Source organism: Marinobacterium rhizophilum DSM 18822, assembly GCF_000378045.1.
Classification (GTDB): Bacteria; Pseudomonadota; Gammaproteobacteria; order Pseudomonadales; family Balneatricaceae; genus Marinobacterium_A; species Marinobacterium_A rhizophilum.
Genome location: NZ_KB899091.1, coordinates 1 through 230,686, shown reverse-complemented (window position 1 = coordinate 230,686; position 230,686 = coordinate 1). Strand labels below are relative to the sequence as shown.

167 protein-coding genes, 6 tRNA genes, 13 pseudogenes and 1 riboswitch (1 of these 187 cut by a window edge) are annotated in these 230,686 nt (G+C 57.9%); of the genes and pseudogenes, 118 read left to right on the top strand and 68 right to left on the bottom strand.

Going from position 1 to position 230,686, the window contains the following annotated elements; all coding sequences use genetic code 11:
• The 6 genes from F451_RS0104525 to F451_RS0104500 all read left to right on the top strand — a co-directional run.
• A protein-coding gene (locus F451_RS0104525) for a DUF4347 domain-containing protein (RefSeq protein ID WP_020680160.1) crosses the window boundary here: on the top strand, nt 1–12,794 show its 3' portion. 8,173 nt of this gene lie to the left of the window's left edge; 12,794 of the gene's 20,967 nt are visible here — the last part of the coding sequence; the start codon falls outside the window, past its left edge; it ends in the stop codon at nt 12,792–12,794.
• A 23-nt stretch (nt 12,795–12,817) separates the two neighbouring features.
• Entirely contained in the window at nt 12,818–13,150 is a 333-nt protein-coding gene (locus F451_RS24810) for a DUF3467 domain-containing protein (RefSeq protein ID WP_020680159.1), read from the top strand.
• Nucleotides 13,151–13,239: 89 nt separating this feature from the next.
• Nucleotides 13,240–15,066, top strand: a complete 1,827-nt coding sequence (locus F451_RS0104515; protein WP_020680158.1) for a GAF domain-containing protein — start codon at nt 13,240–13,242, stop codon at nt 15,064–15,066.
• Nucleotides 15,067–17,214, top strand: coding sequence for a site-2 protease family protein (locus F451_RS0104510; RefSeq protein WP_020680157.1), 2,148 nt, complete (start codon nt 15,067–15,069; stop codon nt 17,212–17,214).
• A complete protein-coding gene (locus F451_RS0104505) occupies nt 17,215–19,197 on the top strand; it encodes a preprotein translocase subunit SecA (RefSeq protein ID WP_020680156.1) in 1,983 nt (660 codons plus the stop codon).
• On the top strand, nt 19,197–20,003 hold the full coding sequence (locus F451_RS0104500) for an efflux RND transporter periplasmic adaptor subunit (RefSeq protein WP_020680155.1): 807 nt from the start codon (nt 19,197–19,199) through the stop codon (nt 20,001–20,003). The genes F451_RS0104505 and F451_RS0104500 overlap by 1 nt, the downstream gene beginning before the upstream one ends.
• A gap of 172 nt (nt 20,004–20,175) precedes the next feature.
• On the opposite strand, the gene pyk is transcribed toward F451_RS0104500, so the two are convergent.
• Nucleotides 20,176–21,621 (bottom strand): pyruvate kinase, encoded by a 1,446-nt coding sequence (gene pyk, locus F451_RS0104495; RefSeq protein ID WP_020680154.1) that lies wholly within the window; start codon nt 21,619–21,621, stop codon nt 20,176–20,178.
• Between the two features lie 187 nt (nt 21,622–21,808).
• Between pyk and F451_RS24805 the strand changes: the two genes are divergently transcribed.
• The 8 genes and pseudogenes from F451_RS24805 to F451_RS0104465 all read left to right on the top strand — a co-directional run bounded on the left by F451_RS24805 (nt 21,809) and on the right by F451_RS0104465 (nt 30,456).
• A complete protein-coding gene (locus tag F451_RS24805) occupies nt 21,809–23,029 on the top strand; it encodes a sugar diacid recognition domain-containing protein (RefSeq protein ID WP_169434445.1) in 1,221 nt (406 codons plus the stop codon).
• Nucleotides 23,030–23,174: 145 nt separating this feature from the next.
• The gene (locus tag F451_RS0104485) at nt 23,175–24,329 is read left to right on the top strand and encodes a glycerate kinase (RefSeq protein WP_020680152.1); all 1,155 of its coding nucleotides are present in this window, start codon (nt 23,175–23,177) and stop codon (nt 24,327–24,329) included.
• A 271-nt stretch (nt 24,330–24,600) separates the two neighbouring features.
• A complete protein-coding gene (locus F451_RS27060; protein WP_205623958.1) occupies nt 24,601–25,137 on the top strand; it encodes a cytochrome P460 family protein in 537 nt (178 codons plus the stop codon).
• 125 nt (nt 25,138–25,262) lie between these two features.
• The gene (locus F451_RS27585) at nt 25,263–25,421 is read left to right on the top strand and encodes a hypothetical protein (protein WP_020680151.1); all 159 of its coding nucleotides are present in this window, start codon (nt 25,263–25,265) and stop codon (nt 25,419–25,421) included.
• A gap of 114 nt (nt 25,422–25,535) precedes the next feature.
• A pseudogene (locus F451_RS28335) lies at nt 25,536–25,687 on the top strand (transposase); the annotation flags it as partial.
• Nucleotides 25,688–26,198: 511 nt separating this feature from the next.
• Nucleotides 26,199–26,714, top strand: coding sequence for a DUF1993 domain-containing protein (locus F451_RS0104475; protein ID WP_020680150.1), 516 nt, complete (start codon nt 26,199–26,201; stop codon nt 26,712–26,714).
• 400 nt (nt 26,715–27,114) lie between these two features.
• Entirely contained in the window at nt 27,115–27,552 is a 438-nt protein-coding gene (locus F451_RS0104470) for an OsmC family protein (RefSeq protein ID WP_020680149.1), read from the top strand.
• Nucleotides 27,553–28,281: 729 nt separating this feature from the next.
• Nucleotides 28,282–30,456 carry a glutamine synthetase III family protein gene (locus F451_RS0104465; RefSeq protein ID WP_020680148.1) on the top strand — a complete coding sequence of 725 codons (2,175 nt, stop codon included), beginning with the start codon at nt 28,282–28,284 and terminating at the stop codon, nt 30,454–30,456.
• Nucleotides 30,457–30,607: 151 nt separating this feature from the next.
• On the opposite strand, the gene F451_RS0104460 is transcribed toward F451_RS0104465, so the two are convergent.
• A complete protein-coding gene (locus F451_RS0104460; RefSeq protein ID WP_020680147.1) occupies nt 30,608–31,288 on the bottom strand; it encodes a type 1 glutamine amidotransferase domain-containing protein in 681 nt (226 codons plus the stop codon).
• 293 nt (nt 31,289–31,581) lie between these two features.
• Nucleotides 31,582–32,181 (bottom strand): TetR/AcrR family transcriptional regulator, encoded by a 600-nt coding sequence (locus tag F451_RS0104455; protein WP_020680146.1) that lies wholly within the window; start codon nt 32,179–32,181, stop codon nt 31,582–31,584.
• A 346-nt stretch (nt 32,182–32,527) separates the two neighbouring features.
• On the opposite strand from F451_RS0104455, the gene F451_RS0104450 reads away from it, so the two are divergent.
• From F451_RS0104450 to F451_RS0104435, 4 genes are all read left to right on the top strand, one after another.
• A complete protein-coding gene (locus tag F451_RS0104450; protein ID WP_020680145.1) occupies nt 32,528–33,526 on the top strand; it encodes an ABC transporter substrate-binding protein in 999 nt (332 codons plus the stop codon).
• Nucleotides 33,527–33,600: 74 nt separating this feature from the next.
• Nucleotides 33,601–34,500, top strand: a complete 900-nt coding sequence (locus F451_RS0104445) for an ABC transporter permease (RefSeq protein WP_020680144.1) — start codon at nt 33,601–33,603, stop codon at nt 34,498–34,500.
• Entirely contained in the window at nt 34,493–35,671 is a 1,179-nt protein-coding gene (locus F451_RS0104440) for a quaternary amine ABC transporter ATP-binding protein (protein ID WP_020680143.1), read from the top strand. Before F451_RS0104445 ends, F451_RS0104440 begins: the two co-directional genes overlap by 8 nt.
• Nucleotides 35,672–35,899: 228 nt before the next feature.
• Nucleotides 35,900–36,394, top strand: a complete 495-nt coding sequence (locus F451_RS0104435; protein WP_020680142.1) for a heme-degrading domain-containing protein — start codon at nt 35,900–35,902, stop codon at nt 36,392–36,394.
• 184 nt (nt 36,395–36,578) lie between these two features.
• Here F451_RS0104435 and F451_RS0104430 read toward each other — a convergent pair whose 3' ends face one another.
• From F451_RS0104430 to F451_RS0104385, 10 genes are all read right to left on the bottom strand, one after another.
• Nucleotides 36,579–37,421 carry a F0F1 ATP synthase subunit gamma gene (locus tag F451_RS0104430; protein WP_020680141.1) on the bottom strand — a complete coding sequence of 281 codons (843 nt, stop codon included), beginning with the start codon at nt 37,419–37,421 and terminating at the stop codon, nt 36,579–36,581.
• Complete coding sequence (locus F451_RS0104425) at nt 37,418–38,920, bottom strand: F0F1 ATP synthase subunit alpha (protein WP_020680140.1); 1,503 nt, start codon at nt 38,918–38,920, stop codon at nt 37,418–37,420. The genes F451_RS0104430 and F451_RS0104425 overlap by 4 nt, the downstream gene beginning before the upstream one ends.
• Nucleotides 38,913–39,719, bottom strand: coding sequence for a F0F1 ATP synthase subunit delta (locus F451_RS24800; RefSeq protein WP_020680139.1), 807 nt, complete (start codon nt 39,717–39,719; stop codon nt 38,913–38,915). The genes F451_RS0104425 and F451_RS24800 overlap by 8 nt, the downstream gene beginning before the upstream one ends.
• Nucleotides 39,720–39,747: 28 nt before the next feature.
• A complete protein-coding gene (locus tag F451_RS0104415; RefSeq protein ID WP_020680138.1) occupies nt 39,748–40,023 on the bottom strand; it encodes an ATP synthase subunit c family protein in 276 nt (91 codons plus the stop codon).
• A complete protein-coding gene (locus F451_RS0104410; RefSeq protein ID WP_020680137.1) occupies nt 40,020–40,715 on the bottom strand; it encodes a F0F1 ATP synthase subunit A in 696 nt (231 codons plus the stop codon). Before F451_RS0104410 ends, F451_RS0104415 begins: the two co-directional genes overlap by 4 nt.
• 3 nt (nt 40,716–40,718) lie before the next feature.
• Complete coding sequence (locus F451_RS0104405; RefSeq protein WP_020680136.1) at nt 40,719–40,994, bottom strand: AtpZ/AtpI family protein; 276 nt, start codon at nt 40,992–40,994, stop codon at nt 40,719–40,721.
• On the bottom strand, nt 40,994–41,416 hold the full coding sequence (locus F451_RS0104400) for a F0F1 ATP synthase subunit delta/epsilon (protein WP_020680135.1): 423 nt from the start codon (nt 41,414–41,416) through the stop codon (nt 40,994–40,996). Before F451_RS0104400 ends, F451_RS0104405 begins: the two co-directional genes overlap by 1 nt.
• Entirely contained in the window at nt 41,413–42,810 is a 1,398-nt protein-coding gene (gene atpD, locus F451_RS0104395) for a F0F1 ATP synthase subunit beta (protein WP_020680134.1), read from the bottom strand. Before atpD ends, F451_RS0104400 begins: the two co-directional genes overlap by 4 nt.
• Before the next feature lie 589 nt (nt 42,811–43,399).
• A complete protein-coding gene (locus tag F451_RS24795) occupies nt 43,400–45,466 on the bottom strand; it encodes a S8 family serine peptidase (RefSeq protein WP_020680133.1) in 2,067 nt (688 codons plus the stop codon).
• 325 nt (nt 45,467–45,791) lie between these two features.
• Nucleotides 45,792–47,387 carry an isocitrate lyase gene (locus F451_RS0104385; protein WP_020680132.1) on the bottom strand — a complete coding sequence of 532 codons (1,596 nt, stop codon included), beginning with the start codon at nt 47,385–47,387 and terminating at the stop codon, nt 45,792–45,794.
• A gap of 177 nt (nt 47,388–47,564) precedes the next feature.
• On the opposite strand from F451_RS0104385, the gene F451_RS0104380 reads away from it, so the two are divergent.
• The 3 genes from F451_RS0104380 (at nt 47,565) to F451_RS0104370 (ending at nt 51,250) form a co-directional block, all read left to right on the top strand.
• Nucleotides 47,565–48,515 carry a LysR family transcriptional regulator gene (locus F451_RS0104380; RefSeq protein WP_020680131.1) on the top strand — a complete coding sequence of 317 codons (951 nt, stop codon included), beginning with the start codon at nt 47,565–47,567 and terminating at the stop codon, nt 48,513–48,515.
• A 78-nt stretch (nt 48,516–48,593) separates the two neighbouring features.
• Nucleotides 48,594–50,222 carry an MFS transporter gene (locus F451_RS0104375; protein ID WP_020680130.1) on the top strand — a complete coding sequence of 543 codons (1,629 nt, stop codon included), beginning with the start codon at nt 48,594–48,596 and terminating at the stop codon, nt 50,220–50,222.
• Nucleotides 50,223–50,395: 173 nt separating this feature from the next.
• On the top strand, nt 50,396–51,250 hold the full coding sequence (locus F451_RS0104370) for an acyl-CoA thioesterase (RefSeq protein ID WP_020680129.1): 855 nt from the start codon (nt 50,396–50,398) through the stop codon (nt 51,248–51,250).
• 370 nt (nt 51,251–51,620) lie between these two features.
• On the opposite strand, the gene tpx is transcribed toward F451_RS0104370, so the two are convergent.
• Nucleotides 51,621–52,112 (bottom strand): thiol peroxidase, encoded by a 492-nt coding sequence (gene tpx / locus F451_RS0104365; protein WP_020680128.1) that lies wholly within the window; start codon nt 52,110–52,112, stop codon nt 51,621–51,623.
• A gap of 236 nt (nt 52,113–52,348) precedes the next feature.
• Between tpx and F451_RS28570 the strand changes: the two genes are divergently transcribed.
• Both F451_RS28570 and F451_RS0104355 read left to right on the top strand, forming a co-directional pair.
• Nucleotides 52,349–52,483, top strand: coding sequence for a hypothetical protein (locus tag F451_RS28570; RefSeq protein ID WP_020680127.1), 135 nt, complete (start codon nt 52,349–52,351; stop codon nt 52,481–52,483).
• Between the two features lie 38 nt (nt 52,484–52,521).
• On the top strand, nt 52,522–53,214 hold the full coding sequence (locus tag F451_RS0104355) for a pirin family protein (protein WP_020680126.1): 693 nt from the start codon (nt 52,522–52,524) through the stop codon (nt 53,212–53,214).
• Between the two features lie 94 nt (nt 53,215–53,308).
• On the opposite strand, the gene F451_RS0104350 is transcribed toward F451_RS0104355, so the two are convergent.
• Complete coding sequence (locus F451_RS0104350; protein ID WP_020680125.1) at nt 53,309–53,779, bottom strand: CreA family protein; 471 nt, start codon at nt 53,777–53,779, stop codon at nt 53,309–53,311.
• A gap of 331 nt (nt 53,780–54,110) precedes the next feature.
• Between F451_RS0104350 and gltA the strand changes: the two genes are divergently transcribed.
• Nucleotides 54,111–55,388 (top strand): citrate synthase, encoded by a 1,278-nt coding sequence (gene gltA, locus F451_RS0104345; RefSeq protein WP_020680124.1) that lies wholly within the window; start codon nt 54,111–54,113, stop codon nt 55,386–55,388.
• 37 nt (nt 55,389–55,425) lie between these two features.
• Here gltA and ccoG read toward each other — a convergent pair whose 3' ends face one another.
• Nucleotides 55,426–56,784, bottom strand: coding sequence for a cytochrome c oxidase accessory protein CcoG (gene ccoG / locus F451_RS0104340; protein ID WP_020680123.1), 1,359 nt, complete (start codon nt 56,782–56,784; stop codon nt 55,426–55,428).
• Nucleotides 56,785–56,974: 190 nt separating this feature from the next.
• Between ccoG and F451_RS0104335 the strand changes: the two genes are divergently transcribed.
• The gene (locus F451_RS0104335; protein WP_020680122.1) at nt 56,975–57,337 is read left to right on the top strand and encodes an aminotransferase class I/II-fold pyridoxal phosphate-dependent enzyme; all 363 of its coding nucleotides are present in this window, start codon (nt 56,975–56,977) and stop codon (nt 57,335–57,337) included.
• Nucleotides 57,338–57,529: 192 nt separating this feature from the next.
• Nucleotides 57,530–60,940: an adenylate/guanylate cyclase domain-containing protein gene (locus tag F451_RS0104330; RefSeq protein ID WP_020680121.1), complete on the top strand. Its 3,411-nt coding sequence runs from the start codon at nt 57,530–57,532 to the stop codon at nt 60,938–60,940.
• 64 nt (nt 60,941–61,004) lie between these two features.
• Here the strand turns inward: F451_RS0104330 and F451_RS0104325 are convergent, their stop codons facing one another.
• The 4 genes from F451_RS0104325 to F451_RS0104310 are packed head-to-tail and all read right to left on the bottom strand — an operon-like array spanning nt 61,005 to nt 63,560.
• The gene (locus tag F451_RS0104325) at nt 61,005–61,526 is read right to left on the bottom strand and encodes a DoxX family protein (protein WP_051103902.1); all 522 of its coding nucleotides are present in this window, start codon (nt 61,524–61,526) and stop codon (nt 61,005–61,007) included.
• Nucleotides 61,523–62,293, bottom strand: coding sequence for an HvfC/BufC N-terminal domain-containing protein (locus tag F451_RS0104320; RefSeq protein WP_020680119.1), 771 nt, complete (start codon nt 62,291–62,293; stop codon nt 61,523–61,525). Before F451_RS0104320 ends, F451_RS0104325 begins: the two co-directional genes overlap by 4 nt.
• Nucleotides 62,290–63,207: an MNIO family bufferin maturase gene (gene bufB, locus F451_RS0104315; protein WP_020680118.1), complete on the bottom strand. Its 918-nt coding sequence runs from the start codon at nt 63,205–63,207 to the stop codon at nt 62,290–62,292. The genes F451_RS0104320 and bufB overlap by 4 nt, the downstream gene beginning before the upstream one ends.
• 23 nt (nt 63,208–63,230) lie before the next feature.
• Nucleotides 63,231–63,560: a BufA1 family periplasmic bufferin-type metallophore gene (locus F451_RS0104310; protein WP_020680117.1), complete on the bottom strand. Its 330-nt coding sequence runs from the start codon at nt 63,558–63,560 to the stop codon at nt 63,231–63,233.
• A gap of 477 nt (nt 63,561–64,037) precedes the next feature.
• Here F451_RS0104310 and F451_RS0104305 point away from each other — a divergent pair, with 477 nt between their 5' ends.
• The gene (locus F451_RS0104305; RefSeq protein ID WP_020680116.1) at nt 64,038–68,534 is read left to right on the top strand and encodes a CHASE domain-containing protein; all 4,497 of its coding nucleotides are present in this window, start codon (nt 64,038–64,040) and stop codon (nt 68,532–68,534) included.
• Nucleotides 68,531–69,472, top strand: coding sequence for a diguanylate cyclase (locus tag F451_RS0104300; protein ID WP_020680115.1), 942 nt, complete (start codon nt 68,531–68,533; stop codon nt 69,470–69,472). Before F451_RS0104305 ends, F451_RS0104300 begins: the two co-directional genes overlap by 4 nt.
• 73 nt (nt 69,473–69,545) lie before the next feature.
• Here F451_RS0104300 and trpA read toward each other — a convergent pair whose 3' ends face one another.
• Together trpA and trpB are read right to left on the bottom strand one after the other, a co-directional pair.
• Nucleotides 69,546–70,373, bottom strand: coding sequence for a tryptophan synthase subunit alpha (gene trpA, locus F451_RS0104295; RefSeq protein ID WP_020680114.1), 828 nt, complete (start codon nt 70,371–70,373; stop codon nt 69,546–69,548).
• Nucleotides 70,370–71,605 (bottom strand): tryptophan synthase subunit beta, encoded by a 1,236-nt coding sequence (gene trpB / locus F451_RS0104290; protein ID WP_020680113.1) that lies wholly within the window; start codon nt 71,603–71,605, stop codon nt 70,370–70,372. The genes trpA and trpB overlap by 4 nt, the downstream gene beginning before the upstream one ends.
• Nucleotides 71,606–71,690: 85 nt before the next feature.
• Here trpB and F451_RS0104285 point away from each other — a divergent pair, with 85 nt between their 5' ends.
• On the top strand, nt 71,691–72,248 hold the full coding sequence (locus tag F451_RS0104285; RefSeq protein ID WP_020680112.1) for a TetR/AcrR family transcriptional regulator: 558 nt from the start codon (nt 71,691–71,693) through the stop codon (nt 72,246–72,248).
• A 54-nt stretch (nt 72,249–72,302) separates the two neighbouring features.
• Here the strand turns inward: F451_RS0104285 and pspC are convergent, their stop codons facing one another.
• From pspC to pspA, 3 genes are all read right to left on the bottom strand, one after another.
• Entirely contained in the window at nt 72,303–72,692 is a 390-nt protein-coding gene (gene pspC, locus F451_RS0104280; protein ID WP_020680111.1) for an envelope stress response membrane protein PspC, read from the bottom strand.
• A 64-nt stretch (nt 72,693–72,756) separates the two neighbouring features.
• Nucleotides 72,757–73,014, bottom strand: a complete 258-nt coding sequence (gene pspB, locus F451_RS0104275; RefSeq protein ID WP_020680110.1) for an envelope stress response membrane protein PspB — start codon at nt 73,012–73,014, stop codon at nt 72,757–72,759.
• Complete coding sequence (gene pspA, locus F451_RS0104270) at nt 73,014–73,691, bottom strand: phage shock protein PspA (protein WP_020680109.1); 678 nt, start codon at nt 73,689–73,691, stop codon at nt 73,014–73,016. Before pspA ends, pspB begins: the two co-directional genes overlap by 1 nt.
• Before the next feature lie 181 nt (nt 73,692–73,872).
• Here pspA and pspF point away from each other — a divergent pair, with 181 nt between their 5' ends.
• On the top strand, nt 73,873–74,904 hold the full coding sequence (gene pspF, locus F451_RS0104265; protein ID WP_026291496.1) for a phage shock protein operon transcriptional activator: 1,032 nt from the start codon (nt 73,873–73,875) through the stop codon (nt 74,902–74,904).
• 73 nt (nt 74,905–74,977) lie between these two features.
• Here the strand turns inward: pspF and hemN are convergent, their stop codons facing one another.
• Entirely contained in the window at nt 74,978–76,366 is a 1,389-nt protein-coding gene (gene hemN / locus F451_RS0104260) for an oxygen-independent coproporphyrinogen III oxidase (RefSeq protein ID WP_026291495.1), read from the bottom strand.
• A 249-nt stretch (nt 76,367–76,615) separates the two neighbouring features.
• Here hemN and F451_RS0104255 point away from each other — a divergent pair.
• A pseudogene (locus F451_RS0104255) lies at nt 76,616–77,149 on the top strand (FAD-dependent oxidoreductase); the annotation flags it as partial.
• Nucleotides 77,150–77,607: 458 nt separating this feature from the next.
• On the opposite strand, the gene F451_RS0104240 reads toward F451_RS0104255, so the two are convergent.
• From F451_RS0104240 to F451_RS0104230, 3 genes are read right to left on the bottom strand one after another with little or no spacing between them, the layout of a single operon-like run.
• On the bottom strand, nt 77,608–80,022 hold the full coding sequence (locus F451_RS0104240; RefSeq protein ID WP_020680104.1) for a patatin-like phospholipase family protein: 2,415 nt from the start codon (nt 80,020–80,022) through the stop codon (nt 77,608–77,610).
• A 49-nt stretch (nt 80,023–80,071) separates the two neighbouring features.
• The gene (locus F451_RS0104235) at nt 80,072–81,937 is read right to left on the bottom strand and encodes a GMC family oxidoreductase (RefSeq protein WP_020680103.1); all 1,866 of its coding nucleotides are present in this window, start codon (nt 81,935–81,937) and stop codon (nt 80,072–80,074) included.
• A 17-nt stretch (nt 81,938–81,954) separates the two neighbouring features.
• A complete protein-coding gene (locus tag F451_RS0104230; protein ID WP_020680102.1) occupies nt 81,955–84,459 on the bottom strand; it encodes a hypothetical protein in 2,505 nt (834 codons plus the stop codon).
• Between the two features lie 1,123 nt (nt 84,460–85,582).
• Between F451_RS0104230 and F451_RS0104220 the strand changes: the two genes are divergently transcribed.
• The 3 genes from F451_RS0104220 to F451_RS0104210 all read left to right on the top strand — a co-directional run bounded on the left by F451_RS0104220 (nt 85,583) and on the right by F451_RS0104210 (nt 87,515).
• Nucleotides 85,583–85,765 carry a hypothetical protein gene (locus F451_RS0104220; RefSeq protein ID WP_020680100.1) on the top strand — a complete coding sequence of 61 codons (183 nt, stop codon included), beginning with the start codon at nt 85,583–85,585 and terminating at the stop codon, nt 85,763–85,765.
• Nucleotides 85,766–85,828: 63 nt separating this feature from the next.
• Entirely contained in the window at nt 85,829–86,878 is a 1,050-nt protein-coding gene (locus F451_RS0104215; protein ID WP_020680099.1) for an alkene reductase, read from the top strand.
• Nucleotides 86,879–86,960: 82 nt separating this feature from the next.
• Nucleotides 86,961–87,515 (top strand): NnrU family protein, encoded by a 555-nt coding sequence (locus F451_RS0104210; protein WP_020680098.1) that lies wholly within the window; start codon nt 86,961–86,963, stop codon nt 87,513–87,515.
• A 70-nt stretch (nt 87,516–87,585) separates the two neighbouring features.
• Here F451_RS0104210 and F451_RS0104205 read toward each other — a convergent pair whose 3' ends face one another.
• From F451_RS0104205 to F451_RS0104195, 3 genes are all read right to left on the bottom strand, one after another.
• Nucleotides 87,586–88,365: an SDR family oxidoreductase gene (locus tag F451_RS0104205; RefSeq protein ID WP_020680097.1), complete on the bottom strand. Its 780-nt coding sequence runs from the start codon at nt 88,363–88,365 to the stop codon at nt 87,586–87,588.
• 82 nt (nt 88,366–88,447) lie between these two features.
• Entirely contained in the window at nt 88,448–89,662 is a 1,215-nt protein-coding gene (locus F451_RS0104200; RefSeq protein ID WP_020680096.1) for a CaiB/BaiF CoA transferase family protein, read from the bottom strand.
• A 15-nt stretch (nt 89,663–89,677) separates the two neighbouring features.
• Complete coding sequence (locus F451_RS0104195) at nt 89,678–90,865, bottom strand: acyl-CoA dehydrogenase (protein ID WP_020680095.1); 1,188 nt, start codon at nt 90,863–90,865, stop codon at nt 89,678–89,680.
• Between the two features lie 149 nt (nt 90,866–91,014).
• On the opposite strand from F451_RS0104195, the gene F451_RS0104190 reads away from it, so the two are divergent.
• Nucleotides 91,015–91,782 (top strand): FadR/GntR family transcriptional regulator, encoded by a 768-nt coding sequence (locus F451_RS0104190; RefSeq protein WP_020680094.1) that lies wholly within the window; start codon nt 91,015–91,017, stop codon nt 91,780–91,782.
• A gap of 77 nt (nt 91,783–91,859) precedes the next feature.
• Here the strand turns inward: F451_RS0104190 and dauA are convergent, their stop codons facing one another.
• Nucleotides 91,860–93,584, bottom strand: coding sequence for a C4-dicarboxylic acid transporter DauA (dauA, locus tag F451_RS0104185; protein WP_020680093.1), 1,725 nt, complete (start codon nt 93,582–93,584; stop codon nt 91,860–91,862).
• A 107-nt stretch (nt 93,585–93,691) separates the two neighbouring features.
• On the opposite strand from dauA, the gene F451_RS0104180 reads away from it, so the two are divergent.
• Nucleotides 93,692–94,042, top strand: coding sequence for a hypothetical protein (locus F451_RS0104180; protein ID WP_020680092.1), 351 nt, complete (start codon nt 93,692–93,694; stop codon nt 94,040–94,042).
• A 74-nt stretch (nt 94,043–94,116) separates the two neighbouring features.
• Here F451_RS0104180 and F451_RS0104175 read toward each other — a convergent pair whose 3' ends face one another.
• The 5 genes from F451_RS0104175 to F451_RS0104155 all read right to left on the bottom strand — a co-directional run bounded on the left by F451_RS0104175 (nt 94,117) and on the right by F451_RS0104155 (nt 100,901).
• Nucleotides 94,117–95,844, bottom strand: a complete 1,728-nt coding sequence (locus F451_RS0104175; protein ID WP_020680091.1) for a GGDEF domain-containing response regulator — start codon at nt 95,842–95,844, stop codon at nt 94,117–94,119.
• Nucleotides 95,845–95,976: 132 nt separating this feature from the next.
• Nucleotides 95,977–96,411, bottom strand: coding sequence for a response regulator (locus F451_RS0104170; RefSeq protein ID WP_020680090.1), 435 nt, complete (start codon nt 96,409–96,411; stop codon nt 95,977–95,979).
• Nucleotides 96,408–98,405, bottom strand: a complete 1,998-nt coding sequence (locus tag F451_RS26580) for a sensor histidine kinase, YfiR-like protein-associated (protein ID WP_020680089.1) — start codon at nt 98,403–98,405, stop codon at nt 96,408–96,410. The genes F451_RS0104170 and F451_RS26580 overlap by 4 nt, the downstream gene beginning before the upstream one ends.
• Nucleotides 98,402–98,968 (bottom strand): TOL_0243 family YfiR-like periplasmic protein, encoded by a 567-nt coding sequence (locus F451_RS24785; RefSeq protein WP_020680088.1) that lies wholly within the window; start codon nt 98,966–98,968, stop codon nt 98,402–98,404. Before F451_RS24785 ends, F451_RS26580 begins: the two co-directional genes overlap by 4 nt.
• Before the next feature lie 7 nt (nt 98,969–98,975).
• Complete coding sequence (locus tag F451_RS0104155) at nt 98,976–100,901, bottom strand: TOL_0244 family TonB-dependent receptor (protein WP_169434441.1); 1,926 nt, start codon at nt 100,899–100,901, stop codon at nt 98,976–98,978.
• A 385-nt stretch (nt 100,902–101,286) separates the two neighbouring features.
• Between F451_RS0104155 and F451_RS0104150 the strand changes: the two genes are divergently transcribed.
• Nucleotides 101,287–101,895 carry a hypothetical protein gene (locus tag F451_RS0104150; RefSeq protein WP_020680086.1) on the top strand — a complete coding sequence of 203 codons (609 nt, stop codon included), beginning with the start codon at nt 101,287–101,289 and terminating at the stop codon, nt 101,893–101,895.
• Between the two features lie 45 nt (nt 101,896–101,940).
• Here the strand turns inward: F451_RS0104150 and F451_RS0104145 are convergent, their stop codons facing one another.
• Nucleotides 101,941–103,155 carry an EAL domain-containing protein gene (locus tag F451_RS0104145; RefSeq protein ID WP_020680085.1) on the bottom strand — a complete coding sequence of 405 codons (1,215 nt, stop codon included), beginning with the start codon at nt 103,153–103,155 and terminating at the stop codon, nt 101,941–101,943.
• Nucleotides 103,156–103,404: 249 nt separating this feature from the next.
• Between F451_RS0104145 and F451_RS24780 the strand changes: the two genes are divergently transcribed.
• Nucleotides 103,405–104,631, top strand: coding sequence for a GAK system CofD-like protein (locus F451_RS24780; RefSeq protein ID WP_020680084.1), 1,227 nt, complete (start codon nt 103,405–103,407; stop codon nt 104,629–104,631).
• A gap of 40 nt (nt 104,632–104,671) precedes the next feature.
• Here the strand turns inward: F451_RS24780 and F451_RS0104135 are convergent, their stop codons facing one another.
• Complete coding sequence (locus F451_RS0104135; protein ID WP_020680083.1) at nt 104,672–106,033, bottom strand: choice-of-anchor Q domain-containing protein; 1,362 nt, start codon at nt 106,031–106,033, stop codon at nt 104,672–104,674.
• Between the two features lie 296 nt (nt 106,034–106,329).
• Between F451_RS0104135 and gspE the strand changes: the two genes are divergently transcribed.
• The 15 genes and pseudogenes from gspE (at nt 106,330) to F451_RS24765 (ending at nt 122,747) form a co-directional block, all read left to right on the top strand.
• Nucleotides 106,330–108,051, top strand: a complete 1,722-nt coding sequence (gspE, locus tag F451_RS0104130) for a type II secretion system ATPase GspE (RefSeq protein ID WP_020680082.1) — start codon at nt 106,330–106,332, stop codon at nt 108,049–108,051.
• A gap of 3 nt (nt 108,052–108,054) precedes the next feature.
• A complete protein-coding gene (locus tag F451_RS0104125; RefSeq protein ID WP_020680081.1) occupies nt 108,055–109,272 on the top strand; it encodes a type II secretion system F family protein in 1,218 nt (405 codons plus the stop codon).
• Nucleotides 109,273–109,297: 25 nt separating this feature from the next.
• Nucleotides 109,298–109,750, top strand: coding sequence for a type II secretion system major pseudopilin GspG (gene gspG, locus F451_RS0104120; RefSeq protein WP_020680080.1), 453 nt, complete (start codon nt 109,298–109,300; stop codon nt 109,748–109,750).
• A gap of 41 nt (nt 109,751–109,791) precedes the next feature.
• Entirely contained in the window at nt 109,792–110,307 is a 516-nt protein-coding gene (locus F451_RS24775) for a GspH/FimT family protein (protein WP_020680079.1), read from the top strand.
• Complete coding sequence (locus tag F451_RS0104110; RefSeq protein ID WP_020680078.1) at nt 110,297–110,692, top strand: type IV pilus modification PilV family protein; 396 nt, start codon at nt 110,297–110,299, stop codon at nt 110,690–110,692. The genes F451_RS24775 and F451_RS0104110 overlap by 11 nt, the downstream gene beginning before the upstream one ends.
• Complete coding sequence (locus tag F451_RS0104105) at nt 110,689–111,411, top strand: prepilin-type N-terminal cleavage/methylation domain-containing protein (RefSeq protein ID WP_020680077.1); 723 nt, start codon at nt 110,689–110,691, stop codon at nt 111,409–111,411. The genes F451_RS0104110 and F451_RS0104105 overlap by 4 nt, the downstream gene beginning before the upstream one ends.
• 85 nt (nt 111,412–111,496) lie before the next feature.
• On the top strand, nt 111,497–112,417 hold the full coding sequence (locus F451_RS0104100; RefSeq protein WP_020680076.1) for a type II secretion system minor pseudopilin: 921 nt from the start codon (nt 111,497–111,499) through the stop codon (nt 112,415–112,417).
• Between the two features lie 812 nt (nt 112,418–113,229).
• Entirely contained in the window at nt 113,230–113,676 is a 447-nt protein-coding gene (locus tag F451_RS27055; RefSeq protein WP_083928333.1) for an REP-associated tyrosine transposase, read from the top strand.
• Nucleotides 113,677–113,992: 316 nt separating this feature from the next.
• The gene (locus F451_RS0104090) at nt 113,993–115,111 is read left to right on the top strand and encodes a PilN domain-containing protein (RefSeq protein WP_083928332.1); all 1,119 of its coding nucleotides are present in this window, start codon (nt 113,993–113,995) and stop codon (nt 115,109–115,111) included.
• A complete protein-coding gene (gspM, locus tag F451_RS0104085) occupies nt 115,108–115,710 on the top strand; it encodes a type II secretion system protein GspM (protein WP_020680074.1) in 603 nt (200 codons plus the stop codon). Before F451_RS0104090 ends, gspM begins: the two co-directional genes overlap by 4 nt.
• Nucleotides 115,711–115,970: 260 nt before the next feature.
• Nucleotides 115,971–116,441 carry a hypothetical protein gene (locus F451_RS26575; RefSeq protein ID WP_156826370.1) on the top strand — a complete coding sequence of 157 codons (471 nt, stop codon included), beginning with the start codon at nt 115,971–115,973 and terminating at the stop codon, nt 116,439–116,441.
• Nucleotides 116,434–118,620: a type II secretion system secretin GspD gene (gene gspD / locus F451_RS0104075; RefSeq protein WP_020680072.1), complete on the top strand. Its 2,187-nt coding sequence runs from the start codon at nt 116,434–116,436 to the stop codon at nt 118,618–118,620. The genes F451_RS26575 and gspD overlap by 8 nt, the downstream gene beginning before the upstream one ends.
• Before the next feature lie 144 nt (nt 118,621–118,764).
• Nucleotides 118,765–119,070, top strand: a pseudogene (gene tnpA / locus F451_RS0104070) (IS200/IS605 family transposase); the annotation flags it as partial.
• A 554-nt stretch (nt 119,071–119,624) separates the two neighbouring features.
• Entirely contained in the window at nt 119,625–121,718 is a 2,094-nt protein-coding gene (locus F451_RS0104065; RefSeq protein WP_020680070.1) for a prealbumin-like fold domain-containing protein, read from the top strand.
• Nucleotides 121,719–121,892: 174 nt separating this feature from the next.
• Nucleotides 121,893–122,747 carry a DsbA family protein gene (locus F451_RS24765; RefSeq protein WP_020680069.1) on the top strand — a complete coding sequence of 285 codons (855 nt, stop codon included), beginning with the start codon at nt 121,893–121,895 and terminating at the stop codon, nt 122,745–122,747.
• A 53-nt stretch (nt 122,748–122,800) separates the two neighbouring features.
• On the opposite strand, the gene F451_RS24760 is transcribed toward F451_RS24765, so the two are convergent.
• The 3 genes from F451_RS24760 to F451_RS0104045 all read right to left on the bottom strand — a co-directional run bounded on the left by F451_RS24760 (nt 122,801) and on the right by F451_RS0104045 (nt 128,229).
• Nucleotides 122,801–125,389: an Ig-like domain-containing protein gene (locus F451_RS24760; RefSeq protein ID WP_083928331.1), complete on the bottom strand. Its 2,589-nt coding sequence runs from the start codon at nt 125,387–125,389 to the stop codon at nt 122,801–122,803.
• A 64-nt stretch (nt 125,390–125,453) separates the two neighbouring features.
• A riboswitch (cyclic di-GMP riboswitch) is annotated at nt 125,454–125,548 on the bottom strand.
• Nucleotides 125,549–126,021: 473 nt separating this feature from the next.
• Nucleotides 126,022–126,240 (bottom strand): hypothetical protein, encoded by a 219-nt coding sequence (locus F451_RS0104050; RefSeq protein ID WP_156826369.1) that lies wholly within the window; start codon nt 126,238–126,240, stop codon nt 126,022–126,024.
• A gap of 600 nt (nt 126,241–126,840) precedes the next feature.
• Entirely contained in the window at nt 126,841–128,229 is a 1,389-nt protein-coding gene (locus F451_RS0104045; protein WP_083928343.1) for a sigma-54 dependent transcriptional regulator, read from the bottom strand.
• Between the two features lie 278 nt (nt 128,230–128,507).
• Between F451_RS0104045 and F451_RS24755 the strand changes: the two genes are divergently transcribed.
• The 3 genes from F451_RS24755 (at nt 128,508) to F451_RS0104030 (ending at nt 131,289) form a co-directional block, all read left to right on the top strand.
• Nucleotides 128,508–130,418, top strand: a complete 1,911-nt coding sequence (locus tag F451_RS24755) for an ExeA family protein (RefSeq protein ID WP_020680065.1) — start codon at nt 128,508–128,510, stop codon at nt 130,416–130,418.
• A 2-nt stretch (nt 130,419–130,420) separates the two neighbouring features.
• A complete protein-coding gene (locus F451_RS26570; protein ID WP_020680064.1) occupies nt 130,421–131,176 on the top strand; it encodes a general secretion pathway protein GspB in 756 nt (251 codons plus the stop codon).
• 37 nt (nt 131,177–131,213) lie between these two features.
• Nucleotides 131,214–131,289, top strand: a tRNA-Thr gene (locus tag F451_RS0104030).
• A gap of 50 nt (nt 131,290–131,339) precedes the next feature.
• On the opposite strand, the gene F451_RS0104025 is transcribed toward F451_RS0104030, so the two are convergent.
• A complete protein-coding gene (locus tag F451_RS0104025; RefSeq protein ID WP_020680063.1) occupies nt 131,340–132,224 on the bottom strand; it encodes a LysR family transcriptional regulator in 885 nt (294 codons plus the stop codon).
• 143 nt (nt 132,225–132,367) lie between these two features.
• Between F451_RS0104025 and F451_RS0104020 the strand changes: the two genes are divergently transcribed.
• From F451_RS0104020 to F451_RS24745, 3 genes are all read left to right on the top strand, one after another.
• Nucleotides 132,368–133,069 (top strand): CoA transferase subunit A, encoded by a 702-nt coding sequence (locus F451_RS0104020; protein ID WP_020680062.1) that lies wholly within the window; start codon nt 132,368–132,370, stop codon nt 133,067–133,069.
• An 81-nt stretch (nt 133,070–133,150) separates the two neighbouring features.
• Complete coding sequence (locus tag F451_RS0104015; protein WP_020680061.1) at nt 133,151–133,807, top strand: CoA transferase subunit B; 657 nt, start codon at nt 133,151–133,153, stop codon at nt 133,805–133,807.
• A gap of 228 nt (nt 133,808–134,035) precedes the next feature.
• Nucleotides 134,036–134,284: a DUF1456 family protein gene (locus tag F451_RS24745; RefSeq protein WP_020680060.1), complete on the top strand. Its 249-nt coding sequence runs from the start codon at nt 134,036–134,038 to the stop codon at nt 134,282–134,284.
• Between the two features lie 117 nt (nt 134,285–134,401).
• Here F451_RS24745 and F451_RS0104005 read toward each other — a convergent pair whose 3' ends face one another.
• The 3 genes from F451_RS0104005 to F451_RS0103995 form a co-directional block, all read right to left on the bottom strand.
• The gene (locus tag F451_RS0104005) at nt 134,402–134,722 is read right to left on the bottom strand and encodes a hypothetical protein (RefSeq protein WP_026291492.1); all 321 of its coding nucleotides are present in this window, start codon (nt 134,720–134,722) and stop codon (nt 134,402–134,404) included.
• Nucleotides 134,723–134,809: 87 nt separating this feature from the next.
• On the bottom strand, nt 134,810–135,523 hold the full coding sequence (locus F451_RS0104000) for a response regulator transcription factor (protein WP_020680058.1): 714 nt from the start codon (nt 135,521–135,523) through the stop codon (nt 134,810–134,812).
• Nucleotides 135,524–135,578: 55 nt separating this feature from the next.
• Nucleotides 135,579–138,458: a cache domain-containing protein gene (locus F451_RS0103995; protein WP_020680057.1), complete on the bottom strand. Its 2,880-nt coding sequence runs from the start codon at nt 138,456–138,458 to the stop codon at nt 135,579–135,581.
• A gap of 233 nt (nt 138,459–138,691) precedes the next feature.
• On the opposite strand from F451_RS0103995, the gene F451_RS0103990 reads away from it, so the two are divergent.
• The 10 genes from F451_RS0103990 to F451_RS0103945 all read left to right on the top strand — a co-directional run bounded on the left by F451_RS0103990 (nt 138,692) and on the right by F451_RS0103945 (nt 148,671).
• Complete coding sequence (locus F451_RS0103990) at nt 138,692–139,516, top strand: ABC transporter ATP-binding protein (protein WP_020680056.1); 825 nt, start codon at nt 138,692–138,694, stop codon at nt 139,514–139,516.
• Nucleotides 139,513–140,226: an ABC transporter ATP-binding protein gene (locus F451_RS0103985; protein WP_020680055.1), complete on the top strand. Its 714-nt coding sequence runs from the start codon at nt 139,513–139,515 to the stop codon at nt 140,224–140,226. Before F451_RS0103990 ends, F451_RS0103985 begins: the two co-directional genes overlap by 4 nt.
• 50 nt (nt 140,227–140,276) lie before the next feature.
• Nucleotides 140,277–141,491: an ABC transporter substrate-binding protein gene (locus tag F451_RS0103980; RefSeq protein WP_020680054.1), complete on the top strand. Its 1,215-nt coding sequence runs from the start codon at nt 140,277–140,279 to the stop codon at nt 141,489–141,491.
• 57 nt (nt 141,492–141,548) lie between these two features.
• A complete protein-coding gene (locus F451_RS0103975) occupies nt 141,549–142,436 on the top strand; it encodes a branched-chain amino acid ABC transporter permease (protein ID WP_020680053.1) in 888 nt (295 codons plus the stop codon).
• A gap of 24 nt (nt 142,437–142,460) precedes the next feature.
• Nucleotides 142,461–143,399 carry a branched-chain amino acid ABC transporter permease gene (locus F451_RS0103970; protein WP_026291491.1) on the top strand — a complete coding sequence of 313 codons (939 nt, stop codon included), beginning with the start codon at nt 142,461–142,463 and terminating at the stop codon, nt 143,397–143,399.
• Between the two features lie 45 nt (nt 143,400–143,444).
• A complete protein-coding gene (locus F451_RS0103965; protein WP_020680051.1) occupies nt 143,445–145,079 on the top strand; it encodes an acyl-CoA synthetase in 1,635 nt (544 codons plus the stop codon).
• A 137-nt stretch (nt 145,080–145,216) separates the two neighbouring features.
• The gene (locus tag F451_RS0103960) at nt 145,217–145,993 is read left to right on the top strand and encodes a 5-oxoprolinase subunit PxpA (protein WP_020680050.1); all 777 of its coding nucleotides are present in this window, start codon (nt 145,217–145,219) and stop codon (nt 145,991–145,993) included.
• On the top strand, nt 145,990–146,688 hold the full coding sequence (gene pxpB / locus F451_RS0103955) for a 5-oxoprolinase subunit PxpB (protein ID WP_156826367.1): 699 nt from the start codon (nt 145,990–145,992) through the stop codon (nt 146,686–146,688). The genes F451_RS0103960 and pxpB overlap by 4 nt, the downstream gene beginning before the upstream one ends.
• Nucleotides 146,678–147,622 (top strand): 5-oxoprolinase subunit C family protein, encoded by a 945-nt coding sequence (locus F451_RS0103950; protein ID WP_020680048.1) that lies wholly within the window; start codon nt 146,678–146,680, stop codon nt 147,620–147,622. Before pxpB ends, F451_RS0103950 begins: the two co-directional genes overlap by 11 nt.
• Before the next feature lie 491 nt (nt 147,623–148,113).
• A complete protein-coding gene (locus F451_RS0103945) occupies nt 148,114–148,671 on the top strand; it encodes an acyl-CoA thioesterase (RefSeq protein ID WP_020680047.1) in 558 nt (185 codons plus the stop codon).
• Nucleotides 148,672–148,674: 3 nt separating this feature from the next.
• On the opposite strand, the gene F451_RS0103940 is transcribed toward F451_RS0103945, so the two are convergent.
• Nucleotides 148,675–149,370, bottom strand: a complete 696-nt coding sequence (locus tag F451_RS0103940) for a hypothetical protein (RefSeq protein ID WP_020680046.1) — start codon at nt 149,368–149,370, stop codon at nt 148,675–148,677.
• A 129-nt stretch (nt 149,371–149,499) separates the two neighbouring features.
• Between F451_RS0103940 and F451_RS0103935 the strand changes: the two genes are divergently transcribed.
• The 6 genes and pseudogenes from F451_RS0103935 to F451_RS28915 form a co-directional block, all read left to right on the top strand.
• Nucleotides 149,500–149,575 (top strand) — tRNA-Glu (locus F451_RS0103935).
• A gap of 33 nt (nt 149,576–149,608) precedes the next feature.
• Nucleotides 149,609–149,684 (top strand) — tRNA-Gly (locus F451_RS0103930).
• 282 nt (nt 149,685–149,966) lie between these two features.
• Nucleotides 149,967–150,161 (top strand): annotated as a pseudogene (locus tag F451_RS28930) (Arm DNA-binding domain-containing protein); the annotation flags it as partial.
• Between the two features lie 21 nt (nt 150,162–150,182).
• Nucleotides 150,183–150,413, top strand: a complete 231-nt coding sequence (locus F451_RS28925) for a phage integrase central domain-containing protein (RefSeq protein ID WP_476738556.1) — start codon at nt 150,183–150,185, stop codon at nt 150,411–150,413.
• 24 nt (nt 150,414–150,437) lie between these two features.
• Nucleotides 150,438–150,614 (top strand): hypothetical protein, encoded by a 177-nt coding sequence (locus F451_RS28920; RefSeq protein WP_169434433.1) that lies wholly within the window; start codon nt 150,438–150,440, stop codon nt 150,612–150,614.
• A 12-nt stretch (nt 150,615–150,626) separates the two neighbouring features.
• Nucleotides 150,627–150,986 (top strand): annotated as a pseudogene (locus F451_RS28915) (tyrosine-type recombinase/integrase); the annotation flags it as partial.
• 45 nt (nt 150,987–151,031) lie between these two features.
• On the opposite strand, the pseudogene F451_RS28040 reads toward F451_RS28915, so the two are convergent.
• Together F451_RS28040 and F451_RS0103910 are read right to left on the bottom strand one after the other, a co-directional pair.
• A pseudogene (locus F451_RS28040) lies at nt 151,032–151,172 on the bottom strand (IS30 family transposase); the annotation flags it as partial.
• A 201-nt stretch (nt 151,173–151,373) separates the two neighbouring features.
• Nucleotides 151,374–152,375 carry a sigma-54 interaction domain-containing protein gene (locus tag F451_RS0103910; RefSeq protein ID WP_020680045.1) on the bottom strand — a complete coding sequence of 334 codons (1,002 nt, stop codon included), beginning with the start codon at nt 152,373–152,375 and terminating at the stop codon, nt 151,374–151,376.
• Nucleotides 152,376–152,949: 574 nt separating this feature from the next.
• Between F451_RS0103910 and F451_RS28750 the strand changes: the two are divergent.
• The 4 genes and pseudogenes from F451_RS28750 to F451_RS27045 form a co-directional block, all read left to right on the top strand.
• Nucleotides 152,950–153,229 (top strand): annotated as a pseudogene (locus F451_RS28750) (IS3 family transposase); the annotation flags it as partial.
• 1,138 nt (nt 153,230–154,367) lie between these two features.
• A complete protein-coding gene (locus F451_RS24730) occupies nt 154,368–156,788 on the top strand; it encodes a proprotein convertase P-domain-containing protein (protein ID WP_020680042.1) in 2,421 nt (806 codons plus the stop codon).
• 594 nt (nt 156,789–157,382) lie between these two features.
• Entirely contained in the window at nt 157,383–161,960 is a 4,578-nt protein-coding gene (locus F451_RS0103885; protein WP_156826366.1) for an immune inhibitor A domain-containing protein, read from the top strand.
• Nucleotides 161,961–162,099: 139 nt separating this feature from the next.
• A pseudogene (locus F451_RS27045) lies at nt 162,100–162,304 on the top strand (transposase); the annotation flags it as partial.
• Between the two features lie 30 nt (nt 162,305–162,334).
• Here F451_RS27045 and F451_RS28320 read toward each other — a convergent pair.
• Nucleotides 162,335–162,457 (bottom strand): annotated as a pseudogene (locus F451_RS28320) (IS5/IS1182 family transposase); the annotation flags it as partial.
• A 1,381-nt stretch (nt 162,458–163,838) separates the two neighbouring features.
• Here F451_RS28320 and F451_RS27580 point away from each other — a divergent pair.
• The 6 genes from F451_RS27580 (at nt 163,839) to F451_RS0103860 (ending at nt 170,285) form a co-directional block, all read left to right on the top strand.
• Nucleotides 163,839–164,504 (top strand): hypothetical protein, encoded by a 666-nt coding sequence (locus F451_RS27580; protein ID WP_156826365.1) that lies wholly within the window; start codon nt 163,839–163,841, stop codon nt 164,502–164,504.
• A gap of 31 nt (nt 164,505–164,535) precedes the next feature.
• Nucleotides 164,536–165,195, top strand: a complete 660-nt coding sequence (locus tag F451_RS0103880; protein WP_156826364.1) for a hypothetical protein — start codon at nt 164,536–164,538, stop codon at nt 165,193–165,195.
• A gap of 151 nt (nt 165,196–165,346) precedes the next feature.
• Nucleotides 165,347–165,631, top strand: coding sequence for a hypothetical protein (locus F451_RS26565; protein WP_156826363.1), 285 nt, complete (start codon nt 165,347–165,349; stop codon nt 165,629–165,631).
• Nucleotides 165,632–165,754: 123 nt separating this feature from the next.
• Nucleotides 165,755–167,290: a glycoside hydrolase domain-containing protein gene (locus tag F451_RS26560; RefSeq protein ID WP_020680037.1), complete on the top strand. Its 1,536-nt coding sequence runs from the start codon at nt 165,755–165,757 to the stop codon at nt 167,288–167,290.
• A gap of 106 nt (nt 167,291–167,396) precedes the next feature.
• Entirely contained in the window at nt 167,397–168,416 is a 1,020-nt protein-coding gene (locus tag F451_RS0103865; protein WP_020680036.1) for a DUF2235 domain-containing protein, read from the top strand.
• A 117-nt stretch (nt 168,417–168,533) separates the two neighbouring features.
• Nucleotides 168,534–170,285: a DNA/RNA non-specific endonuclease gene (locus tag F451_RS0103860; protein WP_020680035.1), complete on the top strand. Its 1,752-nt coding sequence runs from the start codon at nt 168,534–168,536 to the stop codon at nt 170,283–170,285.
• A 91-nt stretch (nt 170,286–170,376) separates the two neighbouring features.
• Here F451_RS0103860 and F451_RS28315 read toward each other — a convergent pair.
• Nucleotides 170,377–171,088, bottom strand: a pseudogene (locus F451_RS28315) (transposase); the annotation flags it as partial.
• A gap of 4 nt (nt 171,089–171,092) precedes the next feature.
• On the opposite strand from F451_RS28315, the pseudogene F451_RS27040 reads away from it, so the two are divergent.
• The 3 genes and pseudogenes from F451_RS27040 to F451_RS0103835 all read left to right on the top strand — a co-directional run.
• Nucleotides 171,093–171,301: pseudogene (locus tag F451_RS27040) on the top strand (integrase core domain-containing protein); the annotation flags it as partial.
• Between the two features lie 127 nt (nt 171,302–171,428).
• Nucleotides 171,429–171,504: transfer RNA gene (locus F451_RS0103845), tRNA-Gly, on the top strand.
• 781 nt (nt 171,505–172,285) lie between these two features.
• Entirely contained in the window at nt 172,286–172,468 is a 183-nt protein-coding gene (locus tag F451_RS0103835; RefSeq protein ID WP_020680032.1) for a hypothetical protein, read from the top strand.
• Nucleotides 172,469–172,550: 82 nt separating this feature from the next.
• Here the strand turns inward: F451_RS0103835 and F451_RS0103830 are convergent, their stop codons facing one another.
• Nucleotides 172,551–174,125, bottom strand: a complete 1,575-nt coding sequence (locus F451_RS0103830) for an alkaline phosphatase family protein (protein ID WP_020680031.1) — start codon at nt 174,123–174,125, stop codon at nt 172,551–172,553.
• Nucleotides 174,126–174,451: 326 nt separating this feature from the next.
• Here F451_RS0103830 and F451_RS0103825 point away from each other — a divergent pair, with 326 nt between their 5' ends.
• The 7 genes from F451_RS0103825 to F451_RS0103795 all read left to right on the top strand — a co-directional run bounded on the left by F451_RS0103825 (nt 174,452) and on the right by F451_RS0103795 (nt 183,266).
• Nucleotides 174,452–175,954 carry an aldehyde dehydrogenase family protein gene (locus tag F451_RS0103825; protein ID WP_020680030.1) on the top strand — a complete coding sequence of 501 codons (1,503 nt, stop codon included), beginning with the start codon at nt 174,452–174,454 and terminating at the stop codon, nt 175,952–175,954.
• A gap of 35 nt (nt 175,955–175,989) precedes the next feature.
• Nucleotides 175,990–177,369 (top strand): aminotransferase, encoded by a 1,380-nt coding sequence (locus F451_RS0103820; RefSeq protein WP_020680029.1) that lies wholly within the window; start codon nt 175,990–175,992, stop codon nt 177,367–177,369.
• 93 nt (nt 177,370–177,462) lie between these two features.
• Nucleotides 177,463–178,413, top strand: a complete 951-nt coding sequence (locus tag F451_RS24715) for a Bug family tripartite tricarboxylate transporter substrate binding protein (RefSeq protein ID WP_020680028.1) — start codon at nt 177,463–177,465, stop codon at nt 178,411–178,413.
• Nucleotides 178,414–178,467: 54 nt separating this feature from the next.
• Nucleotides 178,468–178,962: a tripartite tricarboxylate transporter TctB family protein gene (locus tag F451_RS0103810; protein ID WP_020680027.1), complete on the top strand. Its 495-nt coding sequence runs from the start codon at nt 178,468–178,470 to the stop codon at nt 178,960–178,962.
• Between the two features lie 288 nt (nt 178,963–179,250).
• Complete coding sequence (locus tag F451_RS24710) at nt 179,251–180,810, top strand: tripartite tricarboxylate transporter permease (RefSeq protein WP_020680026.1); 1,560 nt, start codon at nt 179,251–179,253, stop codon at nt 180,808–180,810.
• A gap of 96 nt (nt 180,811–180,906) precedes the next feature.
• Nucleotides 180,907–182,196, top strand: a complete 1,290-nt coding sequence (locus F451_RS0103800; RefSeq protein WP_020680025.1) for an aspartate aminotransferase family protein — start codon at nt 180,907–180,909, stop codon at nt 182,194–182,196.
• Nucleotides 182,193–183,266: a phosphotransferase enzyme family protein gene (locus F451_RS0103795; protein ID WP_020680024.1), complete on the top strand. Its 1,074-nt coding sequence runs from the start codon at nt 182,193–182,195 to the stop codon at nt 183,264–183,266. The genes F451_RS0103800 and F451_RS0103795 overlap by 4 nt, the downstream gene beginning before the upstream one ends.
• A 39-nt stretch (nt 183,267–183,305) precedes the next feature.
• Here the strand turns inward: F451_RS0103795 and F451_RS24705 are convergent, their stop codons facing one another.
• The 6 genes from F451_RS24705 to hpaH form a co-directional block, all read right to left on the bottom strand.
• A complete protein-coding gene (locus tag F451_RS24705) occupies nt 183,306–184,094 on the bottom strand; it encodes an IclR family transcriptional regulator domain-containing protein (RefSeq protein ID WP_020680023.1) in 789 nt (262 codons plus the stop codon).
• Between the two features lie 187 nt (nt 184,095–184,281).
• Nucleotides 184,282–185,817 (bottom strand): 5-carboxymethyl-2-hydroxymuconate semialdehyde dehydrogenase, encoded by a 1,536-nt coding sequence (hpaE, locus tag F451_RS0103785; protein WP_020680022.1) that lies wholly within the window; start codon nt 185,815–185,817, stop codon nt 184,282–184,284.
• A gap of 66 nt (nt 185,818–185,883) precedes the next feature.
• Nucleotides 185,884–186,666: a fumarylacetoacetate hydrolase family protein gene (locus F451_RS0103780; RefSeq protein WP_020680021.1), complete on the bottom strand. Its 783-nt coding sequence runs from the start codon at nt 186,664–186,666 to the stop codon at nt 185,884–185,886.
• A 3-nt stretch (nt 186,667–186,669) separates the two neighbouring features.
• Nucleotides 186,670–187,338 carry a fumarylacetoacetate hydrolase family protein gene (locus tag F451_RS0103775; protein ID WP_020680020.1) on the bottom strand — a complete coding sequence of 223 codons (669 nt, stop codon included), beginning with the start codon at nt 187,336–187,338 and terminating at the stop codon, nt 186,670–186,672.
• Nucleotides 187,339–187,373: 35 nt separating this feature from the next.
• A complete protein-coding gene (gene hpaI, locus F451_RS0103770) occupies nt 187,374–188,180 on the bottom strand; it encodes a 4-hydroxy-2-oxoheptanedioate aldolase (protein WP_020680019.1) in 807 nt (268 codons plus the stop codon).
• 29 nt (nt 188,181–188,209) lie between these two features.
• Nucleotides 188,210–189,013, bottom strand: a complete 804-nt coding sequence (gene hpaH / locus F451_RS0103765) for a 2-oxo-hept-4-ene-1,7-dioate hydratase (protein ID WP_020680018.1) — start codon at nt 189,011–189,013, stop codon at nt 188,210–188,212.
• Between the two features lie 471 nt (nt 189,014–189,484).
• Here hpaH and F451_RS0103760 point away from each other — a divergent pair, with 471 nt between their 5' ends.
• From F451_RS0103760 to hpaD, 4 genes are all read left to right on the top strand, one after another.
• Complete coding sequence (locus F451_RS0103760; protein WP_020680017.1) at nt 189,485–189,877, top strand: 5-carboxymethyl-2-hydroxymuconate Delta-isomerase; 393 nt, start codon at nt 189,485–189,487, stop codon at nt 189,875–189,877.
• An 86-nt stretch (nt 189,878–189,963) separates the two neighbouring features.
• Nucleotides 189,964–190,386, top strand: coding sequence for a homoprotocatechuate degradation operon regulator HpaR (hpaR, locus tag F451_RS0103755; RefSeq protein WP_020680016.1), 423 nt, complete (start codon nt 189,964–189,966; stop codon nt 190,384–190,386).
• Nucleotides 190,387–190,536: 150 nt separating this feature from the next.
• Complete coding sequence (locus F451_RS0103750; protein WP_020680015.1) at nt 190,537–191,967, top strand: aldehyde dehydrogenase family protein; 1,431 nt, start codon at nt 190,537–190,539, stop codon at nt 191,965–191,967.
• Between the two features lie 97 nt (nt 191,968–192,064).
• The gene (gene hpaD, locus F451_RS0103745; protein WP_020680014.1) at nt 192,065–192,991 is read left to right on the top strand and encodes a 3,4-dihydroxyphenylacetate 2,3-dioxygenase; all 927 of its coding nucleotides are present in this window, start codon (nt 192,065–192,067) and stop codon (nt 192,989–192,991) included.
• A gap of 591 nt (nt 192,992–193,582) precedes the next feature.
• Here hpaD and F451_RS0103740 read toward each other — a convergent pair.
• On the bottom strand, nt 193,583–194,854 hold the full coding sequence (locus F451_RS0103740; RefSeq protein WP_020680013.1) for an MFS transporter: 1,272 nt from the start codon (nt 194,852–194,854) through the stop codon (nt 193,583–193,585).
• Between the two features lie 771 nt (nt 194,855–195,625).
• Between F451_RS0103740 and F451_RS0103735 the strand changes: the two genes are divergently transcribed.
• From F451_RS0103735 to F451_RS0103725, 3 genes are all read left to right on the top strand, one after another.
• Nucleotides 195,626–196,774 (top strand): glycine cleavage T C-terminal barrel domain-containing protein, encoded by a 1,149-nt coding sequence (locus F451_RS0103735; protein WP_020680012.1) that lies wholly within the window; start codon nt 195,626–195,628, stop codon nt 196,772–196,774.
• A gap of 137 nt (nt 196,775–196,911) precedes the next feature.
• Nucleotides 196,912–197,784 carry a formyltetrahydrofolate deformylase gene (gene purU, locus F451_RS0103730; protein ID WP_020680011.1) on the top strand — a complete coding sequence of 291 codons (873 nt, stop codon included), beginning with the start codon at nt 196,912–196,914 and terminating at the stop codon, nt 197,782–197,784.
• 96 nt (nt 197,785–197,880) lie between these two features.
• Nucleotides 197,881–198,507 (top strand): LuxR C-terminal-related transcriptional regulator, encoded by a 627-nt coding sequence (locus tag F451_RS0103725; protein WP_169434435.1) that lies wholly within the window; start codon nt 197,881–197,883, stop codon nt 198,505–198,507.
• A gap of 411 nt (nt 198,508–198,918) precedes the next feature.
• Here the strand turns inward: F451_RS0103725 and F451_RS28310 are convergent.
• A pseudogene (locus F451_RS28310) lies at nt 198,919–199,104 on the bottom strand (IS5/IS1182 family transposase); the annotation flags it as partial.
• 410 nt (nt 199,105–199,514) lie between these two features.
• Here F451_RS28310 and F451_RS0103715 point away from each other — a divergent pair.
• From F451_RS0103715 to F451_RS28745, 5 genes and pseudogenes are all read left to right on the top strand, one after another.
• On the top strand, nt 199,515–200,663 hold the full coding sequence (locus F451_RS0103715) for a glycine cleavage T C-terminal barrel domain-containing protein (RefSeq protein WP_020680008.1): 1,149 nt from the start codon (nt 199,515–199,517) through the stop codon (nt 200,661–200,663).
• 225 nt (nt 200,664–200,888) lie between these two features.
• On the top strand, nt 200,889–201,818 hold the full coding sequence (locus F451_RS0103710) for a methylenetetrahydrofolate reductase (RefSeq protein WP_020680007.1): 930 nt from the start codon (nt 200,889–200,891) through the stop codon (nt 201,816–201,818).
• Nucleotides 201,819–201,997: 179 nt separating this feature from the next.
• A complete protein-coding gene (folD, locus tag F451_RS0103705) occupies nt 201,998–202,891 on the top strand; it encodes a bifunctional methylenetetrahydrofolate dehydrogenase/methenyltetrahydrofolate cyclohydrolase FolD (protein WP_020680006.1) in 894 nt (297 codons plus the stop codon).
• Nucleotides 202,892–203,405: 514 nt separating this feature from the next.
• A complete protein-coding gene (locus tag F451_RS0103700) occupies nt 203,406–203,906 on the top strand; it encodes an Lrp/AsnC family transcriptional regulator (RefSeq protein WP_020680005.1) in 501 nt (166 codons plus the stop codon).
• Between the two features lie 971 nt (nt 203,907–204,877).
• Nucleotides 204,878–204,997: pseudogene (locus F451_RS28745) on the top strand (transposase domain-containing protein); the annotation flags it as partial.
• Nucleotides 204,998–205,186: 189 nt separating this feature from the next.
• Here the strand turns inward: F451_RS28745 and F451_RS0103690 are convergent.
• The 3 genes from F451_RS0103690 to F451_RS0103675 all read right to left on the bottom strand — a co-directional run bounded on the left by F451_RS0103690 (nt 205,187) and on the right by F451_RS0103675 (nt 210,726).
• Nucleotides 205,187–206,770 carry a BCCT family transporter gene (locus F451_RS0103690; RefSeq protein WP_020680003.1) on the bottom strand — a complete coding sequence of 528 codons (1,584 nt, stop codon included), beginning with the start codon at nt 206,768–206,770 and terminating at the stop codon, nt 205,187–205,189.
• A 626-nt stretch (nt 206,771–207,396) separates the two neighbouring features.
• Complete coding sequence (gene pabB, locus F451_RS0103685) at nt 207,397–208,815, bottom strand: aminodeoxychorismate synthase component I (RefSeq protein WP_020680002.1); 1,419 nt, start codon at nt 208,813–208,815, stop codon at nt 207,397–207,399.
• A gap of 534 nt (nt 208,816–209,349) precedes the next feature.
• The gene (locus F451_RS0103675) at nt 209,350–210,726 is read right to left on the bottom strand and encodes a dihydrolipoyl dehydrogenase (protein ID WP_026291482.1); all 1,377 of its coding nucleotides are present in this window, start codon (nt 210,724–210,726) and stop codon (nt 209,350–209,352) included.
• Nucleotides 210,727–211,232: 506 nt separating this feature from the next.
• On the opposite strand from F451_RS0103675, the gene F451_RS0103670 reads away from it, so the two are divergent.
• The 4 genes from F451_RS0103670 to F451_RS0103655 all read left to right on the top strand — a co-directional run bounded on the left by F451_RS0103670 (nt 211,233) and on the right by F451_RS0103655 (nt 215,596).
• On the top strand, nt 211,233–211,736 hold the full coding sequence (locus F451_RS0103670) for an OsmC family protein (protein WP_240476433.1): 504 nt from the start codon (nt 211,233–211,235) through the stop codon (nt 211,734–211,736).
• A gap of 25 nt (nt 211,737–211,761) precedes the next feature.
• Nucleotides 211,762–212,562 carry an enoyl-CoA hydratase gene (locus tag F451_RS0103665; RefSeq protein WP_026291480.1) on the top strand — a complete coding sequence of 267 codons (801 nt, stop codon included), beginning with the start codon at nt 211,762–211,764 and terminating at the stop codon, nt 212,560–212,562.
• Between the two features lie 112 nt (nt 212,563–212,674).
• Nucleotides 212,675–214,315, top strand: a complete 1,641-nt coding sequence (locus tag F451_RS0103660) for an acyl-CoA synthetase (protein ID WP_026291479.1) — start codon at nt 212,675–212,677, stop codon at nt 214,313–214,315.
• A 345-nt stretch (nt 214,316–214,660) separates the two neighbouring features.
• Complete coding sequence (locus F451_RS0103655; protein WP_020679996.1) at nt 214,661–215,596, top strand: LysR family transcriptional regulator; 936 nt, start codon at nt 214,661–214,663, stop codon at nt 215,594–215,596.
• A 294-nt stretch (nt 215,597–215,890) separates the two neighbouring features.
• Here the strand turns inward: F451_RS0103655 and F451_RS0103650 are convergent, their stop codons facing one another.
• The 4 genes from F451_RS0103650 to F451_RS0103635 form a co-directional block, all read right to left on the bottom strand.
• The gene (locus tag F451_RS0103650) at nt 215,891–217,183 is read right to left on the bottom strand and encodes a TRAP transporter large permease (protein WP_020679995.1); all 1,293 of its coding nucleotides are present in this window, start codon (nt 217,181–217,183) and stop codon (nt 215,891–215,893) included.
• A complete protein-coding gene (locus F451_RS0103645; protein WP_020679994.1) occupies nt 217,180–217,665 on the bottom strand; it encodes a TRAP transporter small permease in 486 nt (161 codons plus the stop codon). Before F451_RS0103645 ends, F451_RS0103650 begins: the two co-directional genes overlap by 4 nt.
• A gap of 69 nt (nt 217,666–217,734) precedes the next feature.
• On the bottom strand, nt 217,735–218,769 hold the full coding sequence (locus tag F451_RS0103640) for a TRAP transporter substrate-binding protein (RefSeq protein ID WP_020679993.1): 1,035 nt from the start codon (nt 218,767–218,769) through the stop codon (nt 217,735–217,737).
• A 36-nt stretch (nt 218,770–218,805) separates the two neighbouring features.
• Nucleotides 218,806–220,011, bottom strand: a complete 1,206-nt coding sequence (locus tag F451_RS0103635) for a M20 aminoacylase family protein (protein WP_020679992.1) — start codon at nt 220,009–220,011, stop codon at nt 218,806–218,808.
• A gap of 111 nt (nt 220,012–220,122) precedes the next feature.
• Between F451_RS0103635 and F451_RS0103630 the strand changes: the two genes are divergently transcribed.
• The 7 genes from F451_RS0103630 (at nt 220,123) to F451_RS0103600 (ending at nt 230,679) form a co-directional block, all read left to right on the top strand.
• Nucleotides 220,123–221,019, top strand: coding sequence for a LysR substrate-binding domain-containing protein (locus tag F451_RS0103630; protein ID WP_020679991.1), 897 nt, complete (start codon nt 220,123–220,125; stop codon nt 221,017–221,019).
• A 920-nt stretch (nt 221,020–221,939) separates the two neighbouring features.
• Nucleotides 221,940–224,534, top strand: a complete 2,595-nt coding sequence (locus F451_RS26545) for a sensor domain-containing protein (protein WP_020679990.1) — start codon at nt 221,940–221,942, stop codon at nt 224,532–224,534.
• A gap of 153 nt (nt 224,535–224,687) precedes the next feature.
• Nucleotides 224,688–226,073 (top strand): response regulator, encoded by a 1,386-nt coding sequence (locus F451_RS0103620; protein ID WP_026291477.1) that lies wholly within the window; start codon nt 224,688–224,690, stop codon nt 226,071–226,073.
• Nucleotides 226,074–226,109: 36 nt separating this feature from the next.
• Nucleotides 226,110–229,628, top strand: a complete 3,519-nt coding sequence (locus F451_RS26540; protein ID WP_083928329.1) for an ATP-binding protein — start codon at nt 226,110–226,112, stop codon at nt 229,626–229,628.
• A gap of 121 nt (nt 229,629–229,749) precedes the next feature.
• Nucleotides 229,750–230,139 carry a response regulator gene (locus tag F451_RS0103610; RefSeq protein ID WP_020679988.1) on the top strand — a complete coding sequence of 130 codons (390 nt, stop codon included), beginning with the start codon at nt 229,750–229,752 and terminating at the stop codon, nt 230,137–230,139.
• A gap of 338 nt (nt 230,140–230,477) precedes the next feature.
• Nucleotides 230,478–230,553: transfer RNA gene (locus F451_RS0103605), tRNA-Glu, on the top strand.
• A 50-nt stretch (nt 230,554–230,603) separates the two neighbouring features.
• Nucleotides 230,604–230,679, top strand: a tRNA-Gly gene (locus F451_RS0103600).
• Nucleotides 230,680–230,686 lie beyond the last annotated feature (7 nt).

Here is a 230,686-nt window from a genome sequence, read left to right as displayed (position 1 = left end):
CGGACATCGACTTCTCGGTTCTGTACGAGCAGTCGTTCCCGATCTTTACCGGCCTCAATGCGGTCATCAAGGGCGAGCTGCAGGCCTACAGCGATTTCTACTTCGGCTTCGATACCACCGGTATTCGCAGCTGGTTCAATGCCTTTGAAGCCAGCGACTATGACTTTGCCGCCTCAGTCAGCCACCTGGGCGATATCTTCGACGGTTTCTTTATCGCCGACTGGTCCGTGACCGAAACCGGCCAGCTGGTCGAGGGTGATGATGTCGCCGAGGTGACGCTCAAGGTCACCTTCGCGGCCGGCGCCGCGTTGGGGATCGGCGGGCTGGTGGAAGCCGGTGTGCTGGGCGGGGTTGAAGCCGAGATTGGCCTGAACCTGCACGATCTGCCCAATTTCGGTACCGGCGGCAATACCGGTATCGAGGCCGTTTACGATGGCAAGATCCGCTTCGAGGAAGTCTCCAGCATCCTGCAGGAGAACCCGCTGTGCCTGTTCGACATGGAAGGCACAATCAAGGCCTTCCTTGAAGGCTACCTGTGGGTGGGGGTCAAGGTGTTTGGCTCCAAGATCACGCTGTTCGAAGCCAGCAAGCGCTTTGTCGAAGTGACCCTGGCACGCTTCGAGTGGATCTGTCCGGACCTGCCGGACCCCACGGTTGCCACGCTGGAGAACGGTGTGCTCACCCTGGCCTACCGGGATGCCAACGGCAGCAGGAACCCGGCATTGGCTGAGGACTATACGGTCTACCTGGATGATATCGATGTCACTCCAAGTGATGGCATCGACAACAAGGTATCCCGCATTATCGTCACCGGTAACGGCCATACCCAGGTGTTTGATCCCAGCCTGGTCACCTCCGTGTATGCGGCTGGTACGGATAACAACGACATATACGAAATCGATACATTGATTAATGCGGATCTGCTGATTCATGGTGGCGGTGGCGACGACCTGATCACCCTCACCGGCAGCAGCAACAGTGACAAGAGCCGCAGAATTTATGGCGAGGCGGGCAACGATACGCTGATCGGTACAGCCATGGCTGACCTGATCGTCGGCGGTGACGACAACGACAATATCAATGCCATGGATGGCGCCGATGTGATCTTTGGCGACAACGAGGACGGCAGCGGTACGGGTGACGACTTCATCTGGGCCACGGGGACCGCGCTTGGCACCAGCGGCCTGGCCAATGGATTTGCCAACTATATCGATGCCGGTGCCGGCAGCGACCAGATACTCACCGGCGCTGGCAACGACCGCATTCTGGCAGGTTCGGGTGACGATGTTATCAACAGCGGCGCCGGCATCGATACCATTGATGCCGGCGCCGATGCCGACCAGATCATTGCCGGTGCCGGGGCCGACATCGTGCTTGGCGGCAGCGGCGACGATACGCTGAGCTGGGAAATCGGCGATGGCGCCGACAATTTTGACGGCGGTGAGGGCAGTGACGAAATCTTCATGGTCGGCTATAACGTCAACCCTGAAGAGTTCTATAAGGCCGATACCAGCAATTACATCGTCGACGATGGCGCATCGGATACGGTGGCGGTCTCGGCCAGCAGCGGCGATGCCCATATCAGCTGGCAGCATGGCGGCGCAGCGGCGATAACGCTCAGCGGCAGCGGCATTGAGATCCTCAGCATGGATACCGGCATGGGCGCCGACGATATCCTGATCGGCAGCCTGGTGACGACCAGCGTGGCCAGCGTCAAGCTCAGCACCGGCACCCAGCGTTCGCTGGCGGTGGAAAGCCGTTTCGTCAAGGAGCGCAACAGCGACGGCGACCTGGTGGATACCGCCCAGACGCTGGACTTCAAGATACTGCAGATCGCGGACGACAACGCCATCGACAGCGTCCGGGTAGAGGGCACCGGCGGCGCCGATGACTACCTGGTCAGCACGGTGGAGTCCGTTGGCGTCGATGGCAGCGCCCAGAGCGCCATGCGCTACGAACACCTCGACGGCGGCACGGATATCGCCGGCAACCCCACCAGTCATGTCATTGTCGATGTCTACGATCTCGAGCTCAACGACGATACCCGCCTGAATACGCTGGGCGGTAACGACACCGTCGATGCGCTGGGTGTGACCCAGGCGCTGGTGTCCCAGATCGTCATCGATGGCGGCGCCGACGATGACCGCATCATCGGCACGAACCTGGCCAGTGTTTCCGATGTCATCATCGGCGGCTCGGGCTCCGACCGCCTGACCGGCGGCGCGGGTATCGACCGGTTCTACGAGCAGATCGACAGTGACTCCGATGCCAATATCGACGGTGATGTCGACGTGCTGGTGGAAAGCCGCGATGCCGACTTCATTCTCAGCGATACCCGGCTGGTGATTGATGACTCCGATACGCCGCGTCTCTCGGGGCAGTTTGGCAACGAGACCGAAACCTTCACGAACCTGTTTGAAAATGCCGAACTCAGCGGTTTCGACAGCGCCAACCACTTCGAGCTGACCAGCTGGTCCGGTGGCGGCCTGCTGGATGGCGGCAAGGGCGGCGACAGTTACACGCTGGAGCTGGCCCAGCTGGCCAGCGGGCGCCAGTTTCTCGATATCGCCGATTCCGGTGGCACGTCCGGTATGGATTCGCTGATCTACCGGGGCAGCGCCGGCCAGGACACCATTCAGCTGGATACCGTCTACAAGCGTGACGAGGATGTCGACAAGCGCTTCACCGATGACCGCTGGAGTGCCTACGGCGACTACGGCGATGGCCTGGTGATCGCCCATTTTGATGCCAGCGACAACTTTTCCAAGGTGGACCTGGACGACGAAGACGCGCTGATGAATGTGCGCGAGGCCAGGTTGTCCGAAGGCGCCGACTATCAGGTGGTCAACTACCACTCGGTTGAACAGGTGACGGTGTACGGCGGCGCTGATGACGACAAGTTCATTTCCGACAGCACCGAATCCCAGATCGATGTCTACGGCGATGCCGGTGACGACCAGTTCTACATCGGCTCGGTGCTGAAAACCGACACCGTGCTGGTGGAAGGGCAGGAAGTCACCATCGTGCTGGAGATCACCGATGGCGCCAACGTCAATGACTCCAACTTCTTCGGCGGCGAAGATGACGATTACTTCGAGGTGAACCACAACGTTGCCGATATCGGCCTCTTTGGCGACAACGGTGACGACACCTTCTTTATCAAGGCCCTGCTAACGCTGGACGACGACGGCGAGCTGCTGGACCTGGATTCCGGCGTATCCTCGATCAGCGGTGTATCCCAGGACCCGGCGGCGGACACGCGCGAAGTGGATGTCGATACCCTGGTCTATGTCGAAAACGCCAACATCTCCATTAACGGCGGGGCGGGTTTTGACAGTGTCGCCCTGGTCGGCACGGTGCTCAGCGATACCTTCTATGTCTTCGTCGAGCAGGATCCGGTGACCGGCGAGAACGTACAGCGCATTTACGGTGCCGGCGTCAAACTGCAGAAACTGCTGAATATCGAACGGCTGCAGCTGCTGACCGGCGGCGGTGACGATACCGTCTACCTGTACGGCGTGGACATGGGCCTGATCGGCGACATGGTGATCAAGACCGGGTCCGGCAGCGACCTGGTACAGATTGGTGGCCCGGAACAGATCATCAACCTCAGTTATCCGAAAAACCGCGACCAGTTCTATGCCGCGGTGGAGGGCTACGAGGTGGAGCAGGACGCGCTGGGTAACTTCCTGTCCGTTGATACCGTCAGCGGCATGCCGTTCTACCAGATCGATGAAACCGGCCGCATCGTCGGCTTCCAGGTTGAGAACCCGGCGGTAACCCTGCAGGTCACCCTGCCTGAGTCCACCGACATCGATGCCTTTTTGTCGCCGGTGCTGATCGACGGCGGCGAAGGCGTTAACGACCGGGTGGTGGTCAACAACCAGGGCGGTAACAACCGTATCCGCTTCGCCAATACCGAGCTGGAGCGCAAGGAAGTGGTGTTCGACTACAGCGCGTTCACGCTGGCCAGCACGGACACCGATTTCGTCGACACTGTGCTTGGCGATGCCACTACCGGTGCCATTGCGCAGGATCTGCTGGCCAGTGCGGCGGGGGATTACATCCGTTTCCAGGACCGCTACTACGATACCGGGCTGCTGAACAACATCGCCTCGGGCAGCCAGAGTGAACTGCTGATTCCGGGTGGCCTGAGCTATTTCAACATTCAGAACACCCTCAACGCCGATGGCAGCATCAGTTATGCCCGTACCCAGCTGGAGCAGTTTGCCGCCGACTTCGGCCTGGTACTGGACACCACCATCGTCGCGCACCCGGACCCGACCCGCGTGGGTGAAACCCTGTACCAGCTCAATGGCATCACCAAGGACGGTGTCGCGGTGGCCTTTGAGGCGCAGCACAAGGAAACCGTGGTCTATGACCTGGAGGGAACGCGCATCGTCTACCAGGACCTGACGGCCCTGACGCTGAAAACCACCGCACCGCTGCGGGTGCAGTTTGCTGCCGGCGCTATCAGCAGTATCGAAAGCATTCGTACTGACGCCATGGATATCCTGCACGGTGTGGATGCCGACACGGCGCTGCACTTTACCGGCATGGACGAGGTCACCCTCAACCTGACCGATACAACCGGCGGCGAGGAAGGGTCTGAGCTGCATATCGACAACAGCCTGTTTACCGGCCGGCTGCAGGTGCAGGGCGGTATCCATACCGACCGTATTTTCGTCGAGCAGACCGTGGCGGTCACCACGGTGCACGGCAATGACGGCGACGATGAAATTACCGTTGGCAAGAACGGTACTCTGGATCAGATCGGTGAATCGCTCTATCTGTTTGGTGATGCCGGTACCGATACCATTGAAGTCGATCGGGCCGATGACAGCAGCGATGCCGACGTGACCGTCGATAAGAACCTGCTGGAGCACAGCACCGGTTTTGAACAGCTGAGCCGCATCACCAGCGCCATCAGCCTGCAAGGCATTACCGATGCCGAAAATGCGCTGCTGGAAGCAGAGCTCAAGACGGCGTCTGAAGCCTATGCCAATGATGCCTTTGCGGTTAGCGAAGGGGATATTGACACGGCCCTGGACGAAATGTCCGAAGAGACCCTGGCCCAGCTGCTGGACGTTCTGAACAAGAGCAAGGATGAACTGGAAACCTCGGTGGAGGATGCCGCCGATACGCTGCGCCTGAACGACCAGCAACTGCTGGAGAACCAGGTCAAGCTCTATACCCGTGCGCGCTACTACGAATCGAACGCTATCGACGATGCGTTGCTCGATCGGATGTCGGCACTCGGACTCAAGGCTCAGTTCAGCGTCACCTATTCCTACGAAATTCTCGGCATCACCTTCGACGATATCCAGGCCTATTCGTCAGTCATGGGCCTGCAAAGCGGCTTTAACACCGCCGAAGACTGGCTGCGCAACTTTGGCAGCAAGGTCAGCATCGAGGACGACGATGGCAACGCCCAAAACATCACTCTGGATGCCAGCGGCAACCGCAGCGCCCTGCAGCAGTTGCTGGAAAATGCCGATGGCCAGAGTGATATCTACGACCTGATCAACGGTGCCCTGAATCAGAATCGCCAGACCGTCTTCACCGCCACCGAGGATGATGGCTGGCTGGATGTGACCTTCAAGCTGGAACTTGTGTCCACCAGTGTGCACCAGGCCAACGACAATAACGTCCGTGCCCTGGCCCAGCTGTACGATACCCTGGTGAATGATTATCTCGGCAGCCAGGACATCTACGCAGAGCTGCTGAAGGCGCGCAGCTACAACGGTGTTTACATCACCAACAGTGACCTGAACGGTTTCTACAGTGACTACCAGAACAATACGGATATCCGCGGCTTCAACATTTACGACCCGCTGGCCGGCGGCAAGACGCTGTACGACGAGCTGATCGCCTCGGTGGATGCGGTCAACCTGGATCTGTCGGCTTCGGTACTGGCCAAGCAGAGCGTCAGCGTGATTGCGCAATTGCAGCAGCTCGATCTGGCGCGTAGTAACAGCTTCGCCGATATCTATGATGACAAGCTCGATGCCCTGATCGCCCAGGTCAGCACGGCGCTGTCCAGCGATGACTACAGCCGGACGACACTGGCCAGCATCAGTGCCGATCTCGATACGCTGCTGGAAGAGTTCAATCCTTATGAAGACGACAACGGCTTTGCCGCCGACGAACAGATGGTACTGGCGCCGGTCTACAACGCCCTGGCGGCCAATACCAGCAATGGCCTGATCGACGTTCTGGCCGGCATCAACCAGTTGCACACCGATCTTGATGGCGCCGACTTCGCCGCCATCCTGAATGCGGCCGCAGCGGCAGCGGGTTACGATGATTTCGAAACCCTGTTCAAGAGCGCCAACTATACCCAGGCGCGCCAGGCCTACGCTACGGCCTCTGAGCTGATCGACAGCTTCCTGATCTACAGTGCCGCCCAGCCGGACATGGTGGACCTGCCCGATGGCGTGACCGATGTACTGCGCGAAATAAAGATTCTGGATCGTGCCGCCGAGCGCTTTAGCGCCTTTGTCGATGCGCTGGAGTCGGGCTTTGATTTCGAGACTTTCCGTACCGACTACCTGGCGAACCAGGCGGCGGTACAGCAGTTTGTGGCCAACAATCCGCAGTACATTGCCTATCTGCAGTCCGAGGCGCGCTACGAGGCCATGGCTGCATCGCTGACGCGCGATGCCAATGATGTCGTGACCCTGGCGGCGCTGAATGATCAGCAGTATCAGCTGCTGGTCGCGGCGCTGGAGACCGCCCGTACCCAGTTCACCAGCCTTGAGAAGAGCCTCTCTGAGCAGTACACCTTCGACCTCAACTACTGGTGGTTCACCCGCACGGTGCATCTGGATTACACCGTTGATTACCGCTATGTACAGCAGAAGGCCCTGGTTGAGAACCTTGAGGCCCAGGTGGCGCTGGCCGAGGCCTACTATGATGGCAGCGAGAGCCAGACAGGCGCGCTGCTGGCGCTACGTGAGGCGTACAGTGACCAGGAGCAGAGCTTTGAAGCCCTGATCGCGGAGCTTGGCAGCACTTACGAGGCGCAGAAGGCAGCACTCAACGCCCAGTACCTGGTATTGAAGGAAATCAGTGGCCTGGCCGTTGAAATTATCAAGGCACGCGGGCCAGAGCAGGATATCGAGGGCTTTGCCGATGACAGCAGCCTGATCTCCGAAATCATCAGTTTCAACGACACTTACCGCATTATTGACGAGAATGCCGAGCAGGACCCACTTAACCTGACCGGGTTTGTCAGCCAGAGCAGCGATGGCAGCCGCACCAGTACCAGCAGCTCGGTTATCTTCCAGACCCAGCAGCGCGATTACACCGCCGTGACGTCGGTGGCTGGCATGACTGGCGACGGTGTCTTGATACATGTGGGTTACGACGATGTCGAGCGCCTGACCCTGAATTTGGGCGACGGTGCCGATGATGTGCAGGTACTGGATACCCTGGGTCAGGCCAGCGCAGAAGTCTTCGTCAACACCGGTGCAGGCGATGACGAGATCACGGTATCGGATGAAAACGACACCACCGAAGGGATTGTCTCGCACCTCATAATAGATGCCGGCACCGGCAGCAACAGGCTGTACATCAACGATATCAATGATGCCACGGCCGACAGCATCATCATGACCAACAGCGAGCGTAGCGGTTATACCTCGGTCACAGGGATTGCTGCTGGCAGTATCCATTACCGTGGTGCCTACGGGCAGGGCGTCTTCCTGCAGGCGGGCAAGGATGGCGATGATATCCATGTTGATGGTGTGATTGCCGAGGCCGCGACCCTGGTGCGCGGCGGTGAAGGCGATGACGATATCACCGTCACCAGTACGACCAGCCGTGCCGATATCAGCACCACCCTGACCATCAAGGGTGAGCTGGGCGATGATGTTATCGATGCCTCCAAGGCCGGCTTTCAGGTCACCATCGAAGGCAACGAGGGTGATGATGTCATCTTCGGATCCGGGCATGACGATACCCTGTCGGGTAACGAGGGTAACGACCTGATACTGGGTGGTTTGGGCGCGGATACCATCAGCGGTGACGCAGGCAATGACCTGGTCCTGGGGGATCTGGGCAGCATTACCCTGCAGGTAGCGGGTATGGGGTCGGTCACGGTGGATTACGCGACCGTCGATGCCAAGGATGTGTATGGCAAGGAATACCAGTATCAGTATTTGCGCGATGGAACCATCAGCGCACTGCTGTCGACCCTGACCGGCGCCAGCTCAGGAAACGGCGATACCCTGACCGGCGGCAGCGGCAATGACACCCTGATGGGGGGTGCTGGTGTGGATACCATTACCGATGACGATGGCAACAGTCTGGTCGTGGGTGACCATGCGCTGATTACCTACCTGGCGGGCATGACTCTGGCCGCCTCCAGTCGTTTCGCATTCGAAGGTGACACCGACCATATAATTCTGAGCGGCACCAATAACACGGTCATCGGCGGCAGCGGCGGTGATGATATCGACACCGGCAATGGCACCGACTTTATCCTCGGTGACAACGGCGAGATTCTGTGGAGCGCCGGCGTTATCGACAGCATGGCGAGCACTGACGAAGCCTTTGGCGGCAATGACGATATCGACCTGGGCGATGGCGCCAAGACCGTGATTGCCGGTGTTGGCAACGATACCCTGGATGCGGGTGACGGAACTCATCGCGTGATCGGTGACAACGGGTCTATCGACTACGACGCGACTCAGGCCGGCGCGCTGCGCAGCATGCAAAGCACGTCTGATGCCCATGGCGGGGTTGACACCATCACCCTGTTGGGGGCATCGAACCAGATCATCGGCGGCAGCGACGGTGACATTATCACCGTCAATACGGCCACCAGTACCGACCAGGTGCTGGGCGACAACGGCAGCATGACCTTCACCGGCGCGGTCGGCGCCGAGCAACTCAGCAACATGCAAAGCGACCTGACCCAGACCGGTGGCGGCAACGACACCATTACCCTGGGCGCGGGTGACAAGGTCGTCATCGCCGGCATCGGTGCCGATACGGTCACCACGCCCTTGCTGAGCGCCGGCACTCGCTACGTGATCGGCGATGAAGGCGAGTTCGACTTCGATGCCAGCAACATCCTGCAGACGGCGAAGAGCACCAGTACCGCAGGAGATGGCGATACCCTGACCCTGGGCGGCGCCAGCAGCACTGATATCAACGTGGTGATCGGCGGCGTCGGTGGTGATGACATCGACACCGGCAACAGCACCGACTTTATCCTCGGTGATAACGGCGAGATTCTGTGGAGCGCCGGCGTTATCGACAGCATGGTGAGCACGGACGCGGCCTTTGGCGGCAATGACGATATCAGCACGCAGGGCGGCAACGACATTGTGTTCGGTGGCCAGGGTGCGGACACCCTGACGCTGGGCACGGGTAACGATATCGGCATCGGCGACAACGGCAAATACGATTTCCGGGTGGCGTCCATCAGCAGCACGGATGCGTCCAACGCTGATGGCGGCAACGACATCATGCGGGGCAACGAAGGTGACGATATCCTTCTCGGTGGCGTGGGCAACGATAGCATCGACGGCAACAGCGGCCGCGACCTGATTTTTGGCGACCAGGCGGAGCTTACGAGCCGCACGGGCGGTGAGAGCAGCAGCCCCCGGTTCCGCGCACTCACAGGCGAGGTCTTGTACAGCGAAGATGCCAATAGTGATGATGCTGAGGTGCAGGTCGGTTCAACGCAATTCAGCGGTCCTGAGGCGGACAGTCCTGCCTGGAGCAACTGGAGCATCACTGTTGGCGACGGCCTGGATGACCTGTTCGGTAATGACTACATCGCAGGGGGTGCCGGTAACGACACGATCTTCGGTCAGCGCGGTAACGACACGATCCAGGGCGACGGTTCGATTGATGGCACGGAAGTAGTCAGTGCCAGCCGTAATCCGGCAGAAGACCTGGTTGTGGTTGCTTCTTCTGAAGCGAGTACTGATGGCGACGACTATATCGAGGGTGGCGGCGAAGACGACGTGATCTTCGGCAACCTGGGCCAGGATGACATCATCGGCGGCAACTCCAGCCTGTTCGGTCTTGATCTTGAAGTGCAGCGTGCCGACGGCGCCGACCTGATCTTCGGCGGTGCCGGCACCGATATTGGTCGCAATGATGCAGGCGATACCGGTGACAGTGGCCATGCGCGCGATGCCGACATGATCCTGGGTGATAACGGCAATATCTACCGCATCGTCGGTACCAATGGCGCGCCCAATGCTGGCCAGTACCTGAACTTCAACTACGACAATTACAATGCCGGCAGCGGTACGCTGAACAAAATAGTAGTGCGCGCCGCGCAGCTGCTGGATTACACGCCGGGCGGTCCTGACTATGTTCCTGCCGCACTGACGGGTGATCATGGCGCCGGTGACGAGATCCACGGCGAGTCGGGTGATGACTTTGTCTATGGCATGACCGGCAACGATGTGCTGTTCGGCGATGGCCAGGACGATGACATTATCGGCGGCTGGGGTAATGACTGGATTTCCGGCGGCACCGGCGATGACGGCGTGCTGGGCGATGATGGCCGCATCTACAGCTCGCGCAACGGGTTTACCGAGACGCTCTACGGGCTGACCACGGCGGTCAGGCAGCAGGACATCGCCACCTCGGGCGACTCCCAGACGGCCACCATCAATGTTACCGACAGGTTGAAGAAGTCGGTGAACCTGACGCCGTTCAATGTGGATCCGAGCCAGGTGCAGGATCCGCTGTTTGCCGCGCAGTATGCCGATGACATCATCTTTGGCGGGCTGGGCAATGATGCATTGCACGGCGGTGCCGGTGATGATGCCATTTCCGGCGCCGAGGCGATGGCAGGGGAAGCTTATGGCCAGACTTCGAATGCTGATGGCAATCCGGATGGTGGCGTGGTGCGCATCGATTTTGATCGTCCGTTTAACCCCGGCAATGTGCTGCACTACAACCCCTACGATGTCTCTTCCCTTCGTTACGATGCCAGCCGTCCGGCCGGCGAGTTTGCGCTCTACGATGAGAACGATCCGCTGCGCAAGATACTGCTGACCGACGCAGGCGCCCTGTCCAAGGACGGTAGCGGCAAGGAGTTCTTCCTCAACTTCGATGCGAGTGAGGCGGATGGCGATGATGTGATTTTCGGCGACCTTGGCAATGACTGGCTGGTCGGCGGCAGCGGGAATGACAACCTGTACGGCGGCTACGGCGATGACCTGCTGAACGTTGATGACGATCTCAGTACCAATGGCGGGCTCAATAACACACCGGATGCCGACTATGCCGATCTGGCCTTCGGTGGGGCGGGGCGCGACATCATGATCGGTAATGCCGAGGCCGATCGCCTGATCGACTGGAGCGGTGAGTTCAATACCTACCTGGTGCCTTTCAATCCCTTTGGTCTGGGCACGGTCAGCCGCCAGTTGCAGCCCTCGCTACCGGAGTTCCTGTATGCCCTTTCCGCCAGTGACGGCGCCGATCCGACGCGTGCCGCGGACACCAATAGTGACCCCGCACGCAACGGCGAACCGGATGGCGAGCTGGGGCTCGTGACCCAGAAAGATGCGGACTGGGGCGATCAGACGGGCGGCCCGGCCGATCCGCAGTCCGGTGTTAAAGATAAAACGTCGGGCGATAAGGTGAAAACCAATGGCTCGAATGCGACCAGCAATCTTGAGGCCAGCAAGGCAGCCCCGGTTACGGCGGATACAAACGACCAGGCCGCCGTTACCCGCGAGGCTGCCGAGCAGATTTTTGCCGAGGCGAAACACCGCTGGGCCCTGTCCGGTCTGATCGGGTCGGACAGCCTTGAGCTGCTGGATGCACTCCAGGTCGAGGTTGTCAGCCTGGACGGTGCCGTGCTTGCACAGGTGGAAGGCACCACCATCTACCTCGATAGCAATGCCGCAGGCTGGGGCTGGTTTGTCGACCCCACCGCCGGCGCCGATGAGGAATTCCGGGCCATGGCGGACGGAAGCTTGCAGGCCTGGGCCCAGACGGATGCGTTCGCCCACATGGATCTGCTGACGGTACTGAGTCATGAAATAGGCCATGTACTGGGCTATGCGCATACGACCGGCGGTCGTGGTGCATCGCTGATGGATGAAACCCTGGCCGCCGGGGTGCGTGAAGTGCCAGGGTCGGGCCTGCTGCATGGATTTAATGCGTCTTTGGACTCCTTTGTCAGCGATGACCAGCCCGCGGCCGACAGTGCAGCGCAGCCGGCCTCCAAACGCAGTGTCAAGGTAAAGGATGCCGAGGCACAGGATGCCGATGAAGCCCGGGCAGACAAGGCCGCCTATCTGCTCTCTGAGCTGAACCTGCCGGATGAGCTGCCATCATCGGCCGCGCTGAATCACGGCCAGGCAGAAGAGGCACTGAATAGAAGCCAGGGGCATCAATCGGCTGTTCAGCAGGGGCCGGAACTCCCGACTGAGAGCGACGCCGGGATTGCAGCGGCCCAGGTGCATGCCTCGGCTGGTGCTGCAACCCTGCAGGCAACCGAGTCCGATGATACCGTGCTGGCGCAGGCGGATGAACACCAGAGCGTCGCTGAACTGGGCGCTGGCGACGAATCGAACGCTGATTCGGCTTTGGCGGCGGCAACCATTGCCGGTTTGGCCGGCTGGAAGCTGGCAACCGGTGAGCGATCTGGTACTGTGAAACTCGCTCAGCGCAGTTTTGATTCTTTGCGTCACAAACAGCGTCATGTCATGCACTGGGATGAAGCAAAGCAGTGCTTTGTGGGCAACGATGATGTTAAGACGGTTGCCAGTACTGACTGGGAACAGGCGGCCAGGAATATCCGTACACACTGATTAAATTAAGGAAAGGAATAACAATGGATAAGCCCAAGCAGAAAGTTGAAGTGCCTACTATCAAGTGGGATGACTCTCGCATGAAGAGCACGTATGCCAACGTGTGCAATGTTTCCAGCACCCGTGAAGAAATTACGCTGCTGTTCGGCCTTAACCAGGCATGGAATGCACAGCAGAAAGAACTGTCAATCGAGCTGTCCGATCGCATCATCCTCAATCCGTTTGCGGCCAAGCGCATGGCGACGCTGCTGAACAACGTGCTGGCGCAGTATGAAGCCCGTTTTGGCGAGATTGGTGAAAGTGCTGCGACGCCGGCGGCGACGGCGCCGGCCGAAGATCCTCAGCCCAGCCACTGATACCCTGCCTTAATACGTTCAGCCATGCCCGGCCTCATTCGGGTATGGCTGATGAAGTCCTGTCTGCTTTTGGCTAAATCAAACATTCAATGCAAATAGAATCTGAAACTGCCCATGATGGATTGCGCCAGGCCTGGGTTCAATTCAGTGCGGCCGCGAGCTATGAAGAGTATTGCCAGCACTGGCTGGCGCTGCTGTGTACCCGCATCGGCAGTGTGACCATGGCGGCACTGGTACTGGACAGCGGCGAGGCCGGTTTTCAGCCCACGGCAATCTGGCCCGAAAAGTCGCAGCCGGATGCGGAGTTCACCGCGCTCATCGAAGAGGGTATCGATGAGGCCACCGGCCTGGTGCATTCCCTGGCGGGCGGTGGCTACGGCGTTGCCTTCCCGATTCGGGTCGATGACGAGCTGGCCGGTGTGGTGGCGCTTTCGCTGCGCGTTCCGAACCTCGTGCTGCCGGAAATCATGGAACAGGTACAGTGGGGCAGCGCCTGGATCGAGCTGCTGCTGCGCCGGCACCGCGGCCAGGAGAAAAACCTGCAGTTCGAGCGCCTGTCCGGTGCAGTCGACCTGCTGGGCGCCGTACTGGCGGAGTCGGGTTTCCACAGTGCCGCCATGACGTTCGTGAATGAACTGGCCACGGCCTACGGCTGTGACCGGGTCAGTTTCGGCCTCAGTAAAGGGGCTCAGATACAGATAACGGCCCTGTCACATAGCGCCCAGTTTGGCAAAAAGATGAACCTGATTCGCCGCCTGAGCGGTGTGATGGATGAAGCTGTTCTGCAGCGTGGCGTGATCAACTACCCAGGCAGTGACGATGACAGCACCCTGCTGGTTGAGCGCGAGCACATGCAGTTTTCCCTGTCTTACGGTAATGCGCGGCTGCTCACGGTGCCGCTGCATTCAGGCGAGGACTATTTCGGGGCGGTGACGCTGGAACGCGCCGCCGACCGGCCCTTCGTCCCGGACGAAGTGGACCGGATCCGCAGCATAGTGGCGCTATCCGGCGAGGCGCTGAAGAACAAGCACAGCCAGGACAAGACCTGGTATCAGCACCTGGGGTCCGCGTGCGGCACGCAAGTGAAGCGGCTGATTGGCAAAGGCTATCTGGGGCGCAAGCTCAGCCTGATCGTGCTGGCGGCGGTCGTGGCGTTTTTCAGTGTCGCCACCGGCTCCTATCGGGTGGCCGCCGACAGTGTGCTCGAAGGCTCGGTACGCCGTGCCATCGTGGCGCCCTTTGAGGGCTATCTGGAATCCGCCGATGTGAAGGCCGGTGAGCGGGTTGTCGCCGGCCAGGAAATGAGCCGGCTGGACGACCGCGACCTGACGCTCGAAAAGCTCGGCCACCTGAGTGAGCAGGCCAAGCTCCAGCGCCAGTACGAGGAAGCGGTTGCCAATCGGGACCGCTCCGAAGCCAAGGTGGTTCAGGCGCAGCTGGAGCAGAACCGGGCCGAGCTCGAACTGGTTGTCAGCAAGCTGTCGCGCACCCGGCTGCGCGCGCCGTTCGACGGTTTTGTGGTCAGCGGTGACTTGAGTCAGCGGCTTGGCAGTGCGGTAGAGCAGGGCGAACTGCTGTTCGAGGTCGCGCCGCTGGACAGCTACCGGGTGATTCTCTGGGTGGATGAACACCGCATGGCCGACATCACCGAATTGCAGGCTGGGCGTCTGGTGCTCAATTCCCTGCCGGAACACACCTTTGACTTTAGGGTGACACAGGTCACGCCGGTCACCGAGTCGCGCGATGGCGGCAATTTTTTCCGGGTGGAGGCTGAGCTGAGTGAGCCGGCACCGGAGCTGCGACCGGGCATGGAAGGCGTTGGCAAGATCGAGGTCAGCGAGCACAAACTCATCTGGATCTGGACGTACCCGCTGCAGCAGTGGATACGGCTTAAGCTCTGGGCGTGGTGGCCCTAAGTGGCAGAGTCACTTTTCAGCGCGTCCTGGCACCGGGTGGCGGACCTGAAACCCCGGTTGCGTTCGCACGTGGAGATCAACCGGCATGTCTACCGCGGTGATGTCTGGTACGTGGTACAGGACGATGCCACCGGCCGTTACCACCGTTTTACCCCCGAGGCCTATTGCCTGATCGGGCTGATGGATGGCCGGCGCACCCTTGATGATCTCTGGCACCGTGCCGGCGAGCAGCTGGGGGATGACATGCCATCGCAGGATGAGGTCATCCGGCTGCTGTCCCAGCTGTACCGGGTCGATGTGATCCAGTCGGATGTGATCCCCGACATTGGCGAATTGAGCGAACGCCGGCGCAAGGACAAGCAGAACCGCCTGCTGGCGATTTTCAAGTCGCCCTTGGCGGTGAAAATACCGCTGCTGGACCCCGAGCCGTTTCTGAACCGCACGGCCGGCCTGAGCCGCTGGCTGTTCAATCCTCTTACCGGGCTGTTGTGGCTTTTCTGCATTGGCTGGGCCCTGAGCCAGGCGGCCTACCACTGGCCCGAGCTGACCGAGAACCTGGCGGACCGGGTGCTGGCCGCCGAGAACCTGGTGCTGATCTGGCTGGCTTACCCGGTGGTCAAGCTGGTGCACGAGTTCGGGCATGCCTATGCGGTTAAGCGCTGGGGTGGCGAGGTGCATGAGATGGGTATCATGTTCCTCATTTTCATGCCCATCCCCTATGTCGACGCCTCGGCATCGGCGTCGTTTCGCAGCAAGCATCATCGCATGCTGGTGGCGGCGGCGGGCATTCTGGTGGAGGCCTCGATCGCGGCTCTGGCCATGTGGGTCTGGGTGAATGCAGAACCCGGTGTGGTGCGCAGCCTGGCGTTCAACACCCTGCTGATCGCCGGGGTATCCACGGTGTTGTTCAACGGCAACCCGCTGCTGCGCTTCGATGCCTACTATGTGCTGGGCGACTTTCTGGAGATTCCCAACCTGGGGGCCCGCAGCACGCGCCAGGTGACGTACCTGTGCAAACGTTATCTGCTGGGGCTGGCGGACGAAACCTCGCCGGCGTACAGCCGCAAGGAAGCCTGGTGGCTGTTTTGTTATGCGCTGTGCAGCTTTGTATACCGGGTATTCATCACGCTGACGATCGTGCTGTTTGTCGCCAGTGAGCTGTTTTTTATCGGCATATTGCTGGCGATACTGTCGCTTTACAATATGTTCGGCAAACCGATTGTGGGCATGATCAAGTATCTGACTATGGATAGAAGTGTATTGAACAAGAGAGGCCGGATTCTTGCTGTGACCGCCGGCCTTGCCACGCTGGTAGTTATGCTGCTGTTTGTCGTGCCGGTACCCAAAATGACCGTTGTCCACGGGGTTTTCTGGGCGCCGGAAGAGGCCCGGGTACAGACAGGCAGCACCGGTTTCCTGCAACAGATCAATGTGACCTCCGGCCAGAGTGTCGAGAGCGGGGAAGTACTCTTTGTCAGTGAAAATCAGCAGCTGGAGTCCGATACCCAAAAGTCAGCGGGGCGTCTGAAAGAGCTGATGGTGCTGTACAGTACCGCCATTGCCGACGAGCGGCGCAATGAGGCGGCGATCATGCTGGAGGAAATCGCTCAGGCCAGGGCGCAGCTGGCCCGTTATGTTGATGAACGCAAGGGTCTGACCGTATTGAGTGGCGAGTCGGGTATGTTTCAGTTGGCGCTGCCGGTCGATCCGCTGGGGCGGCTGATGCCAAGGGGTACGCTGCTGGGGTATATGCTGCAACCGGGGACTTACAGCATACGGGTTGCGGTGGGGCAGGATGACGTGGAGGCCATACGCAACGACATGCAGGCGGTCACGGTTCGCCTGGCCGAGCGTGTGGACAGGGAAATTCCCGCACATCTGGTGGATGAGGTGCCCAGTGCGCAGAAAATCCTGCCAAGTCCGGCACTGTCAGTGTCCGGCGGTGGACAGTTTGCGCTTGACCCCGGTAACCAGGATCAGCCCGAGGCATTTGAAACCGTATTTCTGTTTGATCTGGCGGTGAACGATCTGCCGATCCAGAAAATAGGCGAGCGGGTCTATGTGCGGTTTCAGCATACCCCGGAGCCGGTGGGTTATCGCCTGTATCGCAACGCGCGCCGAGTGCTGCTGCGAAAACTGGAGTTCTGAGTGAGTACAATCCGCAGCCATCCTCCGGCAGATTATCGGCACCGTCCCGAGCGCAAAAGCGTGCAGCGGGGGTGGCTCGATCGACTGTTCTACCGGCTGTGCGGCTTCTATGAGCACAGGGCCTGGCGTCTCAAACTGCGTCAGAAGCGATTTGTCCGCCGGGTAGCCGGCTTTGCGCCGTCGCTTGAGTCGGCAGACGACGAGGCGTTGATTATCCAGGCCCGGCTGCTCGGCGAAGGCTTGCGCCAGCAGGGCTTCATGGATGAGCCGGTGGCAGAGCTGTTCGCCATTATTCGCGAGCTGTCGGGGCGCATACTGGGGATGAAGCACTTTGACAGTCAGCTCATTGGCGGCTGGATTCTGCTGCAGGGACGGGTCGCCGAGATGAAAACCGGCGAAGGAAAGACGCTGACGGCGGTACTGCCGGTCATCACGGCTGCGCTGTCCGGCTTGCCGGTGCATGTGATCACCGTGAACGATTACCTCACCGAACGCGATGCCATGGCAATGCAGCCTTTGTATCAGCGCTTTGGCCTGACTCTTGGTCTTATCACGCACGAGCGGAGCCCGGCACAGCGACGTCAGGCCTATGGCTGTGACATCGTTTATGTGACCGGCAAGGAACTGGTGTTCGATTATCTGCGTGATCGCATGAAAATGCCCCAGACCCATCCGTTGCGGTTGCAGGTGGAATCGCTGAAAAGCACCCGGCTGGAAAGGCAGCTGCAGTTGCGCGGACTGCATTTTGCCCTGGTGGACGAGGTCGACAGCGTGTTGATCGATGAGTCCAGAACACCACTGATCATATCCGGCACGCAGGGCAATGAAGAGGAACAGCAGTTTATCGAGACCGGCTATGCGCTCTCGTTTGAGCTGTGCGAAGGTTCCGATTTCGAGCTGGACCGGGAGCGTCGGCAGATCGACCTGACCGAGCAGGGCTGCGAAACCCTGCGCCGGCTGAGTAAAGGACTCGGGCCGCTGTACCGGGGCTCTATTCGACGGGAAGAGATCGTTCACAAGGCATTGCTGGCGCGCTTTATCTACACGGCGGATGAAGACTACCTGGTGCGCGAAGGCAAGATAGAGCTGGTTGACCCCCTCAGCGGCCGGGTGATGGAGGGGCGCTCCTGGGAGCGCGGACTGCATCAGATGGTGGAGCTCAAGGAATCCTGCGAACTGACCCGCCAGCGGGTCACCCTGGCGAGAATCAGTTACCAGAACTTCTTTCGCCGCTACCTGCACCTGAGCGGCATGACCGGAACGGCCTGGGAAGTGCGCAGCGAACTGTGGAATGTGTATGGACTGGCGGTATCGCCGGTGCCTACGCACAAGCTGTCCCGGCGTGAAACGCTCCCGGCGCGGGTGTTCAGCACCGATCAGCAGCGCTGGCAGGCGGTGATCGAGCGTTGCCAGATACTGATCCGCGAGGGGCGCTCGGTACTGATTGGAACCGACTCCGTAGCCAGTTCCGAACGTGCCAGTGAGTATTTGCAGCAGGCCGCGATTGCGCATCGGGTACTCAGTGCCAAGCAGGACAAGGATGAGGCCCAGGTAGTGGCGCAGGCCGCCGAACCCGGCCGGGTGACGGTAGCCACTCACATGGCGGGGCGCGGAACCGACATCAAGCTTGCCCCGGCGGTAGAACAGGCCGGCGGGCTGCATGTGATTCTGACCGAGCATTACGAATCCGCCCGGGTCGACCGGCAGCTGGCCGGACGCTGCGGTCGGCTGGGGGATCCCGGCAGTTTTGAAATGATACTGACGCTGGAGAACCAGCCCGTCAGAACCCTTAAAGCCAAAAGTTTGCTGACAACCGCCCGGTCTCTGGGTCTGGAGTCAGCCGCGGGCCAGCGCATGGCATTGAATGCGTTGCGCACGGAACAGCAATTTACCGAGCGGCAAAACTACCTGGCCCGCCAGGTAACCCTTGAGTATGATCTTAAGCTCAATGAGCTGCTCGCTTTCTCGGGATCCACCGATTGATGACCAAGACCCTTGTATCTATTGCTCTGCTGGCCCTGGCCGGCAATACCCTGGCCGCAAACCTGGACGACGTCGAACGGCTGCTCTCGGCCCCGCTGGACGCCCCGCAGCAACAGGCGGCCGACGAGCAGAGCCTGGCCACCGACTGCCTGCTGACCCCCAGCGTCGATGCCCGCATCGCCAGCCCCGTGGTGGGCGTGCTGGATACGGTGAAGGTAGAACGTGGCGATCTGGTGAAAAAGGGCCAGGTGCTGTTCAGGCTGCGCGCCGATGTGGAAGAGGCCACGCTCAAGCTCAACCGCGCCCAGACCGAATACGGCAAGCGAACCATCACGCGCAATACCGAGCTCTATGAGCAGAATCTGATCTCCGAGCAGGAAAAGGACGAAATCGTCATTACCAACCGCCTGTACGGCTACGAGATGGGGCAGACCGAGGCGATGCTGGCGCAGAAAACCATCCGCAGTCCGTTTACCGGCGTGGTGGTGGATACCTTCCTGGACCCCGGCGAGTATGTGGGGGAGGAGCCGATCCTGCAGGTGGTCCAGCTGGATCCGCTGTATGTCGAGGTCGTGGTGCCGGCCGAGTATCTGGGCAAGATCAAGACCGGCGCCACCGCCCAGGTGACGCTGGCCAACCCGCTTAACAGCAGTCACCGGGCCCGGATCGAGATTGTCGACCGTGTACTGGATGCCGCCAGCAGTACCTTCGGCGTGCGCCTGCAGCTGGACAACCCGGACTACCTGCTGCCGGCCGGGCTCAAGTGCAGCGTCAACTTCGAGCTGGATCAGCTGGTCAGCAAATAGACGCGCTGCAATGTTGAATCCGTTTAGACCCGCGAGCTTTTAGCGGCGGTTTTCGCTCAGCAAATTGTTCAGGCGCTACAGTGCGAGCTTGAGCAGGTATCCTGCCCCGGCGCCATTGCGGGCCGGGACGGAGGTTTTCATCGGCAGGCGGTTGCCCGCGGTGGCCGTGGTGTCAGCGAATCGGCTGACCGACCTTGACCACTTTCAGCGTGTTGGTGCCGCCGTGCACGTTCATGTAATCGCCCTTGGTGATCAGCACCAGGTCACCGTCGGCGACCACGTTCAGTTCCTTGAGTGAATCCACCGCCTGCTGATTGATCTGGTCGTTGGATAACTCCGATACATCAAAGGCCAGCGGATTCACGCCGCGGTACAGGGCCACGCGGCGCAGCGTATCGCCGCTCGGTGCCAGTGCGAAGATGGGCAGCGACGAGCTCATGCGGGACATCAGCAGGGGGGTGGCGCCGGTGGCGGTCAGGCAGATCAGCGCCTTGACCCCGACCAGGTGATTGGCGGCGTACATCGCGGACAGGGCGATGGTTTCGTCAATATTGGTGAACTCCTCGTTGATGCGGTGCTTTGAGCTGTGCATGCTCGGGTGCTTTTCGGCACCGTTAATCACCCTTACCATGGCTTCGACCGTTTCCACCGGGTATTCGCCGGCGGCGGTTTCGGCCGACAGCATCACCGCATCGGTGCCATCAAACACCGCGTTGGCCACGTCCGAGACTTCGGCGCGGGTCGGCATCGGGCTGCTGATCATGGATTCCATCATCTGGGTGGCGGTGATGACGATCTTGTTGCCCCTGCGCGCATGCGCAATGATCTGTTTTTGTACGCCAATCAGTTCGGCATCACCGATTTCCACGCCCAGGTCGCCGCGCGCCACCATAACGCCGTTGGACGCAGCGATAATGCCCTTGAGCACCTCGAGGCTGCTGACGGCCTCGGCCCGTTCGATCTTGGCGATGATGCCGGCCTGGCTGCCGGTGGCTGCAAGCAGTTCACGGGCATAGCGAATATCGTCGCCGCTGCGGGGAAAGGAAACGGCCAGGTAATCCACGCCGATCTTGGCCGCCGACACTATATCGGCCTTGTCCTTGTCGGTCAGGGCGTCGGCAGAGAGCCCGCCGCCCTGGCGGTTGATTCCCTTGTTGTTGGACAGCGTTCCGCCGATCTGGACCCGGGTATGGATCTCGCGTCCCTGCACTCCAATGACTTCCAGTACCAGGCGGCCGTCGTCCAGCAGCAGAATATCGCCGGCACTGCAGTCATCCACCAGTTCCTTGTAGTCGATCCCCACCCGTTCCCGGTTGCCGGCGTCTTTGGCCAGGCCTGCATCAAGAATAAAATTGTCGCCTGTAGCGAGCGTGACGGGACCGATGGCAAAGCGGGAGATGCGAATCTTGGGGCCCTGCAGGTCACCCAGAATGGCCACATGGCGTCCCTGGGCGCGGGCGGCTTCACGCACCCGGTCGGCGCGCAGCTGATGCTCGTCGGGGCTGCCGTGGGAAAAGTTGAGCCGCACCACATCGACACCCGCCTTTACCAGGCGGGCGATCTGTTCCGGGGTTTCGCTGGATGGGCCTAGGGTTGCAACGATTTTGGTTCTTCGCATTAGAGCACCTGCGCTGTGGGATTCGACTGCAGCCATTATCGCCACAGTTGTGTGACAGGGCTTCGTTCATACGACAGAAAAAAGTTACCGGCCCGCCTTGTTTTTTGTGCAAGTGAACAGTCATGATGACGAAGTGAGTATTGCAGTCGCAGCCAGGACCCTGGTCGGGATGCAGCGGAGAGCACAGGTGTTTATAGACCAACAGATGGCACAGAAAATCGTCGATCGGGCGATGAAAATTACCGGCGTGAACGTCAATGTGATGGATCACCGCGGTGTGATCATCGGCTCCGGCGACCCACAGCGTATCGATAAGCTGCACGAAGGCGCCCTGCATGTGCTCAGCAGCCAAAGTGAGGTGGATATCGCCCGCGACCAGGAAGGGCGGCTCAGTGGTGTGCGCGGCGGCGTCAATCTGCCGATTCGAAGCAGCGGTGACATCATCGGCGTGGTCGGCATTACCGGCGAGCCGGAAGAGGTACGCCGCTATGCGGACCTCGTGGTAATGACCGCCGAGCTGATTGTGGAACAGGCGGCCCTCACGGCCGAGGTGCAGTGGGACAGCCGCCAGCGCGAGAGCGTGCTGCTGCGCCTGATCGAGGGCGGCCCATCCGACTCGCTGTTTGATGAGCGCCTCGCGCGCCTGCAGCTGGATATGAGCCTGCCACGGGTTGTGGTGGTGCTGGAGCTTGTGCAGGCGAGCGGCGGCGCTGATCTGCCACTGGCGCACTTGCAGCAACTGCAGCAGCAACTGCAGCAGCCGGCGGCCGCCAGTGCCGACACCCTGCTGGCCATTACCACGGCACGGCAGATCGTGATGCTGGTGCCCGTCGTCCTCGGCGGCGCGGATGCCACGACCGGGTCAGCATCCAATCAGCGCTGGGACTCAGCGCTGCTGCGGCGCCAGCTGGATGTTCGCTTCAGGCCGTTGCAGCAGCACGGGACGGTGCAATACCGTGCCTGTGTCGGTGACTACTTTGCAGGCGCTGATGGCCTGGCCCGGTCTTATCGCACTGCGCTCAAGACGCTGGACGTAACGCGCACTCAGGTGCCGCCCGGCAGCCTGAGCTTTGCCACCGGGTTCGCACTGGATCTGCTGCTGTTCGACGCTGCCCAGGGCTGGGCCGGCCAGCACCTGCTGCAGGAGTATGATTCCTTTCTGGCGCAGGACAAGAACGGCACGCTGCAGAAAACGCTGGAAACCTACCTGGCCGAAAACATGGACCTGGCGCGCACCTCGGCACGGCTGCATATCCACCGTAATACCCTGCGTTACCGGCTCGACAAGATCGGCGCTGCGCTGAAGCTGGATCTGGGTTCGGTGGATCAGCTGTTACAGCTTTTCGTCACTCTGAGACTTTACAGCCTGACACAGGCAGGCCGTTCAAAGGCGGGGGCGGCACGCTGATTCATGCGGTAGTTGTGCAAATGTACAAAAACGTAGCCCGGGCCCCGGTATAATTTGTAGCGCTAGCCAAGGCGCGATTGCTCGTTGCTATGCCACTATGGTTTCAATCCCGACAGATACAACACCGACCAATGGAACGCCGAACATGAAGATTCTGATCGCACCTGACTCATTCAAGGAAAGCCTGTCCGCCGAAGGTGTGGCCCAGGCCATTGGCCGTGGCTTTAAGAGCGTTTTTGCCGATGCCGAGCTGGTCCTGCTGCCGGTGGCCGATGGCGGTGAGGGCACGACCCAGGCGCTGGTGGCCGCCACGGGCGGCAAGCTGTTCCGTGCCGACGTTACCGGACCCATGGGCGAGTCCGTCAATGCCTGCTGGGGAACCCTGGGCGATGGCAAGACGGCGGTGATCGAATCGGCGGCGGCCTCCGGGCTGGATCTGGTGCCCACGGCGCAGCGCAATCCCTGGCTCGCCACGACACGGGGTACCGGCGAGCTGATTCTGAAAGCACTGGATGCCGGTGCGCGCCATATTATCGTCGGCCTTGGCGGTAGTGCCACCAATGATGCCGGCGCCGGCATGCTGCAGGCCCTGGGCGTGCGTCTGCTGGATGCCCAGGCAAACGAGATCGGCGCTGGCGGCGGGGCGCTGGAAACGCTGCACAGCATCGATGCCAGCGCGATGGACCCGCGCCTGAGCGAAGCGCAGTTCGAGATCGCCTGCGATGTGGATAATCCGCTGACCGGCGAATATGGCGCCTCGGCAATATTCGGCCCGCAAAAGGGTGCCGATCCGCAGATGGTCAAACAGCTGGATGCGTGCCTTGGGCGTTTTGCCGAGGTGGTTCTGGCCTGCCATGGCAAGGATATAGACGCCACGCCGGGTGCCGGCGCCGCCGGCGGGCTGGGCGGCGCCTTTCTGGCCTTTACCCAGGCGCGGCTGAAAAGCGGTATCGATATTGTGCTGGACGCGGTGGAGATCGATCGCCATCTGGAAGGTACTGACCTGGTGATCACCGGGGAAGGGCGTATCGACAGCCAGACGGTACGCGGCAAGACCCCGGTGGGCGTCAGCAAGCGAGCGCAGAAAGCGGGCGTGCCGGTGATCGCCCTGGCCGGTTCCGTTTCCGAGGACTCCGATCTGGTGCATGCCCATGGCATCGACGCGCTGTTCAGCATTGTCCCCGGCGTGGTGTCACTGCCCCAGGCGCTGGAAGATGCCGCCGATAACCTGTACCGCACGGCCCGCAACATTGCCGCCACCTGGCAGCTGGCGCAGGCGTTCGAGGCCAAACGCCGGTAAGGTTTATCGGCAGGATCGAGTTGCAGGTACAAAGTGGGGCCGTCGCGGTGAGCGTCGGCCCCTTTTTCACTTTTTCTGTACTGGTGTAAAAAATCCCATAGAAACAGTTTGTTAGGTATATAAGGCGCGGCTATTGCCTTTGTTTGTTAACGCCGGATCTGGCCAGCGTACTGAGTGGTTGACGCTACGTGGCTTTGCGCCTAGTTTGAACAGAATGCATTCTGAGATCACAGCCCTGGGGGGAAAAGACCTTGGAGGCCAGGATACAAATGTGAGCTTCTATCAGATCGCTGGAGGAAAAAGCATGAAACTAAATACAATATTAGTGGCATTGTTTCTCGTTAGCACAGTGCTTATTTCCAACGCATCTGAAAAACTACCAGGGCCCTCTCATGGTATAAGTTATCCATCAGGGTGGCAGGACTGGGCCTCTATTTCAGTTTCACATCGAACCGACAACAACACGCTTCGCATGATTCTGGGCAACGCTATTGCCGTAAAAGCGGCGCGTTCAGGGCAAACAAATCCTTGGCCTGATGGCGCTATATTGGGAAAGGTGGTGTGGAAAGAGAAACAGTTGGAAAACTGGAAGGCTGCAATCTCACCTGAACAGTTGGTTCACGTCGAATTCATGTTTAAAGACTCGGAAAAATACACAAGTACCTACGGTTGGGGATGGGCACGCTGGGTTGGTGACAAGCAGGAGCCGTTCAATAATGGACCCGAAGTCTGTACTGCATGTCATACGCCGGTAAAGGATCGGGACTGGGTATTTACTGATCCGGCGCCATTCCCCGCAATTGATTAAGGCTAAAAATATTTGCTGTGGAAAAGCGTCGAGTTTGCCTATGATTTTTTTGTTTCAGGCGTGATTCTACTTTTATAGAGGACGCTCATTTCAAAGTTGATCTATACACATGAAGGATATATATCATGGAAGAGCAGGTTGTGGACGATGTTCAGCCAACATGGAAAGTCGTTCACAGTATTGCGCCTGAAGCCGCAAGCTTTTTTATGCAAACCTGTTTGAAGCTGATCCCTCACTCAAGTCACTCTTTAAAGGGGATATGGACAATCAAGGAAAAAAGCTAATGCAGATGCTTGATGTTGCAGTGGGCAAGCTCAAATAGCTCAATGCACTAGTCCCTGCATTGGAAAACTTAGCTGAACGGCATGTCAACTATGGCGTTACGGAACAGTTAAAAATTCCTGGGCCGAATGGACGCGCTGATCCCGTGGTCATGTCTTGAATCCGTCATCGAGGCTCACTACCCGAAGGCTGGCAATGGTCGTCGTCCTTACCCGTGTCCTCCATGCTCCGTATTCACTGTATGCAGCAGTGGTACAAACTCAGTGAAGTTAAGGCGGGCAGATATGCCATCCTGAAGGTTATTTCAGGCAAAAACGGAGCATCAGACAGGAATCGCTGACTTAATCACAGGTTCCTTAGCTTAATCTGTTTTTTTCAGGGTGGAGTGGGCTTTCGTTGGGAATCGCACTTTTCGATCGAAGAGTGCAGCGGTTAGCGTCTTTTTTATGGGCGGAAGTATAAGTACCTGCCGTGTGTTGCTGAAATACATATCAGTATTGTCATTGGTGTTCTGGCTTTTTATATGCTTTACTTTCCTTTGCTGAAAAGTATTTTCAGGAAATAAATAACAACTTATGGTTATGGTTTATTTTAATTGTTTACTTTTATTTAAATTATTCAAAAAGGACGGAGCCGATATTAGTTCGATTGATTGATGCATAAAGCAGTGGTGTCAATTGGTTTACTATTAGCTGAAAGGAGATTTTATCTGGGTACGCTCATTTTTGTCAACTCGCTATTCTTCATTTGTTCTAAATATTCCAGAAAGAGAACTTGTCATGAAAAATAAAGAAATCTGTGAGATCAAGCGCATATTCAATACAAGGCTGGATACGCTGGATCATATCCTGTTGGTAGGTGAAAAGCATTTTGGGGATATGAATGCAATTTTTCAAGAGAGGCTTGCACCTGACATGCTTCCATTCGCTGCCCAAATCGCATTTGCATGCAATCAACCAAGGGGATTCTCTCAATGGTGCGCAGGCGAGCCTATCGATAATCTCGGTGTAGAGGTTGATTCATTGGAGATGGCACGCTCCCATATTGCTAGTACAAAGGACCTTGTGGCGGGTATTACTGCCGATGACAGCAAACTCGATGAAATTAAGCGAGTGGGTCTTGGTCCTGGCAGGTACTGCGAACTCCCTGCTCGTCAGTACGTGAATGACTACCTGATGCCTAATCTATATTTTCACACCACGACTGCGTATGTGATTCTTCGCAAACTGGGTGCTCCACTTGGAAAGTCGGACTTCATGAGTTTCCTCATGCCTTATATCAAGGAAGAAACTTGATATTTGATTACAATAAATTTCGTTCTGCGCTTTCATAGATCCACCGTTCGTGACAATACGTTCGCGCCGGTTAACAAAGCGCTAGGTACCCCGTTACCGCCGGCGAACTGGGCGGCGCCTTCCCGGCCTTTACCCGGGGACGGTTGCACGCCCCAGGCGCTGGAAGATGCCGCCGGTAACCCGTATCGCACGGCCCGCAATTCGGCCAATAGCATCAAATGCGGGAGAATTGGCTAGACTTGAGCCAGTTTGAACCTGGCAGGCTGTTTTTCAACAGCCTGCCAGGTGCACAGCAATCGCAGCATACTCGTGCAATGCATAAAGATGCGTGGCGCTTGGGTTTTACAGATCATCGAGTCCAACAGGCTACCTACACCTTTCCGGTTACTGGAGACGCGCAATGCAAGACCTTCCTCATCACTACCAGGTTGCGGCAAGTGCCGCTCCCGATGGAGACGTATCCCTCTCGGCGGACAAGCTGCAGATACTGCCGTCTGCGCCGCCACTGGAGTTCGGTGGGCCGGGTGACCGCTGGTCGCCGGAAACACTGTTGGTCGCCGCCGTCGCAGATTGTTTTATTCTCACTTTTCGGGCCGTGGCAAGAGCATCAAAGCTGTCCTGGGTGTCGCTGACCTGCGAGGTCGAGGGCACACTCGAGCGTAGTGAAGGCAAAACGAAATTCACCCAGTTCAGGGTTAATGCCACGCTTGGAGTGCCCCAGGACACCAGCGAGGAACGCGCGCAGCGCATACTTGAGAAAGCCGAGGCGGGTTGTCTTGTTACAAATTCACTGTCTGCTGAAACTCACCTCAACGCGGTGGTGTTGGTAAAATCCTAGCGCGTGGCTTCGTGGGGGAGTGAGCCTCAGCAACCGGTTACTCGGCTGGATGCCAGCAAATCAAACGGAGTTGAACAGGGGGCTGCACTGCGGGACTGTAATGTGGGGGCTGCCGATCCTGCTATCATCTTGCCCTGTACCTTCTCCACGCACTTCCATAAGTCGTCATTTTTAACTCAATACCAGTCACGTCGATAGTTGGCTGAACTGCAATCCAAATTTCATTCACAACTCCGCTTAAATCATGAAACGCACTATTTTGGTGCAATATCTGTAGCCTCTTGTGTGATGAGCACGCCTGGAATCAGCGCCAAGGGCCGCATGAAATCCTCAGTAAACGAACTGGATAGCGCGTTCTCAGGCAGATTTGAGCGGATCATACTCAAGGCTCAGGGCCTTTGTGCAATATTATGGGGCGCTTTTGTGTTCGGGTTTATATTTGTTGCTCATTTTTGGTGCGTTTTTGTTTGTTCAAACCGCGCTGCCTGCTGAGCATCTTATAGATTACTATATATATCAAAAACTTAAATTTATTTTTCCGGTATTTGATAAATATGGATCGAATTTTGCTTTGATATCGCCATCGCAAAGGGTCGCTGCACGCTCACCGCTGCGGTGGAAACCAGGGCGGGTGCTATAGAGACACGCATCCCCCGGGCCATCGAGCCGGTCATGCGCGAATGCCGCGCGTCCAAATACACGATGTTTAATTACATTACAGGAAATAACATGAGCGGAAATGCATCCAGATTATCGGCAATCAACGCAATCACAAGCGGCAAAGACGTGACTGTGGAAATGCCGGACCCTCTTAGTAAAATCTGGGCCAGCGATGTCTTTAACCTCGCCAAAATGGAACAGACACTGTCCAAAAACGCCTTCAAGGCGATGAAAAAGACAGTGCAGACCGGTGCGCCTCTGGATCCTGCAACCGCAGATGTTGTTGCTGCCGCGATGAAGGACTGGGCCCTGAGCAAAGGTGCAAAATTCTTCTCGCATATCTTCTATCCGATGACTAACGCGACCGCGGAAAAACACGATGGCTTTATCGTGACCAATTCCGACGGCCATGCCATTACCGAATTTACCGGCAGCCTGTTGATCAAGGGTGAGCCAGACGGTTCATCTTTCCCCAACGGCAGCTTGCGCATGACCAATGCTGCCCGTGGTTATACCGCCTGGGATCCGACCAGCCCCTGCTACATCATGTATACGGCTAACGGCCCGACCCTGATGATTCCCAGCGTGTTCATGTCCTGGACGGGCGAGGCGCTGGACAAGAAAATCCCGTTGATGCGCTCCAATGCCGCGATGAACAAAGCGGCGCATAAAGTGCTGTCGCTCATGGGTGAAACCGACATTGCAACGCTGAATTCCAGTTGTGGTGCGGAGCAGGAGTACTTCCTGATCGACGAGCGCTTTGCGACGAGCCGTCCAGACGTGCTGCTCGCCGGCCGGACATTGTTCGGTGCGCCGCCGGCCAAGGGCCAGCAGTTTGATGATCACTACTTTGGTGCCATACCGGAGCGCGTGCAGGTGTTCATGCAGGACTTCGAAGACCGGTTGTACAAGCTGGGCATTCCTGCCAAGACCCATCACAACGAAGTTGCGCCGGGCCAGTTCGAGATCGCACCCTATTTCGAATCCGCCAATATCGCCGCTGACCATCAGCAACTGCTGATGACCGTGCTGAAAAACACCGCCAAAAAACATGGCTTGCATGCCTTGCTGCATGAAAAGCCCTTTGCCGGCGTCAATGGCTCGGGCAAGCACGTTAACTGGTCTGTCGGTAATGCGACCCAGGGCAACCTGCTCGATCCCGGCCATACGCCGGAGGAGAACCTGAACTTCCTGCTGTTCTGTGGCGCAGTCATTCGTGGCGTTCATCTTTACGGCCCCCTGTTGCGTGCCGTCATCGCATCGGCCGCAAACGACCATCGTCTGGGTGCCAATGAAGCTCCCCCCGCCATTTTGTCAGTGTATCTGGGTGACCAGCTGGAGAAGGTTTTCAAGGATATTCAGCAGGGCAACCTGAACCCGACCGAAAGCGGCGGTCTGATGGACCTGGGTCTGTCGGAAATCCTGACCTTTACCCGTGATCCGGGCGACCGTAACCGTACGTCTCCCTTTGCCTTTACCGGCAACCGCTTCGAATTCCGCGCCGTGGGTTCTTCCCAGTCGGTCTCCGGGCCGCTGGTCGCGATGAACACCATGCTGGCCGACTCGCTGAACTGGATTGCCGGCAAACTGGAAGCTGCATTTGATTCAGGTCTGGATCAGACGACTGGCGTTATCGCAGTGCTGAAGGAGCTGATGGATAAGCATGGCAATGTTGTGTTCGGTGGCGACGGCTATTCGGCTGAATGGCACAAAATGGCAGTTGAAGAACGTGGCCTGAAGAACATTCCGACCACGGCAGAAGCACTGCCCGCGCTCATGGAGGATTCCGTCAAGGATCTGTTTAAAAACACCGGTGTGTTGACGCCTGTCGAACTGCAGAGTCGATACGAGGTGTATTCCGAGCAGTACATCCTCTCGATCGAGCTGGAAGCCAAACTGGTGATCGAAATGGCCACCACGTCGATCTACCCGGCGGCGATGACTTACCTGGCGGAACTGGGCACCTCGATCTCCGGTGCCGCGGCCATGGGCATTGAGCTCGACACAGGGATTGCGAAAAAAGTCGCAGCCGAGGCCGATGCCATGATGAAGGTTGTGGCAACGCTCGGTAACGCCGTGGAGAAGCATGACTTCGCATCGACAGAAGCCCATATGCAGTTCTGCGCCTACGAGATCCGTCCGCTGATGGACCTGGTCCGCAGCCATGCCGATGCGCTCGAGATGACGGTTGCGAACACTGTTTGGCCGCTGCCGAAGTACTCCGAGATGCTGTTCATCAAATAGCACCAGAGGAGGGAGCTGTCAGCGCGGTGCTGTGAAGGCACGCGCTGCAAGTCTCTGGATAATAGAAAGGCCCCGGGAGCCCTTGCATAAAGGCAACCCCGGGGCCTTTTTTCGTTTGGCAGAGAGGATCTGCCAAGCACTGGCCGGGTGGTTATTTCCCGAGCGCGTTCAGCAGGGCCTCGGCGGTGGCTTCTGACGATGCCGGATTTTGTCCCGTGATCAGGTTGCCGTCGGTTTCCACATGGGCATGCCAGTCGTCGGCTTTACCGTAGAGCCCGCCGTTTTCAGTCAGCATGTCTTGCACCAGAAACGGCACTACCTTGGTGAGCCCCACAGCGGCTTCCTCACTGTTACTGAATCCGGTGACTTTCTTGCCTGACACCAGTGGCGAGCCCTCTGGCCCCCTGGTGTGCCGTAATACACCGGGGGCATGGCACACGGCGGCAACAGGCTTGCCGGCGCGGTAAAGGGTTTCGATCAGCTTGATGGAATCCGCATCTTCGGCCAGGTCCCACAGTGGGCCATGGCCGCCGGGATAAAACACGGCGTCGAAGTCGTCAGGTTTGATGGCATGCAGGGGTATGGTGGTGGCCAGTTGCGCCTGTGCGCCGGCATCGTGCTGAAATCGGCGGGTGGCGTCGGTCTGAGATTCCGGTGCATCGCTCTTGGGATCCAGCGGTGGCTGTCCTCCGGCGGGGGAGGCCAGGGTCAGGGTCGCCCCGGCGTCTTTAAGGGTGTAAAAGGGCGCGGCGAACTCTTCGAGCCAGAAGCCAGTTTTCTCGCCGGTGTCGCCCAGGCGGTCGTGGGACGTCAATACCATCAGTATGTTCATATTTTCCTGGGTTCCTTCGCTAACGCGTGTGGCGCGGGCGGATCAGACCTGCACCTTAAGCTTGTCAAAATTCTGCCCCTGCAGCAGGCGTCGAAACCGGTACGACCGTCCTGCAGCCTCTGGTTCGCCCGGGTGAAATTTGCGCCGTCGCCAAGGCCGTGCGCTATGGGGCAGCTCGGTGACAGTGTAGTTCGTAATCTGGCCGCCTACCGGCCCCGCAGGTTGCGGTGTTCAGCAGCAGGCCCGTGGAGGCGCTAGATCAAGGTATATTCAACATGCCGAAAAGAGCGGCTTCACAAATTGGCGTCGGTCATCCCCAGGGCTGAGAGGGTTGAGGCCATGGCCGTTTTAAGGGCGCTGTCATCCCGCCGCACCTTGGTCAGCAGCGTCGCGCCAAGCCACATCTGATAGAGGGATTCGGCTAAAAGCGTGGATGAAACGTGGCTGCTGATTGAACCGTCAATGCGTCCTTGTTCGATGCATTGAGACAGGCGTTCGATCGTACGACGGGTGCCCTTGTGTAACGCGCTGCGCATGGCTTCGGACAGGTCAGACACTTCGCCGCTGAGCTTGACGACTAGGCATTTTCCCACCGGGTCTTCGGCCAGCTGCGTTTCCATCCATAGCGACCAGTAGCGCATCAGTCGCTGGGCGGCAGGTTTGTCGCCGTCGTTCAGCAGGGTATCGAGCCGTTGCTCATAGTCGCTGAAATAGACCTCCAGCATGGCTTCGCCAAACAGCTCCTTGGATTTGAAGTAGTGGTAAAAGGAACCCTTGGGTATCGCCGCGCAACGCAGGATTTCACTCAGGCCTGCGGCCGTGAAGCCCTTTCGCAGGATGATAGGTCTGGCGGCATCCAGAATTTTCTGGCGGACAGCGTTTGGGTCAGTCATGGCAGGGTCCTGTTTCGCGTACTGCTTTAATCTGGCTGATTAAGTGGTTCCGGGTGAATGCCTCACTTTGTATTAGACTGGTCGTCTAGCGATCGTTCCAGAGCCGTACCGGGTGAAAGGTCGGATATGCGCTGATGACAGCCGCCCATAGGGGTGACTTGATAACAGTGAGTGCACCTTATGTCACCCGCTCGCTGAGGTATTCGTTCCTGGCAGACGGCTTATTCGCCGCCAGGTCACATGCCAGAAGCGGTAATCATCATCAGCTGCAGCACAGTTACTATGCTTATATGAAAAAAAGACAGTGAACCTCTATGTCAACGAGCTCAATAAACAGGAGTCCGCCATGAAAAAGTCTCTCGCAGCAGTCGCGCTTATGCTCGCTGCATCCACCGGCTCTGCCGCCGAAGAGTGCGGCAGGGTCACGATTGCAGACATGAACTGGAGCTCGGCAACGCTGATTGCTAATATCGACCGCTTCATACTTGAACATGGATTCGGCTGCGCCGCGGAGCTGGTCCCCGGCGACACCATGCCCACCACAACCTCCATGATGGAAAAGAAAGAACCGGACATCGCCCCCGAGCTCTGGACCAACTCCTTTCAGGCTGCGCTGGACAAGGCCGTGGCCGACAATCAGCTGCAGGTGGCCGGCAAGGTACTGTCCGATGGTGGCGAAGAAGCGCTCTGGGTACCCCAGTACATGGTTGACAAGGATCCGAGCCTGGCCACGATCGAGGGTGTGAAGGCCCACGCAAAACTGTTTACCCACCCCGAAGACCCCGACCGTTCGGCAGTGATCGGTTGCCCGGCTGGGTGGGGCTGCCAGCTGGTGGTCAACAACCTTTACCGGGCGTTGAAGCTGGAGGAGGCGGGTTTCGATCTGATTGACCCGGGTTCGGCGGCGGGGCTCGATGGCTCCATTGCCCGGGCCTATGAGCGCGAGGAACCCTGGTTCGGTTACTACTGGGCGCCGACGGCCATTCTGGGCAAGTACGATATGGTGAAGGTTGATTTTGGTTCCGGCGTCGACAAGGAACACTTTCTGGCCTGTATTACCAAGGAAGACTGCCTGGAGCCCCATGTGACCATGTGGCCCGAATCGCCGGTATACAGCTATACCACCTCGGACTTCGCCACCCGTCATCCGAAAGAGTTTGAGTACCTCGCCACCCGGGCCTTTACCAACAGCGAACTGAACAAGCTGTTGGCCTGGATGGAAGATAACCAGGCTGATGGCGAGATCGCCATGGAACATTTCCTGAGCGAAAACGAAAGTACCTGGACCGCCTGGCTGTCACCCGAGGTGGCCGCGCGGGTCAAGGAAGCGCTCGGCAATATGTAGCCGCCCGTTGAGACCGCGGGTGCATGGAGGCTACACCTGCGGTTGTGCCTGATTATCAAAACAGGATACCCCTTATGGCTGGTGACTCTTGGCTAACCGAATTTCCTGAAATGAGCCGCGAGGGCCTGTTGGGTATTCGCAAGTCGCTCGACGCAACCTACCGCGATTTTTCCCGCGAGTACGGCGACAGCATTGAATCCATCTTTGATCCGCTGCTCTCATTTCTAATCTGGTTTGAAAAACTGCTGCTCAACACCCCCTGGCCGCTGGTTATCATTGCGATTACCGCGCTGGCCTATTTTGCATCCCGTTCCTGGAAGCTTTCCCTGGGTGTTGTGGTGTCGTTTCTGCTGATCGGCTATTTCGGCATGTGGGAAGACACCATGCGTACCCTGAGCATCATTACCGTCTGTACGCTGCTGTCGATTGCGCTGGGGATACCGGTGGGCATCATGATGGCGCGCTCCGACCGGGTGCAGTCCGGGGTGACGCCAATACTGGATATCATGCAGACCATGCCGGCCTTTGTGTACCTGATACCAGTGGTGATGCTGCTGGGTATAGGGCGTATTCCGGGCGTGATTGCCGTGGTGATTTATGCCATTCCGCCGGTTATTCGGCTCACGAACCTCGGCATTCGGCTGGTGGATCGCGAGGTACTGGAGGCGGCGACCTCCTATGGCGCCAGCCCCACGCAACGCCTGCTGGGGGTGCAGTTGCCGCTGGCCATGCCGACCATCATGGCCGGTATCAACCAGACCATTATGATGTCCCTGGCCATGGTAGTGATCGCCTCGATGATTGGCGTCAAGGGGCTTGGCCAGCCGGTACTCAAGTCCATTACCAACCAGTACTTTACCCTGGGCCTGTTTAACGGCCTGGCCATCGTAGCCCTGGCCATCATTTTTGACCGTGTTTCCCAGGCCTATGCCAAGCGCACGCAGAAGCACATGGAGGGCTCGGATCATGGCTGAGCCACTGGTAAGAATTGAGAACCTGTACAAGGTGTTTGGCAGCAACCCGGAATCGGTTATTCCGCTGGTGGAAGCCGGCCAGAGCAAGGACGACATCCTCGCTGCCACCGGCCATACGTTGGGGCTACAGAACATCAACCTGGAGATTGGCAAGGGGGAAATTTTTGTCGTCATGGGGCTGTCGGGGTCCGGCAAATCGACCCTGATACGGCATTTCAATCGCCTGATTGATCCCACGCAGGGACATATCTTTGTCGAAGGCGTGGATGTGATGACGCTGTCGGCGAAGGAGTTGCAGGAGTTCCGGCGTCACAAGATGTCCATGGTGTTTCAGCGCTTCGGCCTGCTGCCGCATTGCAGCGTGCTGGAGAATGTTGGCTATGGCCTGAGCATCCAGGGACTGGGCAAGGACAAAGTGCGGGAAAAAGCACTGCACTGGCTCGATGCGGTCGGGCTGTCGGGGTATGAGGATCAGTATCCGTCGCAGCTGTCTGGCGGACAGCAGCAGCGTGTGGGCCTGGCCCGAGCACTCTGTACCGATGCCGAAATATTGCTGATGGACGAGGCCTTTTCGGCGCTGGACCCGTTGATCCGTCGCGAGATGCAGGATCAGTTGATCAGCCTGCAGCACAAGCTGCACAAAACCATTATCTTTATTACGCACGACCTGGATGAAGCGCTGCGCCTGGGGGACAAGATTGCCATTCTGCGTGACGGCAAGCTGATCCAGGTGGGCAATCCCGAGGACATACTGCTGCATCCGGCGGATGACTACGTCGAAGCCTTTGTGCACGACGTCAATCGGACCAAGGTATTGACGGCGGCTCATGTGGTGAGCAAAGTCCAGCTGACCCTGACCGGGCGCACCACGGCGCAGCAGGCGCTGGACACGATTCGGGAGCGGCATGCCGACTATGCCTGCGTGCTGGATGGCAAAAGCCTGAAGGGCATTCTAACCCTGCAGGATGCCGAGCGGGCCCTGAACGAGGGTGCCGGCAATATCGCGGCTTATGTGCGCAATGTGAACTGCGTGCCCGACAGTGCGGAACTCGAAGCTCTGCTGCCACGGCTGTTGATACAAAAGGAGAATCAGCCCATTGGCGTCACCAACGAGGACGGGGAGTTCACCGGCATGGTGAGCTGCAGCAAGATGGCCGAGTTCGTGTCCTGAGGGCGCACGCGGGCCCGCGATTGTGGATAGAATGCTCAGGGTTCAGGGTTCAGGGTTCAGGGCTCAAGGGCAGCGACAAGCCAAAGCAAGAAACCAAACGTCGACAGTTGGGCCCCAGGGCCGGGTTGTCGGCGTTTTTGTGTGCCGGGGGCATTAGGCTTACACTTCTGTGTCCGCAAAGAGCAGGCACAGAAGTGTCATGCGAACCGGTAAGAACAAGGAGTGAACGTGACTGATCTGACCCACGCACTTGAACTGCAGGAACAGGCGCTGGTATTCGGCGGCTTCGATGAAGATACCGCCTTCAAGCTGGGTAACGCGCTACGGGAAAGGGCGGCGGAGCACAAGGCGCCGGTGGTGGTGGACATTCGAACGCCCAACCGCCGGCTGTATTTTTCGGCCCTGCCGGGGTCTGCTCCCGACAACGACGAATGGGCCCGTCGCAAGGGAAACATTGCGTTGCGCATGCAGTGCTCGTCGCTGTTGTACGGTGAGCGGCTGGCGGCCAAGGGCCAGAGCGTTGAGCCCGGCATGGGACTCGACCCGCTGGATTACGCGGCCCATGGCGGCAGCTTTCCGGTACGGGTGCAGGGCGCCGGTGTCGTTGCGGTTATCACGGTATCGGGTTTACCGTCGCGGGATGATCACGAACTGATCGTCGGTGTCCTGGCAAAATACCTGGACGTTCAGAACATCAGTCTGGATGAACTGCTGGCGGGTTAGTGCAGGCGGTTCAGGGCCAGAGTAACGTTGCAGCCTATATGAAGCTTAAGACGGCCCTTTTCCGCCATCCTGCGTTGTGTGTTGTGTGTTGTGTGTTGTGTGTTGTGCGTTGTCGCCATAGCCCCACTATGACTCAGTCTCACACCTTGGACGGGTAAAACACCACCAAGAGAGCAACAGTACACTACGAGCGCTTCGGTGTTGCAGGCCAGGCCTCTGCATTGAGCAGGATGACTTCGATTTCCTCGGTAATCTCTTCCTGGCGGATTTCACGCCCCTTGCGGGCGAGGTCTTCCAGGCGCTCGTCGAGGTAGCGCACGGCGCCGTCCAGATGTTGCATGCGCTGCCGGTTCTCCGCCAGCAGTGAGCTGTAGGCGATGTCATGCAGGGCGGCAAACAGGTAGTGATCGACCAGTTCTGCAAAAAAGGGAGTCGGCGGCAGGTTCAGGTCCGGCGCAGATGGGTAGCGGGCATTCTCAATGGGCACCGAGGCAAAGGGTGGCAGCAGCTGCCGGGTCCTGACGTCCTGGCTGTCGGCATCATGGTAGAGCACAGCCAGGTTCAGCCCGATGCCCTGCTGTTGCAGCGTTGTCAGGGTTTCGGTCAGCCGGTTCAGGGTCTCGCCGACCTCGTCGAGCACCGAGGCACCGTCGATAGCGGTGTAAAGACGCGGGTCATCGCCGAGCCTGCTGTAGAGTTTGTGGCCGCAGGCAATCAAGTCGGCCTTTTCGGTTGAGGCGGGTTCCAGCGCCTGCAACAGCCGTTCGTTAAAGTTGCCGCAAAAGCCGCGTTCGGAGCCCAGCAGGAGGTGGATCTGCCGGCCCGGTACGGTGGTTGTCCGGTACTGTGGATAGAAGCTCAGGAAGTCCGCGACCGCCGTATCGAGGCTGTGCATCATGGCCTGCTGGACGTCAAGACGCGCAGTCAGCCGGCGGGTTTCCATGAAGGCCAGCGATTTCATTGCATCCATGATTTCGCGGGCTTCGCGCAGCTTGCGCAGATGCCGCTCAAGCTGTTGACGGCTCATCCGTGCTCGTCCTGTGGCGGTTTGAGCCAGCCGAGCAGTGCACTGGACCATTGCTCACGGTCGTCATCCAGCGTAAGGCCTGATTGTAGGCACTGTTGCTCCAGCTGCTGCAGGGTGGAGGCGACTTCGGTCAGTTCCAGTGCGTCGAGCAGTCCGTTATTGAAGGCGATCATCCAGCCGAGCTGAAATTCGATCGGCACCGGTGACAGGCGCTCCTGCTTGAGAATTTCGCGCAGTACCCTTCCACGGCGAATGCTACGCTCCATCGCTGCTTCAAGCCGGGCGCCGAAACGGGTAAACAACTCGAGTTCCAGAAACTGCAGATAATCCAGCTTCATGCGCCCGGCTTCCTGCTTGATGCACGCATGCTGGGCTCGGCCGCCGATACGGGAAACCGATTTGCCGATATCGATCGCCGGCCGGAATCCGCCACTGAACAGTTCGGCGTCGAGGTAGATCTGACCGTCGGTGATGGAGATCAGGTTGGTGGGGATATAGGCGGCGATCTCGCCCAGGCGGGTTTCGACAATCGGCAGCGCTGTCATGCTGCCACCGCCCAGGCTCGCCTCGAGGCAGGTCGCCCGTTCAAGCAGGCGCGCGTGCACGGAAAAAATGTCGCCGGGATAGGCTTCACGGCCCGGTGGGCGGCGCAGCAGCAACGAGAGTTCGCGGTATGTCTTGGCATGTGTCGAGAGGTCGTCATACACCACCAGAGTATGATGGCCGGTACGCATCCAGCACTCGGCAATGGCGCAGCCTGCGAAGGGAGCCAGGTGCTGTAGCCCGGGCAATGCGCTGGCCTCGGCCACCACCACCGTGGTGTAGTCCATGGCGCCGGCATCGCGCAGCAGCGCGATGGTATCGACGATGGTCGTGCGCTTCTGGCCGATCAGTACATACACACAATTGATCTGCTGCCCGCGCTGGTTAATGACGGTGTCCAGTGCCAGCGCGCTGCGTCCCAGTCCTTCGTCGCCGATCAGCAGCTGGCGCTGGCCGCGCCCGATCGGAATCAGGGTGTCGATGACCTTTATGCCGGTGTAGAGCGGCTGTTGCACAAAATCGCGTTCAATAATGGCGGGGGAGCGGGTTTCCAGTCGCTGCCAACGGCTGCTGTCGGGGAGGCGCTGTCCATCGAGCGGATTACCCAGCGGATCGATGACCCGCCCGAGCAACGCGTCGCCAACCGGAATGCTGAGCGGGGTGGGACTCAGCTGCACCACGGTTCCGGCCGTGAGCCTGTCGGTGATTTGCAGCAGAATTGCGCCAATCAGCTCCTCGTTGAGGTCGAACACCAGCCCGTGGCTGCCATCGGCAAACAGCAGTACATCATCGATGGCTGCCGTCGGCAGTCCGGTAACCCAGGCAATGCCGTCCCCGACCGAGACCACATGGCCCTGTTCGGTGATTTTTACCCCGAAACGGTACTGCTCCAGCCAGCGTGCCTGGCGGGCCAGCGGTCCATCAGGCCTCTCCGGCGCCTTGCTGGGCTTATTCATCGGCCGCTGCCTGAGTTTGTGAGTCGGGTCCATGACAGGGGCCCACGCTATTGTTCGTTGCCAGCGCAACATCGGCAAAACTCTGCAACTCGTCCTGAAGACTGGCCCGCAGTAGCCAGGGGCCGATTGATATTCGCAAGCCGGCCAGCAGGGCAGGGTCCTCGATGAAATGACATTCTATGGTGCGATCCAGCAATTGCTGCAGGCTCTGCTGCAGTTGCTCGCGTGCGCTGGATTCCAGCGCGAAGGCGCTGCGAATCTCAACCGGCTCAGGGTGCTCGGCTTCCTGTTCACGCAGTGCCTGGCGTTGCTCGGACGCAAGCTGGGGCAGGGATTCGAGCAGCAGCGCCAGCAAGCGACTTTCCAGCTCCGGGCCTGCACTGTGCTCCAGTACGCGGGTGGCAAAACGGCTGGCCTGGCGCAGGGCCTGCTGTTCAAGTTGCAGCAGCAGTGCCTGCTCGCGGCGCTGCAGGCTGACCCGGGCCTTTTCCCGCGCCTGGTCCAGCGATACCTGCAGTACCGCTTCCTGCCGCGCCCGTTCGCGGTTGAGCTCCTGTTGCAGGGTTTCACGGGCCTGCTGGCGTTCCTGCTCCCAGTGGTTGAGCCGGTTTTCGTACTGGCTCTGCAGTTGCTGTGCCTGCTGTTTCATCGTCTGGGCGTCAGCGAGTTGCTGCTCGATACCGGCACGACGGCGGGCGATGACAGCCTGCAGCGGCTTGTAGAAAAACCGCTGCAAAAGCCAGATCAATACGAGGAAGTTGATCATTTCCAGCAGGAAAGTTGACCCGCTTAATTCCATGCCGATACCTCCGGATCAATAATCGCGTTCAGGATGACGCCGGCAGCAGGTATTCCAGCAACGGGTTGCGGAACAGTACGATCAGCACGATGACCAGGACATAGATCGCCAGGGACTCGATCATTGCCAGACCAATGAACAGCGTGCGCATGATCGACTTCTCCGCCTCTGGCTGGCGGGCCAGGGCATCCAGCGCACTGCTGATGGCGCGCCCCATGGCCAGGGCCGGCAGCAGCACGCCGATGGCGATGCCGAACACGGCGGCGACGGTCGAGGCCAGGGTAATCCAGGTCATCGCAGTCATGAGCTCTCTCCTTTGGACTGTTGCCTAAGTTGCTGGGACTGAAGGCCGCCGGCGACATAGATCAGTGCCAGCATGCCGAAAATATAGGCCTGTACCAGCGCTTCGATAATATGCAACATCAATATCGGGATCGGGGCGAGAAAGCCCGCGACCAGCAGAATCAGCAGGGCAGCGGTTTCCAGGCTCATAATGTTGCCGAACAGGCGCACCGCCAGCGCAATGGTGCGGGTGATCTCGCTGATAATGTGAAACGGTAGCAGGATCGGGCTTGGCGTCAGGTAGTGGCGCAGGTAGTTTTTCAGCCCCTGGCTGCGGATTCCGAACAGGTGTACCGACAGAAACACCAGGATGGCCAGTGCCGCGGTTGCCGACAGGTCGCGTGTCGGCGAGTGGAGGCCCGGTATCAGGCCGGCCAGGTTGGCGACGACGAGAAAAATCCACAGGCTGGCGATGAACGGCATCAACAGCCGGACATGGTCCGGGGCCACGGTACGGATCGCATCCTCGATGGTCGTGACGATGCCTTCGGCCAGCAGTTGCACGGGGCCAGGCTGCAGCTGCAGGCGGCGCGACAGTAGCCGCGCCGACAGTCCCAGCAGGACAATGATGCCCCAGGTGGTGACAACCGTGCCGGTGATTTCGAGCGGGCCGAGCCGAAACAGCACGGTGGCGAACATCTCTGAATCGGCCATGCATCACTCCCTTATCAGCAGGTAGACGTTAACGGCACCGACGCAGACCCCGACAAAAATCAGGCTCAGCGTCCAGCGCATCGAGTAGCCTTCGACAAGGTTGTCCAGCCAGTGCCCCAGGTAGGCGCCACCCACCACCGGCAGTACAAAGACCAGGCCCAGGGTGCCGATATAGACGGTTTGCGCCAGCAGGGTTGAACGGTCACGCTCTGCCTGTTTCATGCGCCTGGCCTGACGCTTGAGTTGCTGTTCCAGACGCCTGTTGCGATCCTTGTCCATCAGCGCCCTCCAGGCATCTGAACGACCCGGTCATGGGCCAGGTCGGACAGGCGGCGCAGCATTTCATCCTCCATTCGGCGCAGGCTGGTTTTTATCGACAGCACATTCTGCTCCTCCGCCAGCAACTGCTGCTGCAGCACGGCGCAGATACGTTCGTAGTCGCTGTCCAGCAGGTAGCGCCGGGTGCAGATCTGTAACCGGTTGTCGACGAAATAGAGCAGGGCGCCGGGCAGGGCCAGGTACTGCCAGTCTGTATCGGCGCAGCGAAAGCGCGCCAGGCCGAATATGAGCGAGGTCATAAGGCGCGCGCGGCCGGCCAGCAGGCCAAAACTGCCGGAGGCATCTTCACCGACAAACGACGTAACGCCGTCGATCTGCGTTTGCTCGGTGGTCGAAAACAGCTGCAGTGAAAAGCTCCTCATGTTTTCACCCCCTGCATGCTGCCGCGCATGTAGCAGTGCTCCTCCGGAATCTCGTCATAGTCGCCGCGCAGAAAAGCCTCGCAGTCCGTCAGGGTGGTTGTTAGCGGAACCGAAACGCCGGCTATGCCGGTGTGGGATGCCGTGACCCGGAAAGGCTGGGTCAGGTAGCGTTGCAGTTTGCGTGCCCGCATCACGATCTGCTGGTCCTGCTGCGACAGTTCTTCGACCCCTAGCATCGCGATGACATCCTCCAGCTCGTGGTAGCGCGCCAGGTGTTCCCGCACGGCCTGCGCGATCGCGTAGTGGCGATCCCCCAGGGTGTGGCGGTCCATCAGCCGGCTGCCGGACTGCAGCGGCTCGACCGCAGGATAGATACCCTTGCCGGCCTGGGCGCGTGACAGCACTACGGATGAGTCCAGGTGGCTGAGAATCGCCCCGACCGCGGGGTCTGTCATATCGTCGGCCGGCACGTAGACGGCCTGAACCGAGGTGATGGCGCCATCCCGGGTAGACAGAATACGATCCTGCAGTTCGGCGACTTCGGTTATCAGGGTCGGCTGATAGCCGACGGTTGCCGGCATGCGCCCGAGCAGGCTGGAAATCTCGCTGCCCGCCTGAACGAAACGGAAGATATTGTCCATCACGAACAGCACCTCCTTGTGCAGGCTGTCGCGCAGGTATTCAGCGTAGGTGAGCGCTGAAAGGCCGATACGAAAACGCACGCCCGGCGACTCGTCCATTTGCCCGAACATCATCAGCGTCTGTGGCAGAACGCCGGCTTCGCTGATTTCGTGCCAGAGCTCATGGGCCTCGCGGATGCGCTCGCCGACCCCGGCAAACACGGATACGCCCTGGTGCAGTGCAGCAACAGCCTGCATGAACTCCATCACCAGCACCGTTTTGCCGACGCCGGCTCCGCCAAACAGGCCGGTCTTGCCACCCCGAATAAAGGGGCAGAGCAGATCGATGACCTTGATGCCCGTTTCCAGGATGGCGCCGGTGCCGACGGCATCCCACAGGGCGACCGGCGTACCATGAATGTTGCGATAGGTGTCGGGGGATAACGGGGCTTTGCCATCCAGCGGCTCGCCGAAAATATTCAGCAGTCGGCCAAGACACTGGGATGTGACCGGCACATGCAGCGGCGCGCCGGTATCGTAGACGGTCATGCCACGATGCAGCCCGCTGGTGCGGTGCAGGGTAATGGCGCGGATATGGCGTTGATCGAGGTGCTGGTGGACTTCGAACATGCAGGTTTCATGATCGAAATACGCGCAAAGCGCCTGCCGGAGCGGCGGCAGTTTGGTACAGCGGATAACCACCACCGGGCCGTGGACTTCGGTGATGGAGCCGATGGCGTTGCGAGTATCCGTTGCGTCTGCCGTAAGGGCCATGCTGTGCTGACCATAAAGATGAGTACTGTCCCAGCATAGAACATCCAGCCGTATGGCCGATTGATGCAGCGCAAAAAACTATCCGTATGCCGCCTGCGCAATGGGTTACGCCGCGTCTGCTGAAGGAGCGTAGTGATGAAAAAAGAGGTTCTTCGCGTTTTACCGGGAATAAGCCGCTCTCTTTCCCGAGGTGCCAGCCAGCAACCCGAATTGCAGCCTCCAGGACCCATATATGGGTGAAACGGCGCCTGGGTACTGGATTTCCGTGCTTGCGCAGCCAGTGCGCCGTGTAACCCATCTGGGGTGTCAGTTCAGCACTGCGCGAGCCGGTATCGTTGATGGGTTACGCCGCAGCAAATCCGTCGCGTAACGATAGCGCGGTGCTATTGCGGCGCCACCCATCCTACGAAAGGCGCTTTCTCCCACCCAAAGCGCGATGACCCAAAAAAGAGCAGTGGTGTTGGTAGCTCAGGGGGAGGTTCAGTGAAAGGCGCGAATGGGGTTGTGGGTGATCCGCCGCCCGAAGCCCCTGGCGGGACTGCAGACGGCGGGTTTGCCTACTTGGCAGGCGGGATTTTACGGTGCAGGGCTAATTCTGGTGTTGGTATGTTACATCGTCCACAGTTTTGTTGCCGGCGGCATCCGTCGATTCAACATGGAATGTATAGGTCGCGCCCCGACTGCCATTGAAGGACATGCTGTGACTGGTCACCAGAGCATTGTCGGTAAAGGGTGCGAATCCCTCTATGACTACCACGCTGTTGGCAGGCTCGTTGGTGGTCCAGGTAATTTCGAACTTGTTACCCTTGAGGCTTTGTGACTCTACATTCGTAATGGTTGGTGCTGTTGAATCGATTTCGCAGGCCGTACCAACGGGTGTCACTACTTCAGAGGCCAAGTCGCTAGCGCCGTCGCTGTCTGTCGCCGTCAGCATCACCGTATACGCTTGGCTGCAACCATAGTCATGGCTAGGAGAAACTTGGCTAACGGGTACGGAGCCGTCACCGAAATCCCATTCATAGCTCAGGGCAATGCCATTGTTGTCGTCTTCGAAATCACTGCTGGAATTGGTAAAGGAGCAGCTTAGCCCGGTGCAGCTGATCGAGAATGCGGCGACCGGTGATTCGTTCACGGAGGAGGGAACCCCACCCAGAGCGCTCATTGCGTCATTGGCCTGTACCAGGCCATAACCGGTGGCGCTGTCCTTGCCCGCAGGACCGAGGTCAAAAGCCGTGACTTGCATGGCGGCGCGGATATCGGCATTAGTTGCGTTGGGGTAGGCACTCATAAGCAGAGCGGCGACCCCTGCGACATGCGGTGTGGCCATGGACGTTCCGTCCCAGGAGGCGTAATCACCTTTGCCGACGGTAACGCTGGCAGTCGCGGAGCTGCCCAGCAGTGTCTGGCCATCGGCTTGGGAAATACCCAGCGACGGAATGGATGTGTCTATGCCGCCGAGCGTTCCTGATAGCAGCCCCGGCTCATTGTTGTAAATCACCGCCGCCACGCCGCCACCTGCCTGGCACGCAAGCACCTTGTCGGCGAAGGTAATATTACCGCGCTGAATCAAACAAACCTTGCCTGAAGCGTCGGTGCAGCTGTTTTCCCCAATCCCGCAGTCAACCAGCGCACCTGTGGCGGTTGCATACGGCGATCCCTCCATCGCGAGGGCTTTGTAGCCGGTACCATTAACCTCCAGAGTTTCGACGGTGCCGGTGCCGGTGGGAACCGTCGATTTGACCGCGACGCCGGGCGCGGCCAGTTCAACTTGATCGTTTTGCTGCGAGAAGCTGGCGACATTCCTGTCGGCGTCAATGGCCGCTACCGAGATTACCGAGGCATAGGATGCTGGATAGCTTTTGCGCGTGTTGCCATCATTGCCGGCCGCTGCCACCGAAAGGACGTTGTCGTTGTCATACAAGCCCTGGAACGCCTGTTCCTCGGTGCGGCTCTTGAAGGTACCGCCCAGGCTCATGCTGATAATATCCGAGCCTTCGGCAGCACAGCGCTGGGCTGCATTGATCAGAGCGGAGCTATAGGTCCAGGCGCAGTCACTGCCGCTGAAAACCTGGACCGAATACAGTGAAACGCCGGGGCTGACGCCCACCACGCCCAATGTATTGCCAGCCGCGGCGATGGTGCCCGCAACATGGGTGCCATGGCCGCAAACGTTGCTGGTGTCGCTTATTGTGTCACCGTAAATTGCTGTATCGGCCAAGTCGTCATGGTCTGCCTCTATTCCGGAATCGATGACGCAGACTTGAACTCCGGCGCCGGTGACCGTTCCGGCATCAGTAAGGCCGTCGCTATTGGCATCCCAGATATCAGTGGCCTGCACCATGTCGATGCCATAAGGCGTTGTCTGGGCCATTGGATAACGTTTGGGATCCTCTTCGACAAGTACCACGTCAGCCCTTTTCTTCAATGCTTCGACCGCTTTGGCGGGCAGGGTGGCCGCATAGGTGTTCAGGTTGTCGAAGCGGTAGTGAATCACGCCCTGGCTGTGTTTGATCGCCTGCTCAACGGCGGCACCACGTTGCGGGTTGTATTGGATAAAGACCCTTTGTGCTACATCGGGGGACGAACTGGCAGGGGCTGCCGCGGCGACGTTAGACAAACTGTACAAAGCCATAGCCACGCCGGCCAGGTAGGACATTCCAAACTTGTTCACGGCGGTTTACTCCTTGGAGCCAAAAGCGGAAGAAATAGATAATACGGTAAAACCGGTACTGATTTTTGTAATTTAAAGTTTACACATCGAATCAACATTCGAAGATGAAAATTTTGAGGGTGGCAAGGCAGTTCGGTGAATCGCGCTTTTTCGCCAGTGCTTCATGCGGTTTTTGCCATCTGCGCAACGGAACTCTGAATAGCTGCGCTCAGCGTTTGCGGCGACGCATAAAAAAGGGGGCGAACTTGCGTTCGCCCCCAGGGTCATGTGCACTTTAAAAGTGCGGATGAAACTTGTCGCTTGGCTGAACTCAGCCGAACTGGTTCATGGTGTTGTCTTTACCACCGGCTTTCAGCGCGGCTTCACCGGCGAAGTATTCCTTGTGGTTGTCACCGATATCGGAACCGGCCATGTTCTGGTGCTTGACGCAGGCGATGCCCTGGCGAAGTTCCTGACGCTGTACACCCTTGACGTAAGCCAGCATGCCTTCGGCACCGAAGTAGCCTTTGGCCAGGTTGTCAGTAGACAGCGCGGCGGTGTGGTAGGTCGGCAGCGTGATCAGGTGGTGGAAGATGCCGGCTTCAGCCGCGGCATCGCGCTGGAAGGTACGGATCTTCTCGTCGGCAACCTGAGCCAGTTCGGTTTCGTCGTATTCAACGCTCATCAGGTTGGCGCGGTCGTAGGCGCTAACGTCCTGGCCGGCTTCAACCATGGCATCGAATACCTGCTGGCGGAAGTTCAGAGTCCAGTTGAAGGACGGGCTGTTGTTGTACACCAGCTTGGCATTGGGCACGACTTCACGGATGCGGTTAACCATGGAGGCGATCTGGCCTACGTGGGGCTTCTCGGTTTCGATCCACAGCAGGTCGGCGCCGTTCTGCAGGGAAGTGATGCAGTCCAGTACGCAGCGGTCTTCGCCGGAGCCTTTCTTGAACTGGAACAGGTTGCTCGGCAGACGCTTGGGACGCAGCAGCTTGCCTTCGCGGTTCAGTACCAGGTCGCCGTTTTTCAGGTCGGCAGTAGAGACTTCTTCGCAATCCAGGAAAGCGTTGTACTGGTCGCCCAGGTCACCCGGCTCGTTGGTAACGGCGATCTGCTTGGTCAGGCCGGCGCCCAGGGAGTCGGTACGGGCGACAATGACACCGTCGTCGATACCCAGTTCAAGGAAGGCGTAACGAACGGCATTGATCTTGGCCAGGAAGTCGGCGTGGGGCACGGTAACCTTGCCATCCTGGTGACCGCACTGCTTCTCGTCGGAGACCTGGTTTTCCAGCTGGATGCAGCAGGCACCCGCTTCGATCATTTTCTTGGCCAGCAGGTAGGTGGCTTCCGGGTTACCGAAACCGGCGTCGATGTCGGCAATGATCGGCACGATGTGGGTTTCGTGGTTGTCGATCTTGGCCTGTACTTCGGCTTCCAGCGCCTTGTCGCCGGCGGCGCGGGCGGCATCCAGATCAGTGAACAGCAAGTCCAGTTCGCGGGAGTCGGCCTGGCGCAGGAAGGTGTAGAGTTCTTCGATCAGGGCGGCGACAGAGGTCTTTTCATGCATGGACTGATCGGGCAGCGGTCCGAACTCGGAGCGCAGGGCGGCAACCATCCAGCCAGACAGGTAGAGGTAGCGCTTGCTGGTGCTGCCGTGGTGTTTCTTGATGGCGATCATTTTCTGCTGACCGATAAATCCATGCCAGCAACCCAGGGACTGCGTGTAGGCAGAGCTGTCGGCATCGTATTCAGCCATGTCCTGGCGCATGATGGCCGCCGTGTACTTGGCGATGTCCAGACCGGTTTTGAAGCGGTTCTGCGCTTTCATGCGTGCAGCGTATTCAGGGTTGATGGCATTCCAGGTGTTGCCCTGAGCGGCGCGGAGGCTGGCGATTGCGTCGATGTCGTTGTTGTAGTCAGACATTTTTCATCCCTCGGAGTACTGACAGCCGGTTGCGAGGCTGTATGAGTTGGCTTACGAAATCCATACTATGCTGATTGATTTTATAATTGAAATAAATGGGTTCTATTTGTAACATTCACTGAGTGAATGTTTGCCCGAAACACCCATAGTTACTGACTTTGCGCAGGTTAAATTGCAATGCATCTGGAACGGCTCGACCTTAATCTACTGGTTTACTTTGACGTTTTACTGCGTGAGCGCAACGTCACCCGCGCCGCCAGCCTGCTGGGTATCACACAGCCGGCGATGAGCAATGGCCTGCGGCGCCTGCGCGATACCTTCAGTGATCCACTGCTGGTACGCACCAGTGAAGGCATGCTGCCCACGGAGCGCGCACTGATGCTGCAGCCCATGATACGTCAGGCGCTGGCCACCATTGAGCTGGCGGTCGAACCCAGTGTGAAGTTCGATGCCGGCAGCAGTGACCGGGTGTTTCGCATCATGACGAGTGATTATGGCGAATCGACCCTGATACCTCTATTGCTCGAACGTCTTAGAGATGAAGCGCCCGGTGTGGTGCTGGATATCCTGACTCCCAGTGACATGAGCTTTCTGGATGTGGAGCAGGGTCATGTGGACCTGGTGATCAACCGCTTCGACAGCATGCCCCAGGCCTTCCATCAGGTAACCCTGTGGCGGGACAGTTTTTCCTGCCTGTTCAGCGCAGATAATCCGATCGCAGATAATTTCAGCCTGCAAACCTACCTGGAGGCCAGTCATGTCTGGGTCAGCAAGACCGGCATGGGTGCCAGCCTTGGTATTACGCCGCAGGACGTCAAGCGCCTGGGCTGGGTGGATGAAGCCCTCAAGCGCATCGGGCATCAGCGGCACATCTCGGTCTTTACACGGCATTACCAGTCGGCGGTACATATGGCGCAGCAGAAAAACCTGGTGGTCACCATTCCGGCCCGTGCCGCTGAGGCCCAGCGCAGGGATCCGCGTCTGATCATGTGCGCGCCGCCCTTCGATATCCCGATGTTTGAACTGAAGATGGCCTGGAGCCCGCTGCTGCAGCACAACAGCGCCCATGAATGGATACGGCGCCTGGTGGTGGAGGTGGCTCAGAGTTCGCAGGCGGACACGCGCTAACGTCTGGTCGCCCCTACTTTAAACTGATGTCGGTGTGCTGGACGCCAATCAAGAATCTGCTGCCAGGAAGGAGCTGCTGTGCCCGCCAAAATTCCCGCAACATCCTCCATGCCGACGCCGGGCGCGCCGGGCTCAGCCTGGTCGCCCTTGCGCCATGGCGTCTTTCGCATGCTGTGGTTTGCCTGGTTAACGGCCAATCTGTGCATGTGGATGAACGATGTCGCCGCATCCTGGCTGATGCTCTCGCTCAGCGACAAGCCGCTGATGGTGGCGCTGGTGCAGGCGGCCGCGACGCTGCCGGTGTTTTTGCTGGGGGCGCCCAGTGGGGCATTGGCAGACATCCTTGACCGGCGGCGCTATTTCATTGCCACCCAGGTCTGGGTTGCCATGGTGGGCGCGGTGTTGTGTCTGGTGGCCCTCGCGGGCGGCCTCACGCCCACGCTGCTGCTCCTACTGACGTTTGCCAACGGCATTGGCCTGGCCATGCGCTGGCCTGTGTTCTCGGCCCTGGTGCCGGAGCTGGTGCCGCGCGCGGAACTCGGCAAGGCACTGGCGCTCAACGGCGTGGCGATGAATGGCGCCAGGATTGTCGGGCCCATGATTGCCGGCGTGATTATCGGCTGGGGCGGCAGTGCCTATGTGTTTCTGCTCAATGCCCTGCTGTCAATGCTGGTGGCGCTGGCACTGATACGCTGGAAGCACGAGAGCAAGGTCAGCACATTGCCAGCCGAGCGCTTCTTCGGCGCCATGCGCGTCGGCTTTCAGTATTTCCGGCAGTCGCCGGAGTTCCGGGGACTGCTGTTGCGGGCCGTTTCCTTTTTCCTGTTTTCAATCGCCGCCGTGGCGCTGTTGCCTCTGGTGGCCAAGCAACTGCCGGGCGGTAATGCCAGCACCTTCACGCTGCTGCTGGCAACGATGGGCGGCGGCGCCATCCTGTCGGCGATGCTGCTGCCGCGAGTCCGGCAGTTTCTTGGCCGCGACCAGGTGGCGCAGTACGGTATCCTGCTGAACGCGGTAGCGACCCTGTGGCTCGCCCTGGCGCCGAATCTTTGGCTGGCGCTGCCGGCGTTGTTGCTGTCCGGCCTGACCTGGCTGGCGACCGCCAATTCCTTCAGCGTCAGCGTGCAGCTGTCATTGCCGGACTGGATACGGGCGCGGGGCATGTCGATGTACCAGATGGCGATGATGGGCGGCAGCGCGATCGGGGCGGCGCTCTGGGGGCAGGTGGCGAGCCTCACCGATATCCGCACCAGCCTGATCGTGGCGGCACTGTCGGCGGTGCTCGCGTTGCTGCTGGTCCGGCGAATACCGCTGGAAGCCGCCGTCCGGCGCGACCTGACGCCGTCGCCCTTCTGGAAAATGCCGCAATTGTCGGTGCAGGTCGAACCCCACCGGGAGCCGGTGATGGTGCAGGTCGAGTTTCGAATCGATCCGGCCAGGGCAGAGGAGTTCATGGCGCTGATGCAGGAGAGCCGCGGCGCGCGCCTGCGCAACGGCGCCTTGTCCTGGGAGCTGTTTCAGGATGTAGCCCAGCCGGGGCGTTTCGTCGAATACTTCGTTGACGGCTCCTGGGTCGAGCACATGCGCCAGCATGAGCGGGTTACGGCTCATGACCAGGCGCTCTGGGAGCGCAAGCAAGCCTTTCAGCTAGGCGACCAAGCGCCGTCGATCTCTCACTTTGTCGCTCGGCGGGTGCGGCGTGGCTGAATACTGCAGTCTCGGTTCTCTCGGTTCTATTGGTGTTGCCGTTGCCCGGGCCGCTCGGGGATAATCGGTTAATCGTCAGGCGATGGTAAAAGGTGCGCGGCTTCAAGCCGAGGGCGCCTTTTTTCCTGCTGGCAATATGCCCCGCCGCCCTGGAATTTGAGAGAGGAAGATGGATGTTCGATATCGATGCGTTGCTGGGTAGCCTGCAGGTCGAGCAACTGGACCGGTACCTGTTTCGCGGCGCGTCACTGCCGTTGCCGCTGCCGAAGATCTTCGGTGGCCAGGTTCTGGCCCAGGCTCTGAACGCGGCCGAGCGGACGGTGGAAAACGAGCGTCACGCCCATTCGCTGCACGCTTACTTCCTGCGACCGGGAAACGAAGCGCTGCCGATAATCTACGATGTCGATCCGATTCGTGACGGCGGCAGCTTCACGACCCGTCGAGTGGTGGCCAAACAGGACGGCAAGGCGATTTTCAGCTGCGCGGTCTCCTTTCAGCGGGTCGAAGAGGGGCTGGAGCATCAGGCGGACATGCCCGCGGACGTACCCCTGCCGGAATCCCTGCAAAGCAATGTCGAGCGGATTCGCCAGCTTGCAGAGCTGACCGGTGACCCCCGTCAGCCTTTTGAGCTTCCGCTGGCGGCCATCGATATACGTGTGGTCGATGGGGCCGATCCTTTTAATCCCGGCGTTGCAGAGCCGGTTCACGGTTACTGGTTCCGGTATCCAGGGCGCCTGACGGACGACCCGGCGGTTCACCGTACTCTGCTGGCCTATATTTCCGATCGCGGGCTGATTACGACGGGCCTGCATCCGCACGGCGTGAACATGCTCACGCCGAACATTCAGCTGGCGAGCCTGGATCATGCGCTCTGGTTCCACACCCGGTTCAGGGTGGATGAGTGGATTTACTACCAGATGGAGAGCCCGCGGGCGGGCCATAGCCGGACTTTCGGCCGTGGCAGCTTCTACAGTCGGGACGGAGTGCTGGTGGCCAGCAGCGCGCAGGAAGGATTGGTGCGGGTATAGCAGCCTGTCGGACTTAACACTGATCTACTGCGGAAAAGCCGAGCTTGGTCATTTTATGTACTCTTTTTTGTTAAATAGAATCACTATTCACAAGCTACATCCCTGTAGCTTGCCCTGTGGGTAGCTATCGCTGTGTAAATCGGCAATCCTGCCGAATTATCGCCTCAAAAGAGCTCAAAAACTGCCGCAAATCGGTCTTTCCCTCGCCACGATCGGCTAAGCCCTGCAGGCTGCTAGATCGCCAGTCCTAACCGCTTGTTAAAACGGCGAGGGCGCTAATCGCTTCAACGGGGAACGGGCTTTCGGCCTGGGCCTGTTTTGCGATCGCGGGCGGCATCGATCAGATCGGCCGCCCGGATGTTGAGCTCTATCAGAGCGCGTTCAGCGCTGCATCATAGTTGGGTTCATCGGCGATTTCTGCCACCTGTTCGGTGTGCAGGACTTTGCCGTTTTCATCGATCACGACAACGGCGCGGGCCAGAATGCCGGTCAGCGGTCCGGTGGTGATCGTCTGGCCATAGGCCTGGCCAAAGTCGGAGCGAAAGGTCGATGCGGCGGCAACCTTGTCGATGCCTTCAGCGCCACAGAAGCGGGCTGCGGCGAAGGGCAGGTCAGCGGATACGCACAGTACATTGACGCCGCTATCTGCTGCACGCTTGTTAAAGGTGCGCACGGACGTGGCGCAGGTCGGAGTATCCACCGAGGGGAAGATGTTGAGAATCAGTTTGCTACCACGATAATCGCTGAGGGAGGCTTCGCTGAGGTCCGTTTTTACCAGGGTAAAGTCCGGCGCCTGGCTGCCTACGGCCGGCAGGTCGCCGCAGGTTTCAACCGGATTGCCTTGCAGAGTAATGGTGGCCATGAGTTACATCCTGTTTTAAGCATGAAAGTAGTGAAGCTTCCGAAGAATACCACCTGCAGCGGAAATTAGAACCGCACACTCCATGACCGACTCCATCTGCCTTATTCGTTCAGTCTGGCTGAACAATAGCTGCAAAAGGTTTCGTTTTTTTCCGTCGCGTCGGTTTTCTATAGTGGTTCCATCAACCGGGGGCGATGCTATACATCCCGGTACAAAAGGAGCCTGAGGAGATCGACATGCGCCTGCAAAACACCCTGATTAATCCTGGAACGCACAGGTCCCGCCTGGCGCTGCTGGCAGGCGCCGTATCGCTGGCGTTGTCTGGGGCAGGTCGCCTGAGGCTGGATGCCGTCCTGGCCCGCCGATTCTGAATAACTTGCCCGTCAATCTGAGCATAGGGGAGAGCGGTATGATTACAGTACGTTCAAGCGATGCCCGCGGACGTGGAAACCACGGCTGGCTCGATAGCCGTCACAGCTTCTCGTTTGCCGACTATTACGATCCGGCGCACATGGGCTTTTCGGCCCTGCTGGTCATCAACGAGGACCAGGTCATGCCCGGTGAGGGCTTTGGTACCCACGGCCACAGGGATATGGAGATCATCAGCTATGTGCTCGAGGGCGTGATTGCCCACAAGGACAGCGAGGGCAATGTACAGCAGCTACCCGCCGGTGAGTTCCAGCTGATGTCGGCGGGCAGCGGGATTCGGCACAGCGAGTACAATGCTTCTGAGTCCAACGGGCTGCGTTTTCTGCAGATCTGGATCGAGCCCGATCAGCTGGGCGGCAAGCCGGGTTACCAGCAGAAGAATTTTGGTCGGCGCAATGGCCTGACCCTGGTGATCAGCCCGAATGGCGAGGCGGGCAGTTTGCAGCTGCGCCAGAATGCGAAGTTGTATCAGGTGCTGCTGGACCCACAACAGCACCTGACGTACGCATCGAAGCCGGGGCGACGTCAGTATATTCACCTGGTCAAGGGAGCGCTGACGCTCGGCAAGACGCCGTTAGGCCCTGGCGATGGTGCCAGTATCGAAAACCTGCGTGAACTGGACTTGCTGGCGGGCGAGGCACCGGTGGAAGCGCTGCTGTTCGATCTGCCCTGAGCAAGCCGCAGCTAAAAAGGCCGGCCCGGTATCCCGATACCCGGCCGGCTTTTTTGACGGCGACGCAATGCGTCAGGCGAGGGTTAAAACCTGGCTATTTTTGCGCCGTAACCGGTTGCTGATACGCCTGGGTGCCCCAAAGCGGCACCGTCGACAAGCTGTGCTTGAAGCTGCCGGATGTCTCCTTGGTGGAGTAGGACAGGTACATCAGGGTTTGGGAGTCGGCATCAAAGATACGACGAATCTTCATGGACTTGAAGAAGATACTCTTCGATTTTTTGAACACGATGTCACCGTCGGGGGACTTGTCGATGGCGGCGATCATGGCCGGGGTGATTTCGCCAGTTTGCCGGCAGGAAATCGACGAGTCACTCGGGTCGGCAAAATCCAGATTGGCCTCGATGCTTGCCACATGGCAGGTCACGCCCGGTATCAGCGGATCAGTCAGCACGTTGAGTTTAATGTCCTTGGTGGTCAGCAGGCCCAGTGACACATCCCCCACTTCATTGCTGTCACAACCTGCCATCAGGACAGAAAAGCCGAGTACTAACAGTTTTTTTCTCATGCAGAGGATTCCTTGCCGTGGGCATCGCTTTTACTTTAAGAATGGCAGTATCGCAGATGTGACTTTTGGAACCCAAGGGCTCTGGCAGTCTTTGCTGCCGTGCGCAGGAATGCCGTAGCGGCATAGACAATTATGCCCAACCACCATGGCGAAGGACACCGGCGGTGTATCCGCACTTGAACCCCTTGAACTATGGTTGCTGTTAATCACTGACAGGCTCGCGCACAATGCAGGAGCTCGACCTGACAATCTTCCCGGACGCGAGCCGATTCCAGACTAAAATTTAAATTGATGACATTCTTTGCAATTTGACAAGGTTCAGGAGACTCCCATGGCTGACAAGAAAGCACGGCTGATGGTCGATGGTATTGATGACCCGATCGAGTTACCGGTCTATTCCGGCACAGAAGGCCCCGATGTTGTCGATGTTCGCCCTCTGAGCGCAAAGGGCCTGTTTACCTACGATCCCGGCTTTGTTGCCACCGCGGCCTGTGAGTCCAGTATCACCTATATCGATGGTGACAAGGGCATACTGCTCCACAGGGGCTACCCGATCGAGCAGCTGGCCGAGAAGTCCGATTACCTCGAGGTTTGCTATTTGCTGCTTAACGGCGAATTGCCGACAGCTGAAGAGAAAGCGCAGTTTGTCGACATTGTCATGCACCACACCATGGTGCACGAGCAGATCAGCTATTTTTTCCGGGGGTTCCGGCGTGATGCCCACCCGATGGCGATCATGGTGGCCTGCGTCGGCGCACTGTCGGCCTTCTACCACGATTCGCTCGACATAAACGATCCTTATCACCGAGAGGTCTGTGCTTTTCGGCTGATTGCCAAGATGCCGACCCTGGCGGCGATGTGTTACAAGTACTCGATCGGTCAGCCATTCATGTATCCGCGCAACGATCTCGGCTATGCCGAAAACTTTCTGCGCATGATGTTCGGTACACCCTGCGAGGAATACCAGGCTAATCCTGTGCTCGCCAAGGCCATGGACCTGATCTTCCTGCTGCATGCGGACCACGAACAGAATGCCTCGACCTCCACCGTGCGCCTGGCGGGTTCCTCCGGCGCCAATCCTTTCGCCTGCATCGCATCGGGTATCGCCGCGCTCTGGGGCCCTGCCCATGGTGGTGCCAATGAAGCCGTGCTGGCCATGCTGCAGGAGATCGGTGACGAGTCCCGCATTCCCGAGTTCATCAAACGTGCCAAGGACCCGGACGATTCGTTCCGCCTGATGGGGTTCGGCCACCGCGTTTATCATAACTTCGATCCCCGTGCCAAAGTGCTCAAGGCCAGTTGCGACCAGGTGCTGACGGAGCTGGGTATCGAAAACGATCCGTTGCTGAAAATTGCGACTCGACTGGAGCAGGTTGCACTTGAGGACGACTACTTCGTCAAGCGCAAGCTGTATCCCAATGTCGATTTCTATTCCGGCATCATCATGAAAGCGATCGGCATTCCGACCAGCATGTTCACCGTCATCTTTGCCCTGGCACGCACGATTGGCTGGATCTCCCACTGGAGCGAGTTTCACAGCAGCCCCAACCGCATTGGCCGTCCGCGCCAGCTTTATACCGGCCAGCACAAACGGGATTACCCGGGCTGAACGCTCAGGTTGGCTGCCGCGCGGTTGCCGGCAGCCGCTAACGTGCTCGAGTGAGAAAGGTCGTTTGCTCGCTGGCACCGGCACCCTGGCCCTCAAAGCTGAACTGCAGCTGCGTGCGTGACGGTTCTATATCGCGGCCGCAGACCCGGTACGGCAACCAGGTCGAATTGCTTTCGGCAAGGTCAATGGTGGCAGGGCCGAACAGGGTGAAGTCGCCGGGTCCGTGTACCGACAACGCGATCAGTGACTGATCCTTCGCAAAGCTTTCCACCTTGATGCGGTAGCTGTTACAGACGGTATGCTCATTCAGCTGTGTGAACAGGGTGCCGCGGTCACGGCGGATTTCGACCAGCAAGGCCGTGGTGTCGCTAAAGCCCCAGGCGACGGCACCGATGGCGACTAGCAGCACCGTACCGTAGCCCGCCAGCAGGGGGCGCAGCAGGCGCGAGCGCTGACCCGCGAGCTGGGCTTGGGAGGCGAAACGGATCAGTCCTTTAGGACGCTTGAGCCTGTCCATCACGTCGTCACAGGCATCGATACAGGCGGCACAGTCAATGCAGGCGGCCTGCAGACCGTCGCGGATATCGATGCCGGTCGGGCACACCTGGACGCAGAGGCCGCAATCCACGCAGTCTCCACTGTCGGCCCCGGCATTGCGCCGCTGTGCACGTGGTTCGCCGCGGCTCGCATCATAGCTGACGGTGCGGGTGTCGCGGTCGAACATCACGCCCTGAAAGCGGGAATAAGGGCAGGCGTGCAGGCAGATCTTCTCGCGTACCAGACCCGCATTGGCATACGTCAATGCGGCCATGATCAGCAGCCAGCCCCACAGCGCCGGTGACATTTCCAGCTGTATGGCGTCGGCCAGTATTTCACGGATCGGCACGAAATAGCCTGTGAAGGTGAGCGCCGTGGCGCTTGCGAGCAGGATCCACAGCGCGTGTTTGGCAATGCGGCGCAGCAGGCGCGTGGCTCGCAGGGACTGGCCCTCCTGGCGGGCGCGCACGTTGGCCCGCCCTTCAGTGAACTGTTCAATGCGGATAAAAAGCCAGGTCCAGATACTTTGCGGACAGGCAAAGCCGCACCAGACGCGCCCCCAGGCGACGGCGAGAAAGAACAGCAGACTGGCGCCGGCAATCATCAGACCGGCCAGCAACGGCAGGTCATGCCAGGACAGTGCACTGCCAAACAGGTTGATCCGGTGATGCTCGAACGAGAACAGCAACCAGGGCTGGCCGTCGAACTGTACCCAGACGAGGCCGAAAAAGAGCGCGATCATCGGCCAGCTGCTCAGTCGGCGCCAGTTTTGGAAGCGCCCTTCGGTGAGGCGCACATGAAACTTGCCGTCCCGGGCCAGGGGCGGTGTGTAGTCTTGTATAACGGGGATCTGGTCCATGGCAGGGGTTCCGCAGTTCGAATTGGCTGCAGATTACCCTTGTATATTGAATAGGATCAGGTATAAAAAAATTAAATTAAATAGGTACAGATTTACGTGGCTTCCCTGGCCGGGTCCGTCCAGTACGGGCATGGTAAAGGAGGGCAGGGTGACCCAGGCGGAGTATCGCTATCGGTAACTGGAAAACTGGTTGCAGCAGGGCGTGGCCGAGTTCATGCGTGACGGCAGCTATGCGGCGCACCTGCGCCGTCAGCGTAACGAATTGCGTACGCGACGGGACTGGCTGCTCGCATCACTGCGTACCTGGCCCGGTGAAGTCCGGGTCAGCACTGCGCAGGGAGGGCTGTCGGTATGGCTCGAGCTGGCGGAGTCCGTCGATACTCTCCGCGCCTACCCGCTGGCGCTTGAGCAGGGCGTGGTGATCACGCCGGGGCCGCTGTTTTCGGTGTCGGGGCAGTTTCGCAACTGCCTGCGGATCAGCTTTGCGCATCCCTGGGATACGCGCCGGGTCGAGGCGCTGAGTCGCCTGCCCGGGTTGTTGCTTGAAGGCTGAATTCAATGATACTCAGGCGATGAATGCGATCGGGCACGTCCGGTGGCTGAACCCAAGGCTGCGCTATGCTTGTTATTGTTCAGAGGCTGTGTATGCGGCGGCCGGTGAATTGTCTGGCGCGGCCAGTACAGCTTCCCACGATCGCGTTTAACCGTGGCATTCGTATTTCGGTAAGGGTGCCAGAGAAATATCATGCGCTGCGAGCATTGCGGGTTCGACAATCAGGCCAACGCAGAACACTGTGAGCAGTGCTCTGCGGTGTTGGTCACAACCTGCCCCAGCTGCAAGCACACCTTGCGACCGGGGGCGCGCTTTTGCGACAGCTGCGGTACGCGGCTCGAAGCCGTGCCCGAAAAAGAAACCGGTCCACTCGACACCCCCATTCAGTACACCCCGGCACACCTGGCCGAACGCATTCTTGCCGAGCAGGCACGGCTGCTGCCCCGCGTGGTGGCTGCGGGTGAACGCAAAATTGTCACTGCACTCTTTGCCGACATGGCCGGTTCAACCGCGCTGGTGGCCGAGCTTGATCCGGAAGATGCCCGCCGCCTGATCGACCCGGTGCTTGCGCTGATGATGGAAGCGGTACACCACTATGAAGGCTATGTCGCGAAATCCCTGGGGGACGGCATTCTGGCGCTGTTCGGGGCGCCCATCGGTCATGAAGACCACCCGCAGCGGGCGCTCTACGCCGCCCTGCGCATGCAGCAGGCCATGCGCCGCTATGCCGACGGAGTGCGTCGCGAGCAGGGTATCGGGCTGCAGATTCGCGTGGGGGTCAACACCGGTGAGGTCGTCGTACGCGCCGTGCGGACCGAGGATCTGCATGTCGACTACGATCCGGTCGGCCCGTCGATTCATCTCGCCTCGCGGATGGAAACGATTGCCGCGCCCGGCAGTATTGTCGTCAGCGAGGCGACCTATCGGCTGGTACAGGGCTATTTCGAGTTCCGAGAACTGGGGGCGACGGCGGTCAAGGGCCTGAGCGCACCCGTGAACGCCTACGAAGTGCTGGGCAATGGCCCTTTGCGAACGCGGTTGCAGGTTGCGGCGCGACGCGGGCTGGCATGCTTTGTCGGTCGCCAGGAGGAACTGGCCGCGCTCGAGCGTGCGTTACGGCGAGTGCAAGACGGCCATGGTCAGGTCGTCGGCGTGATGGGTGAACCCGGGGTCGGCAAGTCGCGGCTGTTTCTGGAGTTCAAGCAGCGGGTGCAGACGTGTTGCCGGTTGCTCGAAACCTTCTCGGTGTCCCATGGCAAGGCCTTTGCCTACATGCCGCTGATAGAGCTGTTGAAACAGTATCTGCAGATCAGCCCGCAGGACGACGAAGCCCAGCGGCGGCGCAAGCTGAGTGATCGGCTGGGGACGCTGGATGCAGCACTGCAGGACAGTCTGCCCTACCTCTGCTATCTGCTCGGCATGGCTGAGGCGGACTCGGCGCTGGCGCAGATGGATGCCCAGCTCAGGCGCCAGCGGACGCGGGAGGCGATTCGAAGGTGGCTTGTGCGCGAAAGCCTGAACCAACCGCTGGTACTGATCTTTGAGGATCTGCAGTGGCTCGATAGCGAAACCGAGGGGTTTCTCAATTACCTCATCGAAGGTCTCGATGGCGCCGCCATTCTGTTGTTGCTGAACTACCGGCCGGAGTATCGCCATCACTGGGACAGGCGTGACGACTTTAGCCTGGTGCATCTGCAGCCGCTGGCACAGCCCGAGGCCGAGGCGCTGCTTGAAACCCTGCTGGGCAGGGATGCTTCCCTGGCGCCTCTCAAACCGCGTATTTGGGCGCAGGCCCAGGGCAATCCGTTTTTTATCGAGGAGATTGTGCAGACCCTGGCTGAACAAGGCGTGCTTGGCGGCAGGGTGGGGCATTACCGTCTGGAACGGGAGTTGGGCTCCCTGCATATACCGACCACGGTACAGGGTGTGCTCTGTGCCCGCATGGACCGGCTGGGCGCGGCGGACAAGTCTCTGCTGCAGACGCTCGCGGTGATCGGCAAGGAGTTTCCGTGGAGCCTGGTTCGCCAGGTGGTGGCTTTGCCCGAAAATGAACTGCGACGGGGGCTCGTGCGTTTGCAAGCCGGTGAATTTCTGTATGAGCAGCCGGCCTTTCCTGAAGTGGAGTATATCTTCAAGCATGCGTTGACCCAGGAGGTCGCCTACAACTCGTTGCTGCGGGAACAGCGGGGTGCCCTGCACGGGCAGATTGGCCGGGCCATTGAATCCCTGTTCGAAGGGCATCTCGAGGAGCACTGCAAGGAGTTGGCCCACCATTACAGCCGCAGCGGCAACATCGACAAGGCTGTCGAGTACCTGCACCGTGCCGGACAGCAGGCTATGCGCCAAGCATCGGTACCGGAAGCGATCCAGCATTTCAACTTTGCGCTGAAGCTGCTGCAGAGCCTGCCGGACAGCAGCGATCGCGACCGTCTGGAATTCGGCATACGGCTCGATCTGGGGCCTGCGCTGATCGCGGTGCAGGGCTATGCGGCGCCGGCAGTTGGAGAGACCTACAGTCTGGCACTGGAACTCAAGCGCGGGGCCGGTACCGAGCAGCAGCTGTTTCCGGTGCTGCTGGGATTGCGTAATTACCACCATGTCCGCGGACAAATGCGCAGCGGCCGGGATTATGCCGAATGCCTGCTGTCGCTGGCGCAACGGGCGGAGGATCCGGCGTTGCTGATGGAGGCTCATCGGGCGATGGGATCGAGCTGTTTCAACCAGGGCGACCTGCGCGCGGCGCGCAAGCATTTTGAACAGGTGGTGGCTGGTTATCACCGCCGGGAACACCAGGCCCACCTGTTCCGCTACGGTCTGGACCCCGGTGTTTTCGCGCTTGGGTACCTGGGCTGGGTATTGTCCCTGCAGGGAGAGCCGGAGCAGGCGCGAGAGCGTGCAGAGGAGGCGCTGGGGCTGGCGCAGCAGCTGAACATTCCCTATGTACTGACCTATGCGTTGGTGCTCTGCGCCGAAGTTGATGTCCAGCAGCGCAACGCTGCCAAGGCGTGCGAGCGTGCCGGTGCGGCGGTAGCGCTGGCAGACGAGTATGGCTATCCGTTCTGGGGCAGCTGGGCCCAGGTACTGCTGGGTGCGGGTCTGTCGCTGCAGGGGAACGTCGACGAGGGTGTGATTCGCCTGCAACAGGGGCTGGCGGGGTTTTGGGCGACGGGGGCTGAGCTCTGGTGCACCCATTTCCTGGCGCTGCTGGCCGAGGCACAGGCCGCAGCAGGTCGTACAGACAAGGCGCTTGAGGTGCTGGCACAGGCGAGGGACTCTCTGGCGGCAACCGGCGAGAGGGCATACCAGTGTGAGCTGCAGCGGCTGGAGGGGGAACTCATGCTGATGCGATCGGGTACGACGGCTGTCGATGCTGATGATGCGCTCGTTGCACAGGCCTGTTTTGAACGGGCCGTCGAGGCTGCGCACCGCCAGGGTGCGATTTCACTGGAGCTGCGCGCAGCGCTGAGCCGTAGCCGGCTCTGGTTGCAACAGGGCCGGACGCAGGAAGCGCGTGCTGCGCTGGCCCGGCTTTGCGAATCCTATGGCGAGGGGAGTGACAGTGACCTGCAAGCTGCCCTGGATCTGCTGGCGCAACTGAACTGAAAGCATATCGGCACTGGGTGCTGCTGCCCCGCAGAATGTCGGGGGTGAGGCTTCCCATCGCTAGTCAGCGCAGTCGGCGCGCCAGCCAGTGGTCCAGCGACAGCTTTCCGGGACCTTTTGCCATCAGCAACAGCAGCACGGTTGCCCAGACACCATGGGTCGGATAGGCATCGGGATAGACAAAGAGCTGAATCGTCAGGGTCATGATCAGCAGCGCCAGCGCGGAGAAGCGGGTCGCCAGGCCCAGCAGCAGCAGGATTGGAAAGAGATGCTCCGCGGTGGCGGCCAGCGGTGCGGCCAGTTCCGGCGCAATCAGCGGCAGGCGGTATTCTTCGCGGAACAGGAACAGGGCAGAGTTTGAAAGGTGGGGCATGCCGAGCTGAAACTCGCCACTGATCAGGTCGATTGCCAGCCCTTCGACCTTGGTCTGCCCGGACTTCCAGAATACCGCGGCGATGGAAAAGCGGCCGATCAAGGCGATCAGTGATGCGGGAATCAGGCCAAACAGTGCCGTCGTTCTTGATATTCCCCTGACGAGGGACGAGGCGGCCGCGCTGGACGACGCCGGGGGTTGTGGTGTGCTCATGTTGTGGTCTCCAATGGCAGGTCGACGATCAGGCCCCGCTGTATCAACAGGCCGAGGGCGGCGACAAGATCGAAGTCGGGATGGGTGAGGCAGGTATCTTCCAGCGCCCTGCCCAGGGAGGCGGCGCCGAGCAGTTGCTCGAGAAAGCGATACATGGCCGGGTCAATAGGAATGACCTCGACGTCGAGGCCGGGCCGCACGATCAGTGCCTGTTCCGGCGTGCAGGGATTCACCCTGTGCAGCTCGGCGAGATCCTGGTGCGCAGCCCAGAGCGACACTACGGCGTAGTCGGAGCGAATCAGCTGCGCAGATGGATGCAGGGCAACACGCTGTTGTGGCAGTGTCTGGGTATCGCTCAGCAGCTGGGTCAGGCGTGCAGTGCTCAGCGGGGCGGCATCCGCACAGTGACAGGCCTGCGTGCGCAGCTGCTCGAGACGGGCCATATCCGCCAGGTAGGGTACTGAACCTGCGGGTTCAAAGTCCGCGATAAAGGCGGGAAAAGCAGCGCCGTAACGGCTCATTACGGGGGATTGCGGCAGCGTTTTCTGGACGAAAAGACGCGCCATGGCGCGGAAGAATCGCTCGCCAACAAGCGTCTGGGTCACGGGATAGGTATCCGCCAGCGCATCGATCAGCGATACGGTCACGTTGTTGCGGTAGACGGCAAAACGTGTCGCAGGATCCGAGCCATTCCAGGTGGCGAGATCCCGCGGCAGTGGGGCTTCGGGATCGAGCAGCGCAGTAACAAAATCGTCCTGCTCGCTCATGACCGTCGCCCTCGCAACGCGTCGCTGTTAAGCCGTTCGTCGGCCAGGCGGACTTCGGCCTGTAGCACTTCAAAAGGCGGAATATTGCCATCGCGCTCAATCAGCGTCGGTACCGGGCCAAACCGGCACAGGGCATAGTCATAAAGGTCCCAGACGGCAGCGGCCACCGGGGCGTCGTGACTGTCGATCAGCAGTGGTGCGCCGGCACCGTCCTGCTCCTGGCTGAAGCCGGCCAGATGGATCTGGCCGACGGTGCCCGGTGGCAGGGCGTCGATGTAGGCGCGCGGATCGCGGATGTGGTTGGTCGAGGAAACGTACACATTGTTGATGTCCAGCAACAGGCCGCAACCGGTGCGTTGCAGTATCTCGATGATAAAGTCAGTTTCAGTGATATTGGAGCTGGAGAACTCCACATAGGTCGCCGGATTTTCCAGCAACAGGCGTCGTTTCAGCCGGTTCTGGACCTGATCGACATGATCGCAGACCCGTTGCAGCGTTGCGCGGTGATAGGGCAGCGGCAATAGATCGTTGAGAAAGAAACCCGCATGACCGGACCAGGCGAGGTGTTCGGAAAAAACAGCCGGTGCGTAGCGGTCGATTAAATCAGCGAGGCGATCGAGGTGCTGCAGATCCAGTGGGCTTTCACCACCAATCGAGAGTCCGACGCCATGAATGGACAAGGCATACCGTTCACGGATGCGTGTCAGATAATGGTGAAAAGGACCGCCGTCGACCAGGTAGTTTTCGGCATGAATCTCAAAAAAGCCGATATCGGGCAGATGATTCAGAATGTATTGAAAATGGTCGGGTTTGAGGCTGGCGCCGGCGCGAACCGGCAGTTCGGCAAGGGCTGCCTGGGCTGCCTGGGCGGGAGCGCCGCAGGACAAGGACTCGGAGGTGATAGAAGTCTTCATCGGGGGCGCTCCTGGACATTGCCTCAGGATGATATTTCTTCGAATGCTTCGAGCTGGCCAAAGCCGGTTGGCGATGTCGGCGAGGCAGTTTCGGCGCAGGTGCCTTCCGGAACCAGGGACCAGGCATTACCCTGGTAATCGATCTTGGAGGTACCCGCACAGGAGGTGCCCGCCCCGGCCTTGCAATCATTTTTACCTTTTAGCGCAACACCGAAGCATTTTTCCATGCTCTCCATATCCTTGGCGTCTTTCATCGTGTCTTTCATCTCGCCGGCCTGGGCCGATGCGGTGGCGAGTGCCAGCGATGTACCTAATGCAAACGCCAGCGCTGCGGCAGTCGAGGGCTTATTCATGGTAAATATCCTTGTGTTTATAATCGTGTCTGAATGCCCAAATACGTTTGCGCTATCAGTATCCTGATGCCGCCGGTATTTAAGGAGCATTCTCAATTAACGCCTTTTAAAGCACCGGGGTGCACTTAATAACAGGCGCGTTTAAGTGTTTTTACGCGATCCGGGTGTTAACCCTGGAATCAACCTTATGCGCGTTAACTGAACTGCAAATGAAAAATGAAAATAAAGCTGGATTAATTTTGCAGGTTTCCGTGGCTGAATCATTTACCACCCTGCCTGGCTTTACGTTATAAAGCAGTGTCGGTACATGGCGCAGGACAACGCTTGCATTCTCATCTTCGTTCCCGTTGGTGCAGCCCTGTTGCTATGTTCGCTTATGCCTTAAAGTAGCGGGGTGCCACCCTGGCTGGGCCGCAGTGTTCGATCGTGCTCACCGGCTACCCATCTTGTGGCATCTGTTTCGAAAGGAATCGGTGAATGCAGCTATACCTCAACTCGGCTTTGAAAGGTAGATGGTCGCACCTGACACTCCTGCTGGGCTTGGCAATAACCGCACTGGCAACATGGCAGCTTGATCAGAGTAACACTCGGCGGATAGGCCAGGCCGTGCAGGATGGGGCCGAGCAGGCCAGTCGTGCGGTGCTCTCCCGTATCAAGCTTTACCAGTACGGGTTACGTGGCGCGCGGGGTGCCGTCCTGACGGCAGGCGAGCATGGGATCAGTCGCGAGCTGTTTCATCGCTACAGCCTGACACGTGATTTCGCGCGGGAGTTTCCCGGCGCGCGCGGGTTTGGTTTCATCCGCAGGGTGGCACCTGCCAGCGAAGCCTCATTTTTGCAATGGGCACGGGCCGATGGCTGGCCGGATTTCCACATCTCCCAGCTGAATCCTCACAACGAGGAGCGTTATGTTATTCAGTATATTGAGCCGGTCAGGCGCAATATCCAGGCCGTCGGCCTGGATATTGGCTCCGAGAAAAACCGGCGGGACGCGGCTTTGGCCGCCATACGCACGGGCCGGGTTCAACTGACCGGACCGATCACGCTGGTACAGGCAACCGGTAAGCCGCTGCAATCGGTCTTGATACTGATGCCAATTTACCGGGATGGTCCCACGCCGATGACCATAGCCGGGCGCGAAAAAAATGCTTTTGGCTGGAGCTATGCGCCCCTGCTGATGGAAGAGGTACTGACCGATTTGGGTCTGGATTCGAAAGCCGTGCACCTCGAGCTGCGTGACGTCACCGTTCCCGGTGAGGAAGAAACGTTCTTCACTACGCAGGGGGGCGATAACGCTCCCAGGCTGCATACCTTTACCACTTACCATGAGGTTTATGGCCGGCGCTGGGAGTCTCGTTTCAGCGTCTCCCCGCTGTTCGTCGCGCGCCAGCCGCACGTGCCGCCGTTGCAGCTGTTTCTGCTGGGAGGGCTGATCAGCCTGCTGGGGGCTTCGCTGGTGGGTTCCGTCAGTGCCAGTCGCCAGAGTCGTCGCCAGGTACTCGCCGAGCAGGCGAGGCTGGCGGCCATCGTCGAAAGTTCCGCCAACGGCATTATTGGCAAGACGCTTGACGGTGTCGTGACGAGTTGGAACCGTGGCGCTGAAGATATTTTTGGTTATTCAGCCAGCGCCGCCATCGGGCGGACACTGATGGAGCTGGTCCTGCCCGGACGACGGCAAGGTGAGGAGGCCGATATGCTGGAGCGCGTAGGCCGGGGCGAGCACATTCCACATTTTGAAACTGTTCGCCGGCGTTACGATGGAAGCCAGATAAATGTATCGCTTACCGTCTCGCCCATTTGTGATAGTGCCGCACGGGTCGTGGGTGCGTCGGAGACTGTGCGTGACATCTCGAGCCAGAAGGAGGCCGAGGCGCGGATTCTTGAGCTGAACAGTAATCTCGAAGCTCAGGTGATGCTGCGTACCTCTGAACTTGCCCAGCTGAATACACTGTTCGGCAATGTTCTGGATGCCGCATCCGAGGTGGCGATCATCGCAACGGACGAAGATGGCCTGATTCGCCTGTTTAATACCGGAGCAGAGCGGATGCTCGGCTACCGGGCCGACGAGGTCATCGGCCATTGCACCTCGTTGCGCTTTCATCAGCCTGAAGAAGTGGAGTCGCGCGGCGCGGATCTGGCGCGGGAGCTGGGCCGGCCGGTGGAAGGCTTCGATATTTTCACGCTCAAGCCTGAGCAGGAGGGCGCCGAAGCACGGGAGTGGAGCTTCGTGCGCAGGGATGGCGCGCTGGTGCCGGTCATGCTTGTGATGACGGCGATGCGTGACGACGCAGGGCAGCTGAGCGGCTATCTCGCCATTGCCAACGATATCACCGCGCAGCGCAAGCACAATATCGCCCTGACGACAGCCCGCGATCAGCTGCTGATGGCGGCGGATGTTGCCCAGCTGGGAATCTGGACCTGGACGCTCGCGGATGATGGGCTGGACTGGAACGACAAGATGTTCGAGCTGTATGAGCAGCCGCGCTCGTTGCAGGGTAATGGGCTTTGCTACAAGCACTGGTATTCCCGCGTACATCCAGACGACGTCGAGGCGACGGCTGCCTGCCTGGCTGCAGCCGTGAATGGCGGCAGTCCTTATGCCCCTATTTTCCGCATACTGTTGCCTGATGGCCGGATACGGTATATCCAGGCGGGCGCACAGGTGGAATATGATGACCTGGGGCAGCCCGAACGGGTCACGGGTATCAATCTGGACATTACGGTGCAGCGGGAGCTTGAAGCCCGTTTGCGCCAGGCCAAGCAACAGGCCGACCAGGCCAATGCCGCCAAGTCGACCTTTCTCGCCAATATGAGTCATGAAATTCGTACGCCGATGAACGCGGTGCTAGGGATGCTGCAGCTGGTGCAACATACCGACCTGAACGAACGTCAGTTTGACTATATCAGCAAGGCGGATGTGGCCGCCCGTTCTCTGCTGGGACTGCTGAATGACATTCTCGACTACTCCAAGATCGAGGTTGGCAAGCTGCACCTGGAACCACACTCATTCGAGCTGGAAGGAATGATGCAGGAGCTGGCAGTCGTACTCTCGGATAATCTCGGTGCCAAGCCGGTGGAGCTGATGTTTGATCTCGCCCCGTCTCTGCCTGAACACTTGATTGGTGATCGCCTGCGTCTGCTGCAGGTGTTTATCAACCTGGCGGGCAATGCGATCAAGTTTACCGAAAAAGGCGAAGTTGTGGTGCGCATCAGTGAGCTGGACCGGAACGAAACCGGCGTGCGTTTGTGCGTCGCTATCACCGATACCGGCATTGGCATTGCGGCAGATCATCTTGGGCACATCTTTGATGGTTTCAGCCAGGCGGAAGCCTCCACGGCCCGGCGTTTCGGGGGTACGGGGCTTGGACTTGTCATCAGCAAGCGTCTGGTTGGAATGATGGGAGGGGATCTGTGTGTGCGCAGCGAACCTGGTGTCGGTAGTTGCTTCTCGTTTGAGATCCGCCTGGGAATCGATGCGGGATCGCCGCGCCAGGTTGAGCCTGCCCGCGAGGCCGAGCCGTTCAGAATACTCATCGCGGATGATAACCCCGTGTCGAGCGAGATACTCAGTCGTACCGTCACGGCGCTCGGCTGGCAGGCGGTTTGTGTCAGCAGCGGCGAGGATGCGGTGGCGCACATTGAGCGGGCCGACTACGCTCTGGTGCTGATGGACTGGGCGATGCCGGGCATCGACGGTCTGGAAGCCGCCCGTCGTATTCGTGGGCTTGGGCGCGCACATTCGCCCTCTATCATCATGATTACAGGCTATGGCCGCGAACAGCTGGCACAAGCACAGCAGCAGACAGATGCGCCCTTCGTCGACTTTTTGACCAAGCCCATCACGGCACAGCAGCTGGCCGCTGCTGTTCAACGGGTGCGTACAGGCAGCCCGGCACGACCCCGCCGCCAGGCGCCAAGACGGCAGCGACAAACCCGGCTGCAGGGCATGTGTCTGCTGGTGGTGGAGGACAATGCCATCAACCGGCAGGTGGCAGCCCAGTTGCTGAGCATAGAAGGTGCCACCGTTACGCTTGCCGAGGGCGGCCTGGAAGGCGTTGAGAAGGTGCTCGAGGCGCCGGCCGCGTTCGATGTTGTGCTGATGGACATGCAGATGCCTGATATTGACGGCCTGGAAGCAACGCGGCGCATTCGCGCGGATGAGCGATGCCGGGACCTGCCAATCCTTGCGATGACGGCTAATGTTACCCAGGCGGACAAGGCCGCGTGCCTTGCGGCGGGCATGAATGACCATGTTGGCAAACCGCTGGATATTGATAATCTCGTGGCGTTGCTGCTGTCGCACAGCAAGCGAGCCGGCAGTGACGGGGATGCCACAGGTGACCGGGCTGAAGTGGTGCCCGCCCGCCCGGGCGGACGGGTTGAAAGCCCAGAGGCCGTTTTGAGTCGCTTCGGTGGTGATGTCGGCCTGCTGCGTAGCATGCTGCTAAGTTTTGAGGCTAACGCAAAGGAACTTTTTGCAGAGCTGGAAGGTCATCTGCGGGATCGGAATACTGCATCTGTGGCGCGGCTGTTGCACACTTTTAAGGGGGTGGCCGGTACCCTGGGCGCATCGGCTTTTGCATCCCGCATGGGAGAGCTCGAGGCGTCTCTCAAGGGGCCGGAAGCGGATCAGGCGCTGCGCCGGCTTGATGCAACGGCCGTGGCAGAGCTGAAGACGCTGCTGGACGACAGCAGAACCGCATTGCTGGCCGCTGTGGTGGCACAGGAGGTGGCACAGGAGCCTGTACTCGAGGCGGCGCCTGCAAAGATGCCCTCTGTACAACGCGATCGCTTCGCAGCCTTGTTGGCGTTACTGGAAAGCGGCAACCTGGAAGCGCTCGAGGTGGTCGAAAGCCTGCCTGATGGCGCTGCAGAGGACTGTGCGCAGCAACTGCAAATGCTGGCTACCGAGGTTCAGAATCTGAATTTTGCTGAGGCGAGCAGGATTGTTCGCGAATTACTGGAGAGTGCATGAATCTAGACCAACTGCTGAGCGCCTTTCCGCACCTGGTTGGCCCGCTGCGCATCTTGATTGTGGATGATCAGCCGGTCAATATCCGCGTTCTGCATGGCGTTTTTCGCGGTAAATTCGAGGTGTTGATGGCCACGAACGGCGAACAGGCGATCGCTGTTTGTCGCAGTCAGCGCCCCGATATTGTCCTTCTCGACGTGGTCATGCCGGATATCAGCGGCCATGAAGTGTGCCGGCAGCTCAAGGCCGATCCGGACACAAAGGACATTCCGGTCATTTTCGTGACCTCGCAGGCAGAAGATAGCGAGGAGGCGCTGGGCTTTGAAATCGGTGCAGTGGACTTTATCAGCAAGCCGGTGAACCCGGTCACTGTGCTGGCGCGTGTACGTACGCATCTGGCGTTGAAGTTGCAGAACGACCTGCTACGGTCGATGGCAATGATCGACGGCCTCACCGCCGTTGCCAACCGGCGCAATTTCGATAACGCACTGACGAACAGTTGGCGCCGCTGCCTGCGCGATGGTGCGCCACTGTCGTTAGTGTTGCTTGATCTGGACTGCTTCAAGCAGTTCAACGACCGCTATGGTCACCAGGCGGGCGACAGCTGCCTGGTTGCGGTGGCTAAAACACTGAAGCTGGCACTGCGTCGTCCCGACGACCTGGTCGCCCGTTACGGGGGCGAGGAGTTCGCCTGCATTTTGCCAAACACGGACGCCAAGGGCGCAGCTAACCGTGGCGCGAGCATGCGCGAGCAAGTCAAGGCACTGGAAATAGAGCATGCGGACTCCCAGGTCGGCCCCTTTGTTTCCATTAGCGTTGGTCTGGTTACGCTGGTACCACACGCCAGCACGTCTGCAGAGATGCTACTGGAGGCCGCCGATCAGCAGCTGTATCGAGCAAAAGATACCGGTCGCGACCGGGTATGCGCGATCGAGCTTTAGCTGATCGACTGCTCGCCGCTGTGGGTCTTCGCAGCGCACCAATCTCATTGACCTGAGCCTGCCAGGCCATCGCTCAGCTGCGTAATGAACGCACCAGTTCCAGTGCGGCGTTACGCCCACCCAGGTTAAAGGCATCCAGCAGGCCCGAGCCGATCACGGCGATATCGGCCTGGCCGTGCAAGGCCTGCACCTGTGGGGCGGTTCTGATGCCAAAGCCGACGGCTAAAGGCAGCGCTGTTTCGACGCGGATTGTGGCCAGGTAGTCTTCAAGCGCTAGCGCCTGCCGACTGCCGTCATGGTTCGTGCTGTCGATGCCCGTACCTGCATGGATGTCGTCGGTGCTGTTGCCACCGGTCACGCCGCGCCGACTCACGCAGTAGAGCATGCCGCTGGCGGCGGCGCAGATCTGCTGCATTCGGGCGGGTGGGGTTTCCGGTGTCAGCATCCAGATCGGCTCGATCTGCGCTTCACGGCAGCTGTGTCGAAAGTCATCCGCCAGCTCCAGCGGCAGGTCCGGGACGATAAAGCCCGCAATGCCTGCCTTTGATGCGGCGTGGGGCAGGCGATCCAGTCCATAGCGATACAGCGGATTGAGATAGCTCATCAACAGAATGCGGCTGGCAGGGAAGTCACGGGCCAGCTGCGCAATATCCTCCAGGCAGCGCGCCAGGGTCGGGCGCTGTTGTAGCGCCTGGTGGCAGGCATGCAGGATCGAGGGCCCGTCGGCGGAGGGGTCCGTGAACGGAAACTGGACTTCCAGTAACTCGACGCCGTCGCTGAGCAGGTCACGCATCAGCGCAAGGCTCTCATCGATACTCGGGTAGCCGTAGACCACATGGGTCATCAGCAGGATGGACTTGTCCCTGCGCTGCTGATGGATAAACGTCTGAAGGCTGCTCATGCCTGTAACTCCCGCGCCAGGTAGCGCTGCAAAAAGGGTCCGAATTCGGCGTCTTGCACTGCGCTGGCAACATTGAAAATGTCCTTGTCACCGCGCCCGGAAATATTGATTACGACCTTCTTGTCCGGCGACAACGTCGGGATTTCCCGCAGGGCGCCTGCCACGGCATGGGCGGATTCAAGCGCCGGAATAATGCCCTCGGCACGCAGCAGGGTCTGGAACGCCTGCATGACCTCATCATCGTTTGCCGCTGTCATGCGTATCCGGCCCGTTTCGCCCAGGTGGGCCAGAATCGGCGACACGCCAACGTAGTCGAGCCCAGCGGCAATGGAGTGTGTATCCATCAGCTGGCCCTGGTCATCCTGCAGGAACATGGTCGAAAACCCCTGGGCGATGCCCGGGCTGCCGAGATTGTCGGACAGCCGAATGGAATGATCGCCTGGTGCGGGGCCGCGCCCGCCGGCTTCAACGCCTACCAGTTCGACCGAGGCGTCGTCGATAAAGGGCAGCATGATGCCCGCAGCATTGCTGCCGCCGCCAACACAGGCGTAGATACGATCAGGCAGGGCGCCGAACTGCTGCAGGCTCTGGGCGCGTACTTCGCGGCCAATGACCGACTGAAACTCGGCGACCATCTCGGGATAGGGGGCGCAGCCACAGGCCGTGCCAATCAGATAATGGCTGCCGGCGGGATCGGCGGACCAGTCGCGCAGGGCTTCGTCCAGCGCATCGCGCAGTGTCTGCCCGCCGCTGGTAACCGGCACCACGGTCGCGCCGAGCTGTTTCATCCAGAACACGTTGGGATACTGGCGCTCGATGTCCTTGGCGCCCATGTAAATGGTGCATTCCAGCCCCAGGCGGGCGGCAATCAATGCCGAGGCCACGCCGTGCTGGCCGGCGCCGGTTTCGGCAATGATGCGCTTTTTGCCCATGCGCTTGACCAGCAGTCCCTGGCCAATCACGTTGTTCATCTTGTGAGCACCGCTGTGGTTCAGGTCCTCGCGCTTGAGATAAACCTGGGCGCCGCCCAGCAGGCGGGTGAGGTTGGGGCAGGGGGTCAGCGGTGTCGGGCGGCCGGAGTACTGCTGCAGTTCCCGGTCCACCTCGGCCATAAACTCGGCGTCGGCGGATGCTTCGTGCCAGGCCTCGAGCAGCGCCCGCTGGCTGGCGTGAAGTATTTCGGGAATGTAGCTGCCACCGAAGCGGCCGAAGAAACCGTTGTCACTTTGCATGACGCACCTTAATTTATTAACTATACCGTTTAGTTAAAATAATAGTAAAATTTTCCTCAGTCAACAAAAATTCAAGGATGTGTTTATGGCGCGGGGGCGACCTTCCAAAAAGCAGCTGATCCTGGATACGGCGCAGCGCCTGTTCAGCGAGCGGGGCTACCAGGGCACGACGATTGATCTGGTGGTACAGAGTGCCGGGGTGTCAAAGCCGACGGTCTACAGTCATTTCCCCAGCAAGCAGGCGCTGTGGCAAGCCATGCTGGAGCAGGCGATCGAAGCCTCCGAGGTACAGCGGGCTGCACTCGATATCGCCGCGACGCAGTGGTTTGAGTTGATTCCCCGCGCCTTTGCCGAGCTGACCGGGCCGCCACAAATGCTGGCCATTTATCGCATCATGCTTGGGGAACGGCACAAAATGGAGCCGGACTCGCTGGCGTTATTTGCGGCCTTCGAGGAGCGCTTTGAGCACTGGTGTGAGCGGGTACTGAATGCACAGGCCGTGGTGCTGGATGCGCAGCAGCGCTTTGTTTTGCGCGCGCTTTGTCGCGAAGGTGTGCTGCAGCCGGCACTGCGCCAGCAGCCCGCTCCCGTTATCGGCGATCTTGCAGCACTGATTTATCGCGTGGTGGGGAAGCTGGATTAATCAGTGCTCAGCGCGCGTCCCGGTCCCGTTTGAGAAGATACAGTTCAAGGCGCTTCACAGGTCTTTGAATTCCTTGTTGAAGCGGTATCGGCTTGAGGTGACATAGCGCTCCATCGACTGCAGGCGGCGATCCACTGCCTGCATGCGTTCATTCAGCTGGCGCAGGCGGGTGCTGATCGGTGTGCCATAGTCGAAGCTGGGTTTACGGGCGGTTTCGCGCACCACGGGGCCCTGGCGTCGGTCGAGCAGGAAAATGCCGGCCAGGTAAAGCAGCACGGCAAGGCTGCCGCTGAACAGGAAAAGCGTCAGGAAGATAATGCGCGCCAGCCAGACCGGCTGGCCGTAGCTTTCGGCAAGGCCGGCACAGACTCCCGCGAGCCAGCCATTTTCGGCACTGCGGTAGAGGTTGCGGTTATAGCCATTGCGTTTGTTGGCCGGGTTCATGCTGAGCTCCTTTTTCTGGGCGTCTGGTCTGAGCGCCCCGTCATTTTGCGTGTGTTGCGGCGAATTAATGCGGCCGCGGCCTTTCGTCGTCCCGGCTGGTGCGCCAGCCCGCGTGTTCATTGTCGAGGATGGTTTCAAGCGTCTGGACGCGCTGCTCCAGGCGTTCAGCCAGGGCCAGCGTTTCTTCCAGTTGCTGGCGCTCATCGCCGGACATGCCCTTGTTGAAGCGCGCGCGGGTCCAGTAGTGCAGCAACAGCCACATGGGAGCCACGACGGTGAGAAAAATCACCGTCGGCACGAAGAAGAACATCATGGTAGACATTAATCCTGGCTCCTCTGGGCTGCTTTCATGCGTGCTTTCAGTGCGGCCAGTGCATCCTCGACCTGATCACTGCGTTCCATGTCCTCGAACTGTTCGTTGAGGCTTGGATTGCGACCCAGGTCCTGTGATTCAAGCTCGGCTTCCATGGTGTCCATGCGCCGCTCATATGTCTCAAACTTGCGAAAGGCTTCTTCCAGTTTGTCGCGGTTGCCGGCGCGGCGGATATCCATGCGTGAGCGGCTGGTTTGCTCGCGCACCTGCAGCGATTTTTGCTTGGCCTTGGCATCGTCCAGCTTTTGCTGCAGCTGGCCAATTTCCTCGTGCAATACCGTCAGCTGTTCTTCGATGGCGGCAAGCTCCTGTTGGGCTTGTTTGAGCGCGTCTTCGACCGCCTGCTGTTCGCCCAGTGCTGCCCGGGCCAAGTCTTCCCGCCCCTTGTTAATTGCCAGGCGTGCCTTGCGTTCCCACTCGGCGGCTTCGTCGGCCAGGCGTTCCAGGCGCCGCTGCAGCGACTTGCGATCGGCGATGACCCGAGCAGAGGTTGTGCGTACTTCCACCAGGGTGTCTTCCATTTCCTGAATCATCATGCGGATCATTTTGGCCGGATCTTCGGCGCGGTCGAGCAGGGCGGTGATGTTGGCGTTAATGATGTCACCAAAGCGTGAAAAGATGCCCATGATGCGTTGCTCCTGTAGTGTTGGTCTCCATCTAGTCAAAGCGATACCCGTGCCAGGTCATGCTATCTGACTGAAACTAAAGATATTTAGTGTGACATGATCACTCATGCAGCCAAAAAGTGACTTTATTTTTTAGTCAAATAAGCTAAATTTTAGCTAAATAGTTAATTAGTTGGTGTATATGGCTGATCAAAGGCCGGCATTGGTCGGCAGTTCCGAGGGCTTTCACCAGGTGCTTAGCCAGGTATCCCGCCTTGCGCCGCTGAACCGGCCGATACTGGTCATCGGTGAGCGGGGTACCGGCAAGGAGCTGATTGCCGAGCGTCTGCACTACTTGTCGACGCGCTGGCAACAGCCCTATCTGCAGGTTAACTGTGGCGCCATGAGCGAGTCGCTGTTGGAGTCTGAGCTTTTTGGCCACGAAGCAGGAGCCTTTACCGGGGCCATCCGTGCCCGTGCAGGGCTGTTTGAGCGTGCGGAAGGCGGCACTCTGTTTCTTGACGAGTTGTCGACCGCCTCGGTGCGGGTACAGGAAAAACTGCTGCGCATTATTGAATATGGCCGCTTTGAACGCCTGGGGGGCAGCAAAACGCTGCAAACCGACGTGCGGGTGGTGGCGGCCACCAATGAGGATTTGCCCCGGGCGGTGAACGATGGACGCTTTCGTGCCGATTTGCTCGACCGCCTGGCCTTTGATGTGGTCAATGTGCCGCCATTGCGCTTTCGACGCGATGATATCGTCGAGCTGGCCGAGCATTTTGCACAGCGCATGTGCCGGGAACTCGGTTACGAATGGTTTGCGGGCTTTGATGCCGATGCGCTGGCGCAATTGCTGCAGTACGACTGGCCGGGCAACGTGCGCGAGCTGAAAAATGTGGTCGAGCGCAGTATTTACCGCAATGGCGACCCGGCGCAGCCCGTTGGCCATATTGTACTGGACCCCTTCTCCACGCCCTGGCACCGCCCGCGGCCAGCTGAGGACGTCGCTGCTGCAGCAAGTGTCGGGGAGCCGTCGCAAACGACGGACCCTGACGACAAGCCTGTTGGCCTGCGGGCCAAGGTCGCCGAGTTTGAGCAATCTTTGATTCGTGATGCGCTGGCGGCGGCGCAGTTTAACCAGCGCCGCGCAGCACAGGACCTGGGGTTGACCTATCATCAGCTGCGGGCAGCATTGCGCAAGTATCCCGGACTGCTGTCAGCACGCCCCCCCTGAAACAGGTGCTCGCGCAGACTCGAGTGAACGTACTTAGGAGCGTGCAATGGCCAAGAGCCATCCTCCGCTCAGATCAGATCACGCGAGAGTAACGCTGTTCGAGCGCATCCTGGTTGAGGTAGCGATCAAAAACCATGCAGATGCTGCGCACCAGCAGTCTTCCGCGCGATGTGATGCGCAGTCGGTTGTGATCGATTTCCACCAGGCCATCACGCTGGTGTTGCTGCAGCAGCGCCAGTTCGCGGGCAAAATATTGGGCAAAGTCGATGCCCTGCTGCGCGCCAAAAGTGTCGCCATCCAGCTGAAAGTGGCAGATCAGCTGGTTGATGGCGGCACGGCGGATCAGGTCATCCCTGTTAAGCCGTAGCCCCTTAATGGTCGCGAGTGCGCCGCCCTCGATGGCATTCTGATAGTCGTTAATCTTATACGCATTCTGGCAGTAGGTGTCGCCCACCTGGCTGATGGAAGAAACGCCCATGGCCACCAGGTCACACTCTGCGTGGGTCGTGTAGCCCTGAAAGTTGCGGTGCATGAGGCCTGCCTTTTGTGCCTGCGCCAGCGCATCGTCGGGCTTGGCGAAATGATCCATGCCAATGTAGACGTAACCGGCGCCGATCAGGTACGCGATAGTGATCTCCAGCAGTTTTAACTTCTCGGCCGGGGAGGGAAGGTCCTTGCTGTGAATGAGGCGCTGGGATTTAAGCCGCTCGGGCAGGTGTGCGTAATTGAATACGGACAGTCGATCAGGGTTCATCGCTATGACCTGCTCGAGCGTTTGTGCAAATGTATCCACCGTTTGTAGCGGCAGGCCGTATATCAGGTCGATATTGGTGGAGCGGAAACCCAGTTCGCGCACCTTGGAAAGCACGTCGCCGGTAAGCTGCGGTGACTGTATACGGTTGACCGCCTGCTGTACTGCGGGATTGAAATCCTGCACACCCAGGCTTATGCGGTTGAAGCCGATTGCGCGCAGCGTTTCCAGCGTCTTGTCATCGGCTTCCCGCGGATCGATCTCGATGGAGTAGTCGCCGCTGTCGTCATCCAGCAGTTTGAAGTGGCGACCTGTTGCGTCCATCAGTTCATGCATATGCTGTGGGCTGATAAAGGTCGGCGTACCGCCGCCCCAGTGGAGTTGTTCCACGATGCGCTGATCGGTATCGAACAGCTCAGCCTGCAGCCTGATCTCCTTGTGCAGCGTGTCGAGATAGGGCTGTGCCCTGGCGCGATCCCCGGTGATGATCTTGTTGCAGCCGCAGTAGTAGCAGAGGCTGGCGCAGAAAGGGATATGGAAGTACAGCGACAGCGGTTTGCCGGTGGCGTTGCTGTTCAGCGCTTCGCGGCTGTAGTCCTGTGCTCCGAAATTTTCAGAGAACTGCACTGCGGTGGGGTAAGAGGTATAACGCGGCCCAGGCTGGTCGTAACGCCGAATCAGTTCGTTATCCCAGGCGATTTCATTCTGCATGGCCTGATGGTCGTCCAAATCAATCGTGAAACGGGCATTTTAAAGCAATGACCCGGCACTGCATTTGACCTGTATCAAGGATGGCTGCCCAGCTAAGCGATGCAGCACATTGGATCTTGCTTGATGCGGCGATAGCTCACCGTGAACGCCACACCAGCCTGCGTGTCAGTGCGGTGTCTGAGCAATGGTCTTTTTTATAGTTAATACCTATTATTAGGTTAATGTTAATTGATTTAGAGCCATGCCCGGTTCGAGAGTAAGTCCGTTGCGGTGGTCGGTGGCGGCAATTCAGGCATCGAGGCGGCTATCGATCTTGCAGGCATCGTGACTCATGTCACGGTACTGGAATTTGGCGCAGAGTTGCGGGCCGATGAAGTGCTGCAGCGCAAGGCGCGTTCCATGGGTAATATCCGTATCATTACCCAGGCCCAGACGACCGAGGTGCTTGGCGATGGCCAGCGGGTTACCGGGTTGCGATACACCGAGCGCGACAGTGGTGAAAGCCAGGATCTGGCGCTTGCCGGAATCTTTGTGCAGATTGGACTGGTGCCCAACACCGAATGGCTGCAGGGCGATATAGCGTTGAGTCCGCAGGGCGGGATCGAGATCGGTAGCCGTGGCGAAACCTCGCTGCGTGGCGTGTTTGCCGCCGGTGATGTGACGACGGTGCCCTTCAAGCAGATCGTTATCTCCATGGGCAGTGGAGCCACTACAGCCCTGGGGGCCTTTGACTATCTGATACGTGAACCCATCGGTGAAAGTGAGACGGTTGCCGCTGCCTGATAATGCCTAGATGCCACGCTTTTCTCGAGCAGTCTGTCGGGCTTGGCCGGTCGTAGCGAGGGAAAGACCGACTTGAGTTAGTTTTTGAACTCTTTTGAGGCAAATAGTGGTTCTATTTAACAATAAGGAGTACGAAAAATGACCAAGATCGGCTTTTCCGCAGTAGATCAGTGGTAAGTCCGACAGGCTGCTAGCCCTTCTGCACTTCGATGCAGGAGGGCTATTTTCATTTACGCCTGTGCAGGTTCAGGGCAGCAGTTTCATGGCCTTGTTGTTGCCGATCATCTGACGCGTCAGCGGGTAACCGAGTTCCCGGCGTTGGTGTTCGAACTGGCGGTCGTCGAAGAACACCTCAAGGCAGCAGTTTCATGGCCTTGTTGTTGCCGATCATCTGGCGCGTCAGCGGGTAACCGAGTTCCCGGCGTTGGTGTTCGAACTGGCGGTCGTCGAAGAACACCTCAAGGCAACAGTTTCATGGCCTTGTTGTTGCTGATCATCTGGCGCGTCAGCTGGTAACCGAGTTCTCTATAGGCCTCGAACTGGCGTTCATCAAAGAACTGGTCGACCGTCGGCTGGTTCGGATAGCTCGGATTGGCCAGTTTGTAGGCATACAGATCGCCCGGAAGGTCGCGGGTCAGGCTGGCCTTGATAAAGACAAAGCGGCCGACAAAGGCTTTTTCGGTACCGGCGTCAGGATAGACGATGTCACCAATGGCAAAGCCGCGCTCCGACAGCTGGTATTTTTCGTCGTACAGCTGGCCGTTGTCGTTGCTGTTGGCCGCGCTGCTGCCGGGCAGTACCCCTGACAGGTCAAAGTCGGGGTCGTTAAAGCGAATCGAAATACCGAAATCGACCCGAATGCGCTCGATGGCATTGCCAAAGTCGTCAAAGGTGGCGTCGGGGTCGGCGCCGGCGTCTGACAGTATGATAACCGGCGTGCGCCGACGTACCAGCTCATACAGACCGGTATTGTCAAAATGCCCGCCGTCGGAAAGCTCAACCAGTATGCTGTCTTCGGCATGGCCAAAATTAAGCAGGCTGCGCAGGCCCGGCAGCATGTAGTTGGGTCGCATGTATCGCTGCAGGGCGTGCAAGGGCGTGGATGGGTTGTAGGCCCAGTAGCCCAGACGCAGACCCAGAAAGGTCAGAATGAAAGACATGAACGGATTGGTGCTGCTGCCGGTGCCCGAAACACCGGAATGCGGGTTTTCGGCAGCGCCTGAAATGGACATGGCGGTCGCCAGGGTCATGCCGCCCTTGGCGAAGTGCTCGGCGGTTGTGTACCGCGTGGCATCGCTGCCGCAATACAGCGACGACAACAGAAAGCTGTCGCCGAGTCGTCCACGGTACCGGGGTGTAACAGCATTATTAAGGATGATGTTGCAGTTGATCAGGTGATAGGGCGACCAGTTGGGCGAGGCTGCGATGTCGCTCAGGGTGGTGGTGTTGGCCTCGGCGCCCCGTTGGCACAGCGGGGCGGTTGGGTCCACTTCCGGCGCCTTGAGGAAGGTTTCCATCAGGCGGTCGCGGTACATCTTGTGGGGTGACACCTGATTGATATTGACAAAAAACGGTATGCTGATGGCGGCAAGAATGTACAGCACCGGCCAAAGGTAACTGGTATCGTCCCGCAGGTGCTGGTGCACGACTTCCGCCAGGATATAGGCCACCAGAAAGATAAAGAAGATAAACAGCAGGGTACTGATTATGGTCAGCAGGCGCGTGAGCACGCCCTGGGTGGCGCTTTTTTCGTTACCTGACTCGGTCGTCATGCGGAACTGGCGAATAGACAGCAGAATACCGACCAGACCGGAAATCATCGAGCTGTAGAGCCCCTTGTCGGTGACGTCCAGGCTGACGCCGAAGATGAGCAGCGCAGCCAGTGGCACGGCGGCAAAAAACAGCGTAACCGCAATGCCCTGTAACAGTAGGCCCAGGGTGCGCTGAATCTTCACTCGGTAGCAGTAGGCGCGTGCGAATACTGTCTGAAACACAGTGCTCAGTGCATAGGCAAAAGCCGTGACAAAAAAGATAGTGGCCATGGCACCGGCGGCATTGAGGAAAAAGACCGTAAATTCAATCCTGTGGGGCTTGGCCAGAATCTGCTCCTGCTGCAGCCCTGCGACAGTCGTGGGGATGCGTTGCAGCAACTGCTCAAAACTGGCGGTGTTGATCGCGCTCAGGTTCAACAGTGGGTCCAGTATTCCGGTCGTGATCAGCAGCGACAGCGAAAACATCGCCAGGCTGATCAGCAGGGTGTAGGCCACCACCGAGTGAATGACACTCAGCAGTACCGAGCCCGCCAGGGAGGCGACGCCCAGTTGGGCGGGAGTCAGGTAATTGCCGTGTTGGCGAATGTAACTGAGAATTCTGTTGCCGGGCGCGGTACTGTATTTGCTGCCGGCATAGCTGTCGATTTCGCCAAAGGGAAAAATCTTGAATACCTTTTGATACCAGCTCAGGGCCGCACCGGTATAGCCACCACCGGATACGGTGGATAAATAAGCCAGCTTGTCGAACAGCGATGGCTTGCCCTCGAACAGGTAACGATTGCGCAGCGCCTGAATCACTCCGATGGCAAAGGAGGCGGAGCGAATGCCGCCGCCTGATAGCGCCAGCCCGTACCAGGGACGCTCCTTGTGGGGATAGTCTTCCGGCTTTACGAAGGTATAGTGCTCGCGCACATACTCCCGGTACTGGTTGTCGACGAAGTCGCGGTAATCGGTGTCAAGATAATCGCGGTATTGCGTATCGAAGTGAAGGGCCAGGTTTTCCTCAATCAGCTTTCGCTCCTCTGCCATGACTTCGTCGGCACTCAGCGAGGCGGGCTCACTGAAGCCCAGCTTTTCCAGTAATCGTTTGAACAGTCCCATCTGAATGCGTCCTGCGTGGCAAATACTGCGTTGAAAGTCTGTCCAGGGCTTAATCGTTAAGGATCACATCGGCGGCTTTCTCGGCCGCCGTGTAGATCGCCGTGACGATAAAGAAGCCGGGTATGCGGGGGAAAATGGATGCATCGACCACCCGCAATCCGGTGGTACCGCGCACCCGGAAATGGCTGTCCAGTACTGCCATGGGGTCGTCATCGGCGCCAATGGGGCAGGTACAGGACGCGTGGTGTCCCCAGGCCTGATTGCGGATGAACTCCCGCAGTTCCTCATCGGTCTGGACGCTGTCGCCGGGCAGTTCCTCCTCGGCAATCAGGCCCTTGTCCTTCAGCGGCTGGGTCAGGGTGCGAATGAACTTGACCCCTTCCACCACGGATTCGAGATCTTCACCGCTTTCGTCGTTGCCTTCTTCGAAGTAGCGAAAATTGATATGGGGCTTGTCCCTTGGGTCCCTGGAGCGCAGCGTTACAGTGCCCGCGGTATTGTTGGTATGGGCCTTGAGAATGGCCCAGGTCATGTAGTTCAGGTGTTCGGCCAGCAGTTTCGAGTAGCTGGGGAAATAGCCTTTGAACAGACCGAGCAGGGCGAAACAGAACAGGTCTGGCAGGGGGCGTTGCTGCATGGAGCGCTTGATCACCGCCAACACCGCGCCGTTGGTGGTATAGACGCCCGAACGCTTTTCCTCCCATTCCTTGTACTGCGGATCACCCTTGGCATATTTGGCACCTTCCAGCACTTCCCAGTTATCGAAGTTCATGCGATTGACAACACCCACCTCGTAACGGTCCTGCAGGTTCTGGCCAACGCCCGGCAGGTCGAGGCGAACCTCTATGCCGTGCTTTTCCAGTTCCTGCCGCGGACCTATACCGGACAGCATCAGCATCTGGGGGGTATTGAAGGCACCACCGGCAAGGATGACCTCCCTCGTGGCCAGCGCCTGGCGTGTTTCACTCGTTTCGCCGTGGGGTTGGCAGTGGGCCCGATAGAGACGCGCGCCCTTGAGATACTCGACGCCAATGGCATGGTTGCTGTCATTGAAAAGAATGCGGGTCACGAGCGCATCCAGCTCGATATGCAGGTTGTCGGGGTGTTCTTTCTGTACATCCAGCAGGCGTTCGCGTGCGCCCATGCGCTGGTGGTTCTTGGTTGCGAGTGGCGGGTAACGCAGTCCGGTGGCATTGTCCTTAACCAGGCGCCAGTCGTTCGGGTCGCCCGCCCCCTGGCGCAGCCACTCGCCCCGCTGGAAGGGTTCGGCCAGGTTGGAAAAGGCGCTTTCCACCGAACTGACCAGCGTTTTGACCAGGTCGCCGTCACCCAGGGCGCTCTTGGGGATGGCTTTCTCAGTGTGCAACCAGCCTTTCCAGCCATGTTTGCTGGGGTTGGACAGGCGGCTGAAGAGGCGATGATCGGGGCGGTGGTGACAGTTTTCCAGCTTCTGGAAGTAGCCGCGCATATTGACGGCATTCCAGGAGTCGTCGCCGGTCAACCGGCCGATATGTTCCCAGTCATCGTTGTGGGGGCAGACCGTAATCATGGCATTGTGGGCGGTGCAGCCTCCCAGGCAGCCGGCCCGGGGGTACAGCACGCCATCGACGTCCTCTCCCTCATAGCTGGCCGTGTATTTCGGGTCTTTTTTCTGGCGTGCGTCGTCGCCATAGTGACGCACAAAGTAGTCCCACTTCATGGCGCGGTTTTCGCTTGATATGGCATGAAATACCGGCACATCGTAGTCGTCCGGCAGGCGGTTGTCGTCTGTCAGGGCATCGCCGCCTTGCAGGTTGCGGGGGTCTCCCCCGGCTTCGATGACCAGCACCTTGCAGCCATTTTCAGCCAGTCGGGCGGCAACGGTGCCGCCGCCGGCACCGGATCCCACGACAATAAATTCATAGTCGGTGCTCATGATTCACCTCTTTGTGGTCAGAAGGTTTTCAAAAAGGCGATGAGCGCCTGTTTGTCGCTGTCGTTGAGGCCTTCTTCATCGGTCAGATAATCCGTGCCGAAGTAGTGGCCCTTGTTGACGACGTAATCCGGGCACTTGCTGACGTCCAGCAGCGGGTCGACCAGGTTGGCAAAGACGCGGCGAGCGTCCTCGTCGGTGGCATTTTCCGGCAGTGCCTTAAGATCCCTCTTGGCCTTGAGCAGAATCTTGACGACCTTGGCGCGCTCCTCCATATCGATATTGGACAGCAGGTTGATCGGCGTACCGGCCGGAATGGGCCCGATTTCGACGCCATCTTCGCCAAACAGCCAGGGTAGCCAGCGGCTCAGGGGGCCTTGCAGCGTCTGCAGGAAGTCAGGCAGGTAGCCGCTATCCACCCGCAGATAGCTGGCGGCGGGGGTCTTGTCGATCAGACCCGGGTGCGTTTTGCCGGAGCGGGTGACGACACTGAAATCGCCCTCGCGTTTCTCCGGCCACAGCAGCTTCTCGATGGCGTCGTCAAAGGAGGCCATGCGGTCCTCAATCGAGCCGGACCATTTGAACTCCCCAAGGCTGTTGTTGAGCAGGAAGGGCGCACTGGACCAGGCGCTGACCAGGGACGCGGGGCGGGTGTAGCCACGGCCACCGTCAGGCATGACATAGTCGCGCACTTCACCGCTATAGGGATGCTGCACCTGCAGTGTGCCAACGGCGGGCAGGCCCTTGTAGGACTCGGAGGTGAAGTTGTCCCAGATGTTGCCCCCCAGGCCGTTGGTGGCCAGCGGGCTGCAGGCGTTGGTTTCCAGCTGCGTGACGGGCACGCGCATTTCACTGGACAGGAAATTGTTGTCCAGGAAGTCGTCGGACTGCACGATCGGGCGCATCATCGACTTGAACTCCATGCTCTGGGTCCAGGTCCAGTAGCGGCTCCAGCATTGCAGGTAGTCGCCGCTGACGCAGCCTTTGTCGGGGAAGAACTCGGCGGTTTTCTCCGGTAGTTTGCTGGAATGGCAGCGCGCGCAGGTGTCGGCGAATACGGTCTTGCCCCGCTCCAGCTCGTTGGCGTCCTTGCTCAGATAGTTTTCACCGCCGGGGGCATTGGCGAGGTAGTCGGGCCGGGCCGAGGCGAGGAAGAACAGCGCCACATCCGGCGTTTGTGCTTCGTTCGCATTCCAGTAGCTGGAGTTCTTGCGCGCCACCTCGATCTCGAACGGAGTGATTTTCTTGCCGCCGAGCAGGGCGCGGAAGTGTTGCAGCCACTCCTCGCTGAACAGGCCGATATTGATGTAGACCCGGTTCAGTGCGCCCAGCGCGCCGACAGAGTCGGCTCCGTCCTTGAGCACCCGGGGTGTCAGTACCTGATCCGGCGCCTGGTAAAACTGCTGTAGCGGGCTGGTCGGCGGTACCTGCTCCAGATCGTTGAACTGCCGGTTGTTAAGGCCGCCACCGGCAAGTTGCTCATGGCCGTAGCGGCTGGCGACGTCCATGCGCGCTCCCAGATTGTAAATGGCGTTCATGGTGCGAGGATTGTTGATGTAATCCGAAGATATAAGCGAGGTATCCAGAGCACCCGGGCGTGATGTGTGGAACAGCTGATAGGCAAAACTGCTGGGATCGGCGTCCCACATGAAGATGCGATCAACCCAGAAGTACTGTGCACCGGGGTTGGAGTTGAGATTTTCCCATTTGGGGTGTTCCGGGTCTGCCGGCGGGTTCGAGGGGTTCGGCCCAACATGGCAGAAGCCGCAGGACATGCCGACGCGATACGGTTTTACCAGATCCTTGTTGGCATAGTAGCTGCGGTCATTGTAGTAGCGCTCCGGGTCCCAGTTTTTTTCGGCCTCCTCGTCGAAGTCCGGGTTGGGGAACAGGCGCAGGCCGACAATGCCGGTGCCGTAGCCGTAGTAGGAACCGACCGGGATATTGACACCACGGGCGCCGATTTCGACGCCAGGGTATTTCTCCTCATTCTCGAACGGGTCGGGGCCGCAGGATGGATCGCGCCGATCGAGCCAGAGACCGTAGCGATCCTGGCGTGGCTGGTCACCCTTGATATAGCAGGGTTCGTTCACGACGCCCAGGTACTTCCAGCGGTTGTCGCGGCTGAACTTGAGACTGGGGTGGTTGGACACGGTTTTGAGGAAATCCAGATTACCTACGCTGATACGGGATATCTCGTCCCAGAGCGCGTCGTTGCCGGCGGTCCAGACCACCCAGTTATTGCGCCCGCGTACGATAGCCTGTTGAGCCTCTTGGGGCGTAATGCCGGGGACATAGGGGGCAAGCCTGCGGGCGACTTCCACCGGATCCTTGCTGATGCCGTAATCCATGTCGGCGAAATAGTCTTCAGCGGAGCCCTGGAGTGAATCGGCTGTGCGACCGACACAGAGTGCTTCGTCCTGCACGTTGCCGGCGCCTTCGCCACAGAGATTTTGCTGGGTTGAACAGGCCGCTAGCAGTAGTGCAAGCGCCCCTGTCAGGAGGGGTAGTTTGATCGACTTCATGTCAAAAGCTCCGTGTTGTTACGGGTGACGCAGCATGCGGGAGTCGTACGGCGACGAGCGATAATGAGTGTGCAAGCGGAGGCCGGGGAAGCCCTGGCTGGCGAAAGGCCAGCGTACTGGTAGCCGGATTGAATAGGGGATAAGTGCTGAATAACGAGATGCATCCGTGCCTCCTTGCCTCCGTGATCTTGGTTCGTGGAACCCGTGAGGCAAGTATAGTTACAAAATATTGGGCCCATTCCGCAGATGGCTGGAGGCGGTTCAAGAAGTTCAGAAAGGTTCAATAAAAATCATCTTTAATTGATGGCTGTAGTCTGGAACTTCATTTAAACGCTTGTTTTAACTCGTTTTTCGACATCTTGCCGTCAGTCCGTTCGCGTGTGAACTTATGTGATTAATTCATGAGTTTTTTTGTTGTACCCTGATTTTTTAATATCATCTAGCGGTATTCAGCGCGTAAATTACTCTAAGAATAACAAAGGAATACCGCTTTATTGGTGCGGTGGCGAAATGCGTTTATCTGGGCTACATGATGAATTAAATGCGCTTCAGGACGCAGCTTGGACAGCGTAATCCTTGCGGGTATCGATGCCACCAGCTGATGCGCTGGCGGCCATGCAGGCTGATGATCTGGATGTCACCGTGATTCAGAATGCCGCCGCCCAGGGCGCGGTGCTGTTGAAGCTGTCCTCAAGCTGATCAACGGCGAGCCGGTCGAAAAGAAGGTCTGGGTTGTGTTTGAACTGGTAACGCCTGAGAACATGGATCAGTACATCAAGCGCAACTGATCGGTTAACCGCTTCACACAGCGGATTGTCCTGCAACACGTCACGGTCCTTCCCTTCACGGGGCGGGGCCGTTTTTGTTTCAGGTGTGAAAACCCCTGCAGGCGCGCTGTTCGGCATCAAGTGGGTGGGGGACTTGCTGTTGTTCGGGCCGGCCTGGCGAGATTGTGACGATCGGGGATTGACGACATACCAATCGGTATGCTTAAATTCACTTCAACATACCGACCGGTTTGTTTTGGCCATTCCCGCTCATGCACGCTTGTGCATCAGCGCCGACAGGCCGATGCATTAACAAGACCGGTTGCCAGGCAACATTTGTGGTGGAGGCAAAGCCCATGAAACTTATTCCCAGCGTTGCGCAACTGTACCGCACCCTGCGCCAGGGCTGCGCTGCGAGCATATCCATTGACCGTCACACCCTGCGTGATATTGGTGCCGACCCCATGCGTATCCGTTACCCGGTTAGCAAAAAGGAGCGTGCAGCCCCGTCGCAGGAACTCTGGCGTCAAGCCAGCTGAACCACTTTTCGTCACGCGTTGCCGGGGTAACCCGGCCCGACAGGCCCAAGGAGAAGATCTGTTATGCCATCCTTATTTGATCCGGTAAAAATTGGCGATATTGAACTGTCCAGTCGCATTGTCATGGCCCCTCTGACCCGCTGCCGCGCAGATGAAGGCCGAGTGCCCAGCGACCTGATGCGCGAATATTACAGTCAGCGGGCCTCTGCCGGGCTGATTATTACCGAAGCCACCTCGGTTACGCCCATGGGCGTGGGCTATCCCAATACGCCGGGTATCTGGAATCAGGCACAGGTCGCTGGCTGGCAGCGCATTACCGATGCGGTACATGCCAAAGGTGGCAAGATCGTGTTGCAACTGTGGCATGTCGGGCGTATTTCAGACCCTGTTTACCTCAATGGCGAGTTACCGGTGGCGCCCAGTGCCATCGCGCCGGCCGGGCATATCAGCTTGGTGCGGCCCGAACGGCCATTCACGCAGCCGCGTGCGCTTGAACTCAGCGAGATGCCGGCCATCGTGGAAGCCTTCCGCCAGGGGGCGGAAAATGCGAGGGCCGCCGGCTTTGACGGGGTTGAAATCCACGCGGCCAATGGCTACCTGATCGATCAGTTTCTGCAGGACAGCAGCAACAAGCGCACCGATGCCTATGGCGGTCCGATTGAAAACCGGGCACGCCTGCTGCTGGAAATTACCGATGCAGTGCTGAGCGTCTGGAAACCCGGTGAAGTGGGCGTGCACCTGTCGCCCCGAGGCGATGCCCATGACATGGGAGACTCGGATCCTGCGGCTGTGTTCAGTTTCGTGGCCAGCGCGCTGTCGGCCCGCGATATTGCCTTTATCTGTGCCCGGGAAGCCGAGGGTGAAGACAGTCTGGTACCGACGATGAAACAGCTGTTCAGTGGTGCCTTTATCGCCAACGAGCGTTTTACCGGCGAGAGTGCCAATGCCTGGATCGAGGATGGGCGAGTGGATGCGGTGGCCTTTGGCGTACCCTTTATCGCCAACCCGGACCTGCCGCAGCGCCTGCGCCAGCAGGTACCCTTGAATACACCGGACAGCAGCACCTTTTATGGCTCGGGTGCCGAGGGCTATACCACCTATCCGGCCATCTGAGGCATCGCCGGCAAGAACTTTGCTACAGGCCAGCAGCACCTATACTCACTGACAGACGTACGTAGTCAGGTCAGGAGTATTCATGGACGCAATGGTGCTGGGGTTGGTGTTGTTTTTCGGTGTACATGCGTTACCGCTACTGCCCGGTGTTCGGCCGCGGCTGATCGAGGTACTCGGGCGATGGTTCTACCTGGGGCTTTATTCGCTCGTCTCGCTGGCCGGTTTAAGCCTGATGGTGCAGGGGTATCAGCAGATCGAGCCCCAAACCCTCTGGCCGGCGGTGGCGGCTGGCCGCCCCCTGGCCATGGCGCTGATGCCCCTGGCACTGATCCTGGTCGTCGCAGCCTACCTTCCAACCTTTATCAAAGCGAAAGCACGCCACCCGATGCTGATCGGTGTGGCGCTTTGGGCCGGCATACACCTGCTGGCTAATGGCGACCTGGCATCGACCCTGTTATTCGCCCCCTTCCTTATCTACGCACTGCTCGACATGCTGCTGACCCAACCGCGCAAGACACTGATCCCGGTACGCAAGCCGCAACTGTTGTATGACATTCTGGCGGTGGTATTCGGCCTGATGGCCTATGGCGCGCTACTGCTCAGCCATGGTCACCTGTTCGGTGCCGCGGTTATCTGAGGCGTTGAGTACTGTCGGTGATCAGGGGCGCCCCTCGAGGCGCCTCCTTGTCATTCCTGGCAGGTAGTTTTTAGAGCGTCCCCGGAAAAGCGCCACCATCCAGCAGCAGGTTCTGGCCCACGATGTAGCTGGCCTGTGCGCTGCACAAAAAGGCACAGGCGGCGCCGAATTCTTCCGGGCTGCCAAAGCGCTTGCTGGGGTTGGCCTGCATCCTGGCCTGGCTGACCTGTTCCAGCGACTGGCCGCTGGCCTTGGCGGCACCGGCCAGGTTTGCGCTAAGACGTTCCGTTTCAAACGGGCCGGGCAGCAGGTTGTTGATGGTCACATTGTGTTCGGCCACCTGGCGCGATAGACCGGCGACAAAGCCGGTGAGGCCGGTGCGGGCGCCGTTGGACAGCCCCAGAGACGCAATCGGGGCCTTGACGGCCGCCGAGGTGATATTGACGACGCGGCCGAACCCGCGCTCGATCATGCCATCGATAACCGCCTTGATCAGCTGAATCGGTGTCACCATGTTGTTCTGCAGCGCCTGGTGCCAGTCGCCGTCACCCCAGGTGCGAAAATCGCCCGGCGGCGGACCGCCGGCGTTATTCACCAGGATATCGGGTGCCGGGCAGGCCGCAAGGACGGCATCGCGGCCTTCGGTGGTGGTGATGTCGCCTGCGACGGCGGTGACCCGCACGCCAAAACGGCTGCGAATGTCGACCGCCGTCTGCTCCAGCACTTCGGCCGTGCGGGCATTGATAACCAGGTTTACGCCCTCGGCGGCCAGGGCCTCGGCGCAGGCCCGGCCCAGTCCCTTGGACGCCGCGCAGACGATGGCGGTACGACCCGCAATGTTCAGATCCATAGACTTCTCTCCTGAATAATAGGTAGTGCCAGCAGACAGAGACGCCATCATAAGCCGGTGGCATCATCTTGGCGAGTCGGTCTCAGGCGATCAGGCCTCGCTCACGCAAGCGAAGGCATTCGGCCGGCGAAAGGCCAAGCTGTTGCTGCAGCACCTGATCGGTCTGTTGTCCCAGTGTGGGTGGGGCCGTGGCAGCATTCAGGGGTTGGCCGTCGAAGCGGATCGGGTTGCCAACCATGGGCACCTGGCCGGCCGTGGCGTGGGGCAGGTCGAATCTGAGGCCGCGATGTTCTACCTGTGGGTCGTCGAACACCTGCTGCAGGTTGTTGATCGGGCCGCAGGGTACACCGACCGCCTCGAGCGCTGCGAGCCAGTCGTGGGTCGTGCGTCCCGGAAAAATCGCCTGCAGCTGCGGAATCAGTTCGGCACGGTGTATGACCCGCGCCTGGTTGGTGGAAAAGCGTGCATCGTCGGCGAGCTGCGCGCAGCCGGCCACCTCGCTGAAGCGCCGGAACTGGGCGTCGTTGCCGACCGCCAGGATCAGGTGGCCGTCTTTGGTCGCGAACGCCTGGTACGGCACGATATTGGGGTGGGCATTGCCCAGGCGTGTCGGCATCTGACCGGCACAGAGGTAGTTCATCGACTGGTTGGCCAGCACCGCAACCTGCACATCCAGCAGTGCCAGGTCGATATGGGTGCCCAAGCCTGTGCGCTCACGCTGGAACAGGGCGGCGAGCACGGCATTGGCGGCATACATGCCGGTAAAGATATCGGCGAAGGCAACGCCGACCTTGACCGGTCCGCCGCCGGGTTCGGCATCCGGCCGCCCGGTCAGGCTCATCAGGCCGCCCATGCCCTGGATCATGAAGTCGTAGCCGGCGCGGTGGGCGTAGGGGCCATCCTGGCCGAAGCCGGTGATGGAGCAGTAGATCAGGTCGGGTTTTTCCTGCTTGAGGCTCGCGTAATCGAGACCATACTTCTTCAGACCGCCGACCTTGAAATTTTCCAGCACCGCATCACATTCGCGTACCAGCTGCCGGATCAGCTGCTGGCCATTGGGGTGTGCCATATCGATGGCAACCGATTTCTTGCCGCGGTTGGCGCAGAGGTAGTAGGCCGACTCGGCGCTGCCTTCGAGCCAGGGCGGGCCCCAGGCACGGGTGTCGTCGCCGCGAGAAGGGTGCTCTATCTTGATCACCTCGGCGCCCAGATCCGCCAGCTGCTGGCCGCACCAGGGACCGGCCAGCACACGGGAGAGGTCCAGAATCCGGATACCTTTTAGCGGTTGGGCGCTCATCGGCGTGACTCCTTTTTAACAGAACGCCTGGATGCCGGTCTGGGCACGGCCCAGGATCAGCGCATGCACGTCATGGGTACCCTCGTAGGTGTTGACCGACTCCAGGTTGACCATATGCCGGATCACGCCAAACTCGTCGGAGATACCATTGCCGCCGTGCATGTCCCGCGATATCCGGGCGATATCCAGCGCCTTGCCACAGTTGTTGCGCTTGATCAGCGACACCATTTCGGGCGCGCCCTGGCCGGCATCCAGCAGGCGGCCGACCTGCAGTGCCGCCTGCAGACCGAGGGCGATGTCGGTCTGCATGTTGGCCAGCTTGAGCTGAATCAGCTGGTTGGCGGCCAGCGGGCGACCGAACTGGATGCGATCCAGGCAGTACTGGCGTGCGGCATGCCAGCAGAATTCCGCGGCCCCCATGGCGCCCCAGGCGATCCCGTAGCGCGCCTTGTTGAGACAGCCAAAGGGGCCGCTCAAGCCACTGGCATCGGGTAGCAGGTTGTCTTCCGGCACGAAGGCATCATCCAGCACGATTTCGCCGGTAAGGGACGCCCGCAGGCTGACCTTGCCCTCGATCTTTGGCGTGCTGAAGCCGTCGGTGCCCCGGTCAACGATAAAGCCCCGGATCTTGCCATCGTGGGCATCGGATTTGGCCCAGACCACGGCGAGGTCGGCAATAGGGCTGTTGGTGATCCACATCTTCTGACCGCTGAGGCGATAGCCACCCTCGACTTTTTTCGCCCGTGTAATCATGGAGCCGGGGTCTGAGCCATGATTGGGCTCGGTCAGGCCGAAGCAGCCGATCCATTCGCCACTGGCGAGCTTGGGCAGGTACTTCTGCTTTTGCGCCTCGGAGCCATAGGCTTCAATCGGATACATCACCAGGGAGGACTGCACGCTCATGGCCGAACGATAGCCCGAGTCGACGCGCTCAACTTCGCGAGCGATGAGGCCGTAACCCACCTGGCTCAGGCCGCTGCCGCCGTATTGCGGGTCGACGCAGGCGCCGAGGAGTCCGAGGGCTCCCATTTCCAGCATGATCTCGCGCTCGAAACGCTCATGGCGAAAAGCCTGTAGCACCCGCGGCTGCAGCTGCTCCTGGCAGTAGTCATGGGCCATGTCGCGGATCTGGCGTTCTTCTTCGCTCAGTTGCTGGTCGATCAACAGAGGGTCCTGCCAGTTGAAGCTGCTGTGCTGTGCCATGGTATCGATCTCCGGAATTGGCAGTGTGTATTCGCTTGATAGCATAAAATAACATTAGTCTATTTATTGCAATAAATAGGTTAATTAAACCTTTATGCCAAGGGTGGCCTGCCGTGGCAGAATAGACAACCGCCAACAAAGAAGCCGTTATGAACAACGATAGTGCAGCTTTCACCCCGAGCCGGCGTATCAAGCGCGCCGATCAGATCGTCGATTCGATCAAGCGCTGGGTTGTGGTCAATGGCAAGCAGCCCGGTGAGCGGTTACCGAACGAGCGCGAACTCATGGACCAGTTTGACTGCGCCAAGGGTACGGTACGCGAAGCGCTGAAGTCGCTGGAGGTGCAGGGCCTGGTCAGGATCCGTACCGGGCCCAATGGTGGCGCGGTGCTGTCCTGCGTGCCCTATGATCTGACCAGCCAGCTGCTGCGCAACTTCCTGCATTTCGAGCAGCCCAGCGGGCCGGATATCTATGCGCTGCGCACCCTGGTGGAGCCTGAAATCGCGGCCCAGGTTACGCCCCTGCTGAGCGAGGACGACCTGAGCCGGCTAGAGGCCCTGGTTGAACGCTGTAGTCATTCGGCCGCGGACTTTGATGAACGTATCGCGCAGCGCATTGCGGAGCTTGAGTTTCACGTGCTGCTGGCCGAGCGCTGCACCAATCCGCTGCTGGCCTTTATCGGGCGCTTCCTGAATGACCTGATCCGGGATCTGGTGATCTTCAAAAAGGCGCGACTGCCGGAGCAGCGCGAGTTCTCCTGTGCCAACCTGGAGTATCACCGCCAGCTGCTGGTGGCCTTTCGCGCGCGCGATGCAAACAAGGCCAGGGCGCTGATGCTGGAGCACATGCGCTCGGCCGAGCACTTTAACCTGGAGCTGCAGGGCCAGCTTGAACAGCGCATGCTGATGATGGAGTAGGGCGGGTTGAAGGTCCGACAGGCTGCGTGGGCCGTCGATGGGGCGGTCAGGCGCCCATCAACGCAAAGGGGGAAGCGTCACCGGTTGCTCACCATGTCCAGCGCCTCGGCCAGTGTGGGGCTGAAACTCAGCTGACCCTCAATGGGCCGAATGTCCGCCCGGGCCAGGGCTTTGAGTGGCTGGAACTGCAGGTCGGCGATTAGCAGCTCAATGTTGTTCGAGTGGCAGCTGGCGATAAACTTCTCCAGTGCCGCCAGTCCGCCGGCATCCAGCATGGGCACGCCATCCATATAGAGCAGCACCCCCCGGTTATAGCGACACAGCAGTTCCAGTTCGGAAAAGACCCGGTCGGCGGCGGCAAAAAACAGGGGGCCGTTGATTTTGTACAGGGACCAGTTCTTGGGCAGGGGTTCGGGCACCAGCCGGCGATTGCCGCTGATCTCGCTGACCTTTGTCATGGCGGCAAGGTCACGTACAAACAGCAGCGATGCCAGCACGATGCCGGTGCTGATGGCGATCACCATATCGAACAGCACTGTCAGCGACAGGCAGACCGCGAGCACCAGGATGTCGCCGGTTGGCGCGCGACGTACCAGTGCCACCACCTTGTGCGCCTCGCTCATGTTCCAGGCTACCATCAGCAGCATCGCGGCCATGGATGCCATCGGCAGATAGGACAGCAGCGGTGCGATCGCCAGAAGAGCCGCCATCACCACCAGGGCATGAATCATGGCCGAGACCGGGCTTTGGGCGCCGGCCCGGTAATTGGCTGCGGAACGGGCGATTGCCGCCGTGGCGGTGATACCGCCGAAAAACGGGGCAACCAGATTGCCGAGCCCCTGGCCCAGCAACTCTGTATTGGCATTGTGGCGCCGTCCGGTCATGCCATCGAGCACCACGGCGCAGAGCAACGACTCGATAGCGCCGAGCATGGCGATGGTGAAGGCCGCCGGCAGCAGCGCACGCAGTGTTTCAAATGATAATTCCAGGACGGTGCCATCGGGGCCCGGCTGCAGCCAGGGCCATTCAAATGATGGCAGAACCGGGGGAATGCCCTGTCCCGCGGTCCCGTCCGGTAACAGATAGCTGAAACGCGAACCGATGGTGTCGATGTCGTGGCCCAGCGCGCTGAGCACCACCGAGAGGGCAACACCGGCCAGCAGGGCTGGCAGGTGGCCGGGAATGGGCGTTTTCAGCCTTGGCCAGAGGACCATCAGGCCCAGCGTGGTGGCGGCGACCAGAAGGCTGGCGGGATCGAGCGCCGGCAACGCGAGCAGCAGTGTTTCGATTTTGCCGAACCAGGATTCGGGCAGCGTGTCGAGCGCGAGGCCGAAAAAATCCCGGATTTGGAGCGTGGCGATAACAATGGCGATACCCGAGGTGAAGCCCAGGGTTACCGGTTCCGGGATATACTCGATCAGGCGCCCGAGGCGGGCCAGCGCCAGCGCCACCAGGATCAGTCCGGCAAGAAGGGTCGCGACCAGCAGGCCGCCCAATCCGAATTGCTGGGCGACCGGGTAGAGGATTACGACGAAGGCGGCGGTTGGCCCCGAAACGCTGTAGCGTGAGCCGCCTGTCAGCGCGATCAGGAAACCGGCGATCATGGCCGAATAGAGACCGTACTGGGGCGGCACGCCGCTGGCGATTGCCAGCGCCATGGCCAGCGGAATGGCGATAATGCCTACCGTGACGCCGGCCATCAGGTCTTTGCTGAACCGCTGTATGGAGTAAGGTTCGGCAAGGCAGCTTTCGCGCAGGGCATTACCGATACGCAACGTGAACAGGTGGGCACGATGGGGCATGTTGGCGCAAGTCCTTATAACGGGCCGAAAAGACTTATAGTTTAAAGGGAATAAGAACCACGCAGCAATTCCCTAAAAGTTATAAGTTGCGTGAAACAGGAGGGTATATGGCCGAGAAAATAGCGAATACGGTCCGCTATGATCCGCAAAGGGATGCCTTTTGCTGTGAGCGGAAGTGGTTCGGCATCCGTTATCAAAAGCGCTTTACCCGTGCTGACGACGCGCTGTTGTTCGTGCGCGAAAACACCGCTTCGTGCCCCGCCCTGGAGCCATACGTGCAGCAACTGAACGACTACCACTACGGTCACTGGGCGCGTCAGCTGGAAGGGGGCAGCGTACTCCGCGAATGCTCACCTGGAGCTGCAGGGACAGCTGGAGCCGCGGGTGCTGACGGTGGCGTAGGACAGGCGCCCGCCTGGGTGCCACTCCGGACAGGTCTGCATGTAAACAACCCGTAAATCGCGAGTAGGGCCCAATGCTCACAAGCGACTACCGGACGGGATGCAGCCCCGCCGTGATGGTCGCGCGCGGACTAACCCAGCTTGGCGGCGAAGGGGGTAAGGGACTTCAGCAGCGGAGTCAATTCATCGCCAGGCGCTGGCCGCCGGAAATAATAGCCCTGGACAAGGTCACAGCCTTCATTGCGCAAAAATGCCATTTGCTCCCGGGTTTCAACCCCTTCGGCCACCACCTTGATTTGCAGGTGCATCGCCATCGCAATGATGGCGCGGGTGATTGCGGCGTTCTCGCTATCCCGGGGAATATCATTGATAAATGATTTATCAATTTTCAGGACATTGACCGGGAAGCGCTTGAGATAGCTCAGGCTGGAGTAACCGGTACCAAAATCGTCCAGCGAGATCGAAACCCCAAGGTTGCGCAGCTTTGTAAGAATTTGCAGTGCCATTTCCGGGTCCTGCATCAGGGCCGTTTCGGTGATTTCGATTTCCAGAAATTGGGGATCCAGAGCATGGTCACTGATGGCGCCCTTGACCGCGTCGACCAGATTTCGTTGCCGGAACTGGAACGCCGAGAAATTGACTGCAATCCTGGGAGGGCGCGAAACGCCAGCGCTTTTCCAGCGATTGGCCTGCCGGCAAGCTTCTTGCAGTACCCACTGCCCGATGGGCAGTATCAGCCCGGTTTCTTCGGCCAGTGGAATAAATTGGTCGGGGGGAATTGCTTCCCCGCTGGGATGGAACCAGCGCAACAAGGCTTCAGACGCGACTATATTGCCGCTGGAAAGCTCGATCTGGGGCTGAAAATGGAGCGCGAAATCATGTTTCACCACGGCTTGCTCCAGATCACGCTCCAGGTTGATCCGCTTATAGAGCTGATCGCGGATTTCGGGCTTGAAGAAGCGGCAGCTGCCACCACCTTCCCGTTTGGCCTTGTGCATGGCCATGGTGGCATTGCGTTGCAGTTCGTCCGCCTTGTCGCTGTCGAAGGGGTACAGGCTGGCACCGATACTGGCACGCACATGCAATGCATAGCCTGAAATCGTCACCGGATCCGACAGGTTCCTGTACAGATGGCGGATGCTTTCGAGTAACTGGCTTTTCATTAACAGATTCGGCAGGATCACGCCAAATTCATCGCTGGACAACCGGGCGATCACATCATCTGGCCCGGTGTTGCGTTTCAGGCGTCGGGCGATTTCCTTCAACAGTTGATCACCCGCCGCCTGCCCGAGACTGCTGTTGATGTCTCTGAATCGGTCCAGGTTGAAGTGCACGACCCCGACCATCAAGCCAGAACGGTTCGCCTGCTCGATGGCCTGATCCAGCCGCGTGGAAAACAGGGCCCGATTGGGCAAGGCAGTAAGTTCGTCATAGTTCGCCAGGAAGCGGATGCGGCTTTCGGCGATGCGTCGTTCGCGTCGTGTAACGGTTTCCCTCAATTCACGGGATATCGTCGCCGGCAACCGCTTTAGATTGCCCTTGATAATGTAGTCCTGTGCACCGGATCGTACGGCTTCGACTGCGCGCTCTTCACCGATGGTTCCGGAGACAAAGATGAAGGGGATGTCCGGGTTTTGCTTGCGTACCTGTTTCAATGCTGAAAGGCCATCGAATGCGGGCATCGTATAGTCGGAAAAGACGATATCCCAGGGCTGTTGCAGTGCTTGTTCCAGGTCGTGCGTATTATCGACGCAGGCGTAGCCAGGCTCATAGCCATGACGGCGCAGCTCACGCACAAGCAACTGGGTATCGTCGGCATCATCCTCAATAATCAGCACCTGTAATGGGATCTTGTCCATTGCCGTGTCTCCCTTGAATTTATCTGCACAAGTCACCCGGGACTGTTACAGACAGGATTTCCCTATGCCCCAGAATACGCACTCGGCACGAGCCGATTCCGTTTTGCACGGTGTCCATGAACGCTGGCGCCTCTAGTACGGCAGCTCATTCAGCAATAGCCAATACATGCCCAGATGCCCCACGGCCTGCACAAATTCATTGAAATCCACCGGTTTTCGCACATAGCTGTTGGCGCCCAGGCTATAGCCTTTTACCAAGTCCTCTTCCTGCTTGGAAGAAGTCAGAATGACGACTGGAAGGTGTTTCGTAAGTGCGTTGTCACGAATTCGGCCCAGGACTTCGAGTCCGTCAATCTTGGGCAGTTTGAGGTCAAGCAACACGACGGCAGGCAGTTCCCGAGTATCGCGATCAGCGTACTGACCCTGCGCATAAAGGTAGTCGAGTGCTTCGGCGCCGTCACGGGTCACCACGATGGGATTGCTGATGGCGCTTTTTTTGAAAGCCCTCAACGCCAGGGCCTCATCATCCGGGTTGTCTTCCACCAGTAAGATCGGTTTGCTGGTCATGTCGCACCTCGTTCCGTCGATTGTGCAATCAGGGGCAGTGTGAAATAAAATGTCGCGCCCTTATCGACCTCCGCCTCTGCCCAAATTTGTCCGCCATGACGCCGGATAATACGCTGAACGGTTGCCAGCCCCACCCCTGTGCCTGGATAGTCCCGTACATCGTGTAGTCGCTGAAAGGCGTTGAACAGACGTGCAGCATAGGTCATATCAAAGCCGGCGCCATTATCCTGAATAAAAAAGCTCGATATACCATTATAGTCACGCATGCCGAATTCGATACGGGCCCCGCTTGTCTTGCCGGTGTATTTCCAGGCATTGTTGAGCAGGTTGTCCAGAACGACGTGCATCAGCCGGCCATCACCGCAGGCTTCGAGCCCTGCGGCAATCTGTATATCCACATTGCGCTGCGGGTCACTTTCGCGCAGCCCGGTGACAATGTCTGCGGCCATTGCGCTCAGGTCCTGCGGCTGGCGATCGATTTCCGCCCGGCTGACGCGGGACAGGTTTAACAGGTCGTCGATCAGTATGCCCATACGTTGCGCAGCGGCACGCACGCGGGCCAGGTAGTCTCGTCCGGTATCGTCCATCGCATCGTTGTAGTCTTCGAGCAGGGCCTGACTGAATCCATCGATAGAACGCAACGGTGCGCGCAGGTCATGCGACACCGAATAACTGAAGGCCTCGAGCTCCTTGTTGACCGATTCGAGTTCGGCGGTACGCTCCTTTACATGCTGTTCGAGCTGGGAGTTCAGGCGGCTGATTTCTTCGCTGTATAATGTCCGTTCATGGATGTCATCGACGATGCCAATCCACTCCAGCGTGGATCCATCGACGCCTTTTAGCGGCACGGCCTTGAGGCTGATATGGCGGTAGTCTTGACTGTCTGCATGCCAAAGACGCATTTCGCTCGAGAGCGGGCTGTTATATTCACATGCCTGTTGCCAGAGTTGTTCCAGTTCTGCCCGGTCCTCTGCATGCAGCGCATTCAACCAGCCCCGGCCCATGTGTTCTTCAGGTGTCTGGCCTGTATAGCCGTCCCAGGCCGGCTGGTTGGCAATGAAGTCACCCTTGGCATCGGCTTGCCAAACCACGGTTGTCAGTTCAGTTATCAGCGTCCGGTGGCGTAACTCACTGCTACGCAGTGCCCGTTCGGTTTCCACGCGTTCCTTTACTTCGGTTTCCAGTTGCAGGTTAGAGACTTCCAGTGCCTCGGTTCTGCGACCGATTTCGGACAGCATGGTGTTGAATGCGTCTACCAGATAGCCGATTTCATCGTTCGTGGTGCTCTCGGCACGCAGACTGTAGTCGCGTTGCTGAACCACGCGATTTGCCAGCTCGGTGATCCGTAAGATCGGCCGGGTAATACGGGCCTGAATCCAGACAGAGATGAGCATGGATATAGCCAGAGCGAGCACCGCCACGCCAAGGACAATGCCAAGGTCGTGTAACAGGCGATCGTGAAAACGATATTCCGCGACCAGCTGTATGGTACCGAGCCGGTCATTTTCAAACCGTATGGGTTGCGACAGGCTCAGCATGCCGTTTTCTATCTGAGAGTCCCTGCCGGCGGGCAGCGGAGTTAAAAGGCTGGATGGGGTCGTCAAGCTCAGGTAGCGGGCGAACTGTTTACCATCGGGAGTATAGATTGCCGCGGCCCTGATCTGGGGGCGCAGGCGCAGCAGGGCCAAGGTTTGCTCGGCGACAGCGGGATCCTGGAATTGCAGCGCCGCAGCGCTGGCATGGCCCATCAGGTCGGCCTGGGTGCGCAAGTCTTCATAGGTTCGCTCACGGTAATCGCCCAGATCGTAGGCAACGATACTGACGCCGGACACGACCAGGGCGGTAATGGTGGTGAGCATGATGCCCAGCGAAAGCTTGTACCGGATCGAGCTCAGGCCAATTTTTCTTTTCAGAAGAGTGCTATATGCCGGGGCCTGGTCCTCGTTTGCAGGATTCTGGGGAGGGGGACTTTTGAGACCTAAACGCTGATTCATGGCGGCGTTCCCCGTACCTGGCGCGCTACCGACAATAACTGGGAACTTAGCTTGAGCTGATGGGCCTGCGCCGCGGACAGGGAGATATCAAAGCGCACCCGGTCGCCGTCCACCTCGAAGTTGATGCTGCTGCCCCTGTCCAGTCCGTTGCGGCTGTCGGTGACCACCAGGACTGGTTTGCCCTGCAGGCTCGCCAGCCAGCGTGGCGCGGCGGCCCGTGCAGCCGCCCCGACATAGAGCAACTGAATATCGTCAGGCAGCGTTGCCGCTGTATAGGTGCGCACGTGCAGCGGGCGCTGTTGAATGCTGCGCCCGGCGACTGCCTGCTGCAGTTCCCGTGCGATGTCGTCCGAGCCGATAACCCCGATATTGATGGGGCTGTCGGATGCAGGGAAAGCGCTATCGGGCCATGTGACGTAATGGCAGAACTTGAACAGAAAAGCGGCCTTGATACGGGTTTCCGTGGCGCTGTTCGCTGCTTCCCGGGCAAGGCCGGTTGCCGGTGTTATCATGCAGCTGCCCAGTAACAGCAGCGTGACGAGCAATGTGGCGGGCGGTTTCATGTTGGCCTCAGTACCTCAGTTGCAGTTCGAGATACACACTGCGCTCGGTTTCGATGCGATTGCTGGCAGAGCCAAATTCGCTATGCGCGGGGTCCAGAAGGTTCCAGGCCGTTACCGACAGCTCGACGTTGTCTGCGGGCTTCCAGCCATAGCGAATGTCCAAGGCCGTGTAGGCGGGTACATTTGTGGATGACAGCTTGCCAACATGACGCAGCGTCAGGTCGAGCTCGTGTGCGCTGTCCGGGTTGAAGTGGGAGCGCAGCATCCACTGATGTGATGGGTCATGCGCTTCTGCTTTGCCTCCATTAACGTCGGCACTGCCGGGTTTAAGTTTAAAGTCCTCGTTTAATCGCAAGGCACCTGCGCTCAGTCTCCAGCGTTCGCTGACCTGATAGTCCCCCCAGGCTTCGAGACCATAGGTCTGTGCCTGCAGTCCATTGCTGAGCTCGAAGCTGCCGGTGCCCGTCGGTTCGAGCGTACGCAGCTTGTCGTAGTCGCTATAGAAGGCGGTGAGTGAATAATTCAGCCGACTGAATCGTTGTCCGCGATATCCGATTTCGAATGTATCCGCCGTTTCGGATTCAAACTCGGGCCCGCCTGCCAGCTGGGGCGTCAAGGGTGGTGCTGGAACAAAAAAGTCGCGATCGAGTCGCGATGGTGTCCGCACTGTGTGGGCCAGCGAGATCCAGAGCAGATCCTGATCTGTGGCATGCCAGGCCAGCCGAGCATTGGGCATAAACTCCAGACCCGTGTAGCTGTTGTGCTCTAACCGGCCGCCGAGTGTGAGTTTCAAGTCAGGCTGCAGGCTAACTTCGTCCTGCAAAAATATGTGGTTCCAACTGAGATGTTTCTCGGCCGGTAGAAAGGCCAGCGCCGAACTGTTGTTCACGTCATCCCAGGCGGAGCGATGACCGACGCCCCAGACAATTTTCTGGTGAGTGCCAAGGGTAAGGCCGCGCTGCAGCTCAATATCCAGAATATCCAGCGTTTCGCTGAAAACACCCGGCTGATCGCGCTCGGTCCGGTCATAATAGGCCTGCAGTTGTACTTGTGAGCCATCCATCAGGTTGTGCTGCCAGCGCGTCAGAAAATTCAATCCCCGCGTTTCAATGTCGTGCTTGCTAGGCTGTTCCTGCCGGCCCTCGTAGACATTGCCCTGGACACTGAGGTGGCCATCGCCGTAAGGGTCGGCGCGAAACCCGAGCTGACCCCGCTGCGCGTCATCATCGGCCCCGCCGCCGCTTTCTCGTGTGCTCTGGTTATCGTTTTCGGCTTTGCCATACACCCGGTAATGCCCGCCGGAGGCCAGGGTGCCGCCATAGCGCAGGGCAGCACCTTGCTCGATATTGCCCACTCCCGCCACCACAAGGCCGCCCTGGGTGTCCGCCGCTGGCCGGGTAATGATACTAATGACGCCATTGACGGCATTGCTGCCCCAAGTGGTGGCACCGGGGCCGCTGATAACTTCGATGCGTTCTATATCCTGCAGCAATACGTCCTGCACATCCCAGAACACGCCAGAGTAGAGCGGTGTGTAGGCGATTCGGCCATCGATCAGGACCTGCAATTTGTTGGCTGTGGTGGAGTTAAAGCCCCGGGCACTGATCGCATACTTATTATTGCCGACACGGGCAACCAGCAGGTTGGGCGCCAGGCGCAGGACTTCGGGCAGACTGGTGGCGCCGCTGCGGCGAATAGCTTCGGACGTTATCACGTAGGCGGAAGCCGCGACCTTGGACAGTTTTTCCGGCCGTTTGGAAACAGAGCTGATTGTCAGGTCTGAAAGGTCTTCCAGGCTGAGGTCGAGTAGCTCGCTGGTGGCGTAGTGGGGCGCTGCGGCCTGCACGGTGGCGGACGTGAGCAATAAAGTACACAGCAACACGCCGATGTTACCCAGCCGTTGTTGTATCGGCAGATATGTATGGCGAGTCAACAAAGGTACTACAGTTCTGGTTTTCACTGTAATTCGTGCCGGCATATCCTTGTCCGTGTGCAGCTATCCTCACCAGGCAGCATAGTCGAGTCCGCGCATTTTCTAAAATGTGGTTGCTGTCACTTCTGCTGGCAGCTGGAGCCATCGGTAACCTTTTGGGCGATGAGTGGCACTATTTAACGGGCAAGCGTACAGAAAATGACCCCTCCCTCGCTGTGAACGTCAGATATTTCGCACGACTGCCGGGATGCACAAACCAGAGCAACGCATGGCGTCGCTGCCAAGCAGATGAGTGTTTGGCCTGGCAGATTGCGATAGCACAGCCTCTCGCTGTGCCGGGCGTGAGGGGCTAAGCTATGCCGAGAAAACAGAGGAAAGAAGCCCCGTGACGGAAAAAATACCCAATCCCGTGAGTTACGATGCTCAAAAAGATGTCTTTTGCTGTCAACAGCGTCGGTTTGGGCTGGGCTATAAAAAGCGATTCACTACAGCGGAAGACGCGCTGCTGTTCGTGCGCGAAAACACCGCGTCCTGTCCCGAGCTGGAGCCATACGTGCAGCAGCTGAACGACTACCACTACGGTCACTGGGCGCGTCAGCTGGAGGGGGTGCAGCGTACCCCGCGAAACTTGGCCCCAAGCCGGCTCGTATGGTTGCTGCACTTGCTGGCCGTGTTGCTCTGTGTGCCGCTGGTGAGCAGCATGACCGGGGCTCGAAGCTGGCACCCGCCCGGCTGGCTGCTGGCACCGCTGCAGTCTCTGGCCGATCGCCTGTCGCTGGACTGGCACTGGCAAATCGAACTGCCGCTGTTCTGGCTGATCGTGGTGCCGGTGATGGTGCTCGCGTTGTCCCTGTCCCGCGCTCTGGTGCAGCGTATCCGTGAGGCGGACCTGCGGCTTGAATTTCGTATCGTGCTGCTCTGGCTACTGCCGGTTCTCTATGTGTTGCTCTACCTGCTGGCCTACGTCATTTCAGCCTGGCTGCTGCGCAGCTAAAGTTGCGGGCTCCCGCCGGGCGCCCTGCTATGGGGAGCTAAACGCTCAGGCAGCGCCGTTCATCCGTGGCATCAGTTCACTGTGGCAGGCATCGCTGCCGCCAAATTGTTTGGGTGCGCTGACGTCCACCAACAGTACGCGGTTGTTGTCCAGCGCGAGACTCAGCGTCACACAGCGCTGTCCGGTACCGATGTCCAGGTAGGGGGACGAGCGCAGGATACGGCTCTGGTAGTCGGTGGACCCGAGCAGCTGGTAAAAGTACGGTCGCCAGCTCCAGTTGTTGCCAATCACGCTGCTGTCGGCCTGCCAGGCCCCGTCGAGGAAGTAATAATTGGGGGAGGTCTGATCGCCCTCGCGGTTGCAGATATACAGGCGCTGAATACCGGGGCTCGGGTGATAGTTCTGCAGCGCTGCGTCACCCTTGCCTGTGACCAGCAGATCGCGCAGTGCCAGCAGGCTGCTGTGCAGGCTTTTTTCCTGCCACTGTGCTCGGGCGGTATGCTCCACCGTCATGTCCAGATGGCTGTTCAGCAGCTTGCGCACCTGTGCCCGGGTGGAATCTGCCTCGGCAAATTCGGGCTGCGCCGGCGCAAAGGCATAGCCTTGCACGAAGCTGGCATTGCACTGCAGTGCCAGGTAAAAGTCGTCGGCCGTTTCAACGCCCTCGCAGACAATCTTGCTGCCCAGTTGAGTGCCCATCTGGCCAACCATCTGCAGTATTGCATCCTTGTGGGCACTGCATGCACCATTGTGGAACATCTGCAGGTCCAGCTTGATCAGGTTAGGCGTGAAGGCGAGCACGCGGTCAAGCTGCTGAAATCCGGTGCCAAAGTCATCGTAGGCGATGCCGATGCCCGCTGCACGGTACCGACTGGCCTGACGCTGAATCTGTTCGATACTGCCATTTTGCTCGGTGATCTCCAGCACCACCCGGCGCGGGTCCAGCCCGAGCTCCTCGATCATCGAGAGGGTCGGCTGGTCATCGGAACCCTGCAGGTTGTCGATCCACTCGGGTGACAGGTTCAGACTCAGAAACTGGCTTCCTTCCAGCGTGCTGAATTTTTGCAGCGCCTGATAGCGCACACTGCGGTCCACGTCCAGGCGTTCCTGTGCCGAGCGGGCCGGGTTTCGGAAAATGTCGGCGGCGGACTCGACGTCGCCCGATGCGCCTCTGCGCCTGGCCAGTGCCTCAAAGCCCGCAATCTTGCCGCTGGCGACTTCAATAATGGGCTGGAACCAGGGGAATATCGTCTCGCTCATAGTGACCTCGTATCGTTGCATGCACTGTGGATGCAATGCGTCTGCAAAGGGCAAGGCAATCAGCGTGCCAAATCGTGGTGCACGATGGGCAAAATTGCAGCAGTACCTGCCTTACACGGCGAAGGTATAATGAGATCTTTGCTTTGGTATCCCTGGCGGATGGGGGATAATGGGCGCTGTTTTTGTCGTTATGAGCCAGCGCTGCGAATGCTTTCAGGGAAACGCGTTAATCCTATCACCGACCCGCTTATGACCACCTGGACGCCGGATCCCGCACGCCTCGATGCGTTTGCCGGGGATCCCGCCAATGGCCCACAGCTGCTGTTTTTTACCGGCGGCTCTGCGCTGGACAGTACCAGCCGTGCTCTAAAGCGCTTTACCCACAATTCCGTTCATCTGGTGACCCCCTATGATTCGGGCGGCAGCTCGGCGATCTTGCGCAAGGCATTTTCGATGCCTGCCATCGGCGATCTGCGCAGCCGGCTGATGTCCCTGGCGGATGAGCGGGTGACCGGCCACCCCGAGGGCGTGCAGCTGTTCGCACACCGGCTGTCAAAAGGTGCCTCTGCAGCGCAATTGCGGGCGGAACTGGACTGTATCATCGCCGGTGAACATCCGCTGGCGGCGGTGGTTGATGCACAAACCCGGGACCTGATCTGTATTCAGCTGGAAGCCTGCCGCGAGGCCATGGCGGACGACTTTGACCTGCGTGGCGCCAGCATCGGTAACCTTGTGCTGGCCGGCACCTATTTGCGCAATGCCAAGAATCTGGACGCGGCCATCGCCGAGTTTGCCCGCCATGCCCAGGTATTGGGCGAAGTGCACACCGTCACCAACGACAACTACCACCTGGTGGCGCAGCTGGATGACGGCTCCCGCGTGATCGGCGAACACCTGATAACGAGCCTGGATCTGGCTGGCCGGGGCGCCGTGATTGAACAGTTGAGTCTGAGCAATTCGCTCGATGAGTGGCAGCCGGTGCAGTCGGTGTTGCCCGAATCCCGTCAACGCATGATCGCCGCCGCCGAACTGATCTGCTTTCCGCCGGGCAGCTTTTATACCAGCGTACTGGCCAACCTGTTACCCCGTGGCGCTGGCCGGGCCATTGCCACCAGCGCGGCCCCCAAAGTGTACGTGCCGAGTCTGGGCAACGATCCGGAACAGTGGGGTATCAGTCTGACGGATGCCGTGCGGCGTCTGTTGGCGATGCTGGGCGACGACTGTGAACCACCGGTGCCGGTTGAGCACCTGCTGAACTATGTGGTGATCGATAGCGTCAACGGGCGCTATAACGGTGGCATTGATATCCCCGCGTTGCAGGCTCTGGGCGTGCGGGTGCTGGATTTGCCGCTGGTGTCGGCGCAAAGCGCTCCGTTGGCCGATGCGCGCCTGCTGAGTGAGGCGCTGCTGTCGGTCGGTGGCCTGATAAAGGGTTCGCCCGCAGACCGAGCTCCTAAAATGACTTCCCCGCTGTAGGAGCCTGCTGCACGGCCCAATGCAGGAGCCGAATGCAGGATCAGCGGCTTTTAATATTGATGAGTTCCAGCTTTACGCCTTCTGCGGGTTCCAACTTCGATTTGCCGACCAGAACGACGGCGCCGACTGCACTCGCATCGATCGTCAAATCGCGAATGATTGCCGGTAGCGCACTTTTCTGCCGTAATTCTCCGCCATCTTTGAATACTTCAGCATCGAAGCCCAGGCGCTGATGTCTGTCGCTGTTGTTCAGCAGCTGCAGCGCGCCCCGCAAAGAGCAGTCCGCCCTGGCCGAAGTGCAGCCGCGGATATCCTCGTCGCTGAGCGTATCCACTTCAAATCGAACGCGGGGCTGCACTTCGAAGGCGCCGATATCGGCAATTCCGAGCGCAAAGCGAGGGTCGCCGTTGCCGCGCTGGTCCCACACCAGGGGCGCGCCGGTTTCGTCAACCGATGCCGCATTGTCGGCCCAGTTGAAGGCGGCACTGCGTGAACTGACGGGAATGGTGCGGGTCGATCCGTTGTAACCACCGAGTTTGCCCAGGCCCGGGTCGGCGCTTGAAAACACCTCGCCACACAGGTGGGAGCTTTCGATGATATTGGCCGTGCTCTCCTTGGCAAATGCGGTTTCGGCAAAACAGTCCTGTTCAGAGACACTGTTGGCCAGAATGCTGTTCTGCAGCACGCCTTCGACACGGCTGTAAAGTGCGCCACCCTTGGGTGATTCGTTGCCATCAAAGGTCGCATGAGTGACCTTAAGATAGCCGCGCTCGTGAAAGAGACCGCCGCCTGCCTGGCCGGCGCGGTTGTGGTGAACCGTACTGTTGATCAGATACAGGCTGCCGCTACTAAAGACTGCGCCGCCAAATTCCGTTGCCCTGTTGTCGGTCAGCAGCACGCCAGAGAGCACGGTGTTGCCGAGGTTTTCAATGGCACCGCCGCGTTCGGCGTGGCCTGCGGTAAATGTCAGGTTGGCGATTTTGGCGTTTACGCCCTTGGCGATCCGTATAATCTGGTATCGACCCTGGCCGTCCAGCGTAACGCCACTGGCTTTCCACAGCATGTTATCGATATAGCCATCGATAACCAGAGAGTCGGTTATATCCGGAAGGCCGCTCGAAAGCTTGATACTTTGCGGTTGCTGATATAAACCTTCGCTGCTTTCAAAAACGATTTTATCCATACCGGCAGAGGCATTAGCCTGCACAATGGCATTGCGCAGGGTACCGGGGCCGGCGTCATCCACTGACGTGACAACAATCGTGTTTTGTATGTCCTGCGCCGTCCAGGTCTTGGGCTGATCTGGCGCGCTGGGATACTTTGTAATATCAGTTGTTTGACAGCCGGTTATCATGAGCGATGTCAGCGCAAGGATTACCAGTGAAGTGCCAGCGGATTGCATCGTCTGTTTCTCCGTGCTTGTTGTTTTCATACCATCGGGCCGGCGCCTGCGATTTTAAGAAATGGTGGGGCTGGGCCATTCGCTTTACACAAGGCTCAGCTTAGAGCATTGCCGTCATATTGGGCGAACAGGAACTTCAGCTATAGTTGAGCTAGCGTGGTACCGGTGTTTTGCCGGTAAGCTAAGGGTACGCAGGGTGCCTTGCTCCCGTTGCTTGTGGGGAACCTGATCGCTGCGCACAAGGTTGCTGGAGAGCGCAGCGAACGGCACAGAATCTGAATTGGAGGACAAGCGCGATGGAAGTGGCTGAACAGGCCGAAGTTGCACCGCTGGATGACAAGGCTTTGGGGCGCGCGCTGGTGGAAGCCGGACGCCTGTCCGAAACCGATCTGGCGCGTGTCGAGCGGATGCGCGCCAGTCAGGTCGAAGAGGCCCCGCTGGCGTTGTTGCTGGTCAAGCTGGGACTGGTATCGGAGCGCAACATGGCCGCCAGTCTGGCGGAGCTGTTGCAGCTGCCGCTGGCTGTGGCGGCAGATTATCCCGAGACGCCGGAGCTCGAAAGCGCTTTGTCCTATCGCTTTTTAAAGGATTCCCAACTGGTCCCCCTGCGGCGGGAAGATAACGTCCTGATCGTGGCGATGGCCAATCCGCAGGATCGCTTTGCCGCAGAAGCCGTGGCGCTGGCGGCCGACTGCGAGGTGCGACCCGTTGTCGGTGTGGGCTCTGAAATCGAGTCGGCACTGGAGCGCATGTACGGTGAAGGACAATCCCAGATGGGCGATATCCTCTCGGACGTGGCACCGGGTGAAGAGAGTGAGGAAAGTGTCGAACTGCTGATGGATATGGCCAGCGGTGCGCCTGTAATCCGGCTGGTTAACCTGATCATTCAGCGGGCGGTGGAAGCCCGGGCGTCGGATATTCATATTGAACCCTTCGAGAACAGCCTCAAGGTGCGCTATCGCATCGATGGCGTGCTGAAGGAGGGCGAAGCGCCCCCGGTGAAAATGTCGCCGGCGGTGATCTCCCGTATCAAGATCATGGCTCGCCTTAACATCGCCGAACGACGACTGCCCCAGGATGGCCGTATCGAGCTGCGTGTTCAGGGTCAGGATCTTGATGTGCGTGTTTCGACTGTACCAACGATGCATGGCGAAAGCGTTGTATTGCGATTGCTGAACCGCGAAAGTGTCTCGCTGAACTTTGTCGAACTGGGATTCGCCGAGGATACCCGGCAGGTGCTCGAAGAATTACTCAAAATCCCCAATGGCATGATCCTGGCGACCGGCCCGACCGGCAGCGGCAAGACCACCACGCTGTATACGGCCCTGCACCGTCTCAATACGCCCGAGCGCAAGGTGATCACCGTTGAAGATCCGGTCGAGTATCAGCTTGAGGGAATCAACCAGATCCAGGCCAAGTCGTCGATTGGTCTGACCTTCGCCAGTGCCCTGAGATCCATCGTGCGCCAGGACCCTGATGTCATCATGGTGGGTGAGATGCGTGATCTGGAAACTGCCCGCATCTGCATTCAGTCGGCGCTGACCGGTCACCTGGTGCTGTCGACCCTGCATACCAATGATGCCGCCAGCAGTGTCACTCGCCTGCTTGAAATGGGTGTCGAAGACTATCTGCTGACCTCGACCCTGAATGCCGTGATCGGTCAGCGGCTGGTGCGGGTTCTCTGCAGTCACTGCAAGGAGGTTTACACGCCGCTGCCCGAAGTCGTTGCTGAGCTCGGGCTCGAGCGCATGAGTGGTGGCAAACCGGTACAGCTTTATCGTGCAAGAGGCTGCGAGCACTGCCAGGGTACGGGTTATCATGGTCGCGTGGTTATTCACGAACTGTTGCAGATGAACGATGAAATTCGCCGGCTGACATTGAAGCATGCGGACTCGGGGCAAATTCATCAGGCAGCCCGTGCCGCGGGAATGCGTACCATGTACGAAGATGGCTGCATGAAGGCGCTGGCGGGTATCACCAACCTTGAAGAAGTCATTCGCGTCACCCAGGAGACCTGATCCATGGCGCAGTTCCAGTACCGGGCGGTTACGCCGGAGGGAGAGCAACGCAGCGGCGCGCTGGAGGCTGGCGATCAGTCGCTGGCGGTACAGCAGTTGCAGCGGTTGGGGCTGATTCCGATTTCGGTCGAAGAGGGTGGCGCCACGGGTGTGCAGAATATGCTGCAGCTGAAACTGACTCTCGGCGGCTCGTCGCACCGTCAGGTACAGCAATTCACCCAGGATCTGGCAACGCTGATGCGCGCAGGGGTATCGCTGGATCGTGCGCTGGAAATCATGCGCCGCGTGGCGGGTGACCGCGAATCCCAGTCGTTGCTTGGGCGCATTCAGGAAGGGGTGCGCAAGGGACAGTCATTGTCGGCTGTATTAAAGGAGCAGGGTGGCGACTTTTCGCGCTTCTATATCAGCATGGTGCACGCGGCGGAAATGTCGGGCAGCCTCGGCGACGGTCTCACCGACCTGGCGTTCTATATGGAACGTAGCCGCGAGTTGCGCGAAAAAACGTTGTCGGCTCTGTTGTATCCGTTGATTCTGCTCACCGTTGCAGGCTTGTCACTGCTGATCATTTTGACTTATGTGGTACCGCAGTTTCAGCAGCTGTTCGAGGATATGGGGCGGGCGCTGCCATTGTCGACCCGTATTGTTATCGGCATCGCCGAATTCATTCGGGATCTCGGCCCCTGGGTGCTACTGCTGCTGATTTTGGGCGCACTCTGGTTTCGGCACCGGTTAAAGGACCCGGCCGTGCGCTTGCGCCGGGATGCCTGGCTGTTGCGCCTGCCGCTGGCGGGTAGCCTGATGCAGCGACTGGACACGGCGCGTTTCAGCCGCAGTCTTGGGACGCTGGTGCGTGGTGGCGTCCCGTTGCTGACCGCACTGCAGATAGCCCGTGATACCCTCACCAACCAGATGATGGCCCAGGGCGCCGATACCGCGGCGGCGAGCCTGAAAGAAGGGCGGCGGTTGGCGGAACCGCTGCAGGCTACCGGGGTCTTTCCAACACTGGCACTGCAGATGATCCAGGTCGGCGAGGAAACCGGGCAGCTCGATGACATGTTGCTTAAGGTGGCCGATGTCTACGATCGCGAAGTGTCGAACGCCGTGCAACGGATGCTGACCATTCTGGAACCCGTACTGATCGTCGGACTCGGACTGATGATCGCTGGCATTATTCTGTCGATACTGGTGGCGATAATGTCGATAAACGATTTGCCAATATGACCTGTGAGGAATTTTAACCGTGAGTATGCTTTCCACCTATCGAGATTCCCCCATTCGGCACCGCAAGCACAGGCAGCGGGGCTTCACGCTGCTCGAACTGCTTGTTGTGCTGGTTATCCTGGGCCTGCTGGCGAGCCTCGTTGGCCCTCAGGTGCTGAAACATCTTGGCACGTCCAAGACCAAAACCGCGGCACTGCAGATCGAGGAGCTGAGCGCAGCGCTCGACCTGTATCGGCTTGAAGTCGGTCGCTATCCCACTACTAATGAAGGGCTGGAGGCATTGATCGAGAAGCCCTCCAGTGCGCCAAACTGGAACGGACCCTACCTGAAGAAAAAGGTGGTGCGCAAGGACCCCTGGGGCTTTGACTATGTCTACAACTATCCGGGGCAGCACGGCGAGTTCGACCTTTATTCCCTGGGCGCTGACAACAAAGACGGCGGCGACGGTGAGAACCAGGACGTCAATAGCTGGAATTAGGGTCTTAACAGCCTGTTTGTTAAGGCATCAGGAGTTTCCGGGTGACAACTGAGCGCGAGAGCGGGTTTACATTGCTCGAATTGCTGGTGGTGCTGGTCCTGGCCACCCTGATGCTGAGCTTGGTGGTGCCTCGCTTTGCGGCGGTGCTACCGGGCGTTGAACTCAAGAGCTATACCCAGAAAACAGCGGCACTGCTGCGCCAGCTGCGCTCCCAGGCGATGGCCGAAAGCCGCTTGGTCTCATTGAGTGTCGATCCGCAGGACCATGCCCTGCGCGTCAGTCATCGTGTTGATCCCATCGCCTTGCCCGACGACATTGATGTGACTCTCAAGGACAATGGCAGTCTGGCGCTGGGCTATGACGTCGTTGTGCCCCTGATCAATGGCGCCACAAGCGGCGGCCCCAGCATTCGCTTTTACCCGGATGGCAGTTCCAGTGGGGGCAGCGTACGGCTCACTGGAAGCAGCGGACAGTATGGAATAGACGTGGACTGGTTGACCGGTCGAGTACGGATAGATGATGGTCGCGAAGAGGAACTGCCCGCGAATGAAGACTAACAGGGCGTGGCGACAGCAAGGCTTTACCCTGCTCGAAGTGCTGGTGGCCTTTCTGATTCTGTCGCTGGCGCTGGGCGTCGTTCTGCATATCTTCTCACTGACCATGCGCACGACTGACAGTGCCGCGACGCGCCAGCAGGCACTGTTGCTGGCCGAGTCCCGCATGGTTGCGCTGACAGCGCCGAACGAGATCAGGGCGGGCAGGGACGAAGGCCGGATTGATGACCGCTTCCGCTGGGTTTCAGAAATCGGCCGCTTTGATTTTCCCGACCAGGATGAGGGTCTCGATGAATTCCTGGTGCCTTACCGGATCGATGTGACCATTGAGTGGGACAGCAACCAGGAGCTGACCCTTACCACCGTGCGACTGGTGAACGAGCAATGAGCCGGCAACCGACATCCGACTCACGCGGCTTCACGCTGGTGGAGCTGTTGATTGCGTTGCTGCTGACCGGGATGGTGGCCATGCTGGTGTTTGGCGCCTTTCGCATCGCCACCGGAACCTGGGAACGGGTCGTCGCGCAACAGGAGCGGGTGCATGAAAGCTACCTGGTTCAGACGTTTGTGCGCCGACTGCTGGAGCAGGCGCAGCCGTTGCGGCTACGCGATGTTGACGTGCGGCTGTCGGTGGCAATGCAGGGGGATGAACGAAAGTTGACATTTGTTACCGCATTGCCGACACGCGATGGTGTGGCCAAACTCTACTGGTGCCAGTTAAGTGTCAGTGAAACAGAAACGCAACAAAAACAATTGATTATGACGACAAGACCTTATACCGACGGGGAGATTATCAACTGGCTGGCCCCGTTCGAGCCGACCGGCGAGGGTGTAAACGACGAAGAGATCCCCTTTGTGCCACCTGAAGAGCGGGTATTACTGGAGGGCGTGGCCGAGCTTGAATTTGAGTACCTGTTTTACGATGAGGCGGACCAGCCCGAATGGCGGCGCGAGTGGGTGGATGAATCGGTGCTGCCATACCTGATCCGCATGCAGGCTTTGCCGCAGGACAGCGAAGGGTTGGCAGGGGAGGCCAATACCGCCTTTTGGCCGGAGCTGCTCGTATCACCAACGGATTACCGCTATGCCGGCAAAACGCTTCTTTAAACCAGTTATTTATGTCGGATGGGCGAGGCGCGCAGCGTGCCGATCTCGTCGGTCTGCCGGTGTGTGGACGCGCCGTAGTCCGTTAATGCATCGATCGCACCGGCAGCGAGGCCTGGCACTGGTGGCCGTGCTCTGGGTGCTGGTGTTGCTTTCCCTGCTGGCCGCCAACCTGTCCCAGGGCAGTCGAAGCAATGCCAAATTGGCACAGAATCTGGTGGCGGCGACACAGGGCAAGTACGCCAGCGAAGCAGGTATGCAGTGGGCACTGTGGAATTTGCAACAGCCGGAGGAGAATCAGTGGCTGGCCGATGGAGGCACTCAACTGCTGCAGCTGGATGATATTCAGGTACGGGTCGCTCTGCAGGACGAGAGCGGGAAGATTGACCTGAATGCGGCACCGGTCGAGTTGCTGAGCGGGCTTTTTGTTGCTGCTGAACTTGATGGCGCCACTGCAGATGCGCTGGCTGATGCGGTTATGGACTGGCGTGATGAGGACGATCTTCGCCGGCTCAACGGTGCGGAGGATGACGACTATCTGGCCGTTGGCCGAGAAGATGGCGCCAAGGATGCCTATTTCGAAGAGGTTGAAGAGTTGCAGCTGGTACTCGGGATGACGCCGGACATCTACCAGCGGGTAAAGAGCAGTGTCACCGTGCTGAACGGGCTGCCGAGCATCAATCCCCTGTTTGCTCCTAGGTTGGCCCTGCTGGCTCTGCCCGGTGCAGATGAGGGTACCGTGGATCAGTATATCGAGCAGCGACGGCGTAACCAGCTTGATGGTCTGGAGCAGCCTGAAGCGCCGGTGCCGACTTCCCAGTATGTTTCGCAGGGGCGAGCTGGGGTTAATTATACGGTGCTGGCGGAAGCTGAAGTGGGGCCCGTGGTGCGGGCACGATTCAGCGCGCAAATTCAGCGTCGTGGGCGGTCGCAGCGTGGCGCCTTTACCGTGTCGAACCTGAAACCAGAGATGCAGCCATTGTTTGAAAGAGAAGCTGGAATGAATTGACCCTTCGTGGAAACCCAGTCTCCGGGTGAACATCGGAAGGTGTAAATTGTGTAGGAGCCCAGTCCCTGGGCGAATCGGAAAGTGCCGTTGTGGGAGCCCGGTCTCCGGACGAATCGTAACCATCTGGATATCGCCCACAGAGTGAGCTCCCACCGGAGGCAAGGTAGAATCGGAAAGCGCCGTTGTGGGAGCCCAGTCCCTGGGCGAATCGCAATCATCTGGATATCGCCCACAGAGTGGGGTCCCACCGGAGGCAAGGGATAATCGGAAAGTGCCGTTGTGGGAGCCCAGTCTCCGGACGAATCGCACCCATCTGGTTATCGCCCACAGAGTGGGGTCCTACCGGAGACAAGGGAGAATCGGAAAGTGCTGTTGTGGGAGCCCGGTCTCCGGGCGAATCGCAACCATCTGGATATCGCCCACAGAGTGGGCTCCCACCGGAGCCAAGGGAGAATCGGAAAGCGCTGTTGTGGGAGCCCGGTCTTCGGGAGAATCGCAACCATCTGGATATCGCCCACAGAGTGGGCTCCCACCGGTGACAAGGTAGAATCTGAAAGTGCTGTTGTTGTGGGAGCCCAGACTCTGGGCGAATCTCAACCATCTGGATATCGCCCACAGAGTGGGGTCCCACCGGAGGCAAAGGGAGAAACGGAAAGCGCTGTTGTGGGAGCCCGCTCCCTGGGCGAATCGCAACCATCTGGATATCGCCCACAAAGTGGGGTCCTACCGGAGGCAAGGGAGAATCGGAAAGTGCTGTTGTAGGAGCCCAGTCCCTGGGCGAATCAAGGATTGTTACAGAGGCAAGGATTGCCATGGCACATTCTCACCGATTGCGAATCGGTCGCTATTCGGCTCCAGAACAGGTTTACCTTATTACAGCGGTTTGCTGGCAGCGCAGTTCGATCTTTGCAGAATTTTCATCAGCACGAGCGGTTGTACATGCCCTGCGCGATGTTGAGCCCTCGGCTGCAACGCTCTGTTTTGTAGTGATGCCGGATCACCTTCACTGGTTGATGGCGTTGCAGCCTGAGGCAGATTTGTCGGCTACGGTGCGGTTGATGAAGGTACTGACTACGCGACGGATCAGATTGCATGAAGATGATACCAGGCCTGTCTGGCAAAGAGGGTTTCATGACCGGCAACTACGCTGGGAAGACGATCTGGCGGCTATGGCACGATATGTGGTGGCGAATCCGGTGCGCGCCGGATTGGTGCGCTCCGTAAGGGAATACAGCTTTTGGGATGCGGTTTGGCTTTGAGTATTGATTTTACCGGGTTGTAAATTGTAGGAGCCCAGTCCCTGGGCGAATCGCAACCATAAGCATATTGCCCACAGAGTGGGCTCCCACCGGTGACAAGGTAGAATCGGAAAGCGCTGTTGTGGGAGCCCGGTCCCCGGGCGAATCATCGCCCACAGAGTGGGGTCCTACCGGAGGCAGGGAGAATCGGAAAGTGCTGTTGTGGGAGCCCAGTCCCTGGGCGAATCGCGGCGCAGGTCGAGCTACCGCTTTTATGAATATGAACTAGGCTCAACAAATGAATTTGTCATAACAGGAGACTCCGGTGATCGACGCAATGGATAGCAGGCTTCGACGCTGGTTGGATGAGCCTAGACAGCGGCTGACGGGCTTCTGGCAGTGGTGGGGCGGTGAGCTTTATGGATTGCTGCCGCCTGAATGGCGGCGTCGGCTTAGAGGTCAGGCGCTGCAGTTGCGTATCGAGCAGCTGGAGGAAGCTCAACTGGTGGTGCTCGAGGGGAGCGAAGAGGCCTATCGGTTGCCGCTGGCGGTCGCACCCCCGCCTGCGCTGATCGAACAACTCAAACAGATGGCCACTCAGGCCGGCCGTACCCTGCTGCAGCTCGATACACGTAGCGTGTTGCACAAGAGTATTGCATTGCCGGCCGTGACCGAACCCCGGCTTGAGTCTGTGCTCGGTTTCGAGATGGATCGGCATACGCCCTTTAAGGCCGACGATGTCTATTTTGGCTACCGCGTGGCAAAGCGGGAACCTGCGACACAGCGTATTCTGGTAGACCTGTATGTCATGCCCCGCAAGCGGCTCGATACTCTGCTGCAACAGTTGCAACTCTTCGGTGTTATGCCGGGCGTGGTGTTGCCGGTGGAGGCCCGTTCCTCGATAGAGCAGCGCAGTCTTAACCTGCTGCCACTTAACCTGCGCAGCGGCAGCGATCTGGGACGGCAGCGTTCGGTGCGCAACCGGCTTGTTATCGGGATATTGCTGCTGGTGATGCTGGTCGGTTTTCCACTGTATCAGCGCTCCCAGCGGGTTGAGGCACTTGAAGCCGCACTGGCGCAGCCCCGTGCCGAGGCACAGCGTGCACAGCAGGTGCGTGCCGAGATCGAGGCGCTGGTCGAAGGCAGGCAGTATCTCGGACGGCGCAAGGCCGAACAGCTACCCGTGCTGTTCGTGCTCGACGAGCTGACACAGCTGTTGCCTGACAATACCTGGCTGAACCGCTTTGAACTCGATGGCCGAAGCTTGCGAATTCAGGGCGAGTCCGGCAGCGCCTCGTCACTGATTGGCATACTCGAGGCATCGCCGATGTTGATGTCGGTTGATTTCACTTCGCCGGTCACCATAAATCCACGCAGTCGTCGTGAACGATTCAGCATTGAGGCGCGACTGGAAACAGGCGCCGCGGATTCGTCTGTACCGGAGGCTGCGCCATGACCCGCCTGACCCCGCAACGCAGCCGACTGCTGGCCGTAGGGCTGTTGCTGATCGTGCTGCTGCTCGTCGCCCTGATTATCAGGCCCGTGCTGGGCAGTTACCTGAGTTACGGTGAACGCATCGAGTCGCTGGAGAATCAGCTTTCAATCTACCAGCGACTGGCCGAAGGTCTGGCTGCGGACGAGGCGAGACTGGCTGAATTGCAGGCTGCGGAGCCGGTCACCGATCTGTACCTGCAAGAAAACAAGCCCGCGCTGGCGGCGGCACAATTGCAGCAGTATCTGCACAGCCAGGTCGGTCGCGGTGGAGGGCAGGTGATCAGTACCCAGATTCTGAGTTCGGACGAAAGCGGCCCCTTGCAGACCATCGCCATCCAGGTGCATATGCGCGGCGAGCTGGATGACCTGGTCAACCTGTTTTACAGCCTGGAGTCCGGCAAGCCCGCACTGTTCGCCGAAAATGTCACGGTGCTGGCCAATCCGCGCCGACAAACCAGGGTGTCTCGGCGGAACAACCGTCGGGTTCAGGCACGGTCTGTTCCGGCGCTGGATATTCGCTTTGACCTGACCGGCTACGCCGCCAAGGAAAAAACACCATGATGAGACAAAGGCGCTGCCTCAGCGCGACTTGCCGGTCATTGCTTTTACTGTTGATGTCTATGCCTCTGCTGGCTGCGGAGGATACTGATACCGCGATGCCGGTAATGGAGGAGGGGGGTGTTATTAAGTCCACACCGGAGCCTGACGCCAAGTTGCAGCCTGAACCCTCTACCGAGCCTGACAGTATGCAGACAGAACCCGTGCCTTTGGATCCGGCCGATGCCACGGGATTGCCTGCCACGGGAGCGCCTGCCGCAGGAATGCCTGCCACAGGTTTGCCGCCTTTTCCGCCACGCAGCCAGTTTGATGAAATGCTGGAGCGGCCGCTGTTCCACTCCAGCCGCCGGCCCCAGGCCGACGAGCCAAGCGGCGGTTCTGCCCAGGAACTGAGAGAAACCTGGAAACTGACCGGTATTGTTCTGGTGGGTGATGAGTTGCGGGCACTGTTCAGTGAGCGCAACGGTGAGCGTCGCCTGAGGCTCAGTACCGGTATGCCGCTGGATGCCAGCTGGGTGCTGGATGAAATTAATCGCGAAGCGGTGGTCATGGGCTCCGGTGATGAACAGGTCACGCTGGAACTGATGGAGCCCAGAGATACAACCCCGGTGGTTGTGCCTGAAACGGCGGAAGGCGAGAATGGCGACGCCGCACCGTTGGACGAGCGCACCCGCGAAGCTTCGCGCCAGCTGGAACAGGATACCGAATCCGTGAAGGAGACTCTTAATGAGTAATGCCATCAAAACCGCGCTGTTGCTGGGCTGTTGCCTGGCGCTGGGTGCTTGTGCGTTACAGGATATGCAGAACCCGGATGCGCTGGATAACCCCTGGCGCACAGCTGACTCCCAACGGCCTGAGGACCCCAGTGGCGCCAGTGCGGTCGCGCGGAAAGCCCGTGGAGGTTCGCTGGAACCGGCGCGCTTTGCCGCCGAGGCTGGCGTGGTACCGGGTCAGGAGGCACCAAGCACAGAACTCTATGGCGGTAATGGTGTTTTTTTTGATATCAGCGCTGACGACAAGGGCGAACCGGCGGAAGGGGATATTACATTCAATTTCCAGGGTGCTGAAATCAGCGAGGTCGTGAAGACCATTCTGGCGGACATTCTGCAGGTAAATTACATTCTGGATGATCAGGTACGCGGGGTCGTTAACATGCAGACCAGCCGTCCGATCAGTCGCGATGCGCTGATACCGACGCTGGAAAAGCTGCTGCAGGTGAATGGTGCGGCCCTGATCGATCGTTCCGGATTTTATGAAGTGGTACCGATCGACAGCGTGAATGGCGGCGCCATGAGCCTGCGGGGCAACCTGAGCGCGGATCGCGGCTACCAGATATTGGTGGTACCGCTGCGCTACATCGGCGCCCAGGAAATGCTCAAGATACTGGAGCCGCTGAAACCGCGCCAAGGCATGATGGAAGCCGATGAACGGCGCAACCTGCTGGTGCTGGGGGGTACTCAGGGCGAGCTTGTGAGTCTGCGAGACACGATCAAGACCTTTGATGTCGATCAGTTACAGGGTATGTCGGTCGGGTTGTTCCGCCTACAGTCGGTGGATGCCGATGTGCTGGTGGATGAGCTCGGCGCCATCTTTGGCGATGCGGCGGATGGCCCACTGGCGGGTATGGTGCGTTTCATGCCCATCGAACGGCTGAATGCGCTGTTGGTGATTACTGCGCAGCGCAAGTATCTGTCGGATGCGAAAACCTGGATCACCCGGCTGGATCGTAGTGAAGGCGCCCAGGGATTGGGCATGTACGTGTATTACGTGCAAAATGGCCGGGCCGAAAACATGGCCGAGATGCTTGGACAACTGTTCGAGGGCCAGCGGCGCAACCGCCAGGCCCGCGAAGCGGAATCGGCGCGCCGGCCGGCCATCGCTACAACGGCAACGGCGGATGCTGAAACTGAAGACACCGTTACCCGGGCCGAAGCCAGTGCCAGCCCTGCCAATATTGAAGTTGGAGAGGTGAGCATTATTGCCGATGCCGAAAACAATGCACTGCTGATCATGTCTTCGCCCGTCGATTACGACAAGGTGTACAAGGCCATTCAAAAGCTCGATGTGCTGCCGCTGCAGGTGCTGGTGGAGGCCACCATCGTCGAGGTCTCGCTTGAAGACGAGCTGCGTTACGGCCTGCAATGGTTCTTCAAGAACCACCTGGGTAGCGCCACCAAGGGCATCGGTACCTTGGGTCAAACTCCAATTTCGTCGGCAGCTGATGTTATCGGCACGGCCAGTTACGAAGTGATCAGCGGTTCCAGCACTCGGGCGTTGCTCAATGTGCTGGCGACCGATTCACGTCTCAAGGTGATCTCGTCTCCCACGCTGATGGTGCTGGATAACCATACTGCTGAAATCAAGGTGGGCGACCAGGTGCCCATCCAGACATCCGCGACTACGAACACCAGCAGCGGCGTCGTTGACCCAGACGGCGAATTTAGAGCCAATGTCACCAGTACTATTCAGTACCGTGACACCGGCGTGCTGCTGAAAGTGACCCCCAGGGTCAATGCCGGTGGCATGGTGGTGCTCGATATCACGCAGGAAGTGAACGACGTTAACCCGGACCCCAGTTTTGGCGGCATCAACTCCCCCACGATTACCCAACGCCAAATCGATACCAGCGTCGCGGTGCAGAGTGGTGAAACCCTGGTGCTGGGTGGGCTGATCAAGGAAAACAACGACAGCGGTGGTGAGGGTGTTCCCTATCTGAGACATATACCAATGCTGGGCTGGGCATTTGGCAGCCGCGGCAAGAGCACCCAGCGCACCGAGCTGGTGGTCATGATCACCCCCACGGCCGTCACCGACACAGCCGATGCGAGGGAGGTCACCCGCGAATACCGCAACAAGCTGCGTGGCCTGGAATTGCAGAGCCGCCCCATGGACAGGGGCCAGCGCAATAACTGATCAGCTTGCAAGTTCGGGGGAATTCCACAGAATAATTAATCCGAGGTAACCCCCCCGGCTATGCCGGGGTGACTCGCATAGGTTTGACCGAGGCTTCGGTCAAACTACCTTCGTTTTTCGACCAAGAAAGATGAAGGTAACCCTATGCGAGACTATGAAAGTCTGGCGCATGCGCGCTGGGATTGTAAGTACCATGTGGTGTTCATCCCGAAGAAACGACACAAGCTGATCTACGGGAAGTTGCGGCGGTACCTGGGGGAAATCTTCCATGAGCGGGCCAAGCGCAAGGGTGTGAAGATCGTGGAAGGTCATCTGATGCCGGACCATAGTCACATGTGTATCAGCATCCCGCCAAAATACTCGATATCCAATGTGGTTGGTTACCTCAAGGGCAAAAGTGCGATCGCCATCGCCAGACAGTTCAAAGGCCGCTGCTTGAAAGGCACCGGGGGTGATCACGTTATTCGTCATCCTGTAGCCGCCACTCAGCGAATGCATGCCTAGTTTGCGCCTGTATCATCATGCTGACATCCGTATTTTCTATTAATTTATTTTGAATTCAACATGTTAGATAAAAGCTGTGTGTTTCTGTAAGCCCAGCTTTACGATCTGGATGTTTCGTCACGCCCTTGATCTCAATTATTTCTATTACTTTCAATGGCTTATAAACATGGCCTGGCCCTTGCTTGCATTAGCAGTAATAGGTTTAGGCATGGCTTCGGTCGTGCTCGAAACTAAAGGGGGGCCAGTATGCCGTATCAGTTGTTGGCAATGTACTTGTTCCCATGCAGGTGGTTTCTGCTCCAGGACGGTGTAAGGGTCGTATTGTTTATACACGACGTGCAACGTTGAAGGGTAAGGGGATCTGTAGGAATCATCGGATACAGGGACAGGAGATTAACCACACAGGAATTTTCATCGGTTCTACACATAGCCGGTGAGAACCCATTTCAAGCCGAAGCGGTTAACAGCAAGGTGTACCGCTGTGGTTCTGGAGGTGGAAAATGAAATTTTTTACGTCTCGATGTAAGACGCTACTCTTTCGAGTGACGTCGTTTTTGACACTAACGATGCCGCTGGTGTTTATTCTGGCGCTTGTACCGGGTGTTCAGACCTATGCCTTTGATACAGTTCCTGTACCGTTTCTGGAGTTGGATGCCGATATCGTTGACGACGATCCACCCGAACCTGACGACGACTGGAACACTTTGGCGGGTGAAACTGTGAATGGTAATTTACCCGGAACACCGGGTCCCAACCTGATCACAACGACGGGCAGGCTGCAGGATCCAGACTCGCCAACGACCAGTTATTTCTCCACAGGCTCATCGAAAGATATTCAGGATCTCTCTGAATGGGACACTACAGGCAACTCGGCGCCGCACAAGGACGAAATCTTGAATGCCGGTGCGGCTGCTTATCGTGGACCGACGGGCGACTTGCTCATTGGCTTCTTTTTGGACCGGTACGCCGACAGAGGCACGGCAACCGGGGGATTTTGGTTCACCGTCGAAGATGCCTATGACCCGGTAACCGGTGACTTCATAGGGAATCACACTGTCGGTGATATCCTGGTAATTGCGGACTTCACACAAGGGGGAGCCGTTGGTACTGTGCGCATCCTGGAGTGGGTAGGCGACAACAATGGCCAGGATGACAGTCTGATTGTACCCGCACCTGGAGGGGGTAACGGTCCTCTCCAGCTCCTGTTCGAGGAAGGTTCGTTTAGCGGTGGTGCAGCGGGGACGCTCGCCTGTAATGCTGCGAATACCGTGTGCGCCATATCGAACGGCGTCGATACGACTACTGCCTGGGATGATTTTGACCCCAAGCACGGTCCCCTGGGCACCTATCCCAGTGGGAGCCTCTTTGAGGGCATGATTAACGTCTCCGAACTGCTTCCCGGAGACGATCCCTGTATATCCGGATTCATTGCCGAGACTAGGGCGTCTGCCGAGCCTACAGCCACGCTGAAGGATTTCGTAGCCTCATCGTTTAATGTCTGCGGTAAAATCACCATTGAGAAGGTCACGATCGGTGATACCGGCACCTTCGACATCGATACCAATATTCCTGACGGTACGAATGCCGCTGGCACAGAGCCAAGTGCTGGAGATTTCGATCTCACAACAACGGCTGCCGGGGTAGGTGGTCTGGACAGTGAAACCTTTATCGATATCCAGGAAGGTAACTACAACGTATCTGAAACCGTGCCAAGCGGTTGGCGGCTCACGAGTATGACCTGCTCCGGAGACGATGATAATGGATCTACGGTTCCTGATCTGAGCAGTGCTGCTCTGGTTGAGGGCGAAACAGGACTTTTCGTAATCGACTTGGATCCCGGAGAGGATATTACCTGCCGCTTCGTCAACGAGGCCTTGGGCACTGTGTCGGCTGACAAGGTTGTGGTCAACTTCTGTGATGGTGCAGATGGCGATGACGGTTTGTTCAACCTGACCCTGGATGGAGGAGCTACTTCCGCTATCAATATAGGGAATGGTGGATCGTTTGGGCCTGATGAGGTTGCGCCTGGTACTTATGTCGTAGGCGAAACTGCAGGCACCGGCACTAGTCTTGGTGATTACACGGTTTCGATAGGCGGTGCTGATTGCGATAGCAGTGGTAACGTTACTGTTTCGACCGGCGAGGATGCTAGCTGTACTGTCACCAACGTGAGACGGCCTACGATTCAGATCGTGAAGGAAATCCGTGATTACAGCGGTATTGCAAGCGATACTTATGACTTGTTGATCGATGATGGTAATAACAATTCCTTCGATCATGAAACAGAAGCTCAGGGTCATAATGGTCAGACATCAATAGTGACTGTAATGACACTTGCCTCGGGGAGTACGACAACGTTCGGACCCGTCAAGTTGGCCGAAACAATAGCTAACGGTGCGGAAACGCTTCCGGGCGCCGTTGTGATTCCGAGTACGGTGAGCGGTGTCGATGATATCTATTGGACCTGCGATGACCAGGCCGAAACCTCGGGTTCAGGATCGAGTATTGTTGTCCCGCTTCTGGAGTCCGGCGAGGTCGTAACCTGTACGGTGCGCAATACCATTAATAAAGCAGCGGCATGCGTGTCTCCATAGCTTTGATTCTAGGAGTCACATTCGGATCATGATTTTTGATTGATCTCAGTGTTTAAACGGCGACCTAAAGGGTCGCCGTTTTTTGTTCTTGAATACCATAGCCATGGCTGAGACTGGCTGCTTGAACTAGTCTGTAATGTAAACCGTGGGCGGATAAAATAAGGAGGTTAGGCAATGTATCGCATTTCTTTCAATTCGATGTCTGGTCTATCATCTAAAGCCCGCTGCGTTTTAGTCGCTTTGACTCTTTTCTCTTCAATACCGGCTGGAGCTGACGAGGATTCGGAGTCATTTCGGTCTGAATTGCGTGCCTTGTCTGAAGGGCAACAGCGCATGCAGCAGGAGCTACTGGAAATAAAGGCGTTACTAGAGGTGATGCCTCAGCATCAACAACCTCCTCAGGAGAGCACAACAGCCAAAGCGCCCCCGAAAGAACCGCCATTGCCAATGCAAATGACCATCAATGGATCGCCTTTTCTTGGTCGTGAAGATGCGCCGGTCGTGTTGATCGAGTTTACCGACTATCAGTGTCCCTTTTGTCGGCGGCATTTTTCTACGAACTTTCCGCTCTTAGTGAAGGACTACGTTGAAACTGGAAAGATTAAAATTGTGTTAAAGGAGTTCCCGCTACAGAAGCTGCACCCTCAGGCCGTTCGGATGGCCATGGCAGCGCAGTGTGCCGGCGATCAAAACCGCTACTGGCAGATGCATGATAAATTATTCAATAATCCGTCCAGGAAAAATATGGCTGATATGGAGGCCTTTGCCGCCGACCTTGAGCTCGATGGCGCAAAATTTATGTCATGCATGACACAAGGTGATTATGGCTACCAGATCAAGGCCGATTTCGATTTGGGCGTTTCCGCTGGCGTCCGGGGAACACCATTCTTCTTTATTGGTCCGTTGAATCAGGCTGAACCTGACCGAGTGATGGTCGAACAGTATCTCTATGGGGCTCAGCCCTATAGTGAATTTCGGCGGGTGATAGAAGCCATGCTCAAGAAGGAAGTCAATAAAGCGATGAACTAAGAGGTCAGGGGCACAGTGTGTAGTGCCCCTGACTTAATGGTTGGCTAAAGTGGTTACTTGTTACGGCCGTTGCCCTTGCCAGTACCGCTGCTGACGCTCGGAACAATCGTTACTGTTGTGGTGGCGGTGTGGCTACCGTCGCTCAGGATATAGCTGAAGCTATCCTCGGAATTGAAGTTTTTGGCAGGCGTATAGGTCAGGGTACCATTCGCGTTAATCTGTACGTCGCCTTTGGCGCCTTGAGTCACAGATATAACTCTCAATTCATCGCCGTCCGGGTCTGAGTCATTGGCCAAGACCGTTATGGTTACAGATGCATTCTTGTCCGTGTTGGCATAGTCCGGCTGTGCAATGGGCGCCTTGTTAATGGTCGGCTCTTCGACGGTGACGGTGACGGTAGCGCTGGCACTGCTTTCACCATCGGACACTGTATAGCTGAAGGTGTCCATACCGCTGAAGCCACTGACCGGAGTATAGGTGATGCTGCCATCGGCATTGATAACAGCGTCGCCATTGGCACCGCTGAGCGAAGACACACTCAGCGTGTCGCCGTCCGGGTCCAAGTCGTTGGCCAACACCTTTATAGTGACCGGGGTTTCATACGGGGTGGTGGCATTGTCATCCGCGGGTTCAGGTGCCTGGTTGGTGCTTTCCGCCGGGTTATCCACCACATAGGTGACCTGATCGGACAAAGTGGTACTGCCGCCAGCCACGGTGACCGAAATTTCATAGAAACCGTTGGTCGCGGTCACTGGAGAGGTTACCGACAAGCGGGTGTTGAGAGTTTCGCCAGGTGCCAGCGTAGCCGACTGATCGCCAAAGCTTGACGACCATCCAGACGGCGGTATGCTGCTGAAGTCGAAAGTCACCGGAGAGCATGCACTGCTGTCAGTGCTCGAAATGCTGACACTGTACTCTACAGTAGTGCCGGCGACTGCCCATTGGCCAGTCTGAGGGGACAGGCTTAATGACGGCGGGGACTGTGAACAGGTGCTGTTATCGACGTTGATCGAAACGCTTGCCTGGTTGTTGTCGACCCAGTTGGTTGTGATCTCGACACCGGCGGCTTGATCATAAAAAGACTGGCCGACCTCAAGCGCAGCATCATTGAAGTCTTTCGCATTGTCGGTCGTGCTGCCCGGCGTCATATCAAGTAATAAAGAGCTTTTGCCATCGGATAACGTCCCGCGATTTATCAAGACGCCATTCGATATGTTTATTTCGTCTAGCTCATTCAGCGGATCAGCAATAAAGCTGTCAAAGCCAATTGGTTGACGGAATTCAACATAGTACCACGCCTTTTCTCCGGTCGAGGGGTCTGTGTTCTGCAGCACCCTTAGCGCTTTATTACCGCTAGTGCTGCCTGAGTAGGCCTCGATGTTGTAGGTGCCACTTTCGGTAATGGTAATCAGGTTCTGGTCGATCCAGCCCAGTCGGCTCTTCTGGAAGGCATTAAAATGGCCTGCGTTGGGCGCACCCATGATATCCAGCTTATTACCATAGCCAGATTTGTAGCAGGTGCCCTCGATTATATCGGCGTAACACTCAAGGCCACCGGAATGGTTAAGGCCCAAGTTATGGCCAAATTCATGCCCCACAAGGAAGGTTGAAACGCCACCATTGAAAAATGCCGATGTATTGTAACCTCCGACGGAGGCAAGCCCCCCCCAGCCACAGGCATTTTCGGGGAAAACATACATCTTTCTTTGATAGGCAGAAAGATCAATACCCGCTAAGGTTGCCTCCTGGTTAGCGGCAGTTGCAAGTGCGCCCGGATCGCAAACAGTGCTGCTTACTGGAATGGTATACCAGCCTGCAACATCACCTGCCAGCCAGGTGCGGTTGTCTGAGTTCTCGAGATAGAAATCATTAACGTTGCCAAAAATTACGTCTCGGACCTGATCTTTCGTTTGGGGTTGTTCGATCTTGTCCTCGAAGTTAACAAGCATGACCAGTGTCTTTTGCTCGCCAAAGGTGGAGGTACCAGCAGCGGGAGATTCGCTGCCCCCGTTCCCGTCGGTACAGCACTCGGCCATTACCACTGTCCCCTCGGCAATCACAATACCATCGGAGTCAGTATCTGATTGGCTAAACAGGACGCCATCCACTTTGACAGATGTGGAATTCAGAATTTCTGTAGCTGAAACAGGCGTGCTCAGTTCGAAACGCTCGCCGAACGGGGTGTTGACAAAGCGGCGCAGCTTATGGGACCCGTCTCTGTAATCCTCATAAAATACTTCCGACTCGCCGGAAATCTCCACATGCTGTTCTAAAAGTGCGGCGACTTCCGGTGGCATCTCCAGTTGCTTGTCTTCGGGAATTGCCACGCGTAGCACTTCCGCCGGATTGGACTGGGCCAACTGGACGAGTAAAGTCTGACGTTCTTCTGCCTTGGCTATGAGCTTTCCGAGAAGGCTGGATTTCTCGCTGCCTTTTGCGTTAACCCACTGCTTTTGCAGCGCCATCAGCGCCTGAGTATGGTCGGTCGCCTGCCGACGCATTTGTGCAGCATCGACTGTAGCGGCAGGCTGTTGCCCATGTTCATGAGCTGCAGACAGTGCTGGCAGGCTGGTCAGCGATAGAGATGTAGCTAGACCAATAGCGGCCAGCAATGAGCTGCACGAAGGCAAAGAAAGGCGCATTAAGGCTCTCCTGAAAAAGGTTTCAAAAGATCCTCTAGCGGCCAATCCGTAAGTGGTTCTCTCCTTCGGCGGTCCGGCGATCCTGGATCATACTAAAAGTACGAAAGAGGACCCGTAACTTTGCGCCACCTGATTACTCAGGCTTTGCCTTTGTCGGGAGAGGATCTTTTCAGTATCAAATTATTGCCGCGGAACTGTATTACCGCGGATACATCTTTTCGCACGGAGCAATGCAGCCGGCTTCCGTGTGTGTCATTTCCGTACATTTCTAGCATCCCTGCTTAGTGCCATTGCTGTTTGTCTTCGGGCGACTGTTACAAATATGATTCGGTTTTTAAGGCACTAATCAGTGGCCTTTTGTCTGGTAAGAACTATAGCATGCGGGTTTGATCGTTATTTATACAGATGTGGAATATGCGGATGGGTCAATGTCACAAAATCGAGCAGTGTTTGGCATAAGTGTTTCTAAAAAGAGACATGTAGAAATTATGGTTGTTTAATGCGTAAAGCTGATGGAACAGTCACACCTGGAGTGCGGTATTAATTGGCGGAGGATCTCTGAAAAGAGATTTGTATCGAATATGTTACAGATATTAGGAAAGAGTAATGTGGTCAAGGATAGAAATGGTGGTTCAGGCAACCTCATCCCAGAGTACGACTTTGGGATAGCGGCCTAAATCCTCTGGTGGGACATCATCGGGCAGGGGGCTGAAATAGTCGGGCAACTCGAAGTCTTCATCCAGATCTGTTCGCTCCGCCCGGGATGATTGAGTGGGCAGGTTGGCCTCTTCCTTGCGAATCCGATCCCTCAGCAGTCGGTTGCGATGGTAGTGGCTCTTGGAGCTGGTCATATTACTGCTCATCTTTGGCAGGTTGTATGCAACCTGACACATTTGGAAACTGTGTTGCGGATAAGTCATCACTAACCTATCCGGCTTTCCTGAAATTGGATTCAAATCTGCAGTAAAAACTCCCTGACGACTATAACGAACGGCGATGTCGGCAGAATTCTAAAATATAAATCCAGACCTGAGTAATACGAGGCAATATATGCGCCATAAATTTAAGTAGTTGATAATGATATCTTATTTTGTTCGTAGTGCAGGGTGATTCTGTATTTTGTAAAGGATTTGAAACGATATTGAATAATATCTGTTTCGTTTGAGTAGCATCGCCCTGCTACTTAATGGCACTTGCAGCCCCTGTGATCCATTGCGTTACGATGCTCCGTAGTAATGAGATTGCGCTTTGCTATGGGGAGAGTGTGGCGGTGCGGTCGAATATGGACTATAGGAACCCTGTCTGCAGTCGAATCGGATGCCACCCAAGCCCTGTTCGCCCGCGGAGCGGGCTCCCACAGAGTTTCGGTGCCGCTGCGGCTGACAAACTATTTGTCAGCCGTATCGATAATAGTCAGATTGTCAGAATGAGATGAGGACGCAGGGCGGACGTTAACGCATCTGATATTTTTCCATCAGGCGGTAAAGTGTAACGCGGGAAACGCCGAGCATGCGGGCGGCTTTGGATACGTTGTTGTGACTGAGTTCCAGGTTCTGCCGAATGGCCTGTTTTTCTGCCCGGTTGCGCGCATCTTCAAGGGTGATTTGCTGGCCAGTGCTGCAGACAGTGTCATCCAGCCCCAGATCTTCCGGTGTGATCAGGCGGTTGTCACTCATGACCATGGCGCGGCGCACACGGTTGATCAGCTCGCGCACATTACCGGGCCATTCATAGGCCATCAGGGCGGCGAGTGCCTGTTGAGTGAAGCCGCGTACGTGGCAGCCCTGCTCATTACGAAATTTCTGAAAGAAGAATCGTGCCAGTAGCTCGATATCGCCATCGCGTTCGCGCAGTGCAGGGACTTTCACCGTCAGTACGTTGAGACGGTAGTACAGGTCCTCCCTGAAGTCGCCCGCTGCTACGGCGTCTTCGAGATCGATATTGGTAGCGGCAATAACCCGGGCGTTAACACGAATGCTGTCGTTACTGCCCAGACGCTCCAGCGTCTGCTCCTGCAGAAAGCGCAGCAGGTGTACCTGCATGTCCAGAGGCAGGTCGCCAATTTCATCAAGGAACACGGTTCCGTCAGAGGCCGCTTCCAGGCGGCCAATCTTGCGTTTGTAGGCACCGGTGAAGGCACCCTTTTCGTAGCCAAAAAGTTCCGAGTGCACCAGGGTATCGGGTAGCGAGCCGCAGTTAACGGCGACAAAGGGGCCCTTGCGGCATGAGGAGCGCTGGTGAATGGCGCGGGCAATGAGCTCCTTGCCGGTACCGCTTTCGCCGGTGATCAGCACCGGTGCTTCGGCGGTGGCGACCTTGCGAATCTGTTTGAAGATCTCCATGATCGCAGGGCTTGCCCCCACCATGTGAAACTCGTCCAGCATAGACAACTGCTTGTCTTCCAGCTTGCGTAACCGGCTGATGCCATAGGCATGACCCAGCGTGGCTTGCAGATAGCCCTGGTTCCGGTCCAGTGGCAGAGTGAAGTAATCGTAGAAATTTTCAAACATCATGCGTCTAAATGCATGATCACGCATGACTTCGGGTGTTGTCAGGGCTATCCAGTTGGTGAACTGGTCCTGGTGGAAAAAATCCTCTATTTCGTCCCGGTCCTGTATGGAGGGCCAGTCGATTTTCACCAGCCCGACATAGTAGTCATGTTCACGCAGGGCATCGCGGGCGCTATCGATATTGGTCACGCGATCGAGCGACCATCCGCTGAGGTTAAGATCCAGCTCAGATGGGCGGTTTTTGCCGCAAATATCCAGAAATAACGCTGTGCGGGCGACCGTGCCCTTTGATGCTAGTTGCCGTCCCTGGCCCTCTAGGGCAGTCGACATGGTCATAATTTTTCACGGGCCGGTTAATTTTTAGTGGCTGTTGTGCACACTGATGTTTCGCTTTTGCAACACAAGTATAGGATGCTCTACCCTTGGGTAACTGGATATTGATGCAACCTTTACGGTTTTTAAATGCTTTACTTTCAAGTGGGAACCGGGTTTTGTGGGCTGCCAGGTCATGTTTTTTCGCGGTTGCGGTATTGCGCCGTACTGCCCGGTAAAAGATACAGGTAGCATCTATAGTTATCCCATGTCAGGGACTTTGATTGGTAGCGCAGATGTACAACAGCTATTTTGGTTTGAATGAGTCACCGTTCTCGATAGCGCCAAATCCCCGGTATCTTTTTCTCAGTGAGCAGTATCAGGAAGCGCTTGCGCACCTGCTGTATGGCATTGGTAGTAATGGCGGCTTTGTGCTGCTGACCGGGGAGGTCGGCACCGGCAAAACCACGGTCTGTCGGCGCCTGCTGGAGCAGATGCCGGTTAACACCGATGTCGCAATGATTTTGAATCCCAAGGCCAGTGTCGAAGAGTTGCTGGCGGCCCTGTGTGATGAACTGGGCATTGCCTATCCTCCTGGCGATAACGTTCGCAGCAAAACCTATATTGACCTGATCAACCGGCACCTGCTTGATACCCATGCCAAGGGCCGCAGTACCGTTCTGATTATTGATGAGGCGCAAAACCTCGGCATAGCGTTACTGGAGCAGATTCGTCTGCTGACCAACCTCGAGACCAATGAGTGCAAGTTGTTGCAGATTGTTCTGGTGGGCCAGCCAGAGTTGCTTGAACTGTTGTCCCGGCCCGAACTGCGCCAGCTTTCGCAGCGTATTACAGCCCGCTTTCATCTGGGCGCTCTGTCCCTCAAGGATATGGAAGCCTACGTTGCCCATCGCCTGGCGGTTGCGGGTCTTGATAGGCCGATTTTTCCAGCCTCTACGCTCAAGCGGCTGCATCGGCTCTCCGGCGGGATTCCACGCGTAGTGAATATACTCTGCGATCGAGCCTTGCTGGGCAGTTTTGTGCAGCGTGACAACCGAGTCGAGGTGTCGACGCTGGTCAAGGCCTCACATGAAGTCTTTGGCGATGAGGCAGCCCTGCAACTATCCCCCCGGGACAGTTGGCGCTGGCTGCTGGCGCTGGCTGTGGCGTCGGTACTGGCGGCCTGGCTGGTGGGGTTCGCAGTTGCTGCCTGGGTCGCCGATGGCTCCAAAATGCCGGACTTTTCACTGCCCTCGCTGGATCAGCTGTCGAGCTTCAGCCTGTTTGAGTCAGTGCAGGACGAGTCCGCCACACTCAGCGCGGCGGATAGCGCGGGGGGCAGTGTCGTGCCGGATGTTATGGCAGCAGTGGCGGCACCCGTTACTGTACCTGTCGCTGCGTTGACCGAATTAAGTAGCCTCAATGTTAGCAGTCGCGCGGATCAATCCTCTGGCGCGCAGGCCGATGATCCTGCGCCGTTGCCTAATGCCCCGGGGCAGCAACCGGCACCCGTTCAAACGCAAACACCCGCTAAGGTGGAAGCACTGCCCAGTGTGACCGGCGATGTGCCAGGGCGTGTGTTGGCGCAAGGTTTCAGCTGGCCGGTTCAGCCGGATGCCGATCTTGGGCTGGTGCAGGCTTATCGCGCGCTTTTCGCTGCCTGGAAGGTCGACTATGATCCGCGCCAGAATCCGGTGGTTTGCCGCTTTGCAGAAGCACAGGGGCTTGGTTGCCTGGTTACCGGAGGCAATTTGATCTCGTTACAGCAGCTTAATCGCCCGGCCGTGGTCAGTCTTAAAACGGATGCCGGCGTGGTGCATGCCACTGTATTGGCGCTGAATGATGACGTCGCGCGTTTGATCGTGTCCGGCACGATGGTGGATGTGCCCTATGCTGAGCTCGAACAGCGCTGGCCCAACAGCTACACCATTTTGTGGCGAGTACCAGCGGAGTACCGTGTGCCAATATGGCCGGGTGCCAGGGGCAGCAGCGTTGAATGGCTAAGCCAGCAATTGTCGCGCCTTAATGGTGGTGTGCAGCTGGTTGCCGGTGAGCGGTATGACGAAAAGCTGGTGGAGCAGGTAAGGCTGTTTCAAATGCGACAGGGCCTTAACGTTGATGCCGTGGTCGGGCCCAAGACGGCGATACATCTAAACACCTATACCCGTAACGATCTCCCTCTGCTAGAACCCAGGCAGGAGCGCTAGTCATGTCCTATATCCTGGATGCCCTTAAACAGTCGGAAGGTCGACGCAAGCAGGATGCGCCAACGGATCCAGCGCCGGCACCGGCTTTCGCGGCCCGTCGCAACACGCATCGCCCGGGGCGCTTGCCCCTGGCCGTGGTTATCCTGGTTTCCCTTGCGGTGCTGGGGTGGTGGGGGCTTGATAGCACGGATAGAGCGCCGGTGACGGCGGTAACGTCCGTTAAACCGCAAGGCGGCGCCGCCGTCGAAGGGCAGAATACACGCGTGAGCGATGGGGTGACTGAGTTTCCGGGTGCCGGATCGGGTGTCGTTCCCTCCGAGGTTGCCGAAGGGATTGTAGCGGCCATCGGCAACGATGCTCTAAAAGGTGTGCGTATTCAGCTGGATGACCCGCCGCCTGCCCGTACTATGGCACCACCCGTGCGGAGCAGCGCCGATACCGACCGCCAGGTGGGTACTTCCAGTCGTGCCGACCAGAATAGCGCTGTAGCAACCGATCGCTCCGAGGCGAACAGGGATCCTTATGCCGGGGTCCCATACCTGCGCCAGTTGCCGGTGGATGTGCAGCGCAGCCTGCCGGATCTGACCTTCAGTGTGCATATCTATTCAAAGGATCCGGCGTCGCGCCGGGTCAAAATTGGCGAACGGATGTTCCGCGAAGGGCAGCTAATAACGCAGGATGTGCGATTAATTTCGATCATTCCAAAAGGAGTCATTTTATCCAAGCAGGAACACCGGTTTCGCATGAGTGCGCTATGAATTCGGCACCCGCGAATCCGGTTTATTGCAGCGCAGTGCCGATATAGCTCAGCCGGCAGAGCAGCTCATTCGTAATGAGCAGGTCGGAGGTTCGAATCCTCTTATCGGCACCATTTTTCAATGACTTACCGTGCATTATTTTTCTCTGTGCCTTTCTGTGCGGCTATTTCTTGAAGGTTTCCGTTAGTACCTCGATCAGTGCCCTCGCTGCGACTGACAGCTGGTGGTTGCTGCGGGTCAGGATGCCCACGCGGCGCGAGATGGTCGGTTCGGCCAGGGATACGCAGCAGGCACCGTGTTCCTGCATCTGTTGGCGGCACAGGGCGGGCACGGCGCTGACACCGAGGCCTGTTGCAACCATGCGGCCCACGGTGGCCAGCTGGTGGGCTTCAAAGGCGACACGCGGTGCAAGGTTCTGCTCGGCCAGCTCGCGTTCCATTAACAGACGCAGGCTGGACGGGCGTTGCAGCGTGATGAAGTCGTGTTGCAGCAGCCGCTGCCAGGGCAGGGGGTCTGAGTCTGCGTCCGGATGACCGGGGGGCAGCACGGCAATAAAGTCGTCAGTGAACAAAGGGCGAAACAGCAGGTCGTCGCTGGTACCGGGGTCGAAGCTGACGCCGACCTCGACGCGATGCTGGCGCACCATGTCCACCACATGCTCGGCGATGACATCGTGCACCTCGATATTGATGCGCGGGTACAGGGCGCGGTAACGCAGCAGGGCCTGGGGCAAAAGCGAGCTTGCGAAGGATGGCATGGCCGCAATGGCGATCTTTCCCAGTTGCAGGGCAAAACGCTGATGCAATTCATCCTCTACACTGTCCCATTCTGCCAGTAGCCGCTCGGCGATGGGCAGCAGTACCTGTCCTTCGGGTGTCAGGGCGATGGTGCGGGTGGTGCGATTCAGCAGGCGCCCGCCCAGGGACTCTTCCAGCTTCTTGATCGCCAGGCTCAGGGCCGGCTGCGACAGATGCACCCGTACACTGGCCTCGGCAAAGCTGAGGGTGCGGGCGACGGCGATAAAGGCGCGCAGCTGTTTGATCGTCATGTTGTTAGCATCACCGGTACAGGGCTATATGTTTAAAAAACAAATTAATAAATAAAAAAATCAAACTATATAAATATATAGAGTTGCTGCACAATTTCCAACCACTGAGAACACAGTGACACACAATAATCAGGAGTGGCGAGATGGCCGGTTTCGATAAAGTAGTAAATACCTATGAAGAGGCGATGGCAGGCCTCGAAAGCGGAATGACCGTGATTGCCGGTGGCTTTGGCCTGTGCGGCATTCCGGAAAACCTGATCGCCCGCATCAAGGAGATGGGCGTGAAGGATCTGACCATCGTGTCAAACAACTGCGGCGTGGACGGTTTTGGTCTGGGCGTACTGCTGGAAGATCGTCAGGTTCGCAAGATGGTTTCATCCTATGTGGGTGAAAACGCACTGTTTGAAAAGCAGTTGCTGGCCGGTGAACTGGAGGTTGAACTGACGCCCCAGGGCACACTGGCCGAGAAAATGCGTGCCGGCGGTGCCGGTATCCCGGCGTTCTTTACGGCCACCGGCTTTGGCACACCTATCGCTGAAGGCAAGGAAGTGCGCGAGTTCAATGGCCGCCCCTACATCATGGAAGAATCCATAACCGGTGATTTTGCCATCGTCAAAGGCTGGAAAGCGGATCGTTACGGTAACGTCATGTACCGTCACACTGCGCAGAACTTCAACCCCATGGCGGCGACTGCCGGCAAGATCACCGTGGTGGAAGTCGAAGAAATCGTTGAGCCGGGTGAGTTGGAACCAAGCCAGATTCACACACCGGGTATTTACGTACAGCGTGTGATCAAGGGTACCTTCGAGAAGCGGATCGAGCAGCGCACCCTGCGCCAGGCATAAGCATCCCCGGTATTTCTCAATAACAAATTCAGTGAGCAACCGGCCTGCGGGCGGGTGGCTCCAGGCGCAAGAGGCAGAACAATGGCACTTTCTCGCGAACAGATTGCAATGCGCGTAGCGCGCGAACTTGAAGACGGTTTTTACGTTAACCTTGGCATCGGTATTCCGACCCTGGTGGCCAACTATGTACCCGAAGGCATGGAAGTCATGCTGCAGTCCGAAAACGGCCTGCTGGGCATGGGGGCTTTTCCCACCGAGGAAGAGCTGGATGCCGACATGATCAATGCCGGCAAGCAGACAGTAACGACGGTCAAGGGCGCATCCATTTTCTCGTCGGCGGAGTCCTTCGCCATGATCCGTGGTGGCCATGTTGACCTGACCGTACTGGGTGCCTTCGAGGTGGACGTGCACGGCAACATCGCTTCCTGGATGATTCCCGGCAAGCTGATCAAGGGCATGGGCGGCGCCATGGACCTGGTAGCCGGTGCCGATAACATTATCGTCACCATGACCCACGCCTCCAAACATGGTGAATCCAAGTTGCTGCCCAACTGTTCGCTGCCGCTAACCGGTGCCGGTTGCATCAAGAAAGTCCTGACCGATCTGGCCTGGCTGGAGATTGAAGACGGCGCTTTCATCTTGCGTGAACGCGCGCCTGGCGTTTCGGTTGAGGAGATTGTCTCCAAGACTGCCGGCAAGCTGATCGTACCGGATCACGTTCCCGAAATGACGTTCTAACGATCGTTTTATACCGCCAGTCCCTTTTTGCCCGGCCGGGGTTCGCGCTCCCGCCGGGTTTTTTCGTCTGGGCGTTATACTGGCGCAGGCATGCGCGCCAGGTTGATTATCTTTTTACGGCCTGAGTTCGTGCGGGCGATTTTGCTGTAGAGTATGGCGCCTGTGTGAATGTGCCGTCTGACAGGCTGCCAGGCGGCTCTCTACCGATATTGACTGACCGGATTGACGATGACGAACAACGATGTACTGAAAAAGCTGCGTATTGCCCTGGACCTGAAAGAAGCGGATCTGTTCGCAATATTCGCGCTGACCGAGCACAAGATCAACAAGGCGGAGCTGTCTGGCTATTTCCGCAAGCCCGGACACAAAAACTACAAGGAATGCAGCGATGATGTGCTGCAGGCCTTTCTTGATGGCTATATTGTGTTTCGTCGCGGGCCCAAGGATGCGGCGGCCGACGTCGAAGGCGCCGAGTAAGCACCGGATTTGCTGGGTCCCCTGGGGGGCGGCAGCATCATTACCCCGAAGGGTAATAAATGGGGCAGGGATGCCGAATCGCGGGCTATTGGCTATTGGCGGTCAGCCAGCTATGGCTTATTTGTCGACCCAAACGACACGCAGCGGTTCGCCAAAGTCGTCATAGATGACCTGTCGGCGAGGTGTGCGGTGGCGGGTTTGCTGGGCGGGCGGCGCTGATTTTCTGCGTCGCGAGTCGATCGCGACCAGTACCTCGGGCACTGCAGTGCGGGTCTGCTTGGGCTGACCAATGGTGAACTGGTGCTTGTTGTAGGTACCGTTGACCAAACCACTGGCGCCCTGTTCGACAGACGTAATTTGCCCTCCCTTGTTCAGGAAGTCGGCCATCTGTTTTTCCAGTTCGCGGCGCTGGTCAGCTTTTGTGGGGCGTTTAATCATCCGCATATTGTGCCCGAAAATTGGACAAAAAGTAACCGCCTTTACGGGCTTCACCAAGCCTGTTGCTGTGGCTGCCGTGCGTCGGGTTCAGACGTGCTGCCAGCTAACCTCTGTCATGAGCATGTAGCCCGCGCCATAGATGGTCTTGATGATGGCGGGGTTCTTCGGGTCGGCCTCGATTTTCTTGCGAATGCGTGACATGCGCACATCGATACTGCGATCAAACGGGTCGGCTCTGTCACCGAGCAGCTGTTCGCGGGACAGTATCTGCCGCGGTGCGCGCAGAAGGGCGCTGAGCAGCTGCGCCTCGGCACTGCTAAGCACCTCCGAGTCGCCGCGCTGATTGCTGAGGGTCAGGCTGGCAGGGTCGAAGGTCCAGTCACCAAAGGCGGCGCGGCGCGGTCGGCTATCGGTTGCCGGCGTGTCGATCTGTTCGAGCCTGCGTAGCAGGCTGTTGGCGCGGGCGACAAGCTCACGGGGCTCAAACGGCTTTGTAATGTAGTCGTCGGCACCCAGCTCCAGCCCCAGTACCCGATCCGGAGTGCTGTCGCGGCCAGACAGTATCATGATGCCGACACCTTGCAGCTCGCCCAGCTGGCGTACCAGTGACATTCCGTCCATATCGGGCAGACCCAGGTCAATGATGCACAGATCCGGCCGGCGCTGGCGAATGGCCTGGGCGGCCTGGGCGCCGGTCCTGCAGATGCGGGTTTCAAAGCCGAAGCGCTCCAGTTCGTCGCTGACCAGAGTGCAGATATCCGCTTCGTCATCGATGATGTAAATCAGTCGGTTCTGTTTCACAGTGTTTGCATGTCCTTTCTTATTATTCACGTTTTTCCATGGATGCCAGCGCCGATCAGTCCGCCTTGTTGACTGCCTCGCGCCGCAGGGCGGCCTGCAGTGCATCCTGTTCAAAGGGCTTGGGCAGCATGGTGAAAAAATGATCGCTGCTATCGCCCGGATCCTGCTCATAGCTGTAGCCGCTCATCAGCACGATACGGCTTGAAGGCTTGCTCTCGTGCAGCTGACGCGCCAGTTCAAAGCCGTTCAGTGACCCCGGCATGATAATGTCGCATACCATGCCGTAGAGGCCATCGAGCGACTGAATGAGCTGGCAGGCTTCGTCCGCATCCCCGGCTTCGATAACGTTAAAACCCAAGCTGATCAGCTGCTCGCGCACCACCTGGCGCACGTCGGGGTTATCTTCAACCAGCAGGATCAGTTTGCCCTGGCGATTACCCGGGGCGTCATCGGTGTTGCTGTTGTCCAGCGGCGGGTTTGAGAGTGGTGCCGGCAGCGGCGGTGCAACGGGGGAGGCGGGCAACAGCAGCGAGATGACCGACCCCTGATCGAGCGCGCTCTGGATCTGTATATACCCCCTGGATTGCTTGACGAAGCCATACACCATGCTGAGCCCGAGGCCGGATCCTGCACCGCTGGATTTGGTGGTGAAGAAGGGCTCGAAGGCGAGACTGGCGGCCTGGGGCGAGAAGCCGTGGCCAGTGTCGCGCACGCGAATCTCGACATATTCACCTGGCACGACGGGTTCGTCGCAGGTCAGGGGCTCGCAGACCTGGCGCCGGGCAATTTCAAAGCTGAGCGTGCCGCCATCGGGCATGGCGTCGCGAGCATTGAGGGCCAGGTTGACCAGGGCATCTTCCAGCTGGCCGGCGTCGACAAAGGGCTGCGGCGCGTCCGGCGCGCACTGATAAACGATGTGGATGCTGTTGGGCAAAGGCCCTGCGAGCAGTTCTGCGACTTCACTGATCAGGCCGGGCAGGTGGACAGGGGAGGGCTTGAGCGGCTGGCGGCGCGAAAACGCCAGCAGCCGACGGGTAATGTCTGCGCCTCGCCGGGTGGCGCGAATAGCGGGATTAAGGTAGCGCAGCAGTGCATCGTTGAGCACGGGGTTATCGCGCATGGCGACCAGGTTGCCGAGCAGGATAGACAGCAGGTTGTTGAAATCGTGTGCCAGACCGCCTGCCAGCTGCCCCACCGCACTCATGCGCTGGGCCTCGTTGATGCGCCGCTCCGCTTCCTTTTCCGCCGTGATATCCAGTGACAGATTGAGCAGGCCGTTGACCTCGTCGTCGGCGGAATGAAACGGTATCAGTGTCCGCTTGGTGATCATTTCCCGGTCTTCGCGCTGAATCTTGTACTCATAAACCGACTCTTCGCCGGCCAGGGTGCGTTCTATCTGCTGGTGAATGTCGGCGAACATCCGCTCGCCCAGAATTTCAGACGGGTGACGACCCACGATTTCGTCCTTGTCCCGATCAAACGCATCGGCGTAGCCCTGGTTGACGAAGACGTAGTGCATGCTGGCATCGATATAGGCGATCTGGGCCGGCAGGGCATCCAGGATCAGGCGCTGGCGGGCTTCGTGCACCCGCAGTTCCTGCTGTGCCTGTTGCATCGAGGCGACGGCGCCGAGCAGCTGGGCGTTGGTTTCCTCCAGGTCCTGCGTGCGGGCTTTGACCTTGGCATCGAGGGTGTGAATGTTGCCGCGCAGCTGATCCACCATGCGATCAAAGGAGCGGGCCAGCAGGCCAAGCTCGTCGTCGCGGTGAATGCCGCTTTTGGCACTCAGTTCACCGTCGCTGACGCGCTCAGCAGTTTCAGACAGGCGACGTATGGGCCTTGTCACCCAGTGGACGAAAATCAGTGCCAGCAGTATTGCCGCCAGCATGGCTATGAGCGCCATGGTTAGGATACGGTCGGTGAGGACCTCGGAGCTGCTGCGCAGTTCGTCCACATAAACGGAGGAACCGATGTACCAGTCGAATCCCGCCAGGTAACGCACCAGGGCGACCTTGTCGTAGATGTAGTGGCCGGGGTCCGAGGGCTTGTCCCATTTGTAGTACAGTTCGTCGCCAGTGTCGGCGACCTCCATCAACTCGGCGGCAATTGAGCGTCGCGTCACCGGATCCTGCAGGTCGAGGAAGTTGGTACCGTCCAGGTTCGCATTGGGGTGGACCAGCATGTTTCCGTCGCCGTCAAAAATGTACATGTAGCCGGTCTGGGCGATGCGCAGCTCAAGCAGGCCCGAGCGCAGTTTTTGCAGTGCCTGGGCCGTCTGTTGCTGCACCTCTGCGTCTATGTCGTCCAGGTAGACACCGGCGCCAATCACGAAGCCCCACTGGGGAAAGTCCTGCACGTAGGAATATTTGTCCAGGCTGCGGGTTTCGCCCAGGCGATGCCATTTGTAGCGGTAGAAGCCTTCACCCTCCTGCATGGCCAGGGCAACAATTTCGGGAATGATGCTGTTGCCCTCACTGTCGCGCACATTCAGCGCGCTTTTGTTGTGCAGCGCAGCTTCCGGGTGCGACAGCAGCGTGGAATCATAATCGGCGATCCAGATGTAGTCGCCGCGGCCATAGCTAAAGCTGCGCAGCCGCTCGAACAGGCGATCCCGGGCTTCCTTGGGCGGAATCTGCATCTGGCGGGCCTGTGCGAGGCTTTCGTCGATGTGCATGGCGGTAAGCGCCACGACGGCCTTGAGGCGTTGCTGATGGGAGTCCAGGGTACGGTTGCGGTAGTCCTCCACGCTGACGTGCATCTGGCTGGCCAGCTCAAAGATGTTATTCAGGGTGTTGCGGCTGTTGTTGCGTTCGATCTCGAACACTTTTTTCTGAATCAGCGGCACCGAGTAGGCATAAAAGGCCAGAAAGATCGCCGCAATGATCAGGGCAATCACGGTGAAGAAGCGTCTTGTGAGCTTGGAGCCTGGCAGCATGGTGTATCCCGCTCTGAAGGAGCCCCATCTTAACCAACTTTACTAGGGAAATCCCTTACACCGATACGAAAGAGTAAGGCGCTGTTTTTAAGCTTGTTACATTTCGTTAGATTTGCGACAAACTCCGGCAATGGTCCTGACCTAGATTGAGTGCAACCGGGGGCTTTGGCCCCGATCCCGAATACAACAATAAAGCTGTTCAGGCACAGGCCGTGGCAGCGGGGACGTGTTGCATGACTCAGGATCTTATTCTTGAAACGAAGAATCTCATCAAGGCATTCAAGGGCTTTACGGCCGTGGATGATGTCAATCTGCAGATTGAGCGCGGTAGCATCCATGCGCTGATCGGTCCCAATGGCGCGGGCAAGACCACAGTTTTCAATCTGCTGACCAAGTACCTGGCACCCACCAGCGGATGCCTGCTGTTTAACGGCAAGGATATTACGGCGCTGCCATCGGCATCGATTGCCCGTCTTGGCATTGTGCGTTCATTCCAGATATCGGCGGTGTTTCCCAATCTTAGCGTGCTGGAAAATGTGCGGGTGGCGCTGCAGCGCAAGGAAGGCAACAGCTTTCATTTCTGGAAGCACGAGCGGGTGCTGAACCGTCTCAACGACAAGGCCATGCAGCTGCTGGACGACGTGGGCCTGACCGGCTTTGCCCACAGCAAAACGCTGGACCTGCCGTATGGGCGCAAGCGTGCGCTGGAAATTGCCACCACCCTGGCGCTGGATCCGGAGCTGATGCTGCTGGATGAACCGACCCAGGGCATGGGCCACGAAGATGTCGATGTCGTGGCCAATCTGATCAAGCGGGTGTCGGCGGGGCGCACCATCCTGATGGTGGAGCACAACCTGCATGTGGTCTCCAAGCTGGCCGATCGCATCACGGTGCTGCAGCGCGGCGCCATTCTCACCGAAGGCGACTATGCCAGCGTGTCGGCGGACCCACGGGTGCGCGAGGCCTACCTCGGTGTCTCCGATGATGAGCCTGTGGCGCCAGTGGTACAGCCGGCCGGACCGCATTCCATCGATGTTGCTGCAGGAGCGGGCGCATGAGCAGGTCTTCGCGTGAAAAAATTCGTATCAGTGATCTGCATGCCTTTTACGGCGAGTCCCATATTCTGCATGGCATCGATCTGAACATTCGCCAGGGTGAACTAGTGACACTGCTGGGCCGCAATGGCTCGGGTCGCAGCACCACCTTGCGCGCGGTGATGGGCATGGTGGGGCGGCGCAGCGGCAGCATCATGGTCAATGGCAACGAAACCCTGAATCTGGCGCCCCATCGCATTGCCCATCTGGGGCTGGGGTACTGCCCGGAAGAGCGCGGCATTTTCTCGAGCCTGAATGTCGAGGAAAACCTCATGCTGCCGCCGGCCGTGCGTTCCGACGGCGTGAGCCTGGATGAGCTGTACGAGATGTTTCCCAACCTTTACGAGCGTCGCTTTAGCCAGGGCACGCGCCTGTCCGGCGGCGAGCAGCAGATGCTGGCGCTGGCCCGCATTCTGCGCACCGGGGCCAATATCCTGCTGCTGGATGAAATCACCGAGGGGCTGGCGCCGGTCATCGTGCAGAAGCTGGCCCAGGTGCTGCTGAAGCTCAAGGAGCGTGGCCTGACCATTCTGCTGGTGGAGCAGAATTTCCGCTTCGCCGCCCCCATTGCCGACCGGCATTACGTGATGGAACACGGCCATATCGTCGAGGAAGTGCATGCGCATGAACTCGAAGCCAAAACCGAGCTGCTGAATACCTACCTGGGCGTCTAGGCCAGGTCCCGATCACTGCGTCACAACAATAACAATCTGGAGTGCACAACATGAAAGCAATGAACAAGACTCTGCTCGCGGTCGCCGTGGCCGCAACCACGGCCCTGGGCGGCCTGGCCCAGGCCGGGGCCGTGAGTGATGACAAGGTCAAGATCGGCGTGCTGGCGGATATGGGCGGTGTTTATGCAGATATCTGCGGCTCTGGCTGTGTAACGGCCATTGAGATGGCCGTGGAGGATTTCGGTGGCACTGTGCTGGGTATGCCCATCGAGGTGATCAGCGCGGATGATCAGCTCAAGCCCGATGTGGGATCGGCCAAGGTGCGCCAGTGGGTCGAAAATGAACAGGTGGATGCCGTGGGGGGGCTGGTGTCCTCCGCGGTGGTGGGGGCCGCCACCAAGGTACTAACCGACAACAAGAAGATCGCACTGATTTCCACCGCGGCATCCAACGCTTTCACCACCAGTGCCTGCTCGCCGTACAACGTGCACTGGACCTACAACGTGGCGGCGATGGCAAATGGCACGGTGAAACCGATCGTGCAGTCCGGCAAGAAAAAGTGGTTCTTCATTACGGCCGACTATGCCTTTGGTCATGCGCTTGAAGGTGTGGCCACGCAGGTGGTGGAAGAGAATGGCGGAGAGGTGGTCGGTGGCGTGCGGGCGCCTCTGGGTACCACGGACTTCTCGTCCTATGTACTGCAGGCGCAATCCTCGGGCGCCGATGTGGTGGCGCTGGCCAATGCCGGTGGCGATACCGTGAACGCCCTGAAAACCGCGGCTGAATTCGGCCTGACCCAGACCGCCGATGTGGCCGGTCTGCTGGTGTTCACGCCGAACGCTCAGGCAATGGACCCCGCCACCGCAGGCGGCATGACACTGACCACCGGCTTCTACTGGGACTACGATGATGCCACCCGCGCCTGGAGCAAGCGCTTCAAGGAACGTCACGGCGCCATTCCCGCCATGGGCCATGCCGGTGCCTACTCAATGACCATGCATTATCTGAAGGCCATCGAAGCGGCTGGTACCGATGAGTCCGATGCCGTGATGTCGAAAATGAAGGAAATGAAGCCCGATGACTTCTTTGCCCGCAATGCGACCTTGCGCGCCGATGGACGCCTGGTGCATGACATGTACTACGTGCAGATCAAGAAGCCGGATGAGCGCCGCGATGCCGACGATATCTTCAAGGTGGTCGACGTGATTCCAGGCGACAAGGCCTATGCGCCGATGCTGCCGGAATGCAATTTCGTTAAATCTTGATAACAGACCCCGCGCCGGAGTCGTCCGGCGCGGGGCTCGCGTCAGTCGGGGTACCTTATGGCCACATTTCTTGGCATTAATCTGTTCGGGCTCTTTGGCCAGCTGCTGGTAGGGCTGATCAACGGCTCTTTCTACGCATTGCTGAGCCTGGGGCTGGCGATTATTTTCGGACTGCTGAAAATCATCAATTTTGCCCAGGGCGCAATGTACATGCTGGGCGCTTTTGCCGCCTGGATGGCGCTCAACTATTTCGGCATCGATTACTGGCTGGCGCTGGTACTGGTGCCGCTGGCCGTCGGTGCAATGGGCATCCTGATGGAGCGGGTTCTGATTCGCCCCATTGCAAAGGAAGACCATCTCTACAGTCTGCTGCTGACCTTTGGTGTCGCGCTGATGCTGCAGGGGGTGTTTACCCACGTGTTTGGATCCTCAGGTATGGCCTATGCCATTCCCGAAGCGCTCCAGGGCGGCATCAAGCTGCCTTTCATGTATCTGCCGGCCTACCGGGCCTGGATCGTCGTGGCTTCCATCGTGGTGTGTGGTGCGACCTGGTGGATGATCGAAAAAACCCGCCTGGGGGCGTATCTGCGCGCCGGCACCGAGAATGCCCAGTTGATGCAGGCCTTTGGCATTAACGTGCCGCTCATGGTCACCCTGACCTTTGGTTTTGGTGTGGCGCTGGCGGGCTTCGCCGGTGTCATGGCCGCGCCGGTGTATTCGGTGTCACCCGACATGGGTTCCAATCTGCTGATTATCGTCTTCGCCATCGTGGTGATCGGTGGCATGGGCTCGATCGGCGGTGCCATTCTCACGGGCCTGGGCATGGGCATTGTGGAAGGTCTGACCAAATACTTTTACCCGGAGGCCTCCAGCACGGTGATCTTCCTGGTGATGGTGATTGTCCTGTTGCTCAAGCCTGCGGGTCTGTTTGGCAAGGAAGCCTGAATGGGCATCGCGGAGGAATCGTCTATGAAAACTACACGTTTTACCCCTTCAAAATTAAACCTGGTGTTACTGCTGCTGGCACTGGTCGCACCCTTTGTGCTCTATCCGGTGTTCCTGATGAAGGTGCTGTGCTTCGCGCTTTTTGCCTGCGCCTTTAACCTGCTGCTGGGCTTTGCCGGGCTCTTGTCCTTCGGGCATGCGGTTTTCCTGGGCACAGGCGGCTATGTGACCGGCTACCTGATGATCAATACCGGCATTACACCGGAGCTGGGCATTCTGGCCGGCACCCTGGCTGCCGGCCTGGTGGGCGCCCTGTATGGCAAGCTCGCCGTGCGCCGCGAAGGCATTTATTTTGCCATGGTGACCCTGGCGCTGGCCCAGCTGGCATTCTTCTTTTACCTGCAGGCGCCCTTTACCGGCGGGGAGGACGGGCTGCAGGGTGTTCCGCGCGGGCATCTGTTCGGCTTTATCGACCTGGCGAATAACCTGCAGATGTACTTCTTTGTGCTGGCCATCTTCCTGTTCGGCTTCTGGCTCATTCAGCGCACGGTGCACTCGCCCTTTGGCCAGGTGCTCAAGGCTATTCGGGAAAATGAACCGCGTGCGATTTCGCTTGGCTACAATGTCAACGACTACAAATGGGTGGCCTTTATCATTTCCGCAGGGCTGGCAGGGCTGGCGGGCTCGACCAAGACACTGGTGTTTCAGCTGGCATCCCTGACCGACGTGCACTGGCACATGTCCGGTGAGGTGGTTCTGATGACGCTGGTGGGGGGCATGGGTACATTGTTCGGACCCCTGGTGGGCGCGGCCGCTATCGTCACGATACAGAACTACCTGTCCGGCGGAGAGTTGGGAAATTATATCCATATCATCATGGGGGCGATTTTCGTTGTTTGCGTACTGGCGTTTCGCAACGGCATCGTCGGCCAGTTTCGCAAGGTGCTCAAGCAGAATTTCTGAGCGGGCGATTCCGGTCGCTGTCCTTTTTTGAGCCGAGGTGTTCGTATGTCGGAACAAGACCAACAACTGTATGAACGGGGGCTGGAGCAGACGCCGGCCAACTACAGCCCGCTTACGCCGCTGAGCTTTCTGGAGCGAACGGCCTTTGTGTATCCCGATCGCACGGCGGTGGTGCACGGTGCGCTACGGCGCAGCTGGAGAGAGACCTACGAGCGCTGCCTGAAGCTGGCCAGTGCGCTGCGACGCCGTGGCGTTGAGCCGGGCGATACGGTGTCGATCATTGCGCCGAACCTGCCGGAGCACTTTGAGGCGCACTTCGGTGTGCCGATGAGCGGAGCCGTGCTGAACTCGATCAATACCCGGCTCGACAGCGAAGCCATCGCTTTCATCCTGCAGCATGCCGAAGCCAAGGTGCTGATTACCGAGCGGGAGTTCTCCGCTGTGGTGGCGCAGGCACTGCAAGGCCTGACCCATCCGCCGCTGGTGATCGACATTGATGATCCGGGCTGGCAGGAGGGTGAGCTGGTGGGCGCGTTGACGTATGAGCAGTTGCTTGACGAGGGTGATGTGAACGATGCCTGGCACGTGCCGCAAAATGAGTGGCAGGCCATTTCGCTGAACTATACCTCCGGCACCACCGGTGACCCCAAGGGCGTGGTTTACCACCACCGCGGTGCCTACCTGAATGCCACCAGTAACCTGGTGTCCTGGAACATGGGGGACAATCCCGTGTATCTGTGGACGCTGCCCATGTTCCACTGCAATGGCTGGTGTTTCCCCTGGACCCTGGCGCTGGCAGCCGGTACCGCCGTGTGTCTGCGCCATGTGCGGGCAGAGCCCATCTTTGATGCCATTCGCGACGAAAAGGTCGATCACTTCTGTGGCGCGCCCATCGTGCTGAACATGCTGAATGGAGCCCCAGCCAGTATCAAGCAGGGTATCGAACATGAGGTCAAGGTCATGACCGCCGGCGCCGCGCCACCGGCGGCGGTGATTCAGGCCATGGAGGAACTGGGTTTCAAGGTGACCCATGTCTATGGCTTGACCGAGACCTACGGCCCGTCGGTCATTTGTGCCTGGCATAAGGGCTGGAACACACGCCCGGCGGCGGAGCAGGCCAGGCTCAAGTCCCGCCAGGGCGTACGCGCGCCCATGCTGGATGGGCTGATGGTGGCGGATCCGCAATCGCTGCAGCCGGTGCCACAGGATGGTCAAACCATCGGCGAGATCATGATGCGCGGCAACCTGGTGATGAAGGGTTACCTGAAAAACCCGGCAACGACCGCGGCGAGCCTGGCGGGGGGCTGGTTTCATTCCGGCGACCTCGCGGTCTGGCATCCCGACGGCTATGTCGAGATCAAGGACCGCTCCAAGGATGTGATCATTTCCGGCGGCGAGAATATCTCCAGTATCGAAGTGGAGGATGTGCTGTATCGGCATCCGGCCGTGGCGGAAGCCGCGGTGGTGGCACGCCCCGATGAAAAATGGGGTGAAACACCCTGTGCCTTCATCTGCCTCAAGGCCGGTGCAACGGCCTCGCAGGAAGAGATTGTCGCGTTTTGCCGCGAGCATATGGCGCGCTTCAAGGCGCCCAAAAGCGTTGTCTTCGGTGAGCTGCCCAAAACCTCCACTGGCAAGATTCAGAAGTTTGTACTGCGCGCTCAGGCCAAGGCGCTTTAGCTGCGTTGATCCAGCTACCGGCATTCCAAATGCCGTTCAGGCTTCCTTCGGGAAGCCTTTTTTGTGTCTGGCGTGTCTAACGTTCTATCCGCGTCAGTGGGGATCGGCCATGAAATCAACGATAAAACGGTCAGGATTTGTTTATCATTAACAATGATGGTTTTTCGTGGGGTCATTCGATAAAGTTCAATTGTGATATGGGCGAAAGCTTCGGCACCTGGGTCAAGGGTGCGGATGAGTTGGTGATGCCTTTTGTGGACATGGCCAATATCGCCTGCGGCATGCATGCATCCGACCCGTCCACGATGGCCCGCACGGTGATGCTGGCCAGTCGTTACGGTGTCAGCATCGGGGCGCATCCGAGCTATCCCGACCTGCTGGGCTTTGGTCGGCGGGAGCTTGCGCTCGAAGGCGAGGAACTGGAGGCCTGTGTGCTTTACCAGATTGGGGCACTGGACGGGATCTGTCGTGCCCAGGGCCGTCGTGTCGAGTATGTAAAGCCCCACGGTGCGCTTTACAACAAGATGATGCGCGATGAGGCGACGCTGGACAGCATGATTTCGGCGGTCAGGCGCTATGATGCGGGCCTGCCGCTGGTGGTGTTGGGCGCAGGCGAAAGTGCCAATAGCGCGCTGCGTGAACGGGCCGCGCGCCAGGGCGTTGATCTTTTGTTCGAGGCCTTTGCAGATCGAGCCTATGACGAAAGCGGGCGGCTGGTACCCCGCAGCGAGCCCGGCGCCGTGCATACCGATCCTGACAGGGTTATTCGTCAGATCAGCGAGATTGTCGAGCAGGGCCATGTCAGCACGCTGACCGGCACCAAGATCCCGCTTAAGGCCGATACCTTGTGCCTGCACGGCGATAACGAAGAGCTGCTGGCTGCGGTGGGGCGCATTCGCGAGGCCTTGTCGTGATTCGGATTGAGCCTGTCGGCGAGTCCGGTTGCATGTTGTATCTGGGGGAGCAGATAGATCCCCGGGTATGCGCCAGGGTGTGCCGTGCCGCCGAACTGATTCGCCAGCGGCTGATGCCGTACATCATCGACATGGTGCCGTCTTACGCCAGTATTTATCTGTCGGTTGACCTGTCCCGTAGCGGTGTCGAAGCGTTTTGTCGCCTGTTGCGCGAGGCGCTGCATGATCTGGACCGCGCAGCGCTGGATCAAGAGGTATCGGGCGAGGTGATTCGTGTCGGCGTTTATTACGGCCCAGAGGTGGCACCTGACCTGGATGAGGTGGCGGGCCACACCGGACTGTCCCGCGATGAGATCATCGCCTTGCACTCGAGCGAGGACTATCTGGTGTATGCCATTGGTTTCAGTCCCGGCTTCTGCTTTATGGGCAATACCGATGCGCGCTTGAGGGTGCCGCGCAAGGCTTCTCCCCGCACCCGCGTGCCGGCGGGCAGCGTGGCACTGGCCGATCAGCAGACGGCCGTCTATCCCACCGTCTCACCGGGTGGCTGGCAGATTATCGGACGCACGACGGTCGATATGCTGGCGCTGTGTCAGCGCGCTGACAGCCCACTGCAGGTGGGGGCCAGAGTACGCTTTGAGCCGATAAGTCTTGAGGATTTTCGGCAGGCGGAGGGGGACTCTGATGGGATTTGAGGTGATCAGGCCCGGCTTTCTGACGCTGTTGCAGGACTTTGGCCGCTATGGCCAGCAGCATCTTGGCATGGCGAGCGGTGGACCCCTGGATGAACATGCCTTTCTCTGGGCCAACCGGCTTTTGGATAACCACTACAATAGCGCGACGCTGGAAATCACCCTGGGGCAGGTACAGCTGCGCGCAGTGCAGGCCACCCTGATCGCCATTGCCGGTGCTGATCTCGATGCCCGCATCAACAATCATCCCATCGAGCCCTGGCGCAGTTACTGGATCGAGGCCGGTGATATCCTGCGCTTTACCGGGGCACGGCAAGGGGTGCGTGCCTATCTTGCGGTGAGCGGCGGCTTTGATGCACCGCTGCAGCACGGCAGCTGTGCGACGGTGGTGCGCGAGGGCTGCGGTGGCCTGTACGGTGACGGACGCCGTCTGGAAGCTGGAGACCTGCTGCCCTCTCGACGGCAGGCCCCTCTGGCGCGCGGGCCCTTGCGCCAGGTACCGCCACGCTATGTGCCTGATTACCGTGCGCCACTGTGTCTGCGGTTGATGCCGGCCTATCAGTACGATCAATTCGATGCGGCACAGCTGGAGCGGTTTTTCAGCCAGGAATACCAGGTGTCGCCGCTGAGTGATCGAATGGGCTATCGTCTGGCGGGTCCCGCCATCAAGTCGTGCCTGGACGGCATTATCTCCGAGGGTATTGCCTATGGGGCGGTACAGGTACCGGGGGACGGGCAACCCATTGTGCTGCTCAAGGATCGGCAGACGATTGGCGGTTACCCGAAGATCGGCTGTGTGGCGTCCCTTGATGCCGCCAAGCTTGCCCAGCGCGCGCCGGGCGCGGTGATCCGTTTCAGTCTTGCTGATTCCGGCGCGGTTGAAGCTGAGCGTCGGGTCTTTAATCGCTTCTTTGGCATCGGCACACAGGATTGCTGATGCACCGTCCCTTGTCGTCGCTGCAGTGTGATGAATCTTGCGAACAACCGGCTCGAGCCGCTGTTTTTGCTACAGGTTGAGCGGCGTCCAGCCGCCTGTCGGGGTTGGCCGATCAATGCCAGGGAAGCACCATTTGTTCAACCCATTCCTGTGCCTCCTTCTCGGGAGGCACGTTTAATCTGTGAACGTCGGATTTTGCACGGCAGGTTAGTCTTAAGTCTGACGGGCTGCTAGGAGGCTATCCGAGAATGCTGGCCGTAGCGAGAGCCGGCTGATTTGAGTTGGTTTTTGCGGTGTTTTAAGGCGAATAGTGGTTCTATTTAACGAAAAGCAGCACAAAAAACAGCCAAACTCAGATGGTTCGCAGTAGGTTACGTGTTCCCAGACAGCCTCCTAGTGCTATGTTAGGCTTCTCGGGTTGTATACCCGCAGAGATTGTCGAGGCCGGCGAGCCTCACGCATTTATTTCAGTGTCAGTAAGGACTCGGCAGATGTCAGAAAACGAATTCAGAACGGTCAAGGCATCCCAGCAGGTGCTCAAAGAGTTGATGGTGCCGTCCTATGCAAACTTCGGTGGCAAGGTACACGGCGGTATCATTCTGTCGCTGATGGACAAGATTGCGTATACCTGTGCCGCAACCCATGCGCGCAGTTACTGTGTCACGGCATCAATTGATTCGGTGGATTTTCTTAATCCGGTGGAAGTTGGAGAGTTGCTTACGCTGTATGCGTCGGTCAACTACGTTGGCAAGTCGTCGATGGAAATCGGTATCAAGGTGGTATCAGAGGATTTCCACAAGGGCATTGTCAAACCCACGAATACATCCTACTTCACCATGGTGGCCGTGGATGAGGAAACGCGTCAGCCGGTGGCCGTGCCGGGCCTGGTGCTGGAGGACGATGTGGAGGTCAAGCGCTTCCTCGAGGGCATTACGCGGCGCAAGTTCAAGCGCACCTACCGGGACGAGCTGCGCCAGGCGCGCCGGGCGCTGGACGTGGACATCGATCTGGAACGGCTGGTCGGGGAAAACTGCCGCGTGCAGCGTTGAGCCTCAGTCTTTGCGCGCCTGCGTGGCGTTGAGCTGTTTTTCAAGATTATCGAGATGCAGCTGCAGGTTCTGAATCTGCGCGGTGGTGTTCTGCATTGAGCGGATGGCGCGCAGCTTGCCAAGGCAATTGCGGTATTGATGCACGGCCAGCTGCGCCCGTCCGCGTGCTTCAAGCGCCTGGGCTTCCATAATTGACAGGTCGCAGCTGACGCGGTGGTAGCCACTTTTTATATGGCGCTGGCACCGCTGCGCCAGATCCTCGTGCAACTCGCGGTTATCCTGGTGTTTTTGCAGCAGCTGGGCCAGATCGCGCAGCAGGGCGCGTACACGGCGGGCGCTGGGCTGGTCGGGCAGTTGCGTCAGTGCGGCTGCGGGCAGGGGAGACTCGTCAAGCGATTCAGTCAGGTGCAGTGCTTGCGCCAGGCGTTCCTCTTCGCGACAGGCGCGAGGGGCCAGTTGCTTTAGCTTGTTCAGCTGCAGGGCCAGATTTGTTGTCAGTGCGCTGCGGATTTCTGCACTCTGGAAGGGGGCGGGCAGGTTCTGTGCAAGATAGCTCAGGTGGCGTATCTCATCGCGCAGTTCCTCGATACGCACACGACGTGACCTGTGCCGGCTGACGATTTGCTGGGTGAGGCCCGCGGCAAGGATGCATACGAGTATGGCGGCAAGAATCAGTAGTCCTACTTCAGTTGGGCTCATGGCTTTCCTGGCGAGTGTCTAAAAATGAAACTATTGATTTTATAGGAAAAAAACCTGTAAAAACGCTTGACCTCAATCCGTGTCAGCAATAATATACGCCCCGCATTTGGCGCTAAGCCAAAGCGATGTGTCCCATTCGTCTAGTGGTCCAGGACACCGCCCTTTCACGGCGGTAACAGGGGTTCGAACCCCCTATGGGACGCCATTTTCTGACAGCCGATCGGTTGGCAGAAAATAAGCGGGAATAGCTCAGTTGGTAGAGCACGACCTTGCCAAGGTCGGGGTCGCGAGTTCGAGTCTCGTTTCCCGCTCCAAATTTAGATCTACAGACGTCCACTGAAGTCTGTAGATCGTTGAAACAAGGGGCGAAAGCCTCTTTTTTCGTTCCAGCGAAGTCTGCTGAAAACCACCAGCGGCCAGCCTTTTTGAGGCCATAATTGGGCCAAACTAAACGGGTGGTGTCAGTTCCGGATTGTTGCTGGGGTCGAGCGAGAGTTGTGACGATCATAGAGCTTAAGTCTCAGCTTAGGAGCTATGAGATGGCACTCTCCGATCTGATCATCCGTTAGGCCAGGGCCGGCGGCAAAAGCTACAACCTCCCCGACACGGACGGCCTGGGACTGGTCGTCTCTCCGGCTGGTGGCAAGTCCTGGCACTTCCGTTATTACTGGCTGGGCAAGCAGAAGCGCATGTCGCTCGGCACCTATCCCGAGATCGGCCTGCGCCTGGCGCGTGCTTTGCGCGACGAGGCTCGCGGGCTGCTGGTCAAAGGCATCAATCCTCATACCGACCGCAAGCAGAAACGCCGGGCCGTGCGCTTGGCGGCCGAGCATACGTTCGAGGCAGTCTTTCTGGCGTGGGTCGAGCATCGCCGCAAGGAACTCAAGGAAGGGCGCCAGAGCACCCTCTCGCAAATCCTGCGCATCTTCACCAAGGATGTCCTGCCGAGTTTGGGCAAGACCCCCATTTACGACATCACGCGTCCTCAGTTGCTAGAGTTGTTGTTCCGGATCGAGCAGCGCAAAGCCTTTACGACGGCTTAGAAAGTTCGTGGCTGGTTCCGCCAGTTGTTCCGCTACGCTTTGGTCGTGGTGGAAGAACTCGAGTCCAATCCCGCCTCGGATCTGGATGTCGTTGCGGTGCCCAAGCCTCCGGTCACCCACAACCCCTTTTTGCTCCTGGAAGAGCTTCCTGCGATGCTGCAGAAGCTGCGTGCCTACCGGGGGCGTAGCCCGCAAACCTAGCTCGGTATCCGGTTGCTGCTGCTGACGGGGGTGCGGACCGGCGAGCTGCGCTCGGCCACGCCCGATCTGTTCGACCTTGAATGGGGGCTGTGGCTTATACCGCCGCAGAACGTCAAGCAACTGCAAAACAACATGCGTAAAGCTGGCAAACGGCCGCAGGACGTGCCGTCCTACATCGTGCCGCTGCCCATCCAGGCTATCGAGGTCGTCCGCTACCTGCTGAACGAGGTCAAGCCGGCCCAGCGCTACCTGCTCGCACATCGCAGCGATCCGAAGAAGCCCATCAGCGAAAATACGCTGAACAGTGCCTTGCGCCGGATGGGCTATGAAGATCGTCTCACCGGCCATGGCATCCGCGGTACGATTTCCACGGCGCTGAACGAAATCGCGAAGTCAACTCCGAAGTGCGACACTCGCCTATGCAGCCTGAAGGTATTCTCGAAACACCACCTCAGGCTGCTTGAACCCGAGGCATTTTCGCGGCCTCAGGTTTAACCGTTACTCCGCCTGGCGGACATCCTCGTCAGAGATCGTTCGAAGATCCGTACCCTTCGGGATTGAATAAATGCTAACGGAGTTTGGGTAGATATCCAACCGCAAGACAGTGTCGCTTTAAGCATAAGGCCTGAGCCGGATCTAATTTGACCCGGCCGGGGCAAAAATGCCACAACAAAAATGTACCTTTCGCAAGTAAAGAATCAGAATGATCATCTTTGGATGACACTATCCTGAGGCGCAGGGATAAAAAGAGGAGATTGATCAGTTCGAATCGGCATAATGACACTTGATGTCATATTTTTTCACCAGCTTGCCGAGAGAGCGGCGCTCCTTTCCAGCCATCCTGGCAGCCTCGCTGATATTACCCTTACAATGCCGCATCAGCGCTTCCAGATAATGCCGTTCGAAGCGCGAAATGGCTTCGGCCTTGGCATCCTGAAATCGCATGCTGAAAACCGAGCCATCAGGCGGAGAGATCTCATATTGCTCAAAATCACCGACAATATCTTCGAGCCGTATTGTATCGCCCGGTGCCGTCAGTACTGCTCGGTGAATACTGTTTTCGAGCTCACGAATATTGCCGGGCCAGTCATGCCTGTGCAGCCAGTTGCTCGCTTCAGCATCAAGGGACTTTGGAGAGATCTGATATTCATCGCAAAAGCGCGATATGAAATAGTCCGTCAGCAGATACAAATCCGTTCCCCGCTCGCGTAAGGCGGGCAATACAATCTTAAGGATATTAAGCCTGTACAACAGGTCCTTCCGAAACTCGCCGTTGGACACCATAGTGGTTAGGTCGGCATTGGTAGCCGAGATCACCCGTACGTCTGAACATCGCAACCGATCTGAGCCCAGCCGTCTGAATTCTTTGCTTTGCAGAAACCGAAGTAACGCGCACTGGCCTTTAAGGCTCAGACTACCGATTTCGTCGAGGAAGAGGGTGCCGCTATCAGCCTGTTCGACCAGGCCCCGCGTGCGGTCCCTGGCCCCTGTAAAGGCCCCCTGTTCATGACCGAACAGCTCATTTTCCAGCAGGTCGTCCGGTAGTGCACCGCAATTAACAGGCACAAAGGGACCGATTGCACGCGAGCTAATGGTGTGAATCGCGCGGGCTACCAGCTCCTTACCAGTACCATTTTCGCCCAATATCAAGACTGAAGCTTCACACCGCCGAAAGCGGCCTAGAATGGATTTGGTTTTGCGCAGGCTAGGACAGTCACCCACTAATCCATGAAAACTGTCGTCCTTGCCTCCTGACATCATATCCCCTTTTTATTCCTTAGGGTGGGAAGTCCATCGATAGACCGCTTAGGTACTACTAGAAGCGTTATGAATTTATAGTTCTCCAATCTGAGTAATTCAAATATACGTTTAGATCGAATGGTTATTTCAAGATTACTTACGTGTCAGAGCATGGTGAGCTTATTTGGACTACTGCAGCCATTCGTTAGAAGAGTTGTTTGATCTTGTCCTGCAGCAGTGGACACACCGTTAAGGCAGTAAACTAACCGAAGTGTCCCATGGCAAGACGAGCTGTTCCGATGAAGAAAACACCCACCCGTTACTCCCAGGCATACAAAAACGATTCGCTTGCATTGGCCGATTGCATCAGTGTAAATGCGGCGGCGCAAAAGCTGGACCTGCATTCCAGCTAGCTCTATCAGTGGCGAACCAAAGCTCAACAGCAGCAAGGCCTCTCCGAGCGGGAACAGGCATTGGCGGAAGAAAATGCCCGTCTCAAACGACAGCTCTCGGAAAAGTCAGAAGATCCGGAAATCGCAAAAAAAGCCGCGGTGTACTTCGCGAAGAGATTGAAATTGTCGTACGTGCTACCCGTCAACGCCAGGGGCGGTTTGGCTCACCACGATTGGTGTTGGCTTTGCACGATGCCGGCACCTGTGAGCCGCAAGACGGTCGCTGCCAGTTTGCAACGCCAAGGGTTACGAGCCAAGGCGGCTTGAAGTTCGAGGCGACAACGAACTCGCGTCAAATACTGTCGGTAGCGCCAAACTTGTTGTCGCAGGACCTTACCGCCATGGCCCCGAACCAAGAGTGGATTGGTGACATCAACCTATCTGGCGACGGGTAAAGGCGGGCTCTACCTGGCGGTACTGATCTTCATATCCTGGAAGCTTGATCTGGTCGAAGATCTGGCGCGAGAGGCCGTGTCGCTCCAGCTGGTGATGTAACTTCAGAAGAGTGGAGTGATTGGGGATCGCACCTTCCCGAGCTGAAGCGTCACTGTCAGCAGTTGGCTACCTCCCGCCATTGAACCATGAGTGTCGCACCATTTATCTAAATCGCCGAATCAATAGAAACTGGGTCGAATTTAACCCGGCTGGGTATATAGGCTGTGTGAAGTTAACCGCTTGATTTAAAATTGGTTCGCGAATCTTCTGGTTTTTATGGTGGGTTTGTTTAGACCCGTGCGAACTCGAATATAATAATAAATATTCTTTAAATTCAATATTTTATCATCAGCTTTCCGTTTGGTATGGAATATGCTGTATTTATTACGTAAATAGAAGATATGTTCATGTTGGATGTTTCTTGGAGTCAGGGGTTTTGTAAAAAAGGCAGCCTGCGTATACCTAACATATGCGCCTATGATTATTGGTGATCTTCTTCCAAGTTTTGGCGAACGTAATGTATTGGCGGGATGTCGTGATCGTTATTGGTCTAACTCTTGGCTTTTATTCGAAATCAGCTTTCCGTATGTCTGGAGGGGCGGTAGCGTAGTTGCTCGGAGCCATTCGCCACCCCGCGGTTGCGTGAATGAGCAAACATTTCCCTAGATCTTATTATGTTTTTATGGATATGGGTTGTTTTGGACCCATTGTTGGGTCATCTTCCTCTTTGTATAAACTTATTTTATATCAAAGTCTTGGTTAAATGTACGTTGCTTTTATAATTCCGTCACTGGGTTTACTGATAGCCATCAGTTTTGTTTGAAGTTTAATAAATACAACTATTTTAAATAGTTGTTTTAGGATTCCTTACTGGAACAGAATTTGCCTATGCTAGGCTAAAGCATAGGCTTAATTGGTTATAAAATTGTCATGATTGTGGAATGTCACGTTGAGTGGATCAGTAGAAAGAAAAACACGTAAAATCAGACGTTAGTAGTGTCTTTATTTAACAGCTTACTGTTTTTTAATGAATTGTTATATATATGGAAAACGCAGTATTGTAACTGGCGATACGATGGCTTGGTTATTGATACGGGGTCATCGTTAAGAAGTAGGAGACAAGATTATGTCAGAGATAAACAAACAAGAAGACCTAGGCCTATATCTTTGGCGCGCAGGCGAAAGAGTTTCGCTGGTCAAGGATCCGGATCGTTTCACCGTGCGCTTGAAGCGCGGAATTACCAGAGAGAAGGTCGGGACAAACTACAACGCCGCCTACTGCCGTCGACTTCGCCGGCAGAATCTCGATGAGTACTCTGTCCAGGCAGAAGAGCGGGACGCCATCATGGAGCGCGTGCGTCGCGGCAGCGAAGTGGAGTTCGCCTCTCATGTTTATGCGCCGGTGGACGAACCCCAGGCAAAGGTTTATCCAATGGATGAGATCACGGTGCAGTTCCGGCTAGATGCTTCGGATAGTGACATCGAGGCGATCATGGCCGAATTTGGCTTGACGTTGGAAAGGGAAATTCGCGATGCTCCCCGTGTATACGTATTCAGAGTTGGCCCCCAGGCGACCGAAAACCCGATCAAGATTGCCAACCGGCTCGCGCAGAACGACAAGGTGATCATCAGCGAACCCAATGTGGCGATTGCTTCGCAAAGTTGCTACACACCCTCCGACACCCTGTTCCCCAATCAATGGCATTTATTCAATAGCGGAGGCCCGTTGCTCTCAACTGCCGGGCACATCGACACGGTACATGCCTGGGACCTGAGCCGCGGCGAGCGCTCGGTTGTCGTGGCCGTGGCCGACGACTCCTGCGATCTCCATCATTCCGATTTTCAAGCTGCCGATAAGGTCGTGTCTCCGCGGGATTTCGCTGGCCATGACTTCGAACCTTTGCCGGAGCTGGAGGATGACAACCACGGTACGGCTTGCTGCGGTGTGGCGGTGGCAGAGGAAAATGGTATCGGTGTGGTAGGGGTTGCACCGGGCTGCGCCCTTATGCCGATTCGCACCAGTGGAATGATTGACGACAGTTCCATTGAAGACCTGTGTGACTGGGTCATAGATCACGGCGCCAGTGTGATGTCCTGCAGCTGGGGAGTAGCGGCCCGCTCCTTCAGCCTGAGTTTGCGTATGAACACAGCGCTGCACCGCGCGGCAACCGTTGGGCGTGGTGGTAGGGGCTGTGTGCTGGTATTTGCATCCGGCAACGATAACCGTCCGGTCAATGGCATTGTCGACGAATCCGGTTGGCCGAATAACCAGCCAAACGGCCCAACCCGTTGGCTGGCCGGTTTTGCCGCTCACGAGGACGTCATCGCCGTGGCTGCATCGAGCAGCCTGGCAACTAAATCCGCTTACAGCAACTGGGGCAGGGAAATCACTGTGTGTGCGCCTAGCAATAACGTGCCCCCGCGTACCTATCCCCGGGTAACAGTCCCCGTCAGTGGTCGAGGAATCGTCACCACCGACCGGGTCGGGCCGAGTGGCTATTCGAGCACGGATTACACCGCTGGTTTTGGTGGCACCTCAAGCGCTTGTCCGACCGTGGCTGGTGCCGCGGCCCTTATCCTCTCCGCTAATCCCAACCTGACGGCAGGGGAGGTGCGGGAAATTATGCAATCCACGGCGGATAAAATCATCGACAACAATCCCGATCCGCAACTGGGCAACCTTTTCGGCACCTATGACGGCAATGGTCATTCCCAATGGTTTGGATATGGCCGGGTAAATGCGTTCCAGGCGGTTACCGAGGCGCGGCGCCGATTGCAAGGTGCTACGGGGCAAATCGTAAGCGAAGCCTCCTCCCCTGAGCTCGCGATTCCCGACCACAGCGCTGTCGGTGCACGGGACACCATCCATATTGACGCCAGCGGTAGCCTTGCGTCGATCAAGGTCAGCTTGGACCTAACCCACACTTACATCGGCGACCTGCGTCTCACCTTGATAGCCCCCTCGGGCCGCGAGGTCGTGTTGCATGACCGCAATGGTGGTTCGTCGGACAACATCCAGCGAAGCTATGACGTCACGACAACGCCTGGCTTATCGGTCCTCGCCGGAGAACCCATCGAGGGTGACTGGGTATTGTGGGTACAGGATCTGGCCGCAGTCGATCTCGGCACGCTGAACCAATGGGAGCTGGAAATCACCACGCAGGCCTCTACAGTGGTCGAAGTTGAGGAGTTTCCGGGCGTGTCAATTCCCGATAACGATCCGGCCGGTATCGAACGCTCCCTGAATGTGGCGGAAGACGGACAGGTCCAGGATGTGGAGGTATCGGTCGATATTACCCACACCTATATCGGTGACCTGGTGATATCGCTGGTCTCGCCGGCCGGCACCACCGTACCGCTCCACGTACGTACCGGTCGCTGGACCGACAACATCATCACCACTTACACAACGGCAAACCTGCCGGCCCTGCAAGTCCTGCACGGGGAGACCGTCCAGGGCGAATGGCGGCTGAAGGTGGCCGATATGGCCGGGGCGGATAAAGGAAAGCTCAATCGCTGGGGTTTGCGTTTGACCCGGAAGCCCTAGGGAAGCTCAGCATGAGTGTCGTACTTATTAGCTGAACCCCCGAGTCAATAGAAACTGGGTCGATTGTGACCCAGTCGGGTATATGGTCTGTGTGAAGTTAATCAATTGATTTAAAAATGTTTCGATCTTTTTTTGATTTTTTAATGGGTTTTTTTCGACCCGCACGAACTCCAGCATAATGGTTGATATTCTTTAGATTCAGTCTGTTGTAATCGGTTTTCCATTTGGTATGGAATATGCTATGTCGTTCAAGTAGAAAGAATATTTTTTCACGTTGAATGTCTATTGAGGCAAGTTGGTTAAAGCAAAGCTGCCTTCGTGTGCATAACGAATGCGCCTTTGATTCTTGGTGAATGTCTTACAAGTCTCGGCGAACGTAATATATCGGTAGCATGTCTTTGTTGTTATTGCTCTAATCCTTGGCTTCGATTCGATTTTTGTTTTCCATATACCCGGAAGGGCAGTAGCGTGTTTACTCGGCACTATTTCTCACCCTTAGCTTCAAGAATGAACAAACACCGCTGGCCGAAATAGATATCCTATTATCCGCAGATGCTTAGCCTCCTTTTTTTAAATTTGATGGAGAATTTCGTAATGTCCATATCGAGTGAAAAATTAAAAGTAGTTCGTCAGTCCGGATACCGCGCAACGCGGAAAGGCGGAAAAGCCGACGTTGCAGGCTGGTGTCCTCCCGGCGGCAGCCATTCCAAGAATTCAGACACCGGCGAACCGGCGGGTGAAGGGCCGATAGTCTTGTTTGGACCTGACGACCTTTTTGTCGTGGCTTTCGGACAAAAGACGCTTTCGGTATTCGATTTTGACGGGCTAGGCGACGGCAGCGAGCCGCTGATCTGGACGAAGCTCGACGCGAAAATCGTAAAAGCCTATGCCACAGGCGGGGCAACGCCGCTGCTGCTTTATGCCATCGACGTGGACGGGCAGGCATGGTCGATCGATTTCCGGCCGCGTTCCGACTGTCCCGACACAAAGGGAATCTCGACGGAACCGCGGGTGAAGCGGATCGCAGAAGACGCGGAGGGCCCGGTCAACGAGATTGTCGTGTTGCGGCGGAAGCTGGTGCTGCGCGTGACAGGACGCGAAAGCGGCAGTGAGCTGATGGAGATCGACAGGCGTACCGGTCTTGCGGAGACGCTCGGCACGCTCGATCTAGACGGTGACCTGACGGCCCTGGACCCGGCGCGGCACAACATCCTGCTGGGCCGTCATAAGGGAGAGTTGCGGCTTATCCTGACTGGGGAGGACAGCGTGCGGGGCGGTATCGAGACACATCGCTTTGACGTTGACCGGGTGACGGCGGCGGCCGTGGCCAATGGAACCCACTTAGTGCTCGCGCGGAAGGGCGGGCTGATCGAGAAAAGGGACATGCGTGCTGCGCTACCAGAGGTGGCGGCACGCCTAGCAGATCCGCTGGCGCGAGTCTGCTACGTGTTGAGGACGCTGCTCCAGCGCTGCGGTTGCGACTGTAAATGCGGGCCCGGCACCGGCGAAGACGACGACCGGCCGCGAGATCCGAACGAACCCTGCGACGATCGCCACTCGGCAAAGGTCGGTTTCACAGTCCATCGTTTCCATCGGACCGGCGGCCACCTCGTCGCGCTCAGTGCATCGGCGACACGGATGGCGGTGCTGGACCAGCGGCTGAATGTGCAGTTCGAGCGCAAGCTCGACCGTGCTGGGGCGGAGATTTCTGAGGGGCAGACCCACACTCAGAGTCTACTGATCCGTCTGCCACGAAAGGCACAAGTTGAGGCATGGCGAGTCGCCGACTACGTGGCACAACTTGGACCACGGCTGCCGGACGATTTCGGCACTCTGAATCCGGTGCCGGCCTCCTCGGTAACCTACTGGGGGCGCAAGAACCCGCGTGCGGCGCTAAACCCGACGCTGCAAATCTGCATTTTCCCGGTGATCGACAGTGGCCAGACTTACGGCGACGCCGACATGACCGAGCTTATCGACCAGGTCTCAGCCAAGATCTTCGCGACCGTGGACGACTACTACGACGAAAACAGCTTTGGCGATATGGCCATCAACTTCACGGTCTTCGGGCATGATATCGGTGGCGCGCGCAGGCCACTGGTGCTTCCCCAGGCCCAAGCCAGCTATTGGTGGGACGGTTTCAGGGCAGGTGGGCTGCAGGCAGTGGTGCCAGCAGACTGGTCGGATCCTGTTATTCTCGACGGGACGGAAGCGTTCGAGATGCGGGCCAACCCACGCGCGGGCGCTGTCAAGATATACGATATGCCCTTTGCCGCGATGTGGAGCAGCGCGAATCTTGGCAACTTTCCAGTTTCGCTGACTTTTGACGGCACCGAGACGCTGGAGCTGACAGTCGTGACGCAGACCGGCGACAACCATGTCCTAACACTGAACTTTCCGGCCACTACGCTGACCGTGAATCAGGGCGGTGACATCGCCGGGTTCCTCGGAGGTCTCGGCGATCTGCTGACCAACGCAATCCGCGCCGCCGAAGCCACGATAACAGGCAACCCCGTGCTGATCCAGGACATAGAGTTTCGGAGAATACGGACCTCCAGTGCCGATACCGCTTTCGGGCGCGCGCAGGGCCGGTTCCGGATCGCGTCGGCCGGCGGCGCAGCCATCCAGAAAGGCCAGATAACGGTGACCGGGCCTGGGGTGCCGGCAGCTCCCCTCGCCGCGCTCGGCCTTTCGGCGGCCCACATCCCGGGGGTGCTGGATTCCAGCGGTGCCGTCAGCGCATTTTTCCGTGAGAGCCTGCGAGCGGCTCAAGCCGATGCCGGCGAAGGCATCGGCGGTACCATGGCCTATTTCAATACTTCTGTGACGACGGATTTCGATGCCGCCGCTCAGGAGATTACTGTCGGGGTGAACCTCACAGCCGATACAGGCGGCCAGCTCGCTACAATCGAGCGGCTGTCAAGCTCGGAGCTGGCAGGCACCGGGTGGGACGTCGCCACGCCGAATCCCGGAAGCGAGAGCGGGCCAAACAACTCCAACGCGCTGCGTCACGCGATAGACCTCGCCGACGATACCTTTACGGCAGCGCTCGATCACATCCGAGCAACTACCGCATGGGACCGGAGTACGGTCGAATCGATGTTCGATAATTTCGACGTGATGATGATCGCGCATGTCGGTGCGCCGCATCCCGGCATCCCGCTCGCCGACCAATGGGCTTGCAACGACCCAGCCGATTTTGGCAGCAAACGCATGTACGCCCGGGGGCACTTTGCCACCGATAAGAACCCGCCCGGTGGGGAGGATCCAGTGCAGATGGGCACCGCGACGATCATCGGTCAGCGGTTCAACGCCTTCAACAATCCGCAAATGACCAACCAGGCGGGCGTGATGGCCCACGAAATCGGGCACGCGATCGGTTTACCCGATCTCTATGCGGCGAACGGTTATCGCGACGACGTGGGCTACGTCGATCCCTGGGCGATGATGGCAGGAGGCAATTCGAACTTCCACCACTTCTGCGGCTGGTCCAAGTGGAAGCTGGGCTGGATTGCCGATGACCCGCATCCGAACGTCAACCGCACAATATTCGTTGATCTGCCCTCGTCCACGGGCACCTCGGTGACCGAAGCCTGGCTAGTCCCGGTGGAATACTGGGACAACGCCATACGCAACGACGTAAGAAACGAAGTGGGTGGATCAGTGCCGATCGGACAGTTGATGAAACTGAACCTGGGCAGCGACGGTGGTGTCACGGCATTTCTGGAACTCAGGGCGGAAGGCTCGAACTTTTCGCAGAACCTCAGCCCGGAACCGACGGTGATCGCCACCAACGGGCTCGATCCGAATTCCGACCGGCACTGGGCGGTGAACGGGCTCTACCGGCGGTCGGTGCATCTTCTGAACGACGGTACCGAGCTGCGAGCGATCAACGACACTTGGGATTTCGCGGCCGCGCCGGAGTTTCCGGTCAAGGGCTGCGTGGCCGAGGTCGCCGACATCCGTACGGTGCGCGGGTCAATTCCGGTCTACCGGGTCCGTGTCGAGCGCGAGCAGGTCGAATATATCGACCTTTACTTCCAGGATCACGTGCCAAGCTGGAAGAGCCCGGATATCTGGGTCGATTGGCCGGGCGACAACCCGGACCCAACGGTCCCCCGCGTCTATCCTGTCGGAACGCCGACCGATCAGGGAGAGACTGTGCGCTTTCCCAACACCGGTATCGAGCCGCACTATGTAGTGGCACGGGTCCACAATGCCGGCAACGTCCGTGCCGAAGACGTCAATGTTCGCTGGTTCGTCTGTGATCCGCCGGGGGCGGGCGATGACGGCCGATGGATCAACCGCGGCACTCAGGTGATATCGGAAGTGGGCCCCGGGACCAACGAGATCGCGGTCTTCGACTGGCAGGTCGACAATTCGACTAACGTGCACCAGTGCATGAGGATGGAGATCATCGACTGGACGATACCCAGCGAGGTCGATCCGGCCACGGGCGATACGGTGGCACTGTCCTCCGACGACGTGAAGCTGCAAAACAACAACGCGCAGCAGAACGTCTTTGACTTCGAGGCGCTGACGAGCTCGCCTTACCCGCCGATCAACTTTCCAATGCAGGTCCACAACGACCGGGTTGGCACCGAAATTGCCGCTTTGGTTCCGAGCGGTTTGCCCTATGGATCGAAACTGACGATTTCACCGCGTGAGCAGGCGATTCCGTCGGGCCAGGCACGGGTGTTCAACTGCAAGCTCGAGTTGGACGATGCTGTGATCCGGCCGGGTTGCGACAACGACAGCGGCTTTCTGCTGACGGCGTGGCGCAGGGCTGAGGAAGCCGACGAGATCTGGGGCAGCTGCTTCTACCATATACGCCCGCGGTTCCGGACGAACCTCGAATTGGTGCAAGGCACTTGGTTCCACGGCAGGGTCGTCGTTCACGGCTGGCTGCACGTGTTGGCTGATACGGCTATCGACCTCACCGACGATCAACCGCTGGCCGCACGAATTAGAATGCTGATCGATGGGCCGGAGGGAGCCCCAGTCTGGCGCGCCGCGCCAATCCAGTCTGATGGCAGTTTTTTCCTCGACACTACAATCGAGAAGGGGAAAACGATGGTGGTGGAGGCTTGGTTCGACCGCACAGATCGGCTTGGCTCTTCGGTGTCGAACGAGATCACGCTGAAACAGGGCTCTATTAACCCGGCGGGTTAATAGTTAAAAAGGGATATTTCATCATTGGCCGCAGGCCAATGCGAACGCCACAGAAACCAGCATATCCGCGCCCCTGCACCCGTTTCTGTGGCATGACTGTAAACCTCCCTGTTTTAGTGCCAACTATTTTATTAAAGTTCATCCGTACTCGTCATGGGAGCGAGGGCTGAACGAGAATTTTAACGGTCTGCTACGCCAGTACATCCCGAAAGGTACGGATCTGCGAACGATCACTGAAGAGGATGTCAGGCTGGCAGAGAAGCGGTTGAACCTGAGGCCCCGAATAATGTCTCCAGTTCAGACAGCCTGAAGTGGTATTCCACGAATACCTTCATGCTTCATAGGGGAGAGTCGCACTTCAGAGTTGAATTCGCGCCTTCCTTGAGCAGCACTCCCGCTTCAGACAGCCACTGATTGATCTTGTCGAAGATCTGGCGCGACAGGCCTTGTCGCTCCAGTAGGTGACGGAACTTCAGAAGAGTGGAGTGATCTGGGATCACACCTTTCCGAGCTGAAGCATCACTGTCAGCAGTTGATTACCGCCCGCCGCTCAACCATGAGTGTCGTACTTATTATTTGAACACTTCAATCAGTAGTTACCTGGGTCGAATGTGACCCAGCCGAATATGTATGCTGTCTGAAGTTAACCGTTTGATTTAAAATTGGTTCACATATTTTATTGATTTTTGTGGTGGGTTGATTCAAACCCGCACGAACTCGCATATAATAATTAATATTCATTAAATTCAACCTATTATCATCATCTTTCCGTTTGGTATGGAATATGCTTTATCTGTTGCGTAGATAGAAGATATGTTCATGTTGGATGTTTCTTGGAGTCAGGGGTTTTGTAAAAAAGGCAGCCGCCGTATGCCTAATATATGCGCCTATGATTATTGGTGATCTTCTTCCAAGTCTTGGCGAACGTAATGTATCGGCGGGATGTCGTGATCGTTATTGATCTAACCCTTGGCTTTGATTCGATATCAGCTTTCCGTATGTCTGGAGGGGCGGTAGCGTAGCTGCTCGGCGCCGTTCGCCCGCGACGGCCGGCATGACTAAACACGATATTCAATAGGAGAACCGAGATGAATCCTAGGAAGGTATTACCACACTGTCAGAGAGTAATCCTTACAGCGGCAAGCGTTGCGTTGCTGGCGATTCCTGCATGGGCATGGAACCTAGACGCTAAACACATCAATGCCTTACGGCTTGAAAAGAGCGGGCAAATTTCATTTACTCTCTTCGCGAGTGGCACGGGTGGGAATGAATTTCTTTGCGGGGCTGCTGGCGCTTCACGAGCTCAGTGGTTTTTTATTACCCCTTGTGGATCAACAAACGCACAGTGCATTGCTGCGGTAAATCGGATGTCGAATACTCTTTTAGAGGCAAAGATGGCGAGAAAAGCAGTCCATGTGCAAAGGGAGGGGTGTAATGTGACTGAGGTCGCCCTGAAGCCCTGAAGGGTCCCGCAGGCTCGCGATGAAGCCTGCGCTATCCAATGTCTGAAGGAAATCAGCACAACAAGGCCATCAACCGACTGCCTACAGCGTCTGCTAGGGAAATGGGATGGACTCCCATTTTCCTAATCATCTCCGTACGAAATGCTCACATATAATAAAACGCACCGATGGTTGTTTGGGACATGATGTAAAGCGCGACGGTGCGGCTGACGCCGATGATACAGCCTGCATGATTACGCTAAGGATAGCTTCATTCGACGAAAATGGTTCGCCGATTGAGGCCGATCGTCTGCAGGTCGATGATATAAAGTTGGTAATTAATGGAATAGACTGTGCGAATACTCTAGCCAGCTGCAGATTTCTCGGATTAAAGTTGAATTGTTAATTTAAATATTTCCTAGGTGGGGGAGAGAACATGTCTTACATATTGAAATCACTCTCAAAGTGTTCGATTTTTTTTGTGGCGATCATAATTGCATCTTGTGATATGTCACCATATGTAAATATAGGAAAAACCAAGCCGCCCAGCCATAGTAGCGGTGATTATGAGCAGGTCGAGTCGCCACGTCCACAATCAACTCCGGAACCCAGCCGCGCCAATGTTGGCAAGGTGAAGGTAGAGGCCTCCGGGGTCTATGTAAACGATCAGCCAGTCTATGGGGTGGTCCAACTTTTCGATGGCGACGATGTACGAACAGACAGTAGTGGTTGGGCCACCATCTATTTTAACGTTGGTGGCTCGGTGCGTTTACCACCGAAAAGCGATCCTCTCCTTCGATTGGTTGCGGAACTTGGTTGCTTAAGCTCACAACTCGTGGCATACATAAAGTATGGCGATTTCAGTTTTGAGGAAGTTACCGAAGTCTGTATCTGTGATAAACAATTAGGATTCTGTGCAGAACCGGCAAGTGATTTTCGTATAGTTGTCGATAATAGACGTGCCAGCATCACGGTCTCAAAAGGCTCTTTGCTTGTCTCGCTTGGTTATCCACGTCCATACGAAAGACATAAAGTCTTGCAGGGGTTTGGCATGATCGTGGAAAATGGCAAGTCTTCAAAACCCCAACGTATTGTACAATAATAGTATCCCCTATTTTTTAAGAGAATAGACCGTGTCGGATATTATTTCCATTATCAAGGGATATGCTGGGCCGATCAGTCGATTTCTTAAAACGCAATTTCATATTTGGATTTCAGTGGTTTTAAATCCACTAAATTACATATCCAGTATTGATATGAAATCGAAAGAAATATTTTTGCCGACTTTAGGTTTTTGCTTATTTATTTACATAATGTCAATTTTTATCGCAGCCACGAGGCTTTATGCTTACGGAGGTATTGATTTTTTTGATATTCGGTTCCTAGTCATGGACTTCACTTTAACTTTACTTTGTTTCTCCCTTGTAGGCTTTACCATGTACGGTGTCGGTAAGGTATTTGGAGGCAAAGGCAGTTTCCAAGAATGCTTTTTATCGGGTTTATATGTTTGTGCTTTTTGGCCACTATTGCAGATTTTTGATTACCTTCTTCATCCAAGTCTTGATATATTTGATAAACATCAATTGGCAATCTTAAGACTTGTCGTATTTTTGTTTTTTACTACCTTAATCGTGAGTTTTCTCACTTATAAGATCTACCCGGTCTTCGGTTATATACATAGATTTGGAAAGGCACGTGCCATCATTGCAACATTGATCCAACTTATGCTTGCTTCATTCCTAATGCTGATATTTTTAGTAGGTTTTTTTAAGGGTCTAATTCCCAGTGCTTGATACTTATGTCAGTCACTATTTCACCTTCAGCCCCAGTGGGCGAACGGTGAACTATTGTGATAACTAGGGAAATGGGATGGGCTCCCTCTCCTACGGGATCTATGTGCCAGATTGGAAGTTTACGCAACCAATCGTAAAGAAGGAGCCCATCATGGAAATTATGCGCATTGGTCTCGACTTGACCAAGAGTGTTTTCGAAGTCTTTGGCGTTGATGAGCAAGAACAACAGGTCCTGTGTAAGACGCTCAAGCGTAACCAGGTAATGGAGTTTTTCGCTCTGCTCCATCCTTGCATTGTCGGCATTGAAAACTGCGGCAGTACCCTCCAGTGGGCGCGAAAGCCCCGCAGTGTTGGCCATGGTAGTAATATTTTTATACCTTCCCATTCCAGAATGGTTTTTTCAGGCTGTGCTTCCAATCGGAAAAATTGCCCCTAGACCGTCTGTCGAGTAAATGCTGCCGACCTCCATCGTCGTCTTATTTAAGCGATTACGAAGTCTGGCATTGTAAACCTAAATTAAGATTCAGTAGAACTTGGTTAAAAATGAGGGATATTCACCATGACTTTCAAAGAGCAATTCGAAGAGTCAACGGGATGGAATACCGTCGATACCAACCGAAGGTTAACAGCATCCGGTGGCGAGGAATTCATTGAGTTTTTAAAAGAAAATCGCGTTCAAACTGTTATCCGCTACTATGCCAGTACGCGCCGAGCGAAGACGATCTCGCCAGACGAGGCCAAGCTCATCTCTCGCGAAGGTTTCGCCATCCTCCCGGTTTATCAAGATAACAATCGAACAGCCTCGGATTTCGGCGAGCAAAACGGTGTCAAAAGTACCAATCGTGCTGTTGAGTTTGCCAATCTGATTGGTCAACCCGACGGTTCCACTATCCTTTTTGCCGTAGACCAAGACTTTACCGCCGACATCGTCGACAGCCATATCGTACCCTATTTTAAAGGCATCAAGAGTGAGCTGGTACGGCTAGGGCGGCACTTTCGCATCGGTGTCTACGGCAGTGGCCATGTATGCCGGACCCTGATGAACAAGGGGCTTGTACAAGTCTCGTGGCTCTCCATGTCCAGAGGATTTACCGGAACCAAAGACTTTTTCTTCAGCAGCGATTGGATGCTGCGCCAGATTCCGTTGGATAAAAAACATCCGTCCGGATTCTCCTACGACCGAAACCTGATGCGGGTACCGCAGAGCGAGATCGGCGCCTTCGTCGTCGACGAACAAGACCGCGGGACCATCGTCGGCGGCTCGATCGATCCCCCGGGATCCGAACCCGAACCACTAACTGGCACTGTACCGTTTCCCGGTCACACCATCTCGACCGAATCTGGCGACGAACCGTCACTGATCCAGGTCATTCAGCGGCGGCTCATCGAGGTAGGATATGGGCCGCTAACCGTGGACGGTGACTTTGGCAGCATGACGCGCAACGTGGTGCGCGACTTCCAGGCCGAGAACGACGACCTGAACGGCGAGGCGCTGGAGGTTGACGGCAAGGTGGGCCAACTGAGCTGGGAGGCCTTGTTTGCAACCGACGGCATTGAAGCCCCTGTGCCTGACGTCAGTGACGTTTCGGACCTCGGCCAGGCTTTCCTGGAAATCTGCCTGTCTCAGGAGGGTGTCAAAGAAGACCGTCCCTTCAAAAACCGGGGACCGCGCATCGACTCTTACATTCGCGCGACGGGACTCAAGCCCTTTGCAGGCAACTTTGCCTGGTGTGTTGCTTATATGTACTGGTGCGCCGTCAAGCTTTGCGAGCAGAAGAATGTCGACAACCCTGTGCCTAGAACGGCTGGCGTACACCGGCTCTGGCAGTTGGGCCAGAGTACCGCACTCACCGTGGTGGATGACGACGAGGCGAATCCCGGCACTGTACGCCCGGGTATGATGTTCTTTATCGATAAGGGAAACGGACAAGGTCACGCCGGCGTGGTTATCGCAGTCGAGGGCGACCGCATAAAGACTATCGAAGGCAATACCAATGGCGGCGGTGTGCGTGAGGGGCATGGTGTCTTCGTACGCAGTCGCAAGATCCAGATGTCCAGCCTGTTAGGGTATCTCGACTTCTGGCGCGAAGAATGAAGGTGCCCTTGAACAAAAGGAGCGCGGTCTGGCCCAGCTGATCCAAACCTCATGCGTTCCCATTGGTTACATCATTATTGTTAACTACGACCCAAAGGAGAATATTATGTCGAAAAACATTGTGATATTTTCTGATGGCACCGGTCAGGAGGGTGGTAAAGGTTCAAATACGAACATTTACAAGCTATTTAACATGGTTGAAGATCGTACTTCACAGCAAATATCATTCTATGATCGCGGCTTAGGTACAGGGTGGCGAAAACTGTCTGGAAATATTGGCGGTGCTGGTATTTCAAAGAATATAAAAGAGTGCTACACATTTATTTTTGAGAATTTTGAAGCAGGCGATCAGATCTATCTGTTTGGATTTAGTCGTGGTGCAGCGACAGTTCGTAGCCTGTCGAGCTTTATCCATTATTTTGGGATAATGCCGAAAGCTCGTCCAGAGTTGATAGACAATGCTTACAAAACCTACCGAATTGAAGACGAATTTGAACGTGAAAGAAGAGCAAGTGTATTTCTATCGGCTCATCACACAATGTGGACAAAAATTAGGTTTTTAGGTTGCTATGATGCTGTTGCGGCATTAGGTATGCCATTTAAAACTATCGATGTGCTAATAAGCTTGATTCCCGGTTTAAAACATGTATTTCATAACTTTAAGTTAAGCAAAACTGTTGAGAACGCTTATCAGGCCTTAGCCATCGATGACGAACGACAGATTTTTCATCCGATACTATGGGATCCAGAAATTTTATCGTATCAAACTGTTAAACAAGTATGGTTCTGTGGAATGCATACCGACGTCGGGGGTGGTTATAGCGAACAAGACTTGTCAGATATTCCGTTGATGTGGATGAAGGATATGGCTGTTAAACATGGGCTTGTGATATATCCGCAAAACACTGTTTCTATTCATGGTGATGTGAACGGGTGCATGCACAATTCTCGTGGCAAAGGCTGGACGAAATTTTATCGTAAGAAAAGGCGCTTTTGGGATTCAAAAAGAGCAGACAAGCCTATTGTTCATAGTAGTGTCTTGCAACGTAAGAAAAGTGTTAATAACGAGGTTAATCCAGTTTATAAACCATGGATATTAGAGCGCGAATATGAAGTGGAACAATAATCTATAACGCGTCCTTCAAGCCCGGCTATAAAAAATAGCGGCGCGTCTTATGGAGGCCGTCAGGCGCACACTTAAACCATTTTGTTGACCATTAGTCCTGCAACGGAGGATAGAGAAATGGATCGCACTACAATTCATCCATTGTGCGCTAGTCAAGCACATCACATCGACCTGCATCTGTGGCGCGGTGCGCCCCAGAACCTGGACGAAACCCGCCCCGTCCAAATACTCGTGAATCAAGGCTACGTAGTCGGCTTCTGTCCAGAGCGCCTTCAGCCTGCATGGTCTGCGTACCGGGTTGCCCATGCCGATGACGATGTCGACTACGACCGACCGCTGATGTACTACGACGACTTGCGGCTCGACGACGAGCATCGCATCGGCAGACGGACATTCGGAAAGATTGGCGGGATCCAGCTCAACGTTGGGCACATGACACCCAACGAGGTCATCAATCGGCAGTTCGGACGTCTCGCGCAGATGGAAACGTTTCTGATGTCGAATATGAGCCCCCAATACGCTTCCCTCAACAGCGGCGTGTGGCTGAAACTCGAGACTGCGATCCGTGAGATCAAGGACGAGCCCGGAAAGGATCACGTGTGGGCCATTGTCGGGCCGGTGTTCGGCGAGGAGCCAGCGTCGATCAACCGCGGGCACGGCAAACACCTGCTCATCCCCGACGCCTACTTCTGCGTTATCGTCGATCCACACACCTATCCATATGATACTCCGTCGAAAGTCCAAATCGATTGCTTCATCATTCCGCAAGAAGCACCGCGCAATTCGAACCCGGACGACTATCCGGCGACCCTCGAAGAGGTTGAGGCGGCCACCAACCTGAGGTTCTTCGCTTCCTGGGGTCGGGATCTGCCTCTCCAATTGGAGATGCAGGAGGTGTCGGGTCACGGGAGTCGCCTGATGCAAGTGCTCAAGCAGAGGAGAAGGGAGTCGGAATCTGCGGGCGGGGGGATCGAGAAGGCGCGTCGCGAGGCCAAGACGATCGATGGGCTCATCGAGGTGCTGAAGACCGAAGCGGCTCAGATCCAGATTCAGATTCAGGGGCGTGCACTGACCGACGAAGAAATCGCGCGCCTGCGGACAATCCAGCACACAATTTCATGGCTGCTCCAAGCCCGTGGTCTTTCGAGCCCACCGATACAGTCTGTTCGGCCCACGAACTTCATCACTTACAAAATCACCGCTGACATGGACGACAAGCTCAAAAAAGGGGCGCGAACGGCTTGCAACTTCTGGAATCGATTCGTACACCCGAAGTACTCGATCGTGATTCGCCTTGGAACATTCACACAGAGCAGCAACACCATCGCCCGTGCCTACAAGCCCTATGCGAATGACGGAGTCCGATACGGCCGAGTGGAGTTCAACACCAAGTACCTTGGTCAGTTTACGGAGAATGAAATCGCCGGAACGATCATTCACGAGATCGGCCACACACTGGGAATCGGCTGGGAAGAGTGGGACGAGTTGTTTGACCGAAGCACGGGCAAGTTCAAGCCTGAGGCAGTATGCCGGCTGCATGCGCTCGAACAGATGGAGGTTGAGCTGGACGGCGGTCCCGGCACGGCCTTCGCGCATTGGGATGAACACAGGTTCGACAACGAACTGATGACTGGCTATCAGGACCACAGCGAGTATGTGCTGCCCGTCACGATCGACCTAATGCAGGTCCTCGGCCATGCAGTAAACGAGCACCTTGACACCAGGACGTTCCTTGGTGAACTGCTGCAGGATGCTGCCAGCATGGTGTTTTCGCGTCAGGATGAGGTTCGAAGCCTTGATCTTGAGCACTTCGAGGAAACTGAACTGTTCGAAAATATTCCCCACTGCTTGCAAACGGTCGATAGCTAAAACTATTTATAAAAATGCTTAGGAATGATAGATATACCATTCCAGCGAATAATCAATTAGCTAGAATAATCGACCATTGAAAAATGGCGTTTTAAGCAGCAGCCGCCTTTCGTTCGGGGTCACTTTTGAATGTTTTCAGCACACGAGTGAACATATCCCGCAACAATGGCGGTACTTTTTCGGCACAAAATAAACCACCGCAGCAACTTGCGCAGATTCCGGCCACCGGCGCTCAGCAGTACGTGGAGCGCATCGCCCAGAACACCTTTCAGGAAACACCGTTTCATCTTGCCGTCTGATTTCAGGTGCCCGATGACCGGCTCGCCACTGTTGCGTCGTCGCATTCGGCGCTTCTCCGATTCCGGCACATTGCGCTTCTGTCCCGCGATAAAGATCCGGATGTCGTCCACACCGGAACCGCGATAGCCGCGGTCAACGAAGCAGGTATCGGGCTTGCGGCCCGTCAATGCTTCCACCTACTGCAACAGATCCGCCAGCGTGTGGCCGTCGTACGGATTGCCTGGGTAGCTGCGAGCTACGACGATGAGGACTTCCTGGCGGTGACCGCAATACTGGCTTTGACGCCAAACTCGTAACGCTTGTGGGCTTTGCCCTTGCTGATGCAGGCTGTATAACTTGTTTTTGCTGTTGCGGGTTTGCGCCAACAGCTGCCTGACCTGGCGCAGACAGGACTGTTGCTTGTCGCTCAATATCAGCCCCAGGGCTTTGACCTGGCGCTCGAGGTCGCACCACACGCCCCAGAATGCCCTTCATTTTCTTGATCCCTTTCTCATTCGCTTGTACTAGAGCATGAGTTGCCGCGGAAATTGCTGGGATAATTCCCCCATGGAGAGAGTATTCCGGAGTCTGAAGTCCGAATGGGTACCTGCTACAGGCTATGCGGGCGTCCTTGAAGCTCAACGTGACCTTAGCCACTATCTAACTAATGCACCGCTACAACTGGCTGCGTCCTCATCAGTATAACGATGGCGGCTCCGCCGGCGAGAGCAGAATAAAAACTTAATGTACTGTCCGGTATTTGTTGACCACGACAAGGACACCGCCCTTTCACGGCGGTAACAGGGGGTCGAACCCCCTATGGGACGCCACTTCCTGACAGCCGATCGGCTGACGGGATCTTAAGCGGGAATAGCTCAGTTGGTAGAGCACGACCTTGCCAAGGTCGGGGTCGCGAGTTCGAGTCTCGTTTCCCGCTCCAAATATCTTCTTTCGAAATGTTAATGCTGTGCCAGTCTGATTGGCGACCCCCTTTTTATCTGTCGGGGTCACGACCGGAGCGCCGGCCGATTCAGTCTCGTTTCCCGCTCCAAGTTTTCAGAACCCAAGTTTCAAAACAGATCGTCGGGTCCGCGCCCGGAGCGCCGGCCGCCGGAATGCCGGCCACCGGAACGCCGGCCGGTTAGTCTCGTTTCCCGCTCCAATACATCCTATCGTGTTACATCAAAGACAGTGCCGACCCAGTAGGCGACCCGCCTTTTATTTGTCGGGCCCGCGACCGGAGCGCCGGCCGCCGGAACGCCGGCCGGGAAGGATGGGTGGAGTGATGCATCCTGGCGATCCTGAACGCTTTGCATGCTATGCGGGCATCACGGAACCCATCGAATCGATCGTATTGCAGATCGATTGGTGTCGGTTGGCACAGTGATGGCGGCGGGGCTCACTGACAGCGCCGTTGCACTGGCGGCTCCATGCCCGCTCCAAAATTTGGTCTGCAGACGTCCACTGGGGTCTGTAGGTCGTTGAAATGAAGCGCGAGCCTCTTTCTTTATTCCAACCGGGGCTGCTGAAATCCAGCTGCGGCCAGCTTTTTGAGGTCGGAATATGACTGAAAAAAAGAAGGGCGCGGACCTCAAATAAGCGAAGTCTCCGCGCCCTGTAAGTGAAGTGTGAATCGGCGGTTTTCCGCGGGTTTAGTAGAGCATCGTCTTGAACCGGTAAGTCAGATTAAGGCCCAGCTCGGTCAGTTAACTACCTTAACGATGTGTCCACTGCTACTGGGCAAGATCATCTTGCGTGAGCAGGTTCAGGGCGATCTGGCGGGCCGCCGCCAGATTCTACGCCGCATACCCCTGGCGGGCTCGGGAATGATCCTCAGAAAAGGCAACATCAAGTACCTAGTGCAGCTTATTCTCAACGTGCCAATGCTGGCGCGTGGCCTGTAGTACTTCGTCGCCGTCATGACTTTGCTGGCGATAAAATACCGTATCAGCGTCGTGCCTTTATGGGGCGCCTGGCGATCCAACATTACCAAACCCCAAATAGATACCCCCTGTCATGGGCGGTGCCGGTGCGGGTGGCGACGTCGTCGTCGCTGATCGTGGTCCGCAAGCGCCGGGTACGCAGCCAGCGGCCAAGGGCATCGGCCATCTGACGGCGGGTATCCCGGAATGCTGGGTCGCTGCCGAGGTCGTGCAGCTCGCTCGGGTCGTTCTGCAGATCGAACAGCTGGGGCTGGAAGTGTTCGTAGTGCACGTATTTCCAGCGTTCGTTCGTCACCATGAACACCCGTGTTTCATCCGGCGCGAGATTCAGGTGCTTGCGTGCATGACGCCAGGCATAGTCAGCTTCGCTGAAGGCGTACTCGCGCCAGTGGCTGATCGTTTCACCCGTGACGAGTGGCATCAGGGAGCGTCCTTCGAGGATGTGAGGCGCGGGCTGGCCACCGGCAACCTCAAGGAAAGTCGGTACCAGGTCGATAGATTCGACCAGCCTGTGACTGCGTGAGCCCCGGGTTGCGTCGGCGCATCGGTCCGGCTCGACGACGATCAACGGGATACGCACGCTCGGCTCGTGAAACAGTTCCTTTTCGCCCAACCAGTGATCGCCCAGGTAGTCGCCGTGGTCAGCGGTCAGCACGATCAGAGTATTGTCCAGTTGCCCCCGCGCCTCGAGGAAATCCATCAGCCGACCGATATGATGATCCAGCTGGCTGATGAGACCCATATAGGCCGGAATCACCCGCTCACGTACCTCGTCGCGGCGGAAGTTGCGGGACTCATCGTGCTGCATGAAGGCCTCAATGACCGGGTGCGGCTGGTCCAGTTCCGCCTCTGAGCGTTTGGCCGGCAGGATATCCGCTTCGCTGTACATGTCGTGGTAGGGCGAGGGTGCGATGTAGGGCCAGTGCGGCTTGATGTAGCTCAGATGCAGGCACCAGGGCTGGTCGCCGGTCTCGTGAATGAAGTCGATTGCCCGGTCCGTAGTGTAGGCGGTTTCCGAGTGCTCTTCCCGGACCCGGGCCGGGCGGTTGCAGTGACGCATCTTCCAGCCGCTGAGGACCTCGCCGTCCGGACCTTCGACCGAATTGGCGAAGTCGTGCCAGGGGTTCGGACTGTCGTATCCCTGCTCGCGCAGATAAAGGTTGTAGGGCAGGTCCGGATTGGCGGACTGGTCCGGGTGCAGGCCGTCATCCCGTTCGAAGGGTTCGAAGCCACACTGGCTGAGCAGGACGCCCCGCGAGGACTGCGGATCGATACCCAGGCGCTGCATGCCTTCGGTGTCCTCTTTCATATGGGTCTTGCCGACGACAGCGACGCGATATCCCTGCGGACGCAGGAAATCGCCAATGGTCAGTTCGCTGATCCGCAACGGCACGTTGTTATAGCTGGCGCCATGGGTAAAGGCGTAACGACCGGTATAGAAGGACATACGCGACGGACCGCAGACCGGCGCCTGGCAGTAGGCGCGGGTGAAATTGACACCTCGGGCGGCGAGGTTATCGATATTGGGGGTGCGAATCGTCGGATGACCGTTGCACCCCAGATAATCGGCTCTTAACTGATCCGCCATGATGAACAGAATGTTGCGGGGCTTCGTCATAAGTCACTCTCTCTGACCACAGAACGCTGCTTTTCAGGACACCTTCGATACAGCGATCATTGATTCCTAATTCGGGCCAAGCCTACTGCGGCAACCGGTCCGATGCTTATCGATACTTTAAATTCTGAAGCCGTAAACACAATCCTGAGTTGCACTAGGTGAAACTCAGGATTGTGTGCCTCGATTTAACTGCCTAGAGTGCAACGACGAGATAGGCGATGGGTCTGATTGTTGTGACCCTGTCGATTTGACGCAGGAACCGGTCCGAGTGACCCCGGAAAGCCGGTTCGATAATAAATGCAATGGGTCCTGAAGGAGTCGAGGCTTTGGCCGTTTCACATAACCCTCTAGTAGAAAAGCACCGTTCGTTTCTGACCCGCCAGCAGAAAATGCTAATCGGCGATTCCTGGGTCGATGCGGCTGCAGGCCATACGCTGGCGGTGCTCGATCCGTCGACCGGCCAGGAAATCACGCGCATCGCCTTGGCCGACGAAACCGATATCGATCGAGCGGTGGAAGCTGCCCGGCAGGCGTTTCGCGATCCGGCCTGGGCGGACATGAAACCCACCGCGCGACAGAAGCTGTTGCTGCAACTAGCCGATTTGATCGAGCGGCATGCCGATGAGCTGGCGGAACTGGAGTCAATAGACAACGGCAAAGTCGCCGCCGCTGCCCGTATGGCGGATCTCAATGGCACCATCGAATTCGTGCGCTACATGGCGGGCTGGGCCACCAAGATCAGTGGCGAGACACTGGATGTTTCGGTTCCGCGCCTGCCGGACGGCAAGTTCTTCGCCTACACCAAACCGCGCCCGGTCGGTGTCGTTGCGGCGATTGTGCCGTGGAATTTCCCGCTCATGATGGCGATCTGGAAAGTGGCACCGGCCCTGGCGACGGGCTGCACGGTGGTACTCAAGCCCGCCGAACAGACCTCGCTGACGGCTCTGCGTCTGGGCGAGCTGGTGCGCGAGGCGGGGTATCCCGCCGGCGTGCTCAATGTAGTGACAGGTCTGGGCGCTCAGGCCGGTGCAGCGCTCGTCGAACATCCCGCTGTCGACAAGGTCACCTTCACCGGTTCAGTCGAGACCGGCAAGCTGATTGGTAAGAGCGCGGTCGAGAGTATGAAGCGATTCACGCTCGAACTCGGCGGTAAGTCGCCGATGATCGTGATGCCGGACATGCCTGTCGAGCAGGCCGTTCAGGGCGCGGCCAACGCCATTTTCTACAACCAGGGCCAGGTCTGCACCGCCGGCTCCCGGCTCTATATCCATCGTTCCATCTTCGATGAGGTCACCCGCGGCATCGCCGACCACGCGGCGCAACTCACCGTGGGGCCGGGCCATGATAGCGCGACCCGGATCGGTCCGCTGGTCTCGGAAGAGCAGGCCCAGCGCGTCTGCCGCTATGTCGAGATCGGCCGCAGCGAAGGTGCCCGGGTGCTGACCGGCGGCGAACGGCTCGACCGGCCGGGGTATTACGTCAGCCCGGCGGTGCTGGTCGACGTCGACAACCGCTCGCGTGTGGTATGCGAGGAAATCTTCGGTCCGGTGCTGACGGCCATGCCGTTCGATACCGAGGAGGAGGCGATCGCGCTGGCGAACGATTCGCGCTATGGGCTGGCGGGCAGCGTCTGGACCCGCGACCTCGCCGTTGCCCACCGCATGGCCGAGCGTGTCGAGGCCGGTATCTTCTGGATCAACTGCCACAACGTTCTCGATCCGAATCTGCCGTTCGGCGGCGTCAAGGCTTCCGGTATCGGCCGCGAACTCGGCAAGGCATCAATCGACGCCTATCTGGAAACTAAATCGGTAATGATGCGACTGGCCTGAGCGGTCCCGCCTGAACAATAAGAGGAAATACTGAGATGAACAACAAGCCGGAATCGAACAAAGACAAAGACATTGCGTACGTGATCCACCCGCATACCAATTTCCGTCTGCACGAGCAGGTGGGCCCGTCGATCATCGAGCGCGGGGAAGGGGTCTACATTGTCGACGACAGCGGCAAGCGGTATATCGAGGGCGTTTCCGGGCTCTGGTGCACCTCGCTGGGGTTCAGCGAGCCGCGCCTGGTCGAGGCGGCGACCCGCCAGCTTAATACCCTGCCGTTCTGTCAGAATTTCGCCCACCGCTCGAGCCAGCCGGCCATCGAACTGGCCGAGAAGCTGATCGAAATTGCGCCGGTGCCGATGTCCAAGGTGCTGTTCCAGTGCTCCGGCACAGAAGCGAACGATACCGCCATCAAGCTGGCCTGGTATCACCACCGCGCCCGTGGCAACGATCGCAAGGTCAAGGTCATCGGCCGGGCCCGCGGCTATCACGGCACCGGTGTAGTAACGGCAGGTGTCACCGGGCTGCCCCATTTCCATATGGAGTTTAACCTGCCCCTGGACTGGGTTCTCCATACCGACTGCCCGCACTATTACCGCTTCGCCGAGGCGGGCGAGACCGAGGAAGATTTCGCGACCCGGCTGGCTGACAACCTGGAGCAGATGATTCTGCGGGAAGGACCCGAAACCATCGCGGCGTTCTTCGCCGAGCCGGTGATGGGTGTGGGTGGCGTGGTGATTCCGCCGGCGACCTATTTCGACAAGATCCAGCGTGTGCTCAAGCGCCACGATATCCTGCTGATCGCCGACGAGGTGATCTGCGGCTTCGGTCGAACCGGTACCATGTGGGGCACCCAAAGCCAGCAGATGCAGCCCGACCTGATCACCTGTGCCAAGGCGCTGTCTTCCTCCTATCTGCCGATCTCCGCGGTGCTGATTTCCGAAACGATTTACGCGTCAATGAAGGCCCAGACCGACAAGGTAGGCATGTTCGCCCATGGTTATACCTACGGCGGCCATCCGGTTTGCGCCGCCGTGGCGCTGGAAACCCTGAAGCTGTACGAGGAGCGCAATATCCTGGCACAGGTGCAGGAAAACGGTGCCTACATGCTGCAGCGGCTGAACGAATTCGCGGACCATCCACTGGTCGGCGACGTGCGCGGCGTCGGCATGCTGGCCGGCCTCGAACTGGTGCGGGACAAGGCGACGCGTGCGCCGTTCGACGTGCCGCAAAAAGTTGCTGGTTTCGCTGCGCAGGCCGCGCAGGATGAGGGGCTGATGATCCGGCCGATCGCCGGCGAGACCCTGGCGTTCGCGCCACCGCTGATCATCAGCCGTAACGAGATCGACCGGATGATCGAGATGACGGCGACGGCGTTGGATCGTACGCAGCGCTGGGTAGATGAAGGGCAGTGATGTGATCAGGGCACGGACGCCAACCCAACCCATTCGCCGGCAAGCCGGCGAATCAGGCTGATAATAAAGCAATAAGAAGACCTGGAGAGTTAGATGAAAACTATCAAGACTGTAATGCAAGTGATGCTGTTGGCCGTTGCGGCGACCGTTGGACTGTCGTCGGTGGCGCAGGCCGAATATCCGGAGCGGCGGATTCAGATCATCAATCCATGGGCGCCCGGCGACTCGGAAGACATCATCATGCGCAAGGCGGCCGAACACATGTCGGAGGCGCTCGGTGTGCCGGTCAAGGTGATTAACCGCACCGGCGGCGGCGGCGTGGTGGGCGCCTCGGCACTGGCCAGCTCGCGGCCGGACGGTTATACCTTCGGAATCCTGACCCAGGGGCCGGCGATCACCCAGGTCGTCATGGACAATACCACCTATGGACTCGACGATTTCCAGCCGGTCGGCCTGTTCCTGGATTATCCCTTCGTGCTGGCGACCCGCAGCGACGAGCCGTACAACAGCGTTCATGAACTCGCCGAATACGTCAAGAGCGGCAAGACCGTGACCCTGGGGGGCTTCGCCCGGCTGGCCGTGCCGTCACTGGTCGCGCGCCTGGCAGCCGAGAAAGAAGGCTTCGACTTTTCCCGCGATATTTCGCTGGATCCGGTCAATACGCTGACCCTGTCCACCGGCGATGCCGATGTGATCACCTTGCCCGAGGCGAACGGTGTGGTGCAGGACGAGAATGCCAAGGCGATCCTGGCGATGACCAACCAGCGTATCTCTATCCTGCCGCAGGTGCCGACCTTCAAGGAAGTCTATGGTCAGGACGCCTCGATCTGGGCCGGTCTGTTCGGGCCGAAGAACGTCCCGGATGCGGCGCTTGAGAAAATCAGCGCGGCATTTCAGCATGCCTTGCAGCAGGACGATATCCAGGCCTACGCCAAGAGCAGCGGTGCGCATGTCTACTTCCTCGGCGCCGGTGAGACGACGGAGCAGATGCACCAGGAAGCGGATCAGTTCAAGCAGCTCATCGACAAACTGGGCTTGCAGTAACGCACGGGCGCCCGCCCTACGGAGCGGGCGTCCGCATTCTAGCGGGAGGTGACCATGATCAGTATCCGGACGTGCCGGGCGATATTCGCCGCGACCTTCAGCCTGATTGCCATTGTCTTTATCTGGAACGGAGACCGGTTGGTCGATAGTCGCATGACGGGTCTGCCCGTTTACAAGTCGCCGCTGTTCTTTCCGACCATCGCACTGAGCGTGATCGCGATCTGTGGACTGCTGGTAGCGGTGCAGGCCCTGCGCAACGTCAAATTCGGTCTGGACATGGATTGCGACGAATCTAAGCCGCGCCTGGGGCTGGCATTCGGCTTGCTCGGTGCGTTCGGGCTCTATGTGCTGTCGATCGACTGGCTTGGCTATTACCTGTCGACCCAGCTCTTCGTGCTGGCGGCGCTGGCGCTGGTCGGCGTCCGGGGACTCAAACTGGTGATCGTCGCGCTGCTGATTCCACTGTGCCTGTATGGGCTGTTCGTCTGGGGCATGGACGTCTGGTTCCCCGAGCCCTGGATCTCGACCGTTTTCGGGCAGCATGACTGAAATAGATCGATTTTCCATAGCCAGTCTTCGCGTGTGTATTAACCCGGCGGGTTAATACATGAAACAGGGATGTTTCATCATTGGCCGCAGGCCAATGCGAACGCCACCAAAATCGGCATGTCCGCGCACCTGCGCCCACTGTTGTGGCGTGGCCGCCCATACGCTTCCATGCGTACGCGGTATACAGTACTTCCTGTATATAACGTACAAAAAGGCAGGGAACCTATTTGTGCGCGAGATTAATAACAATACGAATAAATAGGCATCTTTTTAGCGGGGTGAGAAGTTGTGGAATTGTTACTGGCAAACCTGTCCAGTGGATTCGGCGAGATAATGCATCTGTCCGTAATCCTCTGCCTGCTGTCGGGCAGTATTCTGGGCGTTGTTATCGGCGCCGTTCCGGGCCTCGGGCCTGCGGTCGCGATCGCCGTGCTGCTGCCGGCAACCTTCAGCATGGAGCCTCTGGCGGGACTGTCGCTGTTGCTCGGTATCTATTGCGGTGCCTGGTATTCGGGCTCGATACCGGCGATTCTGATCAATACCCCCGGGACGCCGGTGGCGGTGCTGACCACCTACGACGGTTACCCGATGGCACGCCAGGGGCTGGCGAAGCGGGCACTGAGTATCGCTTTCACCTCGTCCCTGGTAGGTGGCATGGTTAGCGTCATGGTGCTGGTGGTGTCTGCCGGCATGCTGGCGAACGTGGCGAAGAATTTCGGTGCGGTCGAATTCACCGCGGTGACGCTGCTCGGGCTCGCACTGGTTGTGATCGCGCACCGCGGGCAGATGCTGGCGACCGGCATGATGCTCGGCATCGGGCTGTTCTTCAGCACCGTTGGCCTCGGCGGTGCGACCGGGATGCCACGCTACACCTTCGGCAGCAGCGCGCTGCTCAACGGCATCCAGCTGGTGCCGGTGGTGCTCGGTATCTTCGCCATCGCCCAGGCTCTGATTCTTATCGAGTCGGCACTGATGGCCCGGCGGGATGCCGAGGCAACGAATCGGGAAGAAATCCCGGACAGTCAGGCATCGGCCGGCGTCGACTGGGATGGCGTCAAGGAAGTTTTCCGTCACCCCCGCACCCTGTTGCGCTCTAGCGCGTTCGGGGTCGGCATTGGCGTGCTGCCGGGCGTGGGCGAATTCCTGGCACAGTTCCTCTCCTACATCGCCGCCAAACGGGCGTCGCGTCATCCTGAGACCTTCGGCAAGGGGAACCCGGAGGGTCTGATCGCCTCCGAAACCGCCAATAATGCCGTGACCGGAGCCGCCCTGGTGCCGCTGCTGGCATTGGGGATTCCGGGCGAAGCCCTGACGGCGATGATGATAGGCGTGTTCCAGGTCCACAACATCTTTCCGGGCCCTCGGCTGTTCGAACAGAGCCCGGACCTTATCAACGGCATCTATGCCTCGATGCTGGTCATAAACGCCTTCATCTTCGTGTTCCTGCTGTCACTGTCGCGCTGGGCCGGTGTCATGACGCGGATCAACCCGCTGGTGCTCGGTGTGACCATCCTGTCGCTGGCTTTCGTCGGTGCCTATTCGCTAAACCTGTCGATGTCCGATGTCTGGATAGCGCTGGCCTGCGGCCTGTTCGGTTACAGTGCCCGTCGTCTTGGACTGCCCGTGGTGCCGCTGATACTGGGCATGGTGCTCGGTCCGATCATCGAAAATCGTCTGCGCCAGAGCCTCAGCATCAGTGATGGGTCGCTGCTGATCTTCCTCGAGCGCCCGATTTCACTGGCCGTGTTTTCGATCCTGGCCCTGATCCTAGTCTGGATCATCGGCTCGGCGTTGATCGGGAAGCTATCGCGAAAAAAGCCGCAACCTGAGTCCAAAGTCTCGGCCTGATGCCACGGCCGGCAGCGCCCGTCGTCAGTCGTCATCCTGTTTGAAGCCGGATCTGCACGGCGCGGATCCGCAACCCCTTCAGCGAGTGAGCCCATTGTGAATACCGAATTCCTGTTGCAGCGTCGCTTCCGCCTGCTCGGCAGAGGGACGCCGCTGTTTTATCAGCAGCCGTTGCACCTGGTGCGCGGTAGTGGTGTGTGGCTGTACGACGCCGATGGCAACCGCTACCTGGATGCATACAACAACGTTCCGGTGGTCGGTCACTGTCATCCAAAGGTCGTCGCGGCGCTGAGCGAACAGGCGGCGCGACTCAACACCCATACCCGCTATCTGCACAACCATATACTCGACTATGCCGAGCGGCTGACCGCCACCTTCGCTCCTTCGCTGTCGATGGCTATGTTCGCCTGTACCGGCAGTGAGGCCAATGAAATCGCTTTACGCATGGCGCGCCACTGTACCGGCGGGATGGGCATGATTGTTACCGACAGCGCCTATCACGGCAACACCACAGCGGTGGCCGAACTCGGCACGGCCTTCATGCCGGAGGCGGCCCGTACAAGGCACGTGCGCTCGATACCGGCGCCGGACAGCTACCGGGCGCTATCAGGGCTCCAGGGCGAGGCGCTCGCCGACGCCTACGCCGACAGGGTCGCCGACGCGATTGCGGCGTTTGAGGCTGATGGTATTCGGCTGGCGGGGATGCTGCTGTGTCCGGAGTTCGCCAACGAGGGGCTGCTCAATGCGCCACCCGGTTTCATGGCGAAGGCGGTCGAAAAGGTCCGCGCCACCGGCGGGCTCTTTATCGCCGACGAAGTGCAGGGTGGTTTTGGGCGCACCGGCCGCCATATGTGGAGTCATCAGTGGTACGACGGGCTGGTGCCGGACATCGTGACGATGGGCAAACCGATGGGCAATGGCCATCCGGTGTCCGGCGTCGTCGCCCGCGCCGATCTGATTGAGGAGTTTGGCCGTGTGGCACGTTACTTCAACACTTTCGGCGGCAATCCTGTCTCTTGCGCGGTGGGTATGTCCGTGCTCGATGTGCTGGAAGAGGAGGCGCTGCTGGACAATGCGACCCGGGTCGGGGCGTACCTGGCGGCCGGGTTGCGCGAATTGCAGCAGCACCATGAACTGATCGGCGAGGTACGTCAGAAGGGGCTTTTCCTCGCGGTCGAGCTGGTCGGCGACCGGGCGAGCAGGGCGCCGGCGCCGGAGAAGACGCTGCAGGTGATCAACTGGCTGCGCGAGCACGGGGTCCTGATCAGTAAAACCGGTCCGCACGGCACTGTGCTGAAGATCCGCCCGCCGTTGCCGTTTGCGACCGGACATGCCGACCTGCTGCTGGACAAACTGGACCAGGCACTGGCGACGGTGCAGGCATGAGCCGGGCAAAGCCGATGTGGCCCGCGAACGATGCCGCTCTGGAAATGCCGGTCGACGAAGCCAGACTTTGCCAGCTCGCCGCGGCTGCGATGACCGAATGGTCGTTGACGTACGATGTGCTGACGCTGGTCAAGTACCGGGAAAACGCGGTGTTCCGAGTGGGCTGTGCGGGTGGCCGGAAGTATGCGCTGCGTCTGCACCGGCCTGGCTATCACGGAGACGATGCGTTGCGCTCGGAGTTGCGGTGGATTGCCGCACTCAACGCTCAGGGGCTTGGAATACCGGCCGTGATACCAACCCGGTCGGGTGGCCTGATGGCCCGGACTGCCAACTCCGAAGGTCGGATTTGGCCGGCCGATCTGTTCGAGTGGGTCGACGGAGAACCGTTACGCGCTATGGAACCTCGGCTGGCCCGAGACACTGCGCAGGCTGTCCGTCTGTACCGGAACCTAGGCGGGCTGGCCGCCCGGATTCACAATCAGGCCACCGGCTGGCTGCCACCGGGTGAATTCCGGCGCCACTGCTGGGATGCCGAGGGGTTAGCTGGCGAGCGGCCGTTCTGGGGACCTTTCTGGTCGCTGGAGACGCATACGCCGGATCAGGCCGCGTTGCTGCGACGGGTCCGGGAACAACTCTGGCTACGGTTGTCGGAATACGCCGCAGATTCGGCCAATAACCAGCTGTTCAGCCTGATCCATGCGGACTTGGTTCCGGACAACCTGATCGTCGACGGCGATGCCGTGCGTCTGATCGACTTCGACGATGCGGGCTTCGGCTGGCATCTGTTTGAGATCGCGACCGCGTTGTTCGCGATCCGCGAGCAGCCTTATCGGTGCGCGGCATTCGACGCCTTGCTCGATGGTTATCGCCAGAACCGTCCGCTGGCCGATGAGCAGCTTCGCCATCTGCCGATGTTCATCGTTGCACGCGCATGCAGCTATCTCGGCTGGATCGGTGACCGCCCGGATACCGATACCGCCCGCGAACGCTCTGGGCAGCTGACGGCTGTCGCCTGCGAGTTGGCCGAGGCCTGGCTGACGGATCCCAGGCGGCTGCCGTTCGGGCTCTGACCGGTCGGGAGCAACCTCCGGGCCGCTGGCGGAGCCCGTTCAATACAGCTCCTGTTCCAGTCGCGCCCCGAGTTCCGTGGCAGCGGCACAGAGTGCCGGATAGAATTTCTGCCCGATGATCTCCTCGTCCACCGCATTTTCCAGCCAGACGATACTGATACAGGCCCGCAGCCTTTCCTCGGCGAACACCGGTACGGCTATGGCGTTCAGGTAGCCGCCGTAGTCGACGCTGTGTCCCCACCAGTGCGGCTCACGCACACCATATCCCCGCGCACGCGTTTCCTGCACCAGCCGGTCGATCCAGGTATGGTCGCGGGCGTAGGGGCTTTCGTCCGTGTCGGCCAGGGCTAGGCGTTCGAGGATTTCGTTTCGCTCGGTGTCGGAACAGAACGAGAGATAGGCGCGTCCGACCCCCGACCAGATAACGCTTGTCTGGAGACCGATAGCAACCCGGTTGATCAGGAACGGGGACTGGGTACGGGTCGTTTCGATGATTTCCAGCTTAAGGCCCTTGCGCACGAAAAGCTCCGAAGGCCACTGGACCTCCTTCTGCAGTCGAGCGAGCACCGGCGCGGCGATCTGGGCCAGCGCGTCCTGGGATATGATGCTGTCGGACAACTGCTGCAGGTTATAGGACAGGCGGTAGCGATCGTCGCCGAGACGGCGGTAGACCCAGTTCGATTCCTGCAACGTCTGAAGGATTCTAAGTAGCGTGGCCTTGGCGAGTCCTGTGGTGCGGTGAAGGTCTTCCAGCGATGCCGGTGACAGCAGCTGCAGCGCCTGGACCACCTCGAGCCCGCGGGAGAGCGCGCGTATCGACTTTACCATCGGGGATTCCCAGTGTTTCGAATGAGTACGATAACTCTAAGTTTCACACCGTGAAATATCAACGCTGGCTGGCGAGCAAGCCGACCTTCCGGGTGTCGGGAGGGACGTGGCAGGGGAGAGGAATGGCGGCGGGACAGGTGCGGCGGACAGCATGCTGTCCGCCAGATGTGGCTTTTCTGTATGTGCTTCAGCCCTTGCCGAGCTGTGGTACCCGGTGGGTACCGTGGGCGATGCAGACGTTCTTGGTCTCCATGTAGAAGTCGAAACTCCAGTCACCGCCGTCACGGCCGATGCCGGACATCTTGATACCGCCAAACGGCGACGGCAGGTTGCGGTTGTTCTCGGAGTTCACCCACAGCATGCCTGCCTCGACATGTTTGGCCATGCGCATGGCGCGGCCGGTGCTTTCGGTCCAGATGTAACCGGCCAGGCCGTACTCGGTGTCGTTGGCGATGGTGATCGCTTCCTCTTCGGTATCGAAACTGATCGCGGTCAGCACCGGGCCGAAGATCTCCTCCCGGGCGATGCGCATGGAGTTGTTGGCACCGGTGAACAGGGTCGGCTGTACGTAGTTGCCGGCCGGATCCAGGCCTTCACGGCCGTCAAGGATGCGGTTGCCGCCAACGGCGATGGTCGCGCCGTCCTGCTTGGCGATATCCATGTAGCTCATCACCTTGTTGAAGTGACCGCTATGCACCAGCGGGCCGACTTCAGTATTCGGATCCAGCGGGTGGCCGACGCGCAGGTTACTCACGCGCTGTTCCAGCGCCGCCAGAAAGCGGTCGCGGATACCGCTCTGGATCAGCAGACGGCTCGACGAGGTGCAGCGCTGGCCGTTCAGGCTGTAGATCATGAACACGACAGCATCCAGCGCGCGCTCGAAGTCGGCGTCGTCGAACACGATGACAGGGTTCTTGCCGCCCAGTTCGAAGTGCATCCGCTTCAGGGTGTCGGCACCCTGTCGCATGATGTGTGAACCGGTGGCCGATTCGCCGACCAAGGCCACGGCCTTGATCGCCGGGTGTTCGGTCAGGCGTTTGCCGGCGACTTCACCGAAGCCGTTTACCAGGTTCCACACGCCCTTGGGGAGCACTTCATCAGCGATTTCTGCCAGGATATAAGCGCTCAGCGGCGTCAGCTCGGCGGGCTTGTGCACCACGGTGCAGCCAGCGGCGAGTGCCGGGGCGAGCTTCCAGGTGGCGAGCATGAACGGGGTGTTCCACGGCGTGATCACGCCGACCGGACCGATTGCCTTGCGCACGGTGTAGTTGGTGTGCTCGTCCTGATGCAGCGCCAGGCCGTTCTGCGCTTCCGGCGCCTTGTCGGCGAAGAAGCGGAAGTTGGCAGCACCGCGCAGGGCTGCCTGCTTCATGAAGCGGATCGCCTGACCGCAGTCCATGGACTCGACCAGGGCGATCTCGTCCGCACGCTCGACCAGGCGGTCGGCAAATTTGTTCAGCAGACGCTTGCGCTCGGCACCCGGCATGGCAGACCACTCGGCGAAGGCATCTTCGGCGGCTTGGCAGGCGGCATCCACGTCGGCCACGGTGCCAGCCATCACCTTGCCGATGGATCCGTTATCGGTCGGGGTGACGTTGTCGTATTCGCTGCCGCCCTGGCCCAAGGTGAATTCACCGTTGATGTAGTGGCCGGTGGTGTTGTTCTTGAAGCGCTCCAGGTATTTCTGTGCGCGTTCCAGGTTGGTATCCAGTGTATCGCTCATTGTTTCTCTCCCGTTCTGTCTGATCCCGGCAAGGCCTTGGCTCGGTGCCCGGGACGGGTCTTGTTCTCAGTATTTGTCGCCGTAGTATTCCTGCTCGCTGACCATACGGGTCTCGAGTGAGCAGATATCCTCGATCGTACAAACGACGGTATCGCCGGGCTGGCAGTCAACGATACCGTGGGGGGTGCCGGTGCAGATCATGTCGCCCGGGTTCAGGGTCATGATCTTGCTGAGGTATTCGATCACGAAAGGCACGTCGAAGATCATGTCCCCGGTGGTACCGTCCTGAGTCACCTTGCCGTTAACGGTAGTGGTCAGTTTCAGTGCGTTGGCGTCGGGGATGTCCGCCGTATCAACGATCCAGGGGCCCATCGGCAGCAGCGAGTCGCGGCTTTTCACACGCAGGTTGGGGCGGTAGTAGTTTTCCAGATAGTCGCGGATCGCGAAGTCGTTGCAGACGGTGTAGCCGGCCACGTAATCCAGTGCGTCTTCGCGCTTGATGTTCTTACCGGTTTTGCCGATCACAGCGACAAGTTCGCACTCGTAGTGCTGATAGTCGATGTTGTCAGGACGGTAGCTCACCTGCTTGTGACCGGTCAGCGTGTTTGTGTGCTTGATAAAGACCAGCGGCTCTTTAGGTGGCTCAAACGCCAGTTCGGAGGCGTGATCGGCATAGTTGATGCCCAGCGCGAAAATGGTGCCTGGCTCTTTGACCGGCGGCAGCCAGGTAATCTGGTCGGAATCCAGGTCTACGTCGAGTGCCTCGCCGTCAGTGGTGGTGATGCGGTCGTTGGCGTCGATCTGGATATCGAGCTCGTGGCCGTCGAGGATAATGCGTGCGTGTCTCATGGCTCAGGCGCCTCCCAGAGTGTTGCTCAGGGTACCGATACCCTCGATGCTTGATTCAACCTTGTCGCCCTTGGCGACCGGCACGCGGTTACCGGCGAAGCCGACGGCGATGATCTCGCCCGGTTGCAGCGTCATGATGCGCGAGATGATGCTGATCAGTTCGGCAACGCTGCGCTCCATGTTGGCCAGTTCGAAGACGCTTTTCCGTTCGCCATTGACGCTGATGGTCACGCTTAGAGCGTCCGGGTTGGCGATCTTGTCGGCCGCTACGATTTCAGGACCGACAGGTGCTGTCGTGTCCAGGCACTTGCCCTTGATGTCCGGGCGGTAGTAGTTCTGCTCCGGCAGCGAGAAATCGCTGACGATGGTGTAGCCACCGATGCAATCCAGTGCTTCTTCAGCACTGACACGGCAGGTTTCCTTGTCGATCACCACACCGAGGCTGGTGCCGACCGCCATTTCGGCCACATCGTTGCCGTCGAAATCCTTCGCCCATTCGATCTCGGCGCCGTTCCGGCTCCAGGTATTGCGCGGCTTGTAGTAGAGCACCGGCTGGGTCGGCGGCTGCTTGTATGGCGCTTCGCTGAAGGTCGCCTCCAGCTTGGCCAGTTGGTCTTTGTCGTTCAGTGCGACGCAGACCAGTTTGCTGTTGACCAGAGTTTCTGCAGTCATGTCATTCACTCTTGAAGTAAGTCCTGTCGTATTATTCAGTAGCCGGCTTGGGGCTCGTCGTCCGTAACCGGTTCATCGCTCTTGAACTGCTGCGCCAGTTTGCGGGCGCCCTGGGCCAGGATCAGGGTGTCGACGCCGACGCCGACGAAACTCGCGCCCTGCTGCACGTATTGCGTGACCAGCGCCGGATCGAGGCACAGAAGTCCTGCATACTTGCCGGCGGCGCGGATCTTGCCGAGGCCCGCTTCGATCGCCGCGACCACCGCCGGATTGCCGGCATCGCCGACGTAGCCCATCGAAGCCGAGAGGTCCGAGGGGCCGATGAAGACGCCATCGACGCCCTCGACCGCGAGAATCTCGTCGAGGTTCTCCAGTGCGGTGGCGGTCTCGACCTGCACCAGCAGGCAGATTTCATCGTTGGCTTTGTGCAGGTATCCCGGCACCTGGTTCCAGCGTGCGGCACGGGCCAACGAGGTGCCGAGGCCGCGGATGCCCTGCGGCGGATAGCGCACCGCCTGCACCAGCTGGCGGGCCTGTTCCGCGGTATCGACCATCGGTACCAGCAGCGTCTGGGCGCCGATATCGAGCAGTTGCTTGATCAGCGCGGTGTCGCCCTCGACCGGACGCACGATGGGTGCGACGTCGTAGGGCGCTATCGCCTGCAGATGGGTCATGATGCTGCGCAGATCGAAAGGCGCGTGCTCGGAATCGATCAGCAGCCAGTCGAAGCCGGCGACGGCAGCGATCTCGGCGGCGCTGTTGTCGGGCAGACCGAGCCAGAGGCCGTACTGGGGATGGCCGCTGGCCTGACCCTGCTTGAAGCGGTTTTTCGGCAATTCCATCAAGGTTTCTCCTGGATTCGGTGTCTGTTTCAGGCGAAGTTGATCGCGATGCCGCCGAGCGGGCCGTAATCGGCGTGCACGGTATCGCCGGCCTTGATCGGAACGGGACGGGTGAAGGATCCCGCCAGGATTACCTGGCCAGGCTCCAGGCCAATACCGTGCGGTGCAAAGCGCTTGCAGACCCAGCTGATTCCCTTGGCCGGATGGCCGAGCACGCCGGCGGCGATGCCGGTCTCCTCGATCTGGCCGTTAAGGTATAGCAGGGCGCCGGCCCAGCGCAGGTCGATATCGGTCGGCCGGATCGGGCGTCCGCCCAGGATGACGCCGGCGTTGGCGGCGTTATCGGCGATGGTGTCGAACACCTTGCGGGTGTAGCCGGTCTCCGGATTGGTGCGCTGGCAGCGCGCGGCGATCAGCTCGAGCGCGGGCACCACATAGTCGGTGGCGTTGAGGACGTCGATGACCGAGACGTTTTCGCCGAACAGCGGCTTTTTCAGCACGAAGGCCAGTTCGACCTCGATACGCGGATCGAGAAAGTCCGCGGCGTTCAGGGTGGCGCCGTCCTCGAAGAACATGTCGTCCAGCAGCACGCCGTAATCGGGCTCGTCGATATTGACGGCCATCTGCATCGCACGGGATGTGAGACCGATCTTGTAGCCCTTGACGGTGCGGCCCTCGTCGACCTTGCGGTCGACCCACTGCTTCTGGATGGTGTAGGCGTCTGCCATGTCCATCTGCGGGTAGTCGAGCGTAAGGGCCGGGATCTGCTGGCGGCCGGTTTCGGCCGCGTACAGACGATCGGCCGCGATGGCGATTTGTTCTTTATTTAGCATGGGGCTTGTCCCTGTTGTTGGGTTACGTCCGGCTGCTCGGGTGCCGATAGCCTGTACGGGGGAGCTTTCGGGTCGGCGTTCGGCTGCTTCGGTATCTCTTTAAGTTAATATGTTAACTAAAATTGTACGAGTCGCTGTCTGCGTGATCGTGATGCTGAAACCATAATAGTTAATATGTTAAGTTTGTCAAATCTTTTCTGTCGACGTAGAGCGTCAAGGCCGCTTCGGTGTCGGCGTCCGGACGATGGGGTAGCGGGAGCTTCTGGTCTGAAAGCCCCTGCTTGCAGACTTCAATCCTATCGCGGCTGGATGACGAAGCAGTCGCCGGCGGGGCGCTGCAGGTAGAAAAGGGCAGGACGAGCGACGTTGTTTCTTGACATAACTTAATATATTAACTAAATTGACTGCCAGTGAAAGTTAACGCAGGCGTCGCGACGAGCAGCGCTCCTGAACGAAAGAGAGGGCAGTGTTATGCCGCACTTTGTTGTTGAATACTCGGGTAACCTGCACCAGAAGCTGGAGTTCCAGTCGCTGTTCAAGGCGCTGCACGAGTACGTGGTGTCTACAGGCGCCTTCCCGATTGGCGGGGTGCGCAGCCGCGCTATCCGCTGTGACGACTTCCGGGTTGCGGACGGGCGCGAAGGGTTCGCGTTCCTGAATCTCAACCTGAAAATCGGTCACGGGCGCGATATGGAGCTCAAGCAGCGGGTCGCCGGCAGGGTATTCGAGATCCTCTGTGACTGGATGAAGCCGATTACAGATAACGGCTACTGCCAGATCTCCTTCGAGATGACGGAACTCGATCCGGTGCTCAAGTTCAACAAGAACAACATTCATCCGCTCTTTGCCGGCGGTGAGCGATGAATGACAGGAATGGCTTTGTCGACGGCGGCGGTTGTCCGATAATTCAGGCGACACCCGCTTGTAATGAGACAGGAACTTCCGTACCCATGCGAAAATTTGACGACTCCATACCGCTGCAGCTGCTGAAAGCCCGTGAAGCGACCATGGGGTTCTTCCGGCCGTTGCTGCAGGAGATCCCGATGACCGAGCAGCAATGGCGGGTGATACGGGCCCTCAACGAGTACGGGGAACTGGAGTCGAAGCAGCTCGCCGATCTGTGCTGTATTCTGAGCCCCAGTCTGACCGGGATCATCAACCGGCTCGAGCAGCAGGGTTACATACGGCGACGCAAGTCCGAGGAGGATCAGCGCCGTACGCTGCTCAGTCTGACCGTTCAGGCCTGCGAGATGTTCGAGCGCGTCAGTCCCGGCATGGAAGCCCGCTACCGCGAGCTTGCCAGGCAGTTCTCGCCGCAGGAGATGGAGCTGCTCAAAGGGTTGCTGAGCAAGCTCTGCAAGATCAAGCTCTGAAATTGAGGCGCTGAAGCGCTCCGGCGGGGGACAGGTTATCCCGCCGGTGTCGTTACAGGCATATAGTTAATATATTAATTAAGTGGTGATCGGTATCAGGTGCAGCGGACGCCTGGTACATCCGGGACCCACAGGCGGAGACCGACTTCAATGCTTAAATCCAGCTATCCCTACTTCCTGGCCAACGTTGCCGAAGCGCCCAACCAGGACCTGGCGGTTGTCGACAAGTACAGCGGCGAGGTCGCGACCCGCGTTGCCCTGGCCGACGTGGATGCGATCGACCGGGCCATCGCGGCGGCAGTCGAGGCGACGGAGCCGATGCGCAAGCTTCCGGCTTACAAGCGCCAGGCGATCCTGAATCATTGTGTAAAGCGCTTCGAGGAGCGCTTCGATGAACTGGCCGAAGCCCTCTGTATCGAGGCGGGCAAGCCGATCAAGGATGCCAGGGGCGAGGTGACCCGGCTGATCGATACCTTCCGTATCGCCGCCGAAGAGTCGGTGCGCATCGGCGGTGAAGTGGTGCCGATGGACATCAGCCCCCGTGCGGAAGGTTACACCGGTATGTGGAAGCGGGTACCGATCGGACCCTGTTCCTTTATTTCGCCGTTCAACTTTCCGCTCAACCTGGCTGCGCACAAGGTCGCGCCGGCGCTGGCCGCGGGCTGTCCCTTCGTGCTCAAACCCGCCAGCCTGACGCCGATCGGTGCGCTGATCATCGGTGAGATACTGGCGGAGACCGATCTGCCCAAAGGCGCTTTCTCGATTCTGCCCTGTCACCGTGACGGCGCCGATCTCTTCACCACCGATGAGCGCCTCAAGCTGCTGAGCTTCACGGGTTCCCCGGAAGTGGGCTGGCAGCTCAAGGCCCGGGCCGGGAAAAAGCCGGTGGTGTTGGAGCTGGGCGGCAACGCCGCCTGCGTCGTGGATGAGGGCACAGATATCGAAGACGCCGTCAAGCGAATCGTCTTCGGCGCCTACTATCAGTCGGGCCAGAGCTGCATCAGCGTGCAGCGGATACTGGTGCACGAGTCCCTCTATGACGCCGTGCGCGAGCGTCTGACCGACGCGGTCAGGGCACTGAAATCCGGCGACCCGCACGACGAGTCGACGTTCATCGGGCCGATGATCTCCGAGAAGGAAGCTGCGCGTCTGCACGGCTGGGTCACCGATGCGCTGGAGCAGGGCGCTACCCTGCTGGCCGGCGGCGAGCGCGACGGCGCCATGCTGCAGGCGACGCTGCTGGAGAACGTCTCTCCAGAGCTCGACGTCAACACCCAGGAGGCGTTCGGCCCTGTGGCGATCCTGTCGCGTTTCAGCGATTTCGACGAGGCGCTGGCCGAGGTGAACAACTCCGATTTCGGCCTGCAGGCCGGCATCTTCACCCGCGATATCTACAAGATTCAGAAAGCCTGGAATGAGCTGGAAGTCGGTGGCGTGGTGATCGGCGATGTGCCGTCCTGGCGCGTCGATCACATGCCCTACGGTGGTGTGAAGGACAGTGGCCTGGGCCGCGAAGGCGTGCGCTACGCCATTGAGGATATGACCGAACTGCGGTTGCTGGTGGTGCGCGACCCGAACTGATACCAGATCGCAACCACCGTCACGACTTTTACGCCAAACTGAAATTGCCGGGTCGCTGCAGGGCAGCACCCGGAGCCAACAACAAAAGGGTAATAACATGGGCAAACTCGCGTTAGCCGCCAAGATCACGCATGTTCCGTCGATGTATCTGTCGGAACTGGATGGGCCGCAGAAGGGCTGCCGCCAGTCCGCCATTGACGGCCATCATGAAATCGGTCGTCGCTGCCGGGAGCTGGGCGTGGATACCATCGTGGTGTTCGATACCCACTGGCTGGTCAATTCCGCCTATCATATCAATTGCGCACCGCACTTCGAGGGCACCTATACCAGCAACGAGCTGCCGCACTTCATCTCCAATATGGAGTTCGGCTTTGACGGCAATCCGGAGCTCGGGCGCATTCTGGCCAAAGCCTGCAACGAGCACGGCGTCGAGACGCTGGCGCACGACGCCACTTCGCTGGACCCGGAATACGGCACCCTGGTGCCAATGCGCTACATGAATGAGGACCGCCACTTCAAGGTGATCTCGGTGTCCGCCATGTGCATGGCCCACTACCTGGATGACAGCGCACGGCTTGGCTGGGCCATGCGCGAGGCGATCGAACAGCACTACGACGGCACGGTCGCGATTCTCGCCAGCGGCTCGCTGTCGCACCGCTTCGCCCAGAACGGCCAGGCGCCCGACTACCTCAACCGCGTCTGGAGCCCCTTCCTCGAAATGCTGGATCACGAGATCGTGGAAATGTGGAAGCGCGGCGACTGGGACGCCTTCTGCCAGATGCTGCCCGAGTACGCGGTCAAGGGACATGGCGAGGGCTTCATGCACGATACCGCCATGCTGCTAGGAGCGTTGGGCTGGTCGGAGTACGATCAGGGCGTCGACATTGTCACGCCGTACTTTGGCAGCTCCGGTACTGGCCAGATCAACGCCATCTTCCCGGTGACGCCCCAGACCGGCGCAGCCGTGCCGGGCCCGACGGCGTCGGTCGTAGACAAGGCCAAGGCGTCCGCTGGCCGACTCTGATTTGGACATCTCCTGATGCCTTGGCTTGGCACAAGGCATCGGGTAGGGGCTGTGGTGAAGTGTCCCTGCCACCCGTTGATTAACAACGGTGTACTGTAATCTCTGCTCCAAGCCTCCTGTTCGCTGTCAATCAGTATGAATTCTGTGTGCTACAGCAGCGTCCGCATTGGTACCGGTCGCTGCTGCTCAGGCTCCGCTTACTGGGTCGGGCCCGTAACCGTGGCGCCGGCCGCCGGGACGCCGGCCGCCGGGACGCCGGCCGCCGGTCCAGTCTCGTTTCCCGCTCCTGTACATCCTATCGTGTGACGTCAAAGAAAGTGCCGACCCAGTAGGCGACCTGCCTTTTATTCGTCGGGGCCGCCCCCGCACGCGGGTTTCGCCGGCGCCACCGATCAGCGCCGCTTGCTGTTGGAAGAGATCACCCGTGGGTGTCGGGTGAGGTTGACCCGGGGGCGCCGCCAAAACGCTCCCCCCCCCCCCCCCCCCAAAAAAAAGGCGTCTTTCAGGATTCCGTGCGCGTTTCGGGTCGAAATAGAACGGCCTAAACGATCAGAATGTGGGTGTCCCGGTTTCTCTGGCTTTGCGTGTCGGCTACAGGTGTTTAGCGTTTTCCGTGACGGGCATTAGCGGCTCGCCATCCGCGTCCAGGAGCTGGTGATCGAACGCCGCCTGGAGGCCGGTATCGTCCTCAATTTCCTCTTCGTGCCCATGCTCAAGGTGGCGTGGGTACAGTGGCGACAAGATCGCCACCAGAATGCCGATCGCGGAGAATATGGTAAACGTATCGGCGTAGCCGAATTCATTTACCAGCATGCCGACGACGGGCGAGCCGGCCGCCTGCCCGAGCGCGCAAGCCATGAATGGCAGTACCGGTCCCATCGACAGTCGGCCCGGCAACAGACGGATACCGGTCATCAGATAGAGCCCTGTCAGACTCATATAGGCCAGTCCGAAGACCAGCGCGGAAAATGTCGCGAGCACCAGCTGACCGGGGCTGGCGGCGAGCAATGCCAGGCTCGCGGACAGCATTGTCAGCATCAGTGCGTGCGTGATGGGTGGGTTGTTGCGATCGGCCAGGTCGGCCACCACGGCACCTCCAAGGCCGGCGACGCCAACCGCCAGCCACAGCCACCCGGTTGCGCTGGGCGGCAGGGCGCCGAGGGTGGTCATCAGGTCGGGCGCGAAGATCCAGTATGCGGAGGCGACGAAGCCCATCACGAATGCAAACAGCGAGAGCCTGAAGAGACGCGACCACTGCAGGTTGCTGATCGGAGGCGGTGGCGCGGCGTCCGTCGGCGTGATCCGGGACACCGAGGGGATAAAGTACCACGCGGCGAGCACCCCGATGCCCGTCAGGACGGCAAAGGACAGGTATGCAAAACGCCAGGCGCCGGCCAGGAACAGAACCGACGGCACAGCAACGGCCACGCCAATGCTGGTACCCGCGTTCATGACCGAGCTTACGCGTCCATGCAGCGAGCGCTTCACCAGCGCCTGCATGGCGGCCGTGAGCGCCGGCATCATCAGGCCGGTACAAATGCCGCAAGCGAACACACCCGCGCCGAGTGATAGAGCATCAGAGGCCTGGCTGATCAGCGCCAGACCGCCGACGCCAAAACTACCGGACAGCACCGCCGTGTTGCGGGCACCGAGGCGATCGGCGGCGAGCGGTGCGACCAGAGTGGACAGCAAGAAACTGATGAGCGGCAGCGCGCCGATGATGCCGATCACGGAGGGCGTTAGGCCCAGCTCGGCGCGGATAGGGGGCACGAACAGCCCGAAGGCGAAGCGCGCGAGCCCGTAACTGATCGCGACCAGCGCTGCACCGAACAGCGCAAACCCTGTGCTTGAAAGAGACCTCATGCTGCTGCCCCCAGACAAGCGTCGGGGATTCCGGCCCGTTTCGGCCCCTGCTGCGCAATGACCGCCCGTTGATGTTCGAAATCCGTATTTGCTTTGATTAACATGCGGCGCTCACATAAAAGGGGACGGGCCCGGGAGTTTTGATGAAGGCATACCTGCTAATTCTTGGAACGGTATACCGACCGGGAATAGATGCAGAGCCGGGTGCTCCATCCTGGGGTGATAGTTGATTTCGGTCTACGGGCCCCTCCCGCATGCCGGAAACAGGACACTCACAGCCTAGGGGTTCTACCGGCCGGATTCAAGCAGGCTTGCGATTATCCCGGTTCGCGCATCACCAAAGCTGGGACAGCCGTCATGTCCTTAAGATGACGAATCGCTTGGGTCTTTAACAACTGCTCAAGCCACACGTAACTTCATGCCCAGTTGCCGTGACCCGTAAGGCCAAGCTTGACGTGGGAATCCAGCCCGGTTCCCTAAGTGTGTCGTAACCCCTCCTTCTTTGGCTTTGAAAAATTCTGCGACAGAGCCGGTTTTAGAGCATGGCGCTGGGCGGTCGAGCGTACGTCTGTTCGACGCTATTTGGTGCCAAATCTGGCTTTAGTCCAAACGGTCCAAAGTCCACAGAAAAATAGTCCTGTTAGCCATTTTTGTCGCCTTTGTTTAGGCCCCGAATTCGGCAAGTTTCTCATATCATTCCCTTGTCACGTGTTTTTAGCTCTGCGCGCTGCCACGACTAGGGACGCGATCGCACAATAAGAGGAAAAAGAAATGGGTAAGCAAGAACAAAAAGAATTTGGCTTTGGAACACAAATCCGCAAATCTCCTTATTTCGACGCAACCGTGCGCTGGGGTGCCAACGGGTTCTCTGTGTATAACCACATGTATATTCCCCGCGATTTCGGGAATCCCGAACAAAATTTCTGGAACCTGGTCAACGACGCAATTCTCTGTGATGTTGCGGTAGAACGTCAGGTCGAGATTACGGGTCCTGATGCCGCCAAATTTGTTCAAATGCTTACTCCCCGGGATCTTTCAAAGTGTGCCGTGGGTCAGTGCAAATATGTGCTGATTACCAATGCTGAAGGCGGAATTCTGAACGATCCGATCCTGCTCCGTCTCGAGGAAAACCGCTTCTGGATCTCTCTGGCTGACAGCGACATTTTGCTGTGGGCGCAGGGTGTCGCTATCCACTCTGGGCTGGATGTGCAGATCCGCGAACCGGATGTATCTCCGCTTCAACTGCAGGGTCCGAAGTCCGGAGAGATCATGAAGGCGATATTCGGTGAGAGCATTACCGATCTGCGCTACTACTGGCTGCGCGAGTATGACCTTGACGGTATTCCTCTGATCATTTCTCGCACCGGCTGGTCTAGCGAACTGGGCTATGAGCTCTATTTGCAGGATGCTTCAAAGGGTGACGAGTTGTGGGAAAAGATCATGGCTGCAGGTGCTCCGTTTGGTCTTAAGCCGGGCCATACGTCGACAATTCGCCGTATTGAAGGCGGAATGCTGTCCTACCACGCGGATATGGACATCAATACCAATCCCTATGAACTGGGTCTTGATCGGCTGGTTGAGCTGGATATGGAGGCTGACTTCATTGGTAAGGCTGCTCTCAAACGTATCCGTGAAGAAGGTGTATCTCGCAAGCAGGTTGGTCTGGTGATCGACGGTGCGGCACTGTCGGGTCCAAACACCAAATTCTGGGCACTGGAAAAAGACGGCGAGTGTGTAGGCAAGGTCACTTCTGCCGTGTTCTCTCCGCGTCTGGAGCAGAACATTGCGCTGGCCATGGTTAGCGCGGATTCTGCGGTACTTGGGACGACCTTCGAGGTTGATATGCCTAACGGGAAAAGAACAGCCACTGTGGTCGAAAGGCCGTTCTTTGACCCTAACAAGAAAATCGCGGCGACTTAATCTTAGTATCTATAAGAACAATTATTAAAAGGTTTTCAGTCCGAGGCGTCTCAGTAGATATTTGAGGTTGGGTCGTCCAACACCAATATCTACTGAAGCCTAAGCTGGCGAATGAATTGATTAAAGGACCAAGTGTTATGAACGCAAATGAAAAAACCTATATCCTTAGCGGAAGCTCAGCTAGCAAACTGGGTGTGCTCGACCTGATCATCGGATGCTTGTATAAGCACGAGTGTTATGCGTATGAGATACATACTTTTGACGACGATGATGTTGAGCGGTTTTTCTTCCGTGTAGAGTTCCGCTACATAGGTGCCGGTGAGCTGGCTGAAGAAAGCCTGCGGAGCCAGTTTGGTGACCGGGCTGCAGGCTTTGACGCCGAATGGGATCTGCGGGATTCTTCGACTCCGGATAAACTGGTTATTCTTGTATCAAAGTACGACCACTGTCTGCAGGATATTTTGCATCGCCACAGTATCGGTGCACTTAATATCGAGATTCCGGCTATCATATCCAACCATCCTGACCTGAAAAGGCTGGCTGAGTGGTACCATATCCCGTATTACCACCTGCCCATTACTGCGGACACCAAACCGCAGCAGGAAGCCGAGATGTGGGAGATCATCCAGAAAGTCGATGCTGATTTGGTTGTACTGGCTCGCTACATGCAGGTACTGTCCGACGATATGTGCAAAAAACTGCACGGACGTGCCATCAATATCCACCACTCGCTGCTGCCGGGATTCAAAGGCGCAAAGCCGTATCATCAGGCCTATGACAAAGGGGTGAAGCTGGTAGGGGCCACCGCACATTACGTCAGTAAAGACCTGGACGAAGGTCCGATCATCACCCAGGGAGTGGAGCCGGTGGATCACACCTATACGCCGGAGCGCCTGGTAGCAAAAGGACGTGATACCGAGCGCCTCGCACTGGCAAAGGCGATTAAGTTGCATGTTGAACGACGCTGTTTCGTCAATGGCAAAAAAACGGTTGTCTTCCCGGGACACTAACCTTCGCTTCAATGCTGGGTTCCTCTAAATCTGCAAGCGGATCGCTCTGGTAATAGGGTGATCCGCTTTTGTTCAATGAGGGGGGCGATTTTGACTATGTTAAATGTACTGATAGCTGATCGTTCACCAGCCTACCGCCTGGGTGTCCAGATCGGGTTGAAAAACGCCGGTCTGGATTGTGCCTGTTGGGAGATCGAGGCATGGCATGAGGTGCAAGCAACCTTGGCGCGCGTCCAAAACACGGATCTGCTGATACTGGATGCTTGTTTACCGGAGCTGGACTATTTTCGACAGCTGGAAAGGTTGCTGGCCAGTCACGTTGAGTTGCCTGTACTGATTATGACCGATCTTGTAAGCACCAGTTTTGTACGCAAAGCGTATCTCTGTGGCGCTAGTGGTGTGATACTGAAGTCTTCATCGTTGGAGAAGCTGAGTGAAGCCCTGTCCTCGGTACTCAAGGGCAGCTTCTTGTATCCTGAAAAAGACAAACGCTACTGGCTTAACACTCCGGGCCGGGACTTCCTGGTGGCCAGGTTAACCCTGTTGTCCGAGAAGGAGAAGTGCGTGCTCAACCACCTCAAATATGGTTTGAGTAATAAACAGATCGGACTGCAGATGTGCCTGACGGAGAGCACTATCAAGAACCATCTATCCCGTATCTACCGCAAACTAGACGTGTATAACCGTACCCGGCTGGCAATGAGCATCCAGCAGATAGTATGAGCCGGCATCGAAAGCTAGGGCCTGCTATCGTGATTCTTTTTCCAAAGACTTAGCTGGCTGTTGAAAAACTACCTGCGTTGCTATCGCGGCGTTAAAAATCGGCTCACAGGCATTGCCTGAACGCACTTTAGTGCGGCCCCGAAGAGGTGAACGAAGCGAATAAATCGGTCATTTATAGGCCATAAACTCCCTCATTTCGCCGGTTTTTGCCCGGGCGGAGCACCGCTTGCGCTAGCTGCCTCGCTAACGCTTTTCAACAACCTGTTAGAAGTTTTTCAAGGCTCAGGTAGCGAGCTATTCACTTTCCAGGTGCTACAGGGTGTATGGCGCTGTTCCCTACACTTTCTCCTTCTTCGCATTTCTCTAGCGAGATATCAAATAAGTCCCCTTGAACATGACTTTTCAAGAAGTAAATGTCAGTCGCATCTTGCCATCTGATTTCAGGTGCACAGTGACCGGCTCGACACTGTTTTGCTGCCGTATCCAGCGCTTCTTCGACTCCGGCACGCCCCGCTTCTGACCGGCGATGATCACCTGGACATCGTCCACGCCTGAGCCCTTATCGCCAAGGTCAACGAAGCAGGTCTCCGGCTTCTGATATCTGTTAGTGTCATGATCGCTGTCAGGTGCACCAGCGGATGGGCCGGATTGACGGTGTCCTCCAAGCGTGGCTTGAACATGGCGCTTTATGGTGCCAGCGGCTTCTTCCTGGGCTTCACAATTCGACGATTCTGCAACGTTTTGGGCTGTAAGGCGTGAAAACGAAGGGTCTGCGCTATTCGCTGCACTGTATAGTCCATTACAAATCAACGGGTTGCGAGTGGCCCAGGATCGACTAGTCCAAACGGTCCAAAGCGCACAGAAAAATAGTCCTGTTTCCCATGTTTGCTGCCTTCGTTTAGGCCCCGGCTTCGGGGTGTTTCTCATATCATTACCTTGTTCAAGCGTGTTTAGTTGTCTGAAGTGTTACGACTAGGGACGCAACCGCACAATCAGAGGATCAATAAATGAGTAAGCAAGAACAAAAAGAATTTGGCTTCGGCACACAGATCCGTAAGTCTCCGTATTTCGATGCCACCGTGCGCTGGGGCGCCACCGGTTTTTCCGTCTACAACCACATGTATATCCCCCGTGATTTCGGTAGCCCGGAGCAGAATTTCTGGAACCTGGTCAACGACGCGATTCTCTGCGATGTCGCGGTCGAGCGTCAGGTTGAGATCACCGGCCCTGATGCCGCCAAATTTGTTCAGATGCTTACTCCCCGGGACCTGTCAAAATGTGCGGTCGGTCAGTGCAAATATGTACTGATCACCAATGCTGAAGGCGGAATTCTGAACGATCCGATCCTGCTCCGTCTCGAAGAAAACCGCTTCTGGATCTCTCTGGCTGACAGCGACATTTTGCTGTGGGCGCAGGGTGTTGCTGTCCACTCCGGACTGGATGTGCAGATTCGCGAACCGGATGTATCTCCGCTTCAACTGCAGGGTCCGAAGTCCGGAGAAATCATGAAGGTGCTGTTCGGTGAGAGCATTACCGATCTGCGCTACTACTGGCTGCGCGAGTATGACCTTGACGGTATTCCTCTGATCATTTCTCGCACCGGCTGGTCTAGCGAACTGGGCTATGAGCTCTATTTGCAGGATGCTTCAAAGGGTGACGAGCTGTGGGAAAAGATCATGGCTGCAGGTGCTCCGTTTGGTCTTAAGCCGGGTCATACGTCGTCAATTCGCCGTATTGAGGGCGGAATGCTGTCCTACCACGCGGATATGGACATCAATACCAATCCCTATGAACTGGGGCTTGATCGGCTGGTTGAGCTGGATATGGAGGCTGACTTCATTGGTAAGGCTGCCCTCAAGCGTATCCGTGAAGAAGGTGTATCTCGCAAGCAGGTTGGCCTGGTGATCGACGGTGCGGCACTGTCGGGTCCAAACACCAGATTCTGGGCACTGGAAAACGCCGGCGAGTGCGTGGGCAGGGTGACTTCTGCCGTGTTCTCTCCGCGTCTGGAGCAGAACATTGCGCTGGCCATGGTTAGCGCGGATTCTGCGGTGATGGGGGCCACCTTCGAGGTTGATATGCCTAACGGGAAAAGAACTGCCACTGTGGTCGAAAGGCCGTTCTTTGACCCTAACAAGAAAATCGCGGCGACTTAATCCTAGCAAGCAAAAAACACGGTGATAGTACGCTATCACCGCGGGCTCTTTTTTTGTGCACGCGCTTCGGTCAGAGCCTTCAATAAAGCTGGCAGGGGTTAGTTTTAGCAAAAAGCTAAGGGTGGTATCGCGCCGAAGGGCTAGACAACACCCCGTGTGCCTGCGCACACATTGAAACTATAAAAAACAGAGCTTGGCCGACCGCCAGCAGACAGGAGATATTTTATGGGGTTGTTCTCTTTTCTTCGTAAATCCACGGACGCCAGCAAAGAGGGGCAGGCCCCCCGTCTACTGGAGAACATCCTTCGCAGCTACTCGATCGAGGTCATGCCGCGGACTGCCGAGAAGGTGGAGAGTTTTCGCGACATCCTGCCTGCAGGTACCCGCGTCTATATCGCGCATATCGACGGAACACCGATTGAGGATATGGTCCGAACCGCTCGTCGCCTGGCCGATGAGGGATTTCCGGTGATGCCGCATTTTCCTGCCCGTGTCATCAAGGACCGTGCTGAACTGGCTAATTGGATCGCACAATACCAAGGCGAGGCGGGAGTCAAACAGGGACTGCTACTGGGTGGCGGCCTCAACACTCCGGCTGGCGAATTCGAAAGTTCCATTCAATTGATCGAGACTGGACTTTTTAATGACTTCGAACGTCTGCACGTCGCAGGCCACCCAGAGGGAAACCGCGATATCGATCCGGATGGTTCTGACAGACTGGTAATGCAGGCCTTGAGGTGGAAGCGTGCTTTTTCCGAGCGGACCGATGCGAAGCTGGCGATCACTACACAGTTCTGTTTCGAAGCCGCGCCGGTGATCTCCTGGGCCAACCGGCTGGCGGACGAGGGGATTGATCTACCAATCCATATGGGCCTGGCTGGCCCAGCCAAGCTCCAGACCCTGATGAAATATGCCATGTCTTGCGGCGTGGGGCCCAGTATGCGGGTATTGCAACGCCGGGCTAAGGATGTAACTAAGTTAATTATGCCCTACGAGCCTACCGATGTATTGCTTGAGCTAGCTAATTACAAAGAGCGTAACCCAGGCTTTGGCGTTGAGCAGGTGCATTTCTTCCCGCTCGGCGGTATTAAAACCAATGCGGATTGGATTCGCGAACATGGTGGGGCTTCAGGCCGGCCCGCCCTGGCCAATTAAAGCCAGGAAATAGCAAACGGTACTGCCCCTCGTAAAGGGACCCCTGTTTGTTTTTCGAGGCTGGTCGACCGCAGTTGTTTTGCGGAGTTTAACTGCATAAAAAATGACAAATATAAACGCGCCGATCTTACAGGTTGTTAATCTATTCAGGCGGCGCGCAAACTGTGAAGGAGGCAGACATGACTGCTCGGATTATCGACGGTAAGGCATTCGCAGCGATACTACGTGAAAGTGTGGCTGAACATGTTTCGCACCTCAAACAGACACATGGGATAACTCCGGGCCTTGCGGTTGTACTAGTCGGAGATGATCCTGCATCTCAGGTCTATGTCCGCTCGAAGGGAAAGCAGACCGTCGAGGTTGGCATGCACTCCTACGAGTACAAGTTGCCCGCAGATACCCCCGAAGCCGAACTTTTGGCGCTGATTAAGCAGCTCAATCTTGATCCATCGGTACATGGTATCCTCGTCCAGCTTCCCTTGCCGCAGCATATTGACGAAGCGTTGGTGATCAATGCGATTGATCCGGCCAAGGATGTGGATGGGTTTCATATTTCCAATGCGGGGCTGCTTGCCACTGGGCAGAAGGCTATGGTGCCTTGCACCCCTTTGGGGTGCCTCATGATGCTTCGTGAGTATTGCGGTAGCCTGGCAGGGTTAAATGCGGTGGTGATCGGGCGTTCGAACATCGTCGGCAAACCCATGGCGCAGCTGCTGCTGAGAGAGAGTTGCACAGTAACTGTGGCCCATTCGCGTACGAAGAATCTGCCGGACATATTGCGTGGTGCAGATATCGTCGTCGCCGCTGTTGGTCGGCCTCTATTCGTACAGGGCGATTGGATCAAAACGGGTGCAATAGTGATTGATGTGGGTATCAATCGCATCGACCAGGGTGACGGTACGACGCGGCTGGTTGGCGACGTCGATTACGATGCCGCCAAAGAGGTTGCAGGAGCGATTACGCCGGTGCCCGGCGGTGTCGGTCCGATGACCATTGCTTGTCTACTGGCTAATACAGTAACGGCATGCTGCCGCGCGCATTCCCTTCCTGAACCTAAAGGCCTGGCCGCCTAATAGACAGAAAAACGATATGAGCAGGTACTGCTTCACCGCCATATCCTGTTCACGGCACGGGTCGCTTCTCGGTATTTAAATGCAGGTGATGGAGAGAAGGCGTCATAACTCGCCGTCCTGCTGCTGCCTTAAATGCTGTTTTGCCAAAAGCTGACCCCTGCCGCCACTACCGCTGATGATAACCCGGCCCGATGCTCCGGTTGGAGAGACCGCAGGCGGGCAGCAGTTAGAGCTTTTGCTGTCCCGGGGTCTGAGGATCGGTATGTACCGGTGCCGTATTCTCGGTCTTGTACGCTACGATGTCGTTGTTTACCCAAGGCCATGGGCCTGCCTACCACCGAGATCGGTTACTGAATTGCGGTCGGCGTGTCCGGTGGAGACCGAGGCCGCGCTGATCGCCATGCCGGTGACTATTTTCCTGCACACCCGTCTCGCAGCTTAACGATTGAAGATATTCATCTAGGCGACTACACTCCTGTCTACAGGATGCTATATGTGCCATTAAGAATATAATATGAAAAAAGTCGCACTAGATGCTGTCGATATCCGTATTTTGAGCGCTGTGCAGCAGCACGGGCAAATAAGTAAAAATCGGCTTGCGGAATTGGTTAATTTATCGCCGACTCCATGCTGGCTTCGACTCACCAAGCTCAAAAATTCTGGTCTTATAACGGGTTACCGGGGCCAGGTCGCCATCGATAGAGTTCTCGACCTCACCAAGGTTTTTCTGACAATTTCACTGAATGCACATAAAAAGTCAGATTTCGATCGGTTTGAAAAACGCATTCAGAGTATTGACGAGATTGTAGAATGCTGCGCGACTGGCGGAGGTTGTGACTATGTACTCAAAGTCATTACAACCAGCTTGTCTGATTTTCAAGCGTTAATCGAACAGTTGCTCGACGAAGAGATCGGAATAGATCGCTATTATATTTATGTTGTAACCAAGGAAGTTAAATCAACGTCACTCACCTTGTCGCAACTCATGGAAATTAAGAGTCGTACAAACGTATAGACTTCACGTACTGTCCGACGTTTTTTCAAAACCGAATGAGTGCTTTTTTTACGGGATACACTGGGTACCTGAGCTAGAAAGTACTTCCATGGCTCGACAGAATCTAGTTTTAAACGTGAAAGATGTGACCCTTTGGAAAGAATGAGTTAAGCCTATCGCTCTTGCATCGATTCTGTAGCTGGGCTTATGAAAACAGCTGGCATCAGGCCTGATGCCGATCAGTTAAGCGCTTTAGCTTGCGGATCAGACACGAGAAAATCCGGAATCCGCATCAAGGGTTCCGGATTTTTTTCTGCATTTCGGTCGGGCAGTGAATGCCTCTGATGCCCGGATCGCGTTGGACCATGGCCTCAATGCCAACCCGGTCCTAAATGGAGCCGCAGGACCCGCAGCAATGTGCCGTTACATCGCCCGCTTTTGTATCGCTGGCGTTACCGGCCCAACCAAAGTAACAGGTTTGTTCGAGTCTTACCGACAGCCTCCGTATCGAGATCCCATGTCCGAGCGGCCAAGTGGTGTAGCCCTGGATCGCCAGGCTATAACGTTCGGCGTGATGCAATTGGCCGTTATGCCCAACGCCAGACCTTGCTGGCTTTGACGCACATGCCGGGCATGGTTACAACGCATGACCTCACACAGTTCTCTGCCGATCAGCTGTGTCAACTGGCGACAACGCTGAGGGCGTGGGTTGAACAGCAGGATCAGGTGATACAGCGAAGTGAGCTGCGTAACCAGCAACTGAGCCAAGAGCAGGTCTTGCTCAAGGTTCACTAGTACGGCCAGCGCAGTGAGCAACTCAACGGTTTGCAGATCAGCTTGCTGGACGACGTGGGTGATGCTGACATCCCGGCGCGAAGCGGACGCGATGACTTGCTGTGGCTGTCAGTTGAAACGCAACGGTGAGGACAGCAGTGAGAAGCTCGGCTATACGTCAGGCGCAGCAACGGGTTATTCGCGGGGATTACCATTGCGCAGCGGCCATCATGAGCCTGATACAGTCCGCCAAACGGAGCGGGCATGAATCCTGCGTCTATCTGAAAGATGTGCTGGCCCGGCTTAAGATACCAAAACTTTTAAAATCAATGATTTAATGTCTATCGCTTGAAGAGCGCTGGCCGACAAGACGTGGCCCACGGCCGCTTGCGAAGCGGCTTTATCCACGTACATTGAAGCAGCTGCCGCTGCGGTTACCCTGTCAGAAACAAAAATGCCAGTCAGTTGGTTTAACTGACTGGCATTCGGCATAAGGCCGGATTTTTTTTAAAGGAGCACCAGGGAACCTAGCGTCCTTCTGATTTGAGACCTTTATAGAGGCTCAGGCACATCAGCAGCAAGACCAGCGTGAATGGAAGGCCGGTGGTAATCGCCGCCGCCTGCAAGGCCGTCAGGGCTTCGGAACCGCCACCCACCAGCAGTACTGCGGCAATGATGCCCACCAGGGACGCCCAGAACAGCCGCTGGATCATGGGGGCGTCTGTCTTGCCACCCGAAGTGATGCTGTCGATCACCAGGGAGCCGGAGTCCGCCGAGGTGACGAAGAATACCAGCACCAGCAACACGGCCACAGAAGACATCAGCATGCTCAGCGGCATATTCTCGAACATCTGGAACATCGCCAGGGAGACATCACCGATGCCGTTGGCCAGCGCACCAACACCAGATTGGGCCTGTTCAATAGCGGTGCCACCAAAGGCCCCCATCCAGATCGCTGTCACCAGGGTCGGTACCAGCAGTACCGCAGTCAAAAACTCGCGCACGGTGCGGCCACGGGATACACGGGCGATAAACATGCCCACGAACGGAGACCAGGATACCCACCAGGCCCAGTAGAAAACCGTCCAGCCGTGGAACCAGGTGCCGTCTTCACGGCCGATCCAGTTGCTCAGCGGTACAATGTTTTCTACATAACTTCCCACGATGCTGCCAATCGAACCAAAGATTTGCAGTGTCGGGCCGATGACAATCACCAGCCCTACCAGGCCGGCCGCAATAATCATGTTGACGTTACTCAGCAGCTTCACGCCGCCATCCAGACCTCGGGCAACGGACAGCAGCGCCACGGCGGTCACACAGACGATTACCACGATCTGGGTGGTCAGGCTGTTTTCGATACCAAACAGGTAGTTCAGGCCGCCGGACGCCTGCTGTGCACCCAGGCCCAGGGATGTCGCCAGACCAAAGATGGTTGCCAGCACCGCCAGAATGTCGATCACATGACCGATCGGTCCCCAGCATTTCTCACCCAGCAGCGGGTAGAAGGCGGAGCGAATGGTCATGGGCAGACCTTTGTTGTAGCAGAAGTAGGCCAGCGCCAGAGCAACAACGCCGTAAATTGCCCAAGGGTGAAGCCCCCAGTGATACATGGTTGCACCCAGCGCCAGGTTCGCACCTTCTGCGGTTCTGGGGGCCACGTTCAGCGGCGTGCCGTACCAGTCTGTGTAGTAAGCCACAGGCTCCGCTACACTCCAGAACATCAGGCCGATGCCCATACCGGCGGCAAACAGCATTGAGAACCAGGACATGGTCGAAAACTCGGGTTTTGCAGCAGCCCCACCCAGGCGGATCTTGCCCACTGGCAGCACAATCAGCGCCAGGCAGAAAAGCACAAAAATATTACCGCCAATCATGAATAGCCAGTCGAAATTATCAATCGACCAGCCCCGTGCGCCGGTCAATGCGACCTTGGCTTCAGCGGGGAACAGCAGAGTGCCAATAATAAACAGTAGAATGAAGCCTGCACTAACGCCAAATACGGGGTTATGGACATCCATCCCCATGACCTTAACGTTGTCCCGGCCGACCTCATAATCCGTATCGTACACATTTGCTACGACAGCACTGTCGGTGTTTAAACCCACGTTCATTCAACACTCCTCACCCGTATCGGGATCGATATGGTTTTCTCGTTATTGTTATATTTCGCGACATCATCTTTGCGAAATTCATCAATCCTAGAAAGGATTAAAACAGGCCTTTTGCAGAACTAAGCTGGCACTATGGTGACTCCATAGTACAAACAAGCGCTGACGCTAGTGTTCTGATACATCTTAAGAAGGGGGGGCTTCGCTGTAAAACGACGTTTTCTAAGCAGGTTGTTTAGCTCTGCTAGTGCTTGATTATCAATTTATGAATACTATTAACCTGGTGGACAAATAGACATCCTAGTTGTCCGTCACCCCACAAAACAGGCGCAAGTGCGTGAACGTGCTGGTTTTCGTGGGGTTCGCATTGCCCTGCGGGCAATGATGAAGCATCCCTGCTTCATGTATTAACCCGCCGGATTAATATCTTTGGCGAGGTAAAGATTCAAAGGGAGACGTTGATCGTCAAATTTCAGGGATTTCGCAAAATTCCGCGCGATTTTCAAGGGCAACGATGGAATTGGCGAGGGCGGCCTGTTTCATTGCCCGGTCATTCATTACCCGGTAAATAGTATCAACTACCCATCAGGTAAACAGTTGCCGATGGAGGGGGAATCCATCCCATTTCCCTAGATCTGTGCCTGGTTGTCAAGCGCAGTGTGCAAGAACCTGTGCTCGAGTGTTTGCAACAGGTTGTTCACCTTGTCGAAGGTCTCCTGATACTCGGCATCGCAATTTGAATCGGCAACGATGCCGCCACCTGCCCAGCAATACAGCTGTCCCTGAGTGGCAATCAGTGTACGAATACAGATACTGGTATCCATGCGACCGTTGAAGCCGATGTAACCGATGGAGCCGCAATAGGCGCTGCGTCGGTGGGGTTCTTGCTCCTCGATCACTTCCATCGATCGGATTTTCGGTGCCCCGGTAATTGATCCGCCCGGAAAGCAACCCTGCAGCAGGTCCAGTGATTTGCCGGGATGGTCCAGGCGGCCGCAAATGGTGGATACCAGGTGATGGACGTTGGCGTAGGTTTCGACTTCGAACAGCTTGGGGACACGCACTGAGCCGATAGAGCAAGTTTTACCCAGATCGTTGCGCAGCAAATCCACGATCATGAGATTCTCGGCGCGGTCCTTGGGGCTGTGGCGAAGGGCTTCGGCCAGGCGGATGTCTTCGCTGGCAGTCTGGCCGCGTGGGCGGGTGCCCTTTATCGGTTTGGTTTCCACCTCGATCCCGCAGCTTTGAATAAAGCGTTCCGGGGACAGGCTCAGCAGGTCACCGGAAGGCGTCGACAGGTAGGCTGCAAAGGGCGTTGGGGCCACTTCGCGCAACGCCCGGTATGCGCGCCAGCTGTCGCCAGTGAACTCGGCGCTAAAGCGTTGGGCCAGGTTGACCTGGTAGCAGTCACCGGCCTCAATATAGTCGATTATCCGTCGAAACCTTTCACCGTATTGTTGCCGATTCATGTTCGCTGCAAAGGGCGTGTTCAGGGAAAATGATCCCGTTGGATGAGATTGGCTTGCGCTCAACAGCTCATGTAACTGCCGTAGCTGGGGCAGAAATTCCGCCTGGTGGCAGACCAGGGTAGCGAGGCGTTTCTCATGGTCGATTACCAGCGCCCAGTCATAGATGCCAACCTGCATTTCTGGCAGGTCGATATCCCGTTGCGCCAGTTCGGGCAATGATTCCAGCGTTCTCGCCAGGTCGTAGGCGAAATACCCGACTGCGCCTCCTATGAAGGGGAGGTCGGGGTCCCCGTCCCCGTGGGCTTCTGCGTCGATGATCCGCTTTAGGGCCATGAAGGGGGCATCGCCAAGGGGAATGCGTTCACCTTCGGTGGACTCTTTCCAGCAGCGCCCCCTGTGCGAGACCACGCGGAACCTCGGTGCCGCGCTGATGATGTCGAATCTCCCCCGAGAAAGGCCCCGCTGCCCGCTGTCGAGAAACACCGGGTAAGGGAGATGGCGCAGCCGCTCGAACAGTAATGCGCTGTCGTCAGGGTAGGGCAGGGAGATTCTTGGTGCGGACAGCTTGCAGGTGGTCATCAGGCAAAGTGGCACTCTAGTTTAGTGGAATTTGCAGAATCGAAGTCCGCGTCCTACAGGCTACCGTGGTGGCTCAGTTGGCAAGAGAGGCATTCGGCGCGCGGCGCCGTTTTGGCGCAATTGGCCGAGCATCATCAAGGTCTTAATGAAACCGCTCTGCTTTTCAGCGCCGCTCAACGCCGCGCATCACCAAGCCTATATGCTGTGCTTTGATCACGACGCCGGCCCCTTCGAAAGCCTTATCGGCAAAGTGCCGGCCAAAAGGCTGCTTCAATTCACGAGGATCGGCAAAAAACCGGTCCGCATGAAGGACCTTCAGGCACAGTCGCCTCAAGGCCCTGAATGCGCTGCGCGTACCGAAAAAGGGGCAATGTACGACCCGGGGCTCGGTAAGTATCAACGTGGCGGGTCAATACATGAAGCATCCCTGCTTCATCATTGCCCGCAGGGCAATGCGAACCCCACGAAAACCAGCACGTTCACGCACTTGCGCCTGTTTTTGTGGGGTGACGGACAACTCGATAGGGCGGAATTCTATCTTTTACGCTGGGCGTTTTCCAAGACGTCCCGTAAGAGCTCTTCGGCACTCGGATGGTAAATGGGCATCTCCAGTACCTGCTCGGCTGTCATCTTGTGCGTGATGGCCAGTGCCAGTATGTGAGCAAGGTGTTCGGCTTGGTAGCCGAGCAGCTCTGCCCCCAGGATCTTTCCGGTGCTGGCCTCCAGATACACTTGAATGCGCCCATCGACCTTGTTCCAAACAACATGCCGGGGGCTATCGAATGGCAGGTCGCCAATGACAATTTCCTGGTCCTGCAGTTCCCGGTAAGTTTTGCCAACGATCGCCATTTGCGGGTCGGTAAAGTAGATCATCAGGGGCGTTCGACGTTTGGCGTCCACTGTATTCGGGTAGTTCAGTGCATTGTCCGCTACGATACGGCCCTCATCGAAGGCTTCGTGCCATACCGGTAAAATGTCGGTTGCATCGCCTGCGATGAAAATGGGGTGGCCGGGGTAGGACAACGTTTTGGGATCGAAAGAAACGTCGCCGTACTCAACACTGCCGACACCTGCAGCCTTGAGATTCAAGCGATCGACATTGGACACCCTGCCTGTCGCAACCAGTACTCGGTCGAATACCTTGGTCACCGTCTCGCCATTTGATTGTTGGTATTGGATCCAGGCGCCATCATCCTCCCATGTTTTCTCCAGGGTTCCGCTGGGATAGATCTCCAGCTGGTTGCTGAGTATTTTGAGGGTTTCCTGCTGCAGGTCAGGACTTGTAAGGCCGCCAATTCTGCCAGAGCGACCATACAGCGTCGTATCAACACCCAGGCGATGCAGCGCTTGCCCTAGTTCCAGCGCGATAACCCCCAGACCAATTACAGCAACGGAGCGAGGCAGGTCAGTTATTTCGAATATCGTATCGCTGGTAAGGACGCGTGACATCACGGGCTCGAACACTTCACTGACTTCGGGCCTTGAGCCACAAGCAAGAATGATTTTTTTTGCCCTGACTTCGACATCTTCCCCAACAAGCAGGTGACCTGGTGCGATAAAACGGGCGCGCCCGTCAATTTTATGGTGCGCTGGTATCTTTTCTATATACTGAAGATTGCGCCCTACAAATCGTTGGTCCCGTTCCCTGCGTAGTCGTTCCAGCACTTTACTTCCATCTACGCTGCCCTCGCTTTTTACGCCAAAGAACTCGCTGGTATCGATATGGTGCGCATAATCGGCCGCTGTAATCAGTAGTTTGCTGGGCATGCAACCTACTCGCGCACAGGTGGTACCGTAGGGACCATCTTGGATCATAACGAGGCTATCCGTCTCGCGACGTATTTTGGAGTATGCGCCTAATCCTGCTGTCCCAGCCCCAATAATTGCATACTCGACGTCGATAGTTTTCATCTTTGGCTTGCTCCGTTGGCTCTCGTTATCACCAAGGTGGTGTAAAATGAAGGCATTAGCTCGGTTTTGGGTATCTAACAACGCTTTTATCTAAAGCGTTCGTGTCAGTGGTTTAATCTCCATTACGCCCAAACCGAAACGATCATGGGAGGGTCTTCAATTCACCAACATAAGAGTAAAACTATCGTGTCAGACGCTACCTGTAAAACGATGCTTCCTAATCGCAATGCTTAGCATTTGTAATGCTACTGTTTGATGTCTCACAAATCGGTACCCCGCTGCAGGGTGGGCAAAGCGGAGCGTGACCACCAATCCTGGCTACGGGGCCCGTCACTGCGCGCCTGGGTCCAATCTACTGCTATATTGAACAGCATGAGTTAGATCGAAAGCAGGTTTCTTGCTGTGTTTGCTGCGTGGGTTTTCATGTGGGCTAATCATCTCGAGCAGTGCCTTGGATTAGCTTTCGTTAACTATGTGCTTAGGAAGCGTCAGTTTACAGAAAAGAGATGGCTTTGTTAGGATTATCACTGTCGGAAATGGATATAAAAAGGTTCTATGAAATGTCTATACATGAAGCAGCAATAAACTGGCGCCGGTATCCACACAGCTCAGATTCAACGACATACTCTCGTAATCACGTTGTTACTTTGAGTGGCAACCAGCAGCTTGATGTTTCTGCGTCTGTAGAATTTAAAGGCGATCCCAATTGCGCTGATCCAGAGCAGATGCTCGTGAGCGCCGTCTCCAGCTGCCATATGTTGTTTTTTTTGGCGATCGCAGAATTTCAGGGTTTTTGCGTAGAGACCTATGAGGACAATCCACAGGGTTTTCTGGAGAAAGGTTCAAAAGGCGGAATGGAAATTACTCGTGTAATTCTGACGCCAAAGGTCGTTTTTAGTGGTGACAAGCGTCCGGATCAGGCCACAATTGCCAAAATTCATAACGGTGCGCACAAAAACTGTTTTATCAGAAACTCAATAACGGCCAGTGTCGAAATCAATCATTCATAAACTTGATGTTTCGAGGAGAGAAAGTATGACTATGAATTCACCAAAAGACGACATTCTGCTTAGAACCGACAGTAATGGTGCGGTCTTTCTTTCTCTTAATCGGCCGGATAAATTAAATACGCTGTCTGAGGCGATGTTGGCTGCCTTGCAAGATCAGCTGGATGATATTGCAGAGGATCCCAGTGTTCGGTGTGTGGTTATTAGCGCTGAAGGTCGCGGCTTCTGCGCGGGCCATGATCTGCAGGAAATGCGCTCACATCCTGAACGGGAATATTATCAGGCATTGTTCAAGCGTTGCGGCAAAATGATGCAGAGTATCGTAGAGCTGCCCGTTCCGGTTATCGCAAAAGTTGGCGGTATAGCCGCTGCCGCCGGCTGTCAGCTGGTCGCCAGCTGTGATCTGGTTATCGCGGCCAGATCAGCTCGCTTCGCCGTGCCGGGAATCAACGTTGGATTGTTCTGTTCAACGCCTGCTGTTGCGCTTTCAAGAAGTGTCTCGGCCAAACGAGCCTTTGATATGCTGGTGACCGGTGATGTTATTGATGCAGAAACGGCGCTGGATTGGGGGCTGATTAGCAGTGTAGTGGACGACGCTGAGCTGGACGATGCTGTTGCTGCGAAAGTGGAGAAGATTCTGAGCAAAAGCCCGTCTGCCGTTCGATATGGTAAATCCATGTTCAACCCGCAAAGGCAGATGTCGTTGTCCGAGGCCTATGATTTTGCAGGCAATGTGATGGCCGAGAACATGATGAGCCCCGATGCGGGAGAAGGTATTGATGCTTTCCTGGAAAAGCGGAAGCCGACCTGGGAGCAGCCGACTCGTTAAAAGCCAGTCGTGCTCGCTTTCGGAAAGCTTATCTGTCCGCTATTGGGTAAAAAGACGTAGCCTGAATTAATTCTGGTCTATTTTATCGTTAGAAAATAAGAGTAAAAATACTATGAACGGGTTATGCGAATTTAATCAGGCACTCGAAAAAACACCAGCTAATCATGTGGCGCTCTCTCCGCTTAGCTTTATCAAGCGGGCTGCGGCAGTTTACCCTGACAGAGCGGCTGTAGTATATGGCGACACAACATATACCTGGGGCCAAACCTATCGACGTTGCCGTCAGTTAGCCTCTGTTCTAAAGGAGTATGATATTTCAAGGGGCGATACTGTCTCAGTTATGCTGCCAAATGTACCCGCAATGTACGAGGCGCATTTCGGTGTGCCCATGACAGGGGCTGTCCTGAATTCGATCAATACTCGCCTGGATGCCGAAGCGGTTGCCTTTATTCTCGATCACAGTCGTACTCGGCTTTTGCTGGTGGATCCGGAGTATGCAAGTGTCGTAGAAAAAGCACTGTCGATGCTAGAGCGTGCGGCGCCTATCGTAATTAACGTTTCCGATCCGAGCTACGGAAAAGGCTCACCTATCGGCGATCTTGAATATGAAGGATTGCTTGCCGAGCAATCGGACTTGTCTGAGTGTCAGCCACCGCTCGATGAGTGGGATGCAATTGCATTAGGGTACACCTCGGGGACAACAGGCAATCCAAAGGGCGTGGTAACACACCATCGTGGTGCCTATCTGAATGCGGTGAGTAATGTCCTTTCCTGGGGGTTGGCCTCTAATGTCGTCTACCTGTGGACCTTGCCAATGTTTCATTGCAATGGCTGGTGCTTCCCCTGGACTCTGGCCGCGATTGGCGGAACGAGCATCTGTTTGCGCAAGGTCGATCCGGAGCTGATTCTGCAACTGATCAAGCAGCATCGTGTCACTCACTATTGTGGTGCTCCGATTGTACATTCGATGATCGCCGAGGCAGCATCAGTCCAGTCCTCACCCATCGAGCACAAAGTTTCCGGTCTGATTGCCGGAGCGGCGCCACCGGCGGCGGTGCTGGAGAAGATGGAGCGAATTGGGGTCGAGCTTACCCATGTCTACGGTCTGACTGAAACCTATGGTCCTGCCACCGTATGCGTCAAGCAGGATGACTGGGCTGATCGCACCCTGGAAGAACGGATCCAGCTCAACGGACGGCAGGGTGTGACCTACCCGCTGCAGGAGGAGGTCGTGGTGCTTGATCCAAAAACGCTGGAGCCGGTTCCCGCCGATGGCAAGACGGTGGGTGAAATCATGTTCCGGGGCAACATTGTCATGAAGGGGTACCTGCGTAACGAGTCGGCAACCGAAGAAGCATTTGCCGGAGGCTGGTTTCATACCGGAGACTTGGCGGTCGTGCATGCAGATGGCTACATCAAGATTTCCGACCGTTCGAAAGATGTCATCATTTCGGGCGGAGAGAATATTTCGTCCCTGGAGGTTGAGGATGTTATCCAGCGCCACCCGGATGTAGAGCTCGCTGCGGTCGTACCTTTGGCGGATGAAAAGTGGGGCGAAGTCCCTGCAGCGTTCGTGCAGCTGCGCCACGGTAGCGAACTGACGGAGCAGGCGCTGATCGATTTCTGTCGGGAAAACATGAGCCGCTTCAAGGCGCCGAAGAAAATTATCTTTGAGCGTATACCAACGACCTCAACAGGAAAAATCCAGAAGTTCGTACTGCGTCAGCAACTCGCTGCAGCACAATCGAGCTAAATCAACCCAAGAGCGGAGTCGTTGAATAATAACCCGGCGGGTTCATATAATGAAGCAGGGATGCTTCATCATTGGCCGCAGGCCAATGCGAACACCACGAAAACCTGCATCTCCGCGCACCTGCGCCCTTTTCCGGGGTGTGGCCGCTCCTGCGCCTCTTGGCGTACGCGCATACCATACTCCCTGTACATAACGTGCAAATAGGTAGGAAACCTATTTGCACATCAGGTAAATAGCCGCGCGGGAAGGGCAGGGCCATTCAGGTTCTATGCTAGTATGTGGCGAGTCATATGGTAGCAACTGCGCGCTTTCAAAAGTGCGCAGTTGCTCTTGAGAGTACTTGTTATGTCACGACTTCCCCCTCTGATTGCACTCTCTTATTTTGAGGTTGCCGCCCGAACCAAAAGCTTTGCCAAAGCCGCGAAGGAGCTGCACGTCACCCCGGCCGCCATCAGTCACCAAGTCAAAGCGCTGGAGGAGTATCTGGGGGTTGAGCTGTTCGTTCGACATCATCGTCGCGTCAGCCTTACGCCAGCCGCCCGCGCGTCATTGCCAGAGTTGCATGAAGGCTTCCAGGTCCTGGCTGATGCCGTTGATAAAATTCGCTTGTACGGCGAAGAGCGCAGAGTCATCACGGTCTGTGCTGAGCCTCTGTTCGCCACGAAATGGATCGTGCCGCGCCTGCATCGCTTTTATGCCCGCTGCCCCGAAGCTGAGGTGCGACTGCAGGCAAGCTTGCATTCGGTCGATCAGGCTCGGGGAAGCGGATTTGGCGTGTCGCAACTGAAACGGGCGGGAATCGATGTTTCGGTGCGATTGGGTTATGGAGACTATGAAGATCTGGAACCACAGTGCTTGATGAATCTTGATCTTTTTCCCATGTGCAAGCCGGGCATGGTCTCAGCTAATGAGATCATGGCATCGTCGAATGCCCCCCCGCTATTATGCGATCGCACCTTGGCTCGCTTTGAGGATCTTTGCGGGTGGCGAGAATGGTTTCGACAGCAGGGCGGTGAGGATCTGGAGTCCTTTAAGGTGCTGCAGTTTGGTAATGGCCTGCTGGCGTTGGAAACTGCCGTCTCCGGTCAGGGGCTCCTTTTGGGTTCTAAAGAACTGCTGCATACGGAGCTGGATTCGGGCAAGTTAGAAGTGGTGATTGATCATCCGCTCAGATGCGCCCAAGCGTATTATGTTGTCAGTGCCGGTTTAAACATTGAACGCCCCATCGCCAGAGAGTTTCGCGAGTGGCTGTTGGAAGAAATCAGCGTACCTGATGCGTGAAGGCGAGAAAGTGACAAATAGTCTTAATCGCGCGTGACACCTGGTTCTGACCCGCCCCGGCGTTACCGAAGACTCCAGGCATTCAGAGGATGGAGCCATGAACCCGACCCGGAAGTATTCCCTGAAGGTGCGCTGTAAACCTCCCTGTTTTAGTGCCAGCTATTATTAGAGTTCATCCGGTCGTTCTGTTTAGCAAGGCAGGCTCACGGCGAAAGGTTTCCGAGCGAAAAGCAGCAATGTGCAAGCAGGCTTGAGACAAGCCTGCTTGCACATCCACCAATAGCTGCGGCGTGGTTATTTCATCCATTCAACCAGCAGCAGTGTGATGCTCGGGAAGAAGACCAGCAGCAGCAGACGCACCAGGTCGACGCCGATAAAGGGCACCAGACCTTTGAAGATGTCCTTGAAAGCCACCTCAGGCAGCGTCGCTTTCAGCACGAAGACGTTCATGCCGATGGGTGGTGTGATCAATGCGATTTCGGTGACCACTACCACAACGATGCCAAACCAGATCAGGTCGAAGCCGTTGGCGACGACGATTGGCATGAACAGCGGCACGCAGATCAAGATAATTGCCAGTGAGTCCATGACGCAGCCGAGCACAAGAAAGACGGCAAGGATGGCGAAAATCAGCTGGTAGGAGCTGAGTCCTGAGCTTTCGACCATCTCCAGCAGTCCCTCGCCGAGCCCTGAAAATGCGATCAGTTTGGCGAACATCATGGCGCCGAACAGCACGCTGTAGAGCATCACCGACGTGAATGCGGATTCCAGGAAGATGTGCCTGAAGTCCGTCCAGGTCATGCGCCGCTGCACCAGCGAGATCAGCAGGGCAAATCCTGCGCCCATGCCGGCGGCCTCCGTGGCGGTGAACACCTTGGCGTAGATGCCGCCGATAATGAGCACGAAGAGCAGAAAAAAGGGCCAGACGCCTTTGAGCGTGCTGAGTCTCTCGTGCGCGCTCGACTTTGCGCCTCGCGGTGCATCGCCCGGGCGTAAAATGGCCACGGCGTAGATCGCCAGCATATAGAACGTCAGTCCCAGAATGCCGGGAACCACGCCCGCAATGAACAGATGCCCTATGTTGGTCTGGGTGAGGATGCCGTAGATCATCAATATGATCGACGGCGGTATCAGGATACCGAGGGTTCCGCCGGCAGCAATCGATGCCGATGCCAGCGAGTCCGAATAGCCGTACTGCTTCATGCTCGGATAGGCCACCTTCGACATGGTCGCCGCCGTCGCCAGGCTGGAACCGCAGACCGCGCTGAATCCCGCGCAGGTCACCATGGTCGAAAGGGCCAGGCCGCCTCGAACATGACCGAGGTACGCATTGGCCGCACGGAACAGATCAGCGGCAATCCCGGTTCGCGACAGGATATTCCCCATCAGAATGAACAGCGGCACCACCGCAAGCTCATAGGAGAAGACCGCCTCGGAGATGGTCATCGAGATCAGCGTCAGGGACGCATCGAATCCCAGCTCCAGACCGATACCGGTAATCGAAACGACAAGTAACGAAAATGCCAGCGGTACGCGCAGGAACGCAAGTATCAATACCGCCGCGAGGGCTACCATTCCGGTCATCATAGCGCGTCCTCCGGGTGAATATCGCTGCTGCGGTAGGGGGGCAGAACGCTGGCCAGCGCACTGATCAGGCAGCTCAGGCTGATCAGTGCATACATGTAGCTGCGCGGTATCAGCAGTTCCTGGCTGACCTCCTGGATCTGGCTGGCTTCCAATGTCGCCAGTGCGAACTGATAGCCGACCAGCAGCAGCGTCAGCGAGATCAGCACACTGATCAGCCCCCTCCACCAGCGCATCGCATCGGCCATGAGGAAGCGGTCGAACAGGTCCACCGCCAGATGTCCGCGAGCGGATGTCAGCAGCGGCAGGCCGCAGAATATGATCACCGCCATCATGTGCTCGGTAATGTCGTGTGCGCCGTAGATCGGCAGATTGAAAAAGCGGCGTCCGATGACATCCGCAAAGGTCAGCAGCACCATGGACAGCAGCGACAGAATCAGTAATGTCTCTATGCTGCGGCGGATGCGGTGAATAAGTGAATGCATGATTTTCTCGATATTAGCCAGGATCAGCAGCGCTGAAACAAGGGCTGCCGCGCGGGCAGCCCGTCCGGTTTATTCACCGGTCAACTCGAGATAACGCTTGCGATGGAAGTCGACCATCTCCATCGGCTGGTCGACACCAAATTCGGCACCTTGTGCAGCCCATTCCTGCATCATTTTGTCTCGTGCTGAACGGATCTTCTCGAGTAGTTCGGGGGAGGGCGCAGAAAAGTGATGACCGGCTTCTTGCAGGGTAACCGCGGCGTCGTCAATCTCGCGCTGGAATTCGTGCCCCCAGAGCTTAGCGAACACTTCGCCGGACACCTTCATGATCGCCTGACGATCATCTTCCGACAGTTTCTTCCACTTTCGCTCGTTCATCGCCAGAAAGAAGGTGGCATCATAGAAACCGCCTGGAATCAGGGTTTGATGTGGCAGCTGCTCGCTCAGTCGGAAATTGACCACCGACTCCAGTGTGTGCAGTGAACCGTCCAGAACGCCACTCTCGAGCAGTTCATAGGCCTTGGTGGCAGGCGCCGCAATCGGTACAGCACCCAGCTCTTCGATCAGTCGCTTCTGAATCGGACCGCCCATGCGGATTTTCTGGTTTTCCAGATCCTGCGGCGTGACAATATCCTTGCTGCTGTGGTTGATCACGCCCGCGCCCAGCGAGCCGACCCCCAGCACCTGAACGCCGGCAAACGTCGGGTTAGCGCTGAGGTACTTCTCATAGGTATCCCAGAGCGCAACGGACGCTGCCTCGGCATTGTCGCCATTGAACGGCATTTCAGCGAACCAGACCGCCTTGAAGCGATCCGGCTCATAGGTGAAGTTGCCCCAGGTGATGTCGGCGATTCCTTTACGCGCCAGTTCCCAGTGCTGCGGGGGACTTCCGACCGGCTTGGGCAGTGTGCGTACCTTAACACGGCCCTCGGTCGCTTCCTCGACCCGGTCCGCCCACACCTGAAGGATATTCGTCGTGATGAAATGGGTTGGAGGAACCCAGTTCGACATCGTCAGGGTCGTTGCCTGAGCCGTCAGCGCCAGCGCTGAGGTTAAGGTAGCCGCGCACAGGTTGCGGATGATTTTTTTTGTTTTTGCGTTCATTGTGACCACCTTTTGACTTTTGAGAGGACCCGTTGGTTATCGACGGGAAAAGTAGCGCTCAGCCAGTTTTACCCATAGTTGACCGCCGCCGCTGAGACATTCATCGTTGAAATCGTAATGAGGGTTATGGACACTGCAGGGGCCCAGGCGTGCTCCATCGGTATATCCGTTGTCGCCGTTGCCGATCATCAGATAGCAACCCGGCACCTGCTCCAGCATGTAGGCGAAGTCTTCACTGGCGGTCAGCGGCGCGCCATTCGCGTCGACGTTATCGACGCCGAATACTTCGATCGCCACGGCCTCGACCAGCCGTGTTTCCGCTTCGCTATTGATGAGCACCGGATACCCAGCCTCATAGCGGATCTGTACGGTACAGTCGTATGCCTGGGCCTGATGTTCGGCAAGCGCCTTGATGCGTTGGCACAGGATGTCCCGCACCTGTGGCTGGAGTGCCCGCACGCTGAGATCCAGCTCCGCCTGCTCCGGAATGATGTTGTAGCTTTCGCCGGCGGCTATTCGGCCGACACTGATCACACCGCAGTGCAGAGGATCAATATTGCGGCCGATCAGGGACTGCAGACCCTGTACCGTGGCCGCCAGCGGCTGGGTCGGGTCCAGCGCCAGTTGCGGCATCGCACCATGACCGCCCTTGCCGGTGAAGCGGATGTTCACTTTATCCGAAGAGCACATGAACGGCCCGCTGCGGAAGAAGCACTGACCCACCGGCGTACCGGGCATGTTGTGCAGGCCAAACACCGCATCACAGGGGAAGCGGTCGAAGAGTCCCTCTTCCATCATGCGCTGTGCACCACCGCCGCCGCCGACTTCTTCGGCGGGCTGGAAGATCAGGTTAAGCGTGCCGTTGCCCATTCCGGTGCCGGTGGCATGCGACCCGGCCAACGCCTTTGCGGCGCCGAGCAGAATGGCGGTGTGGCCATCGTGGCCGCAGGCATGCATCTTGCCGGGCGTGCGGCTCTGCCAGGGCAGGCTCGTCTGCTCCTGCAGAGGCAGTGCATCCATGTCGGCTCGCAGGCCTAGGCGAGGACCGCTACCGTCACCGAACACCAGCTGTCCCACGACCCCTGTGACCGCGAGGCCCGTATGCACTTCATATCCCCAGCTGCGCAGACAATCGGTGACCAGACGGCTGGTATTAAATTCCTCAAAACCCAGTTCAGGGTTCTGGTGGATGGCCCGACGCCATTCTTTCATGGCTTTCAAGTCAAGATTGGCGAATGACATTGGCGGCTATACCTACGTTTTGAATCAGGATTGGAATAGTTATACGCCTTTATGTGATTCCTAAAAGACACTAATATCGACTAGGTGAACACAATTTGAGATCACCAAGTCATGAAGCATCAGCACATCACGGCATTCGTCCGGGTCGCGGACAGCGGCTCGATCCGGGCTGCCGCGCGTGAGATGAATATCAGCCAGAGCGCACTGACCCGGGCCATGCGAGAACTGGAAGAGGACGTCGGCGCTGAACTGCTGGTGCGCAGTTATCGAGGGGTCGCGTTCACGCCCGCAGGCACTGCGCTGCTGAAAAGGGCGCGCCTGATACTTGAAACGATTGATCGCGCCCGGGATGAAGTACGGCAGATCAGCGGCGGCAGCGGCGCCAATATCACGATCGGGATTACACCGGTGCTGGCAACGACGGTTTTCCCCGCAGTATATCAACAGTTCGTACGTGCGCTGCCTGATGCAACACTGACGCTGACGGAGGGCCTACTGACCGGTATCGTGCCTGATTTGATCGAAGGCCGGCTGGACTTTGGCGTGGCGATTGCCACGCAATACGAGTTGCCGAGCGAACTCTCCTTCACCCCGCTATGCAATGTGCTGTCCTGCATCGCTGGACGCAGCGGGCATCCGCTGGCGGAAGCGACGCAATGGTCCGAACTGCTCGAGGCCAGGTGGGTACTGAATCTGACAATCGGCAGCAGCTCCAACCACCTGCTGCACTGGCTCGATGATCAGGGATGGCCGCATCCGAAAAAAATCGTGCAATGCACGTCGCCGATGCTCATGCTCGAGATGATGCGCCGCACGGACCTTGTCGGCTATGGTCCGGCCCGGTTACTGGAAGACCCTCTGAGCAGCACCGGTATCGTCCCGTTCAGGATAGCGCCGTTACCACCGGCGTCCACGCTGGGCATTATCCGGGTGCGCGGCGTACCGCTGACGCCGGCCGCCCAACTGCTGGAAACCTTCATTAAACGTGTGGCTACGACGCAGAATTAACGAGGGTCAACTCTCTCGCCCGGCAGATACCCTCTGCAGCACCGGCGGATCACGGAGCGGGGGTCATCCGTGTCTGGGTAGCACCACTCGAAGAGTCACCACTCTACCTGTAGCAACGGTACGGGATTAGACGGTGGAATCAGCAAGGGCTTGTGAGCTGTATTCGGTAATACGGTATTCGAGCATCCGTAGTGCCGCATTGCGTGGTTTATGTGGGGTTTTGGCCGTTTTACAGGGTCGTTGTGCGTGACCTGGAATCGCAATCGCTCTTGTTGAATGGAGTAACGCTGGGCTTTGGTGCTGGGGGACCTGCGACGAAACCCAAATGAATTCCTGTTTTCAGTACGGCGCGTCCGCAGTCGCCTTGCTTGCGTTTTTGTCTACACTTTAACGCCTATGCTGCTAGATGATGCGGGCTATCGTGAGCTCCATGATTCATCCGCATCGTGCGTAAGCTTTTTGTATGCTCGGCTGGCACAGCAGTGCTGTTAAATGTTTGAGCGCGCACCCATAAGCAGGGCGATAACCGGAGTTTGTGTGCGAATGTCCTGGACCCCGGTGCGCCAGGCGAGTCGCTGGCATGGGGTAGCGGGCCGATTAGCCAGGCGGCGTCGTTCGGGTGCGGGACTGTGCGCACAATGGGCGCTATATTGCTGGTATAAATCCGGCGGTCAAGCGGATGACGCAGGAGGGTGTCATCATTGGCTGCGCATCGGTATGAGCCTGCAAACGCAGTCTGTTGGTGCATTCGTGCCAACTTTTGTGGGGGAAGGATAGCCCCGTAAGGATAGCGGACTATCCTTCAGATCAGCATCTCAAGGCGTGATGCTTCTGAGCCTGCCTGACGGGTTACGAGCGTCAATGAAGGGGATTGAGTTCTTCATTCTGCGTCTGGGATGAGGTAACAGGGAGAGTTTACATTGCTGCATGCTCAGGCGGATTCCTTTTATCGAGCGCTGACGCTGGCCCCTTATGCAGTGATGGTTATTTCGCCTGAAGGAAAGCTCCTGTGGGTCAATGAGGCTTTTTGCGCACTGTCCGGCTGCGCAGAGCAGGATGCACTGAGCCGTGCGGCTGAGTCCTTTTTTGATGCTTCTGCGACGGAGCTGAATCCGTTCATTCAATTGAAAACCGCGCAATCCCGTGGCGTCTCCTTCGATATCGAAATTCCGTTTTACCCACCAGCAGGTGCTGCGCGCTGGGTGCGGCTGCAAAGCCAACCGCTGCAAGAGCATGATGCGCCGCCGGCAGGCTTTGCCTGGTTTTTTACCGATATAACGGATGAGCGGCGCCATCGTGCACTGTTGCGGTTGCGCGCTTTCATTCTGGACCCGGTCATTCAGGTCAAGCCACTGTCGGACCAGCTGGCGTCTTTGGCAGATGAACTGGTGTCTGTGCTGCCGGGAACGGGCGTCTGTGTTCAGCTGTTGAGCGAGGATGGCCGTCGGTTGCGCCGTGTCGCACAGGCCGGGTTGTCAGGGGGTTACCTTGATGCGATTGATGCTATGGCCCCGCAGGGAATATCAGGACCCGCAGCCCTTGCGGTTCAGCGGGCGGCACCCATGCGGGTGGACAATATTGCCACGGTGTCGAACTGGGGGGCGTGCCCTCAGGTGCTGCTGTCGCTGGGCTTTGTAACCAGCCTGTCGTATCCGGTTGCCCGTGTCGGAAAGGTGCTGGGGTGCATTGATATCTATCTTCGCTCGGTTCCATTAGAGCCTGTTGCTGTTGACGAAGTGGTGGCGGTTGCGGCCAGTGCCGCGGCACAGGCTGTGCAGTTGCGCCACGACAGGGAGCGCCTGCGGGCATTGAACCTCGGCTTGACTCAGGCCAACCTGGCCATGGCAATAATGGGTGCCCAGGGTCAGGTGGCGGATATTAATGAGTGCTTTGAATCTCAGACCGGGTTTGGCCGCAGCGATATAGTGGGCCGGCATGTCTCTGAACTGCATTGTATTGAGGATGCTGAGGGCGGCTGGGGGCAGTGGTGTCGGGAGCTGCTGTCGTGCGGTAGCTTTGAAGGGGAGTCTGTACTGCGGCGCAAGAATGGCAGCAGCTTCGTGGCGGAAATAACGTCTTCGGCGCTACGGGATACGCGGGGCGAAATTACGCAGTATGTGACCGTATTGAAGGATGTCACCGAGCGCAGGGACAGCGAGGCGATGCTCCATCAGATGGCCTTTTTTGACCCGATGACCGGGTTGCCAAATCGCCGCCTGCTGCTCGATCGCCTGGATATGGTACTGGCCTCCGGGCGTCGGCATCGGCGGGTGTCGGCTATGATTTTTGTCGACCTGGATCACTTCAAGCGGGTGAATGATGTCTTTGGCCACAGAGTGGGTGATGCGGCGCTTAAAGTATTGTCGCAGCGTCTGCAGCAGCTCGTTCGAAAGCAGGACACCGTGGCCAGGCTTGGCGGTGACGAGTTTGTGGTGTTGCTGCCCGATGTCGGCACAAGCCTTTCTCCCAATGTGTCGCGTAGCGTGCGCCGCCTGGCGGACAAATTGTCACTGGCGTTACGCGAGCCTTTTGATATTGATGGTTACCAGCATCACTTGCAGGCGTCGATGGGAATCACGCTCCTGCCCAAGGGGCTTGAAACGGCGGAAGACCTGTTACGCCAGGCCGACATAGCGCTCTATCGCAGCAAGGTGAAGGGACTGGGGGAAATCACATTTTTCGAAGCGGGCATGCAGTTGCAGGTGCAGGAGTTTGCGGACCTGGAACGCGATCTGCGACAGGCGCTGCGCCACGGTGAATTGTTCGTCTTTCTGCAGCCCCAGGTTAACCGGGATGGCCAGGTGGTCGCGGCGGAGGCGCTGACAAGGTGGTGCCATCCGGTGCGGGGCTTTATCCCGCCGGCGCATTTTATACCGGTGGCGGAAGAATCCGGGCTTATCGTGGAGCTCGGCGCCTGGATATTCAATGAAGTGTGCAAGCTCAGTGTTCGACTCAGTGGATCGGGTCATGCACTGCCGGTTTCGATCAATATCAGCCTGCGAGAGTTCCGTCAGGCGGGTTTTGTGCAGACTATCAGTGACACTTTGCAGCAAACGGGGGCAAACCCTGCACACCTTGTGCTGGAGATAACCGAGAGCCTGCTGGGTGACGATATGGGCGACGTCGTGGGTGTCATGGCGGAACTGGCGCGGCTGGGGCTGCAGTTTTCCATTGATGATTTTGGCACGGGCTATTCCAACCTGGTCCGACTCAAGCAGATGCCGCTGAGTGAACTTAAAATCGATCGAAGTTTCGTGCGGGATCTGGCGGAAGGAAATAATGATGCCGCCATCGTTGAGGCCATTCTTGGTATTGCCAGGAGCCTCAATCTGCGGGTTGTTGCCGAGGGTGTCGAGACCCAGGTGCAGGCCGATTTTCTGCGTCAACGAGGCTGCGATCGCCTGCAGGGATATTTTTACGCAAAGCCAGAGCCTGCCGAAGTGGTGTTGAGGGAGTGGCTTGATATCGCTGCTGTGAGCGGCGGCGTCATGCGTTTTGAGACCAAGGTTAATTAACCGGGTGCGCTTATGGAGAGTGAAAAGACACTGGATGTTCTCGCCCTGGGTTTTCTTGAGCGGTTACCCGCGCGTATTCGGGCTATTTGTGCACAGTCCGCGCGCTTGGGGCCCGCATCCTGGCAAGCGGGCCCGGTTCAGGAGCTTTGCCGGTTGCTGCATAGTCTCGTGGGAGCTGCGGGTACCTTTGGACAGCCGGCGCTGGGCAAGAAGGCCCGTTGTCTGCTCGACTTTGTCGAGGGCTGGAGTTCCGCAGGACCCACCCAGGCCGAATGGGCGGTTTGGGTTGGCATGTTGGGAGCATTGAAAGACGTGCCCCTGAACAGCCCTCATCAGCGCTATGGGTATGGAGGTACCCTTGCCGACCTTGGCCTGGAACGGACAGCCTCATGTCCGCTGGACGCATTTGACATTGCCAAACCCTGTATTCACGTGCTTGAGGATGATGTGGAGCAGGCAGCCATGCTGCGGGCGTTGCTCGAAACCCATGGATATGACGTCAGCGTATTTGAGGAAACCGCAGCGTTCCGGGATGCCTGGCTGGCAGGGCAGCGGGCTGACCTGGTATTGGCCGACATGGTGTTCGCCGAACGGCTGCAGGCCGGCGCGGAGGCGGTGGTTGAATTGCTGGCGACGGTGGAATGTTCGCCGCCGGTGGTCTTTTTGTCCGCCCGCGACGATATTGCTGCGCGCCTGGCGGCGTTTCGTGCCGGCGCCTCCCGTTATCTCACCAAACCGGTCCAGCCGTCCCGGCTGTTTGAGCTGGTGGACGAGCTTTCCTTGCGCAGGCCAGCGGAGCCTTACCGTGTCATGGTGGTGGACGATGACGAGAAGCAGGCAGCATTGACGGCACGACCTCTGCGCGGGGCAGGCATGAGTGTAGAGATCGTTAATCAGCCACTGGATACGCTGGATACGTTGCGCAGCTTCAGCCCGGATCTGTTGCTGCTGAATATGTCCATGAAGCAGGCCAGCGGACCTGAGATCGCGGCCATTCTGCGAGAAGAAGATCAGTTTGCCTTTCTGCCAATCCTGTTCATGTCTGCAGAAAAGAGTGAAGCAGAACAACTGATGGCGCTGAGCATGGGGGGAGACGACTTTCTGCACAAGCCAATCCGTGCGGTGGCGTTGCTGGCTGCGGTGCGCGCGAGGGCATGGCGAGCCCGGCGGATGCGTTTGCTCGGTGCGCACTACCAGGCGCTGGCGTATGAACATGAACGGCTGCTGGATGGTATGGCCCGTGGTGTCGCGCTGGCGTGTGCTGATGGCAAGGGCAAACTAACGTCGGTGAACGCCAGGCTGCGTGCGCTGCTCGGCTACGATGACGCGAACGACCAGCATTTCACGGGCATGTCGGAGCTCTCCCAGCGGCTGCACGATCCGATAACGATGTGTCTCGCGGTGGACGAAACCTGGCACGGCGAGGTGCTGCTGCCCCATCGCGATGGGCGGAACATTGCAGTAGCAAGCACGATTACGCCGTTTTCGGATGCGAGCGGGAAACCCTGTCAGGCACTTGTGATCGTTCAGCCGAAGTGAGTGGCGTCTGTCCAGCGGGATTTGAGGTGCAATGGAATGAGTGGGCCATACAGGGATGATACAGAGGCTGGAGCGCGCTGGAGTTCTGTCTGGTTTGTGCTGCTGTCTTTAGGAGTGCTTGGCGGCTATTCGGGCGTACTGTTGGCGGGCTCCAGTGGCGGCAGTGCGCTGGCACATACGCTGATTGAGCTGGCGGCGACAGTCCTGGCGCTGGTGACTGGCGGCATTGCACTGGTGCGTTTCTACAGCCGTCCCGAGATCGGTTTTCTGGTGCTGGGCGCAGGTCTTGTGGGCGCCGGCCTGCTTGATGCTTCCCATTGTTTGTTAAGCGCGTCCGGCGTCGAATCCGGTGCCCCGTCATCACTGGAGCAACTGGCGCGCTGGAGCGAGTCGGCCTCACGGTTTTATTTATCTGTTCTGTTGTTGGTGTGGTGGCGATTGCGCGCCGCATCCCGGGGGCTGCAGCTCGATCCCAAACGGCTGGCAGCGCCGGTTTATATCATGACAGCAGTGGTGACTTTCGGCTTCTTCGTGATTTTTTCGCTGCTGCCGGTGCCGGGGAGCCTGTGGGAATTCGCACCGGTATACCGGCCGGAAGAATTCATTCCCGGGGCCTTTTTTCTGCTGGCGTTATGGGGACTCTGGCGTGACCGGTGTTGGCCGCACGACCGTTTCGAGTACTGGCTGGTGATTACGATACTGCTGAGCAGTTTTTCACAGCTGTTGATTATGCCGTTTTCCGAAACGCTGTTTGATGCCACTTTTGTCAGTGCTCATGTTGTCAAGATACTCAGTTACCTCGCCTTGCTGGCGGGCGTGCTCTGCAGCCTATACCAGGCATTTCGCCAGCAAGAAGCGGACGTATCGAGGTGGCGCCAGGTTGAAACTCAGCTGGGCGTAACCGAGTCCCGTTTGCAGGCGCTGTTTGACCTGACCCCGGTGGGAATTGTCCTGACGGATGTGGCCCGTCGGCGCTTTCTGGGCGTTAACGATGCCCTGCTGATGGCAGCCGGCTACAGTCGCGAGGCTTTTCTCAAGCTGGATTACGCGGCGGTGGCTGTTGGGGCAGACGAGCAGGTTGAGCGGGAGATATCTTTCGGTCTTGATGAAACGGGGCGTTTCGGCCCCGTTGAATCCGTATTCGCCCGCAAGGATGGCAGCCGTTTTGCGGTTCTTCTCAGTGGCGTAAAACTGATGGACCGCAGTGGGCATGAAGTGGTCTGGTCGATTGTGCAGGACATCAGCGCGAGTGCATCCGCCGAGCAGGCGCTGGTCAAGGAACGGGAGTTTCTCAAGACCGTGCTGGACAATCTGAGCGACGGTGTCGTCGCCTGTGACGAAAGTGGTGCCCTGACGGTGTTTAACAATGCTGCGTTCGAGTTGCACGGTCTGGCACCTGGCTCGCCGGATCCGCTGCATTGGGTAGAGCGCTACCGTCTGTATGCCGCAGACGGACATAGCCCTCTGACTCAGGATGATATTCCGCTGCAGCGGGCGAAGCAGGGTGAGATCGTGCGTGATACCGAGGTTGTCATAGCCCCCGTCGGTCGGCCGCGGCGTATCGTGGTGTGCAGCGGTCAGCCCATCCTGGGTCCGCAGGGTCAGCCGCTCGGGGCCGCGATTGTCATGCATGATATCAGCGAGCACAAACGGGCACGGCGGCGACTGCAACAGCTGCATGCGCGCCTGGAGCTGGCCACCCAGGCGGCCAGAATCGGCATCTGGGATTATGCCTTTGAGACCAGAAGCCTGGTCTGGGATGCCACTATGCATGACCTTTACGGCTATGCCGACGGCGAATTCGATGGGCGTTACCAAAGCTGGCTCAAGCGGGTACACCCGGATGATCAGCAGCGGGTTCAGCAGATACTGGACGGGCTGCTGCACAAGAATGAGCCGGTTAATTGTGAATTGCGCATTGTGCTGCCAAACGGTGAGGTTCGCTGGCTGAAGGCCTTTGCGATCCTGAGTCGGGACCCGTCCGGTCATCCACTGCGCATGACCGGCACTAACTGGGACATTTCGGCCACCAAGCACAGTGAGCAGATGAAAAACGAGTTTATCTCGACGGTAAGTCACGAGCTGCGCACACCGCTGACGTCGATTTCGGGCTCGTTGGGCTTGCTGGCCGGCGGCGTGCTGGGAGAGATGCCGCCCAAGGCAACGTCGTTGCTGGACATTGCCCAGAAGAATAGCCAGCGGCTTATACACCTGATCAACGACCTGCTGGATATTGAAAAAATCACCGCCGGCAAGATGACATTTAATTACCAGGCGCTCGATGTGTCGTTCCAGTTGCAGCGGGCGTGTGAAATTAATCAGGGGTACGCCCAAACCCATGCGGTGGAGCTGAAAATGTCCGATGCCTACCGGGGGCTTCCGCTCATCAGGGCGGACGAGAAGCGGCTTCAGCAGATTCTGGCCAATCTCATTTCCAACGCCATCAAGTTCTCACCGCATGGCGGCACGGTCGAGCTGTCGGTGCGGGACCATAAGGGGCGCGCGCGCATCGAGGTACGGGATCAGGGGCGCGGTATTCCTGCGTCCTTCCATGCGCGTATCTTTCAAAAGTTCGCCCAGGCGGACGGATCTGATACCAAGTCGGCTGATGGGACGGGGCTTGGACTTTCTATCTGCAAGGAGCTGACTGAGTGTATGGGCGGCTCGGTAGGTTTCGATTCGGTCGAGGGGCAGGGCAGTTGTTTTTTTGTTGAATTCGACGATCTCAAGGCGCAGCGCAGTGAGCCGGATCGAGATGCGCCGCTGCCTGCCGGTGCGCCGCGTGTACTGGTGGTAGAGGATGAGCCTGATATTGCGCGCCTGATCAGCATGATGTTGAAACGGGGAGGCGTGGCCAGTGATGTTGTTTTCAATGGCCAGCAGGCACTGGCGCAGCTGCGCGCAATGACCTACGACGCCATGACGCTGGATCTTATCCTGCCGGATATTGCCGGTAGCAAGATAATTCGCAACGTACGTGAATGGGAACAGGAAGAAGGACGCTTGCCGCTGCCCATTCTGGTGGTCTCGGTGATTGCAGACGAGGGGCGGCTGGAGATTGGCGGCAATTTCCCGGTGGTCGACTGGATGTCCAAGCCGATAGATGAGCCGCGGTTGCTGGCGAGCCTCAGGCATCTGTTACCCAGGGGGCTGCCCGTATCCGTGCCGCGAATCCTGCATGTCGAGGACGACAAGGATCTGTGTGAAGTGGTCAATGTCATGGTCAGTGAGCTTGCCAGGCTCGATCGGGTAGGCTCCTTGGCCAGCGCAAGACGCAAGCTGGCGCAGGACGCCTATGACCTGGTGATTCTGGATTTGGGGCTGCCCGATGGATCGGGCTGGTCTTTGCTGCCGGAATTGAAGGGTTTGTCCTGGCGCCCGCAGATCCTGATATTGTCCGCGACCGAAGTCAGTTTTGCCGAAGCACAGCAGGTCGATGCGGTTCTGCTCAAGTCACGTGTATCGCAACAGGACCTGCTGGAACAGTTGCGTACTCTGCTGGAGCAGTCTCGCCGCCAGCGTGTGGCATTTGCAGTAACCCAGAGCGGGGCTTAGTCCCATCTCGGTCGCTAACAGGCATTCATGGAATGCGCAGAACAGTCTGTCCTGTACACATCAGCTAAAAGACAGGAACGTCGTTTTGGCTGTCAGATCAATCGCCAATGGGAATAACGCAATGACTGAGTTGCAACGTGTACTGTATGTCGAGGACGACGAGGATATCAGGGTCGTCGCCGAGGTGGCGCTGGAGATGGTGGGTGGACTCGAGGTGAAGGTGTGCGCCAGCGGTGCACAGGCGCTGGACGAGGCGCAGGCGTTTGCACCTCACCTTATTCTGCTTGATGTCATGATGCCGGGGCTGGATGGACCGATGACTCTGGCGGGTTTGCGCCAGATACCCGCACTGGTCGACACGCCGGTGCTCTTTATGACGGCCAAGGTGCAGCCCGCCGAAGTCGCGCACTATAAGTCCCTTGGTGCGGTAGACGTTTTGAGCAAGCCATTCGATCCCATGTGCCTGGCCGATCAGTTGAAGTTGATCTGGCGTGGGCTGGAGACCAGTTAAAGCGCGCTGGAAACGTGAAAGCTACGGCGACAGCGTTATCTCGAGCGTCAGCCTGCGACGGTGGAAAATTTTGCTGAGTGTGCTCAGGCCTGGGGACACAGGGCCTGCACCGCATTGTCGGGTCTGCCGGTGTTTTCGGATTGTCGGATCCAGGTCATGAGACACGCCGGTTGGTGCGGGTTATCGGTGCGAGTGCGGCGCTGCATTGGGCTGAGCGCCATGCAGATTTGCCAAACGGCGTCCCGATCGCGCTACGCAAATAAAAATTCAAATCAGGGGTTTACAGTCCGTAATCCTGCGCATAGAATACGCGCCTCTTCTGGTGAAGAGGCCGCAGCGTCCCATTCGTCTAGTGGTCCAGGACACCGCCCTTTCACGGCGGTAACAGGGGTTCGAACCCCCTATGGGACGCCACTTTCTACAAGGCCTGGCCTTTGAAAATGCGGTAAGCGCGCAAGCGTTCAGCGGGAATAGCTCAGTTGGTAGAGCACGACCTTGCCAAGGTCGGGGTCGCGAGTTCGAGTCTCGTTTCCCGCTCCAATCCTCG

Bases quoted from the DNA above. Each gene is read 5' to 3' on its own strand.
- F451_RS0104400 (WP_020680135.1), bottom strand. From the start codon at position 41,416: ATGAGGAGCTTTTCACTGCAGCTGTTTTCGACCACCGAGCAAACGCAG.
- F451_RS0104455 (WP_020680146.1), bottom strand. From the start codon at position 32,181: ATGACTGACCCAAACGCTGTCCGCCAGAAAATTCTGGATGCCGCCAGA.
- pspC (WP_020680111.1), bottom strand. From the start codon at position 72,692: ATGAACCCGGCCAACAAACGCAATGGCTATAACCGCAACCTCTACCGC.
- F451_RS0104110 (WP_020680078.1), top strand. From the start codon at position 110,297: ATGAAGACTAACAGGGCGTGGCGACAGCAAGGCTTTACCCTGCTCGAA.
- F451_RS0104470 (WP_020680149.1), top strand. From the start codon at position 27,115: ATGCAAGACCTTCCTCATCACTACCAGGTTGCGGCAAGTGCCGCTCCC.
- F451_RS0103665 (WP_026291480.1), top strand. From the start codon at position 211,762: ATGACTATGAATTCACCAAAAGACGACATTCTGCTTAGAACCGACAGT.
- F451_RS0103655 (WP_020679996.1), top strand. From the start codon at position 214,661: ATGTCACGACTTCCCCCTCTGATTGCACTCTCTTATTTTGAGGTTGCC.
- F451_RS0104050 (WP_156826369.1), bottom strand. From the start codon at position 126,240: ATGACCAGCTCCAAGAGCCACTACCATCGCAACCGACTGCTGAGGGAT.
- F451_RS24810 (WP_020680159.1), top strand. From the start codon at position 12,818: ATGGATAAGCCCAAGCAGAAAGTTGAAGTGCCTACTATCAAGTGGGAT.
- F451_RS27580 (WP_156826365.1), top strand. From the start codon at position 163,839: ATGTCTTACATATTGAAATCACTCTCAAAGTGTTCGATTTTTTTTGTG.
- F451_RS0104205 (WP_020680097.1), bottom strand. From the start codon at position 88,365: ATGGATCTGAACATTGCGGGTCGTACCGCCATCGTCTGCGCGGCGTCC.
- F451_RS26575 (WP_156826370.1), top strand. From the start codon at position 115,971: ATGCCTGCCACAGGTTTGCCGCCTTTTCCGCCACGCAGCCAGTTTGAT.
- F451_RS0103970 (WP_026291491.1), top strand. From the start codon at position 142,461: ATGAAAACTACACGTTTTACCCCTTCAAAATTAAACCTGGTGTTACTG.
- F451_RS0103630 (WP_020679991.1), top strand. From the start codon at position 220,123: ATGAAGCATCAGCACATCACGGCATTCGTCCGGGTCGCGGACAGCGGC.
- F451_RS0104385 (WP_020680132.1), bottom strand. From the start codon at position 47,387: ATGTCTGACTACAACAACGACATCGACGCAATCGCCAGCCTCCGCGCC.
- tpx (WP_020680128.1), bottom strand. From the start codon at position 52,112: ATGGCCACCATTACTCTGCAAGGCAATCCGGTTGAAACCTGCGGCGAC.
- F451_RS0103715 (WP_020680008.1), top strand. From the start codon at position 199,515: ATGAGTAAGCAAGAACAAAAAGAATTTGGCTTCGGCACACAGATCCGT.
- F451_RS24730 (WP_020680042.1), top strand. From the start codon at position 154,368: ATGTCAGAGATAAACAAACAAGAAGACCTAGGCCTATATCTTTGGCGC.
- trpB (WP_020680113.1), bottom strand. From the start codon at position 71,605: ATGCAAAGTGACAACGGTTTCTTCGGCCGCTTCGGTGGCAGCTACATT.
- gspG (WP_020680080.1), top strand. From the start codon at position 109,298: ATGCTTTCCACCTATCGAGATTCCCCCATTCGGCACCGCAAGCACAGG.
- F451_RS0104145 (WP_020680085.1), bottom strand. From the start codon at position 103,155: ATGAGCGAGACGATATTCCCCTGGTTCCAGCCCATTATTGAAGTCGCC.
- F451_RS0104235 (WP_020680103.1), bottom strand. From the start codon at position 81,937: ATGAGCACCGACTATGAATTTATTGTCGTGGGATCCGGTGCCGGCGGC.
- F451_RS0104485 (WP_020680152.1), top strand. From the start codon at position 23,175: ATGAAGATTCTGATCGCACCTGACTCATTCAAGGAAAGCCTGTCCGCC.
- F451_RS0104465 (WP_020680148.1), top strand. From the start codon at position 28,282: ATGAGCGGAAATGCATCCAGATTATCGGCAATCAACGCAATCACAAGC.
- F451_RS0103980 (WP_020680054.1), top strand. From the start codon at position 140,277: ATGAAAGCAATGAACAAGACTCTGCTCGCGGTCGCCGTGGCCGCAACC.
- F451_RS0104475 (WP_020680150.1), top strand. From the start codon at position 26,199: ATGAAAAATAAAGAAATCTGTGAGATCAAGCGCATATTCAATACAAGG.
- F451_RS0104135 (WP_020680083.1), bottom strand. From the start codon at position 106,033: ATGCAATCCGCTGGCACTTCACTGGTAATCCTTGCGCTGACATCGCTC.
- F451_RS0104195 (WP_020680095.1), bottom strand. From the start codon at position 90,865: ATGGCACAGCACAGCAGCTTCAACTGGCAGGACCCTCTGTTGATCGAC.
- F451_RS0104415 (WP_020680138.1), bottom strand. From the start codon at position 40,023: ATGACTGCGATGACCTGGATTACCCTGGCCTCGACCGTCGCCGCCGTG.
- F451_RS0103650 (WP_020679995.1), bottom strand. From the start codon at position 217,183: ATGATGACCGGAATGGTAGCCCTCGCGGCGGTATTGATACTTGCGTTC.
- F451_RS0103645 (WP_020679994.1), bottom strand. From the start codon at position 217,665: ATGCATTCACTTATTCACCGCATCCGCCGCAGCATAGAGACATTACTG.
- F451_RS0104045 (WP_083928343.1), bottom strand. From the start codon at position 128,229: ATGTCGACTGCCCTAGAGGGCCAGGGACGGCAACTAGCATCAAAGGGC.
- F451_RS24780 (WP_020680084.1), top strand. From the start codon at position 103,405: ATGACCACCTGGACGCCGGATCCCGCACGCCTCGATGCGTTTGCCGGG.
- F451_RS0104125 (WP_020680081.1), top strand. From the start codon at position 108,055: ATGGCGCAGTTCCAGTACCGGGCGGTTACGCCGGAGGGAGAGCAACGC.
- F451_RS0104285 (WP_020680112.1), top strand. From the start codon at position 71,691: ATGGCGCGGGGGCGACCTTCCAAAAAGCAGCTGATCCTGGATACGGCG.
- F451_RS0104170 (WP_020680090.1), bottom strand. From the start codon at position 96,411: ATGACCAGCAAACCGATCTTACTGGTGGAAGACAACCCGGATGATGAG.
- F451_RS0104380 (WP_020680131.1), top strand. From the start codon at position 47,565: ATGCATCTGGAACGGCTCGACCTTAATCTACTGGTTTACTTTGACGTT.
- F451_RS0104350 (WP_020680125.1), bottom strand. From the start codon at position 53,779: ATGAGAAAAAAACTGTTAGTACTCGGCTTTTCTGTCCTGATGGCAGGT.
- F451_RS0104320 (WP_020680119.1), bottom strand. From the start codon at position 62,293: ATGAGCGAGCAGGACGATTTTGTTACTGCGCTGCTCGATCCCGAAGCC.
- gspM (WP_020680074.1), top strand. From the start codon at position 115,108: ATGACCCGCCTGACCCCGCAACGCAGCCGACTGCTGGCCGTAGGGCTG.
- pspF (WP_026291496.1), top strand. From the start codon at position 73,873: ATGGCTGATCAAAGGCCGGCATTGGTCGGCAGTTCCGAGGGCTTTCAC.
- F451_RS27055 (WP_083928333.1), top strand. From the start codon at position 113,230: ATGGCACATTCTCACCGATTGCGAATCGGTCGCTATTCGGCTCCAGAA.
- ccoG (WP_020680123.1), bottom strand. From the start codon at position 56,784: ATGGACCAGATCCCCGTTATACAAGACTACACACCGCCCCTGGCCCGG.
- F451_RS0104500 (WP_020680155.1), top strand. From the start codon at position 19,197: ATGACCAAGACCCTTGTATCTATTGCTCTGCTGGCCCTGGCCGGCAAT.
- F451_RS24795 (WP_020680133.1), bottom strand. From the start codon at position 45,466: ATGTCCTACCTGGCCGGCGTGGCTATGGCTTTGTACAGTTTGTCTAAC.
- F451_RS24760 (WP_083928331.1), bottom strand. From the start codon at position 125,389: ATGCGCCTTTCTTTGCCTTCGTGCAGCTCATTGCTGGCCGCTATTGGT.
- F451_RS0104215 (WP_020680099.1), top strand. From the start codon at position 85,829: ATGCCATCCTTATTTGATCCGGTAAAAATTGGCGATATTGAACTGTCC.
- F451_RS0103675 (WP_026291482.1), bottom strand. From the start codon at position 210,726: ATGAAAACTATCGACGTCGAGTATGCAATTATTGGGGCTGGGACAGCA.
- F451_RS0103940 (WP_020680046.1), bottom strand. From the start codon at position 149,370: ATGAGCCCAACTGAAGTAGGACTACTGATTCTTGCCGCCATACTCGTA.
- F451_RS0103885 (WP_156826366.1), top strand. From the start codon at position 157,383: ATGTCCATATCGAGTGAAAAATTAAAAGTAGTTCGTCAGTCCGGATAC.
- trpA (WP_020680114.1), bottom strand. From the start codon at position 70,373: ATGAGCAGCCTTCAGACGTTTATCCATCAGCAGCGCAGGGACAAGTCC.
- F451_RS0104445 (WP_020680144.1), top strand. From the start codon at position 33,601: ATGGCTGGTGACTCTTGGCTAACCGAATTTCCTGAAATGAGCCGCGAG.
- F451_RS0103760 (WP_020680017.1), top strand. From the start codon at position 189,485: ATGCCGCACTTTGTTGTTGAATACTCGGGTAACCTGCACCAGAAGCTG.
- F451_RS0103985 (WP_020680055.1), top strand. From the start codon at position 139,513: ATGAGCAGGTCTTCGCGTGAAAAAATTCGTATCAGTGATCTGCATGCC.
- F451_RS0103640 (WP_020679993.1), bottom strand. From the start codon at position 218,769: ATGAACGCAAAAACAAAAAAAATCATCCGCAACCTGTGCGCGGCTACC.
- F451_RS0103775 (WP_020680020.1), bottom strand. From the start codon at position 187,338: ATGACTGCAGAAACTCTGGTCAACAGCAAACTGGTCTGCGTCGCACTG.
- F451_RS24745 (WP_020680060.1), top strand. From the start codon at position 134,036: ATGACGAACAACGATGTACTGAAAAAGCTGCGTATTGCCCTGGACCTG.
- pspA (WP_020680109.1), bottom strand. From the start codon at position 73,691: ATGGGCATCTTTTCACGCTTTGGTGACATCATTAACGCCAACATCACC.
- folD (WP_020680006.1), top strand. From the start codon at position 201,998: ATGACTGCTCGGATTATCGACGGTAAGGCATTCGCAGCGATACTACGT.
- F451_RS0103710 (WP_020680007.1), top strand. From the start codon at position 200,889: ATGGGGTTGTTCTCTTTTCTTCGTAAATCCACGGACGCCAGCAAAGAG.
- F451_RS0103750 (WP_020680015.1), top strand. From the start codon at position 190,537: ATGCTTAAATCCAGCTATCCCTACTTCCTGGCCAACGTTGCCGAAGCG.
- F451_RS0104175 (WP_020680091.1), bottom strand. From the start codon at position 95,844: ATGGACAAGATCCCATTACAGGTGCTGATTATTGAGGATGATGCCGAC.
- hpaR (WP_020680016.1), top strand. From the start codon at position 189,964: ATGCGAAAATTTGACGACTCCATACCGCTGCAGCTGCTGAAAGCCCGT.
- F451_RS0104430 (WP_020680141.1), bottom strand. From the start codon at position 37,421: ATGAGCCGTCAACAGCTTGAGCGGCATCTGCGCAAGCTGCGCGAAGCC.
- F451_RS24715 (WP_020680028.1), top strand. From the start codon at position 177,463: ATGAAAACTATCAAGACTGTAATGCAAGTGATGCTGTTGGCCGTTGCG.
- F451_RS0104180 (WP_020680092.1), top strand. From the start codon at position 93,692: ATGGCCGAGAAAATAGCGAATACGGTCCGCTATGATCCGCAAAGGGAT.
- F451_RS0103725 (WP_169434435.1), top strand. From the start codon at position 197,881: ATGTTAAATGTACTGATAGCTGATCGTTCACCAGCCTACCGCCTGGGT.
- F451_RS0103975 (WP_020680053.1), top strand. From the start codon at position 141,549: ATGGCCACATTTCTTGGCATTAATCTGTTCGGGCTCTTTGGCCAGCTG.
- gltA (WP_020680124.1), top strand. From the start codon at position 54,111: ATGGCTGACAAGAAAGCACGGCTGATGGTCGATGGTATTGATGACCCG.
- purU (WP_020680011.1), top strand. From the start codon at position 196,912: ATGAACGCAAATGAAAAAACCTATATCCTTAGCGGAAGCTCAGCTAGC.
- hemN (WP_026291495.1), bottom strand. From the start codon at position 76,366: ATGCAGAATGAAATCGCCTGGGATAACGAACTGATTCGGCGTTACGAC.
- F451_RS27585 (WP_020680151.1), top strand. From the start codon at position 25,263: ATGGAAGAGCAGGTTGTGGACGATGTTCAGCCAACATGGAAAGTCGTT.
- F451_RS24800 (WP_020680139.1), bottom strand. From the start codon at position 39,719: ATGGAATTAAGCGGGTCAACTTTCCTGCTGGAAATGATCAACTTCCTC.
- hpaD (WP_020680014.1), top strand. From the start codon at position 192,065: ATGGGCAAACTCGCGTTAGCCGCCAAGATCACGCATGTTCCGTCGATG.
- F451_RS0104105 (WP_020680077.1), top strand. From the start codon at position 110,689: ATGAGCCGGCAACCGACATCCGACTCACGCGGCTTCACGCTGGTGGAG.
- F451_RS0103795 (WP_020680024.1), top strand. From the start codon at position 182,193: ATGAGCCGGGCAAAGCCGATGTGGCCCGCGAACGATGCCGCTCTGGAA.
- F451_RS24705 (WP_020680023.1), bottom strand. From the start codon at position 184,094: ATGGTAAAGTCGATACGCGCGCTCTCCCGCGGGCTCGAGGTGGTCCAG.
- F451_RS0104405 (WP_020680136.1), bottom strand. From the start codon at position 40,994: ATGGACAAGGATCGCAACAGGCGTCTGGAACAGCAACTCAAGCGTCAG.
- F451_RS0104370 (WP_020680129.1), top strand. From the start codon at position 50,396: ATGTTCGATATCGATGCGTTGCTGGGTAGCCTGCAGGTCGAGCAACTG.
- F451_RS0103670 (WP_240476433.1), top strand. From the start codon at position 211,233: ATGGCTTTGTTAGGATTATCACTGTCGGAAATGGATATAAAAAGGTTC.
- F451_RS0104220 (WP_020680100.1), top strand. From the start codon at position 85,583: ATGAAACTTATTCCCAGCGTTGCGCAACTGTACCGCACCCTGCGCCAG.
- F451_RS0103865 (WP_020680036.1), top strand. From the start codon at position 167,397: ATGTCGAAAAACATTGTGATATTTTCTGATGGCACCGGTCAGGAGGGT.
- F451_RS24765 (WP_020680069.1), top strand. From the start codon at position 121,893: ATGTATCGCATTTCTTTCAATTCGATGTCTGGTCTATCATCTAAAGCC.
- F451_RS0104325 (WP_051103902.1), bottom strand. From the start codon at position 61,526: ATGAGCACACCACAACCCCCGGCGTCGTCCAGCGCGGCCGCCTCGTCC.
- F451_RS0104015 (WP_020680061.1), top strand. From the start codon at position 133,151: ATGGCACTTTCTCGCGAACAGATTGCAATGCGCGTAGCGCGCGAACTT.
- F451_RS0103835 (WP_020680032.1), top strand. From the start codon at position 172,286: ATGTGTCCACTGCTACTGGGCAAGATCATCTTGCGTGAGCAGGTTCAG.
- F451_RS0103610 (WP_020679988.1), top strand. From the start codon at position 229,750: ATGACTGAGTTGCAACGTGTACTGTATGTCGAGGACGACGAGGATATC.
- F451_RS0104425 (WP_020680140.1), bottom strand. From the start codon at position 38,920: ATGAATAAGCCCAGCAAGGCGCCGGAGAGGCCTGATGGACCGCTGGCC.
- F451_RS24785 (WP_020680088.1), bottom strand. From the start codon at position 98,968: ATGAAACCGCCCGCCACATTGCTCGTCACGCTGCTGTTACTGGGCAGC.
- F451_RS0103820 (WP_020680029.1), top strand. From the start codon at position 175,990: ATGAACAACAAGCCGGAATCGAACAAAGACAAAGACATTGCGTACGTG.
- F451_RS0103990 (WP_020680056.1), top strand. From the start codon at position 138,692: ATGACTCAGGATCTTATTCTTGAAACGAAGAATCTCATCAAGGCATTC.
- pspB (WP_020680110.1), bottom strand. From the start codon at position 73,014: ATGTCTACCATGATGTTCTTCTTCGTGCCGACGGTGATTTTTCTCACC.
- F451_RS0104330 (WP_020680121.1), top strand. From the start codon at position 57,530: ATGCGCTGCGAGCATTGCGGGTTCGACAATCAGGCCAACGCAGAACAC.
- hpaE (WP_020680022.1), bottom strand. From the start codon at position 185,817: ATGAGCGATACACTGGATACCAACCTGGAACGCGCACAGAAATACCTG.
- atpD (WP_020680134.1), bottom strand. From the start codon at position 42,810: ATGGCCCTTACGGCAGACGCAACGGATACTCGCAACGCCATCGGCTCC.
- F451_RS0103635 (WP_020679992.1), bottom strand. From the start codon at position 220,011: ATGTCATTCGCCAATCTTGACTTGAAAGCCATGAAAGAATGGCGTCGG.
- F451_RS0104200 (WP_020680096.1), bottom strand. From the start codon at position 89,662: ATGAGCGCCCAACCGCTAAAAGGTATCCGGATTCTGGACCTCTCCCGT.
- pyk (WP_020680154.1), bottom strand. From the start codon at position 21,621: ATGCGAAGAACCAAAATCGTTGCAACCCTAGGCCCATCCAGCGAAACC.
- dauA (WP_020680093.1), bottom strand. From the start codon at position 93,584: ATGCCCCATCGTGCCCACCTGTTCACGTTGCGTATCGGTAATGCCCTG.
- F451_RS0104240 (WP_020680104.1), bottom strand. From the start codon at position 80,022: ATGGGACTGTTCAAACGATTACTGGAAAAGCTGGGCTTCAGTGAGCCC.
- F451_RS26540 (WP_083928329.1), top strand. From the start codon at position 226,110: ATGAGTGGGCCATACAGGGATGATACAGAGGCTGGAGCGCGCTGGAGT.
- F451_RS0104450 (WP_020680145.1), top strand. From the start codon at position 32,528: ATGAAAAAGTCTCTCGCAGCAGTCGCGCTTATGCTCGCTGCATCCACC.
- F451_RS0103830 (WP_020680031.1), bottom strand. From the start codon at position 174,125: ATGACGAAGCCCCGCAACATTCTGTTCATCATGGCGGATCAGTTAAGA.
- F451_RS0104025 (WP_020680063.1), bottom strand. From the start codon at position 132,224: ATGACGATCAAACAGCTGCGCGCCTTTATCGCCGTCGCCCGCACCCTC.
- F451_RS0103780 (WP_020680021.1), bottom strand. From the start codon at position 186,666: ATGAGACACGCACGCATTATCCTCGACGGCCACGAGCTCGATATCCAG.
- F451_RS0103740 (WP_020680013.1), bottom strand. From the start codon at position 194,854: ATGAGGTCTCTTTCAAGCACAGGGTTTGCGCTGTTCGGTGCAGCGCTG.
- pabB (WP_020680002.1), bottom strand. From the start codon at position 208,815: ATGACCACCTGCAAGCTGTCCGCACCAAGAATCTCCCTGCCCTACCCT.
- F451_RS0104410 (WP_020680137.1), bottom strand. From the start codon at position 40,715: ATGGCCGATTCAGAGATGTTCGCCACCGTGCTGTTTCGGCTCGGCCCG.
- F451_RS0104065 (WP_020680070.1), top strand. From the start codon at position 119,625: ATGAAATTTTTTACGTCTCGATGTAAGACGCTACTCTTTCGAGTGACG.
- F451_RS26565 (WP_156826363.1), top strand. From the start codon at position 165,347: ATGGAAATTATGCGCATTGGTCTCGACTTGACCAAGAGTGTTTTCGAA.
- F451_RS0103660 (WP_026291479.1), top strand. From the start codon at position 212,675: ATGAACGGGTTATGCGAATTTAATCAGGCACTCGAAAAAACACCAGCT.
- hpaH (WP_020680018.1), bottom strand. From the start codon at position 189,013: ATGCTAAATAAAGAACAAATCGCCATCGCGGCCGATCGTCTGTACGCG.
- F451_RS0104005 (WP_026291492.1), bottom strand. From the start codon at position 134,722: ATGATTAAACGCCCCACAAAAGCTGACCAGCGCCGCGAACTGGAAAAA.
- F451_RS26570 (WP_020680064.1), top strand. From the start codon at position 130,421: ATGTCCTATATCCTGGATGCCCTTAAACAGTCGGAAGGTCGACGCAAG.
- F451_RS26580 (WP_020680089.1), bottom strand. From the start codon at position 98,405: ATGAATCAGCGTTTAGGTCTCAAAAGTCCCCCTCCCCAGAATCCTGCA.
- gspD (WP_020680072.1), top strand. From the start codon at position 116,434: ATGAGTAATGCCATCAAAACCGCGCTGTTGCTGGGCTGTTGCCTGGCG.
- bufB (WP_020680118.1), bottom strand. From the start codon at position 63,207: ATGAAGACTTCTATCACCTCCGAGTCCTTGTCCTGCGGCGCTCCCGCC.
- F451_RS0103860 (WP_020680035.1), top strand. From the start codon at position 168,534: ATGGATCGCACTACAATTCATCCATTGTGCGCTAGTCAAGCACATCAC.
- F451_RS0104090 (WP_083928332.1), top strand. From the start codon at position 113,993: ATGGATAGCAGGCTTCGACGCTGGTTGGATGAGCCTAGACAGCGGCTG.
- F451_RS28570 (WP_020680127.1), top strand. From the start codon at position 52,349: ATGCGCCTGCAAAACACCCTGATTAATCCTGGAACGCACAGGTCCCGC.
- F451_RS0104305 (WP_020680116.1), top strand. From the start codon at position 64,038: ATGCAGCTATACCTCAACTCGGCTTTGAAAGGTAGATGGTCGCACCTG.
- F451_RS0104460 (WP_020680147.1), bottom strand. From the start codon at position 31,288: ATGAACATACTGATGGTATTGACGTCCCACGACCGCCTGGGCGACACC.
- F451_RS0103910 (WP_020680045.1), bottom strand. From the start codon at position 152,375: ATGATGTCAGGAGGCAAGGACGACAGTTTTCATGGATTAGTGGGTGAC.
- gspE (WP_020680082.1), top strand. From the start codon at position 106,330: ATGGAAGTGGCTGAACAGGCCGAAGTTGCACCGCTGGATGACAAGGCT.
- F451_RS0104020 (WP_020680062.1), top strand. From the start codon at position 132,368: ATGGCCGGTTTCGATAAAGTAGTAAATACCTATGAAGAGGCGATGGCA.
- hpaI (WP_020680019.1), bottom strand. From the start codon at position 188,180: ATGGAATTGCCGAAAAACCGCTTCAAGCAGGGTCAGGCCAGCGGCCAT.
- F451_RS0103690 (WP_020680003.1), bottom strand. From the start codon at position 206,770: ATGAACGTGGGTTTAAACACCGACAGTGCTGTCGTAGCAAATGTGTAC.
- F451_RS0103995 (WP_020680057.1), bottom strand. From the start codon at position 138,458: ATGCTGCCAGGCTCCAAGCTCACAAGACGCTTCTTCACCGTGATTGCC.
- F451_RS0104210 (WP_020680098.1), top strand. From the start codon at position 86,961: ATGGACGCAATGGTGCTGGGGTTGGTGTTGTTTTTCGGTGTACATGCG.
- F451_RS0104515 (WP_020680158.1), top strand. From the start codon at position 13,240: ATGCAAATAGAATCTGAAACTGCCCATGATGGATTGCGCCAGGCCTGG.
- F451_RS0104310 (WP_020680117.1), bottom strand. From the start codon at position 63,560: ATGAATAAGCCCTCGACTGCCGCAGCGCTGGCGTTTGCATTAGGTACA.
- F451_RS0103700 (WP_020680005.1), top strand. From the start codon at position 203,406: ATGAAAAAAGTCGCACTAGATGCTGTCGATATCCGTATTTTGAGCGCT.
- F451_RS0103965 (WP_020680051.1), top strand. From the start codon at position 143,445: ATGTCGGAACAAGACCAACAACTGTATGAACGGGGGCTGGAGCAGACG.
- F451_RS0103810 (WP_020680027.1), top strand. From the start codon at position 178,468: ATGATCAGTATCCGGACGTGCCGGGCGATATTCGCCGCGACCTTCAGC.
- F451_RS0104230 (WP_020680102.1), bottom strand. From the start codon at position 84,459: ATGAAGTCGATCAAACTACCCCTCCTGACAGGGGCGCTTGCACTACTG.
- F451_RS0104100 (WP_020680076.1), top strand. From the start codon at position 111,497: ATGCATCGATCGCACCGGCAGCGAGGCCTGGCACTGGTGGCCGTGCTC.
- F451_RS0103735 (WP_020680012.1), top strand. From the start codon at position 195,626: ATGGGTAAGCAAGAACAAAAAGAATTTGGCTTTGGAACACAAATCCGC.
- F451_RS0104440 (WP_020680143.1), top strand. From the start codon at position 34,493: ATGGCTGAGCCACTGGTAAGAATTGAGAACCTGTACAAGGTGTTTGGC.
- F451_RS0104355 (WP_020680126.1), top strand. From the start codon at position 52,522: ATGATTACAGTACGTTCAAGCGATGCCCGCGGACGTGGAAACCACGGC.
- F451_RS0104190 (WP_020680094.1), top strand. From the start codon at position 91,015: ATGAACAACGATAGTGCAGCTTTCACCCCGAGCCGGCGTATCAAGCGC.
- F451_RS24755 (WP_020680065.1), top strand. From the start codon at position 128,508: ATGTACAACAGCTATTTTGGTTTGAATGAGTCACCGTTCTCGATAGCG.
- F451_RS0104300 (WP_020680115.1), top strand. From the start codon at position 68,531: ATGAATCTAGACCAACTGCTGAGCGCCTTTCCGCACCTGGTTGGCCCG.
- F451_RS0103945 (WP_020680047.1), top strand. From the start codon at position 148,114: ATGTCAGAAAACGAATTCAGAACGGTCAAGGCATCCCAGCAGGTGCTC.
- F451_RS0103950 (WP_020680048.1), top strand. From the start codon at position 146,678: ATGGGATTTGAGGTGATCAGGCCCGGCTTTCTGACGCTGTTGCAGGAC.
- F451_RS26560 (WP_020680037.1), top strand. From the start codon at position 165,755: ATGACTTTCAAAGAGCAATTCGAAGAGTCAACGGGATGGAATACCGTC.